Below are 227,354 nucleotides of genomic sequence, written 5' to 3'. Positions count from 1 at the left end.
TGCGGACATCCGGGGCGATCCCGGCCGCTTCGGCCTGGAAAATCTGCGCCCGACCCATCTCTTTGCCATCCGGCGTAATGCCGGAGTTCAGCGCCATATTCTGTGATTTAAACGGCGCGGTACGCAGCCCATCCTGATGAAAAATGCGGCACAGTCCCGCCACCAGTACGCTTTTCCCCACGTCGGAAGCCGTGCCCTGCAACATCACTGCCAGCGTCATGACGCCTCCTTTATCGCGCCTATCGCGTTGTTGTGCATCCGCTGAAAAAACTCCGCTTCGGTTTTACACAGCGGCAATCCCAGTTCGCTATGAAGTTTCACCAGCCACGGCTGGGTCAATCCTGCCCGGTCCATGATCGCCGCGCAGGCAAAGACCTCCCCGGGATCCCCCTCGGCCAGCACTTCGCCGTGACGCAGAACGTAAACGGCGTCGCTCACCTCATAGATCAGATCGATATCGTGGCTGGAGATCACCACATGCCGGCCCTGTTCGACAATGCGCCGGATGATGGCGATCATCTGCGCCCGTCCGCGAGGATCGAGGCCCGCGGTGGGCTCGTCAAGCAGCAGGTAGCGCGCCTGCAGCACCAGCGCCCCGGCGATCGCCACCCGTTTTTTCTGCCCATGGCTGAGGCACTGGATCGGCTGCTGGCGAAACCCCTGGGCATCGACGAGGGTCAACGCTTCATCCACCCGGCGGGCGATCTCCTCTTCCGCCACCCCGAGGTTGCGCAGACTAAAAGCGATATCGCTGTCGATATCGGTATAGAAGATTTGCTGATCCGGATCCTGAAACACCGTCGCCACCTGCTGGCGCAGCGCCAGCAGACCGCGCTTGCTGTAATTCAGCGCCTCTCCCTGCCACAGCACCGCCCCCTGCTGCGGGCGCAGCAGGCCGCTCAGGTTCATAAACAGCGTCGACTTTCCGCAGCCGTTGGCCCCCACCAGGCCGGTCACCGCGTGGCGGGAAAAATCCAGCGTCAGCCCTTTGAGTACCGGCTCATCCTGATAGCGAAACCAGAGATCGGTTGTGGCAAGCATACTTATCCTTAGAGGTGAAAATCACCCTGGTACAATTTGATATCCAGCGCGGTGCTCATCTGCTGATAGCGCAGGAGGACGCGAGTGAACAGCAGTCCCACCAGCATCGCCAGCGAGCGATAGCCCTGCGGCACGCTACCATAGCCAAAACGCAGGGTTTGCGCGCGGTGAATCGCCATCGCCTCGTCCAACAGAATAAAAATGAAGCGCCAGGTCAGCAGGATCTGCTCCGTCAACAGTCGCGGTACGCGACCGCGCTTGAGCAAGATAATCAGCTGTGGGAAAGGCAGATTAAGCACCAGCCAGAGCGTGGCCGCCATCGCCGCCAGGCTGCGCCAGAAGGTCTCCCCGGCCACGACCAGCCCCGGAGTGGACACTCCTATAGAGAAAGCGCCCAGCCGGATGCTGGCTAACAGCATCTGCGGGTCGCGGCTGACGCTGAACACAATGGTCAGCACGCCGACCAGCAAAAAGCCAAAGGGTAGCGCCATCCAGCGGCACCAGCGCCAGAATGAGACCCGCAGCAGCCAGCAGGTCAGCGCGGCGGTCAGCGCCAGCGTCAGCGCCTGGCCCCACGCCGGCAGCGTAAAGGCCAGCACCATCAGCAGCAGCCAGAGCAGAAACTTACGCTCTGGCGCCACCTGCAACCAGCGGCTCTGGTAGCTGAGTCGGTCAAACCCGGTCATCACGGCGCTGCCTGCCCCTCGCATACCCGAGAATGTAAAAAATCACCGCCGCGCCCAGCGAGCCCTGCAGGGTAAACAGCAGGCTCTCAATCTCGCCGCTCGCCGGTTCGTACAGCGGCTGGAACCAGGGTTGATAATCCGGCGCCACCACCTGGATCTGGCTCTCCGCTTCGCCGTCCGAACCGCCAAACTCACCGCCATGATTAATAAAAAAGGGCAGGATCATCAGGGCAACCACCATCGCCAACAGGATCAGGGGCTTTTTCATATTAATGTCCCTCCGCGGCGATCAGCCGCCGTTTGGTCAGTTGATCGTAGATCATCACGGTAAGCAATCCTTCCGCGATGGCGATCGGGATCTGCGTCAGGCAGAAGATCCCCATAAACTTCAGGATCGATCCACCTGCCCCGGTGGCCGGATCGGGAAAGGCCACCCCGAGCTGGACGGAGGTGACAAAATAGGTCATCAGATCCGCCAGCATGGCGCAGAGAAAGACCCCGACATCGCGACGGATCCCCGCCCGGCAGGCCAGCTTCCACACCAGATAGCCGACCATCGGGCCGATCACCGCCATCGACATCCCGTTAGCGCCAAGGGTGGTCAGGCCGCCATGCGCCAGCAGCAGCGCCTGGAACAGCAGAACGATCGCCCCCAGCACCGCCACCACGCCCGGCCCGAAGAGGATCACCGCCAGACCAACGCCGGTCGGGTGCGAGCAACTGCCGGTCACCGACGGGATCTTCAGCGCCGAAAGAACAAAAATAAACGCCCCGCAGAGGGCCAGCAGCACCTTCTGATTGCTCTCCTCCTGGACGATACGCCGCAGGCGCACCAGGCCGTACCACAGGCAGGGTAAAAACAGCAGCCACCACGCCAGCGCCCACATCGGCGGTAAAAAACCCTCCATGATATGCATGGCGAACGCCTCCTGCGGGACGATGATCAGCAGAACAGCCGCCGCCAGCCCCCCGTACGAAAGCTGCTTCAGCGATTTCACCTGATTCATTACGCCTCCTCCCACTGTTTGTTAACCAGGATGGTCGAGAAATAGGGCAGCGGCTGGTCATCGCTGACCTCGCGCAGACGGCGCCAGCACTGCTCGCCCGGCAGGGTGGCCTCTGACATCATCAGCGCCGCATCCAGCAGCCCCGCCTGCGCCAGCAGCGCCTTAATGCGGGCGAAGCGGCCGTAGACTTTCATCAGCACCAGACTGTCATGCTGGCGCAGCGCCGCGGCAATGTCCGCTTCCGGCGCGGTACAGGAGATCACCGCCAGCGACTGCTGCTCCATAGCCAGCGGGGTTTTCGCCCGCGCGGCAATGGCGGCGAAGGAGGTAACGCCAGGGACAATCTCCAGCCAGTCCGGGCAGCCAATCCGCTGCAGCAGAAAGACCCAGGTGCTGAACAACATGGCGTCGCCGAGGGTGATAAATCCGACCTGCCTGCCCGCCGCCACCTCCTGGGCCAGCGCCGCGGCAACGTCGTTCCACACCGCCTCTTTTTCCGCGCTGTCGGCGCTCATCGGAAAATGGCAGCAGCGGACCTCCGTGTGTGCGCCAAGGTACTCGCGCACGATGGAGAGCGCGAGGCTGTCGCCGCCTTTGCGGCCGGCTGGCGCATACAGCACATCCAACTGGCCGAGGATCCGCGCCGCACGCACGGTGATCAGATCGGCCGCCCCCGGCCCGGTGCTCAGGGCGTAGAGTTTGCCGCTCATGCTGCTTTCTCCATCGCGTTATTCAGCGCCTGCTGCAGATGGGCGACAAACATCGCCCGCACCGCCGGATTTTCCCCTAACCCGTTCAGCCACGGCGTGGCGGGGATGCCGGCGGCATTGAAGCGGGTTTTCCACGAATCGTCTTCGTCGGAGGCCATATCATTAATGGCATGATCGCCGGCCACCAGCATCAGGGGCATCAGATGCACGCCGGTCACGCCCTGGCGGGAGAGTTCGTTAATGACGATGTCCACTTCGGGATAGCTTTCCACCGCCCCCACCCGCGCCGGAAAACCCTGCACCGCCATCATATGATCCAGACAAGCGTAGGCCGCGAAGGCGTGGTGGCTGGCGCCGTGCCCCATAAACACCACTCGCTCCGTCGCCGCCAGCGGCGGCATCTGCTGGCGCAGGGCCTGCATCAGCTGAACATAATCGCCATGACCGCTCAGCAGCGGCACGCCCAGCGTCAGGCGCTGAAAGCGCGGGCGCAGGCTCTGCACTTCGCGAACGATCTTCTCGTACTCGTCGCCGTTGATAATGTGCAGGGACTGGATCGCCACATCCTGGTACCCCTGCTCAGCCAGCTTTTGCAGGGCCTGCAGCGGGGTATCGATATGGATACCGTCGCGCTGCCGCAGTTTGCGAATAATCATCCCCGAGGTGAAGGCGCGGAACAGCGTGCGATCCGGACAGCTGGCGGCCAGATCGCGCTCGCAGGCGGTAATGTTCTTCTCGCGGGTGTCGTGATAGCTGGTGCCGAAGCTCACCACCAGAAGTGCTTTTTTCATATCCTGTTCCTCAAGTCGCCGACAGCCAGCGCGTCAGCCGCGTAGCGAAATCGGCCTGGCTTTCCAGTAATTCATCGCCCTTCACCAGCGGCGCCGGGCGGGTAATGACGATGCAGGGGATCCCCGCATCAAGACAGGGTTGTACTTTTTCCTGATAGCCCCCTTCCGCGCCCGAGGCTTTCGTGACCACAACATCAGCCCGGCACTGGCGATAAAAGGCGGCGTTAAATTCGGCGCTGAACGGCCCGCAGAGGGCAAAGATTTCCCCGACGCCAAACCCCAGATCGCTACAGTGCTGAACCACCTCCGGCACCGGCAGCACCCGGGCGAGCAGCGTTTTCTCCGCCAGTCCCGCCCGCCAGGCCGCCAGATCTTTGCTGCCGGTGGTCAGCAGGATCCGCTCCCCGAGGCGACGGGCCAGCGCGCAGGCCTCGTTCAGATCGCCGACCACGTGAAGTAGCGGATGGCGCAGATCGCTCAGCTGCTCCGGCCTTTGATAGCGGCTGAGCAGGACCCCGACGCTGGCGCAGGCGCGCACAATATTCTGGCTGACCACTTCGGCGTAGGGGTGAGAGGCGTCAATCACCCAGCGGGTGCGCTGCGCCCTGAGCCACTCCGCCATCTGCTGCCACTCCATGCGCCCGCAGCGTATCCGCCCGCGGATATCGCCGGCCAGCCGCTCGCCGGTGGGGGTCGCCACCGACAGGGTGTAGCGCACGCCGGCGGCGTCCAGCTGCTGGCAGATCGCCCGCGCATCGCTGGTGCCCCCGATAACCAGCACGTCGCCGTGGTTCACAGCGCGTAGCCTCGCGGGGTGATCATCAGACCGTTGTCGATGTAAGTCGCTTTGTTGCCGACGATGACCAGACTGGTCATATCCACCGGGGCAAAATCCATCTCCCCGAGGGTGGTCAGCCATTTCTCCTGCTTTTTGCGCCCGGCGGATTTGACTACGCCGACCGGCGTGTCCGGGCTTTTGCTGGCCGCCAGCAGCGCAAAGGCGCGCGCCAGATGCCCTTCGCGGCCGCGACTGCGGGGGTTGTAAAAACAGATAACGAAGTCTGCTTCCCCTGCGGCGACAATGCGTTTTTCAATCACTGGCCACGGCGTCAGCAGATCGCTGAGGCTGATATGGCAGAAATCATGCATCAGCGGCGCGCCGAGCAGCGAAGCGGCGGCGATACTCGCCGTCATCCCTGGGATCAGACGGACCTCAATGTCCAGCTGCTGCTTATTGACCAGCTCCAGCACCAGCCCCGCCATGCCGTAGATGCCAGCGTCGCCGCTGCTGATCAGCGCAACGTTGTTCCCGGCCTGCGCCAGCTCAATGGCGGCCTGGCAGCGTTCAATCTCTTTGCACATGCCGGTTTTGATCACCTGCTTGTCACCGGTAAAGGCTTTTACCAGGTGGGTGTAGGTTTTGTAGCCCACCACAATCTCTGCCGCCTGCAGGGCCTCCACGGCTTCCATGGTCATCATCGCCTGCGAGCCAGGGCCAATTCCGATTACGCTTAACATCAGTGTGTTACTCCCAAAGTAATGGTCACGCCCTGCTCACGCAGGGTTTCGCCGGACAGGTTTCCCTGACTCAGCAGCCAGGCCACCGGGCCGGAGACGCTGCCGACGCCGACCGTCTCCCGGACAAAAGACGAGGCTGGAAAGCGGTGCTCGTGCTCGCGCAGCGCCTCGGCGCTGAAGGTTTCGAACGGCACCCGGCAGCGGTGAGCCAGCTGGCGCAACCCCGGCTCGTTTGCCTTCAGGCTCACGCTGCCGATCGCTTTCAGCGCCAGCGGGTCAAGACGCTGAGCGACAAGCTGGCGATCCAGCAGCGTACAGAGCAAGGAACAGGGGGTGTCGCGCCGACAGCCGATCCCCGCCACCACCCGCTGGGGCACCAGCTTCCAGTGAGGTACCGGCAGCGGCGGCAGCGACCGGCGCAGGGTGACGCAGATCAGCGCGTCGAGCGCCGGCAAGCGCGCCAGGTCGCTTACCGGGATAAAGCCGCGTTGGTCGCACCGGCTTAGCGCCTCGGTAAATTCAGCGTCGCACCACAGCCCCACCCGCATACCGCTCACCAGCATCTGGTTGACGGTTTTCACCGCCGCGCGAAAATCGGTCATCCGGGCGTTCAGCTGGAAGGCCAGCGTGTCAAGGGCGGCCAGCTCGTTGACATCGGTGGCGGTGGTGATCACCGGGTCGGCGTCGAGCATCCCGGCCAGATAGCGGGTCAGCGCATTCGCCCCCCCGGCATGGCCGGAGAGCAGGCTGATGACGTGCCGGGCGCGCTCATCAATCACCACCACCGCCGGGTCGCTGAACTTGTCATTCACCAGCGGGGCCAGCACCCGCACGGCAATCCCGGTGGCGCCGATAAAAATCAGCGCCGAGAAACTGCTGAATGCCTCGCGGGCTGCGCTGGCAAAGCCGCCGTTGAAGGGGATAAACCCCTCTTCCTGCAGCGCTTCGCTGGTGTAGCAGGTGAGCGGCAGCATGGACGCCAGCCGTTTTGCCAGCCGCACGCCGCCGGGCGTCAGGCAAAACAGGGCAATGGATTCAGGCTTTACGGTATTCATGGCTAAAATCCGCTGCGTACAGTTTTGAGTAGTGATACTCATCGCCGAGGAAGGGACCGACCAGGATCAGCGCCGTTTTGCGGATCCCGGCGTCGCGTACTTTGTCGCCGATGTCCGCGAGGGTACCGCGGACGGTCTGGCTTTCCGGCCAGGTGGCCTTGTAGATCACCGCGACCGGGGTGGTCGCGGGGTAGCCGCCCTCCACCAGCCGCTCCGCCACCCGGTGAATACGTTGCACCGACAGGTAAATCGCCATCGAAGTTTGATGGCTGGCAAAGGCCTCCAGCTGTTCGCGCGCAGGAACCGGCGTGCGCCCTTCCAGACGGGTAATGATCAGACTTTGCGATACCTCAGGCACCGTGTACTCCACCCCCAGCTCGGCCGCCGCGCCGAGGAAAGCACTGACGCCCGGCACCACCTGCCAGCGGATCCCGCGGCGGGTCAACTCTTCGCCCTGCTCGCGCACCGAGCCGTACAGCGAAACATCGCCCGTCTGCAGACGCACCACCGTTTTTCCCGCCTTCACCCCCGCCTCCATCAGGTCGAGGATCTGCTCCAGATGCAGCGCGGCGCTGTCGTGGCACTCCGCCTGTGGCGGACAGTAGGCCAGCAGCTCGGTGTTGATCAGCGACCCGGCGTAGATCACCACCTGCGCCTGCTGCAGCAGACGGTAGCCTTTGAGAGTAATCAGTTCGCGATCGCCAGGACCGGCGCCGACGAACCACACGCAATGGGGATCAAAAGTCTCAGCCATGGTTTTCTTCCTTCTGACAGGCGATGACAAAAACGGGATTATGGGGTTTGAAATAGTGGCCGCTGCCCAGGGTAGCCAGGGTGGAGACCGCCAGCTGCTGGCAGTCCACCTCGTGGATGCCGCACTGCTGCAGGTGCCCCAGGGCGCTATGAAGGTTTTCCTGCAAAATAAAAGTCATCACCAGCCGGCCGCCAGGATGCAGCTGCGCCAGCGACCAGTCGATCAGCGCCGTCAGGTGGCCGCCGCTGCCGCCCATAAAGATCGCGTCGGCTTTGTCGGCGACCGCCAGCGGCGCAACGCCCGCCACGATAGCGATGTTGTCGCAGCCAAAGCGCTGCCGGTTGTCCGCCAGCAGGCGCAGCGCGTCGGCCTGACGCTCAATCGCCGTCACCCGCAGCGCCGGGTTCTGCAGGGCGGCCTCAATGCTGACGCTGCCGGTGCCCGCGCCGATATCAATCAGGTGGCGCGCCCGGTGCGGCTCCAGCTTCGCCAGCGCCAGCGCGCGCACGGCCTCTTTGGTCATCGGCACCTGGGCGCCGCGCAAAAACAGCTCATCTTTCATCGAGGATCACCACCGCATTCATCTCATATTCGTCCTCCACGGCGCTGACCGGCAGCCAGTGGATCCGCTCGTTTTCCATCGCCAGATTCTCGCCAATCACCATCCAGCGATGGCCTTTGCCGCGGGCCGTCAGTTGGGCGGCAATCTCCCGCGGCCCGCAGCGGCCGTCGGTCACCATGGCGACTTTCCGGTGGGCGGCCAGCGCATCGACGCTCAACTCCCGGCCATGGCTGCTGGTCAGCCACATGTCGTTCATGTCGATGCCCGCCCGGGCGCAGAGGTACTGCACCGCGCTGATGCCGGGGATCACCTGCACCCGTTCCCGGCCAAAATGGGCAATCAGCCGGGTGCCAATGCCATAGAACAGCGGATCGCCGGAGGCCAGCACCACGACGTGGCGCCCGGCGCGGGCCTCGATCCACGCCAGCAGCGCCGGCATATCAGCCCCCAGCGCAAAGCGCTCGCCGGCGAAGGCGGGAAACTGCCGGAGGTGGCGGCTGCCGCCCACCAGCGCCTCGGCGGCGGCGATCGCCTCGCGCGCGGCCGGGGCCAGCCACTGCAGCCCCGCCGGGCCCATCCCCACGACCGTCAACATGCCAGCTCCCGGGCAATCGCCGCCAGCGGACGGCTGCTGCCCAGCACCTGGTTATCAAAAGAAAACAGAACCGCGTCGCAGGCAGGCGGTTGCTGAGTGAAGCGCAGCATCTCAAGAACGCGCTGGCAGATACGCTCAGCCAGATGGTTATAGAGGCGCTGGTATCCCCAGGCGTCGATATGCTCCATTGCCGCTTCGGTGGTGTCGCACTCGCTGACCAGCGTCAGCAGCGGCAACGGCGCGCCAAGCAGCGCCAGATGGGCGACGAGGGTTTCCATCCGCGCATCGGCGATATGGCTGTGGGTATGAAAGATCCCGGCGGCGATTTTGATCAGTTTGCCGGGGTGGCCGATGAGCACAATCTGGCGGAAACCGAGCCGGACCGCCTCTTCAATCATGTAGCCGACGAAGTTGCTCATGGTGACCACCACCTGCGGGTCGATGCCCATCTGCTCGCGGACAAAGCGCTCGCCGTGGTTGCCCGGCACCAGCACCACGCGCTCCAGCCCGGCGGCGCGTTTTATCTCCAGCTCGAGGGAGAGCGAGCGCTTCCAGCTCTCTTCCGACATCGGGGTGACGATCCCGGTGGTGCCGATAATCGAGATCCCGCCGAGGATCCCCAGCCGCGCGTTATAGGTTTTTTGCGCGCGAAGTACACCTTCCGGGGCAAAGATCTCCACCTGCGCGCCACGGGAAGGGCCAATCGCTTCGCGCACGGCGGTCTCGATGGTGTGCCGCGGAGTACGGTTTATCGCCGGGCTGCCTGTCGGCAGACCGATCCCTTTGCGGGTCACCGTGCCGATGCCCTCGCCGCCCTGCAGGCTAATCTCTCCGCTGTCATTGAGGGTCACCCGGGCAAAAATCAGCATGCCGTGGGTGGCGTCGACATCATCGCCGCCGTCTTTACGGATCGCGGCGACCGCCTGCTGCCCTTCGACGTGCGGAGACTCGACGTTCAGGCACAGGGTGACGCCGGAGGGGGTGACGATCGAGACCTGGTGGATCAGATGCTGGCGCATCACCATCAGCGCCGCCACTTTTGCCGCCGCCGTGGCGCAGGAACCGGTGGTGTAGCCCTTGCGCAGCGCTTTGCCGTGATGCCACACCGGGGCGTCAAAGGTCTGATCGCTCATTGCGCCTCCCGCAGGTGGTAAAGCAGAGCGTTCACAATCGCTGCCGCCACGTTGCTTCCCCCCTTGCGGCCGAGCGCGGCGATGGCCGGCAGGCCGCTCTCGCTGAGCGCCGCTTTCGACTCCGCGGCGCCGACGAACCCGACCGGCACCCCCACCACGCCGCCGATGGCCGTCTCGCGATGTTCCAGCAGGCGAAACAGTGCGGTTGGCGCATTGCCGAAGACGAACACTTTCTCCCCGGGCTCCTGCACCGCAATATCCACCGCCGCCATCGAGCGGGTCATCCCCCGGCTTTGCGCCTCGCGCACCACCCGTGGGTCGCTGATATAGCAGCGGCATTCGCCGCCAAAGCGGGCCAGCAGGTTTTTGTTGATCCCGGACAACGCCATGGTGGTATCGGTATACAGCGTGCAGGGCCGGCTCAACGCCTCGCTCAGCGCGATCAGGGCATCCGGAGAAAACCACAGAATATCCAGCCAGTCGAAGTCAGCGGTGGTGTGGATCACCCGCTTGATAATCGCCTCGTGCAGCGGGCTGGCGAAACGGTAGTCCGGTCGCGTTTCGGCGATGATCTCGCTGATGATGTCGAAGCTTTTCGCCTCGATCGCCTGCGGTTGTTGGATGTACTGCATCAGGTTCTCCTCAGGCCGCGCCGACCAGCCAGTAGCGCACGCCGATAAATAGCGCCAGCGCCAGGCTTGACGCCACCCACATTAATCGAATGGTTCGGGAAATATCGTCCACCGCGATGTCGCGGACGGCGTCGCCTATCCAGGGCTTTTCAACGCGCTGGCCGAAGTAATCGTTCGGGCCGCCAATGCGGATCCCCAGCGCGCCGGCGACGGTCGCTTCCGGCCAGGCGCAGTTAGGACTGCTGTGCTGATAACGATCGCGCCAGCCCGTACGCAGCGCCCGGGCGCCATCTTCCCGGCATAGCGCTGCGGCAAGGCTGAGCAGCAGCCAGCTCAGCCGGGCGGGAAGGAAGTTGGCTACATCATCAAGACGGGCGCTGACCATGCCGATCGCCCGGTATTTTTCGTGTTTATAGCCGACCATGGAATCGAGGGTGTTGACCGCTTTATAGGCCATGGCCAGCGGCGCGCCGCCCAGCAGCAGGAAAAAGAGCGGCGCGATAATGCCATCCACCGTGTTTTCCGCCACGGTCTCCACCACCGCACGGTTGATCTGCGCGGGCTGGAGCTGAGAGGTGTCGCGCCCGACAATCCAGGAGAGCTTATGCCGGCTTTCGGCGAGATCCCCGGCCTGCAGCGGCCGGGCCACCGCCATCGCCGACTGTGCCAGACAGCGTCCCGCCAGCACGGTGAAGATCATCCACACCTCCACCAGCCATCCCAGCCAGGGATGGAGCCCGTGCGCCAGCGCCAGTGCGCCCCAGGCCACGCCCCATGTCAGGCCGGTCACCACCAGCCACATTACCCCGCCGCCGATGCGCAGCGCCCGGTCGCTATGGCAGACGCGCCGCACCACACGCTGGCTGACGGTGATCAGGCGACCTATCCAGCGCACCGGATGCGGCCAGTGCGGCGGATCGCCAATGAGCACATCAAGTATCCAGGCCACACACCAGGCGAGAAGAGTCATTGCGCCCTCCTTGCCGCTCGCAGCCAGTGGTTGAGCATGGTGGGGCGCTGGGCAAAGTGGACATGGAGATAGCTGGCAAAGGCGCTGCCGGACTGCCATCCTCCCGGCCACTGCTGGAGCGTCTTACCGTCTCGCTGTTTACGGCAGGCCAGTACGGCAGGGGTGGCGGGCGAAAAATCGGAGTAATGAAATTCATGGCCGCGCAGCCACTCGCCAGGAGCGGCCAGCAGCGTCTGCTGCTGCGCCTGCGCTTCGCAGTAGCCGAACCGGGTCAGACGCGTCCCCATTCGGCTGTGTCCAGGAATAATATCCGCCATGGCGTAGCGCTCGCCGCCGGTGACTTCCAGGGTCGTGCCCAGATACATCAGGCCGCCGCACTCGGCGTAGATCGCCACCCCGCGCCGGTGCGCCGCGCGAAGCTGCGCCAGCATCTCATGGTTGGCGGACAGCCCGGCCGCATGCAGCTCCGGGTAGCCGCCACCGAGCCAGATCATCTGGCAGGCCGGCAGCTGGCGATCGCGCAGCGGGCTAAAGCGCACCATCTTCACGCCGCAGCGCGCCAGCAGCGCCAGGTTATCGGGGTAATAAAAATTGAAGGCCTCATCGTCGGCGAGGGCCAGCGTCAGTCCTTCGCCGGCGTCGGCGGCAAGCTGTTCCCCCCACTCGCCGGCCGGCATGGCGGCCAGTTCGCTGAGGGCCAGTAGCCGGTCTATGTCGAGGGTGCGCCCCAGCAGGCTGGCAAAATCCCGCCATGCCTGCTGATTGACCACCGACTCGCGGGCGGTCACCAGCCCCAGATGCCGTTCAGGCAGCGCCACGCCTTCCACGCGCGGCACATAGCCGAGCACTGGCACCTGACAGTAGCGCTCAATGGCGCTTTTCAGCAGCTGGAAGTGCGCGTCGCTGTTAACCCGATTGACGATAACGCCAGCAATGTTGAGGGCCGGATCAAAGTGTTGAAAGCCCATCACCGTGGCGGCGATGGAAGTCGACACCGCTTTGCCATCCACCAGCAAAATCACCGGGCAGCCAAGCTGTTTGGCCATCGCCGCGCTGCTGCAGTAGTTGGGGTCGATGCCGTAGCCGTCATACAGGCCCATCACCCCTTCGATAACCGCGATGTCGGCCTGCTGCAGTTGTTCGGCAAACAGCGCGTTGAGTATCGGGGCGGGAAGCATAAAGCTGTCGAGATTGCGGGAGGCGACGCCGCTGATGGCGGTGTGCCAGGCGGTGTCCAGGTAGTCTGGCCCCACTTTACACGGTTGCACCCGCAAACCGCGCTGTTGGAGCAAGCTGAGCAGGCCAAGCGTAACGGTGGTTTTGCCACAACCGCTGCCGGTACCCGCAAGAATAAACGCACGCCTGGTTGCCATACCCTGTCCTGTTCAGGTGGTCGGGGTATAGCTGCGCGCATGCCTGGTCCTGCGACCACGCACCGCTAAGCCACCCACTTCCCACCGAAGTTGTTGGTCAGTTACCGGCAGGCAGGTCTTCTGGCTTAGCCTCGTTCTCGCCCGCCCTTCCCAATCTTTCGATCAGTGGTTTTTGCGGGGTCGTCAGCATCACAGCAGCGGGGGCTGCGGGGGATTTACACCCCCTTCCCTGACACCAAACTGGTGTCGAACCTGTCGGTTGTATTCGCCGATGCGCCATGCATCCGCGGTTAATGTTTCACGCTTACTTTTACCGCCTCATCGCCTGCAAAATGACGTCCGCGAGGTGAAGCGGTGTTGTGATATTCATCAGTCTCGTATTAACGGACACTCTATCCCATCACAAAAATAAAAACTGGTGTAGTTTATCCCTCGAATATCACTATTTTGTTGCGCTATGACAATTTATTGCTCTACTGTCATTTTTTTCATTTTATAATGATGAAGATACTCCGGGATATCAAAAATCGGCAATAGCAAAATATTGTCATTTAAAAAGACTCAGTTTGTGATCCGGCATTAATTTGCTGACGAAATGCCTGCGGCGTTACCTGATAGGTCTGGCGAAACACTTTGCAAAAATAGCTGGTTTGCGAAAAACCTAAATTCCGCGCGATGCTGGCAATGCTCCAGTCGCTGTGGCATAGCAGCTCTTTTGCGCTTGCCATCCGCTGCTGATTGACCCAGGCGTTAAAGCCGATCCCCTGATACTTTTTAAACAGTTTGCTGAAGTAGTACGGGCTGAGATAGACGTGCGCCGCCACGTCCTCCAGACGCAGTTCATCGGAGAGATGCGCGTCGATATAGCGCAGCGCCTTCTTCATTTTGCCATCGTGCGGCGAGGCCGCCCGGCTGGCCTGCGCCGGGTCGTTCTGCGGCGGGTTATCTTTGATAACCACAAAGTTGAGCTGTTTTTTCAGGCAATTCTCGACGATCAGCTTCAGCAGATCCGCCGAAGCGATAACCCGCGAATAGTCCATCTCAGGCACATCGCGAAACGCCTGGACCAGCGCCGGATCGTCCTGCCAGCGGTCATCCACGTTCAGAATATCAACCAGTTCAATATCATTGCTCAGACGCACCTGGCCGCATAGCACGAAGCCAACGAGGTGGCCGGCGATCACCAGCGGGATGGAAAAATCGGTTAACCCCGCGTGACAGCGGTAGATACACAGCTGGTCATTTTTCGAAGCTTCCAGCCCGCCGCAGCGGTCGCTCATGCGACAGCGTCCGCTGTGCTCCGGATGCTGACGCATGAGTTGGCAAAACGGCGTGAAATTAAACAGTTCAGAAATCTCATCACCGTGAATATTGACGACCACAACCGCCAGACTGGTGGCTTGCGCAAAATCCTGTGCGATTTTATTGATGAGTTCTGAGTTCAGGGTACTCGCAGAAATCATGATAAAACCCCTCAGTTAATTTTTTGTTATAAATAAAACATATTATTCATATTTCCCTTTTTTAGCATCAGATCCCGTCGACGATAAAAAAGTGCATTGACAATAACAAAAGTCTCCCAACCCGGGGAGACTTTTTGAGCTGTTCGTGATATCGGTTCATGAAATAGTTTTGCTATTTCAGTAATACATTTTTCACTGGATGCTAACGCGTATTTTTCTCCTCAACGCAGGTATGACAGGGAAGATTATTGGCGATGAGAAAACGATAAATTGCGGCGCCGAGGCAGGCGCCCAGCAATGGCGCGATGATGGGCACGATAAAATAGGGAATATCCCTTCCGCCAGTCATCGCGATGTCGCCCCACCCGGCGAGCCAGGCAAATAATTTCGGGCCAAAATCGCGCGCCGGGTTCATCGCAAAACCGGTAAGCGGCCCGGTCGAGGCGCCGATCACCGCCACCAGAATGCCAATCAACAGCGGCGCCAGCGGGCCCTTGGGTACACCGTTGCCATCATCGGTGAGCGCCATGATCATCCCCATCAGCATTGAAGTGATCACCACCTCCACCAGCGCCGCATTCCAGATGCTGAGCTCAGGCGCCGGGTAGGTACTGAAGATACTGGCCAGCTGCAGGCTTTCCAGGCTGCCACGCACCATATGATGTACCGTTTCAAATTGTGTAAACAGGGTGCTGTAAAGTATCCAGGCCAACACGGCGCCGCCAAACGCGCCGGCGACCTGGGCCACGATATAGGGCACCACTTTTCTGCCCGGGAAGCAGGCAAACAGCCACAGGGCGACGGTGACGGCGGGGTTCAGATGCCCCCCCGAAATGCCGGCCGTCAGGTACACCGCCAGAGAAATACCCAGTCCCCAGATAATACAGATCTCCCACAGCCCCAGGCTGGCGCCAGCCAGCTTCAGAGCACTCAGGCAGCAGATACCAAAAAACAGAAATAGCCCGGTGCCTAAAAACTCGGCGATACATTGCGCGCGTAAAGAACCATTCATTGTGACACCTCTTGACGAAGTTCGTGTCCAGGCCAGCCAACCATCGGCTGGCGCCTTGGGTACGGCGAGGCCCACTATAGAAACCGGCGGCAGCAAAGTGTTGGCATCCTGCGGAAAACGGGCGGCGTAAAGTCGCTGAAGAAGAGCAATTTATTGCTATTTGCTCGCGAATTCATGCAGCAATGGCGGGCGTTCAGGGGATATTTTTATTTCCAACTCAATAATAAAAAATTGCAAAAGCGCAGTGCTTATTTTCCAACAAATATCACACCATGCAAAATCTCGCATAGCAAAAATAATTTAAAAAATCACGCCTGAAAATGTAAATACGGAACAGCATCCGCAAGATAATCACATTAATAACAAAAATAAAAACCAATAAAAAACAACAATATAAAACAAATAATGGCTATTTATTATTATATAAAAACCACTATTTTTTCGCTCTACACTATCAACTCAGCCATTCTTTTTCGCCGCCCCGCCATATAGTTCCCTCACTGGAACATACCCTGCGAGGTCTTTATGCAACAAGAAGCATTAGGAATGGTAGAAACCAAAGGCTTAACCGCAGCCATAGAGGCCGCTGACGCAATGGTTAAGTCGGCCAATGTTTTATTAGTGGGCTACGAAAGGATCGGTTCAGGCCTGGTGACCGTCATCGTGCGCGGCGACGTGGGGGCAGTTAAAGCCGCTACCGACGCCGGTGCCGCCGCAGCCCGCCACGTGGGCGAGGTGAAAGCCGTACACGTCATTCCCCGCCCCCATACCGATGTTGAAAAAATCTTACCGAAGGGGAATAGCCAATGAGCAGCAATGAGCTGGTTGAACAGATCATGGCGCAAGTCATAGCCCGTGTGGCGACGCCAGAGCAGCAGGCGCTTCCCGATACCCCCCATCCCACAGGAGAAACGGCTATGGCAGAGAAAAGCTGCAGCTTAACGGAATTTGTCGGGACCGCCATTGGCGACACCCTCGGGCTGGTCATCGCCAACGTGGATGCCGCATTGCTGGAAGCCATGAAGCTTGAAAAACGCTATCGCTCTATCGGCATCCTCGGTGCGCGCACCGGCGCCGGGCCGCACATTATGGCCGCCGATGAAGCGGTCAAAGCCACCAACACCGAAGTGGTCAGCATTGAGCTTCCTCGCGACACCAAAGGCGGCGCCGGCCATGGCTCGCTGATTGTGCTGGGCGGGAACGATGTTTCCGACGTCAAACGCGGGATTGAGGTCGCGCTGAAAGAGCTGGACCGTACTTTCGGCGATGTCTACGGCAACGAGGCGGGTCATATCGAGCTGCAGTATACCGCGCGCGCCAGCTACGCCCTGGAAAAAGCCTTCGGCGCTCCGCTGGGCCGCGCCTGCGGGATTATCGTCGGCGCGCCGGCGTCCGTTGGCGTGCTGATGGCCGATACCGCGCTGAAATCAGCCAACGTCGAAGTGGTGACTTACAGCTCACCGGCCCACGGCACCAGCTTCAGCAACGAAGCCATCCTGGTGATTTCCGGCGACTCCGGCGCGGTGCGCCAGGCGGTGATCTCCGCCCGGGAGATCGGCAAAACCGTACTGGGGACGCTGGGCGCCGAACCGAAAAACGATCGCCCCTCCTACATTTAATACCCGCGAGGCTGATTCATGAGATCGAAAAGATTTGAAGCACTGGCGAAACGCCCTGTGAATCAGGATGGTTTCGTTAAGGAGTGGATCGAAGAGGGCTTTATCGCGATGGAAAGCCCTAACGATCCCAAACCCTCTATCCGCATCGTCAACGGCGCGGTGACCGAACTCGACGGCAAACCGGTTGAGCAGTTCGACCTGATTGACCACTTTATCGCGCGCTACGGTATTAATCTGGCGCGTGCCGAAGAAGTGATGGCCATGGATTCGGTCAAGCTCGCCAATATGCTCTGCGACCCGAACGTTAAACGCAGCGACATCGTGCCGCTCACCACCGCGATGACCCCGGCGAAAATCGTCGAAGTGGTGTCGCATATGAACGTGGTCGAGATGATGATGGCGATGCAAAAAATGCGCGCCCGCCGCACGCCGTCCCAGCAGGCGCATGTCACCAATATCAAAGATAACCCGGTACAGATTGCCGCCGACGCCGCTGAAGGCGCATGGCGCGGCTTTGACGAGCAGGAGACCACCGTCGCCGTGGCGCGCTACGCGCCGTTCAACGCCATCGCCCTGCTGGTCGGTTCACAGGTGGGCCGCCCCGGCGTCCTCACCCAGTGTTCCCTGGAAGAAGCCACCGAGCTGAAACTGGGCATGCTGGGCCATACCTGCTATGCCGAAACCATTTCGGTCTACGGTACGGAACCGGTGTTTACCGATGGCGATGACACCCCATGGTCGAAAGGCTTCCTCGCCTCCTCCTACGCCTCGCGCGGCCTGAAAATGCGCTTTACCTCCGGCTCCGGCTCTGAAGTGCAGATGGGTTATGCCGAAGGCAAATCGATGCTGTATCTCGAAGCGCGCTGCATCTACATCACCAAAGCCGCCGGGGTGCAAGGCCTGCAGAATGGCTCCGTCAGCTGTATCGGCGTGCCGTCCGCCGTACCGTCGGGTATCCGCGCCGTACTGGCGGAAAACCTGATTTGCTCAGCGCTGGATCTGGAGTGCGCCTCCAGTAACGATCAAACCTTTACCCACTCGGATATGCGGCGTACCGCGCGCCTGCTAATGCAGTTCCTGCCAGGCACCGACTTTATCTCCTCCGGTTACTCGGCGGTGCCGAACTACGACAACATGTTTGCCGGTTCCAACGAAGATGCCGAAGACTTCGACGACTACAACGTGATCCAGCGCGATCTGAAGGTCGATGGCGGCCTGCGGCCGGTGCGTGAAGAGGACGTGATTACCATTCGTAATAAAGCCGCCCGCGCGCTGCAAGCGGTATTTGCCGGCATGGGTTTGCCGCCAATTACGGATGAAGAGGTGGAGGCCGCCACTTACGCCCACGGTTCAAAAGATATGCCTGAGCGCAACATCGTTGAGGACATCAAGTTTGCCCAGGAGATCATCAACAAGAACCGCAACGGCCTGGAGGTGGTGAAAGCCCTGGCGAAAGGCGGCTTCCCCGATGTCGCCCAGGACATGCTCAATATTCAGAAAGCCAAGCTCACCGGCGACTACCTGCACACCTCCGCCATCATCGTCGGCGAAGGCCAGGTGCTCTCGGCCGTGAATGACGTGAACGATTATGCCGGTCCGGCAACAGGCTACCGCCTGCAAGGCGAGCGCTGGGAAGAGATTAAAAATATCCCGGGCGCGCTCGATCCCAATGAACTTGGCTAAGGGGTGAAAAATGGAAATTAACGAAACGCTGCTGCGCCAGATTATCGAAGAGGTGCTGTCGGAGATGAAATCAGGCGCAGATAAGCCGGTCTCCTTTAGCGCGCCTGCCGCTTCCGTCGCGTCGGCCGCTGTTGCGCCTGTGTCCAGCGACAGCTTCCTGACGGAAATCGGCGAAGCCAAACCCGGCACGCAGCAGGATGAAGTCATCATTGCCGTCGGGCCCGCCTTTGGCCTGGCGCAAACCGCCAATATCGTCGGCATTCCGCATAAAAATATCCTGCGCGAAGTGATCGCCGGCATTGAGGAAGAAGGCATCAAAGCCCGGGTGATCCGCTGCTTTAAATCTTCTGACGTCGCCTTCGTGGCGGTGGAAGGCAACCGCCTGAGCGGCTCCGGCATCTCGATCGGTATTCAGTCGAAAGGCACCACCGTCATCCACCAGCGGGGCCTGCCGCCGCTTTCCAATCTGGAACTCTTCCCGCAGGCGCCGCTGCTGACCCTGGAAACCTACCGCCAGATTGGCAAAAACGCCGCGCGCTACGCCAAACGCGAGTCGCCACAGCCAGTGCCGACGCTCAACGATCAGATGGCTCGTCCCAAATACCAGGCGAAGTCGGCCATTTTGCACATTAAAGAGACCAAATACGTAGTGACCGGCAAAAACCCGCAGGAACTGCGCATGGCGCTTTAACAAAGGATATCCCGATGAATACCGACGCAATTGAATCCATGGTACGCGACGTGCTGAGCCGGATGAACAGCCTACAGGACGGGGCAACGCCCGCGCCAGCCGCAACGACAAACGACACCGCTCGCCAGCCTAAAGTCAGCGACTACCCGTTAGCCACCCGCCATCCGGAGTGGGTCAAAACCGCTACCAATAAAACGCTCGATGACCTGACGCTGGAGAACGTATTAAGCGATCGCGTTACGGCGCAGGACATGCGCATTACCCCTGAAACGCTGCGGATGCAGGCGGCGATCGCCCAGGATGCCGGACGCGATCGGCTGGCGATGAACTTTGAGCGGGCCGCCGAGCTCACCGCGGTTCCCGACGACCGGATCCTTGAGATCTACAACGCCCTGCGCCCATACCGTTCCACCCAGGCGGAGCTACTGGCGATCGCTGACGACCTGGAGCATCGCTACCAGGCCCGGATCTGTGCCGCCTTTGTTCGGGAAGCGGCCGGGCTGTACGTCGAGCGTAAGAAACTGAAAGGCGACGATTAACAGGGGGCAAGCATGCGCTATATCGCTGGCATTGATATTGGCAACTCATCGACAGAGGTCGCCCTGGCGACGGTCGATGACGCAGGTGTGCTGAACATCCGCCACAGCGCGCTGGCTGAAACCACCGGTATTAAAGGCACATTACGTAATGTGTTCGGTATTCAGGAGGCGCTAACACAGGCGGCAAAAGCGGCAGGCATTCAGGTCAGCGATATCTCGCTTATTCGCATTAACGAAGCCACGCCGGTCATTGGCGATGTGGCGATGGAGACCATCACGGAAACCATCATCACCGAGTCCACCATGATCGGCCACAACCCGAAGACACCCGGCGGCGTCGGACTGGGGGTCGGCATCACCATCACACCGGAGGCGCTGCTGTCCTGCGCTGCGGACGCCCCCTATATTCTGGTGGTCTCCTCAGCCTTTGACTTTGCCGATGTCGCTGCGATGGTCAATGCGGCGACGGCAGCGGGCTATCAGATTTCCGGCATTATTTTGCAGCAGGATGACGGCGTGCTGGTCAATAACCGGCTACAGCAACCGCTGCCGGTGATCGATGAAGTTCAGCATATCGACCGTATTCCACTTGGCATGCTGGCGGCGGTCGAGGTCGCTTTACCCGGCAAGATTATCGAAACGCTCTCCAACCCCTATGGTATTGCCACCGTTTTCAATCTCAACGCCGAAGAGACCAAAAATATCGTGCCAATGGCGCGGGCGCTGATTGGCAATCGTTCGGCCGTAGTGGTGAAAACCCCCTCCGGCGACGTCAAGGCACGGACTATTCCGGCGGGGAATCTGCTGCTCATCGCTCAGGGGCGCAGCGTACAGGTTGATGTGGCCGCCGGGGCGGAAGCCATCATGAAGGCGGTTGACGGCTGCGGCAAACTGGACAACGTCGCGGGAGAAGCGGGCACCAATATCGGCGGCATGCTTGAGCATGTGCGCCAGACCATGGCTGAGCTTACCAATAAGCCAGCTCAGGAGATCCGCATTCAGGATCTGCTGGCCGTTGATACGGCGGTGCCGGTCAGCGTGACCGGTGGCCTGGCGGGGGAGTTCTCGCTGGAGCAGGCGGTGGGTATCGCCTCGATGGTCAAGTCGGATCGCCTGCAGATGGCCCTGATCGCCCGTGAAATTGAGCACAAACTGCAGATTGCGGTTCAGGTGGGTGGCGCTGAGGCGGAAGCGGCCATTCTCGGGGCGCTCACCACTCCCGGCACCACGCGCCCGCTGGCGATCCTCGATCTGGGCGCCGGGTCGACCGACGCCTCCATTATCAATGCGCAAGGAGAGATCAGCGCCACTCACCTGGCCGGCGCCGGCGATATGGTCACGATGATCATCGCCCGCGAGCTGGGGCTTGAGGACCGCTACCTGGCGGAAGAGATCAAAAAATACCCGCTGGCGAAAGTCGAAAGCCTGTTTCATCTGCGTCATGAAGACGGCAGCGTCCAGTTTTTTCCGTCGGCCTTACCACCGGCGGTATTTGCCCGCGTCTGCGTGGTGAAACCGGATGAACTGGTTCCCCTGCCCGGCGATCTGCCGCTGGAGAAAGTGCGCGCCATTCGCCGTAGCGCCAAATCACGCGTCTTTGTCACCAACGCCCTGCGGGCGTTACGCCAGGTGAGTCCTACCGGCAACATTCGCGACATCCCGTTCGTAGTGCTGGTGGGCGGCTCGTCCCTCGATTTCGAGATCCCCCAGCTGGTCACCGACGCGCTGGCGCACTACCGGCTGGTTGCCGGGCGCGGCAACATCCGCGGCAGTGAAGGCCCGCGCAATGCGGTCGCCAGCGGATTACTCCTTGCCTGGCAAAAAGGAGGTACGCATGGAGAGTAGCCTCGTCACCCCCGCCATCGTCATTGCGGTCACTGACGAATGCAGCGAACAGTGGCGCGATGTCCTGCTGGGCATTGAAGAGGAAGGCATTCCTTTCGTTCTGCAACCGCGGACCGGCGGCGATCTTGTCCATCACGCCTGGCAGGCGGCGCAGCGTTCGCCGCTGCTGGTGGGCATCGCCTGCGACCGGGAACAGCTCATCGTGCACTACAAAAATTTACCCGCATCAACTCCGCTGTTTTCGCTGAGGTATCACCAGGACAGGCTGGCCCGGCGAAACACTGGCAACAATGCGGCTCGTCTCGTCAAAGGGATCCCATTTCGGGATCGCAATGCTTAATCCACAGGAGAACACAATATGAATAACGCACTAGGACTGGTTGAAACGAAAGGCCTGGTTGGCGCCATTGAAGCCGCTGATGCAATGGTGAAATCCGCCAACGTGCAGTTGATTGGTTACGAAAAAATTGGCTCCGGGCTGATTACCGTGATGGTCCGCGGAGACGTCGGCGCAGTCAAAGCCGCCGTTGACGCCGGGAGCGCGGCGGCCAGCGTGGTCGGCGAGGTCAAGTCCAGCCATGTGATCCCACGCCCGCACAGCGATGTTGAGGCCATTCTGCCGAAATCCGTCTGACCTTGAAACAAGGAGCACTGCGTGAAGCAATCACTGGGATTACTTGAGGTCAGCGGCCTGGCCCTGGCCATCACCTGCGCCGACGCCATGGCGAAAGCGGCCGCCATCACGCTGCTCGCCCTGGAAAAGACCAACGGCTCCGGCTGGATGGTGGTGAAGATCGCCGGTGATGTGGCCTCTGTCCAGGCGGCGGTGATGACCGGGGCCGAACTCGCCGACCGGCAGCAGGGGCTGGTGGCGCAGAAGGTTATCGCCAGGCCCGGCGCAGGCCTGCTGCCAGCCCGCGTCGAAGCGCCTTCACCAGCACCTGACGCTGCTCTGGAAGAGGAGAACGCCACCGTAATGGATGAGCGCAGAGATCCCGCAGACACCCTCCCCCGCCCTGCGGAGCAGGTGACCTGCAACCTGTGCCTGGACCCGCACTGTCCACGGCAAAAAGGCGAACCTCGCTCGCAGTGCCTGCACGCCGGTAAACGAGGTGACGCGTAATGGATAAACAACAGCTGGCTTCAACAGTCAACAAAGTGCTGGATGAGATGCGCCAGCGTCCCATCCCAATCGGTATCTCCAGTCGCCATATCCATTTAGCGGCGGAGGACTATGCCAGGCTCTTTCCCGCTCAGCCCATCCAGCCGAAAAAAGCGCTGCTGCAGCCCGGGCAGTATGCCGCAGAGCAGACGGTGACTCTGGTTGGCCCCAAAGGACGATTAAATAACGTGCGCCTGCTCGGCCCTTTGCGCCAGACCAGCCAGGTGGAAATCTCACGCACCGACGCCCGGACCCTCGGTATCGCCGCGCCGCTGCGCATGTCAGGCAATCTGCAGGACACGCCAGGGATCCGCCTGATAAGCCCCTTTGCCGAACTGGAGCTGAGCAGCGGGACGATCGTAGCCCAACGACATATTCATATGTCCCCGCTCGATGCCCTGATCCTGCGCGTCGCCCATGGCGATAGCGTCGCGGTGGCGATCGAAGGCAGCGACAGGCGGCTTATCTTCGACAATGTAGCGGTCCGCGTAGCCCCGGATATGCGTCTTGAGATGCACATCGATACTGACGAAGCCAATGCGGCAGGCGCTGACGCTGCGCAGGCCTGGGCTACGCTGGTGACGAAGCCATGAACCACGCGATGCTGCAGCGTATCGTCGAAGAGGTCGCCGCCCGTCTGCGCCGTCGCGCCCGGAGTACGGCCACGCTCAGCGTGGCCCAGCTCGGCGAAGCGGATATCCACAGCCTGCTGTGCCAGCACGCTTCGCTGCGCATCGTGCAGGTGGATTTACCGCTGCTGGAGCAGCTTACCGGCCAGCGCGCGCTGACGGCCGCCGGTTGCGCGTTGCATGAGGCGATGGCCTGGGGCGTTCGGGTACAGCTAACGCTGCTTCCCGCCCTGCTCCCCGCGCTGGCGGTAAAAAAACTCGCCCGTTTGCCGCTGACGTTCAGCGACCCGCCTGGCCAGCCCGTCAGACTTCACGCCGCGTCGGTGCTCACCTACGCCGATGTAGCCCGCCTCCACGGAGGTTATCTGGTGCTGCGCCGCCGCCCCATTATCACCGCCCTCGCCCGCGAAGCGGCCGTCGCGCGGCATGTTCAATTGATTACGCAGGAGTGAACTATGCATCTGGCACGCGTGACCGGCGCCGTCGTCTCGACGCAAAAATCGCCCTCTCTGAACGGCAAAAAACTGCTGCTGGTGCGCCGGGTAAGCACAGACGACGAACATCCATTTCCGCCCGCGAGCGGCGATGAAGTGGCGGTAGATTCGGTTGGCGCTGGCGTCGGCGAGCTGGTGCTGCTCTGCAGCGGCTCGAGCGCACGCCACGTCTTTAGCGGCCCGAATGAGGCTATCGATCTTGCCGTTGTGGGTATTGTTGACTCACTTTCACGCTAAGGGGGCGCCTGTGGCTATTTATACCCGAACCGGCGATGCCGGCAGTACATCACTCTTTACCGGCCAGCGGGTCAGCAAGACGCATCCGCGCGTCGAAGCCTACGGCACCCTGGATGAACTGAACGCTGTGCTGAGCCTGTGCGTCTGCGCCGTCGCTGAAGAGAAACATCGCACCCTGCTCGAAGCCCTGCAGCAGCACATTTTCTGGTTCAGCGCAGAACTTGCCAGCGACAGCGAACAGCCATCACCTGGCCAGCGCTACATCAGCAGCGAAGAGATTGCCCTGCTGGAGCAGACGATCGATCGCGAGATGGCCTGCGTGCCGGCGCTGCACCAGTTTGTGTTGCCCGGGCGGTGCGAAGCCGCCAGTCGCCTGCACCTGGCCCGCACCGTTGCCCGTCGGGCGGAACGCCGGCTGGTCGAGCTGGCGGCAGAGGTCACTCTCCGTCAGATACTGCTGCGTTATCTGAACCGCTTATCTGACTGTCTGTATGCCCTGGCGCGCAGCGAGGATCATGCCGATCACCAGCGCCGGCTCGTCGCGGAGATCGCGGCCCGCTACCTGGCCGCCAGCGGGTCGCCTTCGCCCGACGCGCCCAAAGCCCAGGCCGGGGCACTCTCCTTTCACGAGCTGCATCAGCTTACCCGTCAGGCTATCGAACACGCCCGCCAGCTGCAGGTGCCGGTGGTGGTCAGCATCGTTGACGCACACGGTACCGAAACCGTGACCTGGCGAATGCCCGATGCGCTGCTGGTCAGCAGCGAGCTGGCGCCGAAAAAAGCCTGGACCGCCGTCGCCATGAAAACCGCCACCCACGAGCTCGCGACGACCGTACAGCCAGGCGCTGCGCTGTACGGTCTGGAGAGCCATCTGCAGGGCAAAGTCGTCACCTTTGGCGGCGGATATCCGCTGTGGCGCGATGGCCAGCTAATAGCCGGCCTCGGGATTAGCGGCGGCAGCATCGAGCAGGATATGGCTATTGCACAGGCTGCTATGGCGGCCTTTAACGTGAGAACACATCAATGAATACAGCAGAACTGGAAACCCTTATCCGCACCATTCTCAGCGAAAAGCTCGCGCCCGCCCCCGTTTCTCAGGAACAGCAGGGCATTTTCCGCGACGTCGGCAGCGCCATCGACGCCGCCCATCAGGCTTTTCTCCGCTATCAGCAGTGTCCGCTAAAAACCCGCAGCGCCATTATCAGCGCGCTGCGGGAGACGCTGGCCCCCGAGCTGGCGACGCTGGCGGAGGAGAGCGCCACGGAGACCGGCATGGGCAACAAAGAAGATAAATATCTGAAAAATAAAGCTGCCCTTGAGAACACACCGGGCATTGAGGATCTCACCACCAGCGCCCTCACCGGCGATGGCGGGATGGTGCTGTTTGAGTACTCGCCGTTCGGGGTTATTGGCGCCGTGGCGCCCAGCACCAACCCAACGGAAACCATTATCAACAACAGTATCAGCATGCTGGCGGCGGGTAACAGCGTCTATTTCAGCCCTCATCCCGGCGCGAAAAAGGTCTCGTTAACGCTTATTGCCAGGATCGAAGAGATCGCCTACCGCTGCAGCGGGATCCGTAACCTGGTGGTCACCGTTGCCGAGCCGACCTTTGAGGCCACCCAACAGATGATGGCCCACCCGCTGATTGCCGTTCTGGCTATCACCGGCGGCCCTGGCATTGTGGCGATGGGCATGAAAAGCGGTAAAAAAGTGATCGGCGCTGGCGCCGGCAATCCGCCGTGCATCGTTGATGAAACGGCCGATCTCGTCAAAGCCGCCGAAGATATCATCAGCGGCGCCGCCTTCGATTACAACCTGCCCTGTATCGCCGAAAAAAGCCTGATCGTCGTCGCCTCCGTCGCTGACCGCCTGATCCAGCAGATGCAGGATTTTGACGCGCTGCTGTTGAGCCCGCAGGAGACCGATACCCTGCGAGCCGTCTGCCTGCCCGACGGCGCGGCGAATAAAAAACTGGTTGGTAAGAGCCCGGCTGAGCTGCTGGCGGCCGCCGGTCTCGCCGTCCCTTCCCGCCCCCCTCGCCTGCTGATAGCCGAGGTGCAGGCGAACGACCCCTGGGTGACCTGCGAGCAACTGATGCCGGTGCTGCCGATCGTCCGGGTCGCCGATTTTGATAGCGCCCTGGCGCTGGCCCTGCGCGTTGAGGAGGGTCTGCACCACACCGCCATTATGCACTCGCAGAATGTCTCGCGGCTCAATCTGGCGGCACGCACGCTGCAGACCTCCATTTTTGTCAAAAATGGTCCGTCTTACGCGGGTATCGGCGTCGGCGGCGAAGGGTTTACCACCTTCACCATCGCCACGCCAACCGGAGAAGGCACCACCTCCGCGCGGACGTTCGCCCGCCTGCGGCGCTGCGTGTTGACCAACGGTTTTTCCATTCGCTAGCCGGGGGCGCCATGCACACCTTTTCTCTGCAAACGCGCCTCTACAGCGGCCCGGGCAGCCTGGCCGCGCTGCAGCGCTTTAGCCATCAGCACATCTGGATCGTCTGCGACGGCTTCCTGGCGCGCTCGCCGCTGTTCGAGCGGCTGCGCGCCGCGCTGCCCGCCAGCAACCGCGTCAGCGTGTTCAGTGATATTACACCGGATCCGACCATTCACACCGTGGCGAAAGGGATAGCGCAGATGCAGGCCCTGCGTCCGCGGGTGGTGATCGGCTTCGGCGGCGGCTCGGCGATGGACGCCGCCAAGGCGATCGTCTGGTTCAGCCAGCAGGGCGGGCTGCCTGTCGACACCTGCGTGGCGATCCCCACCACCAGCGGTACCGGGTCGGAAGTGACCAGCGCCTGCGTCATCAGCGACCCGGAAAAAGGGATCAAGTACCCGCTGTTCCATGAGGCGCTCTGTCCCGACATGGCGATCCTCGACCCAACGCTGGTGATCAGCGTACCGCCCACCATCACAGCCCATACCGGACTGGACGTCCTGACCCACGCCCTTGAGGCATGGGTATCGCCGCAGGCCACCGATTTTACCGATGCGCTGGCGGAAAAGGCCGCCAGGCTGGTGTTTCGCGCCCTACCCGTTGCGGTTCGCCAGGGCGACTGCGTTGCGACCCGCAGCAAAATGCACAATGCTTCAACCCTTGCCGGTATGGCCTTTAGCCAGGCTGGCCTTGGGCTCAATCATGCTATCGCCCATCAGCTTGGCGGCCAGTTTCACCTCCCCCATGGCCTGGCCAACGCGCTGCTGCTGACCGCGGTGATCCGCTTCAACGCCGGCGAGCCGCGAGCGGCGAAGCGCTATGCGCGCCTGGCCAGGGCCTGCCGGTTCTGCCCGCCGGAAGCTGGCGAACAGGAGGCTCTCCAGGCGCTGCTTGCCGCGGTGGAAACACTGAAACAGCAGTGCGCCATTCCCACCCTCAAGGGCGCCTTGCAGGAAAAATATCCCCTTTTCTTATCGCGAATTCCCGCCATGGTGCCGGCCGCGCTGGCTGACGCCACCCTGCGCACCAACCCGCGCCCGGTCGATGGTGAGGCCATCGCGCAACTGCTGGAGAGCCTGCAATGAGTGAAGCGATAGTGCCACTACCAGACATTGACGCGGCGGAGATCCGCGAGCGCGTCCGGGCCGCCGGCGTGGTGGGCGCCGGTGGGGCGGGCTTTCCGACCCACATCAAACTGCAGGCCAGGGTGGATACCGTGCTGGTGAACGCCGCTGAATGCGAACCGATGCTGAAGGTTGATCAACAGCTGATGGCGCAGCAGGCTGACCGGCTGATTCGCGGCCTGGGTTACGCAATGACCGCCACCGGCGCCCGGGAAGGGATCATTGCCCTGAAGGCGAAATATACTCCGGCGATTGCGGCGTTAACCCCGCGACTACCGGAATGGGCCCGGCTGCATATTCTGCCTGATGTCTATCCGGCCGGGGATGAGGTGCTCACTATCTGGCTGGCGACGGGTCGTCGCGTGCCGCCTGCCGCGCTGCCGGTCAGCGTCGGCGTAGTGGTCAATAACGTTCAGACGGTACTCAATATCGCCAGAGCCGTGGAGCAGGGCTATCCGGTGACCCGCCGGACGTTGACCGTCAATGGCGCTGTCGCCCGTCCGCTGACGCTGACTGTCCCGCTGGGCATGTCGCTGCGCGAGGTGCTGGCCCTGGCCGGCGGCGCGACGGTTGCCGAACCGGGGTTTATCAACGGCGGTCCGATGATGGGCGCACTCATCACCTCCCTCGAGACACCGGTCACCAAAACCACCGGCGGCCTGCTGGTGCTCCCGGGCAACCATCCATTGATCCAGCGACGGCGGCAGGATGAACGCACCCTGCTCGCCATCGCCCGCACCGTCTGCGAACAGTGCCGTTTATGCACAGATTTATGCCCCCGGCACCTGATCGGCCATGAGCTTTCTCCCCACCTGCTGGTGCGGGCGGTGAACTATCGCCAGGCGGCCACCCCGTCGCTGCTGCTCAGCGCCCTGACCTGCTCGGAGTGCAACGTTTGCGAGAGCGTCGCCTGCCCGGTGGGGATTTCCCCCATGCGCATCAACCGTCTGCTGAAACGTGAGCTGAGGGCGAAAAACCTGCGCTACGAGGGACCGCTACGTCCGGCGGACGAGATGGCGAAGCACCGCCTGGTGCCGGTCAAACGGCTCATCAGCAAACTGGGGCTTGATCCCTGGTATCAGGAGGCGCCGCTGACGGCGGTGGAGCCGGAGGTGGGCTGCGTCACCCTGCCGCTGCGCCAGCATATCGGCATCAGCGCCGTTCCCTGCGTCGCACCGGGAGAGCGAGTAACGCGCGGCCAGCTGCTGGCAGACATCCCTGCCGACGCCCTCGGTGCGCCGGTACACGCCAGTATTGACGGCCAGGTCTCCGCCATCACGGAGCAGGCCATTACGCTTGTAAGAGGTTAATCATGACCCAGGCTATCGGAATTTTAGAACTGACCAGCATCGCCAGGGGAATGGAGCTGGGCGACGTCATGCTGAAAAGCGCGAACGTACAGCTCCTGCTCTGCAGAACCCTTTGTCCCGGGAAATTCCTGCTGATGCTCGGCGGCGACGTCGGCGCCGTGCAACAGGCAATCGCCGCCGGCACGGCGCGCGCCGGGGAGATGCTGGTGGACAGCCTGGTGCTGGCCAACATTCACCCCAGCGTACTGCCGGCGATCAGCGGACTCAACGTGGTCGAGCAGCGGCAGGCGGCGGGGATCGTCGAAACCTGGAGCGTGGCAGCGTGCATCAACGCCGCCGACCGCGCGGTGAAAGCGGCCAACGTCACCCTGGTTCGCGTTCATATGGCGTTTGGTATCGGCGGCAAATGCTACATGGTGGTGGCGGGTGATATCGCCGATGTCGACAACGCCGTCACGGTGGCCAGCGACAGCGCAGGCGAGAAAGGATTACTGGTTTACCGGGCAGTGATCCCGCGACCGCACGATGCGCTGTGGCAACAGCTGATGGAGGGATAATGGAACCGCAAACCCCTACCGAACGCATGATCCAGGAGTATGTCCCGGGCAAACAGGTCACTCTGGCGCATCTCATCGCCAATCCGGGCAAAGATCTGTTCAAAAAGCTGGGTCTGCCGGACGCGGTCTCCGCCATCGGCATTCTCACCATTACCCCCAGTGAGGCGTCAATCATCGCCTGCGACATCGCCACCAAGTCTGGCGCGGTGGAGATCGGCTTTCTCGATCGCTTCACCGGCGCGGTGGTGTTGACCGGCGATGTCTCCGCGGTGGAGTACGCGCTCAGGCAGGTCACACGCACCCTTGGTGAGCTGATGCGCTTCACCGCCTGTCCAATTACCCGGACCTGAGCCCATGAAACGCCTGATGCTTATCGGACCCAGTCAGTGCGGCAAAACCTCGCTGACCCAGGTATTGCGTGGCGAAACCCTGCGTTATCAAAAAACGCAGGCCATCGTCTGGACGCCGACCGCCATCGACACCCCGGGGGAATATCTGGAAAACCGCTGCCTGTACAGCGCGCTGCTCACCAGCGCCTGCGAGGCCGATGTCATCGCGCTGGTACTGAATGCCGATGCGCCCTGGTCACCCTTTTCTCCGGGGCTTACCGCTCCGATGAACCGCCCGGTCATCGGGGTGATCACCAAAGCCGATTTAGCCGCCCCGCCCCGTCTGCAACAGGTCCGGGCATGGCTCGAGGCAGCAGGCGCCGAAAATATCTTTATCACCAGCGCGTTAACCGGCGACGGGCTTGATGACCTGCTCGCCTGCCTGAACGCAGAGGAATATCAATGACCTATAAAATCATGGCGATCAACGCCGGCAGCTCCTCCCTGAAATTTCAGCTGCTTAACATGCCGCAGGGAGCGTTGCTCTGCCAGGGGCTGATCGAACGTATTGGCCTGCCCGAGGCCCGCTTCACGCTGAAAACGCCGACGCAGAAATGGCAGGAGACGCTGCCCATCGCCGATCACCATGAGGCAGTGACCCTGCTGCTGGAGGCGCTGACCGGCCGCGGGATCCTGAGCAGCCTGCAGGAGATAGACGGCGTTGGCCACCGCGTCGCCCACGGCGGCGAACGCTTCAAAGACGCCGCGCTGGTCTGCGACGACACCCTGCGGGAGATCGAACGCCTGGCGGAGCTGGCGCCGTTGCATAACCCGGTCAATGCGCTGGGCATTCGTCTTTTTCGCCAGCTGTTACCCGCGGTACCGGCGGTGGCAGTTTTTGATACCGCCTTTCACCAGACCCTGGCGCCGGAGGCCTGGCTCTATCCCCTGCCCTGGCGCTATTACGCCGAGCTGGGCATTCGCCGCTACGGTTTTCACGGCACCAGCCATCACTATGTCAGCAGCGCGCTGGCGGAAAAGCTGGGCGTACCGCTGAGCGCCCTGCGGGTAGTGAGCTGCCACCTGGGCAATGGCTGTAGCGTCTGCGCCATCAAAGGCGGGCAGTCGGTGAATACCTCAATGGGTTTTACTCCCCAGTCCGGGGTGATGATGGGCACCCGCAGCGGCGATATCGATCCGTCGATTCTTCCCTGGCTGGTGGAGAAAGAGGGGAAATCCGCCCTGCAGCTCAGCCAGCTGCTGAATAATGAATCCGGGCTGCTGGGCGTCTCCGGCGTGTCTTCTGATTACCGCGACGTCGAACAGGCAGCCGACGCCGGCAACGAAAGGGCGGCTCTGGCGCTGTCGCTGTTTGCCGAACGCATTCGCGCGACTATCGGCAGCTATATCATGCAGATGGGAGGTCTGGACGCGCTGATCTTTACCGGCGGCATAGGCGAGCATTCCGCCCGGGCGCGGGCGACGATCTGCCGCAATTTGCATTTTCTCGGCCTCGCACTGGACGACGAGAAAAACCAGCGGAGCGCGACCTTTATTCAGGCGGATAATGCGCTGGTCAAAGTGGCGGTGATCAACACCAATGAAGAGCTAATGATTGCCCGCGACGTCATGCGTCTTGCCTTGCCGCAGGCGCGCGAGCTGGCGGTGTCGGCCTAAACGACGTACCTCCTCTTGCGGAGAATCATGGTAACCGGCGGGTCGCCATGCCACTATGCGCCCTGGCGAAGGTAAGCGGAAAGGTGAAAACGTGGCTGTTGCACAATGTCCCGCCTCGTGCGGAGAACTTATCCAGGGCTGGATCCTCGGCAGCGAAAAGCTGGTCTCCTGCCCGGTGGACTGGTACAGCACCGTCGAGGTCGAGACCGGGGTGCCGCGAAAAGATGAGCGGCCGCTGTCACGGGCGATGGTCGACCAGCTGCTGGCCCACTGGGGCTACCCCCCAGCGCTGAGCCAGCAGATCCGCATCACCCTGCACTCAACGATCCCGGTGGCCAAAGGGATGGCCAGCAGCACCGCCGATATCGCTGCCACCGCCGTCGCCACCGCCCATCATCTGGGCCATCTACTGGATGAGCCGACGCTGGCGCGCCTGTGCGTCGCGCTGGAGCCTACCGACAGCACCCTGTTTCGCCAGCTGACGCTGTTCGACCATAATACCGCCGCCACGCAAATCGCCTGTCCCCCTCCGCCAGCGCTCGACCTGTTAGTACTGGAGAGCCCGCTGACGCTGCGCACCACCGACTACCACCAGCTGCCGCGCGAGCCGGGTCTGTTGGCTAACGCCTCCCGGCTGCAGCTGGCGTGGGAGAAAGTACAGCAGGCCTGCCATTGCGGCAGCCCACAGCTACTGGGCGAAGCGGCGACCATCAGCGCCATCGCCAGCCAGCAGCTGTTGCCCAAACCGGGGTTTGACGCGCTACTGCAACTGGTGGAAAGCGCAGGATTGTATGGCCTTAACGTGGCGCACAGCGGCAGCGTCGTCGGCCTGTTGCTGGACCGCCGTCGTCATGACGTCGAATTTCTGCAATGGCGACTGGCAGACAGCGACATCGCCGCCCACTGGCCGCAGCAGCATCTGCTGGCGATGGTGCGTGGGGGCGTCACCCTGCAGTAGCCCTCAGGCCAGCACCCGCTGCAGCGCCGCCAGCAGCTGGTCGTTTTCGCTGGCGCTACGGATCGCCACCCGGAAATAACGGCTATCCAGCCCCGGGTAGTTGGCGCAGCTGCGGATCAGCACATGCTGGCGCAACAGGGCGTATTGCAGGTCAAGCCCTGGCCTGTCGCAGCGCAAGAACAGATAGTTGGCGCGCCCGGGCCATACGGTCAGCCCGGTAATCTCTTTCAGTCGTGAACAGAAACGCGCCCCCTCCTCCTGCAGCCACTGCCAGGTGGCCCGCTGATACGCCCGGTCCTGGAGGATGATCTCTCCGGCCAGGGCGGCATAGGCATTGATGGACCACGGCATTTGTCGCTCGCGCAGCCGGGCCACTGCCTGGGCGTCAGCGTTGAGCAGGTAGCCAAGACGCAGCCCAGGAATGGCATAAAATTTGGTGAGCGAGCGCAGAACCCAGACGTGCGGGTGCTGCGCCAGCAGGGGAATAAATCCCGGCTGGTCGGGCATAAAATCGAGGAAGGCCTCGTCAAGGATCAGGCTGATGTTCAGCGCCCGACAGCGCTGCGCAATGGCTTCCAGCAGGCCCCGCTCCGGCAGCAGGCCGGTGGGGTTATTCGGGGTGCAAAGAAACAGGCAGTCCAGCGCCGGAGTCAGGGCATCGAGGATGGCGTCAGTCAGCTGCCAGCCATCGCACTCCCGGAGGGCATACTCCACCACCTCGCAGTCCACCGTCTGCAGCGCCCGCCGGTACTCCGCGAAACCAGGAATGACGATCATCGCCCGCCGCGGCTTAAGGCCGTGGACGAGGGTGAAGATCGATTCAGTTTCGCCGTTGCCGGCAAGGATATGCGCCGCCGGCAGCTGATGGTGGGCAGCCAGCGCCTGATGCAGCTGTTGATATTCAACGTCAGGGTAGCGCTCGGCGCAGCCTGGGTTGTCGACGATCGCCTGCCTGAGCGAAGCTGGCATCCCCAGCGGATTGATGTTGGCGCTAAAATCCAGCAGCTCGCCGGGCGCAATACCCAGCAGGGCGGCGGCCTCGCGGATGTTACCGCCATGGGCGCTTTTCAGTAAGGCCATATCCCTTTCCTGTGTGGTTATCCGCGACGGGCCAGCGTCGCGCCGTCGGCGAAGTAGGCTTTAATCCCGGCGAGGATCGACTCGGCTACCTCCTGCTGGAATTTGGCCGTTTTCAGCTTCCGCTCTTCTTCCACGTTACTGATAAACGCCGTCTCCACCAGAATGGAGGGGATATCCGGCGCCTTCAGCACCGCAAAGCCCGCCTGCTCTACCCGATTCTTGTGCAGGTTATTGATATTGCCCATTTTCTCCAGCACCACCTTGCCAAATTTGAGGCTGTCGGCGATGGTCAGGGACTGCACCATATCGAACATGGTGTGGTCGACATAGCGGTCGCCGCTCTTGCTGACCCCACCGATCAGATCCGAGGCATTCTGCGTCTGGGCGAGATATTTTGCCGCGGTACTGGTGGCCCCCCTGGTAGAGAGGGCAAACACTGAGGAACCGCTGGGCTGGCGGCTGGTAAAGGCGTCGGCGTGAATCGACACGAACAGGTCGGCGCGCTGCTTCTGCGCCTTGGCGACACGCACCTTCAACGGGATAAACACGTCTTCGTTGCGGGTCATATAGGCCTTCATATTGCCTTCTTTGTCGATCAGCGCCCGGAGGCGGCGGGCAATCTGCAGCACCACATCTTTCTCGCGGGTGCGATACTTCCCCACGGCGCCGGAGTCTTCGCCGCCGTGTCCGGGATCGAGCATAATGACAATCGGCCGGTCACGCCCGGCTTTGCCCGGCTGCGGTCCGCTTTGCGCCGGCGGCACCTGACGCTCCAGATCGCCTTTGTTGTAATCCTCGAGCAGCGCCAGCAGCGGATCCTGAACATCGGTGGCGTTGGCGGGGTAGAGGTCCATCACCAGACGCTCTTTAAAGCCGGCCACCGGCGCGAGGGCAAACAGCTGCGGCTTAACGTTCTGCTTGAGCTCAAAAACCATGCGCACGGTTTGCGGATCAAACTGGCCCACGCGAGCGGACTGAATAAAGGGGTCGTCATCGCGGATCTGCCCCCCCATGCCCTTCAGCACAGAGTTCAGGTTAACCCCTTCCAGATCCACCACCACCCGCTCCGGGTTACTGAGGGCAAACTGCCGGTATTTCAGCACATGATTCGATTCTACCGTGACGCGCGTGTAGGTCGATGCTGGCCAGACGCGAACAGCGACCACCCGCGCATCGGCAGCCAGCCCCACAGGGCTCACGCTCATTAACCACATGGCGCCCGCGCCCTGCAGCAGACGGCGACGGCTTAATCCAGAGTTGTTTCCCGACATGCCACTCCCAAGCAATAAAAACGCATTTGTACCCAAAACAAACAGATTGACCAGAAACTTTAACGAAAGGCATATAACCTGTCATCTATAAAAGGGTAAACATTCATTGACACCCTGCGCCGGGTCACATGTTTTTCGTGGCTTAGCCTAAAATTGGCACTTGCGTTTAACAGCAAAACAGAATAAAAATACAATAATTACGAATAATCATGCATTGAGGGTTTGTCATGGTGAAGGAACGTCGCACTGAACTGGTAGAAGGATTCCGCCATTCTGTTCCCTATATTAATGCCCATCGGGGAAAAACGTTTGTCATCATGCTGGGCGGCGAAGCCATTGAGCATGAAAATTTCTCAAATATTGTCAATGACATAGGATTATTGCATAGCCTGGGCATTCGCCTGGTCGTGGTCTATGGCGCCCGCCCGCAGATTGACGCTAACCTCGCCGAGCACCACCACGAGCCGGTCTATCACAAGCAGACGCGAGTGACTGACGCTAAAACGCTTGAGCTGGTTAAGCAGGCGGCGGGGATGCTGCAGCTGGAGATCACCGCCCGCCTGTCGATGAGCCTCAACAATACCCCGCTGCAGGGGGCCCATATCAACGTTGTCAGCGGCAACTTTATCATCGCCCAGCCGCTGGGCGTCGATGACGGCGTCGATTATTGCCACAGCGGACGCATTCGCCGCATTGACGAAGAGGCGATTCATCGTCAGCTCGACAGCGGCGCCATTGTCCTGATGGGGCCGGTCGCGGTGTCGGTCACCGGCGAGAGCTTTAACCTGACTTCGGAAGAGATCGCCACCCAGCTGGCCATCAAGCTGAAGGCGGAGAAAATGATCGGCTTCTGTTCGTCGCAAGGGGTTTACAACCAGGCCGGGGAAATCGTCTCCGAACTGTTCCCTAATGAGGCGCAGGCCCGCGTCGAAGAGCTGGAAGCGGACGAAGATTATAACTCCGGCACCGTGCGCTTCCTGCGCGGGGCCGTGAAGGCCTGCCGCAGCGGCGTGCGGCGCTGCCACCTGATCAGCTATCAGGAAAATGGCGCGCTGCTGCAGGAGCTGTTCTCACGCGACGGCATCGGCACCCAGATCGTCATGGAGAGCGCGGAGCAGATCCGCCGGGCGACCATCAACGATATCGGCGGTATTCTTGAGCTGATAAGCCCGCTTGAGCAGCAGGGCATCCTGGTGCGCCGCTCCCGCGAGCAGCTGGAGATGGAGATCGACAAATTCACCATTATTCAGCGCGATAACACCACTATCGCCTGCGCTGCCCTCTATCCTTTCCCGGAAGAGAAGATCGGCGAAATGGCCTGCGTGGCGGTGCATCCGGATTACCGGAGCTCGTCGCGGGGAGAGGTGCTGCTGGAGCGTATTGCCGCTCAGGCCAGACAGATGGGACTGAGCAAGCTGTTCGTGCTAACCACCCGCAGCATCCACTGGTTCCAGGAGCGCGGCTTCACGCCGGTGGATATCGACCTGCTGCCGGAGAGTAAAAAGCAGATGTATAACTATCAGCGCCGGTCGAAGGTGCTGATGGCCGACCTCGCTTAAGCCCTTCTTCACCCTTTCTAACGGCCCGGGATAGCGCGACGCTTATCGCTTTATCCTGGGCCGGTCTCCCGCCACTCTTCGCGCCAGCGCTCGTCTGCGGTACGCGGGCTAAATTCCTGGTTTCCGCGCAGACCATTTCTTTCTCGCTGGCTCACCGATATGCTACTGGCTGTCGACAGGACGTCGACTGGCGCCACGGCCGCCACCCGCCCTGCAAGGATCGCTGAAATAATGGAAACCAAACCGAACTGGCTGGTCAGACATATCAACCTCATTACCGCCACGGTCACCCTCTATCCGTGGTTGCTGATGATACTGCTCCTCTGGGATAACCAGCGCCATCATCAGCATGGTTATGCCGCACTCGGCGCCGCCATCGCGATATTATTCCTGCTGGCCCTGACATCCGGCATGAATGTTCTCATCTCCTCGCTGGTGATTTTTGTTGCCCGCTGTTCCTCCCCACCGCTGGCCAGCGGCGCGGCAGTCCGCTTTTGCGCCATGAACTCGATATCGGTGCTCTGGCTCATCCCCCTGGTCTTCAGCTACTGATTTTTCTGCCAGTCCGGGCAACGGGCTGCATTATTTTCCCATCGCCCGGATGCGGCCTCTCAGGGGGCTTCGCGCCCGGCGAAAATCTCCGCCAGGCCGCTGCGCCGCTCGGTGCGCGTCACAATGGCCTGGGAGAGCACCTGCTCGTCGGCATAGAGTGACAATCGCTGTTTCGCACGGGTGATCGCCGTGTAGACCAGTTCGCGGGTCACCAGCGGGACGCTGCGCGCCGGCAGGATCAGCGCCGCATGTTCGAACTCGGAGCCCTGCGATTTATGCACGGTCATCGCCCAGGCGGTATCATGCTCCGGCAGGCGACTCGGTTGCACCGACTTGATGGTGCCGTCGGGCATCAGGAACCACACCCGCAGCTCGCCGTTGCGCTCCAGCGCTATGCCGATATCGCCGTTAAACAGCCCCAGCGCGCTGTCGTTGCGCGATATCATGATCGGTCGGCCGTCATACCAGCGGGAGTGGCGCGGCAGGGCGATCGCCCGCTGGCGGTTGAGCCGCTGCTCCAGCCGCTCATTGACGCCGCTCACGCCGTACGGCCCTTCACGCAGCGCGCACAGCAGCTGGAATTCGCTGAAAGCGGCCAGCATGGCCTGCGGTTCGGCCCGCTCGCGGCGCAGCTGCAGGTAGCGTTCATAGCCCTGCTGGGCCGCGCCGAGCATGGCCTCGTACTCTTCAGTCGTGCTGAGGGGATGAAGCGCGATATCGTCAAACGGCTGGCGCAGCGTGGCCTTCACCTCCGCGCGCGCGCCAGCATTCACCGCCCGCGCCAGGCTCCCGATGCCGGAGTGACTGCCGAAGCGATAGCTCTTTTGCAGCAGGCACAAGCTGTCTCTCAGCGCGCCAGCGATAGCCCCCTCGCCCGCCGGCACCGGCGAACCGGTCAGCCGGGTCAGCTCCTGCGCCCGCGCGGCAGTGTAGCCCGAGCTCGCCCAGGCGCAGATATCCCCCAGCACCGCCCCCGCTTCCACGGAGGCCAGCTGGTCGCGATCGCCGAGGAAAATCACCCGCCCGTGGGCCGGCAGCGCGTCGATAAGCCGCGACATCATCGGCAGGTCAATCATCGAGGCTTCATCCACGACCAGCACATCCAGATGCAGCGGGTTGCCGGCGTGATAGCGCATGCGCTGGCTGCCGGGCTGGGCGCCCAGCAGACGATGCAGCGTGCTGGCCTCGGTGGGAATTAACGCTTTCTGCGCGTCGGTCAGCGGCAGCTTTCTCAGCGCCGCGCCCAGCGATTCGGTCAGGCGCGCCGCCGCTTTCCCCGTCGGTGCCGCCAGGCGAATACGACAGCGTGGACTGTCGTCAATCTGGATCAGCGCCGCCAGAAGCTTCGCCACGGTGGTGGTTTTCCCGGTCCCGGGACCACCGGAGATCACCGAGATACGGCGGGTCAGCGCCACCGCCGCGGCCACTTTTTGCCAGTCGGTTTCGCCAGTGGCGGGAAACAGCGCATTTAGCGTTGACGCCAGCCGCGCCTCATCCATCTCCAGCACCCGGTTGGCTTCGTTAAAGAAGCGGGCGACGGTCAGCTCGTTGCGCCACATCCGGTTCAGATAGAGCCGGTCGCCGCACAAAATCATCGGCGCCGGAGCATCGCCGCAGCTCACCGCCGACGAAGCGAGCAGCAGCGCGGGCCAGTCCTCCGGCGCGCCGGCTTCGGCCAGCAGCCGATCGCGGATCTCCCCCGCTTTTCCGCTCAGCGCCTCGTCGCCGCTCAACCGCGACAGCGGCAGGCAAACGTGCCCCTCGCCAGCATCCCGGCTCAGCAAGGCCGCCGCCAGCATGACCGCCGGCGGGTCGTTTTGCGCCACCATCAGGGCAAACTGGACGTCCAGCGGCCGCAGCAGACGCTGCTCCACCGCCGCCAGCAGTAATTGTTCGAAAGTCATGAGGCCTCCTCCTGAGTTTCTCCGGCAAAAAGCTGATCCAAACCGTCAATCAGCGGTCTCACCGGCCGGGTGGTGAAGATCCCCTGCCCCCCCTCCTGCCCGTCCATGCCGCGCAGGAAAAGATAAATCACGCCGCCGAAGTGGCGGTCATAGTCATAATCGGCCAGCCGGTGGCGCAGATAGCGGTGCAGCGCCAGGCTGTACAACTGATACTGCAGATCGTAGCGGTGGGCACGCATCGCCTGCTCCATTGCCGGCCGGGTGTAGGCCTCGCGGTCTTCCCCCAGCCAGTTGGATTTGTAATCCAGCAGGTAATAACGGCCTTCGTGGCGGAAGACCAGATCGATAAAGCCCTTCAGCATGCCACGCACCTGGCGGAAATCCAGCGGTGGCGTGTCGGCGGAGAGGGGATCGTACTGGCGGATAAGCGCGTCAAGGCGCTCCGCCGTCAGCAGCTGAGCGATAGGCAGATAAAACGCCATCTCCACCTGTTTATCCCGCGCCGCAAGCTGATTGAGCGCAATATCCGCTCCCGGCAGGCGAGTCTTCAGCACGCCCCCCAGCCAGTCGGTCAGCACCGGCGCCCACTGCGCGTCAAACCCGCTCAGCTGCAGCTTCTCCGCCATCCATCCGTCCGGCACCGGCTGGGTGAAGTCCAGCTCCTCAAACAGGCTGTGCAGGAAGGTCCCCGGCGCGGCGCCGCGCGGAAACTGGTGCGGAGTCAGCTGCGGCTCTTCCACGACTTCGCCGACGCCGGCGGCATCGACATCCAGACGCGGCAGCAGATCCTGCCCGCCGCTGAAACCATGCTGTTGCAGTCCGGAGTAGCTGGTCACCCGCCAGTCGTCGGCGATGCGGCGCTGCAGCTCGCGCGCCGACAGCGGGGGGATGGTCGCCGCGGGCGCCTGCCACGGGGTCAGATCCAGCTCGCCCGGTCTCTGCAATGCAATATCGCCATGACAGAAGTCCGCCAGCCGCGCGGCCAGCCCGGCGGCGTCCATGGCTTCGCCCGCCTGCAACAGCCGCCCCAGCGCGCTGAGGTGGAAATCGCTGTTGCCGGATTTCCGGCTGCTGAGCGGCGCCACGCCGAGGCTGCAGTGCCAGACCGCACGGGTCAGGGCGACGTATAGCAGGCGCAGATCTTCCGCCAGCCGTTCCGCCTCCGCCAGCTCGAGACTGGCCTCATCCTGGCCCAGATCCAGTACCGCCGCGAACGTCTCGCGATCGTGGTAGAACGCCTGGTCCTGTTTACGAAACCGGGCGATAAACGGCAGCCAGACCAGGGGGTACTCCAGCCCTTTTGACTTGTGAATGGTGACAATTTGCACGAGGTGCTTATCGCTTTCGAGACGCATCTGCTGGCTGGCGGCGTTGCTGTCCGGCTCGGCGATATGCTGCGCCAGCCAGCGCACCAGGGCATGCTCGCTTTCCAGCTGGCTGGCCGCCTCCTGCAGCAGTTCGCTGATATGCAGAATGTCGGTTAAGCGCCGCTCGCCGCCGCGGGTCGCCAGCAGATTCTCGGCGATATGCCGGGCCGTCATCAACGCCCGCAGCATCGGCATCACTCCGCGCTGACGCCAGATCTGGCGGTAGTCGCTGAACTCCTCCACCAGCGCGTCCCACGCCTGCTCATCCTGATTGAGATTTTCAATATCCAGCGCGGTCAGGCCAAACATCGAGGTAGCCAGCGCGCTGCGCAGGGTATTTTCCCGCTCCGGGGCCAGCACCGCCTGCAGCAGCCAGAGCAGCTCCTGGGCCTCCAGCGTCTCGAAAACGCTGTCGCGGTTGGAGAGGTAGACCGAGGGGATGCCCAGCGTCTGCAGCGCTTCACGCACCTGCGCCGCCTCCAGCCGGTTGCGCACCAGCACGGTGATATCCGAGGCCTGCACCGGGCGCGAGGTTTCCCCGCGCCACAGCAGCGCGCGCCCCTGCTGCCCGGCGCTCAGCCAGTCGCGGATCTGCGTGGCGCAGAGCTGCGCCATAAACGTTTGATAATCGCCAGACCCGACGGTGTCGCCGGGCATCAGCCAGACGTTCATCGCCGGTACGTCCGCCGCGTCAACGGTAAAGCGCAGCCCCTGATTCTTTGCCGCCGCCTTCACCGGCAGAAACGGGATCTCGCGGAACATGAAGGGGTTATCGCTGAGGCTGAACAGCCGATTGACGCTGCTCACCATGCCCGGCGAGGAGCGCCAGTTGGTATCGAGGGTGTAGTGCGCGGTAACGTCGCCGCGCGCTTTCATATAGGTAAAGATATCGGCGCCGCGAAAGGCGTAGATGGCCTGCTTCGGATCGCCGATCAGCAGCAGCGCCGTCTCCGGCTGCCGGCGCCAGATGCGGCGAAAAATCCGGTACTGCTGGGGGTCGGTGTCCTGAAATTCATCGATCATCGCCACCGGAAAACGCTGGCGAATGGCGCTGGCCAGCGTCTCGCCGCTGTCGCCGCGCAGCGCCTCGTCAAGCCGGCTGAGCATATCGTCAAACCCCAGCTCGCCGCGGCGGCGCTTTTCGCGGGCGACCGCATCGCGGATCTCGACCATCGCTCTCGCCAGCACCAGATCGGTGAGCGTCAGCGAGGAGGCCAGCAGCGACTCTACGGCGCTAAACAGCGGGTGCACCGGCGGTTCGCCACCGGCTTTGGTGCGCTCGAGCAGAAACGACTGGGCAAATTTCTCCAGCGCGTCGGGCAGCTGGTAGCTTAACGTCTCTTCCTGCGCCCAGGCGTTCACTTTCTCAAGCCATTTGCCCTGGTTGCCACGATTGTATTTCCGCCGGTCGAGCCCGGAATTTTCCAGCACGCCTTCGATCTCGCCCACCTGCTCGCGCCACTGCTGCTTGAGCGAGTCAATGCGGCCGATGATCTGCTGATGGCGTTCAGCCAGCGTCTCGTCGGGGGCCGGCGGCGACTTAAGCTGCGGCGCTTCGCCCTGCAGCCAGCGGTCAAGAGACTTCAGCAGATCGCGCGGCCCTTTCCAGACGTCGTGGATCACCGCCGCGATATCGCGGGTCAGCGGATAGCAGTGGCGGCGCCAGAAGTCAGCGCAGGCCTGATAGCGCAGGCGGGATTCATCCTCGATCAGTTGCTGCTCGAACAGCATGCCCGACTCGAAGGCGTTAAGGCTCAGCATCCGTTGGCAAAAGCCGTGGATGGTGAATACCGCCGCCTCGTCCATCTGCCGTTCAGCCAGCAGCAGCGTCTTCGCGGCGTCGTCTTTATCATCGATCTCCGCCAGCAGCGCGCTGTAGAGCGGATTGTCGGATTCGCCGCGCAGGCAGGCGATGCGCAGTTCGTGGATGTTGCTGCGGATACGCCCGCGCAGCTCTTCGGTCGCCGCCTCGGTAAAGGTCACCACCAGCAGCTCTTCAACGCTGATAGCGCGGGAATAGGCGGACTCGCCGCCCAGCCCCAGCAGCAGCCGCAGATACAGCGCGGCGATGGTAAAGGTTTTTCCGGTGCCCGCAGAGGCTTCTATCAGGCGCTCGCCCCTCAGGGGCAAGCGCAGGGGATCCAAAGACTCAGCGGTGTCGGTCATTCATTCTCTCGCATCAGGGGTAAGGATTGCTGCAATGCGCTGACGTTTTCCCACACTTTGCCGCCTTTCGGCTGGGCATAGTCCGCTTTGCCATTCTGGCTACCGGAAATCTGGGACAATATCGTCATGCCCTGCGGATCCACCACCGTCTGATGGAAGAAGTCGGCAAGTTTTTGCGGCGTCAGCAGTTTAATCTGAGCCACTACTTTATCACGTGAATCAAAACGCATATTACCGCGATCGAAATCTTTGCTCAGTTTCGAGGCTTCATCGCCCAGCGTCTGCGGCGCCTGCAGCATCTGGCTTATCACCGCCTGCTGGAGCTGAGCAAACTCTTCCGGCTTCATCGCCCGCAGCTTCGCCTCCGCGGTGGGAAAGAAGGCCTGGAACCGCTGCCAGAGGAAGGCCGGCTGCTTATCGCTACTCTGCAGCAGGAAGCCCATGCCCCACTGGCGCCCCACGTTCATCGGGAAGGCAAAGACCGCATAGCCGAGCTGCTCTTCAGTACGCAGCTGGTTGTAGAACCACGGCTGAATAATCTGCCCCAGCAGGGTGCTGGCGGCGGTGCTGCTGAACTCATCCACGTTGGGCGGCGCGAACACCGCGGCCAGCGCGGAGTCGGTGCTGTTGCCCGCTTTGTTGAAGATCGCCAGCTGCTGCCGGTTCACCACCACGTCTTTATTGCGGCACCATTCGTTGCCGTCAGCGCCCAGCTGCTGCTGGATCTGGCGGGCCAGCGTCGTGGCGGCATCGGCGGTCATATTGCCGATCACCATCAGTTCAGGACGCCCCTTGGTTTTCAGGTTGGCGCGGTAGTCGAGCACCTCTTTAAGAGTGATGGAGGGCAGCAGCGCCCGGCGCACTTCGCGCTGGAAGTACGGCACCTGGGAGACCATCTGGATCGGCATTATCGCCTGATCGTAGGCTTTGCCTTTCTCGGCGGAGTCCATCATCTGCGCATACCAGGATTTGGCCTGCTCCAGCTGCTCCTCGGTCGGCGTATAGCTGAAGTATCCCTGCAACAGATCGCTGAACAGTGCCGGAAGGTGCTGGGTATAGCCGTTGGCATTGACCATTAATCCGTTATTAGCGCCGGTGGAGAACGAAATGCCGCCGACCGCCGCCTGGTTACTGAGCTGATCGAGGGCGATGCCGGCGAGATAATCGTTGAGGGCAAACATCACCTGCCGGCGAGCGCTGTCCATCGCCTGGGGATTACGCAGCACCAGGGAGATATCCGCCTTCGGCTCGCTGGCAAAATACTGGCTCGGGGCATACACCACCCGCAGCGTCGGTTCATCAAGGATCAGCTGCGGATGCGGCCAGGCTTTATCGCTTTTGATGAGGGTGAAATCATCCGGAATATAGGGGTTGAGCACCGGCAGCTGCAGCTGGATGGCCTGCGATTTTTGCTGCCAGTCAGCGAACGTCTGCTCGCTAATCTTATCCACCTGATACGGCGCATCGACAAAATAGGCCGTCTTGTTATGCGGCTCCTGGGGGCTGATATACCAGATACGGGCGTTCTGCGGGGTCATCATCGCCAGCCGATCTTTGATCGCCTGCGGGTCGTACTGGTCGGCAATATTCACCACGTCCAGCGCATGCTCGACCGGCACCCGGATCATGGTATCCGCCAGCCATTCCACGTAGTCCATGTCGCGGTTGATCGACGGATAGCGGAAATCCAGCGCCAGCACATGCGCCAGTTCATCGAAGTACCGTTTGTCGATGCCCTGAGTACGCAGGAGGTCGAGATAGCTGAAAATGGCCGCCGTCACTTCGTCGCGGTGCGTCAGGCCTTTATCGGTGAGGGTGGCAGAGATCGCCAGTACGCCGCTGTTGCCGTTTACCACCGGATCGGAATCGGCGCGGATACCTTCCGCCAGCCCCTGCTTTTGCAGCCAGTCGGAGAGCGTGCCCGGGCTGCGGTTGCCGATGAGATAGGTGACCAGCTCATCGGTTTTGCTGCGGAAGCGATCGCTGTTGTTGTCGATGCGAAACTCGACGCGCAGCACTTTGCGCGGCATCGCCGGCACATAGTGAATAATGATGCCTTTTTGCGCATCCGTTACCACCGGGACGGTAATTTCCGGCCTGCTGATCTGACGATTCGGCACGCGGCCAAAGGTGTCAGCAGCCATCCGCGCCAGCGCCGGCAACGGCTTGTTGCTGTAGATCACCGCTTTCATCAGGTTGGCGGAGTACCAGCTATCGCGGAAGGTATGCAGCGCGTCAAGTACCGGGCTGCCGGGCTTATCGCTGAGCGTCTCGAGGTTACCACCGGAGAAGTGGGCCGCCGGGTGGGCCGGGTTGATGGTCTCCGCGCTGACCTGGGCCATGCGCATCCCGTCTCGCGTCCGGGCCATCGTCAGTTCGGCGTTGACCGCGTTACGTTCGCGATCGGCATATTTCTTATCCAGCAGCGGCGCGGCGATGGCGTCGGCCAGGCGGTCTACGGCCCCGTCCAGCGCATCATTTTCCACTTCGAGATAAAACGCGGTGCGGTAAGGCGCGGTGCTGGCGTTATGGCTGCCGCCGTGCAGTTTAAGAAACTCTGCAAGGCTGTCAGGCTGGGGATATTTTTGCGACCCCATCAGCGTCATATGTTCCAGAAAATGCGCCAGCCCCTGATGATCGGCCGGATCCTGCAGGGATCCCACCGGCACCACCAGCGCCGACAGCGATTTCACCGCCTGCGGATCGGAAACCAGCAGCACGACCATGTCGTTATCAAGGCGGATCGCCTGATACTGACGCGTATCTTTTTCGCTTTTGCGGATCGTCTCCTGAATCGGCTGCCATCCGGTGTCGGCCTGACTAAACGGCGCCCAGAGGGCGGCCAGCACAACAAAAACCTTGAACCATAAACTGCGGGGCATTCACGAACCTCATCATTAACAAACTTGCGCTGCACAGCGTGCAGCCTTTTATGTCCATCAGTCCGTGATACGTTGCGCATAATAAATGAACCGCCATTCACTGCGCAATTTTTATACTATTTAAATTTGTGTGGACTGATGGTAACGATATAGCGGTAACAGATAACGCTGCGTCTGAGCAATAATTTCTTCGTAATGCGCCGGCTCCAGCGAACGCCACAGGCGTTGATACCAGATATCGGCGCCCTCCCCGCTGACCACCATATTACCTTCGTAGGTCTGCAGGAATTTGCTCCGCGCTTTCTGCTGCGTCTCTTCGTCCATTAAGATGACATCCTTTTCGGCGTCGTAACAGGCTTTCAGCCAGGCGCCACCGCTTTCCGGCAGCAGCAGCAGCGGCTGCGACATCCCCAGCAAATAGCCATCCACCAGCGCATTAAGGTACGCCTGCGCCTCGGCGGGCGCCAGCGCCGGGAAGCGCCACTCTCCCTCTTTCCGCACAAACAGCCGGCTCTCGCCGGTGCCGCCGCTGGCACAGTAGACAAGGTGTTCCAGCCAAAGTTGCATCCCCTGGGAGACGCTCAGCAGCGAAGGCCGCCAGCGCAGCAGACCGTCCGGCTGCACCTGCTGCAGCCAGCCGGTCAGGTTCACGCCGCCGCACTGCAGATCGATCTCCATGCTCTGCGCCTGCTGGCGCTCGGCCATCACCCGCTCGGCCAGCGCCTGCATCTCCAGGCGCTGCGTCTCCCAGACCAGCTCGCCAAAGGCGCCATACGGTAGCTCGCCGGCGGCGCGGAAGCGGCGGAACATGGCTGAGACGTCCTGCTCCTCGATAAGCGTATTGAGCAGTTGCTGATTCAGTTGATAACGGCTCAGCCCTTCAAGAGTGAAGGGCTCGTCGTCTGGAATATCGTCCTCTTCGGCGCGGAAATTGACCCGCAGACGCTGCTGAAAGAACGCGCGAACCGGGTGCTGCCAGAAGCGTAAGAGCTGCTCGAACGGCAGGCTGTCAATCGGCGGCGCGGTGAGCGGCTGTATAAAATCGCTATGCGCCTCTCCCTGCTGGCCGGCGGCGGCCAGCCATTCACGAGCGTAGCTCTTGTTCTCGTCTTCCTGGAAATTAGCGACGTCGAACGGCATGCGCGTATGCAGATGGGTGATATGGGCTTTGACCCGGGCTTCGCTGGCGTCGCAGTCAAGCTCTTCGTCGCCAGCGAGACAGTGGCTCTGGCCGATATAATCCACCAGCTCCTGCACCAGCACCGAGGGAAAGCGCTCGCTGTTGTCCTGAATCGAACGGCCGATGTAGCTGATATACAGCGTCTGTTCGGCGGACATCAGCGCTTCGAGGAACAGATAGCGGTCATCATCGCGCCGGCTGCGGTCGCCGCGCTGCGGCTTCTGGCTCATCAAATCAAAGCCCAGCGGCGGCAGCGTTCGCGGATAGACTCCGTCATTCATCCCCAGCAGGCACACCACCTTAAAGGGGATCGAACGCATCGGCATCAGGGTACAGATGTTGACCGGGCCAGCGAGAAAGCGCTGGCTGATCCGCTGCTGATCGAGGCGCTGGGCCAGCTCATCGCGCAGTAGCGTCAGCGGCACCTGGTCGCCATACTGCGCCTCCAGACCGCTATCAATAACCGCCAGCCACTGTTGCTCAATCAGCGCCAGCGCCGCTTCGGTCTCGCTGTCCGGCAGGAAAAAGTCATTCAGCAGATCGCGACAGACCGGCAGCCACTCCGCCAGCGGCCGCTGCTGGGCAAGGCCGCGTCGCCACAGATTAAGCTGCATCAGTAGCGACGCGAGGTTGCCCACCAGTTCGGCGATCAAACCGCTGGATTCGTCATACGGCAGCACCGACTGCCACTCTCCCTCGCGGCTGTCCATCGCGTAGCCCAACAGCATGCGGGTGAGGCCGAACCGCCAGGTATGCTGCCCGGTCGCCGGCAGGTCCAGCTCGCGGACGTTGTCGTCATCCATTCCCCAGCGGACGCCGGACTCGTTCACCCACTGGCGCAGGTAGCGCAGCCCTTCTTCCGTGATATTAAAGCGCGCCGCCAGCACCGGCACGTCCAGCAGCGCCAGCACATCTTCGCTGGCGAAGCGGCTGTCCGGCAGCGAGAGCAGCGTGATAAACGCCTGCAGCACCGGGTGCGACTCGCGGGCGCGACGGTCGGAGATCGCCCACGGCAACCAGCGATCGCCGCTGGCCGCGCCAAACACCGCCTGAATATAGGGACTGTAGCTGTCGATATCCGCCACCATGACGATGATATCCCGCGGCGTGAGCGTCGGATCCGCCTCCAGCATCGCCAGTAGCCGATCGTGCAGAACCTCCACTTCGCGCTGCGGACTGTGGCAGACGTGAATGCTCAGGCTGCGGTCATCCAGCGCCAGCGGACGTTTGTCGCGACTGTGGGCGAACGCCTCTGCGCTCTGCCCGGCCACCGCCGAGTTGCGCAGTTCGAGGATATCCGATTGCAGGTTATGCAACAGGTTATCGGGGGCAATATCGACAAAGGCGTCCAGCTCCTCATAGCGCTCCAGCCCCGCCAACAGGTAGATATAGTCGCGCCCCAGTTTGCCCCAGGAGGCGAGCAACGGGTTGCCGACATCCTGTTCCCCAGCGTCATTAAACAACCCCGGCGCCTGCTCGGTGTCGCGAAACAGGGGTAGCGCGCGCGCCTCGCGGTGATGGCGCCGCTGGCGCGACAGCAGCTTCGCCAGGAACGCCGGATCCTTAATGTCTCCCCAGTAGTAGCGGCAGGGGTTGGTAAACAATACGTAGACATCGACATGCTTACCCAGCGCCTGCAGGGCCTGAAGATAGACCGGCGGCAGCGCGGAAATCCCGCAGATAAAGACGCGCGACGGCAGCCCGGCGGGCGGTTCGTCCGCTTTTTCCAGGGTACTGATAAAGCGCTGGTAGAGATTGGCGCGGTGCCACTGCGGCTGCCCCAGCTCGGCGGTATAGCTCACCAGCGCCTGCCACAGCGGCGCCTGCCACTGCTGGGCATCGCCGAGACCTTCCACCCGCTGGCCGGCCTCCCAGCGCATCAGCCACTCCGGGCGATAGACGAGGTACTGGTCATAGAGGTCCGCCACCCGGGCGGCGAGTTGAAACAGTTTGCGCTTGTCGCCGTCATCGCTCAGATACTGGCGCAGCAAGATAAAATCGTCTTCCTCCAGGTGCTGCGGCAGGAGGGTCATCAGCTTCCAGCTCATGCTCTGCTTGCTGAAGGCGCTTTCGCCAGGAATATCTTTCAGGACGCGCACGAACATGTCCCAGATAAAGCTCGCCGGCAGCGGGAACTCGATATTGGCGGCAATTCCGAAGCGCGAGGCCAGGGTCATCTGCAGCCACTGCGCCATACCGGTACTCTGCACCAGCACCATTTCGGCCTGAAAAGGGTCATCCAGCCGCTGGCGCTCGACGATAAATTCCATCAACGCCTCGAGAACATCCAGCCGGTTTGAGTGGTATACCCTTAACATAATTGCTCCTGACTACTGACTGACCGGGCAATGCAGCCGGGTCATCTGCACCCGCTTGGCAACGGGCATACTGATCGTTACCGTGATGCTGACACATCTTTGCGTCGATGTCTGCATACGGCTTACCTGCCCGCGTGCCGGCGAGGGCGGCGCGGAGAGCTGGCTATAGCGCCACGCGTCGCGCCACAGCTGACGGGTCTGGTTCAACTGGACAATTCCTTGCGCCATTCCGCGCTGATAGCCGCCCAGCGCGGTGACCGTCAGCACCATCAGCGCCATCGCCAACACGGTCTCCGGCAGGCTAAACCCCCGCTGATGCTTCAGGGCATTTGACATAAGCTCGCCTCCCTGAGCGGGCAAAAATCGCTCCAGCCGTGGGCGGAAAAACGCACCTGCCCGCCGCGCACCTCGCCGGACTGCCAGACCTGCACCTCGCCGCTGGCGCTGCTGAGCAACAGTGAACCGTCGCCGAAGATACGCAAGCAGGCGCGCCAGCCCTGCGGCGTCTGCTCCCGGCAGGCCAGCGGCAGCTGCGCCGACCAGGCCTGTTGTTTTCCCCACTGCAGCGCCGAATGGGCTATCGCCGTATCGCGGATCGCCTGCGTTTCGCTGGCGGTTTGCGCCAGCAGCGCCCGCTGCTGCAGGTTAAGCCCCTCGAGTAACAGGCTGCCGAGGGTCAGCAACAGGAGCACCATCAGCAGCGACGACATTCCACGCTGACGGATCACAGGTTATACCCCGTCACCCGCTGCTCCACCTCGCTCGTCAGGCCCCTCTGTTGCGCGGAGCGCGCCGCCAGCGTCACGCTCAGCTCCGGCGCGAAGCCCGAGGTGACCTGACGTTGTACCGAGAAGCGCGTCACCACGATGGCGGCCGGGTTGGTGATTTTCTCCCATCCGCCCCCGCGGCAGTCGCTGGCCCCGCGCAAGGTCTCCAGCGCGCCGTCGCGCAGGCGAAAGCCGGTGCTCTCCGCCGCTGCCGCGGGGGAGGTTTCCCATCTCCCGTTGCTGTTCGCATCCCAGCGCACAATCAGACACTCGCCATCAGCGGCTAGCTCCAGCCCGGCTCCGCTGCACGCTCCCCGGCAGTACCCGGCGCGCTGGAGATGTTTTCCCACGGCATGCACGCGCTGCCACAGCTCGTTCTCCAGGGCCAGCTGTTCGCCCTGGCGCAGAATATGACGCTGCAGGGCAGGCAGAAAACGGCAGGCCCCCATCAGCAGCAGCGAGCCGATGGCCATGGCGATAAGCGCCTCCGCCAGGGAAAATCCTCGACTGTTCACTGACACCCTCCTGCGCTGTCGCTGCGGCATAAACGAATCCGCCCCCAGTGTGAGATCACAATGCTCCAGCTGCCGGCCGCGCTCTGCAGCCGCAGATTCCCCGCCCAGGCGGTGCTACGCAGACCATAAAACCCCAGACCAGGCGTAACGCCAGCCAGCGTGATCCCCGGCCAGCGCGGGTGCAGCGTGAAGGATGTCCCCGAGGCGCATTCCGGCCCCTCCCCCTCCGCGCTCAGGCACCAGCCCACTTCGTCCTGGCCGACGCGAAGCACGCGGTCCCGGTTGTACGCGTTGGCGTCATCGCGCAGAAAGAGCAGAAAATCCCGCACCTGGACGGCGGTTTGCCACAGTTGTTGCTGTTGCTGCCAGCGCTGCCAGCCGTAAAGGCCGCCGACGCTGAGGATCATCATCAGTATCAGCGTTACCAGGGTTTCCATCAGGGTGTAGCCATGTTCTCTGTTCATGGCGTCGAGTATGCCGCGGCGGTTGACCCTGGCGCGACGACGGAAAATAGCTTTCCCGGCCAGATACGCAAAAAAGGTTTGCATACTCGACAGAGGAACATTTTTTTGCGAGCGTCTACCCAACTTCGCCCACCGCAACCGCCGGGGGGGCAGTGGGCAGGCTGAAGCGACCTTATCCCTGTGGCTATGGAGATAGCCTCCATTCTGATGGTGCAAAAGGCATAAAAAAACCGGCGCCATCGGGCGCCGGTTGATCATCTCTGCAGGGGGGGTTAAATCGCCACCGGCGCTTTAATGCCCGGGTGCGGATCGTAACCTTCAATCTCGAAGTCTTCAAAACGGTAGTCGAAAATCGACGCCGGTTTGCGTTTGATGACCAGCTTCGGCAGCGGACGCGGTTCGCGGCTCAACTGCAGGTTGGTCTGCTCAAGATGGTTGCTGTACAGATGGGTGTCGCCGCCGGTCCAGACGAAATCACCGACCTGCAGATCGCACTGCTGCGCCACCATATGCACCAGCAGCGCGTAGCTGGCGATATTGAACGGCAGGCCGAGGAATACGTCGCAGGAGCGCTGATACAGCTGGCAGGAGAGCTTGCCGTCAGCGACGTAGAACTGGAAGAAGGCGTGGCACGGCGCCAGCGCCATTTTATCCAGCTCGCCGACGTTCCACGCCGAGACGATGATCCGGCGGGAGTCCGGGTCGTTTTTCAGTTGGTTCATCACCGTGGTGATCTGGTCGATATGACGACCGTCCGGCGCAGGCCAGGAACGCCACTGTTTGCCGTAGACCGGCCCCAGGTCGCCATTTTCATCTGCCCACTCGTCCCAGATGGTGACGTTGTTGTCGTGCAGATAGGCGATGTTGGTGTCGCCCTGCAGGAACCACAGCAGTTCATGGATGATGGAGCGTAAATGACAGCGCTTGGTGGTCACCAGCGGGAAGCCTTCCTGCAGGTTAAAACGCATCTGATGGCCGAAAATAGAGATCGTGCCAGTGCCGGTGCGGTCATTTTTTGGCGTGCCCTCGGTGAGCACTTTCTGCATCAAATCAAGATACTGTTTCATGGTTCCTCAAGAATTCTGTTGCTGCGGACGATGGCGGTAAGCCCAAACCATCATGATGATACCCGCAAGCACCATCGGGATCGAAAGAATCTGCCCCATGCTGATGTACTGCACCCAGCCGCCGGTGAACTGGGCGTCGGGCTGGCGGAAGAATTCCACGATGATGCGGAACAGGCCGTAGCCAATCAGGAACAGACCGGAAACGGAGCCGGTCGGGCGCGGTTTACGGATAAACAGGTTCAGGATCAGGAACAGCACCACGCCTTCCAGCGCCAGCTCGTACAGCTGCGACGCGTGACGCGGCAGCGCGCCGTAGGTATCGAACAGCGATCGCCATTCCGGATGCGTCGGCAGCAGCGCCAGGTCTTCGGCACGGGAGCCCGGGAAAATCATCGTGTAGTGGAAGCTCGGGTCCACGCGGCCCCACAGCTCACCGTTGATGAAGTTACCCAGACGCCCGGCGCCAAGGCCAAACGGGATCAGCGGCGCGATAAAATCGGAGACCTGGAAGAAGGTGCGTTTGGTGCGTCTGGCGAAGATAATCATCACCAGGATCACGCCGATCAGGCCGCCGTGGAACGACATGCCGCCGTCCCAGACGCGGAACAGATACAGCGGATCGGCAAGAAATACCGGCAGGTTGTAAAACAGCACGTAGCCGATACGGCCGCCCAGGAAGACGCCGAGGAAGCCCGCGTAGAGCAGGTTTTCCACTTCATTTTTCGTCCAGCCGCTGCCCGGACGATTCGCCCGACGGGTGGCCAGCCACATCGCAAAGACAAAGCCCACCAGGTACATCAAACCGTACCAGTGGAGGGAGACCGGGCCTAGAGAAAAAATGACCGGATCGAACTCCGGAAAATGCAGGTAGCCACTATTCATCTGTCACCATAAAGACTTGTTATTCCGCCGAAAGTGGACAGCGGTGATGATCTATGCCCGATAAAAACGGGCACGCCGAAGGAGGCGAATCATAGCATAAGCCTGGAGTGCGATCCGCGCCGAACGTGTAAAAGATATGTATACGGATGCTAACAGAATGCCGTTTTCCCGGCGGTACCCTATTTTGCCGGATGGTGCGAGCAGAGGATCCCCGGGTTACGGCTTACGCCTCACCCGGGCTACCGCTACCGCCCGCCGCGGATCAGGCCGCCGAGACCGCGACGCTCCATAAAGGCCGCCACCTGATGGCGCACCTCAGCGGTCATCTGGGCATCAAGGCTGCGACGCGACAGCTCCTGCGCCTCTTCGATATCAATGCGGCGCAGCAGATATTTCACCCTCGCCACCGAGCGGCCGTTCATCGACAGATGGCGATAACCGAGGCCGATAAGGATCGTCACGCACATCGGGTCGCCCGCCATCTCGCCGCACAGTCGCAGATCGATGCCAAAGCGCTCCGCGTCATGGGCGATCATCGCCAGCGCCCGCAATACCGCCGGATGCAGGCTGTCATACATGCTGGCGACCCGGGTATTGTTGCGGTCGACGGCCAGCAGGTACTGGGTCAGGTCGTTCGTCCCTACCGAGATAAAATCGATCCGACTGGCCAGCTGCGGCAGCATAAAGACCATCGACGGGACCTCCAGCATCACCCCCAGGCGCGGACGTGGGATGGCGTAGCCGATCATCTCTTCCACTTCCCGGCTGGCGCGGTCGATCAGCCGACGGGCCTCATCCACCTCCTCCAGACTGGTCACCATCGGCAGCAAAATGCTGAGGTTGCCGGTGGCGGCGTTGGCGCGCAGCATCGCCCGCACCTGGATCAAAAAGATCTCCGGCTGATCGAGGGTGATGCGGATCCCGCGCCAGCCGAGGCACGGGTTCTCTTCGCTGATCGGCATATACGGCAGCTGTTTATCCGCGCCGATGTCCAGGGTACGCAGGGTCACCGGTTTGCTGTTAAACATCTGCAGCATGCCCTGATACTGGGCGACCTGCTCCTCTTCAGAGGGGAAGCCGCTCTGCAGCATAAAGGGAATTTCGGTACGGTAGAGGCCAATGCCGTCAACAAAGCTGCCGAGCTTCTCTTCGTGCTCCGGGCTTAAGCCGGCGTTGAGCATGACTTTCACCCGCTCGCCGCTTTTCAGCTCCGACGCGCGCTGGAGATCGTCCTCCGCCAGGCGGCTGAGCTCGTTCTCTTCGCTAATAAGGCGCTGATATTCCTGCAACAGGACAGGTTCGGGATCCACCAGCAGCTCACCGCGATAGCCATCGACAATCAGCGTATGGCCATGCAGCAGAGAGGGCTGGATATCGGCGCCCATCACCGTCGGGATCCCGAGGGCGCGTACCATAATGGCGGCATGGGAGTTGGCGGCGCCATCGCGCACCACCACACCGACCAGACGATCCTGCGGCACTTCGGCGAGGGTGGTGGCCGACAGCTCGTCCGCCACGAGGATAATGCGCGCCGGCCAGGTGTTGGGCCCCTGAATGCTGTCGTCGAGATGGAACAGCAGACGCTGACCCAGGGTACGCAGATCGCCGGCCCGCTCTTTCAGATAACCGTCGCTGAGCGCGGCAAACTGTTCGGCGAACTTCTCAATGATCTTTTTGACCGCCCACTCGGCCACCGCGCCTTTGTCGACTTCGGCAAACAGCTCGCGACGCAGGCGGGCGTCGGAGAGGAGGTGCGAGTAGAGATCGAAGATTGCCGCCGTCTCTTTTTGCGCGCCGGCAGCATAGCGTTTGCTGTAGCGACGAAATTCGTTAGCCGCCTCTTCCAGCGCGCCGGTCAGGCGTTCGCGTTCCGAGGCGGTGTCCAGCGTCGAGGCTTCATACACCTGCTCCATCAGCGGCAGGCTGACGTCCATCCAGCCCTCGGCGATCGCCACCCCGGAAGAGGCCGGGAGGGCGCGAATGCGCGTCTGACGATACTGGCCGAACAGGGCGTTCAGCTGGGACTGGGAGAGGATCGCCGCCATCTGGGTGGCGAGGGTGACGAGGAAAGACTCTTCGCTTTCATCAAACTGACGCAGCTCGCGCTGCTGGACCACCAGCACGCCCAACAGCTGGCGGCGCTGAATGATCGGCACGCCAAGGAAGGCGCGGAAGCGGTCCTCTTTGACGGCAGGGATATATTTGAAGCTGGGGTGTTTTTGCGCATCGGCGAGGTTGATGGGCTCCGCCAGGCGGCCAACCAGACCCACCAGGCCTTCATCGAACGCCAGCGCAACGGTGCGCCCGCGAGGTTTTTTTAACCCGCGGGTGGCCATCAGGTAATAGCAGCGTCGGTCATTGTCAGCCAGGTAAACCGAGCAGACTTCCGTCTCCATCGCCTGGCAGACATCCGTCACCAGAATATCCAGCGCCTCGTTTAAACGCGGCGCACTCGCGACCTTCTCGACTATTTCTCGCAACCGAGTGAGCATAATGTGCGTGGCTTAACCTCTTTTACGTCGATAAGCAGGCGCGCTTTGCGGCTTAGGTGCACTCTCCGCCAGCGACATGGTCACGCTGGCGAACTCTTTCATCACCCGGCGGTAGACGTCGCGCTTGAACGACACCACCTGGCGAACCGGGTACCAGTAACTCACCCAGCGCCAACCATCAAATTCTGGTGTACTGCTGGTTTGCATATTGATGTCCGCATCGTTGCCGATCAACTGCAAAAGAAACCACTTTTGTTTCTGGCCGATACAAACCGGCTTTGTGTCCCAACGCACCAAACGTTTAGGCAACTTGTAACGCAGCCAGTTACGGGTTGAGGCAAGGATCCGCACATCTTTACGGCTTAACCCGACCTCTTCAAACAATTCCCGATACATCGCCTGCTCTGCGGATTCTCCTGGATTTATGCCCCCTTGCGGGAACTGCCACGAGTGCTGACCATAGCGCCGGGCCCACATGACCTGGCCCTGACGATTACAGATTACAATACCGACATTTGGGCGGTAGCCATCGTCATCAATCACCGGACTACCTCAAGATAAGCTTCAATGTGAATGATTGTTTCACACTCGCCGGAAACGGTAAACCACTCTGTTCGCACACTGAGAACGGATAACATTTGAATAACTCACAGTAATGGCCAGAGTTATAAACAACGAATGCGGCTGAGGCCCTATTTTATTCACTTTTTCTGTGGATAGAGTTGTGAAGAAGTACGGAATTACCCCGGGAAAACCCGGAGTAATCTGAACATCGCACCGCTAACACCTTAAAATAATGATAGCATATTCATTAAGTTAGAATATATTCCTTTCACTTATTACAGCGTAACGTGACGATCATCACATATGCGATCCGCTGACTGATGAAAGATCGAGCAATGTCGATTTTATCCACAGATTACGCGCAGACCGCGGGCAGGTTTTCTCTAAAATTTCGATTTTCGTCGCACGTCAAGGCTGTAAATCGAACCAGTAGTGAGGCTTTTCCCCAGTTATCCCACTTTTCTGTGGATAACATGGTGTAAGATCCTGTTTATTGTCAGTGACCAGTTCTGGAAAACCTGTTTTCACGGTTTTCACCCGCGGCGCAATAAGTTTAAAAACTCATATAAATCATGACATTGGTATAGTTACTCAGAAAACGGTAAACTCTATCCACAACGCGCAAAAATAGCGCTCATTTTTTAGCCAAAGGTAGCGCCCTATGCCCACTATCGCCCCTCTCTCCTCGCCGCCGCAAAGTCAGGAACAGTTGCTGGCCCAGGCCCGTCAGCTGGCTGGCTATTCGCTGGGCGAGCTGGCGGCGCTGGCCGGGATCCCCATTCCGCGCGATCTGAAACGCGATAAAGGCTGGACGGGCATTCTGCTGGAGCTATGGCTGGGCGCCAGCGCAGGCAGTAAACCCGAGCAGGATTTCGCCGCGCTGGGGGTCGAGCTCAAAACGATCCCCATTGACAGCCGGGGGCGTCCGCTGGAGACCACCTTCGTCTGTGTCGCCCCGTTAACCGGCAATAGCGGCGTCACCTGGGAGAGCAGCCATGTGCGGCATAAGCTGCAGCGCGTCCTGTGGATCCCGGTGGAGGGTGAGCGCACCATTCCGCTGGCGGCACGGCGCGTCGGCGCACCACTGCTCTGGAGTCCGGACGAAGACGAGGAGCGCCAGCTGCGCATGGACTGGGAGGAGCTGATGGATCTCATTGTTTTGGGCGAAGTTGAGCGCATTACCGCCCGCCATGGCGAGGTGCTGCAGTTAAGACCGAAAGCCGCCAACAGCAAGGCGCTGACCGAGGCCATCGGCGCGCACGGGGAGACGATCCTGACGCTGCCGCGCGGCTTTTACCTGAAAAAGAATTTTACCGCCGCCCTGCTCGCCCGCCATTTCTTGTTACAACACGATTAATTTTTTGTTCTGCGTTAGGGCTTGCATATAATTGCTGCTTTCTATTTTGCAGGACTTTGAACAATGTTATTTGCATGGATAACCGATCCTAACGCCTGGCTGGCGCTGGGCACGTTGACGCTGCTGGAGATCGTGCTCGGGATCGATAATATTATTTTTCTCTCTCTGGTCGTGGCCAAGCTCCCCACCGCCCAGCGCGCCCATGCGCGTCGGATCGGTTTGATGGGCGCGATGGTCATGCGCCTGGCGCTGCTGGCCTCTATCGCCTGGGTAGTGAAACTGACCAACCCGCTCTTCACCGTCCTCGGTCAGGAGATTTCGTTTCGCGACCTGATCTTGCTGCTCGGTGGGCTATTCCTTATCTGGAAAGCCAGTAAAGAGATCCATGAGTCTATCGAAGGTGAAGAAGAGGGGCTGAAGACCAACGTCCACTCCTTTCTCGGCGCTATCGTGCAGATCATGCTGCTGGATATCATCTTTAGCCTCGATTCAGTGATCACCGCCGTCGGCCTGTCGGATCATCTGTTCATCATGATGGCGGCGGTGGTGATTGCGGTAGGGGTGATGATGTTCGCCGCGCGACCTATCGGCGATTTTGTTGACCGCCATCCTTCGGTGAAAATGCTGGCGCTGTCGTTTCTGATCCTCGTCGGCTTTACCCTGATGCTGGAAAGTTTCGACGTTCATGTGCCGAAGGGATACATCTATTTCGCCATGTTCTTCTCTATTGCGGTGGAGAGCCTTAACCTGCTGCGTAATAAGAAAAACCCGCTGTAAACCACAAAATTGCAGCCTGGTCACAGGCTGCAACCCTTTTTCAGACTTTACTGCTTTTTATGTCTCACAAATCAGGCTATTAATAGACGGGTATGGGGTGCAGCTACTCAAGAGGTGATGACGATGAAAAAATGGGCAGTATTGATTTCCGCCGTAGGACTGGCGTTCTCGGTTTCCGGTTGCAGCAGCGATTACGTCATGGCGACCAAAGATGGGCGAATGATCCTGACCGACGGTAAACCTACCGTGGATGATGATACCGGTTTAATCAGTTACGAAGATCAGCAGGGTAATAAAATGCAGATCAATCGTGACGACGTTTCGCAAATCATTAAGCGTTAATCTTTCCCCGTCGGCCCCAGCCTCTGTTGACGCTGCGCTTACCGACAACCAGTCTTTTGAGAAGAGTCGGGACACACCAGGACGCCGCGGGTTCCACCCACCGCCCCTCCTCGTCACCCGGCTTTTTTGATTTTTTACTTCCTCTTTTTCTCACCCTCTGCCATGTTGATACTCCTTTGTCGGGGAATGCCTGACCTTATAAATAAAAAGGAAGCTGGCTATGCAGTATCACCGTATCCCACACAGTTCACTTGAAATCAGCACCCTCGGGCTGGGGACCATGACCTTTGGCGAGCAGAACAGCGAAGCTGATGCCCATCAGCAGCTCGACTATGCGGTTGCCAACGGCATCAATCTGATCGATGTCGCCGAAATGTACCCCGTCCCGCCGCGCCCGGAAACTCAGGGGCTGACTGAAACCTACGTCGGCAACTGGCTGGCGAAACGCGGCAATCGCGAAAAGCTGGTGCTGGCCTCCAAAGTTAGCGGGCCCGCGCGCAATAACGACAGCAGCATTCGGCCCAATCACGTCCTGGACCGCAAAAATATCCGCGAGGCGCTGCACGCCAGCCTGAAGCGGCTGCAGACCGATTACCTCGATCTGTACCAGGTACACTGGCCGCAGCGCCCAACCAACTGCTTTGGCAAGCTGGGCTATACCTGGGCTGATGCCGCGCCCGCCGTGACCCTGCTGGATACCCTCGAAGCGCTGACCGAGTTCCAGCGCGCCGGGAAGATCCGCTACATCGGCGTGTCGAACGAAACCGCCTTCGGCGTGATGCGTTATCTGCACCTGGCGGATAAGCACGACCTGCCGCGGATCGTGACCATTCAGAATCCTTACAGCCTGCTGAACCGCAGCTTTGAAGTCGGCCTCGCGGAAGTGAGTCAGTTCGAAGGCGTGGAGCTGCTGGCCTACTCCTGCCTGGCTTTCGGCACACTGACCGGCAAGTATCTCAACGGCGCGAAGCCGGCAGGGGCGCGTAACACGCTGTTCAGCCGCTTTACGCGCTACAGCAGCGAGCAGTCGCAGAAAGCGGTAGCGGCCTATGTGGATATCGCCAAACGCCACGGCCTCGATCCGGCGCAAATGGCGCTGGCCTTTGTGCGTCGGCAGCCATTTGTCGCCAGCACCCTGCTGGGGGCGACGACCATGGCGCAGCTGCAGGCCAACGTGGAAAGTTTGCAGCTTGAACTGAGCGAAGAGGTATTAGCGGAGATTGAGGCGGTGCATCAGGTTTATACCTACCCGGCACCGTAAGAAAGCAAAGCCCCGGGTAGCGGCGTATACGCCACCACCCGGGCTACCGAAGAGCAGACATTGGTGAACCCGTCGCCCGGTTAAGCGCAGCGCAAGCCGGGAGGTTATTTACGCCGCCCCCAGACCCACAGCGCGGCGATGGACACGGCAAAGGCCGCGCCAAACCCTATCCCCACGGCGACCGGCGGAACGCCCACGCTCACCGCCAGGGAATAGAGCCCCAGCATCAGCAGCATCGCCACGTTTTCGCCCAGGTTCTGTACCGCAATGGCGTTACCTGCCCCGACCGAATGTTTCCCACGCTCCTGCAGCAGCGCGTTCAACGGTACGATAAAGAACCCGCCGAACACCCCGAGCAGTAACAGCAGACCGAACGCCGGCAGCAGCGACTGCTGCACCGCAAAGGCCATCACCGCGATACCGATCAATATTCCCGCCGGCATACAGCGCGATACCGTCTCCAGGGTCACCAGCTTCGCCGCCGCCCCGGCCCCCAACACAATCCCGACCGCCACCATCGCATTAAGATAGGTAGGCATGGCGTTGCTGGTAATGCCCAGCGCCACCGGCACCCAGATCACCAGCAGGAAGCGCAGGGTCACGCCAGCGCCCCAGAACAGGCTGGTCCCCATCAGCGAAAAGCGGGTTTCGCCGTTGCGCCACAGCGTGCGGCAGGCGCTGAAGAAGCTGTGCGTCATTGGCTTAAAACGCCACGACTGCCCCGGGCGCGCCGCCGGCAGCCTGGGTATCCACAGGTTTGCCACTACCGCCCCGCCGTAGACCAGCGCGCAGACGATCAGCGCCGCCAGCACGTGCCAGTCGGCGAGGATCCCGCCGGCCATGGAGCCCAGCAGGATCGCCGCGATGGTCGAGGACTCCATCAGTCCGTTAGCCTTCACCAACTTATCGCCGGTAGTCAGTTCACCGAGAATGCCATACTTGGCCGGCGAATAGGCGGCGGCGCCAATCCCCACCAGCGTATAGCCGATAAACGGATTGACACCGAAGCAGATGCAGCCGGCGCCGAGCAGCTTCAGACCGTTAGCCACCATCATCACCCGGCCTTTGGCAAAGCTATCAGCAAACTGGCCGACAAAAGGAGCAAAAAGAATGTAAGCGCCCACAAACAACATCTGCAGGACCGGCTGGCTCCACTCCGGATAATAGAGCTGCTTCATCAGCGCCAGGGTGGCGAAGAGAAGCGCATTGTCGCCGAAGGCCGACAGGAACTGGGCGCAGATCACCGCCAGCATCCCTTTCGAGTACAGCGAAGGGTTAGTATGTACTGACTCACTCATGGGTTGTTTCCGCCTCGTCGACCATGTTTTTCAGGGTGACATAGTCTGGCTTGCCGCTGCCCAGTACCGGCAGTTGCTTCAGCCAGCGTATATCTCGCGGTACCGCCAGCTCCGGTACTCCGTGCTGGCGAGCGTAGCGCAGCAGGGCTTCGCGAGTCAGTTCATTATCGGTGGTAAACAGCACCAGCGCCTCGCCTTTGCTGGCGTCCTGCTTAATCGCCGTGGCGTGCATTTTGTCCGGCGACGCGCCGAGGGCCACCTGCTCCACCATCTCGAGGGAGATCATCTCGCCGGCGATTTTGGCAAAGCGCTTCGCACGGCCCTGGATGCGAACATAGCCCTGCTCGTCGAAGGTGACGATATCGCCGGTGTCATACCAGCCCGCTTCCTTCTCACCGTGCTGGTTTTCCGCCGCCGGCGTTTCCAGTACCCCGGGGTTTTCCACCCGCAGGTAGCCTTTCATGATGTTTGGCCCTTTCAGCTGCAGTCGCCCCCCTTGCTCGATGCCTGGCATCGCCAGCAGGCGGGCGTCCATCCCCGGCAGGATACGGCCCACGGTGCCAACCTTCGCCGCCATCGGCACGTTAATCGATACCACCGGCGCGCACTCGGTCACGCCATAGCCTTCGAGAATGCGCAGGCCGAATTTATCCTGCCACAGCTGTTTGGTGCTCTCCTGCAGTTTCTCCGCCCCGGCGACCACATAGCGCAGGCGGTAGAAATCATACGGATTAGCGAAGCGGGCATAGTTGGCGAGGAAGGTCGAGGTACCGAACAGCACCGTGCAGTTGCGATCGTAGACCAGCTCCGGCACCACGCGATAGTGCAGCGGGCTGGGATAGAGAAACACTTCTGCCCCGGTAAACAGCGGCGTCAACAGGCCGACGGTGAGGCCAAAGGAGTGGAACAGCGGCAGCGCCGACATAAAGCGGTCGTTGGCGGTAAAGTCGGCGATGGTTTTGATCTGCTCGACGTTGGCCAGCAGGCTCTTATGGCTGTGCACCACCCCTTTCGGATTACCCTCCGAGCCGGAGGTGAAGAGGATCATCGCCGCGTCTTCCGGCTGCTGCTTAACCTGCGCCAGACGCGGCGCCAGCAGATGTCCGAAAATCCATAGTTTGTCAGCGAGGGTGATATCACCTTTAAGATCTTCGAGGAATACCCAGCGCACCTGGGTCAGCTGCTCCGGCAGATGCCAGAGTTTGCCTTTATCGAGGAAGGTGCGTGAGGTAAAAATAGTGTTGATTTCCGCGGCGGCTATCGCGCTGCTGAGCCCTTTCACCCCGGCGGTATAGTTCATCATCGCCGGAATACGCCCGCGGGCGATAGCGCCGAAAATCACCGCCGCGCTGATGCCGGCGTTAGGCAGCATCAGGCCAATCTTTTCGCCCCGCTGGCTGTATTTTTCCAGAATGCGGGCGACAAACAGGGTTTTGGTCAGCAGCTTGCGATAGGTATCCGGCTGGAAGTTGATATCCTCCACGCAGGGTTTGCGCGCGCCGAAGCGGTCCTGTGCCGCCAGCAGCGATTCATACAGGGTTTCCCGCGGACGCACTGCCATCCGGGCTTCCATCATGATTTGATGCAGCATTTCCCCGGCGATTTTCCGCCGGTCGCGGGCGCGCGGCGCCTCGGGCATCGGCAGATGGGTGGGCGGCAGCAGATGCAGCTGAATACGCGGGAACAGGCGACGCTTCACCAGCCCCTTCAGCCGGCTGAAGGGCGTCAGTTCGGCGCCGTCAATGCGTAGCGGCACGATGGTCGCCTGCGATTTGGCGGCGACAAAGGCGGCGCCGTCATAAATTTTCATCAGCGAGCCGCTAACCGAAATTCGCCCTTCCGGGAAGATAACCACCGGCCGCCCCTGCTCAATCAGCCGCACCAGATGTTTGATCGACATCGGTTTGGTCGGGTCCAGCGGTACAAAATCGATAATCGGCGTCAGCGCGCGCATAAACCAGCGCTGGCTGATTGAGGTATAGACCGCAAAAACCGGTCGGACCGGCAAAAACAGCGCCAGCAGAATGCCGTCGAGGAAAGAGACGTGGTTCGGGGTAATTAAGACCTTTTGCTGGTATAAAGCCTGCGTGTCGCCGGTCAGTCTGACCCGGTATAACCCCTTGAACAGCAGTCTGAAAAATCCCAAAAGCATAACAACTCCATGTGACCGGTGATGAGTCAAAGCAGGTTACACGAGAAGGCATGGGAAAGCAGTGCAGCGGGGAGATTTTCGGAATAAAAAAAACCTGCGCATCCGCGCAGGTCGGTGTAAGACGTTCAGTACGAAGAGCGTACCTAAGAAACTCACCTATCAATACCTCTGGGATCTCGATTGTCGCGTTTTTCGACCGTAACGAGCCAGCGGGAAAACGCAAGGGAGTGAGCCTAAGTGCAACCAGGTATTACGATTTTCGCTATCTGTAACAACGCCGATAGCGGGCAAAAAAAAACCTGCGCATCTGCGCAGGCTGGTGTAAGTAAAGTGGTCAACGTGACGTTGACTCCACCTATCAATACCTCTGGGATAGCCAGAATATCAACCGGGTCCGCGAACAAACCAGCGAACATTCGCAACAGCGCATCGCAAAGTGTAAGCAAAGGTTTGTATTTCCCTGCGTCGGTTTCAATTAGCGATGACGTCAATGTAACCAGGTTACCCATAAGCCCGGCCTGAATCACATTTGCGCCATTCCTTCGCCGCCGCGCCTTGAATCTGCCGCTCTTTCCCGTAACATAGCAGTATGTAAACGCTTACCCTATAAAAGGCATGGTATGGCGACAATTAAGGATGTAGCCCGACTCGCAGGAGTCTCCGTCGCTACCGTCTCCCGCGTCATCAATAACTCTCCCAAAGCCAGCGAAGCCTCGCGTCAGTCCGTGGGCGCGGCGATGGAAACCCTGAACTATCATCCCAACGCGAACGCCCGGGCGCTAGCCCAGCAGTCAACAGAAACCGTCGGCCTGGTGGTGGGTGATGTCTCCGACCCCTTCTTCGGCGCGATGGTCAAAGCCGTCGAACAGGTGGCTTACCGCACCGGCAACTTTTTGCTGATTGGCAATGGCTACCACAACGTGCAGAAGGAGCGCCAGGCGATAGAGCAGTTGATCCGCCACCGCTGCGCGGCGCTGGTGGTGCACGCCAAAATGATCCCCGATGAGGAACTGGCGGGATTAATGAAGCAGATCCCCGGCATGGTGCTGATCAACCGCATCCTGCCCGGGTATGAAACCCGCTGCGTGGCGCTGGACGACCGCTATGGCGCCTGGCTGGCGACCCGTCATTTGATCCAGCAGGGGCACACGCGTATCGGCTATCTGTGCTCAAACCACCATATCTCCGATGCGGAAGATCGACTGCAGGGGTACTACGCGGCGCTGGAAGAGAGCGGCCTGCCGTGCAATGACCGGCTGGTCGCCTTTGCTGAACCGGATGAAAGCGGCGGCGAACTGGCAATGACCGAACTGCTTGGCCGCGGCCGCCACTTTAGCGCCGTCGCCTGCTATAACGACTCGATGGCCGCCGGCGCGATGGGCGTACTCAACGACAACGGCATCGACGTCCCGCGGGAAATTTCGCTGATTGGCTTCGACGATGTCCTGATTTCGCGCTATGTCCGTCCGCGGCTGACTACTGTCCGCTACCCGATCGTCACCATGGCGACCCAGGCGGCCGAGCTGGCCTTAGCCCTGGCGGAGCACCGCCCGGCCCCGGAGATCACCCACCTGTTCAGCCCGACGCTGGTGCGCCGTCACTCGGTGGTCGCCCCGCTGGAAGGCGATAAGTCATAGCGATAGAGATGCACGGCGGTGGCCGGGTAATCCAGCCCCTCGCCGATGTAGCGCCAGCCGAAGCGTTCATAGAAATCCCGGCAGGCGGAGTAGAGATAGAGCTCCCGAAAGCCCGCGCGGCGGGCATAATCGATCACATGCCGCTGCAGTTTTCCGGCCAGCCCCTGACCGCGGGCGACGGGCGCGACGTACAGCGCCGCCAGCCAGGGAAACAGATCCTGGCGGCTGATCAAGTCGCAGCGCCAGAGGCCAATCGTGCCGAGCAACTGCTCGCCTTCCACGGCAATAAAGGTCAATGGCAGCGCCTCCGCCGTCTGGCTATGCTGCACAATGCTGGCGAAAAACTCCCGCGGCAGCGTCTCGCCGCCAAAGGCGTGCCACAGCCAGTCGGTTACCTGCGGGGCGTACTGCGGCGCAGCGTACAGCGGCAGGATCGTCATACCAGCTTCCCCTGAAAAATCGGCACCGAGTCGAACAGATAGCCGTCAAAGTCGGGGGCGTCTTCATCGGACAGCTCCAGCAGACTGTTTTTGACGTTTTCCAGATGCTGCCACATCGCCTGCCAGGCGCCCATCACATCGCGACGCCGCAGCGCGGCGAGCAGCGTCTGTCGGTCACCGAGCCACTTCAGCCGCCAGGCGCGGCTGGCAATATGCACATTGAACTGCTGCCACAGCGGGCTGCTGTCCATCTGCAGCCAGATCCGCTCCACCGTCGCCAGCAGCATCTGGTTCTGCGTCGCCCCGGCCAGCACCAGATGGAACAGACGAGCGTTATCCTGCGCGGTGTCGTTGAGGGCGATAGCCCGCTGCTCCTGCTCGACAATCCGCTTCAGATTGTCGATATCGGCGCGGGTGGCCATTTTCGCGGCAAAGGCGGCGATATTGCTCTCCAGCAGCTGGCGCGCCTGCAGAATTTCAAACGGACCGACGTCGCTGCTGAGCAGTTGCTCCTCTTCGCTGTCGTTTTCATGGGGAATACGCATGACGTACACCCCGGATCCCTGACGAATATCCACCGTCCCCTGCAGCTCCAGCATCAACAGCGCTTCGCGCACGATGGTCCGGCTGACGCCATAGGTTTCGGCAATATGGCGTTCCGGCGGCAAACGCGACCCGACCGGGTAGCGCCCCTGCGCGATCTGGGCGCGTAAGTCATCACCAATCTCCTGATAGGGCTTCTTTTCCGGCGGAATTATCGCTTTTTCCACAAAATCACCTGTGCGTTACATGCCTGCGAGTCAAATACGCCGCTATCTTAGCAAAAATTGCCCCCGGCTAGCGGTATTCATCATCGATATCCAGCACCAGTTCACGCCGTTCGCCCAGCTGACGAAACCAGTGCGCCGAGGCTTTGGGTCGCCGGGCGCGATGGTTTTGCAGGTCGATTTCGATAAGCCCGTAGCGGTTTTTAAAGGCGTTCATCGGCGATACGTTGTCGGTAAACGCCCACAGCATATAGCCCTGGCAGTTGGCCCCTGCCTCGCGGGCGCGAAGGGTGTGCCACAGATGTTCGCTGATAAAACGGATGCGGTAACTGTCATCGATGGTGCCTTCGCGATTACGGAACTGGCCTTCGTTTTCCACCCCCATCCCACTCTCCGCCACGAACCAGGGGATGTTGCGATAGTCATTTTTGATCCGCATCGCCATATCAAAGATGATTTGCGGGTAGATTTCCCAGCCGCGGGAGGCGTTCATTCGCCGGCCGGGCAGCTCAAACGGCTCATAATACCAGGCCGGATGAAACGGGGTATGCGGATGCCAGGCCCGCGACGGGGCTTTGACCCGGTGCGGGTAGTAAAGATTAATCCCCAGCTCATCGACGGTGTGCTCGCGAATAATCGCCAGATCCTCCTCGCTGGCGTCCCACGTCACCTGATGCTGTTCGAGCAGTGCAAGAAGCTCCGGCGGCCAGACCCCGTGCACCAGCGGGTCGAGGAACATGCGGTTGTAGAACAGATCGTAGATCTCCGCCGCGCGCAGGTCATGGGGGGCGCGTGAGCGTGGGTAGGTCACCTCCGGATTGAGGATGCAGCCGACGGTCCCGGGATAGCCGAGCTCGCGAAACCGCTTCACGACGCTGGCGGTCGCCAGCACCTTATGATAGTTCCACTGCATCCAGGTGCTGGTGTTCTGCTCATAGGGCCAGCGCAGGGCATCCAGATAGACCCGGGTCTGTACCACAATTGGCTCATTAAAGGTAAACCAGCGGGTCACCTTCGGGTGGTAGCGGGCAAAGACCTGCTCCGCGTAGCGCACAAACAGCTCGACCACCGTTTTCGACCCCCAGCCGCCATACTTTTCCAGCAGATAGCCGGGCAATTCATAATGCTCAAGGCAGATCATCGGCGTGATGCCGTTGGCCAGCAGCGCATCGAACAGCTGGTCGTAATAGGCCGCATACTCCTCATCCACCGTGACGTTTTCATAGTCGGTCAGAAAGCGCGACCAGTTGATTGAGGTGCGGTAGTGGGTCAGCCCGGCCAGCTTCATCAACTGCACATCTTCCTGAAAGCGGTTGATAAAATCGGTGGCCACCGCCGGGCCATAGCCGTTATGCCAGACGTGGCGGTCGTTTTTGTACCAGAGATCGGGCCAGGAGTCCTGCCCCGGTTTTTTCCCGCTCCAGCCCTCGGTCTGCCAGGCGGAAGCCGCCGCGCCAAGGATAAAATCATCGGGAATGGTCATCCGTACGGTAGTCATAGGCTCCTCAGACAGGGTTGGCGGTCTGTTGATTGTCGGCCTGACGCTGTGCGGCATCGGCACGGCGGGAGGCGATTTTGACGAAAGGCAGATAGATAAGCACCGCGGTCACGATGCAGATAAGCTGGGTCACCACCGCCCCCATCGAGCCGGCGGTGGAGAGCCAGGCGTTGATCAGCGGCGGCGTGGTCCAGGGCACCATCACTACCGCCTTGCCGGCGAAGCCGGTCAGGGTGGCGAAATAGCCGATGCTGCCGGTCACCAGCGGGGTGATGATAAACGGGATAGCGAGGATCGGGTTGAGCATGATCGGCATCCCGAAGATCACCGGCTCGTTAATATTGAACAGCCCCGGGCCTATCGACAGCTTGGCGATCTCTTTCATCTCTTTACGCTTCGTGGCGATCATCACCGCAATCAGCAGGCCGATGGTCAGCCCCGAGCCGCCGATGCTCATGTAGACGTCCCAGAAGGGCATCGTGATAATGTTCGGTACCTCTTTTCCCTGCTCAAAAGCGCTCATATTGACGGTGATCGCCCCCAGAAGCAGCGGCTCGCGGATCGGCTTGATCATCTGGTTGCCGTGAATGCCAATCACCCAGAACAGCTGGGCGACGAACATCAGCAGCAGGATCCCCGGCAGGCTCTGCACCACCCGCTCCAGCGGCTGCTGCACCACCTGGTAGACCGCATCGTAGAGATACATTCCCGTCAGTTGGTGAAAGAGAAAACCCAGGGTGGCGATCGCGGTGGTGGTGATGATCGCCGGGATCAGCGCCGAAAAAGAGGCGGAAACGTTCGGCGGCACGGTATCCGGCATTTTGATCTTCAGTCCCTTGCGCCCCTCCAGCCAGCAGTAAATCTCCACTGACAGAATGGCGATGAACATCCCGAGGAACAGGCTGCGGGTATCGGAGAACTGGCGCAGCAGGACATCTTTCACCACGTGCATCTGGCCATCGACCATCATCTCCACCGTCGTCGGCGTGACGCAGATAAAGCAGATCACCGCCAGCAGGCCGGGAAACAGGCTTTTGATGCCGTTGATCCGCCCCAGCTCAATACCGATCAGAAACACGGCGCCGATATTGAGGAAGTTGAGCGTGGCGTAGTTAAGCGCGCTGGTGATCGGCTTCAGCGCCGCAAGAAAGGAGAGCGAGGAAAAGCTGGCGAGCCCATTCTTCGGATCCAGCACCATATTGGAGATCAGTACCGAAAAGGCCCCGACGATGATCACCGGCATCAGAGTAATAAACGCCGATTTGATCGCCATAATGTAGCGATAGCTGTTGAATGTCGTCGCGAAACGCCCCAGCGCGTCGATCAGTTTGTCCTGTAATGCCATAAAAGAGTACCTCAGAGTAAAGGGCTTATTGCGGCCAGGTGAACAGCCAGAGACTTTTGGCATACCAAAACATAGTCTCCAGGCAAAAATAGTTCTGTGACAGCGCTCGCAACGCGCACAGTGGTATCCCAAATATCCGATAGAATCGACATTGGCATACCAGACTATGCCGGCTCGTCAGTTCCTGCCAAAAGCGTGATCGCGATGGTTTTTCCGCCCCGCCCCGTCGATATGTCCCTTTTCGGTCTGTGATAAACTGCGCTTTACCACGTGAAATCAGGAATCGATGAATGGCTACAATGCTGGATGTCTCAATTCGCGCAGGCGTCTCGAAAGCGACGGTTTCCCGCGTGTTGAACGGCACAGGTCAGGTGAAAGAGAGCACCCGCCAACAGGTCTTTAAAGCGATGGAAGAGCTGGGCTACCGGCCGAATTTTCTCGCACGCTCGCTGGCCAATCAGACCAGCAATAGTATCGGGCTGGTCGTCTCCACCTTCGACGGCTTCTACTTTGGCCGTCTGCTGCAGCAGGCTTCACGCCAGACGGAAGCCTGGGGAAAGCAGCTTATCGTCACTGACGGTCATGATACGCCGGAGCGCGAAGAGGAAGCGGTGCAGATGCTCGCCGACCGGCAATGCGATGCGATCATCCTCTATACCCGGCACATGAGCGAGAAGGCGATCATGTCGCTGATTAATTCGATCGCCATGCCGCTGGTGGTGATTAACCGCGATGTGGCGCAGGCCCGCGAACGCTGCGTGTTCTTCGAGCAGCAGGAAGCCGCCTTTCAGGCCGTGGAGTATCTGATTACCCAGGGCCACCGCGATATCGCCTGCATGACCGTCCCGATGCACACCCCCACGGGCCAGGCTCGCCTGCAGGGCTACCGCAACGCGCTGCTAAAACATGGTATTGAGTGGGATCCGAGCCGGGTGAAGTACGGGGACTCGACGATGACCCGCGGCTACGAACTGTGCCGGGAACTGCTGGACGAGAAAGCCCGCTTCAGCGCGCTGTTTTCCTGTAACGATGATATGGCGCTGGGGGCGTCAAAGGCGCTGCATCAGGCGGGGCTGCGTATTCCGCAGGATGTGTCGCTGTTTGGCTTCGACGATGCGCCAAGCGCGAAATGGCTGGAGCCGGGGCTGTCGACGGTCTATCTGCCGATCGACAACATGATCACCACGGCTATCGATCAGGCGATCAAGCTTGCTAACCAGCAGCCGATAGAAACGATCCCGCCGTTTACCGGCACGCTGGTGCTGCGCGAGTCGGTAACGACGGGACCTTTTTTAAATAAGCTCTAAGGCCAGCAGCTCCTGAATGGTCTGGCGACGGCGGATCAGCCGCGCCTTGCCGCCATCAAACAGCACCTCCGGCAGCAGCGGACGGCTGTTATAGTTGGATGACATCGAAGCCCCGTAGGCGCCGGTGTCATGGAGCACCAGATAGTCCCCAGGCACCACCGCCGGCAGCAGGCGGGTCTCGACTTTGCCCCCTTCCTGCTGGGTAAAGACGTCCCCGGATTCGCACAGCGGCCCGGCCACCACGGTTTCCACCTGCGGCGCGGCGCTGAGATCGCGACCATCCGCCGCCAGAGCGGTGATATGGTGATAGCTACCGTACATTGCCGGGCGCATCAGGTCGTTAAAGCCGGCGTCAATCAGCACAAAGTGACGGCTGCCCATCTCTTTCACGCTGCGCACCTGCGACACCAGCACGCCGGACTCGGCCACCAGGAAGCGTCCGGGTTCAATCTCCAGTTTCACCGGGTGCCCCAGATGGGCCGCGATCTGCTCCCTGGCGCGGTTCCACAGGCCATAATAGTGGGCGGTGTCGATGGCCTCTTCGCCTTCGCGGTAAGGAATCGACAGACCGCCGCCGGCGGAGATGGCCTGCAGATCCTGGCCAAAGTCGACGACCTGACGCACCATCGCGCCGCACACCTGCTCCAGATGACCGTAGTCAACGCCAGAGCCAATATGCATATGGATCCCGACCAGCTGCAGCTGATAGCGACGCATCACTTCCAGCGCCGCCGGCAGGTGGCTGTACCAGATACCATGCTTGCTGTTCTCCCCGCCGGTATTGGTTTTCTGGCTGTGGCCGTGACCAAAGCCCGGGTTGACGCGCAGCCAGACGCGATGGCCCGGCGACACCTCGCCCAGCTGGCTCAGCATGTCGATCGAGCCGGCGTTCACCGGGATCTGTAACGCTTTCACCCGATCGAGGGTGGCGTCGTCGATCAGATCGGCGGTAAAGACGATATCCTCTGGATTCTGCTGCGGATCGTAGCCCGCCGCCAGCGCCCGTTCGATCTCCCCCAGCGACACCGAGTCCACCTTCACCCCCTGCTCACGCATCAGACGCAGAATATGAATGTTAGAGCAGGCTTTTTGCGCAAAACGTACCACGTCAAACTGGCTGAGCTGGGCAATCTGGCGGCGAATAATCTGCGCATCATAGACCCAGACTGGACAGCCAAATTCCGCGGGCAGGCGCAGCAGGTTGTCTGCGGTCAGGTCAGTATCGGTGGCGTAAAGCGAGTGTGGCATAAGAACTCCGGTGCAGTGCGTGTGTTGGTCGCTGTTTTTTTTCGATTACGCCACAGTGGCGGACGAATAAAAAATATCGTTTTATCGCAACTCTATGCAAAAATGATATGGTTACAGCCGAGCCTCATGGAGACCGCATGCCAGCCGTTAATTTGCGTCATATCGAAATCTTTCACGCGGTGATGACCACCGGCAATCTGACCGAAGCGGCGCGGATGCTGCACACCTCGCAACCCACGGTCAGCCGCGAGCTGGCGCGCTTTGAGAAAGTGCTCGGCCTGAAGCTGTTTGAACGGACCCGCGGTCGCCTGCAGCCGACGGTGCAGGGCCTGCGTTTGTTTGAGGAGGTTCAGCGTTCCTGGTACGGCCTGGACCGCATCGTCAGCGCCGCCGAGAGCCTGCGCGAGTTCCGCCAGGGCGAGCTGTCGATCGCCTGCCTGCCGGTCTTTTCCCAGTCCTTTCTGCCGCTGCTGTTGCCGCCGTTTCTCGCTCGCTACCCGGAGGTCAGCCTGCAGATCGTCCCCCAGGAGTCGCCGCTGCTGGAGGAGTGGCTCTCCGCCCAGCGCCATGACCTCGGCCTGACGGAGACCCTGCATACCCCGGCGGGCACCGAACGCACCCCGCTGCTGACGCTGAATGAAGTCTGCGTGCTGCCTGCCGGCCATCCGCTGGCGGTGCAGACGACGCTGACCCCCGCCGATTTTCAGGGCGAAAACTACATCAGCCTGTCGCGCACCGACAGCTATCGCCAGCTGCTTGACGCCCTGTTCCTTGAGCATCAGGTTAAACGGCGGATGGTGGTCGAAACCCACAGCGCGGCCTCGATCTGCGCCATGGTGCGCGCCGGCGCCGGGATCTCGGTGGTGAATCCCTTGACCGCTCTGGACTATGCCGATAGCGGCGTGGTGGTGCGCCGCTTTAGCGTCGAGGTGCCGTTTACCGTCAGCCTGATCCGCCCCCTCCACCGCCCGCGATCGGCGCTGGTCGACGCCTTTGTTGCACATCTGCAGGAGAGTCTGCCGCAGATCCTCACGCCGCTGGCGTCGGTCCTGCAGAGAGCATAAAGTTGACCGCGTCTTCTGCGTGGATCGCCGCAGTGTCAAAGACCGGCAGCGGGCTGAGCTCGGCAGGCACCAGCAGGCCAATTTCCGTACAGCCGAAAATAACCCCTTCCGCCCCCTGCTCCGCCAGGGCGGCGATCACCTGCAGATAATAATCCCGCGACGCCTCGCTGAAAGTGCCGAGACAGAGTTCGTCGAAGATGATCTGATTGATCCGCGCCCGATCGTCAGCCTCGGGGATCAACGTCTCGATGGCAAACTGCTCCAGCAGACGACCGCGGTAAAAGGTCTGCTCCATGGTATAGCGGGTGCCCAGCAGCGCGACCCGGCGCTGGCCTTTGGCGGCAATCGCCCGCCCGGTGGCATCGGCAATATGCAGGAAGGGAACCTGGCAGCGGGCGGCGATGGCATCCGCGACTTTATGCATCGTGTTGGTGCACAGGACAATGCCTTCGGCCCCCGCCTGCTGCAGCCCAACCGCGGCTTCAGCAAGGATCTCCCCGGCGCGATCCCAGTCGCCGGCGGACTGGCAGGCTTCGATGTCGTGAAAATCGACGCTGTGCAGCACCAGGCTGGCAGAGTGCAGGCCGCCCAGTCGCGCCTTAACGCCCTCATTGATCAACCGATAATAGGGGATCGTGGACTCCCAGCTCATGCCGCCTAACAGGCCAATGGTTTTCATCTTCTGCTCCTTATGTCGTTTCTGCCAGTGAAGCAAACTTGTGATCAACTTTCCACTTCTCTGGCCGCGTATTTCTTTTTCATGAAGAGTGGGATAAGTTAAATGAAACAATGTTTCACTTTAACAACAGGACCGCCCGATGTTTATTTTCCATAAAGACACCACCCTTGAAGACCTCGGCAATGGCGTAACCCGCCGCATTCTGGCCCACGACGGTAAAATGATGGCCGTGGAGGTGAATTTTGCCGCCGGCGCCGTCGGCCCGATGCATAACCATCCCCACGAACAGCTCACCTATGTGCTCTCCGGTGAGTTTGAATTCACCATCGGCGAGGAGACGCGCGTCGTCAGCGCCGGCGATACGTTGTATAAGCAGCCAGGGATCATGCACGGCTGCGTCTGCCTGCAGCCCGGCACGCTGCTCGATACCTTCACGCCGGTCCGCGAAGATTTTCTCTCACGCTGATCCATGATGGGGGCGTTCACCGCCCCCGGTTTACGTGTTACCGCAGGCATTAAAAAAGATGCCGTCACAATCATTATCCTGGTAATAATATTTTTCGCTCAGTTAACGCTGAACCTTCATTCTTTTCAGGCTCCCGCAGTCCCCTAAAATGCTTACCACCTCACCTTTTTGAAACATCGTTTCGACTTTGATCACATTTCCATCCTGATCTGCATGACGCAGAAATAAATCGCAATAAAATGAAATTAAAACGGTGTTTTATAAAAAATAGAGTAGCATAAAAGCGAGCCTGACAGCACGCCACTTGCTGGCTCACTTAATTACTAACCCATTCATTAACAAGGACATGTTAATCAGAGGAAGCGTTCAGACATTTTTGCGCTGTCAGGCGAAAAGGCCGACAGCGCCGCGTCACCGAATCCGTATTACAACTCGTAAGCCAGGTAGGTATGTATGAATGAAAACAAGCTGCTGGGATTGGCATGGATATCACCCTATATCATCGGGCTGATCGTCTTTACCGCTTTTCCCTTTGTTTCATCTTTCTTTCTCAGTTTTACTGAGTACGACTTGATGAGCCCGCCGGTATTTAACGGCATCGAAAACTATCGCTATATGTTGACCGAGGACAGCCTGTTCTGGAAATCGATGGGCGTGACCTTTGCCTACGTTTTTTTAACTATTCCCTTAAAACTGGCTTTCGCCCTCGGCATTGCTTTTGTGCTCAATTTCAAACTGCGCGGCATCGGCTTTTTCCGTACCGCCTACTACATTCCGTCGATTCTCGGCAGCTCGGTGGCTATTGCGGTACTGTGGCGCGCCCTGTTCGCCATTGACGGCCTGCTGAATAGCTTCCTCGCCGTCTTTGGCATTGATGCCGTCAACTGGCTGGGGGAGCCTTCGCTGGCGCTGATGTCGGTCACCCTGCTGCGCGTCTGGCAGTTTGGTTCCGCGATGGTCATCTTCCTCGCCGCGCTGCAGAACGTTCCGCAGTCGCAGTATGAGGCGGCGATGATCGACGGCGCCTCAAAGTGGCAGATGTTCATGAAGGTCACCGTGCCGCTGATCACTCCGGTCATTTTCTTCAACTTTATTATGCAGACCACTCAGGCGTTCCAGGAGTTTACCGGCCCGTACGTGATAACCGGCGGCGGCCCAACCTATTACACCTACCTGTTCTCACTCTATATCTACGATACCGCCTTTAAGTACTTCGACATGGGCTATGGCGCCGCGCTGGCATGGGTGTTGTTCCTCGTCGTCGCGGTCTTTGCATCGATAGCCTTTAAGTCATCGAAATACTGGGTCTTCTACTCCGCCGATAAGGGAGGCAAAAATGGCTGATATTCAACAGATGGCGCCGGTAATGAGCAACGCCGATCGTGAGGTCGCTCGTACGCTGCGTCGGGAAAAGGTGAGTCGGGTGGTACGCTACGTCGTGTTGATATTCGTCGGCCTGCTGATGCTCTACCCGCTGGCGTGGATGTTCTCCGCCTCGTTCAAGCCGAACCATGAGATCTTCACCACCCTCGGACTGTGGCCTGCCCACGCGACCTGGGACGGGTTTATCAATGGCTGGAAGACCGGCACCGAATACCATTTCGGCCACTATATGCTTAACACCTTTAAATATGTGATCCCGAAGGTGGTGTTAACGATCATCTCCTCCACCATCGTGGCGTACGGCTTTGCACGCTTTGAGATCCCGTGGAAGAAGTTCTGGTTCGCAACGCTCATCACCACCATGCTGCTGCCGAGCACCGTCCTGCTGATCCCGCAGTACCTGATGTTCCGTGAAATGGGGATGCTGAACAGCTATCTGCCGCTGTACCTGCCGCTGGCCTTCGCCACCCAGGGATTCTTTGTCTTCATGCTGATCCAGTTTCTGCGCGGCGTCCCACGCGATATGGAAGAGGCGGCGCAGATCGACGGCTGCAACTCCATCCAGGTGCTGTGGTACGTGGTCGTGCCGATCCTCAAGCCGGCCATTATCTCGGTGGCGCTGTTCCAGTTCATGTGGTCGATGAACGACTTTATCGGCCCGCTGATCTACGTCTACAGCGTCGATAAGTATCCCATCGCGCTGGCGCTAAAAATGTCCATCGACGTCACGGAAGGCGCGCCGTGGAACGAAATTCTGGCAATGGCGAGTATCTCCATTCTGCCGTCCATCATTGTCTTCTTCCTGGCTCAACGCTACTTCGTGCAGGGCGTGACCAGCAGCGGAATCAAAGGTTAAGAGGGAAATATCATGGCTGAAGTCATTTTCAACAAACTGGAAAAAGTTTACTCCAACGGGTTTAAAGCGGTGCATGGTATCGACCTGAAGATTGCCGATGGCGAATTTATGGTGATCGTCGGCCCCTCCGGCTGCGCCAAATCGACCACCCTGCGCATGCTGGCGGGTCTGGAAACCATCAGCGGCGGCGAGGTGCGGATTGGGGACAAAATCGTCAACAACCTGGCGCCAAAATCACGTGGCATCGCGATGGTGTTCCAGAACTACGCCCTCTATCCGCATATGACGGTGCGCGAAAACCTCGCCTTCGGCCTGAAGCTGAGCAAGCTGCCGAAGGCGCAAATCGACAGACAGGTGGAAGAAGCGGCGAAAATTCTCGAACTGGAAGAACTGCTCGATCGCCTGCCGCGCCAGCTCTCCGGCGGCCAGGCGCAGCGCGTGGCGGTGGGTCGGGCGATCGTCAAAAAACCGGACGTTTTCCTGTTCGACGAACCGCTCTCCAACCTTGACGCCAAACTGCGCGCCTCGATGCGGATCCGCATTTCCGATCTGCATAAGCAGTTGAAAAAATCCGGCAAACCGGCGACCACCGTCTACGTCACCCACGATCAGACGGAAGCGATGACCATGGGCGACCGCATCTGCGTGATGAAGCTCGGCCACATTATGCAGGTTGATACGCCAGACAATCTCTACCACCAGCCGAAAAATATGTTTGTCGCCGGGTTCATCGGCGCGCCGGAGATGAATATTCGCCCCAGCCAGCTGGTTGAGCACGACGGTCGCCTGCATCTGACGCTGGGCGATCAGCGACTGCCGCTCAACGACCTGCTGCAAAGCAAAGTTGAGACCCATAAGAATCAGCAGGTTTTCTTTGGCGTGCGCCCGGAGTTTGTCTCTCTCTCCGATGAACCCTTTGCCGAGGGTTCCTGCACGGGTGAAATGGTACGTGTGGAAAACATGGGACATGAATTCTTTGTTTATCTGAAGGTTGCTGATTATGAGCTGACCGCCCGCGTGCCGTCCGATGAAGCGAAACCCATGCTCGAGAAGGGCCTTCATCGCAAGGTTTATTTCAAATTTGATCTCAATAAGTGTCACATCTTTGACGCGAAAACCGAACAGAACCTCTCTCTGTGAACACTGGAGTATTAAAATGAAAAACGTGCTTTTAAGCGCCGTCATCTCCGCCACTCTGGGCCTTACCGCATTACCGTCAATGGCGAAGGATGTCGACCTTCGTATGTCCTGGTGGGGGGGCAACGGCCGCCATCAGGTCACCCTCAAGGCGCTGGAGGAATTCCACAAACAACATCCCGACATTAACGTCAAAGCAGAATACACCGGCTGGGACGGCCATCTTTCGCGCCTGACCACCCAGATTGCCGGCGGCACTGAGCCTGACGTGATGCAGACCAACTGGAACTGGTTGCCGATCTTTTCGAAAAATGGCGAGGGCTTTTACGATCTCAATACCCTGAAAGACGAGATCGACCTCAGCCAGTTCGATGCCAAAGAGCTGCAGTCCACCACGGTCAACGGCAAGCTTAACGGTATTCCCATTTCCGTCACCGCCCGCGTCTTCTACTTTAACGACGAAGCGTGGAAAAAGGCGGGCATCGCCTTCCCGAAAACCTGGGATGAGCTTATGGCGGCGGGCAAAACCTTCGAAAGCAAGCTCGGGAAACAGTACTACCCGGTCGTGCTCGAACACCAGGACGTGCTGGCGCTGCTCAACTCTTATATGGTGCAAAAATACAATCAGCCGGCCATCGATGAGAAGGGGCGCAAATTTTCCTACAGCAAAGCGCAGTGGGCAGATTTCTTCGGTATGTATAAGAAGCTTATCGACAACCATGTGATGCCGGACACCCGCTACTATGCCTCGTTCGGCAAGAGCAACATGTACGAGATGAAGCCGTGGATCCAGGGTGAATGGGGCGGCACCTACATGTGGAACTCCACCATCAACAAATATTCCGATAACCTGAAGCCGCCGGCGAAGCTGGTGCTGGGGGAATACCCGATGCTGCCGGGCGCCACCGACGCCGGACTGTTCTTCAAGCCCGCGCAAATGTTGTCGATTGGCAAATCGACGAAAAACCCGCAGGCGGCGGCGAAAGTGATTAACTTCCTGCTGAACAGTAAAGAAGGGGTGGATATTCTCGGACTGGAGCGTGGGGTACCACTGAGTAAAGCGGCGGTCAACTACCTGACCGAGGACGGGATCATCAAAGCCGACGATCCGGCGGTGTCTGGCCTGAAACTGGCGCAATCCCTGCCGACTACCCTGCCGGTCTCCCCGTACTTCGACGACCCGCAGATCGTCGCCCAGTTCGGCACCACCCTGCAGTACATCGACTACGGTAAAAAGTCGGTGGAAGAAGCGGCCGAGGACTTCCAGCGCCAGACCGACCGCATTCTGCGCCGCGCGATGCGCTAACCTGCCCGTCTGAACTCTCCCGCGGCGTCCGCCGCGGGAGAGTCTGCCTGAGTATCCTGTCAGAAAAAATATTTAAAACGCACCCGAGCGCCGTAGCGTTCATCGGGATTCCCGCTCTTCGCTGCCGTGGAATCGAGCCACGAAGCATAGGCGCCAAGGTAAATATTGAAGTTCGGCATCGCCATAATATTCGGCAACTGCCAGGAGGTGTGCAGGGTATGGATGTCATAGCGCCCCGGCGCGAGAATTGCGCAGTCGCCATCACATTCGCTGGTCACCCCGGCCATATTGAACTGGTCGATTTTGTTATGCGCGTAGATATAGCCCAGCTCCACGCGATGCCACAGGGCGTTAATTCCGGCGCTGAAGTCGGTTTCGTCCGCCGCGTCCAGCAGGGCGGTACTCAGATTGACCACCGCCCCATCCTGCGGGTCGCTTTTCAGGGTGTTCCAGCTCATGGTCAGCCCGTAGCCGGTGCGATTTGACTGGTCGACCCAGCGTCCGCTCTGGTTCTGATAGCCGTAAGCATTGTTGACGAGATTGCTCTCTATCGCCGCGGCCGCCGACCAGGCGCCGGACTGCCACACCGCCACCGGCCGCACGTACACCACATTTTTGCGGTTTTCCAGCGCGTTACCATGATAGTTCTGATCGACAAACAGCGAACTGCCGTCCTCCACCAGGGTGTTAACCTCGAAATACCAGTTATCCACCGTTTTGCTGAACAGAAGGTTGCCGCCGCTGCTGCTGCGCCCGCGTCCCTCTTTCATCATGTAAATATAGCCATAGCCGTCGGAATAGAGATCGTTGGCGGTATTGCCTGAATACTCAATAAAGGTGTCCTGATTCAGGGGGAACATATCCCAGGCTTCAAAGCGGCCTATTTTTATTTTCCAGTCATCCTGCTGACCAAAGAAAAATACCGCATCGTCGAGATTCATTTTGCCATCCATATCCGCCAGCGGCTGCACGCTGAATCCGGCATATTTCCCGTCAGCGCCATTACGCCTGCCGTCAATCCCCAGCAGAATACGACCATTAATATCCCAGCGTTCTTTATCGCCCGGCGCCCAGCTTTTATTCGCGCTGGTTTTGACCGACGTCAGACTGCCGGTGCGGCTGGCGCCATCGAGGTTAAATTCGACGTCGCCATAAAATTTTAATTCGCCATTGTCGTTTAGCTGCAGGCGCGGCGTAGCCGGCGCCGCGCGGGCGACCGTCGTGGCCTGCTGCTGGCCTTTCAGCGTCTTAATTTCCGCCTCTGCGCTGGCGGCGCGCGCCTCCGTTGCCTTTAGCCGCTGCTCCATTTGCGCCAGTCGCTCCTCCAGCGATAACGGCGCCTGCGCCATAACGGATGGCAGATACAGAGACGTGAGAAAACACCCGACCCAGATTTTATTCATCGGTAAACCCTTTTATTATGGAATGAACTGAATTTATTATTAATGGGTAACGCACGACGATGCAGGCAATAATAACCCGCCCATCGTCAAAGACGGGTTATTAACGACAACAGCCTTATTATTATTCGAGCTGCCAGGCGCCGGCTTCAGTTAATGCAGCTGAGCCGCTCCAGGCAAATAACGCTAATTCACGGCAAGGGACCTGCGGATAGATACGACTGCTCAGGCAGGCTTCGCCATCATTGACGAAAACCTCAACCGAAGAGCTATCGATAAATATCCGCAGGTTGAGATCCGCCCCGGCGGTCAACGGCACGCTGCGCGTCCCGCACAGGCCAAACTGCGGATAATGCCGCTCCACCACCAAACGCTGCTGTTGGGCATCCACATAGATGCGCAGGCCCTCGCCAAAGCGCAGACCATACTGCTCGGCGCTGCTGCGGGCGCAGTCCCAGCGCAGGTGCACCTCCATCGCCTCGCAGTTGTCGACCATCGTCGTCTGCTGGTTGTTCAGGGTGCTGACCGGCCACGGGAACCAGGCGCCGCGCAGGCTCTCCACTTCTTTCGCCGGGCGCATCTGCAGGCGGTTATCCGCGCTCAGGCTCAGCTCGCGCGGCAGGGAGAGCATGCCCGCCCAGCCGTCCTGCTGCTCCGGCAGCGGCGATTCCCACATATCCAGCCAGCCAATCACGATCCGCCGGCCATCGGGGGTGGCGAAGCTTTGCGGGGCATAGAAATCGTGGCCGTGGTCCATCTCCCTGAATTCGCCGTGGCGAATAAAACGCTGCCCCGGTTGCCACTCGCCGATCAGATAGCCGCTCTGGAACAGATTGCGGTTGCGGAATCCTTCGGCCTGCATCCCCTGTGGGGAAAACATCAGGACGCGCTTACCGTTGAGAGTGAAGAAGTCCGGGCACTCCCACATGTAGCCCATGGTGCTTTCCGCTTCATCCAGCACGCCCGCATCCTGCCACTGGCGCAGATCGGTTGAACGGTACAGCCGCACCTGGCCGGTATCGCCTTCACGCGCGCCGACGATCATGTACCAGCTATCCCCTTCCCGCCAGACCTTCGGGTCGCGGAAGTGGTGCATGCCTGGAGGGGTGTCGACCACCATCCCCTGGCGCTCAAAGTGGATCCCGTCGCGGCTGGTGGCCAGACACTGCACCTGATACAGATTGGCTTCGTCGCCAGGATCGCCGTGGAACTTATGCCCGGTGTAAATCAGCGCCAGGGTATCGCCATCGACCACCGCCGAACCGGAGAAGCAGCCGTCTTTATCTTCCGGCCCCTCCGGCGCCAGCGCCACCGGCAGGTGCTCCCAGTGCACCAGATCCTTACTGCGCGCGTGCCCCCAGTGCATCGGCCCCCACTGGGTGGAATACGGGTGATGCTGATAAAAGGCATGGTACCAGCCGTCGAACCACACCAGACCGTTAGGGTCGTTGATCCACCCGGCGCGGGCCGCCAGGTGATAGTGTGGATACCAGCGCAGATTGAGCGCCTGGCGTTGTGTCTGCAGTACCTGTTCAGCCCGGGAGATTGTGTAAGTCATCATTTTCACTCTTTTTGATTCAGATAGCGGTAGGTTGCGACACCAGCGGATCGGCCGAGGATTTACCGGAGCGCAACAAGAAGATGGAGATAAAGGTGGTGCAGAACACCAGCAGGCCCATGATCAGATAGGACTGGGCGAAGCCATATTTTTCATAGCTGTAGCCCGCCAGCGGCGACAAGACGCTGGCAATGATCGAGCTGGTGCAGGCGAAACCCACCAGATAGAGGGTGGAGGAGAGGCGTTTATCAAAGTTGATGCTGTTGTACTTAAAGATAGCCACCAGCAGTATCGGCAGCTCCACCGCGTGCAGCAGTTTGGTAATGGAGATCAGCAGCGGCCCCTCCACCAGGCCAGAGGCCACCATGCGCATCGCCATCACCATGCCGGCGAAAATCAGACCGTTCTTGGCGCCGATACGGTTCACCAGCCACGGCGCGCAGAACATGCCGGCCGCCTCGAGGAACACCTGGAAGGAGTTGAGATAACCATACATCTCGTTGCCTTCCTGCAGGGTCGCGAACTGCGATGAGAAATAGACCGGGAACTGCTGGTCATAGACGCCGTAGATGCAGGTGCCGATGACGAAAAAGACCAGCGCCCAGAACCGCGGCAGCGTCAGCAGGCGCAGTGCATCTTCCAGCGTCACTTTACCGCCCGATACCGCCTCCTGCATCGCATGCGGTGCCGAGGAGACCCGCAGCCGCGCCAGCAGGATAAAGAACACCAGCCCTGAGCAACTGGCGACGAGGAAGTTAAGCTGCGGATTGATATTAAACAGCAGGCCGGCGAAGAAGGTGGCCACCGCCCAGCCGAGCGAGCCCCACATCCGTGCCCTGCCGAATTCAAACTGGCTCTGACGCGCCACGCGCTCGGTGTAGGATTCCAGCACGCCAATGCCGCCGTTAAAGGTCAGGCCGATGTAGATCCCGCCGAAGATGCTGCCCAACAGGACGTTAATCTTCAGCAAGTGGCCGAACAGCAGATACGCCGGACCGGAGAGGATCAGCAGCGCGGTGATATACCAGAGCAGATGTTTGCGCAGCCCCAGTTTGTCCTGAATGAAGCCATAGCAAACTTGCGCAAACAGCGCGGAAACCGACAGTACGGCATAGATAATACCGGTATCGCCAGCCTTTAACCCAACCTCCTGGTGAAGCCAGATAGAGAGCAAGGAGCCGGATGACGACCAGGTCACGAAAAAGAAAAACAGTAAGGCACTGAGCAACGGGTAGCTGTGTGAGTGATGCGCTTTCATCATGACATTCTCGTGTTAGAGGAATGCAGTTATGGTAACGTTAACAAAAAACAAAACGCAGGGGGATTCGCTGCGATACATGATGTTAATCACAAAAGTTAACGTTAACATAATGAAGATGCGATCGCGATCAAATATTAACCGCGGCAGCGTTCAGGACGGCGATAGCAGAAAATCGTTTCACTCTTTTACATCAGCGACTTAGTTGTATAGCCTGTACTCTGCAGCCACGGCGGAGGAAAAAATGGCGTCCCTGAAAGATGTAGCAAAACTGGCGAATGTATCTCTGATGACCGTCTCGCGGGCGCTGAACACCCCGGAGCGGCTCAAGCCGGAGACCCTGGCCCGCGTGCAGGCCGCCATCGCCGAGACCAACTACGTCCCCGACCTGTCGGCGAAGAAGATCCGCGGGGCGCGCGCCACCCCCAGCACCATCGGCGTGCTGGCGCTGGATACCGTCACCACGCCCTTTTCGGTGGAGATCACCCTCTCGATCGAAGAGACCGCCCGCGCCCACGGCTGGAACAGCTTTGTGGTCAACATGTTTTCGGACGATAGTCCGGAAGCGGTGGTCGACCTGCTCCTCTCCCACCGTCCGGACGGCATTATCTTTACCACCATGGGGCTGCGCCAGGTGCCGCTGCCGGACAAACTGCTGACTCTGCCCTGCGTGCTGGCCAACTGCGAAAGCCTCAGCCAGCCGGTGGCCAGCTATATCCCGGACGATGAACAGGGCCAGTACGACGCGGTGAAAGCCCTGCTTGCCGCTGGCTATCGTCATCCGCTGTGCCTGCACTTACCCGCCAGCCAGCTGGCGACGATCCGCCGCCGCCAGGGGCTGGAGCGCGCCTGCCGGGAGGCGGGTATCGAACCGGACCATCTGATCCATTCGTATATGGGCCAGGGCGATGAGCATTACCACGATATCCCGGCGGTGGTGCTGGCGCATATCCGCGAGGGTAAACCTGGCTTTGACTCGGTGATCTGCGGCAACGATCGCATCGCGTTTATGGTCTATCAGACGCTGCTGGGTCAGGGGTTACGCATTCCCCAGGACGTGGCGGTGGTGGGATACGACAATATGGTGGGCATTGGCGATCTGTTTCTGCCGCCGCTTTCCACGGTGCAGCTGCCGCACTACGACATCGGGCGCCTGAGCGCCCTGCATATCATTCACGGCGACAACCATCGGGAGACGCGCAAAGTCGCCAGCCCGTGGTTGCCGCGCGCCTCACATTAACGGTTACCGATGTTGCGCAGCTTCTCGCCCGCCATCAGGTTGCGCTCAATGTGCTCGAGGGTGACATTCTTGGTTTCCGGGATCAGCCAGAAGGTGACGCCGATAAAGGCCACGTTGAGCACCGTGTAGAGCCAGAAGGTACCGGCGGCGCCAATCGCGTCAAGCAGCGTCAGGAAGGTGGCGCCGATGATCATGTTCGACACCCAGTTGGTGGTGGTCGAGCAGGTGATACCGAAATCGCGGCATTTCAGCGGCTGGATCTCGGAGCAGAGGATCCACACCACCGGCGCCGCGCTCATCGCATACCCGGCAATACACATCATGGTCATGCCGACGGAAAGCCAGGAGAGACCGCTGGAGGCGGTGCCATTGTCGAACTGCATCAGGCAGTAACCCAGCACCAGGGTGCCCAGCGCCATCACGCTAAAGCCGATTTTTAGCGCCGGCTTACGACCCGCTTTATCCACCGTGAACACCGCAATAAAGGTGGCAAACATAAAGGTCAGGCCCACCACCAGAGTGGCGATCATCTGCTGTTCGGTAGTGGTAAAGCCCGCCATTTTAAAGATACGCGGCGCGTAGTACATGATGATGTTCATGCCGGTGAACTGCTGCATCGCCTGCAGCAGCATGCCAAGGAACACCGCCCGGCGCACGTTACGATTGACCTTAAACAACGCCCAGCCGCCCTGCTTCAGCTTCAGGCTCTCACGGATCTCGTTAAGCTCGTCGCGCGCCTTTTCCGAGGTATCGCGCAGCATCCGCAGCACCTCTTCCGCTTCGATATGGCGTCCTTTCTCCGCCAGCCAGCGCGGGCTGTTCGGCAAAAAGACGACCAGAATAATCAGGATCACCGCCGGCAGCGCCAGCACGCCTAACATGGCGCGCCAGTTACCGCTGTAGCTAAAGGCGGTATCGGAAAGAAACGCCAGCACAATGCCGAGGGTCACCATCAGCTGGTACATACTGATCATTTTCCCGCGCACGTTCTCACTGGCCATCTCGGAGAGGTACAACGGCGCGGTATAGGAAGCGATCCCGACGGCCACCCCCAACACCACGCGGGCTATCAGCAGCACCTCCACGCTGGCGGCAAAAGCGGAGCCGATAGAGCCGGCAACAAAGAGCACAGCCCCCGCCATCAGGCTGTATTTACGGCCGAGGCGGAACGACAGCCAGCCGTTAAACAGCGCACCGATCGCCGCCCCCAACATCATACTGCTGACCACCCACTCCTGAAGCTGGCTGGATAAGGTGAAGTGGTCGGTAATAAAGGGCAGCGCCCCGGATATCACGCCGATATCCAGGCCAAAGAGCAACCCCGCTACCGCCGCAGCGATAGAAACAAACCAGTTCATCCGCCGGGTGTCACGTTGTGTCCGCGGCGTTAATGCAGAGTCGTTACTGATTGAAGTCATTTTTATTCCTGCCACACAGAGAAAGACATAGGACGAAAGTACGTGACTGGCGGAGGAGTTTGTCAGGCTGGATAAGCCAAAGATATGGACTATTTTGCTGGCAGGAGAGGTTTTGTGATGGACATTAAAGTTTCTAAGGAACAAAAAATGCGTTTGTCATAGTGAATAACCCTGTCCATACAGGGCAGTAACATTAATCAGGCGATATAGAATATGGACGATTATCACTTATTGATATGGACAATAATTGCTCACTCGGCCGGTGCGATACTCACCGCCCCGGCCGTCGCGGAGGGGGTTAGCGCGCCAGCCAGCCGCCGTCCACCGCCACCGTGTAGCCATTGATGTAATCGGAAGCTGGGGAGGCAAGGAATACCACCGGCCCCATCAGATCGGCCGGCAGGCCCCAGCGCCCGGCGGGAATGCGGTCGAGAATTTCGCTGCTACGCTGTTCGTCAGCGCGCAGCTGCTGGGTGTTATTGGTCGCCATATACCCCGGAGCGATGGCGTTGACGTTGATATTGTGTTTGGCCCATTCGTTCGCCAGCAGGCGGGTCACGCCCATCACCGCGCTTTTGGACGCCGTATACGATGGCACGCGGATCCCGCCCTGGAAAGACAGCATGGAGGCGATGTTAATGATCTTCCCGCCGCTGCCCTGGGCGATAAAGTGCTTCGCCGCCGCCTGGGACATGAAAAATACGCTCTTGATGTTCAGGTTCATGACGTCGTCCCAGTCCTTTTCGCTGAACGCCAGCGCGTCCTCGCGGCGGATCAGCCCGGCGTTATTGACCAGAATATCAATATGGCCGAATTCCGCCACCGCACGCTCCAGCAGCTGGGGGATACCGTCGATCTGGCGCAGGTCGGCGGTCAGGCTGAGAAAGCGGCGTCCCAGCGCCGTCACCCGCTCGATGGTTTCCACTGGCTCGACGATATTGATACCAACAATATCGCATCCTGCTTCCGCCAGCCCGAGGGCCATTCCCTGACCTAAACCGGTATCGCATCCGCTCACGACGGCTACTTTTCCCTGCAGGGAGAATGCATCAAGAATCATAATGTGTTCCTTAATCGTTCAGAGCCTGCTGCGTGCAGGCAAGGTTCTCTCGGCCCTGCCCACGCCGATGGCGGAGCTGAGCGTGGGGTGAACTCTCGGGCATAGCCCACCATAATGAAAATAAAACAGAGTTCCGTTTTTGCTGATGGGTGCCATCTTAGCCCTGCCCCCTGTCATTTTCAATAATATTTAAAACGATGTTTCATTTTTTATGGTGGAGATTACAAAAAAAGAAAAAGCGAAGGCACCCGGCGGCACGCGCCGGGCGGGAGAGGTGTTAAAAGGACGATGATTCAACCGGTTGTCTGGAGAGGCGAACAAAGAGAGGCCAACAGGCCGCTGAAAATGCGGGAATTACGCTGAACTGCGTGAAGCATCACAAATAATGAAACGATGTTTTGATAAATTAACACTCATCTTTTAAAACACATCACTCAGCGACACGCCTCTGGTCCAGCGGCATCGCAGGAAAGAAAGGAGCACTACATGGCTAAAGGCATGCGGGTCAAACTGAATTATCAGGTCAGCCACGATCCGGATACCGGAGCGGAAGTTACCCGCTTAACCCCTCCGGAGGTCACCTGTCATCGCAACTACTTCTATCAGAAGTGTTTTTTTAACGATGGCAGCCATTTACTGTTCGCCGGCGAGTTTGACGGCCACTGGAACTACTATCTGCTGAATATCGCCAGCGCCGAGGCCATCCAGCTGACGGAAGGCGCCGGGGATAACACCTTCGGCGGCTTCCTCTCCCCGGACGATAAGTCGCTTTATTACGTGAAAAATGACCGCACCCTGCTGGAGGTGAATCTGACCACCCTCGTTGAGCGCGAAGTTTATCGCGTCAGTGATGACTGGGTCGGCTACGGCACCTGGGTGGCAAACAGCGATTGCAGCAAACTGGTGGGCATTGAGATTGCGAAAAGCGACTGGACGCCGCTCAACGACTGGCAGATTTTCCATGACTTCTTTCACAAAGGACCACACTGCCGCCTGCTGCGCGTCGACCTGCACAGCGGTGAGAGCCAGGTGATCCATGAGGAAAAAATCTGGCTGGGACACCCAATCTATCGTCCCTTCGACGACCACACCGTCGCCTTCTGCCATGAAGGGCCGCACGATCTGGTGGACGCCCGCATGTGGCTGGTCAATGAAGATGGCAGCCACGTCCGCAAAGTGAAAACGCATGCCCCGGGCGAAAGCTGCACCCATGAATTCTGGGTACCGGACGGTTCGGCGCTGATCTACGTCTCCTATCTGAAAGGTCAGCAGGGGCGGACGATCTATCGCTTTGATCCCGAAAGCGGCGTCAACGAGGCCCTGATGACCATGCCGGCCTGCTCGCATCTGATGAGCAATTTCGACGGCACGCTGCTGGTGGGCGATGGCTCAGGGACCCCGGTGGATGTCAAAGATACCGGCGGCTACTCCATTGATAACGATCCTTATCTGTATGTCTTTAACGTGGCGCAAAAACGCTACTTCCGCGTCGCGCGTCATGATACCTCGTGGGCGACGGTGGCCAACAGCCGTCAGGTGACTCACCCGCACCCCTCGTTTACCCCGGACGACAGCGCCATTCTGTTCAGCTCCGATAAAGACGGTAAACCGGCCATCTATATCGCGAAATTACCCGAGCATCCGCCAATGCTAAGCGCCTGATCCACGCCACACTTCTTTCTGTCACTGGCCTTGCCCTCCTTCGTGGAGGGCTTTTTTTGTCCCTTCTCTTTCCCCCATAAAAAACCCCGGCTGACGGCGCCGGGGAAAACAAACGATGAGGGCTGAATGGTCTGTCAGAACGAGTAGGCCACCCCAACGCGGAAGCGGGTCTGACGATCGCTGCGGTCGTTCACCCCGACGTTGCCAATTTCACCATACGGTGACCAGTTGTTATCCAGCTTATAAGCCACCTTCACGTTATATTCCTGCGAGTAGGGTTTGTTGTCGTTGCGGCTGACCCCTTCGGAACTGCGGGCATAGACATAGTTCAGCTCTGTACGCCAGTCACCAAGCGCAAACCCGGCCCACGCGTCGCCGCGGTTAACTTTGTCATCATCTTTACCGGCGTTGTTCGGATAACGGGTGTATTCATAGCGATAGCGAGCGGCGACATAGAAGCCGTTGTCGAAGCTGTATTGCACGTGGAGGTGCGGCTTGTAGATGGAGCGGCTGTCGTTGCTCTCAATGGTAAACCCGGGGGTGAGGAAAAAGTTCGACGTTGCTTTCCAGCGCCAGCTGATGGTGTCTTCATGCCCATTACCCACCACGTCTGAATAGGGCTGCGAACCGTTGTCGCCACCCGAGCGCCATTTGGCCTCGACGGTAAAGCCTAGCCCGTTGGCAAAACGGTGGGAAACGGAGACGCGGTCGGCGTTACTTTTATCGCTCTTGCCGCCATCTATAAATTCATGACGTAAATCTATCGTTACCGCAGTCGCCGCAAAAGACATACCACAGAGGGCGGCCAGAACCAGAGATCGTTTTAACATAGGGTACCCCTTATAATAAATAAAATGTCATTTCGTTTTTATGAAACGTTATTTTATTTTTTAAGCACCTTAGTTTTAGTGACCAGGATCGTAGTTATTTGTTTCAAAAAATGTGGCACAACAAGACGTGACGGAGCTCAATAAATTCGCCAGGGGGGAAGTGAAATACGCGAGAAAAAGCAGGGTTCGGCAAAGCGCGGCGCATAAAAAAGGCCTCCCGCAGGAGGCCATGTAGATCGAGACAGAGCGTCAGGCGCGCTCTACCGCCAGCGCCACGCCCTGACCGCCGCCGATGCACAGCGTCGCCAGCCCTTTACGGGCATCACGCTTGATCATTTCATGCACCAGCGATACCAGGATCCGGCAGCCGGAGGCGCCGATGGGGTGGCCGAGCGCGATCGCGCCGCCGTTGACGTTGACCCGCCGTTCATCCCACTCCAGTACCCGGCCAACCGAGATCGCCTGAGCGGCAAAGGCCTCATTGGCTTCGATCAGATCGACGTCGTCCAGCCGCCAGCCGGCCCGCTCAAGACAGCGACGGGTGGCGTGCACCGGGGCAATGCCCATCAGCGCCGGATCGACCCCGACGCTGGCGAAGGCGCGGATCCGGGCGAGGATCGGCAGCCCCAGTTCAAGAGCTTTGGCTTCACTCATCATCATCACCGCCGCCGCGCCGTCGTTGATGCTGGAGGCGTTGCCGGCGGTCACCGACCCGAGGCGGTCGAAGGTAGGCTGCAGGCTGGCCAACCCTTCCGCGCTGGCATCCACCCGCGGTTGTTCATCGGTATCCACGGTGCGCGCCGCGCCGTTATGCTCGGTAATAACCGGGACAATCTCGTCGCGAAAGCGGCCGGAATCAATCGCCTTGCGCGCCTTATGCTGTGAGCTGAGCGCCCAGGCGTCCTGCAACTCGCGGCTGATGCCGTATTCCCGGGCGAGGTTTTCCGCCGTAACGCCCATATGATAATCGTTGAAGGCATCCCACAGTCCGTCATGCACCAGGCTGTCAATCAGCTGGCTATTGCCCAACTGGGCGCCGGTGCGGCTGTCGGTGAGTACATGCGGAGCGCGGCTCATATTCTCCTGGCCGCCGGCGATCACCACATCCGCTTCCCCGCACTGAATCGCCTGGGTGGCGAGGTGCAAAGCCTTCAGGCCGGAGCCGCAGACGTCGTTTATGGTAATGGCCGATACAGTGTTAGGCAGCCCGCCGCGAATTGCGGACTGGCGCGCGGGGTTTTGCCCGGTACCGGCGGTCAGCACCTGGCCGAGGATCACCTCATCCACACTCTGCGGATCGATCCCTGTCTGCTCAACCAGCGCTTTCAATACCACGCTCCCCAGCTCGACGGCTGAATGGCGCGATAAGGCGCCCTGAAAGCAGCCAATCGGCGTTCGCAGCGCCCCGACGATCACGACATCCTTCATCCTCTACCCCTGCCCGTGCTTTTGCGCAAAGAAACAGCGATATACTAGATAATTGTTATCAAAAAACTTTGTAATTGTTTAAAAAAAGTGAAGCCAATCACAAAGAAACCGCTTTTTATTAACGTTCACGCCGCTGCAGATGCTCACGCAGCCAGCTGCCGGCCGCCCCCGGCGGCGCTTTCTTATTCCACAGCAGATCGACCGAAATCGCCCGCGGCCAGCCGGGAATATCAAGCGCCACCAGCCCGCCCTGCGGCGCAAACTCCGCCACCAGCGCACAGGGCAGAATGCACCAGCCGAATCCCTGCACTGCCATGCTGAGCAGCAGCAGATAGTTTGGCGCCGACCAGACCTGACCTGCGGCAGGTTCGGTGGCGCTGGCCAGAAAGGTGCTCAACCGCAGCTCACGCCAGCTGCGCAGCTCATCCCAGACGACCTTGCCCTGCGCCGCCAGCGGATGGTCAGGCGCCACGTAAATGCCCATCGCCGTCTGCAGCGGCAGGCGGGTGCTGCCGATGTCGGTCGGGTAGCGATCTCTGGCCTCAATCAGCCCCACCTGGGCGCGGGCTTTTTGCAGGAGATCGATCACATCCTCGTCTTCGCCAATCAAACACTCAAACTCGGTATGGGGAAAGCGGCGGTCAAACTGCACCAGCAGATCTTCCAGCACGTCCGGGTGCAGGGTGTCCGAGAGCACGAAGGTCAGTCGCGGTTCCGTCTCACCGGCGAGCGACACCGCCAGCTCATCCAACCGCTCGCTGGCGGCGAGGATCGCTTTGACATAGCTCAGCACCTGCTCCCCCTGCGGCGTCAGCGTCGGCTGCCGCGTTGCCCTGTCAAAGAGGGTCACGCCGAGATCGGCCTCCAGGTTGGCGATAGCGGTACTGATCGTCGACTGGCTTTTACGCAGGCGACGGGCGGCAGCGGAAAACGATCCGCAGTCAACCGCCTCCACAAAGGCGGTTAACGCTTCCGGGGAATAACGCATAATCTATCTACTTTATCGATGGTTTCTATCTTTTTTTTATCATGTTTTTCCATAAAATGCCGGGTAATTTCCTGTTCAGGCTAAAACTGGAGGTCGCTCGCCATGCAACAGATCCCTCATCAGCGCAAGACGCTTACGGAACGCGTTATCCACGCCATCACCTTCGAAGGACTGGCGACGCTGATCCTCGCCCCTACCGCCGCCTGGCTGATGCAGCGCTCGGTCGTGGAGATGGGCGGGCTGAGTATTCTGCTCGCCACCCTGGCGATGGTATGGAACATCATCTATAACGCGATGTTCGATCGCCTGTGGCCGGTCTCCCGCTTTCCCCGCCAGCTGAAAGTGCGTGCGCTGCACGCGCTGGGCTTTGAGACCGGATTCATCATCATTGGCGTCACCATGGTGGCGATCGTGCTGGGCGTATCGCTCTTGCAGGCGTTTATGCTGGAGATCGGCTTCATGCTCTTCTTCCTGCCCTATACCATGGCGTTTAACTGGGCATGGGACACCCTGCGCGAGCGCGTTATCCGCCGCCGCCGCCCACGCCAGCCGGCGCGCGGGTAGTGCCCCGGGCGGATCCTCCACGATCCGCCGCGACTTTATCACCAAAAACTATCGCAACAGACGAACCATAAATATGGTAAATTGCACTCCTTTTTTTTGGTTTACCGGTTGATAAAGTCGCATAATGTCTAAAATTTGGTCTAAAGAAGAAACTCTATGGAGTTTTGCCTTATATGGCACTGCAGTAGGCGCTGGGACGCTATTTCTACCGATCCAGCTGGGTTCGGCTGGCGCCATTGTCCTGTTCATCACCGCGCTGGTCGCCTGGCCGCTCACCTACTGGCCTCACAAAGCGCTGAGCCAGTTTATTCTCTCGGCCAATATCGCGCCGGGAACCGGGATCACCGGCGCAGTCAATCACTACTATGGTAAGAAAATCGGCAACCTGATCACCGGCCTCTATTTCCTCGCCTTCTTCGTCGTGGTGCTCATCTATGCCGTGGCCATCACCAACTCGCTTGCCGAGCAGGTGGCGCATCGTACGCCGGTGACCCCCACGCTGCGCGCGCTGCTGAGCCTGGGCGTTGTGCTGGTCCTCAACCTGATCTTTCTCATGGGGCGGCAGGTCACCATCAAGGTGATGGGCTTTCTGGTCTTCCCGCTTATCGCCTGCTTCCTGTTTCTCTCCCTCTATTTAATCCGCGACTGGCATCCTGAGCACCTCACCAGCCAGATGCAGTTCAGCACGCACACGCTCCATCAGATCTGGATCTCCATTCCCGTGATGGTTTTCGCTTTTAGCCATACGCCGATCATTTCTACTTTTGCTATCGACCAGCAGGAGAAACATGGCGACCTGGCCATGGGTAAATGCAAAAAAATCATGAAGGTGGCCTACACCATCATCTGCGCCAGCGTGCTGTTTTTCGTCTTCAGCTGTCTGCTGGCGATCCCGGCGACCTATATTGAAAGCGCCCGCGATCAGGGGGTGACCATCCTTTCCGCCCTGTCGATGGTGCCGGGCGCGCCCGGCTGGCTGGCGGTAACCGGCATCATCGTTGCCGTGGTCGCCATGTCGAAATCCTTCCTTGGCACCTACTTCGGGGTGATTGAAGGCGCCAGTGAAATCGTCAAGAGTTCGCTGGGGCTGGTCGGGGTGCGTAAGAGCCGCGCCTTCAACCGGGCGATGTCGATCCTGCTGGTCTCCGCCTTCACCTTTGCGGTGTGCTTTATCAACCCGAATGCCATTTCGATGATCTACGCCATCAGCGGGCCGCTCATCGCCATGATCCTGTTTATCATGCCCACACTGTCCACCTGGCTTATTCCGGCGCTTAAACCGTACCGCTCGGTGGGTAACGCCATTACGCTGGTGGTCGGCCTGCTCTGCGTTTCAGTGATGTTCTTCGGCTAATCGCCTCTGGCGGCAGCGGCTTACCTGAGCCGCTGCCGCACATTCTGACAATATTCTCACCCTTCCCTTTCCCCTGAGCGGATTACACTTACGGCTTAGCCACCGTAAGGAGAGTTCGTATGTCCAGTGTCACCTTATCCGGTCGCGGCACGCTCGGCGATCGCCAGGTTTATCGGTTGGGTTATGGCGCGATGCAGCTGGCCGGCCCCGGCGTCTTCGGCCCGCCGAAAGATCCCGAAGAGGCGGTGCGCGTCCTGCAGGCCGCCGTCGAGGCCGGGGTAAACCATATCGATACCTCTGATTTTTACGGTCCGCATGTGACCAATCAATTGATCCGCAAAGCGCTCCATCCCTATCCTGACGACCTGTGTATTGTCACCAAGGTTAGCGCCCGCCGCGACGAGAAGGGCAACTGGCTGCCGGCCATGTCGCCTGCCGAACTGACCCAGGCCGTCGAGGATAATTTGCGTAACCTGGGGCTCGACGTGCTGGAGGTGGTGAACCTGCGCAGTATGCTCAGCCCCCACGGCCCGGTGGAAGGCTCGCTGGAGGCGCCGCTCACTACCCTGCTGGAGCTCAAAGCGCGAGGATTGATCCGCCATATCGGCCTCAGCAACGTGACGGCAAAACAGGTCGCGGATGCGCAGAAAATGACGCCCATCGTCTGCGTGCAAAACCTCTATAACATTGCCCATCGCGCCGACGACGCGCTGGTCGATGCGCTCGCCGCGCAGCACATCGCGTGGGTGCCCTTCTTCCCGTTGGGTGGTTTTACGCCACTCCAGGCGCAGGAGCTGAACGAGGTCGCGGCCTCGCTTGAGGCGACGCCGATGCAGGTCGCCCTGGCCTGGCTGCTTCAGCGTTCGCCGAATATTCTGCTGATCCCCGGCACGTCTTCCCGCACGCATCTGGCGGAAAATATTGCCGCCGCGCAGCTGGTCCTGCCGGCAGACGCCCTGCGCATCCTCGATAATATCGCCACCCGCGCACGCCCCTGACCCGTGGGGAGAAATGGGGGGAACGACAGCTATCCTTAATATTTGCCTGGAAAAACCTCAACACTGCTGGCACTATAGATCTTACAAATGGGGTGTGATCGACGATCGTTTTCTCATTATCCCCGTTAATCAAACTACTGTTTTTATCCTTCGACCGGTCTCCAGCATGGAGGCCGTTGTCGTTTTTGTCATGACCAAAATTTGAAACTCTTGATTACAGGAAACACAATATCAAATTCCAAGTTTATACATATCAATCTGGCTGCAAAGATAGCCAATAACATCAAACGCTCATAAAAACATCTGATTAACCCAATCAGAATGTTGCTATTGCTATAAGAAAAATCAAACGCCTCACGACAACTATTTACAAGGGAAGCACATGACAGAGGGAACGATAAAGACCAGTAAGTATGAAATTATTGCTATTTTCAGAGAGGAGTTGCGCAAACGTACTGAAATTGAAATATTTTTTAACAACACGAGTATCGTAACCCAACTGACACGTGTGGATTTTGCCGAGTTCCATATTCAGACTCACCGCAAAATCCCGCCGGGGCATAAAATTCGCTTTCTCCTGCATAGTGATTCAGGGAAAATAGAGTTTAATGCACCCCTGACAAAACATGACAATAGCGGTGTGGATAAAGGTATCCGCTACGCCTTTTCTTTGCCTGAATGTCTGCAGGTCGTACAGCGCCGCCGCGATCCCCGTTTTCGTTTACGCCACGAACATGATTTTTATTGCCGCGGTCGCCATAAAAATGGCGAAAACTATCTTTTCGACATCAAAGACATTTCAGATGGCGGTTGCGCATTGATGACCAGGACGCCGAACCTGAAATTTCTCAGCCATAACGCCTTACTGAAAAATGCTGTACTGATGCTCGCGGAATATGGTGAGATCACCATTGACCTGGTGGTAAAGAATGTCATTGTTATCACCCTTGATGACGCCAATGAAGAGAGTGAAAGCTACTATCAGATATCCTGCCAGTTTAAGTTCCGCCATCTCGATGACCAGCGCAGAATAGAGAAGATACTGCTGGACCTGATCTTAGAAGCCAAGCGCAAAAAGAGAATCTGATACCCTTGGACAGTATATTGCTGTACACCAATGATAATCTCATTGGTCACTCAATCTATCACTACCTTATTGATAGCCATGAAAATATCACCCGTCTTGGTTATGGCGACGTTATCCATGAGAAACATCTACCACTGGCTCAGACAGTTATTTTCAATTTAATTAATAAGGATATTTCTGCCATCAGAATCGTCGACCTGCTGAACGCGCTTCGCCTTTCTCTGCAGCGCTGCCAACAGCCGGTACTGGTGGTGAAAAGCGACATTGTCGCCCTGTGCAGAGAGTTGATAACTATTGATAATGCCATGATTATTAGCGAAAAATCTCCATTATCTCTTTTTTCCTCTATCGTCAATCGCGCAGAGGGCGCCAGCGAACTGCCACCGCGAAGGTTGCGCAAACAGCTGTCGCCACGGGAGTGCCAGATCCTCGAACTGCTGATTGCCAACAATAATAACAAGCGTATTGCCGCCCTGCTCGGCATTGCCCATAAAACGGTTCACAGCCATCGTATCCATATCATGCAAAAGCTGGGCATTGATAATTCCCGCGCCATGAACCAGCGTATTGCCGCACTCCATCAATGTTAAATTATGCTCCAGTAAATCAATAGCGGATAAAGCGTACTTATTCGCTGTTGATTTACATTTCCTGCCATTCCCATTAACCATCAGGTAGCCTATAATTAGTGTATCCTCTGCCTATTGTCTGACTAACCTCGTGATGAGGGATAATGAACACTAAAATAACCGAAGACAACATTTTATCTCGTAATGATATCGCTGTACGCTACGTCTTTCAGAAAATGTTTTCCCCACAAGGTACCTTAGTCGCGGTTGAATGCCTGAGCCGCTTCGATAATCTTACCGTCTCTCCTGAGTATTTTTTTCGTCATGCTACCGCGGCGGTTCGTGAGCGTATTTTTCTCGAGCAACTGGCATTGATTGAAAAACATAAAGAATGGTTTTTACACAACAACATTTCCGCCACGATTAACGTCGACGACCATATCCTGAATCTGCTGCGTCAGAAGGAAATAAAAGATAAAATTGCCGCACTCACCTGCGTCCATTTCGAAGTGACCGAAAACGCTGAGAATCTTCTCAATAATTCCCTGGCCGCCTGGCAAAACCCGCAAGATACCTCGCTGTGGCTCGATGACTTCGGCTCAGGCTATGCGGGGATTAACGCCATCAGAGGGTATCATTTTGACTATGTCAAAATTGATAAAGATTTTTTCTGGCATCTGATGCGCAAAGAGTCAGGCCGCCAGTTAATGGATGCCCTGGTGACCTTTTTATCCCGCAATCATCACAACGTGATTATTGAGGGGGTGGAAAGCGAAGACCATAAAAAATGGTTGCAGGGAATGGAATGGTTTGCCATTCAGGGCCATTACTGGCAGGAAGTCAGTATTGAACAACTGGTTGCTGACGATATTACCCGATAAAAAAAGCCGGGGATTCTCCGGCTTTTTTGCATTGCTTAATTATAAACTAATTCCCACGTTGCCCAACTGGTAATCGGCCCACTGGTGGCGCTTTTTGGCGTTGGCGAAACGTAGCCCACGTAATAGGTGAACAGCCCACCGCTGACCGCGTTTTCCTGCAAATGCACCTGATTTTGCTGCGGGTCCGCCGGGACAATTTTATTACTTTTATCCAGCGTATTATTATCATTGGTCGACAGCGCCAGATAAATATTCTGCGCCCCATCTGGCAAGGTATTGGCCAGATATCCCGCATTCTCATTCCCGACCGCCGTCAGTAAAAAACCGTCAATCCAGCGAACGCTGACCCGTCGCACTTCGTCCTGCGAGGCGGCCCCACCGTCATGGCGCAACTGACAGTTTGACAGCGCCAGGGTAAATGGCTGCGGCTTCATAAACGCCCCGGCCCCGCGATCGTGCACTTCCGCCAGGCTGACCGGCGCCAGCCAGACGTTGCCATTGCCGGCATGCTGACCGCCATTCAGCGCGACGCTGCAGGAAATATCCGTCACCCGCCCGGCAAATTCGACCCGTCCGCGGTCATAATTGGTCTCGAAACCCCACGCCGAGGGGGCGGCGAGGCTGCCGCAGAATAGCAGCCACGCGATAGTGTGTTTCGGCAATCCCTTCATTCCCCCTCCCGTATTAATCGTACGTCAGGTTAAAGATCATATGCGACTCCACCTCGCCGGTGCTGGTCGTCGGGCCATACTGATAAAAGCGCGCGTGCAGCGGTATGGTGATGTAGCGGATCTCCTGATTATTCAAGCGGCCAACGGTGTATTTCTTATTAAACTGCAGCGGCGATCCATCCTTCAGTACCTGAATACCGACGCCTTTTGCCATACCGCTACCGGCCTTTTCATTGAGCAACGCGCCCATAGTCGCCGTCGTGCTGGTAGCCAACGTTCCGGAAAACGAGGTGCTGATGTTGGCATACCCGGTTTCGCTCAGGCCGCCGCTGCACTGCAGATCGATATTAAAATCTTTCCCGCCCGCGGTAGTGCCCACCCCTTTCAGGTCACTGCGCCGGATGGAGCCCACATCGACATTCATATTCTTCCCGCTCATCACCGTACAGGAGGGCGAGACCACGGTGATGGCGTTGGCGCTCAGATAGGTTTCGAGGATCGGGTTGCCGCCGCTCTCCCAGTCATAGGAGGTGTATTTCCCTGTTGCCAGGGTGCCGCTGCCGGTGGTTGCCGCGGTTTTGATTATCTCCAGGGTAAAGCGCGATCCCTCCAGCGAATAGTTGGTGGTACCCGATACCCGAGACGAAAAGACGTCGGGATAGACGATATTGACCGTCGCGCCGCCGCGGCTGAAACGCATGCCGATACCCGGCACGTTGGTGGAATAGATTTTATTCCCGAGATCAGTGGCCCCTGGCGCAACAATCTTCGCCGCGAAGCGGTTGGTGCCGGAGGTACAGCGATAGCTCGCGCCGCCGGGGGCGCTCATCGTCCAGTCGCGGGTGAGGATCACCGACCCCACCGGCAGATCCGGAGGCACCACCACCCTGCCCACCACCATGTCCAGCATCACCGTTGGCGAAGAAAGGCGCGTACAGACGGCCCAGGACGAGGTGGTTCCCAGCGCCATTAAGACGATAAAAAGCGTTAGTAATTTCCTCAGCGACATACGCTATCCTTTGTTGTTTGCGGTCCCAGATCCACCGAACACTGCCCGCCGCTCCACTTCACAATCGCGCGTTTGGCATTCGCATCGCTGATAAACATCATGCTGCCCTGGCCGACAACGCCGATCTCCTTACCATCAGGAGAGAAAATACTCGCCGCAAACGGCAGCGGCTCATGGTTCGCCTGGCGCACCTGCAGCGTGAGGTTGTTCTGCACCGTGGTGCCGAACGCCACCTTAACCACGCTGCCTTCCCACGGCACAACCTGCGCCACGGTGCGATCGAAGGCGACATCGTCAAGGCTACCTTTCGGGTCGATCTCGACGGCGTTAATCCGGTACGGGCGCAGATACGGCAGGATGGCGTAACCATTGCTGTCCACACGGGTGCCCGGCGACCCCGGGAGCATGGCGCCGGCAGCGTCTTTGGCTTCAATCAGCGCCATCGTCGAGCCGCTTTCCGGCGAGAGCACCACGCCGCCGCTATGGGCGATCATCGTCCCGCTGGCGCCCAGGCCGCTCTGACGATAGCCTTCGCCCTGGCTGTAGCTGCCGTTGAGCGTGGTCCATGGCGTACGGTAGCTGCCGTTGAGCGCCACGTCGTGCTGGCCGCCGGTGGCCGTGGTGGTCGACACGCCGTAGTTAAGGTTGTTTTCACTGTCCAGCGAACCGTTGATACCAATCTGCGAGCTGGCAAAGCGCGAGTTGTTGAACGAGGTGTTCGACGTCAGGTTGGCGGTGCGGTTATCGCCAAACCACAGCGGGTAGCTGAAGTTAAGTGAAATACGATCGTCGCGGCGATGACCGGAGCTGTCTGGCGTGTAAACGCGCTGCGCGCTCGCCGACCAGGAGAGACGACCAAATGAGTTGTTGTAGCTGACCTGATACTGCTTCTCGGTCCCGGAACGGTTCCAGTAATCGGAGATACGGCCACTCAGATAAAACCCGCCCCAGCCGTCCGGCAGGTTCTGGTTCACGGTGAAGGTCATGCCGTTTTTCTGCCGCCACAGGGTGTAGTTGCTGCGGCTGTTTTTTTCCTGATCGACGGCATACAGCGCGTCGTTGAGGTTGTAATAACCTTTCGTCGAGTAGCGATACGCCGCCAGCACGATGCTGGTCTGGGTATCGGTAAACATGCGGTTAAAGGTGGCGCGATAGCTCTGCCCCGAATCATCATGGGTATCACTCTTCAGCCGCGAATGGGTCACGTCAAAGGAGAGCGCGCCGATGCCGGTGTTCATCCCGGTCCCCACCAGGAAGGCCTGATAGTCGTCGAAACCCGTGACCCCGGTATAGCCGGTCAGCAGGTTGTTGATCCCGTGCTGCCAGGTGGCCTGATAGAGCATCGGCTTGTTGCGCAGAGAACTGTCGTCCACTTTACCGGCGGAGAGCGCGTAGCGGGTCATTCCCGGGCGCAACAGCTGGGCGACGGAAGCGTAAGGCACGCTAAACACTTCCACCGAGCCATCCGCCTCTTTCACCGAGACCTCAAGGTCGCTGCCATAGCCGGAAGGATAGACATCCTGCAGGGTAAACGGCCCGGGCGGAACGGTGGTCTGATAGATAATGTTGCTGCCCTGGCGCACGGTGACGAGGGCGTTGCTCTGCGCCACGCCGCGAATTTCCGGGGCATACGAGCGCATGCCATCCGGGAACATATTGTCATCGGTGGAAAGGTTGACCCCACGCAGACCGATGGTGTCGAAAAATTCACCATTGGTAAAAATCTGACCGCCGCTGACGATGGAGTTGAGCTGCGGAATGGGGCGCTGGAGATAGGTCTGGTTGCTGTTCCAGTGCGCTTTACCCTGCTGCTGTTGCCAGTTCAGGTTGCCGATGTGCTTCAGCAGCCAGCCGTCCCACGACAGGCCGGCGTTGACGCCAAGATAGGCGCTGCTGTTATCCGAGCCGCCGACCGAAGAGGTGTGGCTGTTCCAGGCGTTGGCCATCCAGCCCAGATTGAGCGCAGTAATGCCTTTGTCCCAGAACTCCGGGCTGACATAGTTTTTCAGACGTTGATCTTCATAGATCTGCGGCACCGAAATGTTCAACCGCAGGGAGGACTGGACCAGGTTGTCTTTGACGTTTTCTTCGTTACGCCAGGATTTGAGGCTACCACAGTACCCCTCCTGTTCGCTGAGCTTTGGGTTAAGCTTTTCCGCCGCGATGCCGTACTGCGTCAGCATCGCTTTGGTGTAGCAAACGCCAAGGTTACCGTCTTTGTCGCGCGCGATGCGCAGGTCGTAGCGCCCTTTCCACTCGTCGTTGGTGTAGACGTCAAGGGAGTAAGTGCCTTCAGTAATCGCGCTGGTCGAAAAGCGAGACAGATCGACCTTCTCGCGGCTACCGACAATAAAGCCGTCGTTAAATTGATATACCGTTCCCGGGTTTTCCTGTCCGCTGGAAAATGGCGGAAAGCAGCACAGCGCGATGGCTATCGCGGTGCTTAATCTTCCCGGGCAGAATGACCTCTGCTTCATTAGCTTTTCCCTTATTTAACGGCCACTTTCACTGCGACATCGGCGCCATAGTCATTAATGTTGTTAACGGTCAGGGTTTCGCCGCGGTTGACGGCGGAGGAGAGTGCTACCGTCTGGCTGGACTGCGGCGCCAGCATCACGGTTTTGCTGTTCAGGGCTTTACCGCCGTCGCGGGAAATACGGCTGACGGTAATGTAGAACGGCGTCGGGTTATTGATGGCGAGACTGCTGCCGTTGGCAGTCAGCGTCAGCTTCTCGGCCGCCGCATCGCGGTTGCCCAGTCCGGCAGGGCGGTAAATAAATTTAAAGCGGGAACGGATCGCCAGCTGCAGCACGTTCTGGCCTTCATTTTTCTGATTGGCCACTACCGGTGGAATTTCCAGCAGATTCAGCCACCACAATGTCTCTTTATCTTTCGCCAGACCGGCGCTGCTGCCGAGCTTAATACGCAGCGTCTGGCCACTTTTGGCGTCAACGCGCGAGATCGGCGGGGTGATAATAAACGGGGTGGTAATGGTATCCGGTGTGGCATCGGCATCGCCATTATCCAGCCAGGCCTGCGCCAGTGCCGGACGGTCGGCGTTATTTGAAAGCTGTACCGTTATTTCTTTTTCATTTCCTGGATAAATAAAGCGGGTACCGTTAACAATAATGTTGTTGGCATGGGCCGCAAAACTAAAAATGAAACAGAAAAAAAGGGCAATACGCTTCATGCTGACCTCAGAATAAAAATACAAGCGGCGGACATCGCCGCTTTATTATTGTTATTAACTGCCCCGGAGCGGGGCAGTTTTATTTTCTGGCGGAATTACTGATAGGTAATTTCGTAAGTCGCGTAGCTGTTGACCACACCGGTAGTTACTGTGGTCGGTGCGCTGGTCGCATAACCAACGTAGTAGGTGAAGCGCGCGCCATCGGCTACAGCAGCAGCATCGCCTTTTGCTTTCGGCTGAGTGCTGTCACCCGGGATGATTTTGTTGGTCAGCGCGGTGGCGTTGTCAGTAGACAGCACCAGCTGGATGTTCTGGGCACCGGAAGCTTCGGTGTTCGCCAGGTAACCCTGCTGTTTGCTGGTTGCGCCAGCCAGCAGGTTACCGCCGGTCCAGTTCACGCCCAGTTTGGTTACGTCATCCTGTTTGGTGCCGTCAGCAGCCTGGCAGTTAGAGACGTCAATGGTGAAAGATTTCGGTTTCAGATAAGTATCCGCTGCTGCCGCTTTAACTTCAGTCAGGGTTACCGGAGACAGGTAAACGTTCGCATCGCTGCCCTGGCCGTTAACAGAAACAGTACAGGATACATCGGTAACTTTACCGAAGAAATTAACCTGGCCGCCGCCAACATTGGTATCAGCTGCATGGGCAGCAGTCATGCCAAAAAACGCGGTTGCCATTGCTGCAGAGAGAAGAACCTTTTTCATTGCCATTTCCTTGTCAGAGTGAATTACGAATCAATGAGCACACTGTGAATTCGCATAGAACCAGAAACATCAGGCGATGCTGATTTATGCCACTGCTAATAGAATCTTCGACTGACCGGGAGCCGCAATATTTAAGGCGTCAGGTAACGAACTTAAAAATATCAGTTCGCTGGTGCTATCGGCGTCAAAGAATGCTATTTATTCGCCGACAAATATACATTTGTTCACGTTTCATTAAGTTATATAACAGATAACCATCGACTATTAATAAACAGTCATTGATAGATGAAAACGAGAGGGTGGTTGTTTACAGCGCAGCAAGCCTAACGCCAGAGCGAGAGAAAGTGAGCGCAACAGCATGCAGAAAAAGCCCTCGGAAGGCCATCGCGATAAGTCTGAATCTGCCTTTGCGTTGGTGAAAACAGCACCAAACCATTCATACAACGAATGATGAAAGCATGAATGAGGCGCATTCCTCTCCCTGAACAAGGGCAGCCCATGTGATATCCCCTTCCAGAAACAAATCATTAATCCATTGTTTTTAAATTAAAAAATCGATAAACGTTCATATTTCCGCCATCAAACCGCCATAAAAATGTGATCTAAATCGCACTTTTTGCAACGCGCGTTATAGTTAGCAGACTTATTATAAGTCCATCGAAAGCAAACACGCTTTCCACCATAAAAGTTAAAAGGACAAACACCATGAAAAACGTAAAATTACTCGCCGCTGCCGGTATGCTCTCCCTGGTTTCTTTTGCTAGCTTCGCGCATCCGGTGAGCGTGACTGCCGACACCCTGGACAGCGCAGAAGCGAAAATCGCGACCATTGCGAAAGAACAAGGCGCTTCCTACCACATCACCGAAGCGTACACCGGCAACCAGGTCCATATGACCGCCGAGCTGTCTAAATAAGCGAATGGTTGCAGAGGGAGCTGCCGGACAGGCCGCCTGCGGGTGGCTGGTCTGGCTCCCGCCGCCCACCCCGCACGCAGCAATGTCGAGCCCCGTTATGGGGCTTTTTTCGTTTTTGCTCCCGCCGCCTGGCGCGCCAGCGCGCGCTGGATAGACAGCACGCTCGCCAGCACCACGATCAACCCCACCAGCGCCATCCCCTGGATCTTTTGTCCAAGGAAAATCCATCCCAGCACCACGGCGGTCACCGGGCTCAGCAGACTCATCGCCGACACCGCCACCGGCGAGAGGCGGCCAATCCCCCGGAACCACAGGCCATAGGCCAGCATGGCGCCCGCGACGCACAGCCACAGATAGCCTGCGACCTGCAGCGCTGTCACCTGATGCAGAGGGGGGTCAACGATCAGCGCCACCGGGGCCAGCACCACTCCCCCAATCGCCAGCTGCCAGCCGGTCAACGCGACAATCGGCAAGGAGAGCGCCCAGCGGCGGGAGAGCCAGGTGCCCAGCGCCATACTGATCGCGCCGAGAAACGCCGCGCCGATCCCCAGCGGGTCGAGGACGGTGTGCGGCGACAGCAGCAGCATGGCCATACCGAGTATACCGGCGATGGCGGAGAACACCGCCAGCCAGGGCGAGCGCTGCCGATCAACGCACCAGGCGAGGAGCATCACCAGCAGCGGCTGGATCGCGCCAATCACCGCCGCCAGTCCACCGGGTAAGCGATAGGCAGCGATAAACAGCAGCGCCTGGAAAGCGCCGATATTTAAAATGCCGGTAACGATAAGCTTTGCCCACTCGCCGCGCTGCGGGAAACGACGGCTCCAGATCAGCAGGGCGATGCCTGCCGGCAACACCCTCAGCAGCGCAGCGATAAATGGCCGATCGGGAGGAAGGAACTGGGAGGTGACGATATAGGTCGTCCCCCAGATAGCGGGCGCCAGCGCGGTGAGCAGTAAGTCGATCATCAGACTACGTGAGAGAAAAGCCATGATTTTATCTTCACTTCAAGCTAAATTGGTGACTGAAGTATGTACCGACAAGTATCTTGATATCAAGACAAGTGAGCACTGATGGACAAATCACCCGCGATCGACGCCGTGGATCGCATTCTCGCCCAGTGGCAGCGGGAGCGACCGGATCTGGACTGCAGCCCAATGGGACCGATAGGCCGCCTGAAACGATGCGCCATGCTGCTGGAGCCGCAGGTGGAAGTGGCCTTTACGCGCCACGATCTGGTGCGCTGGGAGTTTGATATGCTGGCGACGCTGCGCCGCGCCGGCCCCCCTTTCACTCTTTCGCCGACCCAGCTCTTCTCCACGCTGATGATCACCTCCGGCACCATGACTCATCGCCTGAAGGCGCTGGAGAAACGCGGATTTATTACCCGCCTGCCGAACCCGGAGGATGCCCGCAGTATGCTGGTCGCCCTGACCCCTGTCGGGCGTGAGCGGATCGATGAGGCGGTGGAAACGCATGTCGATAATGAACGGCAGCTGCTGGCAGGACTCAGTGACAGCGAGCGCTTGCAACTGGATCAGGCGCTACGGGTATTGATGCACCTGCTGGAAAGTCGTTAACAGCCGGCGGCGATAAAGTCGCCGTTGGCGCTGATCGGCACCACGGTGAAAAACAACCCGGCGGCAAAGAGGATCAGCGCCAGCCCGCCGAGGATCTTCACCAGCGGCACCAGCCAGGGCCGCGGACGACTCCCCACCGTCAGCCTGTTGGCCATACGGTGACGGGCATAGTGCACCGTCAGTGACAGACCGAGGATCGAAAGTCCGGTGCCCAGCGCCATGGTCATCACCGCGGCGATGCCCCAGCTGACAATCCCCAGCGCGTTGGCGAACAGCAAGATCATGATTGCCCCGCTGCAGGGGCGGGCGCCGATGGCCAGCACCACGCCAAGGCGTGTTTTCCAGTCGGCGCCGTGCAGGTTGTGCCCCACGCCGTGGTGCCCGCAGCCGCACGAGGCATCATGCTGATGCACCGGCGTCATGGCGCGAATCACTCTCTTGCCCGGCCCCAGGTTCTGCAGCGCGCGAAAGATAATGTAAATTCCAAAGGCGCCGATGGTCAGGGCGCTGATCTTCTCAACGTACCAGCGGCTGGCGCTGAGATCGCCGGCGGCCAGATTCAGTCCTACCGCGAGAATAAAGACAAAGAGGATGGCGCTGACGCCCTGCAACAGGCTGCCGAGAAAGGGCACCACCCGCGCCGCCATCAGGCTCTCCGGGTTGGTGCTCAGGTAAGTCGTGACGATAAACTTGCCGTGACCCGGCCCGATGGCGTGCAGCACGCCGTAGAGAAAGGCGCCCACTAACAGCCAGACGCCGCCGCTGTACTGGTGATTATTCAGCAGTAAAAGATACATCACCAGATAGCGATGTAAGGTTATTTGGGTGGCGAGGCACCACTGGAGAAAATCGCCCCAGTGGCTGTGCAACATGATGCCGGCCACCAGCAGAAGGAGCCCGCCGCTCCCGGCCGCCAGCAGGCGCCAGTCGCGCTGCGCAATCGGAGTATTCATCATTATGCCATTGCGTAAAGAGTTTATCTCAACGGGCGGCGAACCGTTTGCCTGCCCTGTCGGCCAGGGGAAGCGGTATGCCCCCTGACAGATAGAGATAACATTAGCCTGGGCTGGCGTCGACAGGCAAAGCGGGGTTAGTTATTGTTGACCACGATGATGACCCGGCTTTTCATCTCCCCGGTACGTATATTCTCGCCATACTTCATTGGCTTGATATTAAGGGTAATTGGGTTTTTGCCGTGCACGGCTTCCTGAGGCGTTTCGTACAGGTAGCCATTGTCATACTGGATATCCGCCCCGCTGGCATCCTGAATATGGAACCCGACCTCACCGGCGCCGGTGGCAGATAATTCCTCATCGTTAGCTAACACCTGGCCGTTTTTCAGTCCCGATGCGCTCCTGAACGAGTACTCAATCTTGCCCGGCGTCAGTTCCAGTACACCGGACTCTCCCTGGCGGCAGTCGATATAGATCACCTCCGGGCGGTACGCTACGGTTCCCTGTTTAATATCGATGAAATTATATTCACCCATGTTGATTTCCGTCGTCGGATTTTCAAAACCACAGGTCATCACGTTGATTTGCAAAATGATATGATAAATATAGGTAATGGGGATATCGGTGCACTCTTTATCCTTATTCTGACAATATCTTAGATTGAGTTTATAACTTACCGTAAAGGGCTGACCGGGGGTGATCACCGGCCTGCCTGCGACCTCTCCCTTACTGATGGCATAGCTAATCGAGGCGGTATCATTAAAAATGTCAGACAATTTATAGTGAATTTTTTCGGTCAAATCGGTGCCGGAAATATTATGCGGCGACAGGTCGAATTTAATTTTATATTTTTCGTGGCCCACCAGGAAATTATACTCGGTGCTGTGCTGCGCTTCTCCTGTCAGGGTAATCACGACGTTCTGTAATGACTGACAAACAAACAGCCAGTCATCATTGGTAAAGGTGCCTTCGCGTAACGCCAGAGTACCGGAGAGGGTGACGGGTTTGAAAATATAGGTACCGTACCCCTCAATCCCTTTCTGGATATGACTGGTGTTCAGGTCGCAGTTCCCCGCCCAGGCGCCAAAGGTACTGAAGGTGAATAGCAGAAACAGTAGCCATCTCATCGTAATATTCCTTTACCGGCAGACATAGGTCTGCTCTTCATCAATGGTTTGTTTAAAGGTGATCGTGCAGTACTGATTATTTGCTTTATCAACAGCCACTTTCAGCGTCGACGGAACAGTATCCGTGCGGATGTATAATAAGCTGCCCTGGCCCACGACCCCGACATTCTGCCCCCGGTTATCCTCGATTTCATAACCAAACGGCAGCGGCTCACCCGCGGCTTGTCGGGCATGAATCAACCACGGCTTACGCTGGTCGGTATCAAAGTGGCTGACCACCACAGCCCCCCGATACGGAGCCACCATTTTCCGGTTGCCTTTCAGTTCCGTCGTACTGTGGGAATCCGACACATCCAGCATCAGGGCGTTTTCACGGAACGGCGTGAGGTTGTCGTAGAGCACGATCCCTTTCCCGTTAGTGGTGCGGTATTTCTGACCATTGACATAAGCCCCCTCCAGCCCCGGCGCCTGCAAAATCGCGAAGGTGTCTGATAACCGATTCGCCAGGCTGACGCCCCCGGACCAGAGCACCATGCCCCCGGACAGGCTTCCGCTGGCCTGGGTGTAGTTTGACGACTGGCTGTAACTTCCGCTCAGTGTGGCCAGCGGGGCATTCCAGGTAAGGTTGGCCCCGGCAGCGGTTTCATTATTTTGCTGCTGATGACTGAGATTAACGCCGTAGCTGAACTGATCGCGGGAGCCGGCAATGCCGTTCAGTCCGGTGTTATTGGAGGCAAAGCCACTGTTATCGAAGGTGGTGGAGTTAGACAGATTCAACCGACGGCGCGGCGCGGTCAGGTCGTCCCCCCAACTGAACGGAATGGAGAAATAAAGATTAAATCGCTTATCCTGGTGATGATATTCGTCATAGGTTTGGCTAGCCGATAGCGTATAGGTCAGCCGCTGCCAGGTATTCGAGTAGCCGAGCTGATAATCTTTATTGCTGCCGCTTTTTCCCCAGTAGTCGCGCCACAGGGCGCTCAGGGAAATCGCGCCATAGCCCGCCGGAAGCGCCTGACTCAAACTGGCCGACAGGGAATTTTTCCTGCCGAAATCATATTGATAATAATCGGCAATATCGTAGACATCATTTTCGTCGCGGTGATAGTGGGTTCTGTTCTTCGCCCACACGTGATCGTTAAAGGTGCGGTAATCGCGGCTGGAATAGCGGTAGGCCGCGAGGCCAAAACGGGTCTGGGTTGGGGTGAGGAATTTACTGTAAGCCACCTGATAGCTTTGTCCATCATAGGTGCCGTTATCCTGCTCGCTGTGCGACTGGGTGGCATCGACGGAAATAGCGCCGAGCCAGGTATTCCAGCCCGTCCCGAGGGTAAAAGCCGAATAGTGATTCGACAGCATCGAACCACCATACAGCGTCAGCAGATTGTTCAGACCATACTGATAGGTCCCCTGGATAAAATCAGCCTGCCGATCGGCCCCCTCAATATGGCTGCGTCCGGCAGCAAGATCGTATTTCGAGACGCCTGCCTGCAGCATATTGGGAACGGAAGAAAAGGGAACCAGATAGCTGGTGACCGTCCCGTCTGCTTCTCTGATGCTCACGTCAAGATCGGCCCCGCCGCCGGCCATCTGTAAATCAGCGATGGCAAAGGGACCGGGCGGCACCTCTTTCTGATAAATGACAAAGCCATTTTGCTCAATGGTGACCAGGGCATTGCTTTGCGCAATCCCCTGGACGATCGGCGTAAAGTTGCGTCTGGAGTTGGGCAACATCTGCATATCGCGATATAAGCGCACCCCGCGAAAGCGCACAGTGTCGAATATATCGCCTGATGTGTACATATCGCCAGCGCGCAGCGTACTCTCTATCTCGCCGAAGCCTCGCTCCAGATAAAGGGTGTTACTTTTCCACTCACCGGCGCCAGAATCATTATTGTTATAGCTGGCGTCAGAGTGCAGTTGCCATCCCAGGAGATTTAAACCGCTGGTAAAACGGGCAAAGGTACTCTTGTTATTCCCGGCGCTTTTATAATCGCTGTAATACTGACTGGCATAATAGGACGTATAGAAGGCGTTGACCCCGCGGTCCCAGCTTTCCGGGGAAGCATAGCCCGCCTCCAGCTCATTAACAAACGCCTGCGGGACAGTGAGCTCGAGGGTCAGGGTGGAGATATCAAAATGATATTTCCCCCCCTGCACAGCCTCGCGTAGCGTGATGCATTGTGCCAGATCCTTTTTGTCCAGCCTCTCGGCTTTAATACCGAGCTGCTGCAGCTGGGAGTGTGACAAGCAGCTTTCCCCTGGCTGCTCCTTCACTGTCAGGTCATATTTCCCACGCCACTTGTTATTGACATACACATCCAGGTTATATTCACCCGCAATCGGTGCGTCATCTGTAAACTGATAGTGACTGTCTTTGACCCCTTTCATCCCGCCGAACATAAAGTTGGTATCAAAGGTCTCTTCTGCCGCCAGGGCTTCAGCAAATAATGATGCAATAATTGCCAGGGCCAGTGATGTCATCCTTAACATAACCACCTCTTTTTATTTTACGCTGATGCTATCACTAATATAATTTCCATAATCATCAATGAGAGTTATTTTGTACTGTCTGGCAACGCTGCCACTGAGGGTGATCATTTGCTGTGAAAATGGCGCCAGCATAATGGCTTTACTGTTTCCTTTCACATTATTCACTTTAATTTCAGGGATCGTAATCCAGTTTGCGCTGTTATTTTTAAGCAGTACATTTTTACCTTTTTGCTGCAGGTCTAAATGATGAAAACTGGCCTGCGTAACGCCAGCGACACCTTCCGGGCGATAAAACAACTTAATTCGATTTTGGATCGCAAATTTCACCACATTTTTACCATCATTCACGCTGGCATTGGGTGGGATATCGAGGACATTCAAATAAAATAAACTTTCCTGATTTTGCGGTAACGTATTGGATAATGCTTTTATTTTAAGCTGCTGCCCGGTATTGGCTCTGACGCGCACCACCGGCGGTGAAATAAGAAAAGGTACGCGGATATTTTCCGGGGCAATGGAAGTATTACCGTCGTCGATCCACGCCTGTACCAGGGCGCCGCGATCGCCGCGATTCATTAACTGCACCATCACCTCATTTTTACCGGCCGGATAAATAACGCGCGTCCCATAGATCACAATACCCGCCTGCGCGGGGATAATGAAAAAGGTCAGTAGCAGCAGAATGAATCCTTTCATCTCTTTCACTCCATGTAAACAGAGACCCGGCGAACGCCCTGCGTCTCGCCGGGTGACAGCATCACTCGGTTACCACGGTCAGCGTAAGGGTTGACTCAACATCGCCCTGGGTGACAGCGTTACCTGCGGCCACCACCGCATACTGTGCTGAAAAATCAATGGTATATACACCGTTTTCATCAGGATCCCCATTAAGAGGAATCAGCGAGTTGGCGTTTAGTTCGGCGTCATTCGCAGTCACCACAAAGCCGACGCCGGATGCGCCACCCGCTACGGTATTTTTCGTAATGTTCGGGTAAGTGGTATCAAACTGGTTACGTGCCAGGCTGATTTTCGGCGCAGCACCGGTACATTTTAATTTTAATGGCACCGTGGTGCTGTTTTTAATGCCGGTATAGGTGGCGCCGGCACCCAGACTTGCAAGACTTTCCTGCCCGACCTGGTTCATCGTAATAGTGGTAGAGTTGTTGCCATCAAGAAACTGACACGTGGTTCCCACAACGCGTCCGGTGATAATAACTTCACCCTGGTCAGTATCCGCAAAAGCACCGGCACTCATAAATACGGTGGACAGGACTGCTGCAGCAACAGTTAAACGCTTCATAATATAGTTCCTTTTATTTGTTTATCCATTTGGCTTATGAGATGAGAAAAAACTCATGCGGTAAATATTGCACGCGACTTAATCATTCACAACAGACGTATTTAATTCACTTGACTAATATCAAGCCAAATAATTCATTATATCTACGACTCATCCAAAAGTTATGTTGCTTATATCGCATTAAAACACAATAAAAACATAGACATCAGAAACGACGAATTCATTTAATAAAAAACAACGTTATCGCTGGCAGCGACGCATTTTGTGCTATTCTCACTTAAGCTATATGATAATTTTATAATTACCTGCTAATTATTTATTGTGTTTATAAAAACAGAAGGCCATCTCCATGAAAAGAGGCTTACTTGCCCTGGTCTGCGTCGCGCTGCTGGCGCCATCGTTTTCGGCGCAGGCGACCTGGCGTGGCGACAAACGCCAGGACGCCCGCGATATCCGACAGGATAGCCGCGAGCAAGGTCGTGATACCAAGCAGGAATGCGTCCGCAATAACAATCAAAGCAACGCCAGCTGCCGTCACGATAAACGGGAAAACCGCCGCGAAGGTCGCCAGGAAGCACGTGACGAAAAATGGTGAAACTGAGGTTTTGGCGTCTCCAGGACGTCATTCCTCCCGCCGCCGGAGCCTTTAACGCCCCCTCATACTTCAGTTGTCTGGCTGACGTTTGTGGCATGCGCCTTATTCTTAGCATAGCGCAGAATATTCCCGCGCCCCCCTCAGACCGTATCCCGGTCCTCATCATATCCCCCTTTTTTCCAGCCCACTAATATCGCCGCCACTAGCGCTTACCGTGCCTGATACCACTCCACTTCGACCACATGCTTTAGATTAAACTGAATTACTGAAATACAGCGTAAAGTGCCCTCATACAGACAATGGCTATTATCCCCAGGCTTTTTGCAGTATGGTTTAATCACTGTTGTAGTTTTGCAGTGAATGCTATCCAGACGATGCAGAGTTGTATTCTGTCTGAGAAATTTCTCATGCTATTCCCGAAGGTTGTTGGCGCGGGAGGTTGGTTTGCTGGCGCAATGATGTCCAGCAGGCAGGCAATAAATCATGACGGCATTGATGGCCGCCTTGCCGCGGCCGGAAGCCCGCGCCTTCATCATCATGCGGGCATCATCAAGAGGATCAGGGATGTACAGGACGTGGAAACCACCAGGAAAGCGACGCCACTTCAACCCGCTAACCCTTTCTTTACCCTTCAGCTTGCGGCGCCTTATCGGTGGCGATGGAGATAGCCTATGATACCGCACGCTCACTCAGCGATAGCATTCAGATTTTGCCTTCACCAGGTGAAACGCTTTCGTATGAGATTAAAACGTTATCAGCACGCCGTTTCAAAATAAAAAGGCAGTCGAATTTAACAATGACCTGACGCAGGCCTGGAAAGAGAAAAATATGCCTGCAATAAAAGGGAAAACCATGACGAATAACGCCGATATAAAAAAAAGGAACTTCCTGACTCAGAATGAGATCGAGTCTTTACTTAAAGCCGCCGATACCGGTCTCTATGCCGCACGGAATTATTGCCTGACATTACTGTGCTTCATTCACGGTCTGCGAGCCAGCGAGATCTGCCGTCTACGAATATCGGATATCGACCTTGCTGCCCGCTGCGTTTACATCCATCGACTCAAAAAGGGGTTTTCAACTACCCATCCGTTGCTGGAGAAAGAGATCCACGCCCTAAAGCGATGGCTGGCCATTCGCAGCAGCTGGCCGCAGGCAGCCAGCGAATGGCTGTTTCTCTCCCGCAAAGGTAATCCCCTTTCTCGCCAGCAGTTTTATCAGATTATCGCCTCATCAGGGGATCTGGCGGGATTACCGCTGGAGATCCACCCACACATGCTGCGTCACTCCTGTGGCTTTGCGCTGGCCAATATGGGGATCGATACCCGTTTGATCCAGGATTACCTTGGGCATCGCAATATCCGCCATACCGTCTGGTATACCGCCAGCAACGCGGGACGTTTCTATGGCATCTGGGACAATACGCGCGACAAACAGCGATCGTCTTTGATCCAATAACCTTGACGCCAAGGATGGCGTTGTCTCGCAACCTGCTCGCAAATTATAACATTTATTATCATTAACCCTGCGTTAATTATGATTACTGTTCCCGCAAGTTCTTATTTATTCCTGCCAGCTCCGCGTCAATTTAACCCTGCGTTCATTCTGGATTTGACCGAATTATTTATTGCTCGAGTAAAATTTCCGCACCGTTTTTTTAATGACAACGTGCGCCAGAAAAAATCCTTTTATTTTATGCACCTGGCGATAACATCTGGAGAGGCTATTGAGACAACGATTAAAATCTTTAAAATTAAGAATTATCGCCCGGCGATATTTTTAGTATCAGTCAATGTAATGTGCTATCTATTCGTGGTTAATCAACTTCACCCTACAACGTTTTAGCATTACGCATTCTTTTCGTCATGGCGTAAGGTTTCGCCGTGACGGTCATTCATCCTTTTTTCAGGAGCTAATATTGTGAACCGACGTCGTTTTCTTACCGCCAAAGAAGTTCAGGCAATGATGCAGGCCGCTCGCCAGGGCCCAACCGGTGAACGGGATTACTGCCTCATCCTGCTTGCCTTTCGCCACGGCATGCGCATCAGCGAACTGCTGGATCTGCACTATCACGATCTGGATCTGCATGAAGGACGGGTCAATGTGCGGCGGCTTAAGAACGGTTTTTCGACTATTCATCCGCTGCGCTTTGATGAGCGCGAGGCAATCGAACGCTGGAGTCAGGTCCGCGCCGGCTGGAAAGCGGCGGCAAAAACCGACGCGCTGTTTATCTCTCGTCGCGGTACGCCGCTCTCACGCCAGCAGGCATATCGTATTATTCGATCCGCCGGTGAAAATGCGGGCACCGTTACGCACACGCACCCTCATATGCTGCGTCACGCCTGCGGCTATGAACTGGCGGAAAGAGGTACAGATACCCGTTTGATACAGGATTATCTGGGACATCGTAATATTCGTCACACGGTACGCTACACTGCCAGCAATGCGGCGCGTTTTGCCGGGATTTGGGAAAGAAATAATCTTTTAGAGGAAAAAGGCCTGTCAAAGGAAAATGATTTAAGCGATTGATTTAATACAATAAAATCAATTGCTAACAGGTCAATTGGGGCCAAACTGTTTATATCATAAAAATGTTTTGTAATGTTTTGCAACTCACCGCGCTATATTTCTGCAGAAAAAATCATAGTTTATTGATTATTATATATTTTTAATCACGCAATCACTCACTTTTCTCCCACCATACTCCCGTTGCACCGGCGATCCTTCGCCAGCGCCATCGCTATTCCTTTTGCACTCCCGCCCACCACCCCAGATTATATACCCACAAAAAGCCAAATAAACAGAATTTAAAACCACAAATAAACCAGTAAAAAACCAAAAACAGATCATTTATCCCAACGAGTCAAAATGGCCCCAATTGTCTCATCAGTTGGGTAAAAACTGTGCAGAGCCGGCAGCCTGACTACTCGGCTGAAATCTGACATGCCTGGAAGGCACATCGGCTGCCAATCCGGTTCGTTATTTCGACATCGTTCAAAGGAAAACAGTATGAAAATCAAAACACTGGCAATGGTTGTTGTGTCAGCCCTGTCTCTGAGCTCCGCGGCGGCGCTGGCCGATACCACCACGGTCAACGGCGGGACAGTGCATTTTAAAGGGGAAGTCGTCAATGCGGCCTGTGCGGTAGATGCCGGCTCTATCGATCAAACCGTCCAGTTAGGTCAGGTGCGTTCCGCGAAACTTGCCACCGCAGGTAGCACCAGCTCCTCCGTCGGTTTCAACATTCAGCTGGATGACTGCGACACCACAGTGGCGACCAAAGCTTCTGTCGCTTTCTCCGGTACCGCTATCGACAGCAGCAACACCACCGTTCTGGCACTGCAAAACTCTGCCGCCGGCGGCGCAACCAACGTTGGCGTGCAGATCCTCGACAGCACCGGCACGCCGCTGGCGCTGGACGGGGCCACCTTCAGTGCCGCGACCACGCTGAATGACGGCACCAACATCATCCCGTTCCAGGCGCGTTACTACGCGACCGGCGCAGCGACCGCCGGTACGGCGAACGCGGATGCCACGTTCAAAGTGCAATACGAGTAAGGCCCGATCCACGCAGGGAGGCAATCAGGGCCAGGAGGGCCCGCTCTCTATTTCCAACTGGAGTGAAACGATGCAGGGAATGAAATCAGGTCTGCTGCTGCTACTACCCCCGCTGGCCCTGGCCGGTAATCAGTGGAACGTCACGCTGCCTGGGGGCAGCATGCGTTTTCAGGGCCTGATTATGGCGAGTTCCTGCCGCGTCGAAGCGGGCGATCGGCAGATGACGGTCAATCTGGGGCAGATCAGCAGTAACCGATTTCATGATGTCGGCGAAGACAGTAACCCGATCCCTTTCGCGATTCATTTACAGGATTGCAGTACCGCAGTCAGCCAGCATGTGGGGGTGGCATTTCACGGCGTGGCTGATGGTAAAAATCCCGATGTGCTCTCGGTGGGCGAAGGCCCGGGGATCGCCAGCGGGATTGGCATTGCGCTGTTCGACAGTCAGGGCCAGCAGCTGCCGCTCAATCGTCCGCCCGACCGCTGGGTGCCGCTCTACCGCGGACCGACGACGCTCAATTTTGTCGCCAAATATCGGGCGACCGGACGCCAGGTCACCGGCGGCGCGGCCAACGCCCAGGCCTGGTTCTCATTGACCTATCAGTAATTAATCCGCAGACAAACAGGACAACACGGTGAGCAGACAAGGAGATAACGTGAGAAAAATGGCAACGACGACACGCGGCATACTGGCGGGATGTTTACTTTTCGTCGCCGGTGCGTTGAGCGCCAGCGCGCAGGCGGGCGTCGCGCTGGGCGCGACCCGGGTTATCTACCCGGCGGGACAGAAGCAGGTCCAGCTCGCGGTGACCAATAATGACGACAACAGCACCTGGCTTATTCAGTCATGGGTGGAAAATGCCGATGGTCAGCGAGACGGTCGGTTTGTCATCACTCCCCCGCTGTTTGCCATGCAGGGCAAAAAAGAGAACACCCTGCGCATTATCGACGCCACCAATAACCAGCTGCCGCAGGATCGGGAAAGCCTGTTCTGGATGAACGTGAAGGCGATCCCCTCGATGGATAAATCCAAGCTCAGCGACAATACCCTGCAGCTGGCGATTATCAGCCGCATCAAGCTCTACTACCGTCCGGGAAAACTGGCCCTGCCCCCGGATCAGGCGGCGGAAAAGCTGACCTTTAGCCGCAGCGGATCGTCGCTGACGCTGACAAACCCCACCCCTTATTACCTGACGGTGACCGAACTGAACGCCGGGACGCGCATTCTGGAAAACGCCCTCGTGCCGCCGATGGGCAAAACCAGCGTCAAGCTGCCCGCGGATGCCGGGAGCACCATCACCTATCGCACGATTAACGATTACGGCGCGCTGACGCCGAAAATGAATGGCGTACTGCGTTAACCCAGAGTACCCCGCCGCGCGGGCCACGCTGCGCATGACCAGAAGCACTGACAGCCGGGCAACGTCGGACCGGAGGGATTATGTCACATCGAAAATATGGACTGGACCATTGGGGTTGCCGAAGCGCCCGGCGCCTGATTACGCCGGCGCTGACGCTGTGGCTCTGCTCACAGCCGTTTGCCGCGCGGGCGGACCTCTATTTTAACCCCCGCTTCTTAGCTGACGATCCGGCGGCGGTGGCTGACCTGTCGGGATTTGAAAAAGGCCAGGAGGTGCCGCCAGGCACCTATCGCGTCGATATTTATCTCAACAATGGTTTTATGACCACCCGGGACGTCACTTTCCAGGCCGACGCGCAGGGCCATGGCTTGTCGCCCTGTCTGACGCGCGGCCAGCTGGCGAGCATGGGCGTGGATACCGGTCGGGTGCCGGGCATGGCGACGCTGGACAGCGCAGCCTGCGTGCCGCTAACGACGCTTATCAGCGAAGCCACTACACGCTTCGACGTCGGCCAACAGCGTCTGTATCTCACCGTGCCTCAGGCATTTATGGGCACCCGCGCGCGCGGCTATATTCCGCCGGAGCTGTGGGATAACGGTATCACCGCCGGGCTGATTAACTATAACTTCACGGGCAATAACGTCCATAACACCACGGGTGGCAGCAGCCGTTACGCCTATCTGAATCTGCAGAGCGGCCTGAACGTTGGCGCCTGGCGTCTGCGCGATAACAGCACGTGGAGCTACAGTAGCGGCAGCGGCAGCGCTTCCTCCAGTGAAAACCGCTGGCAGCACGTTAACAGCTGGCTTGAGCGGGACATCACGCCTCTGCGTTCGCGGCTGACCCTCGGGGACAGCTATACCAACGGCGATGTCTTCGACGGGATCAACTTCCGCGGCGCCCAGCTGGCCTCGGACGACAATATGCTACCGGACAGCCAGAAAGGCTTCGCGCCGGTGATCCACGGGATCGCCCGCGGCACGGCGCAGGTGTCAATCAAACAAAACGGCTATGAAATCTACCAGAGCACAGTGCCGCCGGGGCCGTTTACCATCGACGATCTCTACGCCGCGGGCAATGGCGGCGATCTGCAGGTCACGATTAAAGAAGCGGATGGCTCCCGCCAGGTCTTCAGCGTGCCCTGGTCAACGGTGCCGGTGCTGCAGCGTGAAGGCCATACCCGCTTCGCCCTCACCGCCGGGGAGTACCGCAGCGGCAACAGCCAACAGGAAACGCCCGATTTTTTCCAGAGCACGGCCATGCATGGCCTGCCGGCCGGCTGGACCCTGTACGGCGGCACTCAGCTGGCGGACCGCTATCGCGCCTTTAACCTTGGGGTGGGGAAAAACATGGGCTATTTCGGCGCCCTGTCGCTGGATATCACCCAGGCCAACGCCACGCTGGCGGACGACAGCGAGCATCAGGGACAGTCGGTGCGTTTCCTCTATAACAAATCCCTGGATGAGACCGGGACTAACCTGCAGCTGGTGGGCTACCGCTACTCCACCCGCGGCTACTATAACTTTGCCGATACCACCTACCGCCGGATGAGCGGCTACAGTGTGGAAACTCAGGACGGCGTTATCCAGGTGAAACCCAAATTTACCGACTACTACAATCTGGCTTACAGCAAGCGCGGCAAGGTGCAACTGAGCGTGACCCAGCAGCTGGGGCGCACCGCCACCCTCTATCTCAGCGGCAGCCACCAGACCTACTGGGGCACCGACGATGCCGATGAGCAGCTGCAGGCCGGCCTCAACGCCGCCGTAGACGATATCAACTGGTCGCTAAGTTACAGCCTGACCAAAAACGCCTGGCAGCAAGGGCGCGATCAGATGCTGGCGGTCAACGTCAATATCCCCTTCAGCCACTGGCTGCGTTCCGATAGCCGCTCAGTCTGGCGGCACGCCAGCGCCAGCTACAGCCTGTCGCACGATCTCAATGGCCGCATGACTAACCTGGCGGGCCTGTACGGCACCCTGCTGGAAGACAACAACCTCAGCTATAGCGTGCAGACCGGCTATGCCGGCGGCGGCAACGGCGACAGCGGGAGCACAGGCTATACGGCGCTCAACTACCGCGGCGGCTACGGCAACGCCAACGTCGGCTACAGCCGCAGCGACGGCTTTAAACAGCTCTACTACGGGGTCAGCGGCGGCGTGCTGGCGCACGCCAACGGCATCACCCTGAGCCAGCCGTTGAACGATACCGTGGTGCTGGTGAAAGCCCCCGGCGCCGGCGGCGTGAAGGTGGAAAACCAGACCGGGGTACGCACCGACTGGCGCGGGTATGCCGTCCTGCCCTATGCCACCGAGTATCGCGAAAACCGGATCGCGCTGGACACCAACACCCTGGCAGACAATGTCGACCTTGATGATGCAGTGGTCAGCGTGGTGCCGACCCATGGGGCGATCGTCCGCGCCAACTTTAACGCGCAGGTGGGAATGAAGATCCTGATGACGCTGACCCATCGCGGCAAACCGGTGCCGTTTGGCGCCCTCGCCACCGGCGACAGCAACCAGAGCGGCAGCATCGTCGCGGATAACGGCCAGGTCTACCTGAGCGGGATGCCGCTGGCGGGCAAGGTGCGAGTGAAATGGGGCGATGGCCCGGACGCTCAGTGCGTGGCCGATTATCGTCTGCCGCCGGAGAGTCAGCAGCAGGCGCTCAGCCAGCTGTCGGCCGCGTGCCGCTAAGGAGATCATGATGAAAACACTGCAGTATCTGCTGGGCGCTCTGCTCACTCTGGCCGCGCCGCTGAGCTTCGCTGCCGATAGCACGATCACCATCAGCGGCTATGTGCGCGACAACGCCTGCGCAGTGGCCGGCGAGTCGAAGGATTTCACCGTCGATTTTCAGGACAACGCCGCGAAGCAGTTTTATGCCGTCGGGGCGACGACGCCGCCGGTGCCGTTCCGCATCGTGCTGTCGCCCTGCGGCACTTCCGTCACCGCGGTGAAGGTTGGTTTCACCGGCGTGGCGGACAGCGTCAACACCAGCCTGTTAAAACTCGATGCCGGCGCCTCGGCGGCGGCGGGAATGGGGGTGGAAATTCTCGATCAGCAGCAGTCCCGGCTGCCGGTCAATGCGCCGTCGTCAGCCATGTCCTGGACCACGCTGACGCCGGGCCAGACCAACATTCTCAACTTTTACGCCCGTCTGATGGCCACTCAGGTGCCCGTCACCGCCGGGCATGTCAATGCGACAGCGACATTCACGCTGGAATTTCAGTAAGCGGAGGCTGAAATGAAATGGACCCACGTGGGCTGGCTGCTGGCCGGCCTGTTAACCGCGAGCGCTTCCCTGCGGGCGGCCGACGTCACCCTCACCGTCAACGGGAAGGTGGTGGCCAGACCCTGCACGGTTTCCACCGTCAATGCCACCGTCGAGCTGGGCGATCTCTATACCTTTAGCCTGATCGGCGCGGGCTCGGCATCGGCCTGGCACAGTGTGGCGCTGGATCTCAGTAACTGCCCCGTGGGTACTTCACGGGTGAAGGCCACCTTCAGCGGGACGGCGGACAGTACCGGCTATTACAAAAACCAGGGAACGGCGGGCAATATTCAGCTCGAACTGCAGAGCGAGGACGGCACCACGCTGAACAATGGCAGCAGCCAGTCGGTACAGGTGGATGAGGCCAGCCAGTCCGCTCGCTTCCCGCTGCAGGTTAGAGCCCTGTCCGTCAACGGCGGCGCCACGCAAGGCACCATTCAGGCGGTGATTAACGTCACCTATACCTACGCCTGAGCCAGGAGAGCATTATGATGAAAAAAATTATCCCCCTGTTCACCACCCTGCTGCTGTTGGGCTGGTCGATGAACGCCTGGTCCTTTGCCTGCAAAACGGCCACCGGGGCGACGATCCCCATCGGCGGCGGGTCAGCCAACGTCTACGTAAATCTGACACCGGCGGTTAACGTCGGGCAAAACCTGGTGGTCGACCTCTCCACGCAGATTTTTTGCCATAACGACTATCCGGAAACGATCACTGACTACGTCACCCTGCAGCGCGGATCCGCCTACGGCGGCGTGCTGTCGAGTTTCTCCGGCACCGTGAAATATAACGGCACCTCTTACCCCTTCCCGACCACCACGGAAACGGCGCGGGTGGTTTACGATTCACGGACCGATAAGCCCTGGCCCACCGTCCTGTATCTGACGCCGGTCAGCACCGCCGGTGGGGTGGCGATCACCGCAGGATCGTTAATCGCGGTGCTGATCCTGCATCAGACCAACAACTATAATAGCGACTCCTTCCAGTTCATCTGGAACATTTACGCCAACAACGACGTGGTGGTCCCCACCGGCGGCTGCGATGTCTCCGCCCGCGATGTCACCGTCACCCTCCCCGACTACCCGGGATCGATGGCCGTGCCGCTCACCGTGCACTGCGCGCAAAGCCAGCAGCTGGGGTATTACCTCTCCGGCACCACCGCGGATAGCGCCAACGCGATCTTCACCAATACCGCCTCCGCCTCACCGGCGCAGGGGATAGGCGTTCAGCTGACCCGCAACGGCAGCGCCGTGCCGGCGAACAGCACGGTCTCGCTGGGCACCGTCAGTACCTCGCCAGTTAATCTCGGTCTGACGGCAACCTATGCCCGGACCACAGGCCAGGTCACTGCCGGCAACGTGCAGTCGATCATCGGCATCACCTTTGTCTATCAATGATGACCGACTATATCCTCTCACCCTGCTCGCTGGCCGCCCGCGGGTTGAGCCAGCTGATGGTGAACGCCGCGAAGCGGCCCGTTGAGCTGCCGGTCGAGGGCGTGTCCCTGCGGGAGCTGACCGCCGTGAAGCGGATCGTGGTGTTTCTCCCTGACGATCCCCTGTGGATGCTCACCACGCTGCGCCAGGCGGCAAGGCTGCTCGACCAGGCCTTGCAGCCGTTACCGATGTTGATTCTGAGCCGCAGCCCGGCCATCTGGCTGTGGCAAACGCTGCTTTATCAGGTGAGCCATCCGGATCGTCTGCGCAACGTCCATACCGCCCCCGCCGATCTCTCCTGCACGGAGCTGGCCGATCGGCTGGAGAACGCACCGCGACTTGAGCGGCTTGCCAGTGAAGCCGCCCTGCTCAACGACAAACGAGCCGCCGGATTGAGCCATGCCGAGTTCAAAGTGATCCTCGCCCTGCTGCAAGGGCAGACGATAGGCGAGCAGGCCCGGCGTCTCCGATTGAGCCAGAAAACGCTCTACACCCAGCGGCTGGCCGGGGTGAAAAAGCTGGTGGAATATCACCCGCATCTGGCCCCCCGCTTTCCGCGTACGCTGCTACCGCGCTCATCCGCCAGCTCACTGTCGGCGTTTGAACAGGAATGGGTACAAGCGATCCACGATCGCCAGGTCTTCCCGGTTTTTCAACCTATCGTCGATAGTCGCTCACAGCTACAGGGGGTGGAGATCCTGATCCGCTGGCGCCACCGCGGCCAGGTTCTCCATCCGCAGGCTTTTTTGCCGCAGTTCCGCGCCGACTACGCCTGGCTGCTGCTCACGGCCTTTGTCCTGCAGGAGGCCGTGCAGAATATTAATGAGCATCCGGGTACTTTCTATTTTTCGGTCAATATTCCTTCCTCGCTCGCCGCCAGCGATAGCCTGCTGCGGATGGTGGAAGCCGCTCGCCAGCAGCTCCGGCAGCCAGAGGGCGTGGAAAGGCTGGTGCTGGAATATGCTGAAACCATCGATTTTCGCCGTCAGAGCCGATCCACCGCCCAGGTGGAGGAACTGCAACGTGCTGGCGTGCGGGTGATGCTGGACGACTGCTTTTCTCAGGGGAGCGTCATCTTTCCGGCGCGTCGCCTGCACTTCAATGCCTATAAACTGGATATGAGTATCGTCAACGACGCTCAGCACGATCAGAAGGCGCTTGCGCTGATAAAAAGCCTGGCCTACTACTGCCAGTTGAGCGGCAGCCGCTGCGTGGCGGAAGGGGTGGATTCGCTGGCGAAGTTTACGCAGTTAAAATCGCTGGGTATTGACCGTTTCCAGGGCTATCTGTTTTCACCGCCGATGCGGCGCGAGCATCTCCCGGATCTGATCCGCCGCTTTTCCCATCAGCGCGATCCGGCGGATCGTTGATGGCGCGAGAAAAGCGCACCGGTTGGCACCGGTGCCGGTACGTCAGGCGCGAATATCGTCGTATTCGCGGGTGTTATCGAATTCATGTTTGGCAAACGGGCAGAGAGGGATGATCTTCCGCTGCTCCTGGCGCATTTTTTCCACCACCTTCGCCACCAGCTGTTTCCCCACGCCCTGGCCTTTCAGGCTGGGATCAACATCGGTATGTTCGATAATGCTGAGGTGGTCGCCGGTGGGAACAAAAACAATTTCCGCCACCTGGTTTCCCTGCGCGTCGTTAACATAAAACTTGTTGTGCCCTTCCAGTATTTCCATCTTCTCCTCGCTTATTTATGACGATAGTGCAGGGCGCCGCTCGGGCAGGTATCGATCACTTTTACCACCGTCGCCACATCCACTTCATCCGGGATAATCCACGGTTTACGCTTCAGGTTAAAAAGCTTCGCGCTGCCGCGCACGCAGTTCCCCGAATGCTGACAGATCGCCGTATTAAAGTAGACGTCGATTTTCTCTCCGGTGTAGGCCCGGTAGCCCGCTTCCAGTAATTCCTTATCCATGACATTGCCTCGTTCTTTTTTTATGTTTCAGGCTAAGCATAGTCCTACACGTCGCGGCTGACTACGCGTAAGCGTGGGAATTGGCGCCTCACATCATGCTTTCCCATCGGGTAAGGATCCCGCAGTCGGCGATCCGTTGACTTTCATTCCCGCAACGAGGCGATTACACTCATCACACACTGGTATGATCACTCAGGGATGCTCTATTGAATCATATTGCCACCATCGCCCGCCCGGCGCGGTTACTGCTCGTCTTGCCGCTTTCCGGCTGCTCACTTTCGCCCGCGATCCCGGTATTGGGTGCCGCGTTCCCCGGCTGGTTTTTCTGCTTATTGGGCGGTGCGTTTTTACTGATCCCCTGCCATATCCTGATTACCCGTAAAGGCTGGCAGCCGCGCTTTTCTCCTCTGGTCTTCAGCTATGTCGCGCTGATGTTCCTGTTCGCCACGCTGCTGTGGTTTCTGTTTTTTGTTCACTGATCGCTTATGACAACTTCCCGCACTCCCCTGTTACGCAAAAAGTGGCCTCTGCTGGCGCTGGTCCTTGCCGCTATCCTGGCGCTGATCCTGGTTATCTGGCAGTTGCAAACCTCGCCGGAGACCAATGACGCCTATGTCTATGCCGATACCATCGATGTGGTGCCCGAGGTCAGCGGACGCATCGTGGAGATGCCCATTCGCGATAACCAGCGGGTGAAAAAAGGCGATCTGCTGTTCCGCATCGACCCCCGTCCCTATCAGGCGATGCTCGATGACGCGAAAGCGCGGCTGACGACCCTCGACGCGCAGATCATGCTGACCCAGCGCACCATCAAAGCGCAGGAGTATAACGCCCAGTCGGTGGCGGCCGCCGTCGAGCGCGCCAGAGCGCTGGTCAAGCAGACCACCTCCACGCGCACCCGCCTTGAGCCGCTGGTGCCGCAGGGGTTTGCCTCCCAGGAAGATCTCGATCAGGCGCGCACCGCTGAGAAAGCGGCGCGGGCGGAGCTGGAGGCCACGCTGCTGCAGGCCAGACAGGCCTCGGCGGCCGTGACCGGCGTGGATGCCATGGTGGCGCAACGCGCCGGGATCCTGGCGCAAATCGCCCTCGCCGAACTGCATCTGGAATTTACCGAAGTGCGTGCGCCCTTCAACGGCGTGGTGGTGGCGCTGAAAACTACCGTCGGCCAGTACGCCTCGGCGCTGAAGCCGGTCTTTACCCTGCTGGATGACGACCGCTGGTATGTGATCGCTAACTTCCGCGAGACCGATCTGAACAACGTGCGCCCCGGCGTGGCGGCGCGGATCACCGTGATGACCAACCACAACCGGACCTTTAACGGGGTAGTCGATTCGGTCGGCTCCGGGGTCCTGCCCGAAGGCGGGAGCGTCATCGAAGGGCTGCCGCTGATCCAAAAAAGCATTAACTGGGTTCACGTCTCGCAGCGCTTCCCGGTGAAAATCGCCGTCAGCGATCCCGATCCGGCGCTGTTCCGCATGGGCGCCTCGGCCAGCGCCGTGCTGCAGCCGTAGCCGGGGGACGCGATGTTTCCTCTCGCCCATTTTTTACGCCAGGAGCTGCGCGACGCGCCGGGACGCGCCAGCTACACGCTGCGCCTGACGCTGAGCTGCGCGGTGCTCATCACCATGTTTATGACCCTGCAGATCCCCTTCCTGGCCGTTGCGCTGATCGTCGTGTTCTACGTCAGTCAGCCTAACGTGTTGATGATCAAGCTGGTCAGCGTGGTCTTTTTTGTTACCGTCACCGTGGCGCTCGGCGGCGTGCTGCTGATCATCAAGTGGACCTATGACTACCCGCTGATCCGCCTGGCGGCCTCCGTGGCGCTCTTTTTCTGCGCCATCTACCTGATGCGGGTGCTGGGTAAGCTGGGACTGGCTTTTTTCGTGGTGGCGCTGGCGGTGATTTATGCTCAGACCTTCCCGTCAATGACCAGTCAGAGCGAGATCCTGGTGCGGCTGCTGCTCTGGCTGTGGGTGGCGATTAACACCGCGATCCTCGTCACTTTGCTGGTCAACGCCTGTTTTCAGCAGGCCTTTCCCGGCAACCAGTTTAAGGCGCGCCTGGCGGGGATGCTGCACGAGGTCGCCCGGCGGCTGACGGCTCCTGGCGATGAAGCGCCACCGACCTTCGGCGAGACCGCCGCGCAGTTCAACCAGCTGCAGTCGCTGTTCGCCCAGGCCAGCCGGGCCACGCCGGAGATAGCCGCCGAACCGCAGGCCTGGCGCTCGCGGCTGGCCGCCACCCTGCGCTGCTATCAGCTGGCGGCGCTGCTGCAAGCAGACGAGGCAGATAGCGAAGATCGCCAGCAGCTGTCGCAGGCGGTACTGAAGCTGAAGAGTGCCCTCAGCGAGGAACAGTTTGACGGCGCCATTCCTCCCCTGGCGCTCAGCGGTCGTGGCATTAATCACGCGGTTCTGCAGGAGATGGCTACCCTCCTGCAGCAGCTGGCGCAGGGTGAGCCCGTCGCCCTGCCGCAGGGTGAGGTGGAGAAGGCGCCCCTGCTGGCGCCGGACGCCTGGCGCAACCCGGCTTATCTCCATTTTGCGCTCAAGACCCTGCTGGCGACGCTAATCTGCTATGTCTTCTATACCGCTGCCGACTGGCAAGGGCTGCACACCATTATGCTGAGCTGCGTCATTGTCGCCCAGCCCGGGCTGGGCGCCACGATGCAAAAGACATGGCTGCGTATCGGCGGGGCGCTGCTCGCCACCCTGCTGGCGCTGCTGTTAATCGTCTTTGTTCAGCCCTGGACCGATTCGCTGTCGGGCCTGCTGGCGATGTCTCTGCCGGTGCTGGCGCTGGCGGCGTGGATTGCCGCCGGCTCGGAGCGTATCGCCTACGCCGGGATCCAGATTGGTTTCACCTTTGCGCTGGCCTTCCTCAGCTGGTTTGGCCCGCTGACGAACCTCACCGAGCTGCGGGATCGGGTGCTCGGCATCCTGCTCGGGGTGCTGGTCTCCTCCATTGTCCATTTGTATCTCTGGCCGGACAGCGAAGCACCACAGCTGAAATCCCGTCTTGCGGCGCTTTATCGCCGGCTGGCGGACTGTCTCGCCGCTCCGAAGGAGGCGGTGCCGCTGGCTCCCCTGTTTGTCGCCTTCACCGACAGCGAAGCGCTGCTCCATCGGGTTCGCGCTGAACCGCTGGGCACCTGGGCCCATCCCTGGCCCCAGGCGAAAGGCTGGCCGATGCGCGCCACCCTCGCCCAGGCCGAGGAGATCGCCCGCCTCAGCGAAGGCTACCGGCTCAACGCCGCGCCGGGAGACCCGACGCTGGCCCGCTGCGCCGAACAGCTGCGGCGCTACGCCGAACGTATCGAACAGGAGGCGGCAGCGCCTGACGGGACGCTGGCCGCCGATCTCCGCAACCCCTTTGGCCCGGCGCTGGCTACCGCGCTGGCCGCCCTGCCCGACTGGGGCCCGACACCGCTAGCGACTGAGCAACAGGCTAAAACGTCATGATGATGCTTCCTTTCCCCGCGCGATTGCGGGTCACTCTCTTTACCCTGACGCTGACGCTGCTCAGCGGCTGCGCGCTGATCCAGGATGAGCCTTCCCAGGTCGCCATCGTCAATCCGCAGCAGGCCCAGCTGGCGCAGGTGATCCACCTGGCGAACAGCGACTGGCCGGCAGCCCGCTGGTGGGAGGCCTATGATGATCCTCAGCTCAACATGTTGATCAACCGGGCGCTGCAGAACTCGCCGACCATGCAGGCTGCCCGACTGCGTATCTCCCAGTCGCAGTCCACGGTGGAGCTCGCCCGCTCGGCGATGGGCCTGCAGGCCACCGCCGTCGCGGCGCAAAACCGCCTGCGGATCACCGACAAATCCTTTAGCTGGCCCTACTCGTACTCCCTGCCGGTGGATAAGAACGGTCCCTGGTATACGCTGAATACCGTTGGCGTCGGGGCGCAGCTGAATATCGATCTCTGGGGAGCCGATCGCGCCCGGGTCGCCGCCGCCATTGGCGAGAAAAATGCCCGGCTGGCGGAGACCGCCGGCATTGAGCTAGACATCGCCAGCAGCGTGGCGCAGCTCTATTTCGCCATGCAGGCGACGTTCCAGAAAATCGCGCTGCTGCAGGAGCTGGAGGGTATTGCCCAATTCTCGGTAGCGGCCCATGAGCACCGGACCCAACGCGGCATGGAAGACAGTGTGGATGTGGCCAATGCCCGGGCTGAGCAGCTCGCCGCTCGCCAGCAGATCATCAGCGCCGAGGGGATGCTGACCCAGTATCGTGAAACCCTGCGGGCGCTGATCGGCGCCGATGCGCAGAGCATGCCGGCCATCCATCCGGTGGCGCTGCCGGCGCTCCAGGAGACGCTGCCGTCGTCGCTCTCTTTCGAGCTGCTGGCCCGCCGTCCGGACCTGCAGGCGCTGCGCGGCTACGTGACTGCCTCCCTGAGCCAGGTCGATGCGGCGAAAGCGGCCTTCTATCCTCATTTTGATATCAAAGCGTTCTGGGGGTATAACGCCCTGAGCGTCGGGGATCTGTTTAAGTCCTCTTTCCAGCAGATCAACCTGCTGCCCGGGCTGTATCTGCCAATCTTCGACGGCGGTCGTCTGAACGCTAATCTGCAGTCGGTGCGCACCGCCAGCAACATCCTGATCAAACAGTACAACCAGGCGGTGCTGGACGCGGTGCGCGATGTCGCCATCAGCTCCAGCCAGCTTAACGATCTGAACCAACAGCGCGCGCTGCAGCAGCTAAAGGTCACCGCGGCGCAGACCACCACCGACAGCGCCCGCGCCCATTATCAGCGCGGCCTGCTCAGCCGCTACGCCGCCGAAGAGGCCCGGCGGGCGGTTCTCGCCCAGCAGCTGTTGCTGCTGGACATTGAAGCCCAGCGGCTGAGCACCGACATTACCCTGATCAAAGCCTTGGGCGGCGGCTATCGCGGGCAGTAACAAAAATGCCTTCCCCGAGGGGAAGGCATTTAACAGAAGAGGCGGGGTGGCTGCGCGGCGATTACACCAGGGCGCGCAGCTCCTCCTGCATATAGGTGGAAAAGAATTCCGGATGCTTGATGACCATCCGCTCGCCGGCGGCGATCCGTTCAGCCCAATCCGCCACTTTGTCGGTAAACCCGGCGCTCCAGCCCTGCTGCTGCCCGCGTTCAGCGACGTCGGCCGGGGTAGCGGGCACGCCCAGCTCTTTCAAATATTTGAGAATTCCCTTCGCGGTACTTTCATCCATAGACTGTGGTACTGGCTCAGACGTATTCATACCACCGATGAAATCCAATGCTTTATCAATGACTGCTGGCATAGGTGTGTCCTTATATTAACCACATAGTAAACCTGACTACACTATGGACCGGAAAGTGAGGTGATTTCAAAGAACACGCTCACGTTATGGGACATCGCGCATTCTGAAAAAGGGATTTTGTTCTGCTGAGGCGGGTTTCGTACAAAAATAAGCCGGCCCCGTAGGGCCGGCCTGAGGATCGCGTCAGGCGTTGCTGACGGATGTTTGCCCGGCGCTGGACCGACTGTTCTCCAGCATCCGGCGGACCGGGACAATCAGCACGGCCAGCACGGCGGCGCAGATCAGCAATGCGATGGAGCAGCGGGCGAAGAGGTCCGGTAGCAGCGACAGCTGATCGGCCTTCACGTGACCGCCAATCAGGCCCGCCGCCAGGTTACCCAGCGCGCTGGCGCAGAACCACAGGCCCATCATCTGGCCGCGCATTCTCTCCGGCGCCAGCAGAGTCATGGTCGCCAGACCAATCGGACTCAGGCACAGCTCACCGAGCGTCAGCATCAGGATGCTGCCCACCAGCCACAGCGGCGACACACCGGCCCCGCCGTTGCTCAGGACGTTCTGCGCCGCCAGCATCATCAGGCCAAAGCCCGCCGCTGCGCACAGGATGCCAATCACGAATTTGGTCATACTGCCCGGACGCACGTTTTTACGCGCCAGCGCAGGCCACGCCCAGCTGAATACCGGCGCGAGCAGAATGATAAACAAGGCGTTAATCGACTGGAACCAGACCGCGGGGATCTCAAAGTCGCCGATCATCCGGTTGGTGTAGTCGTTAGCAAACAGGTTAAAGGAGGTCGGTTTCTGTTCAAACGCGGACCAGAAAAAGGCCGCCGAGACCAGCAAAATAAAGCACACCAGCAGGCGCGCCCGCTCTTTACGGTTCAGCCCCGCGAAGACGAACAGCCAGATGAAATAGAGCGCCACGGAGGCGGCAATCACATAGACCAGCACGCTGGCCACCGCCACCGGGTTAATCACGATCGTGCCCAGGCTAATCAGCGTGACCAGCACCGCCACCCCCAGGGCCAGCGCCAGCAGCCACGCTCCGACGCCATTCTTTTTCGCCACCGGGCTGTTCCAGGTGGAATCGAGGCCGACCTCCGCGTCATAGCGCTTCATCGACGGCACGGCAAAGACGCGGAAAATGACCAGCGCCACCAGCATCCCGATCCCCCCGATGCCGAAGCCCCAGTGCCAGCCATGGGATTTAATCAGCCAACCGGAGATCAAGGGCGCGATAAACGAGCCGATGTTGATCCCCATATAGAACAGCGAAAAACCGCCGTCGCGGCGCGCGTCGCCTTTTTTATACAGGGTGCCGACCATCACTGAGATACAGGTTTTAAACAACCCGGAACCGAGGACGATAAACATCAGACCGATAAAGAACAGGTCGTTGCCCAGCCATGCCGACAGGGCGATCGACAGGTGCCCCAGGGCGATCAGGATAGAGCCGTACCAGACGGCCCGCTGCTGGCCAAGCCAGTTATCCGCCAGCCAGCCGCCCGGCAGCGCGGCCAGATACATACTGCCAGCAAAAATCCCGACGATCGCCGAGGCGTTCTCCCGCGCCAGTCCCATCCCGCCGTCGTACACCGTCGCCGCCATAAACAGGATCAGTAAGGGACGGATGCCGTAAAACGAGAAGCGCTCCCACATTTCGGTGAAAAACAGGGAGCCCAGCGGATAAGGATGGCCGAAAAAGGTACGGCTTTCGTTTTTATTAACAGAGGAATGCATAAATTCTCCAGGTAAGGTGCGCCGCAGCGCAAGTTAACCGTATAAAGCGGGCTGACGATTTATAATTTGTTTGCATTAACATCAAACGCGAGCATTTTTAACCATTTGATAACCACGCAATGGTTTTGTCCAGCCCCTTACCTTCCCTTTTTAGATGAAAAGTCGACAAACATCTAGTTTTACAGATTTAACGTTCATAAAAAGATAAACAGCATTGACTTTATATTAGCGCAGCAAATCCGATTATTTTTATTAAAAAACAGAAAGTTAACGCTAAGGCGAGGATCTATAGCGGCTCAGTTCGGCAGCCAGGATAACGACAGAAAAAGTAAGGAAAACAGGTGGAATGATGTAGAAACCACGCTAAGTGGCAATATTTCTCTATCAGGGACTATCCTGGCCCACGGTGTTTGTCGCGGAGGATGACGGGAGGGGAAGTGAGGCAGCCGGGAGTCAAAGCCGGCGCCTTTCGCGAGTTATTTCACACGCTGCCCTGCGGCATCAATGACTGGCTCACCGTCTTCCTTCACGAACGCGCCTTTTTGCGACGCCGTCAGGATCTCCAGCACCACCTCTGACGGGCGGCAGAGTCGGGTGCCCCGCGGCGTTGTCACGATCGGACGGTTAATCAGGATCGGATGCTGAAGCATAAAGTCGATTAACTGATCGTCAGTAAACCGGTCTTCCGCCAGCCCCAGCGCGTCGTAGGGTTCAACGTTTTTCCGTAGCAGGGCACGTACCGGGATCGCCATCGCGGCGATCAGCTGGCGCAGCTCATCGCGCGATGGCGGCGTCTCCAGATAATAGATAATGGTGGGCTCAGCGCCGCTGTTGCGGATCAGCGCCAGGGTATTACGCGAAGTGCCGCAGTCAGGGTTATGGTAAATGGTGATGCTCATAGTACGTTCTCATGGCTGGTTGAAGGAGAGACGCAGCGCCAGCGCGGCCAGCATCACAAGCAGCACCGGCAGGGTCATGGTGATGCCGCAGCGGAAATAATACCCCCAACCGATGGTGATGTGCTTCTGCGCCAGCACATGCAGCCAGAGCAGCGTGGCCAGGCTACCAATTGGCGTGATCTTGGGCCCCAGATCGCAGCCGATGACGTTGGCATAAATCATGGCCTCTTTGATCGTCCCTGTTGCCGCGCTGCCATCAATCGACAGGGCGCCGACCAGTACGCTGGGCATATTATTCATTATTGAAGAGAGGAAGGCCGACAGGAGACCGGTGCCCAGCGTCGCGGCCCAGAGCCCGCGCTCCGCCAGCATGTTCAGCACCGTGGTCAGATAATCCGTTAACCCGGCGTTTCGCAGGCCATACACCACCAGATACATTCCCAGCGAGAAGATCACGATCTGCCACGGGGCGCCGCGCAGCACCTTGCCGGTGTTAATCACCCGCCCGCGCTTCGCGACAGCAAACAGGATCCCCGCTCCCGGCGCCGCGATGGCGCTGACCGGGATCCCCAGCGGGTCAAGAACGAAAAAGCCGACCAGCAACAGCAGCAGCACGCCCCAGCCGGTGCGGAACGTCGCCGGATCTTTTATCGCCGTGACCGGCGCTTTCAGTAACGCCATATCCCAGGCCGGCGGGATATCCTTGCGAAAGAACAGGTGCAGCATCGCCAGGGTGGTGAGGATCGCCGCGAGATCGACCGGCACCATCACCGAAGCGTACTCCCTGAAGCCGATGGCAAAGAAATCTGCCGAAACGATATTCACCAGATTCGACACCACCAGCGGCAGGCTGGCGGTATCGGCAATAAATCCGGCGGCCATGACAAAGGCCAGCATCGTTCCCTTGCTGAATCCCAGCGCTCGCAGCATGGCAATCACGATGGGGGTGAGGATCAGCGCCGCGCCGTCGTTGGCAAACAGCGCCGCCACCGCGGCGCCGAGCAGGATAATCCAGGTAAACAGCAGACGACCCCGCCCTCTTCCCCAGCGGGAAACGTGCAGCGCGGCCCATTCAAAAAAGCCAGACTCATCAAGCAGCAGGCTGATAATGATAACGGCGATAAAGGTGGCGGTCGCATTCCAGACGATATGCCACACCACCGGGATATCGGCTAGTTGTACTCCACCGGTGGCCAGCGCCAGCGCCGCGCCAAAGGCCGCGCTCCAGCCGATCCCTAAACCCCGCGGCTGCCAGATCACCAGCACCAGGGTCAGGACAAAAATCGCGCCTGCCAGCAACATGATTACCCCCGTCAATCACATTCGAAAAAACAGATATGTTTAGATAAAATTTTTACTGACAACCCGCCCCGTCAGCCAGTCTGCAAACCATCATCCGCACATCGTCCTGCTGACTGAGCCAGGCCTGCTCAATCACCTGCGCCGCCCAGGCCGGCATCTGCGGAGAGAGGCGGTAATGGACCCATTTACCCTGTTTACGATCCAGCAGCAGCCCGCTTTCCCGCAGCATCGCCAGATGGCGGGAGATCTTGGGCTGGGACTGGGCGAGCGCCGTACAGAGATCGCAAACACACAGCTCTCCACGCGCCTTGAGCAGCAATACGATCCCCAGCCGGGTTTCATCGGCGAGGTTTTTGAACAGTTGCAGGGGCAATAAAGACATGATTTCTCCTCAAGCGTGACGGACAGCATACGGAACCACCAATAAAGATCAATATACATTCGTAAAAACATATATGTTATTTCACGCCTGCGATAAGCCCCCGTTGAGTGGCTACACGCCCTCCCTTGTGCAATAGCACGGAAAAATGCCGCGCTTTCTTTTATCCCTCACCGAAATGTGTCAGGCTGGCGATCCCATCGGATTGACAGGGTTTTCAGGATGAGTACGATTTATGTGGTTGTTTTAACGTATATAAAACCGCTCGAAGAGGTGGACGACGCCATTCCCGCCCACGTCGAATGGCTCAAAAAAGGCTATGCTGACGGCCTCTTTCTCGCCTCCGGCCGCCGCCTTCCCCGCACCGGCGGGGTGATTCTGGCGAAATGCGCCAGCCGGGAAATGCTGGAATCGCGTCTGAGTCAGGATCCCTTCCAGCAGTTGGGTCTCGCCCGTACCGAGATTATTCCCTTTGAGGCCAGCATGGCGTCACCCGTACTGCAGTCGCTGTTATAAGCGTATCCCGGAGGAAAAATGCAGCCGTCCTTTCACTGGATCAATGAACCTGCCGAGTGGCGCCGCGATACCGACGGCCTGACGGTGGTCACCGATAAGCATACCGACTTCTGGCGCCATACCTGGTATGGCTTCGAGCGCTTCTCTGGGCATCTTTATGCTACTGAGGTGGAAGGTGATTTTACCCTACAGGCAAAAATATGTGCCGATTTCACCACGCTTTACGACCAGGCTGGACTAATGATGATGGCGGACGAGCAGACCTGGCTGAAGGCGGGGATTGAATTCAATGACGATGCCCCGGCCATCGGCAGCGTACTGACGCTAACCCACTCCGACTGGGCCACCGGGCTTTTTCCCGGCGACCCGCGCACCTTCTGGCTGCGGCTGACCCGCAAGGGCGATGCGTTAAGGCTGCAGTATTCGACCGACGGCGAGCGCTGGCCGCTGCTGCGGCTCGGCTACTTTCCGCCAGGCCCGGTGAAAGCGGGCGTCATGTGCTGCTCACCGGAGCGCGCGGGACTGGCGGTTGAGTTTCAGGATATCCAGCTTTCCCCGCCATCAGACAAAGCGCTGCACGATCTGAGCTGAATGCTAGCGGGAAGACCCGACTTTCTCTGCATCCTGAGGGCCAGGATTGCAGGGTTCGCGGGTGCCGGGCAGGTAAAAATGGCCGTGCTTATCAGGATCGGTGCCGCCCGGGCACCCTGCCCGACCCGAGGAATTATCGCTATCGCCGCCGTTCGAACCGTTGCCGCCGTCGGCGCCAGCTATTACCGACTGCCCGTTATGGCCACCGTGAACGCCCTGCGCTGCACTGGCCGAAAACGCCACCAGCGCGAACATACAGACCATGAAGCGTCTGCCCATTGCTGCCTCTCCCTTATTGATATTCCCCGTCCATCGCGTTGACGATGGGATGAGCCGTTGCACGGCAAAATGCACCGCGATAAAAACGCGTTATCCGCAGGGAGTATAGGGTTAAGGCTGAGAGAAAGACAGGGCCGGTGCCTTCAGACATTTCGCACGCAAATAGCCTCTATTCCGCGGTATGCGCTATCAGAAAATCAATCAGGGCTTTCACCCTTTTCGTTCTGCCCGCGTTTTTCGGGTAATAGAGATAAACCGGCGGATAGGTTTTCCAGTAGTCCTCCATCACCGGTAGAAACTGTTCACGATCGGGCTGTAGCCGCCAGATGGGTTCAAACAAGCGGCCAATCCCCAGTCCATGGCGGATACCGTCGGCCATGACGTCAATATCATTGCTGATTAACTGCCCCGGCATCTCGACGGTGAGCTGCTCGCCGTGGTCATTGAGGATCAGCGGCAGGATGCGGTTGTTGGTAATAAAGCGATAGCCAATCAACCGGTGATGGTTAAGATCGGCGGGCACCGCAGGCACGCCATATTCGGCCAGATAGGCTGAGGAGGCATATAACCCTTCCCGAAACGGCTTCATTAACGGGCGGGCGACCACTCCGCCTTCGAGAATATCGCCAAAGCGGATCCCCAGGTCGAATCGTTCTTCAATAATATTGACGGTACCGTCATAGACCGATATTTCCAGCTGGATCCCCGGATATTGCTGACAAAATGCCGCCATCGCCGGTTTCAAAATAAGCAGGTAGGCAAAGCGCGAGAGGGTTATTCTCACTGCTCCGGAGGGTTCCTGATTCTGGTCGCGGAGGCTCTCCAGCGATGTTTCCAGAACCTCCACCGCCGCCGCAGTCTGCTCCAGCAGCTGTTGCCCGGTTTCCGTCAGCTCGATTCGCCGGGTAGTGCGCACAAAAAGCGGATGACCAATGTGCTCCTCCAGCAGCTTGAGCGCGTTGCTGACCGACGGCGGCGTGATTTCTAATTTCCTTGCGGCGGCCGAGATAGTGCCTTCGCGCGCAATGCTCTGAAAAATGCGTATCTGATTATAAAGCGCGTTATTCATAGCATCTCCTTAAGCCAACCTCGCCTGATTATTAAGTACAGGCTAAATATTCTTAAGTCAATGACCGCCTAATCTTCGCCATCAGGGGCTCGTATACTTTTGTCTCTTCCCGCTGATAACGACTTTCCGGAGACAACTATGCGAATTTTATGTCTGGATATTCCCGCGCCCGACGCGACGCTGGAACACTATGCGCCGCATCTTACCGCGGAAGCCCTGCATGCCTGGGGACTGTATAAGTCTGGCTTTATCCGCGACATCTATTTCCGTCAGGACCGACCCGGCGTCGCTATTTTCCTCGAATGCGACACCGTGGAAGAGGCGAATAACGTCATGGCCGAATTTCCGCTGGCAAAAGCGGGTTTATTAACCTTCGAGTGTATTCCACTCGGCTCGTTTATTAGCTGGGAAAACCTCTTTTCTGCCGAATTTAAACATCAGGAGTAACGATGGAAAGGCCTCGTATCCTTGTCGTTTCCGGGCATCCGGATCTCAATCTTTCCATCGCCAACGCCACCATCCTCGACGAGGTGGCGACCGACCTGCCCGATGCTGAGATTCGTCGTCTGGACTGGCTCTATCCGGACGGCAAATTCAACATCAGCGCAGAGCAGGAAAGCCTGCTGAAGGCGGATGTGATTGTCTGGCAGTTCCCTTTTTCCTGGTATGGGCTGCCCGGGTTAATGAAACAATGGCTGGACGAGGTCTTTGTTCACGGCTTCGCGCATGGCTCAACGGCGAAACTGGGCGGTAAAAAGCTCCTTCTTTCTTTCACTACCGGGGCACCGCAGACGCTCTACACCACTGACGGTTTCTTTGGCCACGCCATTGAAGAGTACCTCCTTCCTTTCGAGACCACGGCCAGGCTGTGCAATCTTGAGCTGCTGGCGCCGGTTTATACCTGCGGCATCAGCTACGCCGACCGGGATGCCGACAAAATCGCCCAGCAAAAAGCGCGTGCCCGGGAGCACGCGGCCAGACTGATCGCGCAGCTTAAAACTCTGGTGGAATAATCCAAAGGGAGAAAATAACGATGCAGTATACCCGGCTCGGTAAAAGTGACTTACTGGTCTCCCGCATCTGCATGGGATGTATGGGGTTTGGCGATCCGTTGACGGGCCAGCATCGCTGGACGCTTGACGAAACAGCAAGCCGGGACATCATTCGCTACGGCCTCGAAAAGGGCATCAATTTTTACGATACCGCCATCGCCTATCAGAACGGCTCCAGTGAGCGGTACGTTGGCCGGGCGCTGCGGGAGATGGCAAAACGCGAGGAGGTGGTGCTGGCCACCAAGTTTCTGCCACGAACCGCTGCCCAGATAGCCGAGGGGATCAGCGGAAAAGAGGCGATAGCCCGCTCGCTTAACCAGAGTCTGCGAAACCTCGGGATGGACTACATCGACCTCTACATCTACCACATCTGGGATCACAACACCCCGGTTATCGACGTGCTGGAGGCGCTGCACACCGCCGTGACCGCCGGCAAGGTGCGCGCGATTGGCATTTCCAATTGCTATGCCTGGCAGTTGGCGAAGGCGAACGCCCTTGCCGAACGCGAAGGGCTGACGCCCTTTGTCTCCATGCAAAGCCATTACAACCTGATTATGCGTGAAGACGAACGAGAACTCTTCGGGCTGTGCGCAGAAGATAATATCGCCATGACCCCCTATAGCGCGCTGGCCAGCGGCCGTCTCTCGCGTTTAGAAGGCTACACGCAGCGAGCGGTGGAAGATGATTATGCCCGGGGCAAATACGACGGCACGGCAGAACAGGACCGGATCATTATTGCCCGCGTCGCCGAACTTGCCGAACGGCATCAGGTCTCCATGACCGAAATCTCGCTGGCCTGGCTGCTGACTAAAGTCACCGCCCCGGTGGTCGGCGCCACGCAAAAGCACCATGTTGACGGTGCGGTCAGCGCTGTGGCCCTTCAACTGAGCCCGGAAGAAATCCGTTATCTGGAAGAAGCCTATCAGCCGCACGTTCTCACAGGCGTGATGGCGCAAAACACGCCGCAAGCCAAAGACCATCCTCAGGTGTGGACGCGGTAACCCTCTGTCCTGTTCAGCAGGGAGAATAAAACATGAAAAACGTGATTGCCGCGGCAGCCTTGTCGCTTGTGCTGTCTGATTTTACTTATGCCAACGAACAAAGAGATGAAGCTATGATGAAAATTCCCCCCTCCACCCTTGTGGACGCTGATATTCACGCGGTCTCCCCGGCGCTGGCGCGCTTCGGCCGCGAGGCCATCAGCAACGACCTCTGGCAACGTGACGCCCTGTCCACCCGCGACCGCAGCATCGTGACTGTAGCCATGCTGATTGCCCGCAACCAGCCAGGCGAGCTGAAGCACTATATTGAAGTCGCTCTCGATAGCGGCGTGACGCCAGCGGAAGTATCAGAGATCATTACCCATCTGGCGTTCTACTCAGGTTGGCCCAATGCAATGTCAGCCGTCAGCGTGACCAAAGCGATCTTTGCAGCCCGCGGCATCACGGCAGAGGCCCTGCCCGCCGCCTCGCCAACGCTGCTGCCACTCAATGAACAGGTAGAGAAACAGCGTGCAGAGACCGTGGAAAAAAATGTCAGCCCCATTTCGCCTGGCCTGGTTAAATTTACCGCCGACCCGCTGTTTCTCGACCTCTGGCAACGGCCCGCGCTTACGCCCCGCGACAGAAGTCTGGTGACGGTCAGCGCGTTAATCGCCGCCGGACAGAGCGCGCAGATTGGCTACCACCTGAACAGAGCCATGGATAATGGGCTTTCGGCTGAAGAGGCCGGAGAAGTAGTCGCCCAGGCGGCGTTCTACGCGGGATGGCCAAATGCGTTTACCGCCGCCCCGGTGGTCGGCGAGGTATTGCGATCGCGCGAAAGCAAAGCTGAATAAAAAAGAATAAAGGACAGGGAAGCTGTCCTTTATTTATCGTTAACTGTTAATTTAAAGGTACCAGGAGGGCTTTCGATTAGGTCTCGCGGAAAGAACATAAACGGTCTATCGAAGTATGGAGACTTCGATAGTGAGTCTGTTCACATCGCTCATTGAGAAAATTGCCGTTCCGTATGCCGTCATGAGTCTCATCCTTTGAAAGCAGCGATCGCTGTAGCGAGACGGTAGCGCGGACATGTCTATTTGGTCAGAGATGGGCATCTCAATTTAGTTACTACACCGCTACTTCGTTTTATTTATTTTGTCTTAAATATCAATTAATTGAATTGTTAATTTAATATAAATTGATGTTATAGCAATCGCTATACAGGCACCTTAGCCATGACTGACCTCCCCACACCGCATATCGCAAGAATTTGCTCTCTCAGCCAGCGGTGGCCGGGGTCGCGTTCCATTCTTGGGTGCCACATCTGCGATACCGTAATACGACGGCTTTTGAACGGCAGTTCGAAAACATGTACCTGGTCCGTTACCTGCTGATTGAGTAAATAGAGTGCGGGTATCATGGCGATAAGATCCGATTCCAGCGCCACGGACAGGGCTGTCGGAAATCCTGGTACGACGCTCGCAATTTTACGTTTTGTCCCCAGTTCGGCCAGCGCATCGTCAACGGATCCGTGCAACGCGCCCTCGGGTGACGCTACCACATGGCCCCAGGCGACATAATCACCCACGCCTATTTCTGCCTGCTTAGCCAGCGGGTGCCCTTTACGCACGACGCCAACAAACCGATCCTCAAACAGTCGTTGCAGCCGTATTTCTGGCCCCATATTACTCTGAACGCCAATCTCCAGATCAACCAGCCCTTCCCGAAGATAGCGCGACGTTTTTTCCGGCTTAGGCGCGAAGCGTATACAGACGTCCGGCGCAGCGTCGGCAACCGCTGCTATGAGCGCAGGCCCAAACGCCACCACAAAACCATCGTTTGCCCTGATGGTAAAAAGACGCGTCAGACTTCTCGCGCAGAACGTTTCCGTTGAGGGCTGCAATACCGCCCTGGCCTCGTGCACTGCACGCCTGGCGCGATCCCGGGTCGCTTCGGCCCACGGGGTCAGTACCATGTTACGCCCGGCGCGCACCAGGATCGGGTCTCCTGTGACATCGCGTAACCTGCTTAATGTCCGGCTCATGGCCGAGGTGCTGAGGTTCAGACGACGTGCCGCACCTGCGACACTCGCTTCACTCAGCAATATGTCGAGTGCTACCAGCAAATTAAAATCGGGATCAGACATTACCCTTCCTCCCAGCACATTAAGATAAGGCGTTTGATGCAACAATAAAGTGAAAGTAGTGCGCCTTCCGCCCAGTAAAAGCCATCTTTATAGTTTTGTCATCCATACACTCTTCTCAGAGGACAAATGATGACGCTCTTTTCCAGCCAACCCGGCGACGAAGGACTGCCTGGCCCGGCGCGCGCACGGGTGATGGCCGCAATAATGACCACCACCTTAATGGGCGTGTTTGATGGCACCATGATCAACATTGCCCTGCCCTCAATGGCTCAGGAGATGCAGGTACCTGCCAGTATTGCCGTCTGGTTCGCCAACGGGTATCTGCTGGCGGCTGCGATGACGCTGGCGATATTCGCGGCGCTTGCGGCCCGTCTGGGTTATCGCCCCGTATTTCTGGCGGGCCTGACGACCTTTACCCTGACATCACTGGGTTGCGCGCTGGCGAATAAGCCCGAAGTGCTTATTGGTATGCGCGTGCTTCAGGGGATCGGCGGCGCGGCGACGCTGAGTATTGCCCCCGCAATACTCAGGTCCGTATTTCCCGGACGATTACTTGGCCGCATTCTGGGGTTCCATGCCCTGCTCATTGCCTCCAGCTCCGCTATCGGCCCGGTATTGGGCGGTACGATCCTTCACACCCTGAGCTGGCAATGGCTGTTTGCGATAAACGTTCTTCCCGGCACCCTCGCCTTACTGCTGGCGGTCAGAGCGCTGCCGCGGGATGCGATCCGTATGCAGGCGCCCTTCGACACCCTGGGCGCCATATTGTCGGCGCTGCTGTTGGGTTCGACGATCATGGCGGCGAACAGCCTACAGGACGCTACTAATCAATTCGGCAGCCTTTGCTGGATGGCTCTCGCTGCGCTGAGCGGCATGGCTTTTATCTGGCAAATCCGCCGCACGGATCATCCCTTACTGCCGCCGACCATGTTTAAAAATGAACGTTTTACCCTCGCGGCCTTCACGTCGATGGTTGCTTTTGTCAGCCAGGGGATCACCTTTATTGCGCTGCCCTTCCTGTTTCAGAGCGAATACGGCTACAGTCCGGTAGTGTCTGCCCTGCTGTTTACGCCGTGGCCGTTAGGGATCGTGCTGATTGCGCCGCATGCAGGCCGTTGGGCGGACACGATATCAGCCCCGGCGATATCCACCCTGGGGCTGGTGATTTTTGTCGTCGGTTTGATCCTGCTGGCGACGTTACCCGCCGGCCCTTCAATGTGGGATATCTGCCTGCGAAGTCTGGTGTGCGGAATAGGGTTTGGCTGCTTTCAGAGTCCCAATAACCGGGAAATGCTCTCAAACGTTATTCGTGAGCACGCGAGTTATGCGTCCGGCGTTTTATCCATTATGCGCACTTTCGGGCAGTGCCTGGGAGCCGCCGCCGTAGCCGTTCTGCTGGCAGCAGATGAAAGGTCAATTCATGTTGCGCTGTGGAGCGCCGCCGCGGCCTCTGCGGTATCGGTCGTCGTCAGCGCGAGCCGGTTGCGTAAAATTACTCATCCTGCGGAAACAGGATAAATGCGAAAATATCACTAAACGCGACGACTCCAGCGCCAGCAGCGCAAAACGCCGATCCCGCAACCAAAGTGGAGTCCTCCGTCGGAGTTCAATAGACTGACAGAAAGCTATAACCGCTGATTTTTCAAGGGAAAATTGAGTTGGGTAGACTTCAGGAGACTTGAATTTGGAGCGGGCGAAGGGAATCGAACCCTCGTATAGAGCTTGGGAAGCTCTCGTTCTACCATTGAACTACGCCCGCGAAGAGGTGCGAGAAGCATTATAGCCTTTACGCCCCCTGTGACAAGCCTGCCAGATGCTGACTGGCGATAAAATAACCTTTTAGCACTTAGGTTTACTGCCCTGCGGCGGCAGATAGCGCAGCGGATCGATGGCCGTGGCCCGATAGCGGATCTGGAAATGCAGGCGCACAGAGTCGGCATCCGTACTGCCCATGGTGGCAATTTGCTGGCCGGCCTTCACGCTCTGGCCATTATTCACCATCAGCTTATCGTTGTGGGCGTAGGCGGTGATGTAATCCTCGCTGTGCTTAATCATGATCAGGTTGCCATAGCCGCGCAGCTGGTTGCCGACATACACCACCTTGCCCGCCCCGGCGGCATACACCGGCTGCCCGCGGGTCCCGGCAATATCAATGCCCTTATTGCCGCCATCGGCGGTGGAATAAGGCAGGACCACTTTGCCACTGGTCGGCCAGCGCCAGCAGCGCTGTCCTACCGGCGGCCAGGAGGATTGAGGTACCGCAGATGAAGGGGTGACCGCCGCAGTGCGCGTAGAGGAAGATTTTTTCTTCGTCGTCTTTGACGCGCCGCTGCCGTTGAGCTTCAGCTTCTGCCCCACCTCAATGGTGTAAGGCGGCGAGATGTTATTCAGACGAGCCAGATCGCGAACGCTGGTGCCGGTGGTGCGCGAGATGCCGTACAGGGTATCGCCACGTTTGACGGTATAGGTGGCACCGGAGTCGGAGGTGCTGGAGCAACCGGCCAGCACCAGGCTTGTCGCCAGCATCAGTGTCATATAAAAGCGTTTCATCATCAGGCATCCTGCACTTAACACAACCACTTACCTCGCAATCAGGGCGAATATCATACCAGCCCGCGGCGCAGGGCGTCATCCCTGAAGGCTAACAGATGACCCTCTGGCATCACGTTCGGCCAGCGACGGAAAGATTCACGTTCATACCGCACGTCGTGGAGGGCACGCCCCGCAGTCCCAGGCTGCCGCTCGCAGACCAACCTCCAGGGCTTGTTTTGGTAATGCCTTTCTCCCATTTATGGGCTACCCTAGTGGCCTGAGTACATGACCCGGCGGGTTTGTGCCGGGTCATTTTTTATTTTCAGGAGTCGTCATGGCCGGGGAACACGTCATTTTACTGGATGAGCAGGATCAACCTGCCGGTATGCTGGAGAAGTATGCCGCCCACACGCTTGATACCCCTTTACATCTCGCGTTTTCCTGCTGGTTGTTTAATCAGCAGGGTCAGTTTCTGGTCACCCGTCGTTCGCTGGGCAAAAAAGCCTGGCCCGGGGTGTGGACTAACTCGGTCTGCGGACACCCCCAGCAGGGCGAGACCTTCGAGCAGGCCGTCACGCGCCGCTGCCGCTTCGAGCTCGGCGTGGAGATCGCCGATATCGCGCCGGTTCACCCGGCCTTCCGCTACCGGGCGGTCGCCCCCAACGGCATTGTTGAGAACGAAGTGTGCCCGGTGTATGCCGCACGCGTGGTCAGCCAAGTGCAGCCTAACGACGATGAAGTCATGGATTATCAGTGGGTTGACCTGGAAACGATGTTAAGCGCGCTGGCCGCCACGCCGTGGGCGTTTAGCCCGTGGATGGTACTGGAAGCGGAAAACCAGGACGCCCGCCAGGCGCTGATCGATTTCGTTGCGCGTCTGCGCGGGTAAGCTGACTATTCTCCAGGCCAGGCGCAGCTCTGTGCCTGTCATTAATGCCTGGCGGCGCTACGCTTGCACAGGCCTACGGTTCTGCGCCATTGCGTAGCCCGGATAAGGCATTTACGCCGCTATCCGGGATCCCCCGGCTTGCGCTGCGCCGGGCTACGTCAGGCTTCGGCCCTCATATCAGACATAAAAAAACCCGGCAAGCCGGGTTTTTTGTATTTCGCGAAGGGCGATTATTTCTGCGGACGCATCGCCGGGAACAGGATCACGTCGCGGATGGTGTGGCTGTTAGTGAACAGCATGACCATACGGTCGATACCGATACCCAGACCAGCGGTCGGCGGCAGGCCGTGTTCCAGCGCGGTGACGTAGTCTTCGTCGTAGAACATCGCTTCGTCGTCGCCGGCGGCTTTCGCATCAACCTGATCCTGGAAGCGCTGCGCCTGATCTTCAGCGTCGTTCAGCTCGCTAAAGCCGTTACCGATTTCACGGCCGCCGATAAAGAACTCGAAACGGTCGGTGATTTCCGGATTCACGTCGTTACGGCGCGCCAGCGGAGAAACTTCCGCCGGGTATTCGGTGATGAAGGTCGGCTGAATCAGATGCGCTTCCGCCACTTCTTCGAAGATCTCGGTCACGATACGGCCCAGACCCCAGCTCTTCTCAACTTTAATGCCGATGGACTCAGCGATCGCTTTCGCGGAATCGAAGTTATCCAGATCCGCCATCTCGGTTTCCGGACGGTATTTCTTGATCGCTTCGCGCATGGTCAGTTTTTCAAACGGCTTGCCGAAGTCGAACACCTGATCGCCGTAAGGCACTTCAGTGTTGCCGAGGATGTCCTGCGCCAGGGTGCGGAACAGGGATTCGGTCAGCTCGATCAGATCTTTGTAATCCGCGTATGCCATATAGAGTTCCATCATGGTGAACTCTGGGTTATGACGAACGGAGATCCCTTCGTTACGGAAGTTACGGTTGATCTCGAAGACGCGTTCGAAGCCGCCAACCACCAGACGCTTGAGGTACAGTTCCGGCGCGATACGCAGGTACATGTCCAGATCCAGCGCATTGTGATGGGTGATGAACGGACGCGCGGAAGCGCCGCCCGGGATCACCTGCATCATCGGGGTTTCCACTTCCATAAAGCCGCGGCCAACCATGAACTGACGAATACCCGCCAGGATCTGCGAACGCACTTTGAAAGTGTTGCGAGATTCATCGTTGGAGATCAGATCGAGGTAACGCTGACGATAGCGCGCTTCCTGATCCTGCAGGCCGTGGAATTTGTCCGGCAGCGGACGCAGGGCTTTGGTCAGCAGACGCAGCTCGGTGCAGTGGATGGACAGCTCGCCGGTTTTAGTCTTGAACAGCTTACCGCGGGCGGCGATGATGTCGCCAAGATCCCATTTTTTGAACTGGTCGTTATAAACGCCTTCCGCCAGGTCATCACGCGCGACGTATAGCTGAATGCGGCCGCCCACGTCCTGCAGGGTAACGAAAGACGCTTTACCCATAATACGACGGGTCATCATGCGGCCAGCAACAGCCACTTCAACGTTCAGCGCTTCCAGCTCTTCGTTTTCTTTCGCATCGAAGTCAGCGTGCAGTTGGTCAGAGGTATGGTCACGACGGAAATCGTTCGGGAAAGCGACGCCCTGCTCACGCAGCGCGGCCAGCTTCTCACGGCGGGTTTTCAGTTCATTATTAAGGTCAATTGCCGCGTCAGCGCCCTGTGCTTGTTGTTCAGACATGTTGGTTCCTCATAACCCTGCTTTCAAACTTGCTTCGATAAATTGGTCCAGGCTGCCGTCGAGCACCGCCTGAGTGTTGCGGGTTTCCACCCCGGTACGCAGATCTTTAATACGCGAGTCGTCCAGCACGTAAGAGCGGATCTGGCTGCCCCAGCCGATGTCGGACTTGTTGTCTTCCATCGCCTGCTTCTCGGCATTTTTCTTCTGCATCTCCAGCTCATAAAGCTTCGCTTTCATCTGCTTCATGGCCTGGTCTTTGTTCTTGTGCTGCGAACGGTCGTTCTGGCACTGCGTCACTAAGCCGGTCGGAATGTGGGTGATACGCACCGCGGATTCCGTACGGTTAACGTGCTGACCGCCCGCGCCGGATGCGCGATAAACGTCAATGCGCAGATCGGCCGGGTTAATTTCGATATCGATATCGTCATCCACTTCCGGATAAACGAACGCCGAGCTAAAGGAGGTATGACGACGGCCACCGGAATCGAACGGGCTCTTACGCACCAGGCGATGAACGCCGGTTTCCGTACGTAGCCAGCCGTAGGCGTAATCGCCAATGATTTTGATGGTCACGGATTTAATGCCCGCAACTTCACCTTCGGATTCTTCGATGATTTCGGTCTTAAAGCCGCGGGCTTCCGCCCAGCGCAGGTACATGCGCATCAGCATACTGGCCCAGTCCTGGGCTTCGGTGCCGCCGGAACCGGCCTGAATATCGAGGTAGCAGTCGGCGCTGTCGTATTCGCCGGAGAACATGCGGCGGAACTCAAGCTGCGCCAGCTTCTCTTCCAGCCCGTCCAGCTCAGCAACCGCTTCGTTGAAGGTCTCTTCGTCTTCGGCTTCAACCGCCAGCTCCAGCAGACCAGCCACGTCTTCCAGCCCCTGGGACATCTGATCCAGGGTATCCACAATGGCTTCCAGAGAAGAACGCTCTTTACCCAGCGCCTGGGCGCGTTCAGGTTCGTTCCAGACGTCCGGCTGTTCCAGCTCGGCGTTTACTTCTTCGAGACGCTCTTTCTTGGCATCGTAGTCAAAGATACCCCCTAAGAACGTCGGAGCGCTCCGTGAGGTCCTGAATGCGGTTTTTTACCGGATTTATTTCAAACATGGTCGGTTTCTTTTAATGGATTTGTCAAAATGCGGTGATAAGAGCGGAATTCTACCGGATTCGCGCCCTTATTCATACACTGTTGTCAATTTGGCCAGAGGTGATCGATGATCAGCTGCAGGCTACGGTTGCCGCGGAACTCGTTGATGTCGAGCTTGTAGGCTAACTGTACTTCACGCACGCCGTTATCCGGCCAAATGGAAGTATCAACGTTGAAAGCAATACCGTCCAGCAGCGGGCCGCCGCCAACCGGTTCGACCATCACTTTCAGGTGACGCTCGCCTACCAGCCGCTGCTGCAGCAGGCGAAAACGGCCATCAAACAACGGTTCCGGGAACATCTGCCCCCATGGTCCGGCATCGCGCAGCATCTGCGCCACTTCCATGCTCATCTCCGTCGCCGCCAGCGGGCCGTCGGAGACCACCTCGCCCTGCAATAATGCGGGATCCAGCCACTCAGTCACCAGTTCGCCGAAGCGCTGTTGAAACTCCTCAAAGCGCGCCTCTTCCAGCGATAAACCCGCCGCCATCGCATGGCCGCCGAACTTCAGGATCAGTCCCGGATAGAGCGTATCCAGGCGCTCCAGCGCATCGCGCATGTGCAGCCCCTGAATAGAGCGGCCGGAACCTTTCAGCGTGCCGTCGCCGGTCGGCGCAAAAGCGATAACCGGGCGATGGAAGCGCTCCTTAATGCGTGATGCCAGAATGCCGACCACCCCCTGATGCCACTGCGGATGGTACATCGCCAGCCCGCCGGGCAGGGTGTCGCTGCTGCGTTCCAGTTGCTGACACAGGGTCAACGCTTCGGCCTGCATCCCCTGTTCAATCTCTTTACGCGTCTGGTTGAGCGCATCAAGCTCATTGGCTAACACGCGCGCTTCGCCGATGTTATCGCACAGCAGCAGCGCCACGCCGACGGACATATCATCCAGCCGCCCCGCCGCATTGAGGCGCGGCCCAAGGGCGAAACCGAGGTCGCTGGCCGCCAGTTTTTGCGGGTCGCGGTTGGCAATTTCCAGCAGCGCTTTAATGCCTGGCCGACATTTGCCGGCGCGAATGCGGCTTAACCCCTGCCAGGTCAGGATGCGGTTGTTGGCATCCAGCGGCACGACGTCCGCGACGGTGCCCAGCGCCACCAGATCCAGCAGCTCGGCCAGGTTCGGCGCGGCTATGCCGCGGGCGTCGAACCAGCCTTTATCGCGCAGGAAAGTACGCAGCGCCAGCATCAGATAAAACGCCACCCCCACCCCGGCCAGTGATTTCGACGGGAAGTCACAATCGCGCAGGTTAGGGTTAACGATGGCCTCGGCCGCCGGTAGCGTCTCGCCCGGCAGGTGGTGATCGGTCACCAGCACCGGAATGCCCAACGCATGGGCGTGATCGACACCGGCATGTGACGAAATGCCGTTATCAACGGTCATGATCATCTGCGCGCCGCGAGCGTGCGCCTGATCGACCACTTCCGGGCTTAAACCGTAGCCGTCTTCAAAACGGTTGGGCACCAGATAGGAGACGTTACCGTAGCCCAGCGCGCGTAGCGCCAGCACGCTAAGGGCGGTACTGGTGGCGCCGTCGGCATCAAAATCGCCGACCACCACAATATGTAACCCTTTCTCGAAAGCGTCGTGCAGCATCTCAACCGCTTTTTCAACGCCGGTGAGCTGCGTCCACGGCAGCATGCCTTTGACGCTGCGCTCCAGCTCCTGCGCACTGCGCACCCCGCGGCTGGCATACAGCCGCTGCAGCAGCGGCGGCAGGTCGGCAGGGAGAACGACGCCGTCAACCGCCTCACGGCGGCGTAGTTGTATCTGTTGTTTCACGCGAATCAGTTACCGCTTGTCTGTTTTTTATGCTCGTCGAGGAACGCTTTCAGCTCTTTCGGCCCCTGATAGCCCGGCAACACCATACCGTTGCTGAGAACCATCGCCGGGGTGCCGTTGACGCCCATCTGCACGCCGAGGGTGTAATGTTTGGCGATATCCACATTGCAGCTTGCCGGCTGCACGCCTTTGCCGTTCATGGCGTCATCCAGCGCTTTGTTGCGATCTTTCGCACACCAGATGGCCTTCATGTCCTGCTCGGCCTGGCTCTGCAGCCCCTGGCGCGGGAAGGCCAGATAGCGCACGGTGATGCCCAGCGCGTTGTAGTCGCTCATCTGCTCGTGCAATTTATGGCAGTAGCCGCAGGTGATATCGGTGAAGACGGTGATGACGTGCTGCTCCTTCGGCGCTTTATAGACAATCATCTCGTTGCTCAGCGCGTTCAGCTTACCGACCAGCAACTGGTTGGTGACGTTGACCGGCTGCGCGCCGCTCACATCGTACATCGGCCCCTGGATGATGTGTTTGCCATCGTCGGTAACGTACAGGACGCCGCTGTCGGTCAGCACCGTGCTCATCCCGGAAACCGGCGACGGTTGGATATCGGTACTCTGCACACCCAGCTTCGCCAGCGACTGTTTGATTGCCGCGCTATCGGCATGCGCCGCGCCGGAAAGCGAGGCTGCCAGCAGAGTGAACATCAATAAACCTTTTTTCATACTCAGTCCTTTTGTTCAGCACTCACGCCCGCGGGTGGTGCTGTTGATGAAGTTGTCGCAGACGCTCGGTCGCCACGTGGGTGTAGATCTGCGTGGTGGAGAGATCGCTGTGTCCTAACAGCATCTGCACCACGCGCAGGTCGGCGCCGTGATTGAGCAAATGCGTGGCGAAGGCATGGCGTAATACGTGCGGGGAGAGTTTCGCGCTGTCGATCCCCGCCAGGACGGCATAGTGTTTAATGCGGTGCCAGAAGGTCTGACGCGTCATCTGCTGTGCGCGCTGGCTGGGAAATAAGACATCCGACGCCACGCCATTCAGTAGCCACGGGCGACCATATTCGAGGTAATTTTCTACCCACATTACCGCCTCTTCGCCCAGCGGCACCAGCCGTTCTTTGTTGCCTTTACCAATGACCCGCAACACGCCCTGACGCAGGCTGATATCGCTCATCGTCAGGCCAACCAGTTCCGAGACGCGCAGGCCGGTGGCATACAGCACTTCCAGCATCGCCTTATCGCGTAACTCCAGCGGCTGCTCCACCAGCGGCGCCTGCAGCAGACGTTCAACCTGCGCCTCGCTGAGATCCTTCGGCAACCGCTGCGGCAGCTTCGGCGAAGCCAGCAGCGCGCTGGGATCGTCCGGGCGAATTTTTTCCCGGTACAGATGCTGGAAGAACCGGCGCACGGCGCTGAGCAGACGTGCGGTGCTCGTTGCTTTGTAGCCGCCGGTTTGCCGCTCGGCCAGCAGCGCCTGCAGATCGTCGCTGCCGACGCTGGCCAGCGACAGGCCGCGATGGTGCAGCCACTCGACTAACATCGTCAGATCGCGACGGTAAGCGCTGAGCGTATTCTCCGCCAGATTCCGCTCCAGCCAAAGGGCATCGAGAAACTGTTCGATTTGTGCCAGATCCTGTTTCACATCGGCCTCTTTGTTCGTTATACGGTCTCATTATGCCTTAAGAGGCCGCCTTTCTGGTACACTGGGCGCAATTCACGGCAAGAATTGAGACGTTTACGCGATGAATATAGGTCTTTTTTACGGCTCCAGTACCTGCTATACCGAAATGGCTGCGGAGAAAATCCGCGATATCATCGGCCCCGAGCTGGTGACGCTGCACAATCTGAAAGACGATTCCCCCGCGCTGATGAGCCAGTACGACGTACTGATCCTCGGCATCCCGACCTGGGATTTCGGCGAAATTCAGGAAGACTGGGAGGCGGTCTGGGAGCAACTGGATACCCTGGACCTGGAAGGCAAAATCGTCGCACTGTACGGCATGGGCGATCAGCTGGGCTATGGCGAATGGTTCCTTGACGCACTGGGCATGCTGCACGACAAGCTGGCGACCAAAGGCGTGAAGTTTGTCGGCTACTGGCCAACCGAAGGCTATGAGTTCACCAGTCCAAAACCGGTTATCGCCGATGGCCAACTGTTCGTTGGCCTGGCGCTGGATGAAACCAATCAGTACGACCTGAGCGACGAGCGCATCCAGAGCTGGTGCGAGCAGATCCTCGGCGAAATGGCCGAACACTTCTCCTGACGCCGCTTACTCCTGCGCCGGTTTTTGCAGCACCAGCCGGCGCAGATCGCGCCATTCTCCGGCATCCATGCTATCCGCCGCCAGCCACAGATGCTGCCCGCGCCGGGTATCGACATGGCGTAAACGCAGCAGCATACCGCTATTGATGACCCACGGCGTCCCGAGGATCTCCCATTCGGCGTTTTGCCAGCGAAGACGGGAATCGGTGAGCAGTTTTATCTCTCCGCGACGGGCATGGATCCGCCGCTGGCTGCGCACGCAGTCAAACACTACCAGCGACAACAGCAGCAGCCAGATCGGGGTGTAGCTTAACGGCCAGGGAACCAACAGCACCAGCGCCGCCACAACGCCGTGGAGCAGCAGGGAAAACCACTGCGCGCGCCAGGAGATACGGAGATCAGATTGCCACAGGACCACGTTCCCGATTCCGTGTCTGAATTAAGGTTACCATCCGCTGCAGCTCCGCATCGGCCGGTTTGCCGTGGTTCATCAGCCAGTTGAACAGATCCGGATCGTCATTTTCCAGCAGGCGAATGAACAGCTGTTTGTCAGCGTCGCTGAGGGTATCGTACTCATACTCAAAGAACGGCATGATGGAGATGTCGAGTTCGCGCATCCCGCGGCGGCATGCCCAGTGGATACGTGCTTTATTGTTAATGTCCATGTTGACCTTCCAGCAGCAAAATATAGGTTAGTTTAACCCGTTTTCTGCCGTAACTTTACAGGAATATCGCTGAATGCGAGCATCCTTCCATAAAAACCATAAAATAATGATGGGCTTATTGATTCCCTGCGTCAGGCGGCTGTCTCACGCCAGCGCACAAATGGCCTGTTGAAAGCACTTGCAATGCACTATAGCTCTTTTACCATTGGTCACACACACTGCGTTAAGCGATTCAGGATATGACTATGGCTTTTACACCTTTTCCTCCGCGTCAGCCTTCCTCTTCCGCTCGTCTGCCGTTAACGCTGATGACCCTGGATGACTGGGCGCTGGCGACGATTAGCGGGCCGGATAGCGAAAAATATCTGCAGGGGCAGATTACCGCCGATGTGAGCAATCTCACCGATGCTCAGCATCTGCTTGCCGCCCACTGTGACGCCAAAGGCAAGATGTGGAGCAATCTGCGCGTATTCCGCCGCGACGGCGGCTTCGCATGGATCGAGCGCCGCAGCCTGCGCGACGTACAGCTGACCGAACTGAAAAAATATGCCGTCTTCTCTAAAGTCACCATCGCCGCCAACGACGATCTGGTTCTGTTGGGGGTGGCCGGCTTCCAGGCGCGCGCCGCGCTGGCGCCGCTGTTCGCTGCCCTGCCCGACGCGGCCGCCCCGGTGGTCAGCGAAGGCGCCACCAGCCTGCTGTGGTTTGAACATCCAGGTGAACGCTTCCTGCTGGTGACTGATGTCGACACCGCCAATCGCGTTACCGATGCGCTGCGCGGCGAAGCGCAGCTCAACAACAGCCAGCAGTGGCTGGCGCTGAATATTGAAGCCGGTCTGCCGGTTATCGACAGCGCCAACAGCGGGCAGTTCATTCCGCAGGCCACCAACCTGCAGGCGCTGGGCGGTATCAGCTTCAAGAAAGGCTGCTACACCGGCCAGGAAATGGTGGCGCGGGCAAAATTCCGCGGCGCCAATAAGCGTGCGCTGTGGACGCTGTCAGGGACCGCCAGCCGGGTGCCGGAAGCGGGGGAAGATCTGGAGCTGAAAATGGGCGACAACTGGCGCCGCACCGGGACGGTGCTTGCGGCGGTTCAGCTGGATGATGGCCAGTTGCTGGTGCAGGTAGTGATGAATAACGATATGGAGCCGGACAGCATCTTCCGCGTGCGCGACGATGCCGGCAGCCTGCGCATCGAACCGCTGCCCTATTCGCTGGAAGACGTGTAATAAAGCGTTATGACTCCCGGCTTGCGGCGCTCGCGCCTTAGCCGGGCTACTTGACTGCAAATACCGTAGCCACAGTAAGCGCAGCGCCACCGTGGGATTTCCAGGCCGCAGAGTATCGTAGCCACAGTAAGCGCAGCACTACCGTGGGATTTCCAGGCCGCAGAGTATCGTAGCCACAGTAAGCGCAGCACTACCGTGGGATTTCCAGGCCGCAGATAACCGTAGCCACGGTAAGCGTAGCGCCACCGTGGGATTTCCAGGCGGCAGAGTATCGTAGCCACAGTAAGCGCAGCACTACCGTGGGATTTCCAGGCCGCAGATAACCGTAGCCACGGTAAGCGCAGCGCCACCGTGGGATTTCCAGGCCGTAGATAACCGTAGCCACGGTAAGCGCAGCGCCACCGTGGGATTTCCAGGCCGCAGATAACCGTAGCCACGGTAAGCGTAGCGCCACCGTGGAAGTTTAATCAGGACTGGCCGACGTACAGATAGATCGCCAGGAAGTGACACACGCTGCCGCCGAGCACGAAGCCGTGCCAGATAGCGTGGTTATAGGGAATACGTTTGCAGACGTAGAAGATAACCCCCAGCGAGTACACCACCCCACCGACCGCCAGCAGCGTTACGCCGCCCACCGCCAGCTTCACTGCCAGCTGATAGACCACGATAAGCGACAGCCAGCCCATGGTCAGATAAGTCACCAGCGACAGAATTTTAAAGCGGTGTGCGATGGTCAGCTTAAACAGGATCCCCAGCAGGGCCAGGCTCCAGATGACGATCATCAGCCCCTTTGCCAGCGGTGAATTCAACCCCACCAGCAAAAACGGCGTGTAGGTCCCGGCAATCAGCAGGTAGATAGCGCAGTGGTCGAACTTTTTCAGCCACTGTTTCGCCCGCTGATGCGGGATCGCGTGATAGAGCGTAGAGGCGAGGAACAGCATAATCATGCTGCCGCCGTACAGGCTGTAGCTGGTGATCGCCGTCGCGCTGGCGTTGGTGTCTACCGCCTGCACCAGCAGCAACACGAGGCCGACAATACCGAACACCAGCCCGATCCCGTGGCTGATGCTGTTGGCAACTTCCTCTGCCAGAGAATATCCCTGAGTGATTAATGGTTTGCGCACCATATTTGACTCCGTGAAAACAAGAACGCTTTCATTGCCCACTTAGGGTAACTGAGAATGATTCCAGTGAACAACTGTTAGCTAAAATAAAACGATGTATATTTGTAAATACATTAAAATCATAATGTTACAATGTTATTTCAACTAACAGCTGTGCCGGTTTTATTTAAAGGCGTTTGAATTCAATAACATAAAACCGATCTTCCGCAGGATAGATTTCCCTAATCACCTGCCGCAGTTGTTCGAGGGTCATATTCTCCTGTTGAGCATGCTGTTCAGTTAGCGTATCGAGCGTCACCGTCGAGGTGGCGGTCACGGCGATGGTGCAAAAATAGCCGTCATCTTCATAGCGCCCAACGCGCAGGACGTCACCCGGTTTAAAATGCGATTCCGCCGCATCGCGGATAGTAATCGTTTTGCGCCCGGCAAGGATGTCCTCCTGAAAACGCTGAAAAAAGGTAATGTCATTGGCCTGCATGATATAATTCCGTCCTGGTCATTATGAATTGTGAGTTCGCCACTGTGAGTATGTTCTCCCACGCCGCTGTCGCCAGTCTCAATAATCTTGAGATGATGGTCTATCACTATGTCATTAAGAATCGTGACAAAGTGATGTACATGACCATCCGCGAACTGGCCGAGGCCGCCGGGGTCTCCACCACCACCGTGTTGCGCTTCTGCCGCAAACTGCAGTGCGGGGGCTACTCTGAATTTCGCGTACGCTTTAAATTATATCTTGAGCAGAATGAGCCTCAACAGGCAAATATCGGCGCCAGCGAAATTATGAGCTTTTTTAAAAGCGTCAATAATGACGAGTTCGATGAATTACTCGAGCAGGCCGTGGATATTATTCTCGCTTCGGAACGTATTATTTTCGTCGGCGCCGGCACCTCCGGCGCGCTGGCGAAATATGGCGCACGCTTCTTTTCCAACGTCGGGAAATTCAGCAATCATATTGACGACCCCTATTTTCCGGTAACCAATGATATGGCCCGTAACGCGCTGGCGATCGTGCTTTCCGTCTCCGGCGAAACCGAAGAGATCCTGCGCTTCGCCAGCCAGTTCAGCCTGCACCGCTGCAAGGTGATGTCGATTACCAGCCACGAGCATTCGCGACTGGCGAAACTGGCTGATTTCAATCTCTCCTGGCACGTGCCGCAGACGCGCATCGGCGGCGTCTACGATATTACAACGCAAATTCCGGTGATCTATATCCTTGAATCGCTGGGACGTAAATTAGCGCGCAAAATCAGCTAAAAATAACAGCCTGTTTTTTCGATGTAACATATTACCTTTAGCGGAATTTGTTATATCGTGACATTCAATTTCGCTTTGCTAGACTCAATCGCAATAGTTATTCAGAGAGATTAGCAAAGATGAAAAAATTGACTCTTCCCAAAGACTTTTTGTGGGGCGGCGCGGTCGCCGCGCATCAGGTTGAAGGCGGCTGGAATAAAGGCGGCAAAGGCCCGAGCATCTGCGACGTGCTGACTGGCGGGGCGCACGGCGTACCGCGCGAAATCACCCACCAGGTCGAAGCGGGTAAATATTACCCTAATCATGAAGCGGTCGATTTCTACGGCCACTACAAAGAAGACATCAAGCTGTTCGCCGAGATGGGCTTCAAGTGCTTCCGCACCTCTATTGCCTGGACCCGCATCTTCCCGCAGGGCGACGAAACTCAGCCGAATGAAGAAGGGCTGAAATTCTACGATGACATGTTCGATGAACTGCTGAAGTACAACATCGAACCGGTGATCACCCTTTCCCACTTTGAAATGCCGCTGCATCTGGTACAGCAGTACGGCGGCTGGACCAACCGCAAAGTGGTCAATTTCTTTGTGCGCTTCGCCGAAGTGGTCTTCGAGCGCTATAAGCACAAAGTGAAATACTGGATGACCTTTAACGAGATCAATAACCAGCGCAACTGGCGCGCGCCGCTGTTCGGCTACTGCTGTTCCGGCGTGGTCTATACCGAGCATGAAAATCCGGAAGAGACCATGTACCAGGTGCTGCATCACCAGTTTGTCGCCAGCGCGCTGGCGGTGAAAGCGGCCCGTCGTATCAACCCGGATATGCAGGTCGGCTGCATGCTGGCGATGGTCGCCCTCTACCCTTATTCCTGCAAACCGGAAGATGTCATGTTCGCCCAGGAGTCGATGCGCGAACGCTACGTCTTTACCGATGTCCAGTTGCGCGGTTACTACCCGAGCTATGTGTTGAATGAATGGGAACGCCGTGGCTTCAACATCAAAATGGAAGACGGCGACACGCAGATCCTGCGCGAAGGCACCTGCGCCTATCTCGGCTTCAGCTACTACATGACCAACGCGGTGAAAGCTGAGGGCGGCACCGGCGATGCCATTTCCGGTTTCGAAGGCAGCGTGCCGAACCCGCACGTCAAAGCCTCCGACTGGGGCTGGCAGATTGACCCGGTTGGCCTGCGCTACGCCCTGTGCGAACTGTATGAGCGCTACCAGAAGCCGCTGTTTATCGTGGAAAACGGCTTCGGCGCCTACGACAAAGTCGAAGCCGACGGCAGCATCAACGATGACTACCGCATCGATTATCTGCGCGCCCACGTCGAAGAGATGATCAAAGCGGTGACTTATGACGGCGTCGATCTGATGGGCTATACCCCATGGGGCTGCATCGACTGCGTCTCCTTCACTACCGGGCAGTACAGCAAACGCTACGGCTTCATCTACGTTAATAAACACGACGACGGCACCGGCGATATGTCCCGCTCGCGCAAAAAGAGCTTTAACTGGTACAAAGAAGTCATCGCCAGCAACGGCGAGAATCTGTAATTGACCGCCCTCTCCCGGCCGGGAGGGGGCAAATCACTTATCCGCCAGACACTTCTTTACAGCTTTACCATTGCTAAAACGCGTTCGCCCGATAAGATAGGCCTCGTGAATATTTGAGGCGACCATGATTAAGCGACAACGCAAAGCCATTCTTTTTGTCCTCCTGGCCTGTCTGGTGGTGCTGACCTGCACCGCCCAGCGGATGGCCGGGATGCACGCGCTGGTCATGAACCTCACCGCCGACAGCCCGTCGCTACAGCAAAACCCGGATAAGGCCGAGGCGCCGGTCACGCCGTGCGAGCTCAGCGCCAAGTCGCTGATGGCCGTTCCGCCGATGCTGTTTGAAGGGGCGCTACTCGCTATCGCCCTGCTGCTGGCGGTGCTGGCGGCGATCCCGCCGCGCATCGAGCGTATCTGGCCTCCCCGCGTCATTTCTCCTCCCCGATTGCGGGTGCATCTACGATTATGCGTCTTCCGTGAGTGATTAATTCTCCTGACAGCTCAGGTTAATTTATTACTTACGGAGAAAATTTATGTTTATGGTATTCAGGCGACTGCTGGTCTGCCTGCTTTGGCTATGGCTGCCCGTCAGCCAGGCCGCCGATAGCGGCTGGCTGCGCGTCGCCGACAATCAACACGCCAGCGTGCGCCTGCGGGCGCAAAGCGGAAGCAATGGCGACACCCGCCTGCTTTTAGACGTAGCGCTGGGAAAGGGCTGGAAAACCTACTGGCGTTCGCCGGGCGAAGGCGGCATCGCGCCAGCTATCGCCTGGCACACGCCGCTGGAGGTTAACTGGCGCTGGCCGACGCCACAGCGCTTCGACGTCGCGGGTATTTCCACTCAGGGGTATCACGGCGACGTCAGCTTCCCGATGACCCTGCGCGGGAAAATACCGCCGACGCTTAGCGGCGTCCTGACGCTCTCTACCTGCAGCAATGTCTGCATTCTCACTGACTACCCCTTTTCGCTGGATATGACGGCTCCGGCGGGGGAGCAATTTAATTACGATTTCACCCGCGCGATGGGCACGCTGCCGCTGCGCGACGGTCTCACCTCGGCGCTTAGCGCCAGCTACGTCAGCGGAAAGCTGACGGTAACTGCCCGCCGCGATGCCGGCTGGCAGCAGCCAGCGCTGTTTATCGACAGCATGGAGGATGTCGATTTCGGCAAGCCGAGCTTTACCAGCCGCGGCGATACGTTGACCGCCACCGTACCGGTCACCGATAGTTGGGGCGAGGCGGCGCCGGATCTGAGCGGCAAAACGCTGTCGCTGGTGCTGGCCGATAGCGGCCAGGCGCAGGAAAGCCAAATCGCCGTCGCCGCCGGCAGCGCCGCGGCAGGAGTGGCATTAGGCTGGGTGCTGCTGATGGCGCTGGCCGGCGGGCTTATTCTCAACGTCATGCCGTGCGTGCTGCCGGTACTGGCGATGAAGCTCGGCTCGCTGGTGCAAACCGAACGTCGCGAACGCGGCGCGGTGCGGCGGCAGTTCCTCGCCTCGGTATGCGGGATCGTCGTCTCCTTCCTGGCGCTGGCGCTGATGATGACCGCGCTACGCTTAGGTAATCAGGCGCTCGGCTGGGGGATCCAGTTCCAGAACCCGTGGTTTATCGGCGCGATGGCACTGGTGATGGTGCTGTTCAGCGCCAGTTTATTGGGACTATTCGAAATCCGTCTCTCCTCCAGCGCCAGTACCTTCCTCGCCACCCGCGGCGGCAACGGCTTGATGGGCCATTTTTGGCAGGGCGCCTTCGCCACCCTGCTGGCGACGCCCTGTACCGCGCCGTTCCTCGGTACCGCCGTGTCGGTGGCGCTGGTGGCGCCGTTGCCGCTGCTGTGGGGGATTTTCTTCGCCATGGGGATCGGCATGAGCCTGCCGTGGCTGCTTATTGTCGCCTGGCCGGGGCTGGCGCAACGACTTCCACGTCCAGGCCGCTGGATGAATCATCTGCGCGTGGTGTTGGGGCTAATGATGCTTGGTTCAGCACTATGGCTGGTTAGCCTGCTGACGATCCACATCGGCCGCACGCCGGTGCTTACCCTGCTGGTGATTCTGGCCATCGGCCTGCTATTGGCCACCGCCTGGCGCTACCGCTGGCGTACGGCGCTGCGCGCGGGCGCTCTGGCCATCGTTGTGGCGGGCGCCGTCGCCTTTGTCGCCCAACAGGACGGCCAGGGCCCGCGCCGCGACCGGGTTAACTGGCAGCCGCTTAGCGAGCAGGCTATCGCTAACGGCCTTGCGGAGCATAAACGGGTATTTATTGATGTCACCGCCGACTGGTGCGTGACCTGTAAAGCCAATAAATACAACGTGCTGCTGCGCGACGACATCCAGCAGGCGCTATCAGCGCCAGACGTGGTCACCTTACGCGGCGACTGGAGCCGACCCTCCGCCGACATTAGTCAGTTTTTAACCGCACGCGGCAACGCCGCGGTGCCGTTTAACCAGATTTACGGACCGGGATTGCCGCAGGGAGAGATCCTGCCTGCGCTGTTAGACCGCGAACAACTTCTCGCCACCCTGTCCGCCGCTAAAGGAAAATAACATGAGAGCTATCACCGCCTTATTACTGCTGTGCGTATCGGCCTTCAGCTTCGCCGCGCCGGCGGAAAAACCGCAATCGAACGGTAATGACCAGTTAGCCCAGCTGCTGTTTAACGATCCGAATAGCCCGCGCACCGGCGCGAAAGAGCCAAAACTCACAATCGTCTCGTTTACCGATTACAACTGTCCTTACTGCAAACAGTTTGATCCGCTGCTGGAAAAAATCGTCCACGATAATCCGGATATTCAGCTCATCGTTAAGCTGCTGCCGTTTAAAGGGCAGAGTTCGGTGAATGCCGCTAAAGCCGCGCTCTCCACCTGGCGTCAGCAGCCCGATAAATTCTGGGCGCTGCATCAGCGGCTGATGGCGAAAAAAGGCTATCACGATGACGCCAGTATCGCCGCGGCGCAGAAGAAAACCGCCACCGATGGCGTCAGTATTGATGACAAGACCATGGATTCGCTGAAGATGAACCTGATTTTGTCGCAGGTGCTGAATATTCAGGGCACCCCGGCGACCATCATCGGCGATCAGATGGTGGCCGGCGCGATCCCTGCTGAAGACCTGGAGGGGCTGGTGAAAGAACAGCTGGGGAAAGCCCGTGGCCAGTAAATTCAGGCGCTGGCTGCGAGAGCTGGCGGTGTGGCTGCTGATTGGCGCGGCGGTGAGCCTGGCGGTGGATTATTTTCGCCAGCCCGCGCTGCCGCAAAACGTCAGCGCCACATCGCTGCAGACACTCGACGGCAGGACGCTGGATCTGAACGCCATGAGCCAGCAAAAGCCGCTGCTGCTGTACGTCTGGGCGACCTGGTGCGGAGTCTGTCGCTATACCACGCCGTCGGTGGCATCACTTGCCGCCGACGGCGGCAATGTGCTGACGGTAGCCCTGCGTTCCGGCGATAACGCCGCGCTGGAGAAGTGGCTGACCAGGAAGAAAATGACGCTGCCGACGGTGAATGATCCGAGCGGCCAGCTGGCGCGGCAGTGGGACATTCGGGTAACGCCAACGCTGGTGGTCATTTCTCAAGGCGAGGTGAAGTCGGTTACCACCGGCTGGACCAGCCGTTGGGGAATGCGCCTGAGGCTGTGGCTGGCCTCCTGGTAGACCGTCGGTTTCCCCGGCTCGCGCTGCGCTTAGCCGGGCTACGGGTAGGCATCGTTGGGTAGCCCGGATAAGGCGTAGCCGCATGCGGGAAGGTTACCCGGCTCGCGCTGCGCTCAGCCGGGCTACGGGTACGCATCGTTGGGTAGCCCGGATAAGGCGTAGCCGCCATCCGGGAAGGTTACCCTGTAGGCCCGGCAAGCGCAGCGCCGCCGGGCAATAGACATCTATGGGTTATTTACCGCCCGCCAGTTCAAGAAAACTGCCCGTCACATACGACGCTTTGTCGCTCAGCAGCCAGGCAATGGCCTGAGCGACCTCTTCCGGCTGGCCGCCGCGCTGCATCGGCAGCGAATTTTTTACCCGGTCCACGCGTCCCGGTTCGCCGCCGGAGGCGTGCATCTCGGTATAAATCAGCCCCGGACGCACGCCGTTCACCCGGATCCCTTGCGCCGCCACTTCCAGCGCCAGCCCGGTGGTCAGGGTATCTACCGCCCCTTTCGACGCGGCATAGTCAACGTACTCGCCCGGCGCGCCAAGGCGCGAGGCCGCCGACGACACGTTAACTATCGCCCCGCCCTTGCCGCCATGCCGATGCGCCATGCGCTTTACCGCCTCACGACAACAGAGGAAGTAGCCGGTGACGTTGGTGGCCAGCACGCGGTTAATACGCTCGGCGCTCAGGCTCTCCACCGTACATTGGGTAAACAGGATCCCGGCATTGTTGACCAACGCCGCCAGCGGTTCGCCCATGCGGTCAATCGCCTCAAACATCGCCATCACCTGCGCTTCATCGCTGATATCCGCCCGCAGCGCCGTGGCTTTGCCGCCAGATTCAACTATGGTATTGACCACTTCGGTGGCGGCGTTAATGTTGTGATGGTAATTGACCGCGACGGTATACCCTTCCTGCGCCAGCAGCAGCGCCGTCGCCCGGCCTATGCCGCGGCTCGCACCGCTAATCAGAGCTATCGCCATACCTTCTCTCCAAAAAATAAAGGCGCCGCAGCGCCTTTAAAAGTTTAGCTAATTCATCACTTACTGGTATTCGCTCATCGGGACGCAGGAGCAGAACAGGTTACGATCGCCGTAGACGTCATCCAGGCGTTTCACCGTCGGCCAGTACTTGTTGTGCAACCCAGCCGGGAATACCGCCAGCTCGCGGCTGTACGGATGGTTCCACTCGCTGACCAGCTCACCCTGGGTGTGCGGCGCGTTCACCAGCGGGTTGTCTTCCAGCGGCCATTCACCGGCTTTGACGCGGTCGATTTCCGCGCGGATCGCCAGCATGGCGTCAATAAAGCGGTCCAGCTCTACCTTGCTTTCCGATTCTGTCGGCTCAACCATCAGCGTCCCGGCAACCGGGAAGGACATGGTCGGCGCATGGAAACCAAAGTCGATCAGGCGTTTAGCAATATCCAGCTCGCTAATGCCGGTCTCTTCTTTCAGCGGACGAATATCGAGAATACATTCGTGCGCCACGCGACCATCGCGGCCGGTATAGAGCACCGGGTAAGCCTCTTTCAGCCGGGTAGCGATATAGTTGGCGTTAAGGATCGCGTTCTGGCTCGCCTGCTTCAGGCCTTCCGCGCCCATCATGCGGATATACATCCAGCTGATCGGCAGAATGGAAGCGCTGCCGAACGGCGCGGCGGAAACCGCGCCCTGACGGGTCAGCATACCTTCAATCTGTACCACGCTGTGGCCCGGTACAAACGGCGCCAGGTGCGCTTTCACACCGATAGGGCCCATACCCGGACCGCCGCCGCCGTGCGGAATGCAGAAGGTTTTATGCAGGTTGAGGTGCGAAACGTCGGCGCCGATAAAGCCCGGAGAAGTGATCCCGACCTGGGCGTTCATGTTGGCGCCATCGAGATAAACCTGGCCGCCGAACTGGTGCACGATCTCGCACACTTCACGGATGGTCTCTTCATACACGCCGTGGGTTGACGGATAGGTGACCATGATGCAGGAGAGATTCGCCCCTGCCTGCTCTGCTTTTTCACGCAGGTCGGCAAGATCGATGTTGCCGTTTTTGTCGCAGGCAACGACCACGACCTGCATACCCGCCATCTGCGCGGAAGCCGGGTTGGTGCCGTGCGCGGAGCTTGGGATCAGGCAGATATCGCGATGGCCTTCGTTGCGGCTTTCGTGATAGTGGCGAATCGCCAGCAGGCCAGCATACTCGCCCTGCGCGCCGGAGTTCGGCTGCATACAGACGGCGTCATAGCCGGTCAGTTTCACCAGCCAGTCAGAAAGCTGGGCGATCATCTGATGATAACCTTCCGCCTGCTCGACCGGACAGAACGGGTGCAGCTCGGCAAATTCCGGCCAGGTGATCGGGATCATCTCCGCCGCGGCGTTCAGTTTCATGGTGCAGGAGCCCAGCGGGATCATCGCCTGGTTCAGCGCCAGATCTTTACGCTCCAGCGCATGCATGTAGCGCATCATCTCGGTTTCGCTATGGTAGCGGTTAAACACCGGATGGGTGAGGATCGCATCGTCGCGCAGCATCGCCGCCGGGATCGAACGGCTATCCAGCGCCACGTCTTTATCCAGGGTATCGATATCCAGACCGTGATCGTCGCCGACGATGGCGCGGAACAGGTTCAGCACATCTTCGCGGGTGGTCGCTTCATCGAGCGTAATGCCAACCGCGCCGTGAATATCGCTACGCAGGTTAATCTGCAGCGCTTCGGCACGCGCCAGCACCGCAGCTTTATCCGCCACTTCGACGCACAGGGTATCGAAGTAGTGCGCATGACGCAGCTTCAGCCCTTTCTTCTGCAGGCCGTCGGCCAGAATATCGGTCAGGCGATGAATGCGGCCAGCGATACGTTTCAGGCCCGCCGGGCCGTGGAATACCGCGTAGAGGCTGGCGATGTTGGCCAGCAGAACCTGCGAGGTACAAATGTTGGAGTTCGCTTTCTCGCGGCGGATATGCTGCTCGCGAGTCTGCATCGCCATGCGCAGCGCGGTATTACCCGCCGCATCTTTCGATACGCCGATAATCCGGCCCGGCATGGAGCGTTTGAATTCATCTTTCGCCGCGAAGAAGGCCGCGTGCGGGCCGCCATAGCCCATCGGCACGCCGAAACGTTGGGCGGAACCGAAGACAATATCCGCGCCCTGCTTGCCCGGCGCCGTCAGCAGCACCAGCGCCATAAAGTCGGCGGCGACGCTGACAATCACTTTGCGCGCTTTCAGCTCGGCGATCAGTTTGCTGTAATCGTGGATTTCACCGGTGGTGCCCACCTGCTGCAGCAGCACGCCAAAGACATCCTGGTGATCGAGCACTTTGTCGGCGTCATCGACGATCACGTCGAAGCCGAAAGTTTCCGCGCGGGTGCGCACCACGTCCAGGGTTTGCGGATGGAGGTCGGCGGCAACGAAGAAACGGTTGGCGTTCTTCAGTTTACTGACGCGTTTGGCCATCGCCATCGCTTCGGCGGCGGCGGTGGCTTCATCAAGCAGCGAAGCGGAAGCGATATCCAGCCCGGTCAGATCCAGCGTGACCTGTTGGAAGTTGAGCAGCGACTCCAGACGGCCCTGGGAGACTTCCGGCTGGTAAGGGGTATAGGCGGTGTACCAGCCCGGGTTTTCCAGCATGTTGCGCTGAATGACCGGCGGCAGCTGCACGGCGGTATAGCCCATGCCGATGTAAGACTTGAAGCGCTTGTTGCGACCGGCAATCGCCTTCAGCTCCGCCAGCGCGGCGAATTCGGTAGTCGCGTCGCCCACCTGCGGTGGGGTCGCCAGCTGGATATCCTGCGGCACAATCTGGCCAATCAGGGCGTTAAGCGAATCCGCGCCGACGGTCTTCAGCATCTCTTGCTGCTGCTGAGCGTCCGAGCCAATGTGACGTTCAATAAAGGCGTCGCGGTTTTCAAGCTGACTTAAAGTCTGAGTCATGAGCGATGGTTCCTGAAACGTGCGGTGAATCGTGATTGTCTGACTGGTTTGCCCGGCAAGCGCTGATGCTTACCGGGCCAGAATACGCAAAATCATTCGCGTTGCAGGAAGGCGGCGACACAGCGACTCCCCGGGAGCTTACAAAAGTAAGTGACCGGGGGGAGCCAGGAAGCCAACGCCCCTGCAGCGTGAAGGATGAAGCGTATTTATTCGTCTTCTAACAGAGCTTCATAAGCGGTCGCATCCAGCAGTGCGGCAACCTGCGCTTCGTCGCTGGCTTTAATTTTGAAGATCCAGCCGTCGCTGTACGGGTCGCTGTTGACCAGTTCCGGCGAGTCGTTCAGCTCTTCGTTGACGGCAACGATTTCACCGCTAATCGGCGCGTAGATATCAGAAGCCGCTTTCACGGATTCAGCAACGGCGCAATCAGCGCCCGCTTCAACGGTGGCGCCCACTTCCGGCAGGTCAACGAAAACCATGTCGCCCAGCAGCTCCTGCGCATGCTCGGTGATCCCGACGGTATAGGTGCCGTCCGCTTCTTTACGCAGCCATTCGTGTTCTTTGCTGTATTTCAGTTCTGCTGGTACGTTGCTCATCAATTCATCTCCAAAAAAGGGAAATCACACAATGGCTTTGCCATTGCGTACAAAACCAGGTTTAGTCACTTTTACCGGCATTTCACGGTTACGAATTTGCACCACCGCGGTGTCGCCAATCCCGGCCGGTACGCGAGCCAGCGCGATGCTGTAGCCCAGGGTCGGCGAGAAGGTGCCGCTGGTAATAATGCCTTCTTTTTGATTACCGTCGCTATCGGTAAAACGGACCGGCAGGCCGCCGCGCAGGACGCCTTTCTCGGTCATCACCAGGCCAACCAGCTGCTCGGTGCCTTTTTCGCGCTGCATCTCCAGCGCTTCGCGACCGATAAAGTTACGATCGGCGGGCTCCCAGGCGATAGTCCAGCCCATATTCGCCGCCAGCGGGGAGACGCTTTCGTCCATCTCCTGGCCATACAGGTTCATCCCGGCCTCCAGGCGCAGCGTATCGCGCGCGCCGAGACCACACGGCTTAACGCCAGCGTCCAGCAGACCGCGCCAGAAATCCGCCGCCTGCTCGTTCGGCATCGCAATTTCATAGCCCGCTTCGCCGGTATAACCGGTGGTGGCGATAAACAGGTCGCCGGACTGCACGCCAAAGAATGGCTTCATGCCTTCCACGGCCTGACGCTGAGCGTCGGTGAACAGCGTCGCCGCCTTCGCTTTCGCCTGGGGGCCCTGCACCGCGATCAGCGACAGATCGTCGCGAACGGTAATTTCAAGGCCGTAAGGTTCAGCTTGCTCGGAGATCCAGGCGAGGTCTTTTTCGCGGGTGGCGGAGTTAACAACGAGGCGGAAATAATCTTCAGAAAGGAAATAGACAATCAGGTCATCGATGACGCCAGCGGAGGCGGTAAGCATTCCCGTGTAGAGCGCTTTGCCTGGGGTGGTCAGCTTCGCCACATCGTTGGCCAGCAAATAGCGCAAGAACTCGCGGATCCGGCTGCCGTGGAAATCGACGATGGTCATATGCGACACATCGAACATCCCTGCATCGCCGCGCACCGCATGGTGCTCATCAATCTGGGATCCGTAATGCAGCGGCATCATCCAGCCATGGAAATCCACCATGCGAGCGCCGCATAGCGTGTGTTGTTCATACAACGGAGTCTGTTGAGCCATCTTTTCCTCATCGAATAAAACGGAACCAGCCACGAGATTGTCGGCGATTTTGCGCCACGAAATTCGGCGACGGCACCGCTGACGGACGCCGACGCAAACGTTCTCTTTTGCCTGAACTTACCACCGAACCCGGCGCTAAACCATAAGCTCATTCAGGGCATCACATTAGCTTATGACTAAAATCCGCCGAAAAGCCTACAGAGTTATTGACTGGAAAAAAGCGATTTATGCCACATAAAATTAACATTAAGCTTTCATCGATAAGGCAATGATGGTGTTTTATGCGATTTTACGGGCCTAATTTCTTTAACAAAAAAAAGAGCGCATTAATAAAACTAATGCGAAAAAAGAGGTGAAATTAGAATATTTCAAATGAGGGAGAAAACCCGGCGCGCAGGCCGGGTAAAAGAAGTGTGACGGGGTTAACGTAACCAGGCGGGGAGATCGTTGAGGCCCATCGCCTGACGAATCAGCTGCGGTTTTACGCCAGGCAGCGAATCGGCCAGTTTGAGCCCCATGTCGCGGAGGAATTTCTTCGCCGGATGGCTGCCGGAGAACATTTCGCGGAATCCCTGCATACCCGCCAGCATCAGCGCGGCGCTGTGTTTGCGGCTGCGCTCATAGCGGCGCAGGTACAAATGCTGGCCGATATCTTTCCCCTGCGCATGCAGGCGCCTCAACTCGTCGATAAGCTCGGCGGCGTCCATAAAGCCAAGGTTCACCCCCTGCCCGGCCAGCGGGTGGATGGTATGCGCGGCATCGCCAACCAGCGCCAGACGATGGGCGGCGAACTGACGGGCATAGCGGCCGGTCAGCGGGAAGACTTCACGTTCGCTTGCCAGCCGGCAGAGGCCGAGGCAATTATCGAAGGCGATATTCAGCGCCTGGTTGAAGGTGGCTTCATCAGCCTCCTGCATCCGCTTCGCTTCCGATGGCGACAGCGACCAGACGATCGAGCACAGGTGCGGATCGCTGAGCGGCAGGAAGGCCAGAATACCCTCGCCATGGAACGCCTGGCGTGCCACCGCCTGATGCGGCTCAGCGGTGCGAATCGTCGCCACCAGCGCATGATGGTGGTAATCCCAGAAGGTCAGCGGAATATCGGCCTTATTACGCAGCCATGAATTCGCGCCATCAGCGCCCACCACCAACCTCGCGGTCAACATGCTGCCGTCCTGCAGGCTGAGAAAGGCTTCGTTTTCACCCCACGCCACCTGCTGTAGTTCCGCAGGCGCCAGCAGGGTGACGTCAGCGCAGCGCTGCGCTTTCTGCCACAATGCGTGATGCACCACGGCATTTTCAATAATATGGCCCAGATGGCTAAAGCCCATACTCTGGTCATCGAAGCTAATGCGGCCGAAGCTGTCTTTGTCCCACACTTCCATACCGTGATAGCAGCTGGCGCGCTGGGCGACGATCTCGCGCCAGACATCCAGCTTAGTCAGCAACTTTTCGCTGGCGGCATTGATCGCCGAAACGCGCAGCGCCGGCGGCGCATCGGCGGCCAGAGGCTGCGGCGCTGCTTTCTCCAGCACCGCGACGCGCAGGCCGCTGCCCTGTAAACCGCAGGCTACCGCCAGTCCCACCATTCCACCGCCAACAATGGCAACATCAACACTTTGCACGTTTTACTCCTTAACGGGGAACCCAACCGAGGGTACGCTGCGCCAGCGCATCGCGCGCCGGGGTAAATAAGTCCATGGCCATCAGACCGACGTTGCGCCCCGCCACCAGCGGCGCCCAACGGTTGGCAAACAGATGCACCAGCCCATCGGTGACACCGATAGTGGCGGCTTTATCACCTGCCCGCCGTGCCTGGTAGCGGCACAGCAGGGAATAATCGCCCACATCGTCGCGGGCCACATGCGCATCGGCAAGCATCTCCGCCAGGCTCATCACGTCGCGCAGGCCGAGGTTAAAGCCCTGCCCGGCGATCGGATGCAGCGTCTGCGCCGCATTACCGACCAGCGCCAGGCGATGCGACACCGCACGGGTGGCGGTGGTTAAGGCTAACGGATAGACGCTGCGCTTACCGGCATGGGTAATACGCCCTAGCCGCCAGCCGAATGCCTGCTGTAACGCCTGACAAAAATGTTCGTCAGACCAGCTCTGTACCTCGTCGCGCCGCGACTGCGGATGGCACCACACCAGCGAACAGCGCCCTTGCGACATCGGCAGCATCGCCAGCGGACCATGCTCGGTAAAGCGCTCGAAGGCGCGGCCTTCGTGCGGCAACGCAGTGCTAACGTTAGCAATGATCGCTATCTGCTCATACGGCTGCTGCTGCCAGCTGATGCCGCAGTGAGCGCCCAGCGACGAACGGGAACCGTCCGCCGCCACCAGCAGCTTACCGTTGATGATTTCGCCGCCCTCAAGCGTAAGGCTGACGCTCTCCTCGCGGCGGCTGACCGCTTCCACTTTCGCCGGACAGTGCAGGGTGACGCCCGGCGCCTCGCGCAGCAGACTAAACAGCCGCTGGCCGACATCGTGGAGTTCAACCACCTGCCCCAGCGCCGACAAGCCGTAATCGGCCGCCGCCAGGTTCACAAAACCAGCGTGACCACGGTCGCTGACATGGACCCGCTGGATGGGCGTCGCTCGTTTAGCCAGGGTCTGCCAGATACCAATGCGCGCCAGCTGCTGGCAGGTACCGGCCGCCAGGGCAATTGCCCGATCGTCAAAACCGGGATGGCGTGACGAATGCGGATCCTGCGCCTCAATCAGATGGACCGGCAGGGCGCCGCCGGTCAAACGGGAGATGGCCAGCGCGAGCGTCGCCCCGGTCATCCCGCCGCCGACGATCAGCACGCTCATGACTGGCGCGCCGCCGCCATCAGCGCCTCGATCTCATCCGCCTTCTTCACCACGCTGGCGGTGAGATTTTCGTTGCCGTCTTCGGTAATGACGATGTCATCTTCAATACGAATGCCGATGCCGCGATATTGGGCCGGCACGTCGGCATCGGTGGCGATATACAGTCCCGGCTCGACGGTCAGCACCATTCCCGGTTCCAGTACCCGCGAACGGTCGGTGTCGTAATTACCGACATCGTGCACATCCAGACCCAACCAGTGGCTCAGGCCATGCATAAAGTACGGGCGGTGGGCGTTGTTGGCGATGAGCTCGTCAATCTCGCCTTTCAGGATCCCCAGCCGCACCAGGCCGGTAATCATAATGCGCACCACTTCCTGATTAACTTCATAAATGGAGGTGCCCGGACGATAAAGCTCCAGCGCGGTTTCCAGCGACTCCAGCACGATGTCGTAGATTTCACGCTGCGGTTTGCTGAATTTACCGTTAACCGGGAAGGTGCGGGTGATATCGCCCGCATAGCCGCGGTATTCGCAGCCGGCGTCAATCAGCACTAAATCGCCATCGCGCAGCTCGGATTCGTTTTCGGTATAGTGCAGAATGCAGCCGTTTTCGCCGCCGCCAACGATGGTGTTATAGGACGGGAAACGCGCGCCGTGGCGGTTGAATTCATGGAGAATTTCGCCTTCCAGCTGATACTCGAACATGCCAGGGCGACATTTTTCCATCGCCCGGGTATGGGCAAGGGCGGAAATTTCGCCGGCGCGGCGCATCACTGCCAGCTCTTCCGCAGATTTAAACAGGCGCATCTCATGCACGATGGGCCGCCAGTCGATGACCGAGTTCGGCGCCTGCAGATTCTGGCGAGAGCCTTTGCGCAGTTTTTCGAGGGCGTTAAACACAATCTCATCGGCATAGGCATATTCACCCTGGGCGAAGTAGATAGCATCCAGGCCGTTGAGCAGCTGATACAGCTGCTGGTTGATTTCGCTAAACGCCAGCGCACGATCCACACCGAGCTTCGCCGGCGCGGCATCCTGGCCCAGACGGCGACCGAACCAGATCTCAGCGGTCAGATCGCGAACCCGGTTAAACAGCACGCTATGGTTGTGCGTTTCATCGCTTTTGATCAACACCAGCAGCGCTTCCGGTTCGTTGAAGCCGGTGAAGTACCAAAAATCGCTGTTCTGCCGGTAGGGATATTCCGAATCTGCGCTACGCACCGCTTCCGGTGCGGCGAAAATCAGCGCCGCGCTGCCTGGCTGCATCTGCGCCAGCAGCGCCTGGCGACGCGAGAGAAATTCCTGCTGAGTCATGACGCCCCCTGAACGAATTTTAGTTAGTGTAATGTCGGTTTGCGGACTTCCGGTGCGGTTGGCTGCTGACGAGAAAAAGTGTCGTGGCACAGCAGTGCGGCAACGCGGACATACTCGATAATCTCCTCCAGAGACATCTCCAGCTCTTCCTGATCTTCGTCTTCATCGTAGCCCAGCTGGGCAATATTACGCAGATCGTCAATCGCTTCCCCGGTCTCGTCTTTCACTTTATCCAGCTTCGGTTGGCTGACGCCAAGGCCGAGCAGGAAATGGTTGACCCAACCGGCGAGAGCGTCGGCGCGGTCGAAGACGCTTACCGCATCGCCTTCCGGCAGATACAGTTGAAAGAGGAAACCGTCGTCATCCAGTGAATCGCTGATGGCGGAATGCATGTTACGCAGCGCCTGGGCCAGTTCATGACCAAAGGCGAGCCCTTCGTTGGTCAGGTCGTGCACCAGCGGCAGCCAGCTGCTGTCCGTGTTGCCGCCGCACAGCAATCCGCTGATCAAACCGTGCATTTCGGCTGGGGTGAGGCCGACCCCTTGTTGGTTCAGTAACTGGTCTACATCGTTGTAACCAGGCATTTCGTTCTGTATAGACATGCGCATTCGTCATCGTTGGGAGGAATATTCATGATATGCTACCACTTTGGACCCTGGTGAACCAGAAAAGGGCTTGTATCCCTGCACCAGGGTAGCTATAGTGTCGCCCCTTCGCAGACCCAGGCTCGGATGTGAAGGCAGCGCAGTCAATCAGCAGGAAGGTGGCATGTCTGCACAACCCGTAGATCTCCAAATTTTCGGCCGTTCACTGCGAGTGAATTGCCCGCCTGAACAAAGGGATGCCCTGAATCAGGCAGCTGAAGACCTTAATCAGCGGTTGCAAGATTTAAAAGAACGCACTAGAGTCACAAATACTGAGCAGCTGGTCTTCATCGCCGCGTTGAACATCAGCTATGAGTTGACTCAGGAAAAAGCGAAGACCCGCGACTACGCTTCGAGCATGGAGCAGCGCATTCGGATGCTTCAGCAGACCATTGAACAGGCATTGCTTGAGCAAGGTCGCATAAGCGAAAGACCAGGGTCAAAGTTTGAATAACACTTTGCAGTTAACTGTGTTAGAGTAATTCCAGAACAAAATTTCTCTGAGATGTTTGCAAGCGGGCCAGTCCCCTGAGCCGATATTTCATACCACAAGAATGTGGCGCTCCACGGTTGGTGAGCATGCTCGGTTCGTCCGAGAAGCCTTAAAACTGTGACGACACATTCACCTTGAACCAAGGGTTCAAGGGTTACAGCCTGCGGCGGCATCTCGGAGATTCCCTTCTTTAGTTCGCATTATCCCAACACTCCTGTTTTCGGCTGCTGCCGCCCTGTATTACACTTCCTCGTACTGTTTCGCTTGCTCGTAATGAGACCTGTATGACCCTACAGCCTGATATCCCGCTCTCCAGACAGCATATTCGCCAGCAGATCCGCGAGCGTCGCCGCGCGCTCAGCCCGGAGCAACAGCGCCTGTTTGCCCAACAGGCCGCGGAGCGGATGATGGCCTGGCCGCCGGTCATACTCGCTCATACCGTGGCGCTGTTCCTCTCCTTTGACGGCGAGCTGGACACCCAGCCGCTGATCGACCAGCTCTGGCGCGCCGGCAAGCGGGTGTATCTCCCGGTGCTGCATCCGTTTAGCCCCGGAAACCTGTTGTTTTTACACTACCATCCTCAGAGCCAACTGATAGTGAATCGCCTGAAAATCCGCGAACCGAAGCTCGATGTGCGGGACGTGCTGCCGCTCGCTGAACTCGATGTGCTGGTGACCCCGCTGGTGGCCTTCGATGTCAGTGGTCAGCGGCTGGGGATGGGCGGCGGTTTTTACGACCGTACGCTGCAAAACTGGCAGCAGTATCGCCTGCAGCCGGTAGGCTACGCGCACGACTGCCAGCAGGTGGATAGCCTGCCAAGTGAAGAGTGGGATATCCCGCTGCCGGCGGTGATCACCCCGGGAAAAACCTGGTGTTGGTAGGTACGCGAGGACGAGAATTTCAGCCTGGAAAGTATTAACAAAAAAACGGGCAGGTACGCGACCTGCCCGAGAGGCAAAAATGATTAGAACAGCAGACGGGCGCGGATAGTCCCCGGGATCGCTTTCATTGCCTGCAGCGCCTGCTGGGCAACATCTTCTTCCGCTTCAATATCAATAACCACGTAACCCATCTGCGGCGACGTTTGCAGATACTGCGCGGCAATGTTGATGCTCTGCGCGGCGAAGATCTGGTTGATGGCGGTCAGGACGCCCGGCCGGTTCTCATGGATATGCAGCAGACGGCGGCCGCCATGCAGCGGCAGAGAAACTTCCGGGAAGTTAACTGCCGACAGGGTTGACCCGTTGTCAGAGTACTTCGCCAGCTTGCCAGCCACTTCCAGACCGATGTTCTCCTGCGCTTCCTGGGTCGAACCGCCGATATGCGGAGTCAGGATCACGTTATCAAACTCGCACAGTGGCGAAGTGAAGGGGTCGCTGTTGGTGGCGGGTTCTGTCGGGAAGACGTCGATAGCCGCCCCGGCCAGATGCTTACTCGCCAGCGCATCGCATAGCGCCGGAATATCCACCACGGTACCGCGGGAGGCGTTGATCAGCAGCGCGCCCGGCTTCATCAGCGCCAGCTCTTCCGCACCCATCATGTTTTTGGTGGAGGCGTTTTCCGGAACGTGCAGGCTGACCACATCGCTCATGTTCAGCAGGTCGGAGAGATGCTGAACCTGGGTGGCGTTGCCGAGCGGCAGTTTATTTTCAATATCATAGAAGAAGACATGCATCCCCAGCGATTCCGCCAGAATGCCGAGCTGGGTACCGATATGGCCGTAACCGATAATCCCCAGTTTCTTGCCGCGCGCTTCAAAGCTGCCGACCGCCAGCTTATTCCATACGCCGCGATGCGCCTTGGCGTTGGCTTCCGGCACGCCGCGCAGCAGCAGCAGCAGCTCACCGATGACCAGCTCGGCCACCGAACGGGTATTCGAGAATGGCGCGTTAAACACCGGAATACCGCGCTTCGCGGCGGCGTTCAGATCGACCTGGTTGGTACCGATGCAGAAGCAACCCACGGCAACCAGTTTTTCCGCCGCAGCGAAAATCTCTTCAGTCAGATGGGTACGGGAACGCAGGCCGATGAAATGGGCATCACGGATCGACGCTTTCAGCTGTTCGGAGTCCAGCGCGCCTTTATGAAATTCAATGTTGGTGTAACCTGCTGCGCGAAGGCTATCGATTGCCTTTTGATGCACACCTTCAACCAGCAGAAATTTAATCTTGTCTTTTTCCAGTGATACCTTAGCCATTTCCCCGTCCTGTTTTGTCTTAACTGATGTCGTGCTGAACGAAAGTTCGTCTCAGCAACATATCAAAAAAAACTATCGCGGCAATATGAACGTTTGCGTCGCCGTCCTGAAGAAATGTCATCCAGAGGGAAATGACAGGACAAAACACCAGAAAGAAGATTAATGGTAGCGTGTTAATCAGAATGGTTGCATAAATGTGACAGAAGTCACCAAATTGCACCAGGTGAAAAAATATTTGCGAGGGAGCCGACTGGCTCCCTGCGGACAGACTATTTTACGATGGTTTTCACGCCATCGGCCGTACCGATCAGTGCCACGTCGGCCCCGCGGTTGGCGAACAGCCCTACTGTCACGACGCCAGGGATGCCGTTGATGGCATTCTCCAGCGCGACAGCATCAAGAATTTCCAGGCCATGCACGTCCAGGATGACGTTGCCGTTATCGGTCACCACGCCCTGACGGTACTCCGGACGACCGCCCAGCTTGACCAGTTGACGCGCGACGGCGCTGCGCGCCATCGGAATGACTTCAACCGGCAGCGGGAATGCGCCGAGAATATCAACCTGCTTGGAGGCATCGGCGATGCAGATAAATTTATCGGCGACCGAAGCGATGATCTTCTCACGGGTCAGCGCCGCGCCGCCGCCTTTGATCATTTGCATATGGCCGTTGATCTCATCCGCGCCATCAACATAGATCCCCAGGCGATCGACGCTGTTGAGATCGAAGACGGGGATCCCGAGGCTTTTGAGCTTTTCGGTAGAGGCATCGGAGCTGGAGACCGCGCCTTCAATCTGCCCCTTCATCGTGCCCAGCGCGTCAATAAAATGGGCCGCCGTCGAGCCGGTACCTACGCCGACAATGGTCCCTGGCTGTACGTATTGCAGCGCCGCCCAACCTACTGCTTTTTTCAGTTCATCCTGCGTCATAATTATGGTCCGAGATGTGAATGCCTGTGGCGCATTATAGAACATCGACAGTGGAAATGTCCCTGCGATGCAGATCACACAACTGAGCAGACCAATTTCGTCTGTATCAAATAAAAATTTATGTCATAGTGCGAGATAACGATTAGTTATGGGGGCACGCCAGAATAATGAAACGACCGGACTACAGGACACTACAAGCGCTGGATGCGGTGATTAGGGAACGAGGATTTGAGCGCGCCGCGCAGAAGCTATGTATTACCCAGTCCGCCGTCTCACAGCGTATTAAGCAGCTGGAAAATATGTTCGGTCAGCCGCTGCTGGTGCGCACCGTGCCGCCACGCCCCACCGAGCAGGGGCAAAAGCTGCTGGCCCTGTTACGCCAGGTTGAACTGCTGGAAGAAGAGTGGCTGGGCGACGAGCAGACCGGCTCCACGCCGCTGCTGTTGTCGCTGGCGGTGAACGCCGACAGTCTGGCCACCTGGCTGCTGCCGGCGCTGGCCAATGTTCTGTCAGACTCCCCTATTCGTCTTAACCTGCAGGTGGAAGATGAAACCCGCACCCAGGAGCGCCTGCGCCGTGGGGAAGTGGTGGGCGCAGTGAGTATCCAGCCGCAGGCGCTGCCAAGCTGCCTGGTGGATCAGCTCGGCGCGCTCGATTACCTGTTTGTCGCCTCAAAAGAGTTTGCGCAACGCTATTTCCCGAACGGCGTGACGCGTTCTGCGCTGCTGAAAGCGCCGGTCGTCGCCTTTGATCATCTGGACGATATGCATCAGGCGTTCCTGCAGCAAAACTTCGACCTGCCGCCGGGTAGCGTCCCCTGCCACATTGTTAACTCATCAGAAGCCTTCGTGCAGCTGGCGCGCCAGGGCACTACCTGCTGTATGATCCCGCATCTGCAAATCGAAAAAGAGCTGAAAAGCGGCGAGCTTATTGACCTCACGCCCGGTCTGTTCCAGCGTCGTATGCTGTACTGGCACCGCTTTGCGCCGGAAAGCCGCATGATGCGCCGGGTGACCGATGCGCTTATTGATTACGGCCACAAAGTGCTGCGCCAGGATTAAATCGCCGGCATAAAAAAAGCCACTTCCCGGAAGTGGCTTTTTTGTTTCTATCGCTTACTGCGCTGGTTTCGGCTCTTCCGCCGGTTTCGCCGGCGCGGCTGGCGCGGCGGCCTGAGCTGGCTGCAGCTCAAAGACCACGTCAACCTGGTCGTCAAACTGGATAGTCGCCTGCTCGTAGGTTTCCTGGGCTGAAACCGGCGCAGCGTCAGCGGCCTTCATCATACGCACCATCGGGCTCGGCTGATAGTTGGAGACGTGGTAGCGCACGCTGTAGACCGGCCCCAGCTTGCTGTGGAAGCCAGCCGCCAGCTCCTGTGCCTGATGCACCGCGTCATCGATCGCCGCTTTACGTGCCTTATCCTTGTAGGCATCCGGTTGCGCAACGCCCAGCGAAACGGAGCGGATTTCGTTCAGTCCCGCCTTCAGCGCGCCGTCCAGCAGGCCGTTAAGTTTATCCAGCTGGCGCAACGTCACTTCCACGGTGCGCACCGCCCGATAGCCTTTGAGAATGCTTTTCCCGTTCTGATAGTCATAATCAGGCTGGGTACGCAGATTCGCAGAGCTAATGTCTTTTTTCGCGATACCGCTCTTTTCAAGGAAAGAGAGATACTGCGCGACGCGATCGTCTGCCTGCTTTTTCGCCGATGCGGCATCTTTCGCCGCGACGTTCACTTCGATCGCCAGGGTGGCAATATCCGGAACCGCGGCAACGCTTGCTGTGCCTGAAGTCACAATGTGCGGACCGTCTGGCAATTCGTTTGCCTGTGCCGCCATTGTGCTAAATCCGAGTGCTGCCGCCAGGGCTAAGACTTTTAACTTCACTGTCGTTTCTCCATGTTACTTAAATCGCCCTTACGGGACGCATGCCAGCAAGCTTAGCGCGTACAGCAGGAAAGTCCATCGGACAACGCTTAGTTGAGCAACGCCAGGATATGGCCAACGCCCTCTTTTGCCAGCTGAAACGCAATAAACCACATGACGGCGCCGACCACAATATTGATGATCCGCTGGGCTTTGGCGGTACGCAGCCGCGGCGCCAGCCAGGCGGCTAACAGCGCCAGGCCAAAGAACCACAGGAAAGAGGCGCTAATGGTCCCCAGCGCAAACCAGCGCTTCGGCTCCACCGCCAGCTGCCCTCCCAGGCTGCCCAGCACCACAAAGGTATCCAGGTAAACATGCGGGTTCAGCCAGGTGACCGCCAGCATAGTTATAATGATTTTCCAGCGCCCCTGCTGCATCACCTCGGCGCTGGCGAGCTCAAGATTCTGACTGAACGCCGTTTTCAGTGCGCCGAAGCCATACCACAACAAAAAGGCCACGCCGCCCCAGGTCACTATCGCCAGCAACCATGGGGATTGCATCAGCAGCGCGCTACCGCCAAAAATACCGGCGCAGATCAACAGCAGGTCGCTGACCGCGCACAGCAGGGCAATCATCAGGTGATACTGACGACGGATCCCCTGATTCATCACAAAAGCATTTTGCGGGCCAAGCGGCAAAATCATTGCCGCTCCCAGGGCAAGGCCCTGAAAGTAATAGGTAAACATAAGGATTTTTCCGCTGTGTTCGAGAGTGGCGCTGACTATAACGCGAATGGATTATTAGCGGAAATTGAAAGTATTAATCATTAATAAGCTAAGCTAATAGTGAGCCATTAAAAAAGGCCGGCATGGCCGGCCTGACTCTGTCAGTGATGATTTACTCTGCTTTTTCCGGCAGTTGTACCACATGAACATCCATCTGCGGATACGGGAAACTGATGCCGTTAGCGTCGAAATCACGCTTAATACGCTCCAGCACGTCCCAGTAGACGTTTTGCAGATCGCTGCTTTTGCTCCACACGCGAACCACGAAGTTCACCGATGAGGCGCCAAGTTCGTTCAGGCGTACGGTCATTTCGCGATCGCGCAGAATACGATCGTCAGATTCGATAATCGAGGTCAGCAGCTGCTTCACCTTGTCGATATCGGCATCGTAGGATACGCCAATGATAAATTCATTGCGGCGCGCCGGTTCGCGGGAGAAGTTAATGATGTTGCCGGCGATGATTTTGCCATTCGGCACCACCACGATTTTGCCGTCTGCGGTACGCAGGGTGGTGGAGAAAATCTGCACGTTCTGCACGGTGCCGGCGATACCGCCGAGATCGACATATTCACCCGCGCGGAACGGGCGGAACATCACCAGTAGTACGCCTGCGGCAAGGTTCGACAGCGATCCCTGCAGTGCTAAACCCACCGCCAAACCGGCGGCACCCAGCACAGCAATGACCGAGGCGGTCTGCACGCCTACCCGGCCCAGGGCGGCAATCAGGGTGAAGGCGATAACCGCGTAACGCACCAGCGCCGAGAGAAAATCAGCAACGGTGGCATCAATCTTACGCGCCAGCATCAGGCGGTTGACGGTGTTAGAGACGATGCGCGCCACGATCATCCCGATGACCAGGATAACGATCGCCGCCACGATGTTGACGGCATAGCTCAGCAGCAGCTCCTGGTTGCGTGCCAGCCACGTCCCGGCGTTGTTGATGCTATCGACAACGTTCAAATCTTCCATTTAACATTCCTTATGAATCCCCGAACGGGGAAGTAAATAACTCAGCCTGCAACAGGGCAGTCAGGTTATAGGGTAAACAATAAGTGCACGTTTTGCCAAATGGATCACAGTTTTCCTGCACGCTATCCTGTTGTTAAAGTAATAAAAAAGCCCGCATTGCTGCGGGCTTCAGGGTAAGAAACAGATTTTTCTTACAGAACGTCGATCGCGTTCAGCTCTTTAAATGCCTGCTCCAGACGGGTCACCATGGAAGTCTGTGCAGCACGCAGCCATACGCGCGGATCGTAGTATTTCTTGTTCGGCTGGTCTTCGCCTTTCGGGTTGCCCAGCTGGCCCTGCAGGTAAGCTTCGTTAGTTTTGTAGTACTGCAGGATACCGTCCCAGGTCGCCCATTGGGTGTCGGTATCGATGTTCATTTTCACTACGCCGTAGCTGACGGAGTCTTTGATTTCCTGAGCGGAAGAACCGGAACCGCCGTGGAAGACGAAGTTCAGGCTGTTGTGCGGCAGGTTGTGTTTCTTGGAAACATATTCCTGAGAGTCGCGCAGGATGGTCGGAGTCAGAACCACGTTACCCGGTTTGTACACGCCGTGTACGTTACCGAAGGAAGCGGCAATGGTGAAGCGCGGGCTGATTTTGCTCAGCTCGGTGTAGGCGTAATCCACGTCTTCCGGCTGAGTGTACAGGGCGGAAGCGTCCATGTGGCTGTTGTCCACGCCGTCTTCTTCGCCACCGGTGCAACCCAGTTCGATTTCCAGGGTCATGTCCATTTTGGCCATGCGCGCCAGGTATTTAGAGCAGATTTCGATGTTTTCGTGCAGGGACTCTTCAGACAGGTCGATCATGTGAGAAGAGAACAGCGGTTTACCGGTAGCAGCGAAGTGTTTTTCACCGGCGTCCAGCAGACCGTCGATCCACGGCAGCAGTTTCTTCGCGCAGTGGTCAGTGTGCAGGATAACCGGCACGCCGTAGTGCTCAGCCATCTGGTGCACGTGGTGCGCACCAGAGATAGCGCCGAGGATAGCAGCACCCTGAGGAACGTCAGTTTTCACGCCTTTACCTGCGATGAACGCGGCGCCGCCGTTAGAGAACTGAACGATAACCGGAGAGCGAACTTTCGCAGCAGCTTCCAGAACGGCGTTGATGGAGTCAGTACCTACGCAGTTTACCGCCGGCAGTGCAAAGTTGTTTTCTTTCGCTACCTGGAACACTTTCTGAACGTCGTCGCCAGTGATGACGCCCGGTTTTACGAAATCAAAAATTTTAGACATGTTACTTAGTCCTGTATCTGTATCTTCGACCGTTGAAGAAGGTTCGCGAGCCCTTAAGCGCGCTGAAAAACAGGCGGGTTTCCCCGCCTGAACTGAATTACTGCTTAGCGCGCTCTTCGAGCATCGCTACTGCCGGCAGGACTTTGCCTTCGACGAATTCAAGGAATGCGCCGCCGCCAGTGGAGATGTAGGAGATTTTGTCAGCGATGCCGAACAGGTCGATCGCTGCCAGGGTGTCACCGCCGCCGGCGATGGAGAAACCTTCGCTGTCCGCGATAGCGTTAGCCACGATTTCAGTCCCTTTACGGAAGTTCGGGAATTCGAATACGCCAACCGGGCCGTTCCACAGGATGGTTTTGGCGTTTTTCAGGATGTCGGCCAGTTTCTGTGCGGAAACGTCGCCAAGGTCCAGAATCTGCTCGTCATCTTTGATGTCGTTGACAGATTTCAGGGTTGCCGTTGCGGTTTCGGAGAACTCGGTCGCGACGCGAACGTCAGTCGGAACCGGGATATCACAGGTGCTCAGCAGGCGCTTAGCTTCATCAACCAGGTCTGCTTCGTACAGGGATTTACCGACGTTGTGGCCCTGGGCAGCAACGAAGGTGTTGGCGATACCGCCGCCGACGATCAGCTGGTCAGCGATTTTAGACAGGGAATCCAGCACGGTCAGTTTGGTGGACACTTTAGAACCGCCCACGATAGCGACCATCGGACGAGCCGGCTCTTTCAGCGCTTTACCCAGCGCGTCCAGTTCAGCGGCCAGCAGCGGGCCTGCGCACGCCACGTCAGCAAATTTGCCGATGCCGTGGGTGGAAGCCTGCGCGCGGTGCGCAGTACCGAAAGCATCCATCACGAACACGTCGCACAGCGCGGCGTATTTTTTGGACAGCGCTTCGTCGTCTTTTTTCTCGCCTTTGTTGAAGCGAACGTTTTCCAGAACCACCAGCTCACCGGCAGCCACTTCCACGCCATCCAGGTAGTCTTTAACCAGACGTACCGGGTTGGACAGTTTGTCTTTCAGGTAATTAACAACCGGCAGCAGAGAGAATTCTTCGTTGTACTCGCCTTCGGTCGGACGACCCAGGTGAGAAGTAACCATGACTTTCGCGCCCTGCTTCAGCGCCAGTTCAATGGTCGGCAGAGATGCACGGATACGTGCGTCGCTGGTTACTTTCCCGTCTTTAACTGGTACGTTCAGATCCGCACGGATAAAAACGCGTTTACCAGCCAGATCCAGATCGGTCATCTTAATTACAGACATGGTGAATCCTCTCGTTGATTCATAAAGTTTTGTCGACGTTTATGCGTCGAACCTGAAACCAATAGCCGCCATCGCTAACGTCGTGTCGAGCATTCGGTTAGCAAAGCCCCATTCGTTATCGCACCAGACCAGCGTTTTGATCAGATGCGCGCCACTGACCCGGGTTTGCGTGCCATCAACAATAGCACTGTGCGGATCGTGGTTAAAATCTGTCGAGACCAACGGTAATTCCGTATAGTCAACTATACCATGAAATGCACCTTGTGCTGCTTTTTGCAGCAACTGGTTGACTTCACATGCTTTTACCGGTTTTTTCACCGTCACGCTCAGGTCAATTGCCGTCACGTTTATCGTCGGTACCCGAACGGCAATCGCTTCAAAACGGTCATTAAACTGCGGGAAAATACGGGTGATCCCTGCCGCCAGTTTGGTATCCACCGGAATGATCGACTGGCTGGCCGCGCGGGTACGCCGCAGATCCGGATGGTAGGCGTCAATCACCTGCTGGTCATGCATCGCCGAATGAATGGTGGTGACGGTGCCGGACTCAATGCCATAGGCATCATCTAACAGTTTAATGATCGGAATAATGCAGTTGGTGGTGCAGGAGGCGTTGGAGACAATGCGGTGCTCGGCGCGGAGCTCATCCTGATTGACGCCATAGACCACCGTCGCGTCGAGATCGTTGCCGCCAGGATGGGAGAAGAGCACTTTCTTCGCGCCAGCCTGCAGATGGGCTTCGCCGTGTTCACGACTCCCGTATACGCCGGTGCAGTCGAGCACCACGTCTACCGCCAGCTCGCGCCACGGCAGCGCCGCAATGGTCGGCTCGTGTAGCAGGCGGATGGCATCATCGCCAACAAACAGCTGTTCGCGCTCCTGACGGACATCCCAGGCGAAGCGGCCATGGCTGGTATCATATTTCAACAAATGCGCGATCCCTGCCGCATCCGCCAGCTCATTGATTGCCACCACGGTGATTTCCGCACGACGCCCGGACTCATATAGCGCACGAACCACGTTGCGTCCAATACGACCGAAGCCATTAATCGCGATGCGAATGGTCATAGATCTCCTGCAAGGCTGACCCTTTTTTGAGGTGGCTGACAGAGTAATCCAGCAACGCTCTGAGGGGAACCTTACCAGCTGCAAACTGCGACTGATTGATTAATTGTCGAACATTTAAACGACTGAAACGCTTCAGCTAGAATAAGCGAAACAAGGAATAAAAGGAATGTTTGTCCAGCGCAATAAACCAGCTATATGACTTGTGTCACATTTCTTTTGGAATAATTCACAGGGTGGTTACATGTTCGAAGAATAGTGCATACAAAAAGCCGGGTGGCGAGGTAACAGCAAAACGGTAACCCAGGGGTTACCGTTTTTGGTGTTTGCACCCTCTCCTGTCGGAGAGGGTTGGGGTGAGGGCATCAGCCCGCACCGTACCAGCCATTACAGCAGCGCTTTCGCTTTAGCGACCACGTTGTCGACGGTGAAGCCGAACTCTTCGAACAGCTGCTCAGCCGGCGCAGACTCACCGAAGGTGGTCATGCCAACGATAGCGCCGTTCAGGCCAACGTATTTGAACCAGTAGTCCGCGATACCGGCTTCTACCGCGACGCGGGCAGAAACGGCTTTCGGCAGTACGGATTCGCGATAAGCGGCATCCTGCTTGTCGAACGCGTCGGTGGACGGCATGGAGACCACGCGCGCCTTCACGCCTTCGGCGGTCAGTTTGTCCCACGCGGCCACTGCCAGCTCCACTTCGGAACCGGTGGCGATGAAGATCAGCTCCGGCTGGCCGGCACAATCTTTCAGCACGTAACCGCCGCGAGCGACGTTTGCCAGCTGCTCTGCGGTACGCTCCTGCTGCGCCAGGTTCTGACGGGAGAGGATCAGCGCGGTCGGGCCGTCCTGACGCTCTACGCCATATTTCCACGCAATCGCGGATTCAACCTGGTCACACGGACGCCAGGTGGACATGTTCGGCGTCACGCGCAGGGAAGCCACCTGCTCTACCGGCTGGTGAGTCGGGCCATCTTCACCCAGACCGATGGAGTCGTGGGTGTAGACCATCACCTGACGCTGTTTCATCAGCGCGGCCATACGTACCGCATTACGCGCGTATTCCACGAACATCAGGAAGGTGGAGGTGTACGGCAGGAAACCGCCGTGCAGCGCGATACCGTTGGCGATAGCGGTCATACCGAATTCACGCACGCCGTAATGAATGTAGTTACCCGCGGTGTCTTCGTTGATCGGCTTAGAACCAGACCACAGGGTCAGGTTGGACGGCGCCAGGTCAGCGGAGCCGCCGAGGAATTCCGGCAGCAGCGGGCCGAAGGCTTCGATAGCATTCTGCGACGCTTTACGGCTGGCGATTTTCGCCGGGTTAGCCTGCAGCTTCGCGATGAACTCGTTAGCTTTGGCGTCGAAGTCAGACGGCATTTCACCTTTCATACGACGGGTGAATTCGGCCGCTTCCTGCGGGAAGGCTTTCGCGTAGGCAGCAAACTTCTCATTCCACGCCGCTTCTTTCGCCTGGCCGGCTTCTTTGGCATCCCACTGCGCATAGATGTCAGACGGGATGTCAAACGGCGCGTGTTTCCAGCCCAGCGCTTCGCGGGTCAGCGCGATTTCTGCGTCGCCCAGCGGTGCGCCGTGGGAGTCGTGGGTACCGGCTTTGTTCGGCGAACCAAAACCAATGATGGTTTTGCACATCAGCAGGGACGGTTTGTCGGTAACTGCACGCGCTTCTTCTACTGCGCGTTTGATGGCGTCAGCGTCGTGACCGTCAACGCCGCGTACCACGTGCCAGCCGTAGGCTTCAAAGCGTTTCGCGGTATCGTCGGTGAACCAGCCTTCAACGTGGCCGTCGATGGAGATGCCGTTGTCATCATAGAAGGCCACCAGTTTGCCCAGTTTCAGAGTACCGGCCAGGGAGCACACTTCATGAGAAATGCCTTCCATCATGCAGCCGTCGCCCATGAAGGCGTAGGTGTAGTGGTCGACGATATCGTGGCCCGGACGGTTGAACTGCGCCGCCAGAGTTTTCTCGGCAATAGCCATCCCGACCGCGTTAGCGATACCCTGGCCCAGCGGACCGGTGGTGGTTTCCACGCCCGCGGTGTAGCCGACTTCCGGGTGACCCGGGGTTTTGGAGTGCAGCTGGCGGAAGTTTTTCAGCTCTTCAATCGGCAGATCGTAGCCAGTGAGGTGCAGCAGGCTGTAAATCAGCATCGAACCATGGCCATTTGACAACACAAAACGGTCACGGTCAGCCCAGGCCGGATTGTTCGGGTTATGGTTCAGGAAATCACGCCACAGCACTTCGGCAATGTCAGCCATACCCATCGGGGCCCCCGGGTGGCCGGATTTGGCTTTCTGTACAGCGTCCATGCTCAGCGCACGAATAGCGTTAGCAAGCTCTTTACGTGAGGACATTTTGACTCCAGTTCGGACTGTTGAAGGCCATGCCCTTAACGACTTGACGAGAGCGCGTTTTGGGCTACGCCGGAAAAAAGTGTGAACAATGTAACCCAAGCGACAAGTCATGTACATGGAGCATCCTTTTGCCCTTTAAGAAATCTCTGGAACAGGTTGTGCTACCCCGGAATCCGCTCGCCCGCATCCTGCGATACTCTTTATAATTTATGCAGAATACGGTTCCCTGCCGTCGCCGTATTGTCGGATAAACAACCATAAGATTGTGGAAGATAAAAAAATGAAAATTCGCTCAACCGTACTTGCTCTTGGGATCGCAGCAACCCTCACCGGATGTCAGAACATGGACTCCAATGGTCTGCTCAGCTCAGGCGCCGAAGCCTTCCAGGCGTACTCCCTCAGCGACGCGCAGGTGAAAACCTTAAGCGACCAGGCCTGTAAAGAGATGGACGCCAAAGCGAAAATCGCCCCGGCCAGCAGTGAATACAGCCAGCGTTTGAGCAAAATCGCGACCGCGCTGGGCGATAACATCAATGGCCAGCCAGTGAACTACAAGGTCTATGAGACCAAGGATGTGAACGCCTTCGCGATGGCGAACGGCTGCATCCGCGTTTACAGCGGGCTGATGGACCTGATGAACGATAATGAAGTTGAAGCGGTTATCGGCCACGAAATGGGTCACGTTGCGCTGGGCCACGTGAAGAAAGGCATGCAGGTCGCGCTGGGGACCAACGCCGTGCGTGCGGCGGCGGCCTCCGCCGGCGGCATCGTCGGCAGCCTGTCGCAGTCGCAGCTGGGCGATTTAGGCGAAAAACTGGTGAACTCGCAGTTCTCCCAGCGTCAGGAATCGGAAGCGGATGACTACTCTTATGACCTGTTGCGTAAGCGCGGCATCAATCCGTCGGGACTGGCCACCAGCTTCGAAAAACTGGCCAAGCTGGAAGCCGGTCGTCAGAGCTCTATGTTTGACGATCACCCGGCCTCCGAAGCTCGCGCCCAGCATATTCGCGATCGCATGAAAGCCGACGGGATTAAATAATCGACAGCGGGAGGCATTATCGCCTCCCTTTTTTATATCCCTGTAAAAATATTTAGCCGCATGAATTGATAACTTAAGCGCACAAACCGTTAATTATTGCTGCACCTCGTCACAGCCAATTATTTTAAGCGCTGTCACTCAGCAAGATATTATTTGGCAAATAAAAAACAGCGTACACAATCCGCCTTTCAGAACCGCGTTCCTCCAGATAATAAATAGTCCACCCCTCTTCGCCAAACGCAGCCGGCGTGCGCCACACAGCTTGTTTCCTGGCGATACCATTGCTCACACAATGATTGCTTTCGACATTATTTCAGGAGAATATCGCGACTGCAGTGATTCCCTTGAATATATCGACAGACAGAGAAGTGCCTTCAGTGAAAAAAGAATTATCGTTAATCGCACTTGGCATTATTGCCGCCACGCCGACTTTCGCCAGCCAACAATCCGCCAGTCAGGGCTTTATTGACGACAGCCATCTGGATCTCTTTTTGCGTAACGCTTATATCAAACGTGATTATCGCGATGGGTTGCCGGATAAAGCCGAATGGGGCCAGGGGATTATCGCCACCTTCGAATCGGGCTTTACCCAGGGACCGGTCGGCTTCGGCGTGGACGGTATCGCCCAGTATGCGGTGCGCCTTGACGGCGGTCGCGGGCGCAGCGGCGCGGGTGGGATCGACTTTTTCGCCCAGGATGACGACGGCCGCGCAAAATCCGACCTCGCCAAATTCGGCGCCACCGGTAAAATGCGCTTCTCAAATACTGTGCTCAGCTACGGCAGCCAGCGGCCGATGCTGCCCATCGTCTACGCTGACGATTCACGCCTGCTGTACGAGAGCTATACCGGCACCATGCTCACCTCGCGCGAAATCGACGGCCTGGAAATTAACGCCGGTTATCTCACCGACCAGCAGCGCAAAAGCGACGACAGCCATAACAGCGGCCTGAAAAGCCTGACCTTCGGCGGGGCAAGCTACCGGTTCAACGACCAGCTCAGCGGCGCGCTGTACGCGTCACACGTCGAAGATGTGCTGAACAAACAGTATCTTGGCCTGAACTATAAGCAGCCGTTCGCCGCCAACCAACAGCTGGTTCTCGATTTCAACGGCTATAACTCACGCCTGGATCAAGAATATGCCGATGCCAATGACACCGGTCGCAGCAATAGCATCTGGAGCCTGGCCGCCAGCTACATCTGGGATATTCATACCTTTAAAGTCGCTTATCAGCAAAGCAGCGGCAGCACCGGTTACCACTACGGCGGCTACCAGAACCAGGGCGGCGTCGGCGATGGCGGGAACACCATCTGGCTGGCCAACTCCTACTGGTCTGATTTTAACGGTGAAGATGAACGCTCCTGGCAGGCATCGTACGGACTGGATTTTGCCGGGCTGGGATTACCGGGGCTGACCTGGACCACCGCCTATGTGCGCGGTGATAACATTAAAACTTCAGAGACCAGCAACGGCAAAGAACACGAATGGTTCAACCAGGTTCAATACCAGGTACAAAACGGCGTGGCGAAAGATTTGAAATTCAGACTACGCTATTCGGTGCTGCGCGTTTCCAGCAACGCCAGCGACTATAACGTCAGCGGGAATGAAGTCCGGTTCTACGTCGAATATCCGTTTAACGTGTTTTGACGCGATAATGACCCCTATCCTGCGCGCCGGCCCTCTCCCGGCGCACAGGAGCACTCGCCCGGCGCCTTGATAACCCCTCTGTGCCGCGCGCAACCCTCTCCCGGGAAGGGAGAGGGTCGGGGTTACCCGGCTTATTCGCCCTTCTTCGCCGCCTGGATGTAGAGCATTTCCAGAGCGAGAGTCGCCGCCGCCAGAGCGGTAATTTCGGACTGATCGTAGGCCGGAGCGACTTCCACTACGTCCATCCCCACGATGTTCAGATCCTTCAGGCCACGCACCAGTTTGATCGCCCGGTCTGAGGTCAATCCGCCGATAACCGGGGTCCCGGTGCCTGGCGCAAACGCCGGATCCAGACAGTCGATATCAAAGGTCAGGTACACCGGCATGTCGCCGACGATCTGCTTCACCTGGGCAATGACGTCATCAACGCTGCGGTCGTTAACCTGGCCGGCGTCCAGCACCGTAAAGCCATTATCTTTGTCGAACTCGGTACGGATACCAATCTGCACGGAGTGGTTCGGATCGATAAGCCCTTCGTTCGGCGCGGTGTAGAACATGGTGCCGTGGTCGAACTCGCAGCCGTTGGCGTAAGTGTCGGTGTGGGCATCGAAGTGCACCAGCGCCATTTTACCGAAGTGCTTAGCATGGGCGCGCAGCAGCGGCAGGGTAACAAAGTGGTCACCGCCGAAGGAGAGCATGCGCTTGCCCGCCGCCAGCAGCTTCTCGGCGTGAGCCTGCAGCTTCTCGCTCATTTCGCGCGCGTCGCCGAAGGCGTACACCAGATCGCCGCAGTCCACCACGTTCAGGCGTTCGCGCATGTCAAAGTTCCACGGGAAACGGTTGTGCTCCCAGGCGAGGTTAGTGGAAACCTGACGGATAGCCGCCGGGCCATGACGGCCACCCGCGCGCCCGGAGGTCGCCATATCGAACGGCACGCCGGTGATGACCCAGTCCGCATCGCTTTCATACGGCATGAAGTTCATTGGCAAACGCAGAAAGCCAAAGGCATTGGATACCAGGGAGTTATCGTATTGATGACCTAAAGTGCTCATGGATATGACCTCTTTTCGCAGTCGTGGAACGTAAAAAATAAGTATAAAAAAACCCCTCCGCGTCGTTAGGCCCGACGAGGAAGGGTTTGATAGATAAATCGCTTATTGGCGTGAATTATCGCCGGTAATGCATACGGGTTCAAGTAAGTATCGCATTCCGCCGGATGACGGCTTCGCCTTATCCGGCCTACCTTCGCAGGCCCGGTAAGCGCTACGCCACCGGGCATCAATGGTTACTCGTCTTCCAGATAAGTATAGCCGTACAGTCCCGCCTCAAACTCTTCGAGGAACTGCTGCTGCAGCGCGTCGTCCAGGCCGGTATTTTTCACCTGATCGCGGAACTGGGTCAGCAGCGTGTTCGGATCCAGCTGCACATACTGCAGCATATCCGCCACGGTATCGCCCTCGTCGGACAGCTCAACCTCAACGCTGCCGTCAGGGAAGACGAACACGTCCACCGCCTCGGTATCGCCAAACAGGTTATGCATGTTGCCAAGGATCTCCTGATAGGCGCCGACCATAAAGAAGCCCAGCATCGGCGGGTTCTCCGGGTCGTACTCCGGCATCGGCATGGTGGTGGCGATCCCGTCGCCGTCCACGTAGTGATCGATGGCGCCATCGGAGTCGCAGGTGATGTCCAGCAGCACCGCACGGCGCTCCGGCGACTTGTTCAGCCCTTCCAGCGGCATCACCGGGAACAGCTGATCGATCCCCCAGGCATCCGGCATCGACTGGAACAGCGAGAAGTTGACGTAGATTTTATCCGCCATCCGCTCCTGCAGCTCATCGATGATGGGACGATGCGCGCGGTTGCTCGGGTCGAGCTGCTTCTGCACTTCATGACACATGTTCAGATACAGCTGCTCGGCCCAGGCGCGCTCCTGCAGGTTGAAGGTGCCAGAGGAGTAGCCGATATGGATATCGTGCAGGTCCATCTGGCTGTCGTGCAGCCATTCGCGCAGCGAGCGGCGGTTGCCGGTCTCGTGCATCTCCAGCCAGGTTTCCCACATGCTCTGTAGCGGACGCGCGGCGTCTTCCGCCGGCGGGGTCGCCTCAGTGTATTCGTTACGCTCCACGCCGATGATGTTGGAAACCAGCACGGTATGGTGCGCGGTCACCGCGCGGCCGGATTCGGTGATCACCGTCGGGTGCGGCAGGCCGTTCTCTTCGCAGGCATCGCCGATCGCCCAGATGATGTTGTTGGCGTATTCGTTCAGACCGTAGTTCACCGAGCAGTCAGACTGCGAGCGGGTCCCTTCATAGTCCACGCCCAGACCGCCGCCGACGTCAAAGCACTGAATGTTGACGCCCAGCTTATGCAGTTCGACGTAGAAACGCGCGGATTCACGCACGCCGGTGGCGATATCGCGAATATTGGCCATCTGCGAACCGAGGTGGAAGTGCAGCAGTTGCAGGCTCTCAAGGTGCCCTGCGGCACGCAGGATCTCGACCAGCTGTAGTACCTGGGTCGCCGCGAGGCCAAACTTGGACTTCTCTCCGCCGGAGGATTGCCATTTGCCGGAGCCCTGCGAGGCCAGACGCGCACGCACGCCAAGGCGCGGCACCACGTTCAGGCGCTCGGCCTCTTCCAGCACGATGGCGATTTCCGACATCTTCTCGATGACCAGATAGACCTTGTGGCCCATCTTCTCGCCCACCAGGGCCAGACGGATGTATTCGCGGTCTTTATAGCCGTTACAGACGATGACGCTGCGGGTCATCCCGGCGTGCGCCAGCACGGCCATCAGTTCGGCTTTCGAACCGGCTTCCAGTCCCAGCGGCTCGCCGGAATGGATCAGCGATTCAATTACGCGACGGTGCTGGTTAACCTTAATCGGGTAGACAAGGAAGTAATCGCCATTATAACCGTATGATTCACGCGCGCGTTTGAAGGCGGCGTTGATCGAGCGCAAGCGGTGCTGCAGGATCTGCGGGAAGCAGAACAGCGCCGGCAAACGTTGCCCTTGCGCCTCGCGGGCTTTGACTAATTCCGCGAGGTCCACGCGCGCTTCCGGGACGTCCGGATCCGGGCAAACGCTGATGTGGCCCAGTTCGTTGACGTCATAATAGTTATTGCCCCACCAGGCAATATTATAAGTACGCAGCATCTTGCTGGCTTCCTGGGAGCTCATCGCTACCTCCTGCATGGAACGTAGTACACCGTGTTCGCCTGCTGACGAAGGCGAAACCATAGACATGTCGTCAGACATAGCGAACCTCAATTTTTAATAATAAGTGTAAGACAGTTAACTACTATCGCAGTCCAAAGATGCGATAACAACCCATGAACAGTCCTAAAGCCCAGCACTATCTGCTGGTTTTGCGACTGCGCGACCGGTTTCTTATTCATATCATCGTAAAACACGTAGCCGAACAGAGTATGACAGTCCGGAGAAACCACGAGAAAACTCTTGCCTGGCAAGAGCGCCCTTGTTCAGTTTTCTAACGACCGACCGGCCCTGGAATCCTGAGAAGCGCCGAGATGGGGTGAACATCGGCTGGTTTGCATGAGAGAGATGCAGGTTGCGGAGTGCTGACGCGCGACAGAACGACGCGACGAATCAAGCGAAAAACATTGGTTCATTATCTGGTATCACCTCCACACCGCCCTGCGACAGGGTCGGCGACAAGCCAAAGCTATACATACCGGGCAACAGGCGCTACGCCGCTGCGAGATTCTGTAAATACAGACTGCTTAACCCGGCTGGAAGTGGCACCACAGGGCGATGCCCCGTGCGCTTTTTTAATGAGCCGCGCGCGGCGTTTTATACCGAGAAGCAGGGTAAAAAGCAAAATAAAAATGTGTGCGTTTGCGCGGTTGTCAGGAAAATTTGCCAGGCGGGTTTTCCCATAAATGCGACCGCCATCAAAAAAGGCTGGAAATGGGCTCAAGAATTGACCTAAAATAGCCATCCAGAAGTTAATCCGTCTATACTGATTAACACTCAGACTGCTCGTGTCGCTACCTGCGCGGCTTTGCGCTGATTATCCACCAAAGCCACATTACACAACAGTATGAGCTATCCGAATCGTCCACAGGTGAAATAAAATATGGCAAAACACCTTTTTACGTCTGAGTCCGTATCAGAAGGGCATCCTGACAAAATTGCTGACCAAATCTCTGATGCCGTGCTGGATGCGATCCTCGAGCAGGATCCGAAAGCGCGTGTCGCATGTGAAACCTATGTCAAAACCGGCATGGTGCTGGTAGGCGGCGAAATCACCACCAGCGCATGGGTTGATATCGAAGAGATCACCCGCAACACCGTCCGCGAAATTGGCTACGTGCATTCCGATATGGGCTTTGACGCCAACTCGTGTGCCGTTCTGAGCGCCATTGGTAAACAGTCTCCGGACATCAACCAGGGCGTCGACCGTGCCGACCCGCTGGAACAGGGCGCAGGCGACCAGGGTTTGATGTTTGGCTATGCGACCAACGAAACCGACGTGCTGATGCCGGCGCCGGTGACCTATGCTCACCGTCTGGTGCAGCGCCAGGCTGAAGTGCGTAAAAACGGCACCCTGCCGTGGCTGCGTCCGGATGCGAAAAGCCAGGTGACCTTCCAGTATGACGACGGCAAAATCGTCGGCATCGATGCGGTGGTTCTGTCCACGCAGCACGCGGAAGACATCGACCAGAAATCCCTGCAGGAAGCGGTGATGGAAGAGATCATCAAGCCGACCCTGCCGACCGAATGGCTGAACGCTTCGACCAAATTCTTCATCAACCCGACCGGACGTTTCGTTATCGGCGGCCCGATGGGCGACTGCGGTCTGACCGGTCGTAAGATCATCGTTGATACCTACGGCGGCATGGCTCGTCACGGCGGCGGCGCGTTCTCCGGTAAAGATCCGTCTAAAGTTGACCGTTCCGCAGCCTACGCGGCACGCTATGTGGCGAAAAACATCGTTGCCGCGGGCCTGGCCGATCGTTGTGAAATTCAGGTCTCCTACGCTATCGGCGTCGCTGAACCGACTTCGATCATGGTGGAAACCTTCGGCACCGAGAAAGTGCCTTCTGAACAGCTGACCCTGCTGGTGCGCGAGTTCTTCGACCTGCGTCCGTACGGCCTGATTCAGATGCTGGACCTGCTGCACCCGATCTACAAAGAAACCGCGGCTTACGGTCACTTTGGTCGCGAGCATTTCCCATGGGAAAAAACCGACAAAGCGGCTCTGCTGCGCGAAGCGGCCGGTCTGAAATAACCCCTGCTTCCTCTCTTCAAGGCCAGCCTCGCGCTGGCCTTTTTGTTTCCGTCTCCCTCCCCCCTGCGCTTCGCTTCAGCGAAACGCGGTAACGCGATGAAAGCGATTACATTATGATGACTACCCCTTTGTTTCCATAACAGGCATAGCATGCGGGTATTTTTCACAATGTTACATATTGTTTCGGTCAACTCCGATTACCGTTTTTCAAAATGTCGACTATCCTTGTATATACTGCTGATTTAAAAAGCATTTAATGGATTACGTTTCTTTACCTTTGTGTAAACGATTACACAGCCGTGACTATAATCACGTTTTTTTACCGTCGAGTGTCCTACCCTAACCATCGACAGAATCAATAACTCAACTGGAGGGCGTTATGCCTGACAACAAAAAACAAGGGCGTTCGAACAAGACTATGACGTTCTTCGTCTGTTTCCTCGCCGCGCTGGCTGGCCTGCTGTTCGGCCTTGATATCGGTGTTATTGCGGGTGCCTTACCCTTTATTGCCAATGAGTTCCAGATTTCAGCCCACACCCAGGAGTGGGTGGTCAGCTCCATGATGTTCGGGGCTGCCGTCGGTGCGGTCGGCAGCGGCTGGCTCTCCTTCAAACTGGGCCGTAAAAAAAGCCTGATGATCGGCGCCATCCTCTTTGTCGCCGGCTCTCTGTTCTCCGCTGCCGCGCCAAACGTCGAGATCCTGCTGGTTTCCCGCGTGCTGCTGGGCCTGGCGGTGGGCGTCGCTTCATACACGGCTCCGCTGTATCTGTCGGAAATCGCGCCAGAGAAAATCCGCGGCAGTATGATTTCGATGTACCAGCTGATGATCACCATCGGGATCCTCGGCGCCTATCTCTCTGACACCGCTTTCAGCTACAGCGGCGCGTGGCGCTGGATGCTCGGCGTGATCATTATTCCGGCGGTATTGCTGCTGATCGGCGTTATCTTCCTGCCGGACAGCCCGCGCTGGTTCGCCGCCAAACGTCGCTTCGTCGATGCCGAACGCGTGCTGCTGCGCCTGCGCGATACCAGCGCCGAAGCGAAACGTGAGCTCGACGAAATCCGCGAAAGCCTGAAAGTGAAACAGTCCGGCTGGTCGCTGTTCAAAGACAACAGTAACTTCCGCCGCGCGGTGTTCCTCGGTATTCTGCTGCAGGTGATGCAGCAGTTCACCGGCATGAACGTCATCATGTACTACGCACCGAAGATTTTTGAACTGGCGGGCTATGCCAACACCACCGAGCAGATGTGGGGGACGGTGATCGTCGGTCTGACCAACGTGCTGGCCACCTTTATCGCTATCGGTCTGGTCGACCGCTGGGGCCGTAAACCAACGCTAATCCTCGGCTTTATCGTGATGGCCGCGGGCATGGGCGTGCTGGGTAGCATGATGCACATCGGCATTCACTCCTCTACCGCGCAGTACATCGCCGTCCTGATGCTGCTGATGTTCATCGTCGGTTTCGCCATGAGCGCCGGTCCGCTGATTTGGGTACTGTGTTCCGAAATCCAGCCGCTGAAAGGCCGCGACTTCGGCATCACCTGCTCCACAGCGACCAACTGGATTGCCAATATGATTGTCGGCGCCACCTTCCTGACCATGCTCAACTCGCTGGGCAGCGCCAATACCTTCTGGGTGTACGGCGGTCTGAACGTGCTGTTTATCCTGCTGACTATCTGGCTGATTCCGGAAACCAAAAACGTCTCGCTGGAACATATTGAACGTAACCTGATGCAGGGTCGTCCGCTGCGTGAAATCGGCGCCCGCGACTAACCCGCCTGAGCTTCCTCCCCTCCCGGGAGGAAGCTTCCTCTTGCTCTCCCCCGCTCGTCGCACTATCCTCTGGCGCTATGAAAACACCCCGTATTCCCATCGCTATTCAGCAGGCCGTGATGCGCAGCCTGCGGGAGCATCTCGCCAAAGCGAACCTCAAACTGGAACGCCGCTACGCTGAGCCGACGCTGGTCTACCAGCAGCGCGGTACCTCCGCCGGCACCGCCTGGCTGGAGAAAAACGAAATTCGTTTAAATCCGGTGCTGCTGCTGGAAAATCAGCAGGAGTTTATCGATGAAGTGGTGCCGCACGAGCTGGCGCACCTGCTGGTCTGGCAGCACTTTGGCCGCGTCGCGCCGCACGGTAAAGAGTGGAAATGGATGATGGAGAACGTCCTTGGCGTTCCCGCGCGTCGCACCCACCGTTTTGAACTCGATTCGGTCCGCCAGAACACCTTCCGCTACCGCTGTCGCTGTCAGCAGCATCAGCTCACCGTCCGTCGCCATAACCGGGTGGTGCGCGGCGAGGCCACCTACCGCTGCGTTCACTGCGGCGATCTGCTGGTGGCTGAAAAATAACCATCAGAATTTATTAGAAACTTTCTGATCTGACTGATTGCATCCAGCACCCTCATTCGCTACGTTGCGGGCTCGTTTTGACACGGAGTTAACGATGTCCCGTATGCATATTTTAGCCGTTGCGGTATTGAGCACGGCAGTCAGTGGCCCGCTCGCGGCCGCCGGTATTAATAGTTTTTCCCAGGCCAAGGCCGCTGGCGTCAAAGTGAACGCCGACGTTCCGGGCGACTTTTATTGCGGCTGTAAAATCGACTGGCAGGGTAAAAAAGGCGTTATCGATCTGGAATCTTGCGGCTATAAAGTGCGTAAAAATGAGAACCGCGCCAGCCGGGTTGAATGGGAACACGTGGTGCCGGCGTGGCAGTTCGGCCATCAGCGCCAGTGCTGGCAGGAAGGCGGGCGGCAAAACTGCGCCAAAGATCCGGAGTACCGCAAGATGGAAAGCGATATGCACAACCTGCAGCCGGCGGTAGGGGAAGTCAATGGCGATCGCGGCAACTTTATGTACAGCCAGTGGAACGGCGGTGAAGGCCAGTACGGCCAGTGCACCATGAAGGTCGATTTTAAAGATAAAGTCGCCGAGCCCCCTGCCCGCGCCCGCGGCGCTATCGCCCGCACCTACTTCTATATGCGCGACCGCTACCAGCTGAATCTTTCCCGCCAGCAAACTCAATTGTTTACCGCCTGGGATAAACAGTACCCGGTCACCGCCTGGGAATGTGAGCGCGATGAGCGCATCGCGAAAGTGCAGGGCAACCATAATCCGTATGTCCAGCAGGCTTGCCAGGCGCAAAAGAGCTAACCTACACTAGCGGCAATTGTTAATTTGCAGCCCTGTGCTTCCCGCCCGGTGGCGGGAAGCAGGCATCTGCGCAACGAACGGAATATCAAGCATGCGCATTCCTCGCATCCATCATCCAGAACGCCTCACTGTCGGCAGCCAGATTGCGCTGAGCGATGACGCGGCCAACCACGTCGGTCGCGTCCTGCGCATGACCGCCGGTCAGCACTTACAGCTTTTTGACGGCAGTAACCAGGTGTTTGACGCCGTCATCACTGAGGCCGGCAAGAAAAATGTCACGGTTGAAGTGCTCAGCGGCGAACCCGACGATCGTGAATCGCCGCTGCATATTCACTTAGGCCAGGTGATGTCGCGCGGTGAAAAAATGGAATTTACTATCCAGAAATCGATCGAACTCGGGGTAAGCCTCATAACGCCACTGTTTTCCGAGCGCTGCGGCGTTAAACTGGACGCCGAACGTTTGCAGAAGAAGATCCAGCAGTGGCAGAAAATCGCTATTGCCGCCTGCGAACAGAGCGGTCGTAATGTGGTACCGGAAATACGTCCGGCCATGCAGCTGGAAGAGTGGTGCGCCGAGCAGGACAGCGGGCTGAAGCTCAACCTGCACCCGCGCGCCAGCGCCAGCATTAATACGCTGCCGCTACCGGTTGAACGCGTCCGTTTGCTGATTGGTCCGGAAGGTGGGCTATCGGCAGAAGAGATAGCGATGACCGCGCAATACCAGTTTACTGATATCCTGTTGGGACCGCGCGTTCTGCGTACAGAGACTACTGCGCTCACCGCCATCACCGCCCTGCAGGTGCGTTTTGGCGACTTAGGTTGAGGCGTTAACGGAGAAGAACCATGATCAAGCTCGGCATCGTGATGGATCCCATCGCAACCATCAACATCAAGAAAGACACCAGCTTCGCTATGTTGCTGGAAGCGCAACGTCGCGGCTATGAACTCCATTATATGGAGATGAACGACCTCTATTTGATCAACGGCGAAGCCCGCGCCCGTACGCGCACGCTGAGCGTCGAACAGAACTACGATAAATGGTATGACTTCACCGGTGAGCAGGATCTGCCGCTGGCCGATCTTGACGTTATTTTGATGCGTAAAGATCCGCCGTTCGATACCGAATTTATTTATGCCACCTACATCCTGGAGCGGGCGGAAGAGAAAGGCACGCTTATCGTCAACAAGCCGCAGAGCCTGCGCGACTGTAACGAGAAACTGTTCACCGCCTGGTTCTCAGAACTGACGCCGGAAACGCTGGTCACCCGCAATAAAGCCCAGCTGAAGGCCTTCTGGGAAAAACACGGCGATATCATCATGAAACCGCTCGACGGCATGGGCGGCGCCTCTATTTTCCGCGTCAAAGCCGGCGATCCGAACCTTGGCGTGATCACGGAGACCCTGACCGAGCTCGGCAGCCGCTACTGCATGGCGCAGAACTATCTGCCCGCCATTAAAGACGGCGACAAGCGCGTGCTGGTGGTGGACGGCGAGCCGGTGCCTTACTGCCTGGCGCGTATTCCGCAGGGCGGCGAGACCCGCGGCAACCTGGCCGCCGGCGGCCGTGGCGAAGCTCGCCCGTTGACCGAAAGCGACTGGGAAATTGCCCGCCGCGTCGGCCCGACGCTGAAAGCCAAAGGTCTTATCTTCGTCGGCCTGGATATCATCGGCGACCGTCTGACGGAAATTAACGTCACCAGCCCCACCTGCGTGCGTGAGATTGAAGCCGCCTTCCCGGATATTTCGATCACCGGCATGCTGATGGACGCTATCGAAAGACGTATCACCAAATAAACACCAGGGCGGATAAACGTCCGCTCATGGCGCAGCGAGCGCGGTTGACCGCGCTCGTGAAACGCCGCCAGCCAGGCGCCACTCGGGCGCCAGCCAGATAAAGTGCATCGACACTATTCTACTTTGCCCGCATACTGGGTGTTGCTTTTTGAACCAGGAACAGAACCTCTGACAATGAATTTACAGCATCACTTTCTGATTGCCATGCCTGCGCTTCAGGACCCGATTTTCCGCCGCTCCGTGGTCTATATCTGCGAGTATAACGACGAGGGAGCCATGGGCATTATTATCAATAAGCCGCTGGAAAATCTGCAGGTGGAAGGGATCCTTGAGAAGCTCAAGATTGTTCCGGAGCCGCGCAATCCGGAGATCCGTCTGGATAAACCAGTGATGCTGGGCGGCCCGCTGGCGGAAGACCGCGGCTTTATTCTGCATACCCCGCCCTCGGACTTCTCCTCGAGTATCCGCATTTCGGATAACACAGTAGTCACCACCTCGCGGGATGTTCTTGAAACCTTAGGTACCGACAGACAGCCGGGCAACGTACTGGTTGCGCTGGGCTACTCCTCATGGGAGAAAGGACAACTGGAGCAGGAGATTTTAGATAATGCCTGGCTCACCGCCCCTGCCGACCAGAATATTCTCTTCCGCACGCCCATCGCCGATCGCTGGCGCGAGGCGGCTAAACTGATTGGTATCGACATTGTGACGATGCCTGGCGTCGCGGGGCATGCATGATGAGCGGAACCTTTCTCGGCTTTGATTTCGGCACCAAAAGCATCGGCGTGGCGGTGGGGCAACGCATCACCGCAACCGCGCGACCGTTACCGGCGCTGAAGGCGCAGGACGGTAAACCGGACTGGAATGTCATCGAAAAACTGCTCAAAGAGTGGCAGCCTGAGGCGGTGATCGTTGGCCTGCCGCTGAATATGGACGGCACCGAGCAACCGCTGACGGCGCGCGCGCGGAATTTCGCTAATAAAATTCATGGCCGCTTTGGCGTCGCGATCGTCCTTCACGATGAACGTCTGAGTACGGTGGAGGCTCGGGCAGGCTTATTTGAACACGGCGGCTACCGCGCGCTGAATAAAGGCAGCGTTGATTCGGCCTCAGCCGTGGTCATTCTGGAAAGCTACTTCGAGCAGAGCTTTTAGGCTCTGCTCTCCTGCGCCGCCGGCAAATGGCTGACGGCGCGCTTCCGACCGCTTAGTGGCGCAGATGTTCGTTCGCCCAGCTCACCGCTTGAGTGCGATTCTTCACGCTCAGTTTACGAAACACATTGTACAGGTGCGTACGCACCGTGTTCTCGCTGATAAACAGGGCACGGGCAATATCCAGATTCGTCGCCCCACAGCGCAGCTCGTTGAGGATCTCACATTCCCGCTCGGTGAGTGGCGAGTTCTCAACGGGCGCCGATGCATGGTCCGCAGCGTACATCGCCGGGTGCATCACGCTCAATTCAGCCGTCTGTTCGCCGTTCAGTACGGCCTTAACGCCCTCAATTAAGCGCGATTCATCATCGTCATGGCGGAACACGCCATATAAAGCCGGCCACTGCGCCATTTCGTATAACTCATACTTTTGTGCGCTATTAATAATCAACAAACGAGGATTATCTGCCTGCAGTCGAATAATGTCTCGCCATACCCCATTTAATTTCTTATTTGACACTGCGATATCAAATAATATTACAGAATCTTTCGCCAGGCGCTGCGCCAGTGGTTTATTAATATTTTGTAAAACCACTGATGCCATCAGGGTTTCGCTCAGATAGCTGGCAAAAGCTTTGCTCTGAATTGACGGATGGGTAATAAATGTGACCTGACGAGAAGATGATGAATTTCCATTTAAATTAATCACTTAAAACTCTCCTTAGCTGCTACCCACCGCCATGGTGGTTAAATGAATAAAAAAATATACAAACAGTCGTGAATTTATAAATAGCCTTGGCAATTTACAAATTGAAACGTTATTCCATGAGAATCATCCTATTCCCGTAAACAGCATAAATCGAATACCTCAAAGCTGTCAAAAGGTAATCAAACTTTTTTCCTGGAAATGCGTATTCACTGTCGACATATCGCAACTGAATGTGTTATTTGAATTTATTCAGAATGGTTATTTGTATTACCAAATAATATAAATAAACAGCCATCAAACATTCAGTTAACATATCATTTAACCCGCCCTGTCTGCTTCACGCTGCTCTTACAGCTCGCCTGCGGCGACACGTTGCTGAAAACTCTGCGTAAATGTCAGCATTCCGGCCTGCATCCCGGTCTGCATTATGCCGGGCAACTGATGCACTTTTCCTTCACGGATCAAGTTAGCTACTGCGGGGGTATTGACCAAAAGCTCGTATAGCGCAACTCTGCCGCCCTGACGTGCAGGCAACAATTTTTGCGCCAGCACCGCGCACAGGCTTCCGGCCAGCTGACTACGAACCTGATCTTTCTCCTCTGCCGGAAAGACATCGATCAATCTCTCCACCGCCGGCGCCGCGCCGCGGGTATGTAATGTCGCCATTACCAGATGTCCGGTCTCCGCAGCCGTTAACGCCAGACGAATGGTTTCGCTGTCGCGTAGCTCCCCGAGCAGGATCACATCCGGATCCTGGCGCAGCGCCACGCGGAGCGCCGCGGCGAACGAAGGACAATGACGGCCAATCTCCCGCTGCTGGATCAGGCAGCGCTCGCTGTGATGGATAAACTCCACCGGGTCCTCCAGGGTCAGAATATGGCCATCAAGACGCTGGTTGAGATGCCCCACCATCGCCGCCAGGGTGGTCGACTTGCCGCTGCCCGTCGCTCCGGTGACCAACAGCAAACCACTCTCTTCCGCCAGCAGCTCGCTCAGCGCAGGCGGGGCGCCCAGCGTCTCCAGACGCGGGCACTGTTCAGGCAGAAGGCGTAGCACCAGCGATATTCCACGCGTATGGGCGAAAGCGCTGGCGCGCAGCCGCAAACCGCAGGCCAGGGTCAGCGCAAAGTCAATCTGTCCCTGTTCCTGCCAATGCTGTAACTGTGCGGCATCAAGCCAGCAGTTGAGTAAATCCGGGATATCCGGCGCGGGAAACGGGGCGGGCTCCAGCTTGCCCTGCCGCCGCCAGCGCGGTGCGGCGGAATTGCACAGGTGTAGATCGGAGACATTATGCTTTACACTAAGGGCTACGATTTCTTCCAGCTTCATAACTCATCCTCGGAATATGAACGATATTGCGCATAACCTGGCACAGGTCCGGGACAAAATCTCCGGTGCCGCCGCTCGTTGCGGGCGTGCGCCAGAAGAAGTGACATTGCTTGCAGTGAGTAAAACAAAACCTGCGAGCGCGATCGAAGAAGCCATCGCGGCAGGCCAGCGGGCATTTGGTGAAAACTACGTCCAGGAGGGCGTGGAGAAGATTAACCATTTCCAGCAGGCCGGCATCAGTGGACTACAGTGGCACTTTATTGGCCTCCTGCAGTCCAACAAAAGCCGGTTGGTGGCAGAGCATTTTGACTGGTGCCACACCGTCGATCGGCTGAAAATCGCCACCCGACTGAACGAACAGCGCCCGGCGCATCTGCCGCCGCTGAAGGTGCTGATTCAAATCAACATTAGCGATGAGCAGAGCAAATCCGGCATCCCGCTGGAAGCGCTCGATGGATTAGCGGCAGAGATCGCTGAGTTACCTCATCTGGAGCTGCGCGGTCTGATGGCCATCCCCGCGCCTGAGTCAGAATATGTAAGGCAGTTTGCCGTCGCCCAGCAAATGGCGGTAGCATTTGCGCGATTAAAAACGCGGTACCCCACGGTCGATACGTTGTCTCTGGGAATGTCGGACGATATGGAAGCCGCAATCGCGGCGGGAAGCACGATGGTGCGCATCGGTACAGCTATTTTTGGTGCGCGCGACTATAGCAAATAATAAGGAATCTGAGGAACGCCATGAAGACGTTGACTTTCCTGCTTTCAACGGTCATTGAGCTTTACACGATGGTCGTGTTGTTACGCGTCTGGATGCAGTGGGCGCGCTGCGACTTTTACAACCCGTTTTCGCAGTTTGTGGTGAAGGCCACGCAGCCGATTGTCGGGCCGCTGCGCCGGATTATCCCGGCGATGGGGCCGATTGACAGCGCCTCGCTGCTGGTGGCATTTATTCTCTGCGTCATCAAAGCGATCGTGCTGTTTATGGTGATCACTTTCCAGCCGATCATCTGGATCTCCGCCCTGCTTATTCTGCTGAAAACCATCGGCTCGTTGATCTTCTGGGTGCTGCTGTTGATGGCGATCATGAGCTGGGTCAGCCAGGGCCGCAGCCCGGTAGAGTATGTGCTGATGCAGCTGGCGGACCCGCTGCTGCGCCCTATCCGCAACCTGCTGCCGTCGATGGGCGGTATCGATTTCTCACCGATGGTACTGGTGCTGCTGCTGTACGTGATTAATATGGGCGTCGCCGAAGTGCTGCAGGCCACCGGTAACGTGCTGCTGCCGGGGCTGTGGATGGCGCTATGAGTGCCGTTGAAACCTGTGCTGACGGGCTGGTGCTGAGGCTGTACATTCAGCCGAAGGCCAGCCGCGATAGCATCGTGGGCGTACATGGCGACGAGCTCAAAGTCGCCATTACCGCCCCGCCCGTTGATGGCCAGGCCAATGCCCACCTGGTGAAATTTCTCGCCAAACAGTTCCGCGTCGCCAAAAGCCAGGTACTGATTGAAAAAGGCGAGCTGGGTCGCCATAAGCAAGTTAAAATCATCGCCCCACAACAGATCCCGACTGCGGTCGCGGCGCTAACTGAATAAACAGGATTCATCATGCAAAAAGTCGTCCTCGCGACCGGCAACGCCGGTAAAGTGCGCGAACTGGCCTCGCTGCTGGAAGATTTTGGTCTCGATATCGTCGCTCAGACCGAGCTGGGCGTGGACTCTGCGGAAGAGACCGGCCTGACCTTTATTGAAAACGCGATTCTGAAAGCGCGTCATGCGGCACAGATCACCGGCCTGCCGGCCATCGCCGACGATTCCGGTCTGGCCGTCGATGCGCTTGGCGGCGCACCGGGTATTTACTCCGCCCGCTATTCCGGCGTCGACGCCACCGACCAGCAGAATCTTGAGAAGCTGCTCGACGCGTTAAAGGACGTGCCGGACGACCAGCGTCAGGCGCAGTTCCACTGCGTGCTGGTCTATCTGCGCCATGCCGAGGATCCCACGCCGCTGGTGTGCCACGGCAGCTGGCCTGGGGTAATCACCCGACAAGCCGCCGGTACGGGTGGCTTCGGCTACGACCCGATATTCTTCGTCCCGTCCGAAGGGAAAACCGCGGCCGAACTGAGCCGTGAAGAAAAGAGTGCGATTTCCCATCGTGGGCAAGCGCTAAAACTGTTACTGGAAGCATTACGTAATGGCTAATTTGCCGCCGCTGAGTCTCTATATTCATATTCCCTGGTGCGTGCAGAAATGCCCGTACTGCGACTTTAATTCGCATGCGCTGAAAGGCGAGGTGCCGCATGACGATTACGTCCAGCATCTGCTAAACGACCTGCAGGCCGATGCGCAATATGCCCAGGGACGGGAAATAGGCACTATTTTTATCGGCGGCGGTACGCCAAGCCTGCTGTCCGGCCCGGCCATGCAAACCCTGCTGGATGGCGTCCGCGCCTGCCTGCCGCTGGCAGCCGGGGCGGAAATCACCATGGAAGCCAACCCGGGCACCGTGGAGGCCGATCGCTTCGTTGATTACCAGCGCGCCGGGGTGAACCGTATCTCCATCGGCGTACAAAGCTTTAGCGAACCGAAGCTGCAGCGCCTGGGGCGGATCCACGGTCCGGAGGAGGCCAAGCGCGCAGCACGTCTCGCCAGCGGCCTCGGCCTGCGCAGCTTCAATCTCGACCTGATGCACGGTCTGCCGGACCAGTCGCTGGAGGAGGCGCTGGACGATCTGCGTCAGGCGATTGCCCTCAACCCGCCGCACCTGTCGTGGTACCAGCTGACCATTGAGCCGAACACCTTGTTCGGCTCCCGGCCGCCGGTGCTGCCGGATGACGACGCGCTATGGGATATTTTCGAGCAGGGACATCAATTGCTAAGCGCCGCTGGCTATCAGCAGTACGAGACGTCCGCCTACGCTAAACCGGGCTTCCAGTGTCAGCATAATCTCAACTACTGGCGCTTTGGCGACTACCTCGGCATCGGCTGCGGCGCGCACGGTAAGATAACCTTCCCTGACGGACGCATTCTGCGGACCGCCAAAACCCGCCACCCGCGCGGGTATATGGAAGGCCGTTACCTCGAGCGTCAGCATGATGTGGAAGAGGCAGATAAACCGTTTGAGTTCTTTATGAACCGTTTCCGCCTGCTGGAGGCCGCGCCGCGCGCGGAATTCCGCCGCTATACCGGTCTTGAGGAAGCGGCGATCCGCCCGCAGCTGGACGCGGCGATAGCCCAGGGCTATCTGCAGGAAGACGAGCAGAACTGGCAGATTACCGAGCACGGTAAGCTGTTTTTGAATTCCCTGCTCGAACTCTTCCTTAACGAATAAATATCACCCTTGTCCTTCCCTTTATCGTTTTAACGGGAAGGACAATAGTTCGAATTTATCGAAATATCAACCTCGTCATTCCCGAACCATTCTTTTAAAATATTTCATCATCTAATTAATTCACTTTTATTTATAGAAACCAAATATAATTGAAGCCATAAAAGCCGTTATTTCAGTGCCTCATTGAGAAAAAGTGTGAGTCAGGCAGCTTAAAGATGTACGACAACAAGGATAATATGTCATACAGAAACAAAGCATGACGCTTAAGATATTGACCAATTACCACAAGTGCATGGAGCCAACTCATGAAAAAATACGCTTTTTCTCGTTCTCTAATAGCAATATCTTTGCTTGCTCTATTCTCTTCAGGAGCCAGCGCAGCTGAAAAAATCACGTTAAAACTGGCACATAACCTTGAACGCAGTCACGCGGTGCATCAGGCGTTTGAAGAGATGGCCAAAGAGGTAAACCAACTTTCTAACGGTAATATGAAGATTCGTATTTACCCCAGTAGCCAGATGGGCAGCGCACGCGAAACGATGGAGTTATTACAAAATGGCGCGCTGGATTTGACCAAAGGTTCCGCCAGCGATCTGGAGTCATTTGATAATATCTACGCGATATATAATTTACCGTTCCTGTTTAACGATCAAAATCATTTCAATAAGGTGGTCTTCGGGGAAGTGGGCAAGGAAATAATGGATTCGACGAAAGAGAAAGGATTCTTTGCCCTTTCCGCTTATGTCGCCGGAACCCGAAGTTTTTATGCCAAAAAGCCCATCACCAAACCGGAGGATTTAAAAGGACTGAAGATCCGCGTGCAGGCCAGCCCGACAACATTAAAAATGATTGAATTAATGGGCGGCTCCCCGACGCCAATCTCCTTTGGTGAAGTTTACACCGCCATGCAGCAAGGGGTGGTGGACGGTGCGGAAAATAACGTTCCCTCCTGGGTGCAGACTCGCCATATCGAAATCGCGAAAGTGTTCTCTGAAGATGAACATGCCTCCATCCCTGACTTCCTCGTGATCTCCAGCAAAACCTGGGACAAACTGACGCCGGGACAGCAGCAAATTCTGGTCAAAGCGGCCAAAGCCTCAGAGGTATATCAGCAACAGCTGTGGCAGAAGATCGACGCAGATACCCGCGCTCAGGCCAAAGCACTGGGGGGCGAAATTATCAAAGTGGATAAAGCACCGTTCCGTGCCGCCGTGCAGCCGCTATTTGATGACTTTAAGAAAGATCCAAAACAGGCCGCTCTGCTGGCCAAATTTGACGCTGCCGCTGAATAACCTTTAACGGGCCAGCCGCTGGCCCGCTTTCACCAGGAAATCAATGATGATACTTAACCGCATAAAGCTGGCGGTGGACCGCACCATCGCCGCATTCTCTGTCGTCGTAATGATTGCGCTGGTTTTCTGCGTCGTCTGGCAGGTGTTCAGCCGCTACGTGCTCAACCAGCCTAGCACCCTGACCGATGAACTGGCGCGTTTCTTAATGATCTGGGTCGGGCTACTGGGTGCGGCCTATACCGTCGGCGCCCAGCGTCATCTGGCGATCGATTTACTTACGCTGATGCTCTCTTCCCGCAAGCAGGCACTGCTCAGCGTCATTATCAATCTGCTTATCTTTCTGTTTGCTGGCTCAGTGATTGTTACCGGCGGCGTAAAACTGATTGAAAAAACGCTGTCGACCGCCCAGGTCTCAGCCGCAATGCAGATCCCGATGGGCTATGTGTATCTGATCCTGCCGCTCACCGGCATCATGATGATGTTTTACGCGTTGTGTTTTATCAGCAACGGTCTAAAAAACATGAAACATTCAGAAGCAGGAGCAAATTAATGGATAGCTATATTGCACTGACGCTGTTTGGCTCGTTCTTTATTCTGGTCTTTATTGGCGTACCTATCTCTTTTTCCATCGGTCTTGCTACCGTCGGCTCAATGCTGCTGATGTTTCCCTGGGATATCGCGGTGATTACCGTTGCTCAGCGCCTGGCGAACGGACTCGATAACTTCGCGCTGCTGGCTATCCCCTTCTTTATCTTTGCCGGTACCCTGATGAACAGCGGGGGAATTGCTATACGCCTCATCAATCTGGCGCAGGTGATGGTTGGGCGGGTACCCGGATCGTTGGGACACGTCAACGTGCTGGCCAATATGATGTTCGGCTCGATCTCCGGTTCGGCGGTCGCTGCCGCCGCTGCGGTAGGGGGGACGCTCAATCCCATTCAGACGCAGAAAGGCTACGATCCGGCATTCTCCACGGCGGTAAACGTTTCATCCTGCATCACGGGCCTGCTCATTCCGCCATCAAACGTGCTGATCGTCTTTTCTCTGACGGCCGGCGGCGTCTCGGTCGCCTCGCTGTTTATGGCCGGTTATTTGCCGGGCATTCTGATGGGTCTGTCCATCATGCTGGTCTGCGCTGGTATCGCTAAACACCGCGGATATCCGGTTTCCGAGCGCCCGACCTGCGCCCAGGCGGCAAAGGCTTTTTTCGACGCCCTGCCCAGCCTGCTGCTGGTCATTATTGTCATGGGCGGGATCCTCGGCGGTATTTTCACCGCCACTGAAGCTTCCGCCATCGCCGTGGTCTACACCTTTATCCTCTCAGTGCTGATTTATCGGGAAGTCAAATGGCGCGACCTGCCAAAGCTGATCCTTGAATCGGTGGTGATGACGTCTATCGTCCTTCTGCTGATCGGTTTTTCCGTCGGCATGTCGTGGGCAATGACCAATGCCGATATTCCCTACATGATAAGCGATGCGCTCATGGGGTTTTCTGAAAATCCGCTGGTGATCCTGCTGCTGATTAACATCGTGCTGTTAATCGTCGGTATCTTTATGGATATGACCCCAGCAGTACTGATTTTTACGCCAATATTTCTCCCCATCGCTGAGGATTTAGGCATGAACCCGGTCCATTTTGGCATCATGATGGTCGCCAATCTGTGCATCGGCCTGCTGACCCCGCCGGTAGGCAGCGCGCTGTTTGTCGGCTGCTCCATTTCAGGGGTTAAAATTCAGCAGCTCATCAAACCGCTGCTGCCGTTCTACGCCGCCCTGCTGATCGCGCTGACGATGATTGTTTATATCCCGCAGATCTCACTGTTTATTCCACAGCTGCTGGGGCTGATGTGATCGACTGAGCCTAACCGCTACCTGCAGGCGCAGGTAGCGAAATCAACTTACTTTAACGAGCCAACCAGCGATTTCCGGCTATCCTCCAGCGAGACAACCCGGCTGCAGACGTCCTTACCAAACTGCTGGAAATCGGCCTCCTGGTTTTTCCATTCATCCTGAATGGCCGTTTGCAGGCCGCCGAGGCTGCCGAGAATGCCCTGCAGCGGGTTGCCGCCGCCTTTGAGCACTGCTTTCGCGCCCATCTCGTTAATACTGTCCTGCAGAATGCCGCCCATCGCCTGATTCACCAGCTGCTGACCATCGGCACGTACCTGGTCGATAGCTTTATAGTGGAAGGTCAGGCCATCGCTGCGGCGCTCAATGATGCGGTTCATCTGTTCTTTCAGCTGCGCATCCAGCTTGGTCAGGCGACCATGCATGCTGCTGTTGGCGCCAACCTGTTCGGTAATGATTTTATCCAGCGCCTTGCGGCCTTTTTCGACTCGCGAGCGCGCGCCTTCGTCAATCCACGGCAGGCTGCTGCGCAGACTGGCCTGATAATCCTGCGCCTGCTCGCGCTGGGCGGCGCTCAGAGTATAGGCTTTACCGTTAAAGGTCAGGTTGCCGTCCGGCTTTATCACCAGATTGCCGTTTTCCCCTTTCACCTGCACCTGCTGCGGGCTGAGGATCACATCGTCACGCGGCGTGACGCTACACTGGTAGTCCGCATGGGCAGACAAAGCGGTGACGGAGAGCGCCACCGCCAGCAGCGTTTTACGCATCATAAAACTCCCTTAAGACAAAACGGGCCGGCAGTTGCCGACCCTTGTCAAACTTAGTCCCACCAGACGTCAAAAAGTTCGCTGGTGCGCACATCCTCTAACTTACGCGCTTCCAGCCATTGGCGTACGATGGCCTGATGCTCTTCGGTGCACTTACCGATCTCCTGCATGCAGATGAGCCCTTCCCAGGAGAGATAGCCGCTACCGTCGAAGGCCAGCTTGTTCGGCTCAATCACCTCTTCGATCAGATCGTTGACCGTCTGGTCGATCTGCTCTTCGGTGGTCCCTTCCGGGAAACGCCAGGCGACGGAGAAGCCTAACTCCTGAAACTCGTCGATATGCATTTTTTTACGCAGACGACGGCTACGATTCTTGGCCATTATTTCACCCTCTCGAACATTAAGTCCCATACGCCGTGGCCGAGACGATGGCCACGCTGTTCAAATTTGGTTACCGGGCGCGATTCCGGGCGCGGTACGTAATCGTTGCTTGCCGACTGGTTACGATAGCCTTCCAGCGAGGACATCACTTCCAGCATATGCACGGCATAGGCTTCCCAGTCGGTCGCCATATGGAAGACGCCGCCGAGTTTCAGTTTGCTTTTTACCAGCTCGGCGAAAGGCGGCTGCACGATACGACGTTTATTATGACGCGCTTTATGCCACGGGTCAGGGAAAAACAGCTGCACCATATTCAGTGAGTTATCCGGGATCATGGTATGCAGCACTTCCACCGCATCGTGACACATCACGCGCAGATTTTGCACACCTTCTTCTTCAGCAGAAGCCAGACAGGCGCCAACGCCCGGGGAGTGCACTTCAATGCCGAGGAAATTCTGTTCCGGTTTGGCTTTCGCCATCGCCACCAGCGAAGCCCCCATGCCGAAACCAATTTCTAGTGTGACCGGCGCTTCGCGGCCAAACAGGGCAGCGAAATCGAGTGGCGCATCGTTGAATTCAACGCCCATCACCGGCCAAATGTTATCCAGCGCATGCTGCTGCCCTTTCGTCAGGCGCCCCTGGCGACGGACGAAGCTACGAATACGGCGCAGCGGGCGACCGTTTTCATCGAATTCCGGAGAAATGACGTCGTTTTTCATAAAAGTTAAGTCTGCTAGTGAAAGTGTTCGGAAAACGGGCATTATCCAAAGTTACCCGGCGGATGCAAGGGTTTACAGCCACTCGCCCTTGTGCTGCAATCTGCCACCCTGTAATCGCGATCCCGGAGCCATAGCTTTGACTTTTCTCGCCGCGCAATTTTCAGCCCAGGTCCTGGACTGGTACGACAAATACGGGCGTAAAACCCTGCCCTGGCAAATCGCCAAGACGCCCTACAAAGTATGGCTCTCCGAAGTGATGTTGCAACAAACCCAGGTGACCACGGTAATCCCGTATTTTGAACGCTTTATGGCGCGTTTCCCAACGGTGGTTGATTTAGCCAACGCGCCGCTGGATGAGGTGCTGCATCTGTGGACCGGCCTTGGCTACTACGCGCGGGCGCGCAATTTACATAAAGCCGCCCAGCAGGTGGCGACACAGCATGGCGGCATCTTCCCGCAATCCTTTGAGGAAGTGGCCGCGCTGCCCGGCGTCGGGCGTTCAACGGCAGGGGCGATTTTGTCGCTTTCGCTCGGTCAGCATTATCCGATTCTCGACGGCAACGTGAAGCGCGTGCTCGCCCGCTGCTATGCTGTCAGCGGCTGGCCGGGAAAAAAAGAGGTCGAAAAACGGCTGTGGGATATCAGCGAAGAGGTGACCCCGGCGCAAGGGGTAGAACGCTTCAACCAGGCGATGATGGATCTCGGGGCGATGGTTTGCACCCGCTCGAAGCCGAAGTGCGAGCTGTGCCCGTTGAGCAATGGCTGCGTGGCCTACGCGAATCATTCATGGGCGGAATATCCGGGCAAAAAACCGAAGCAGACCATCCCGGAACGCACCGGCTATTTCCTGCTGATGCAGCACGGCGACGAGGTGTTTCTCTCCCAGCGTCCGCCGGTGGGTTTGTGGGGCGGACTATTCTGTTTTCCGCAGTTTGCAGACGAAGCGGAGCTGCGCGAGTGGCTGGCGCAGCGTCAGATAAAGGCCGATAATCTGACGCAATTAACCGCCTTTCGCCACACTTTCAGCCATTTCCACCTGGATATTGTGCCGATGTGGCTTACAGTGCACTCATCTGGCGCATGCATGGATGAAGGCAACGCACTCTGGTATAACTTAGCGCAGCCGCCGTCGGTCGGACTGGCGGCCCCCGTGGAGCGCTTGTTGCAACAGTTAAAAGCCGGAACGCCGGTATAAATTTTTCGGCTATCAAAGAGGAGTGATTATGAGCAGAACCATTTTTTGTACTTTCCTGCAGCGTGAAGCGAACGGCCAGGATTTCCAGCTCTATCCGGGCGAACTCGGGAAGCGCATTTACAACGAAATCTCCAAAGAAGCCTGGGCGCAGTGGCAGCACAAGCAGACCATGCTGATCAACGAGAAAAAACTCAGCATGATGAACCCGGAGCACCGCAAGCTGCTGGAGCAGGAGATGGTGCAGTTCCTGTTTGAAGGGAAAGACGTGCATATCGAAGGCTACACGCCGCCGGAAAAACAGTAAGGGCCCTGCGGCCTTTTAAAAACAAACACAACACGCACGCCCGGAATGATGAAAAAATACTTAGCGCTCGCGCTGATTGCGCCGTTGCTCGTTTCGTGTTCCAGCTCCAATAAAAAAGGCACCGAATACAACGAGGCCTGGGTCAAGGACACGAACGGATTCGATATCCTGATGGGCCAGTTTGCCCATAACATCGAGAACATTTGGGGGTATAACGAAGTCCTGCTCGCCGGGCCGAAGGACTACGTTAAATATACCGATCAATATCAAACCCGCAGCCACATCAACTTTGATGCCGGGACGATCACCGTCGAGACCATCGCGGGCACCGATCCGCGCGGACGACTGCGCCAGGCGATCATCAAAACGCTGCTGATGGGCGATGACCCCAACTCCATTGACCTCTATTCCGACGTCGATGATATTCAGATCTCCAAAGAGCCGTTCCTCTATGGTCAGGTGGTGGATAACACCGGCGCGTCGATTCGCTGGGAGTGGCGCGCCGCGCGCTACGCCGATTATTTGCTGCAAACCCGCCTCAAGAGCCGCAACAATGGCCTGCGCGTGATCTACAGCATCACCATTAACCTGGTACCAAACCACCTCGACAAACGTGCGCATAAATACCTCGGCATGGTGCGCCAGGCCTCGCGTAAATACGGCGTTGATGAGTCGCTGATCCTTGCGATTATGCAAACAGAATCATCGTTTAACCCCTATGCGGTGAGCCACGCGGATGCCATGGGGCTGATGCAGGTCGTCCAGCACAGCGCGGGGAAAGACGTCTTCCGTTCGCAGGGCAAATCCGGCCTGCCGAGCCGCAGCTATCTGTTTGACCCGGCGAATAACATCGATACCGGCACCGCTTATCTGGCGATGCTGAACAATGTTTATCTCGCCGGCATCGATAACCCCACCTCGCGTCGCTACGCGGTGATCACCGCCTATAACGGCGGCGCCGGCAGCGTACTGCGCGTGTTCTCCAGCGATAAAGTCCAGGCGGCGAACATCATTAACAGCATGGCGCCAGGCGACGTCTACCAGACGCTCACCACCCGCCATCCGTCGGCCGAATCGCGCCGGTATCTGTATAAAGTTAACACTGCGCAGAAAAGCTATCGCCGCAAATAACCCCCCTCTCTTACAGGCCCGGACATCGCACTGGGCCTCTCTTTTTTATAGGACATACTTCGTAATATCTTTTCGATTTTCTGCGGCAGTTAACAGAAGCTTCTCACCCCTGAATGATAGAATCGCATCAAAATAACGGTGGTTATGTTATTTAATAAACATAACAAGCCCACATTCGTGAGGATAAATACATGAATCTTAAGCTGCAGCTAAAAATACTGTCGTTCCTGCAGTTCTGCCTTTGGGGGAGCTGGCTGACCACGCTCGGCTCTTACATGTTTGTCACGCTGAAGTTTGACGGCGCGGCAATCGGCGCAGTGTATAGCTCGCTCGGCATCGCCGCCGTCCTGATGCCAACGCTGCTCGGCATCGTCGCCGATAAATGGATCAGCGCCAAATGGGTATACGCCATCTGCCACCTGGTCGGCGCGTTAACGCTGTATCTGGCGGCGCAGGTCACCACGCCGGGCGAGATGTTCCTTGTGATCCTCCTCAACTCGCTGGCCTATATGCCGACGCTGGGGCTGATTAACACCATCTCTTACTATCGCCTGCAGTCGGCGGGGCTGGATATCGTCACCGATTTCCCGCCAATTCGTATCTGGGGCACCATCGGCTTTATCCTCGCCATGTGGGGCGTCAGCTTCTCGGGCTTCGAACTGAGCCATATGCAGTTGTACATTGGCGCGACGCTGTCGGTCTTGCTGGCGCTGTTCACCCTGACGCTGCCGCATATTCCGGTCGCCAACGCCCAGCGCAATCAAAGCTGGACGGAGATGCTGGGGCTTAACGCCTTTGCGCTGTTTAAAAACAAGCGCATGGCTATCTTCTTTATCTTCTCGATGATGCTCGGTGCCGAACTGCAAATCACCAATATGTTCGGCAACACCTTCCTGCATAGCTTCGATAAAGATCCGCTGTTTGCCGGCAGCTTTATCGTCGAGCACGCGTCAGTGCTGATGTCGATTTCGCAGATCTCCGAAACGCTGTTTATCCTGACCATCCCGTTCTTCCTTAGCCGCTACGGCATTAAGAACGTGATGCTAATTAGTATCGTGGCGTGGATGCTGCGCTTCGGCCTGTTCGCCTTTGGCGACCCGACACCGTTCGGCACTGTACTGCTGGTGCTGTCGATGATCGTCTACGGCTGCGCCTTCGACTTCTTCAACATCTCCGGTTCGGTGTTCGTTGAGAAAGAGGTTCGTCCGGAAATCCGCGCCAGCGCCCAGGGGATGTTCCTGATGATGACCAACGGCTTCGGCTGTATTCTTGGCGGGATGGTGAGCGGCAAAGTGGTTGAGCACTTTACCGTCGAGGGGATCACTGACTGGCAGAGCGTGTGGCTGATTTTCGCCGGCTATTCGCTGGTGCTGGCCTTTGCCTTCGTGGCGCTGTTCAAATACAAACACGTCAGACAACCGACCGCCGCCCAGCAGAGCGTGTGATCGGCAAAAGTAAAACGCCCCGCCTGTTCGGCGGGGCGTTTTTTTATCCCTTCAGCACGTAGCCATACAGCCGCTTAATGCCGTCCGGATCCGTCTCGCTGTAAACCCCCTGCAGCTCCGGTGAGAAGCCCGGCAGCATATTGACCCCCTCCTCCAGCGCGAGGAAATAGCGCAGTACTGCCCCGCCCCAGATCTCGCCGGGCACCACGCATAATACCCCCGGCGGATAGGGCAGCGCCCCTTCAGCCGCGACGCGGCCTTCCGCTTCACTCAGACGCACCAGCTCCACGTTGCCGCGGATAAATTCGCGGTTAGCATCCTGCGGATTCATCACCACGCGCGGGAAGCTCCGTTTACGGAACATCTCCTTTTGCAGGCTCTTCACATCAAAGCTGACGTACAGATCGTGCATCTCCTGGCACAGCTCGCGGAGGGTGTAATCGCGATAGCGCACCGGATATTTGTTGTAGATGGTCGGCAGCACGTCAGCCAGCGGCGTATCCGACTCAATATGCTGTTCGAACTGCCCCAGCATCGCCACCAGCTGCGCCATTTTTTCGGCGCTCTCCGCCGGCGTCAGCAGGAACAGAATCGAGTTGAGATCGCACTTCTCCGGCACGATGCCGTTTTCACGCAGATAATGCGCCAGAATGGTTGCCGGGATGCCAAACTCACTGTACTCCCCACTTTCAGCGTCAATGCCCGGGGTGGTCAGCAACAGCTTGCATGGGTCGACAAAATACTGGTCGTCCGCATAGCCCTCAAAACCATGCCAGCGCGCGTCGGGTTCGAAGCTGAAGAAGCGGCGCTCCCGGGCGATCGCCTCGGTCGGGTAATCCTGCCATGGACGCCCCGCCACCACTGGCGGAATAAAGGGCTGGATCATCTTGCAGTTAGCGATGATCGCTTTGCGCGCCTCGATGCCCAGCGCCACACACTCGGCCCACAGGCGGCGGCCGCTCTCACCTTCATGAATTTTGGCGTTGACGTCCAGCGCGGCAAACAGCGGATAGAACGGGCTGGTGGAGGCATGCAGCATAAAGGCGTTATTCAGCCGCTTGTGCGGACAGAAACGCGCCTGGCCGCGCAGATGGTTATCCTTTTTATGGATCTGCGACGTCTGTGAGAAGCCGGCCTGCTGCTTGTGCACGGACTGGGTGACAAAAATACCCGGATCGTCCGGGGTCAGCTCCAGCAGCAGCGGCGAGCAGTCGGCCATCATCGGGATAAACTGCTCATAGCCCACCCACGCCGAGTCGAACAGGATGTAATCGCAGAGGTGGCCTATTTTATCCACCACCTGGCGGGCGTTATAGACCGTGCCGTCGTAGGTCCCCAGCTGGATCACCGCCAGACGAAACGGGCGGGAGGCATTGGCTTTCTCAGGCGCCGCTTCGCGGATGAGATCCCGCAGGTAATGCTCATCAAAGCAGCGTTCGTCAATGCCGCCGATAAAACCGAACGGATTGCGCGCGGCTTCAAGATAGACCGGCGTCGCCCCCGCCTGAATCAGCGCCCCGTGATGGTTTGACTTGTGGTTGTTACGATCGAACAGCACCAGATCGCCGCGGGTCAACAGCGCATTGGTCACGACTTTGTTGGCCGCCGAGGTGCCGTTGAGGACGAAGTAGGTTTTATCCGCATTGAACACTTTCGCAGCGAACTTCTGCGCGTGCTTGGCCGACCCTTCGTGGATCAGCAGATCGCCTAATTTCACATCGGCGTTGCACATGTCGGCGCGAAAGACATTTTCGCCAAAAAAGTCATAGAACTGACGGCCTGCAGGGTGCTTTTTGAAAAACGCCCCGTGCTGATGCCCCGGACAGGCAAAAGTGCTGTTATCCATCTCGACGTACTGGGTCAGAGTATTGAAAAACGGCGGCAGCAGACGCGCTTCATAATCACAGGCCGCCGCCTCCAGCTCCAGCCACTCCTGATCTTTACCGGCGATCACCGCCTGCACCCCCTCTGGCCTCTCGACCGCCGTCTCACTCAGCAGGTAGACCGGCAGATTAAATCCGCTGCGTCTGAGGAGAGCAAGGATGCCGCTGCGACTGTCCGCCGCGGTGATGACGACTGCCGCCACATCGGTAAAATCGGTACTGTCCAGCGCCACAACGCGACGGTGGGTGGACAAGCGGGTGACCAGCTCGCAGCTGGCGGCAATGTGCATGGATTTCATAAGCGCAAATGCCCGTATCGGGAGTGTAAAAATCTCAGACAAGGAAACCTTGCCCAACGATGTGTCCGGGTCTGACGGATTTCAGCTCCGACCGCCGGACATCAGTAAAAGCAGACGCGTCCGATCTTACTGTTGCCCTACAGTGAGCATACGTGTCCTTCACCGCATGGTGAACAGAGGAGTAAGCGTAGCAAGATGAGGCAGCCCGCGCATCTGTGCGCGACGTCGCTGGCGAGATAATGGCAGTGTCGTCATCGGCGGCCTCATATCAGGGAGGAGAAAATTCGCGCAATCATGGCACCTTTCCCGAACAGGCGCAAGATGAAAACCGTATGCACTTATATCACGGATACACAAGCTTTCACGGCGGGTTAACGTCATAATAATGCGGTTATCAGGGATATTTAACAGGAGTCAGCGTGGTTACAGGACCTTTTATTAACGCCAGCGCGGTGCTGGTCGGCGGTGTGCTGGGCGCCTTGCTCAGTCAACGGTTGCCGGAACGGATCCGCACATCAATGACCTCAATTTTTGGCCTGGCGTCATTAGGCATCGGCATTTTACTGGTCATTAAGTGCGCCAATCTGCCAGTGATGGTGCTGTCGACCCTGGTGGGGACGCTGCTCGGCGAAATATGCAATATGGAAAAAGGCATCAATACGCTGGTCAGTAAACTCCAGCAGTTGATGTCAGCGAAAGGCAAGAAAAAGGCTTCGGCTCATGAGTCTTATATTCAGAGCTATGTGGCGATTATCGTCCTGTTCTGCGCCAGCGGCACCGGCGTCTTCGGCGCCATGCGCGAAGGGATGACTGGCGACGCCAGCATTCTGATTGCTAAAGCGTTTCTCGACTTTTTCACCGCCACCATTTTCGCCTGCACCCTGGGCATTGCCGTCGCCGCCATCAGCGTGCCGATGCTGCTCATCCAGCTGACTCTTGCGGCCTGCGCGGCGATCATTATGCCGCTTACTACCCCGATGATGCTGGCGGATTTCAGCGCCGTCGGCGGTATGCTGCTGGTGGCCACCGGGCTGCGCATCTGCGGGATAAAAATGTTTGCCGTGGTGAATATGCTGCCTGCGCTGGTGCTGGCGATGCCAATTTCAGCGGCCTGGACGCTGTTTTTTGCCTGAAGACGCGTGCTTTTAGCGCAATGTGGTGATAGATTGTTCAGTCTGCTGCAAAACAGATAAATTTCGTTGACGAGGCGCGGCGATTACGGTTTAATGCGCCCCGTTGCCCGGATAGCTCAGTCGGTAGAGCAGGGGATTGAAAATCCCCGTGTCCTTGGTTCGATTCCGAGTCCGGGCACCACTTATTCAGAGAACCCAGCCTATGGCTGGGTTTTTGCTTTTCTACGACCGGACTCTCCATCGAACTCCATTCGATTATTCGCCGCACAGCGGCTCACCCCTTCGGGGCCAGCGCGACACGCGCGCTGTTCAACGCCTGCGGCGTTAGTCCGAGTCCGGGCACCACTTATTCAGAGAACCCAGCCTATGGCTGGGTTTTTGCTTTTCTACGACCGGACTCTCCATCGAACTCCATTCGATTATTCGCCGCACAGCGGCTCACCCCTTCGGGGCCAGCGCGACACGCGCGCTGTTCAACGCCTGCGGCGTTAGTCCGAGTCCGGGCACCACTTATTCAGAGAACCCAGCCTATGGCTGGGTTTTTGCTTTTCTGCGCCCTATATCTGTGGGTTTCTACCACGCCGTATCCTCTGTGCCATTAAGGCCTATTCCCCATAGAATCTTTTCGAAAATGCATTTTCAGATATCAAATAACACGCTGATTCAAATCGCCATTTTCTCGCCAAAAGCGGCTAAAAACTCCCTTTTCTGGCAATCGATCCGCCCAGGTGGCTACCCTGCTTTCCCTCCAGATGGCCAAATAGCATCTTATATTCCATTTGACGCTAACAGGCAGAGAAATGTTCTTTAAATTACCGTTTTCACAGCTCTACCATGCAAAAATATCTTAAACGAGTGGGTAAATGGTTATGTCACTGTTTCATTCCGTGAGCGACCTGATCGGTCATACTCCCCTGCTCCAGTTGCACAAACTGGATACCGGCCCCTGCAGTCTGTTTTTAAAACTGGAAAATCAGAATCCCGGCGGGTCAATTAAAGATCGCGTTGCGCTGTCGATGATTAATGAAGCCGAGCGCCAGGGAAAACTGGCGCCCGGAGGAACGATAATCGAAGCCACCGCCGGCAACACCGGCCTCGGCCTGGCGCTGATCGCGGCGCAGAAAAATTACCGGCTGATCCTGGTGGTGCCGGACAAAATGAGCCGCGAGAAAATCTTTCACCTGCGGGCGCTGGGCGCGACGGTGCTGCTCACCCGTTCCGACGTCAATAAAGGCCATCCGGCCTATTATCAGGATTATGCCCGCCGCCTTGCCGATGAAACCCCGGGCGCCTTTTATATCGACCAGTTTAATAACGACGCCAATCCGCTGGCCCATGCCACCTCCACCGCGCCGGAGCTTTATCAGCAGCTGGAGGGCGACATTGACGCCGTCGTTGTCGGCGTCGGCTCCGGCGGCACGCTGGGCGGGCTTCAGGCCTGGTTTGCTGAACACTCGCCGAAAACGGAATTTATTCTCGCCGATCCGGCGGGTTCGATCCTTGCCGATCAGGTTGATACCGGTCGCTACGGCGAAACGGGATCCTGGCTGGTCGAAGGGATCGGCGAAGATTTTATCCCGCCGCTGGCCAGGCTGGAGGGGGTACATACCGCGTATCGCGTCAGCGACCGCGAAGCGTTCCAGACTGCGCGCCAGCTGCTGCAGGTCGAGGGCGTGCTGGCCGGCTCTTCCACCGGCACCTTGCTCAGCGCCGCCCTGCGCTACTGCCGGGCACAAAGCCGTCCGAAACGGGTGGTGACCTTCGCCTGTGATAGCGGCAATAAATACCTGTCCAAAATGTTCAACGATGACTGGATGCGCCAGCAAGGACTGATCGCCCGGCCCGAACAGGGCGATCTCAGTGATTTTATCGCCCTGCGCCATGACGAAGGCGCCACCGTCACGGCCGCGCCGGACGACACCCTGGCCGCAGTCTTTACCCGCATGCGGCTGTATGACATCTCCCAACTGCCGGTGCTGGAGGATGGCCACGTGGTCGGCATTGTCGATGAGTGGGATTTGATCCGCCACGTACAGGGCGATCGCCAACGCTTCTCCCTGCCGGTCAGCGAAGCGATGAGCTGCCATGTTGAAACTCTCGATAAGCGTGCGCCAGAGAGCGAACTGCAGGCTATTCTCGATCGCGGTCTGGTGGCGGTGATCGCTGACAACGCGCGTTTTCTTGGCCTGGTCACCCGCAGCGATGTTCTAACCGCCTGGCGTAACCGAGTCGCACAATAAGGAATTTTTTTATGTCATCTATCCACACCCTGAGCGTACATAGCGGAACCTTCACCGACAGCCACGGCGCAGTGATGCCGCCGATTTACGCCACCTCCACTTTTGCTCAGCCGGCGCCGGGGCAGCATACCGGCTATGAATATTCCCGCAGCGGGAACCCTACCCGCCACGCGCTGGAGACGGCGATCGCCGACCTGGAAAACGGCACGCGCGGCTACGCGTTCGCCTCCGGGCTGGCCGCCATCTCCACCGTGCTGGAGCTGTTGGATAAGGACAGTCACCTGGTGGCGGTCGATGATGTGTATGGCGGCACTTACCGCCTGCTGGAAAACGTTCGCCGCCGTAGCGCTGGTCTGCAGGTGAGCTGGGTGAAACCCGACGACCTGAATGGGATTGAAGCGGCGATCCGCCCCGATACGCGCATGATCTGGGTGGAAACGCCCACCAACCCGCTGCTGAAGCTGGCGGATCTCAGCGCCATCGCCGCCATCGCGCGACGCCATAACCTGATCAGCGTCGCCGATAACACCTTCGCCTCGCCGGCGATCCATCGCCCGCTGGAGCATGGATTTGATATTGTGGTGCACTCCGCGACCAAATACCTCAACGGCCATTCCGATGTCGTCGCCGGCCTGGCGGTGGTTGGCGATAACTCCGAGCTCGCGGAAAAGCTTGGCTATCTGCAGAATGCGGTAGGCGGTGTACTCGACCCGTTCAGCAGCTTCCTGACGCTACGTGGTATCCGTACCCTGGCGCTGCGGATGGAGCGCCACAGCGCGAACGCGCTGCAGCTCGCCGAATGGCTGGAACAGCAGCCGGAAGTGGAGCGAGTCTGGTTCCCCTGGCTGGCCTCGCACCCGCATCATCATCTGGCGCGCCAGCAAATGGCGCTGCCCGGCGGCATGATTTCGGTGGTGGTGAAGGGTGATGAAGGTTACGCCGAGCGCATCATCAGCAAGCTGCGCTGGTTTACGCTTGCGGAGAGCCTGGGCGGCGTGGAGAGTCTGGTGAGCCAGCCGTTCAGCATGACCCATGCCTCGATCCCGCTGGAGAAACGTCTGGCGAATGGCATCACGCCCCAGCTGATCCGCCTGTCGGTGGGGATCGAAGATCCCAACGATCTGATTGCCGACTGGCAGCAGGCGCTGCGGGAGGAGTGATTATTCCGACGCGCGGGTCGTTGTCAGCACGTCGGCCATTCCCTGCTGAAGGTGGGCAATAAACTGCGTCAGCTTCGGCAGGGGCCGACGATCCTGGCGCCAGAGCAGATGCACGGGTCTCGGCTGCGGGGTCCAGGCCTCCAGCACCCGCACCAGGCTGCCGCTGGCCAGCGCATCGGCCAGCAGCACCTCCGGCTGCATCAGCAGCCCGGCCCCGGCGATTGCCGCCTGGCGCAGCGCGTAACCATCATTGCAGCGTAAAATCGCATCGCGTTTCCAGCGCACTTCCCCCTCCATGCCCGGCAGCCGCCACTCGTTGCGGGCGGTCCAGACCGTATGGGACAGGCAGAGATGATCCGCGAGATCCTCCGGCGTCCCAGGGGTCCCGTAACGCGCCAGATAAGCCGGCGCGGCGCAGATCACCATCCGATACGGCGCCAGATAGCGGGCCACCAGATCCTCCTGATGGATCTCGCCAATCCTGATCGCCAGATCGACCCCCTCATCCACCAGATCGACCATCCGGTTAGTCAGATCCAGTTCCACCCGGACCGCAGGCCAGGCCTGCAGGAAGGTGGCGGTCAGGGGCGCGATCACGCTGGCGCCAAACGAGGTGGGGGCGCTCACCCGCAGAGTGCCGGCGGGCGCCAGCCGCAGCCGCTCGACCGCGCTTTCGGCGATGGAGACCTGCTCCATCACCCGTTTCGCTTCGTCAAAATAGACCCGCCCGGCGTCGGTGAGGCTCTGGCGTCGGGTGTTACGCTCCAGCAGACGCGTCGCCAGCTGGCTTTCCAGCTGGGCGATATATTTTCCGACCATCACCGCCGACAGCCCCAGGCGCGACGCCGCCCCGGTAAAGCTGCCGCACTCCACCACGGCAATAAACGTCTCCATCCCTCGCAGCTTATCCATATTGCTAACCTCTGGTTAGTAATGTTCTAACTTTTAGCCAGTTTATCCGATATTCGTTTTATTAAAGAATAGCGTCTCACCTCATCAGGAGACAGCCATGAAAATTATCGTTATCGGTGCCAGCGGCACCATCGGTCGCGCGGTCAGCGAAGAGCTGAGCCAGAGACATGACGTTATCCGCGTCGGCCGCACCCGGGGAGATTATCAGGTGGATATCACCTCGCAGGAGAGCGTCGAGGCGCTATTTGCCCAAACGGGCGAAGTAGATGCGATTGTCTCCACCACCGGCAATCTGCACTTTGGGCCGTTAAGCACCATGACCGACCGTCAGTTCAACCTCGGGCTGCAGGACAAGCTGTTGGGGCAAATTCGCCTGGCGCTGATCGGGCAGCATTTCCTGCGTGACGGCGGGTCGATTACTCTGGTCAGCGGTATTGTCGCCCAGGAGCCCATTGCTCAGGGGGTCAATGCCACGACGGTCAACGCCGGTCTGGAGGGCTTTGTGCGCGCCGCCGCCTGCGAACTGCCACGCGGGATCCGCATCAATCTCATTAGCCCCACCGTGCTCAGCGAGTCGCTGGCGGCCTACGGCGACTTTTTCCCGGGCTTTGCCAGCGTCCCCGCCGCCGCCGTGGCGCAGGCCTATCGTCGCAGCATTGAAGGCGTTCAGACCGGCCGCATCTACCCGGTCGGCTACTAGCCTGCGCCGGCCCGCCGGGGCCGGCGCTTACATCAGGCCGTCATTGCAGGTACACTGACGGCTGATTGTCTCCGACCGAAAAACTGATGTTGAAAAAATTACCTTTTATTATCCCGCTTTTGGCGCTTATCGCGCTGCTGGTCTGGTGGTTCACCCCGCATTACACCGCAGATGAAGAAGCCTACTACCGGGCAGTCTTTTGCATGATCGATCATGACGACAGCCGCCAGTTCCTCCACGATATGCAAAATATCGTCGAAGGGGGAAATTCTGACTATGCATTGCATAAAACCCATTACCTGCCGGCGCTGGGGCAGCGGATGCTGGACACCTGGCGCCAGCTCAGCGCGCAGGAGCAGCAAACACTGGGCGAAGATCGGCAGCGCTGTGGCGAGATATTGCGCGAAAAACAGCAGGGAAAATCATCCTGATGGGGGCGAAATCGCAGTATATCTTCAGCGTCGAATGAGATTGTGCTGTTGGTAGCCAGATGACCGCCATAAAACACCCCGCTCTTGCGGGGCCGCGATATGACGTTTTTTTCTGCTGCGACATACTATAAAAAGTAGTTGATCTGGTACGAACTAACTCTTATTTTGCTTCTCAGTTTTCAAAATGAGATAAAACTGATGCCAGTCATTATTGCCAGTAGTATTAAAGAAGCCAACGCATTGATTAACGGTGGGAAATACAGGGAAATTATTCTCAACTTCGATATTGATGCCGATGACTTTTTCTCTCTCGCCAGCCATTCTGCTGGGACAAAAATCTCCATCTCCGACCGAAACGATCGCTCTCCGGTAAAATCAGAAAAATAATTAACCCGCGAGGGACATTTATGTGGTTGTTTATTGGCACCTTTGCGGTTGCTTTTCTCGCAGCGCTGATGCTGGTCTGGCTGGATGACCGGATCGCTGAGACAGATTGACCCTGGCGCTGGACGCTAACGTCAGTTCCTCCCGCTCTCGCCGCGAAGGGCTGTGCGCCGTCGTTACGCGGCGCACAGCAGAGTCATTACAGGGAGGCCGCCAGCCGCTCAACGGCCGTCAGCAACCCGGCCTCAGACACCGTGGAGTAGGAGAGACGCAGAGTACGGGTATCCGGCTTATCGTGATAGAACGCTTCGCCAGGAACGTAGACTACGCCGTTTTCCAGCGTTTTCTTCATCCATTCCATGGTATCGAACGGATAGCGGAAACGCGCCCACAGGAACATGCCCCCCTGCGGGCGGCTGAATTCCAGGTGCTCGCCAAGGCGGCTTTCCAGCGCGTCGGCCAGCGCCACACACTTCTTGCGGTAGTCTTCGCGAATCAACGCGATCTGGTTCTCCAGCCGGTTCATGCCAAGGTACTCCGCGGTGATCACCTGCGACAGCATATTGGTATGCAGATCCGCCGCCTGCTTGACGATCACCGTCTGCTGCGCCAGCCAGTCCGGCATCACGACCCAGCCGATGCGCATCCCCGGCGCGAGGATCTTCGAAAAGGTCGAGGTGTAGACCACCTGATCTTCACAGCCCAGCTCAACCGCGTGCTGATAGAGCGGGCGTCGAACGGCGTCAGTGAAGCTAATTTCGCCATAGGGATCGTCTTCCAGAATGACGAAGTCATATTTTTTCGCCAGCTCAACCAGGCGACGACGACGCGTCTCGCTCAGCGTTTTGCCGCCGGGGTTGCCGAACGTCGGCACCAGATAAACGGCTTTGACGCGGGTGGTCTCCAGCAGGTCGGCCAGTTGCTCCACCAGCATCCCGTCATCATCGGTGTCGACACTGAGAATATTGGCCTGCGCCAGCTGAAACACCTGCAGCGCCGCCAGATAGGTAGGACGCTCAACGACAATAGTGTCACCTGGATCGAGCAGCGTACGAGCAACGATATCCAGCGATTGCTGCGAGCCGGAGGTGATATAGACCTGAGCGGGAGAACAGGTCACGCCACGGGAGTGACAGATTTCACTCACCGCCTGGCGCAACGGCGGGTAGCCCTCCGTCAGACCGTACTGGAATGCGTCATGAAAACGTTCGCTCATCACCTTCTGCACCGCCAGCTCCAGGCCTTCGGTATCAAACAATTCCGGGGCCGGAATGCCGCCGCCAAGCGAGATCACGCCGGGCAGTTTACTGTGCTTGAGAAGTTCGCGGACGGCGGAGGGCTTGAGTTCACCCGCGCGGGCGGCGAGACGCCGATCGTGCATACTATTTTCCTTTTCTGTCTTGTTGTTGTGTTAATTATCTTGGCTTCGTTGCAGGTGTTCCCCGGCGGCGCTGACCATGCCGGGGCTATCCTTTTCTGTACGTTGTCACCCGGACAGGGGTATGCCGCTACCCGGGTTTCGCACGTCATGCTTTGTCTTTCAAAACGATTAACGGCTCGATATCGCTCTCTTTTTTCACCACCAGCGACGAATCGCCGCGCAGGCAGGTACCGCCGTAGTTACCGCCGACGGTAAATGTGCACACCTGAATGTACTTACCGTCCACTTTCGGCAGGCACCACAGCTGCTGGTAGATATTCTTGCGATCGACAAACTGGCCGCTGGTCTTATCCAGAACCTCATCCTGAGGACCGATCAAATCGATATTGTTCCCGCAGCGTCCGGAAATGGGCTTCACGGCATAGCCGGTTTTCGCCAGCTCGTCGTTAACCACAAAATCGGTATCCAGCAGATAGCGATGATGCGGGAACAGCGACCACAGCACCGGCAGAATCGCTTTGTTGCCCGGGATCACCGTCCACAGGGGTTCGAATACCAATACTTCAGGACGCAGCAGGACGTCAATCAGCCGCACCTCATTCTGCGGATGTCCGGTACGAATCGGCACCGCCGCGTACTCATCGGCGCTGACTTCGCGCACCTGCTCAATGGCGGTTTCCCATGCCCAGGTCTTCCAGACGCAGTTGACCAGCCGCCCGTCAGCGTCAATCAGCTGGCCGGCAGCGTCCCAGCGCAGCTCATCAAGGCCAAAGAGAATTTTGCTCTCAAAACCGGCCTGGGTCAGGGAACGCTGGATAAATTTCGCGTGGTAATTCTCTTCCAGATCCTTGTCCTGCATGATGTGGACGAAGGGCCGCGCCCGGCTGTGTTTCCACGCCCCCGCCAGCTCATCGAGCAGACCTTCCGCCGGATTGTGGCCGGTGCCGTAGTAGCCCTGCTTCAGCCACTGCTCGAGGATCAGCCCGCCTTCGGTATGGCAGGAGGCGGAGTCGGCATTGTACTCGTACACCTTCAGCCCGCGCTCGTCCATGCAAAAATCCATGCGCCCGGTAATCATATGATGACGACGGCGCTGCCAGGAGAGACGCAGACGCGGCCAGAGGATTTTCGGGATATCAAACAGCGCCAGCAGGTTATCATCCTTCATCACCTTATCGGTGGCGTGCAGATACATCAGGTGCAGCTCGTTAGTGGCTTTGATCAGCTCCTGTTCGGCGCTTTCGCTGATGGTGAAATACTGGTAGGGATCCTGGTTGATGAAATGGCCGTTGGCCGCCACGTAGGCTTTCTGCAGCGGATCTTTCTCGTTCAGCCATTTGCCGCGGAACTGGCCGTTGTTCGGCAGCCGCGCGCCTTTGATCGCCATCGCCTCGCCCGGCAGCACCGGCTGCGGCAGGCTGTGTTCGGTATCGGCGGTCTGGATCATCCAGCCTAAAATTTCGGTATCGGTAAAGGTATCTTTGATGGTGTACCGGCCGGCGTTGACCTCGAGGGTCAGCTCGCGGGTCCACTGCTGGCCCTGCGGCAGCGGCGAGTGAATGACGTTCTGCTCGGCGATACGCACTTTATTGCCGACAAGCTGGGTGATCACCGCGACGTGGCCTGTGTGCTTAAACTCGCCTCCCTTCTGCCAGATCAGTAACGAACCGGCGATGGGCGGACGGCGGGAACCGTTGGCGAAGGCCTGCAGCGGCAAAATATTGTCATTGACCACTTCACGCAGGAAACGCAGGGAGAAGATTTCATACGCCATCCCCACATCGGTAAAGACAAACCCGTAGGTCAGGAACAGAAAGCGGCGTGCAAACTCGACGCACTGCCATTTATGCCCCATATACTCACTGCCGATGTAGCTGCGAAACGTCGCGTCATCCGGGTAGTCCTGCGGATTTAAGCTACTGTAATTCGATGAATAAATCGCCACGCCGCCGGGCGCGTAGCCTAACAATGTCCCAAACGGGGCGTCACTGCTTGTCGATCCTTTGCTCATTTAGCCTGACCTCAAATTAATGCAGCCCGGGCAGTTGGCGAAACAAAACTCCCTCTTCTTATCCTGCCGCAGGCACTTACCAGACAGAGGTGTAACGATGATACCACTCATTCGTTTCGCTAATCGTGCCGTTAAGGAAAATAACCCTGCAGCCGGAAACAAAAGTGATATCGTTATCGGTGATATAACAAAAAAACAACGCAACATCAGGAGTCGACAATGAGCACACCCTCGCATCTGAATGCCCAACCGCTGGTCTGGGGACACGGCCCGCGGACGTTTGAGGTGTTCCTTGAGCCCACCTGCCCCTACTCTGTCCGCGCGTTTAATAAGCTCGACGACCTGCTTGATGAGGTCGGCGCCGATAACGTCACCATCAAGATACGCCTGCAGTCGCAGCCGTGGCATCTGTTCTCCGGGGTTATCGTCCGCTGCATCCTCGCCGCGTCCACCCTGCCGCACGGCAGAGAGCAGGCGCATAAGGTGATGCAGGCCGTGGCCGACCATCGGGAAGAGTTTGAGTTTACCGAACACTGCAGCGGGCCGAACATGAACGCCACGCCGCAGCAAATCATTGAGCGCATTGAACGTTACAGTCACGTGCTGCTGGGGGCCGCCTTTGCCCGCCCGGAGCTGCAGGACGTGATCAAGTGGCACAGTAAATACGCCCGTCAGAACGGCATTCACGTCTCGCCGACCTTTATGGTCAATGGCCTGGTGCAGCCGGATCTGGGCAGCGGCGATGATGTCAGCGTGTGGGCCGCGCGGATTATGGCCTGAGGTCACCTGCTACACTTTTTGTACATCCACGAAAAAGGCAAACCAGCATGTCAGAGCAAAACTACCAGCCACCCAAAGTGTGGGAATGGAAGCAAAACAGCGGCGGCGCGTTCGCCAATATCAACCGTCCCGTTTCCGGCGCGACCCATGAACGCGTCCTGCCGGTCGGGACCCATCCGCTCCAGCTATACTCACTGGGCACGCCCAACGGCCAGAAGGTGACCATCATGCTGGAGGAGCTGCTGGCGCTGGGCGTCAGCGGCGCGGAGTACGACGCCTGGCTAATACGCATTGGCGAAGGGGATCAGTTTTCCAGCGGCTTTGTCGATATCAACCCGAACTCGAAGATCCCGGCCCTCAGCGACCACTCCACCACGCCGCCGACCCGGGTATTTGAGTCCGGCAACATTCTTCTCTATCTGGCGGAAAAATTTGGCTTCTTCCTGCCAAAAGATCCTGCCGGCCGCACCGAAACCCTCAACTGGCTGTTCTGGCTGCAGGGCGCGGCGCCATTCCTCGGCGGCGGCTTCGGCCACTTCTATAACTATGCGCCGGTGAAGATCGAGTACGCGATCGACCGCTTTACGATGGAAGCCAAACGCCAGCTCGACGTGCTGGACAAACAGCTCGCCCGCGGCCGCTATGTGGCCGGCGAGGAGTACACCATCGCCGATATGGCTGTCTGGCCGTGGTATGGCAACGTAGTGCTGGGCAACGTCTATAACGCGGCGGAGTTCCTCGACGCCGGGAGCTATAAAAACGTGCTGCGCTGGGCGCAGGATGTGGGCAGCCGCCCGGCCGTCAAGCGCGGACGCATCGTCAACCGCACCAACGGCCCGCTCAATGAGCAGTTGCATGAGCGCCACGACGCCCGCGACTTTGACACCCAAACGGAAGATAAGCGCCAGGCGTAAGGTCTTCACCCTTTCCCGCTGACGGGAAAGGGTTCCCACCACAGGACGGCTCCGCCTGCGAAGCCGTCCTGTTTAGCTTTCCAGCCGATAGCCCGCCAGAAAATAGCGCATCGCCATACCCGACCCACCTTCTTTGAAGAAATCCATCACCCTATCTCTGTCAAGGCCATAGCGACGGGTCAGGATCCCCGCCTCCCACGCGCTGAGCTGGCGGTCGCCGGTTTTTTCAAACATGCGGTGCGAGTAGCCGAGCACAAACCCGCGTTTATAGTCGGCGCAAAAATTCGCCGCATGCGCGGCGGTGTCAGCATAGGATGCCTGTAGCCCCGCCATTAAGCCTTTGCCAAAATGATTTTCCATCGCGCCCTCCCAATCGCTGTATAATAAATTATATAGCGTTTTTTTGAGCGAGCGGTAGCGCTATTTATGTCGTTTGCGCTAGCGTAAATACTTCTCAAACCATGCCAGCGTGCGTTGCCAGGCCAGATCAGCCGCAGCCCGATCGTAGCGCGGCGTGGAATCATTATGAAAGCCGTGATTCACGCCCTGATAGAGATAGGCCTCGTAGACTTTATGGTGTTCCTTCAACGCCTGTTCATAGGCGGGCCAGCCTTCATTAATGCCGCTATCGAGGCCGGCATAGTGCAGCAGCAGCGGCGCTTTAATTTTATCGACCTCCTTCAGCGGCGGCTGGCGGCCGTAAAACGGCACCGCGCAGGCTAGCTCCGGGATCGCCACCGCCGCCGCGTTGCTGACGCCGCCGCCGTAACAAAACCCGGTGATACCGACCTTCCCCGTCGCCTGTGGATGCTTCGCCATAAACGCGACCGCCGCAAAAAAATCATTCATCAGCTTCACGGGATCGACTTTCTGCTGGAGCGCGCGGCCTTCATCATCATTCCCCGGATAGCCGCCGACGGCGCTCAGGCCATCAGGCGCCAGCGCGATATATCCCGCTTTCGCGACCCGCCGGGCTACGTCTTCAATGTAGGGATTGAGGCCTCGGTTCTCATGTACCACCACAACGGCGGGCGCTTTGTCGGCTATTTTCGTCGGCGTCACCAGGTAAGCCCGCACTTCGCCGTGGCCGTCAGGAGAGGGGTAATGAATATACTCCGGACGGATATCCGGATCGGTGAACGGTACCTGCTCTGCCAGGGCATAGTCGGGCTTCAGCAGATTAAACAGCGCCAGCGCGGTCATCCCGCCGACAGTATATTTCCCCGCCAGCTGGAGAAACTCGCGTTTGCTGATTTTGCCGTGGGCATAGTAGTCATAATACTCGAGCAGCTGCTGCGGGAAATCTTTGGCCGTTAATCGCGTCATCACCCTGCCTCCGTTGTTAAGCGCCCTTTAAGCAAAGCAGAAGCCCGGACATACGCCAGCGCAGAAAAACAGAAACGGGGGAGAAAAAGCCCAGCGGCTAACACCGCCGGGAGAGAAGGGATCAGTGTTTCACTTTGTTCAGACGATCGAGATAGCCCATCACAAAGGCCGAAAGGACGAAGGTCAGGTGGATAATCACGTACCACATCAGCTTGTTGTCCGGCACGTTTTTCGCATCCATAAACACCCGCAGCAGGTGGATAGAGGAGATCGCCACAATTGACGCCGCGACTTTATTCTTCAGAGAGGTGGCGTCCATTTTACCGAGCCAGCTCAGCTTCTCTTTCCCTTCATTGATATCCAGCTGCGACACGAAATTCTCATAGCCCGAGAACATCACCATCACCAGCAGGCCACCCACCAGGGTCATGTCCACCAGCGACAGCAGCGTCAGGATCAATTCCGACTCGCTGACGCTGAAGATATGCGGCAGAACGTGGACGATCTCCTGAAAAAATTTGATGGTCAGCGCGACCAGTCCCAGCGAAAGGCCAAAATAAACCGGCGCCAGCAGCCAGCGCGAAGTGTACATAGCGTTTTCCAGAAAGCGTTCCATATAATCCTGTTAGTTAACAAAAAGAAGCGACATTATATCTCAGACAGATAACGTGATGGCAACGCCAGGCCAACACATCGCCGGCAGACGGCCATAAAAAAGGCCGGCGCGCGGCCAGCCTTTTCAGGAACAGAATCGGGTTATTTGGCTTTGACGGTCTCTTCGCCCACCAGCCCGATCTTGAGATAGCCCGCCTGATGCAGGGTATCCATCACTTTCATCATCGTCTCGTAATCGACGGTTTTATCCGCGCGAAAGAAGACAGTGGTATCTTTTTTGCCGGCGGTCAGGCTATCCAGGGCGTTAATCATATTCGCTTCGGTAATCGGGTCGTTGCCGAGGAACATGCTCTTATCCGCCTTCACCGACAGATAAATGGGTTTTTCCGGTCGCGGTTGCGGCTGGCTGGAGGAGGCCGGCAGATTCACCTTCACGTCAACCGTCGCCAGCGGCGCAGCCACCATAAAGATAATCAGCAGAACCAGCATGACGTCGATAAACGGCGTCACGTTGATCTCATGCATTTCGCCGTTATCGTCCAGATTTTCATTAAGACGCATCGCCATAGCCGATCAACCTACCCGTAATTTCTGCGCGCTACGCACCGGCTTCACACCGCTGGCGCTGAGGTCCAGGTCGCGACTTTGCAGCAGCAGCACCTGAGCGGCGACGTCGCCGAGCGAGGCCTTGTAGCTG

229 protein-coding genes, 2 tRNA genes, 1 other RNA gene and 1 riboswitch (2 of these 233 cut by a window edge) are annotated in these 227,354 nt (G+C 58.2%); of the genes, 112 read left to right on the top strand and 120 right to left on the bottom strand.

Annotation, left to right across the window (positions count from 1 at the left end; translation table 11 throughout):
- From AC3EMD_RS04790 to pduF, 19 genes are all read right to left on the bottom strand, one after another.
- On the bottom strand, positions 1-220 hold the beginning of the coding sequence (locus tag AC3EMD_RS04790; RefSeq protein ID WP_302073956.1) for a cobyric acid synthase. Its footprint begins 1,304 nt before the window's first position; only the first 220 of its 1,524 coding nucleotides appear in the window; the start codon lies at positions 218-220; its stop codon lies beyond the left edge, outside the window.
- Entirely contained in the window at positions 217-1,041 is an 825-nt protein-coding gene (locus AC3EMD_RS04785) for an energy-coupling factor ABC transporter ATP-binding protein (protein ID WP_302073955.1), read from the bottom strand. The genes AC3EMD_RS04790 and AC3EMD_RS04785 overlap by 4 nt, the downstream gene beginning before the upstream one ends.
- A gap of 8 nt (positions 1,042-1,049) precedes the next feature.
- Positions 1,050-1,727: an energy-coupling factor ABC transporter transmembrane protein gene (locus tag AC3EMD_RS04780; protein WP_008806284.1), complete on the bottom strand. Its 678-nt coding sequence runs from the start codon at positions 1,725-1,727 to the stop codon at positions 1,050-1,052.
- The gene (locus tag AC3EMD_RS04775) at positions 1,714-1,995 is read right to left on the bottom strand and encodes an energy-coupling factor ABC transporter substrate-binding protein (RefSeq protein WP_008806285.1); all 282 of its coding nucleotides are present in this window, start codon (positions 1,993-1,995) and stop codon (positions 1,714-1,716) included. Before AC3EMD_RS04775 ends, AC3EMD_RS04780 begins: the two co-directional genes overlap by 14 nt.
- Before the next feature lies 1 nt (position 1,996).
- The gene (gene cbiM / locus AC3EMD_RS04770; protein ID WP_008806286.1) at positions 1,997-2,734 is read right to left on the bottom strand and encodes a cobalt ECF transporter S component CbiM; all 738 of its coding nucleotides are present in this window, start codon (positions 2,732-2,734) and stop codon (positions 1,997-1,999) included.
- Positions 2,734-3,444, bottom strand: a complete 711-nt coding sequence (locus AC3EMD_RS04765; protein ID WP_012540689.1) for a cobalt-factor II C(20)-methyltransferase — start codon at positions 3,442-3,444, stop codon at positions 2,734-2,736. Before AC3EMD_RS04765 ends, cbiM begins: the two co-directional genes overlap by 1 nt.
- Positions 3,441-4,235: a sirohydrochlorin cobaltochelatase gene (gene cbiK / locus AC3EMD_RS04760; protein WP_008806288.1), complete on the bottom strand. Its 795-nt coding sequence runs from the start codon at positions 4,233-4,235 to the stop codon at positions 3,441-3,443. The genes AC3EMD_RS04765 and cbiK overlap by 4 nt, the downstream gene beginning before the upstream one ends.
- 10 nt (positions 4,236-4,245) lie before the next feature.
- Complete coding sequence (locus AC3EMD_RS04755; RefSeq protein ID WP_008806289.1) at positions 4,246-5,031, bottom strand: cobalt-precorrin-6A reductase; 786 nt, start codon at positions 5,029-5,031, stop codon at positions 4,246-4,248.
- Positions 5,028-5,753, bottom strand: a complete 726-nt coding sequence (locus tag AC3EMD_RS04750; RefSeq protein WP_008806290.1) for a precorrin-3B C(17)-methyltransferase — start codon at positions 5,751-5,753, stop codon at positions 5,028-5,030. Before AC3EMD_RS04750 ends, AC3EMD_RS04755 begins: the two co-directional genes overlap by 4 nt.
- On the bottom strand, positions 5,753-6,808 hold the full coding sequence (cbiG, locus tag AC3EMD_RS04745; RefSeq protein ID WP_032733746.1) for a cobalt-precorrin 5A hydrolase: 1,056 nt from the start codon (positions 6,806-6,808) through the stop codon (positions 5,753-5,755). Before cbiG ends, AC3EMD_RS04750 begins: the two co-directional genes overlap by 1 nt.
- Entirely contained in the window at positions 6,789-7,562 is a 774-nt protein-coding gene (locus AC3EMD_RS04740) for a cobalt-precorrin-4 methyltransferase (RefSeq protein WP_004149602.1), read from the bottom strand. The genes cbiG and AC3EMD_RS04740 overlap by 20 nt, the downstream gene beginning before the upstream one ends.
- Positions 7,555-8,124 (bottom strand): decarboxylating cobalt-precorrin-6B (C(15))-methyltransferase, encoded by a 570-nt coding sequence (locus AC3EMD_RS04735; protein WP_114500617.1) that lies wholly within the window; start codon positions 8,122-8,124, stop codon positions 7,555-7,557. The genes AC3EMD_RS04740 and AC3EMD_RS04735 overlap by 8 nt, the downstream gene beginning before the upstream one ends.
- Positions 8,114-8,719 carry a cobalt-precorrin-7 (C(5))-methyltransferase gene (locus AC3EMD_RS04730; RefSeq protein ID WP_110221810.1) on the bottom strand — a complete coding sequence of 202 codons (606 nt, stop codon included), beginning with the start codon at positions 8,717-8,719 and terminating at the stop codon, positions 8,114-8,116. Before AC3EMD_RS04730 ends, AC3EMD_RS04735 begins: the two co-directional genes overlap by 11 nt.
- Positions 8,713-9,852: a cobalt-precorrin-5B (C(1))-methyltransferase CbiD gene (gene cbiD / locus AC3EMD_RS04725; RefSeq protein ID WP_032731187.1), complete on the bottom strand. Its 1,140-nt coding sequence runs from the start codon at positions 9,850-9,852 to the stop codon at positions 8,713-8,715. The genes AC3EMD_RS04730 and cbiD overlap by 7 nt, the downstream gene beginning before the upstream one ends.
- A complete protein-coding gene (locus AC3EMD_RS04720; RefSeq protein ID WP_012540682.1) occupies positions 9,849-10,484 on the bottom strand; it encodes a cobalt-precorrin-8 methylmutase in 636 nt (211 codons plus the stop codon). The genes cbiD and AC3EMD_RS04720 overlap by 4 nt, the downstream gene beginning before the upstream one ends.
- Before the next feature lie 10 nt (positions 10,485-10,494).
- Positions 10,495-11,454 carry an adenosylcobinamide-phosphate synthase CbiB gene (cbiB, locus tag AC3EMD_RS04715; RefSeq protein WP_302073954.1) on the bottom strand — a complete coding sequence of 320 codons (960 nt, stop codon included), beginning with the start codon at positions 11,452-11,454 and terminating at the stop codon, positions 10,495-10,497.
- Entirely contained in the window at positions 11,451-12,827 is a 1,377-nt protein-coding gene (locus tag AC3EMD_RS04710) for a cobyrinic acid a,c-diamide synthase CobB (protein ID WP_023340680.1), read from the bottom strand. The genes cbiB and AC3EMD_RS04710 overlap by 4 nt, the downstream gene beginning before the upstream one ends.
- A gap of 93 nt (positions 12,828-12,920) precedes the next feature.
- Positions 12,921-13,098: riboswitch (cobalamin riboswitch) on the bottom strand.
- Between the two features lie 280 nt (positions 13,099-13,378).
- Entirely contained in the window at positions 13,379-14,290 is a 912-nt protein-coding gene (pocR, locus tag AC3EMD_RS04705; RefSeq protein WP_032736359.1) for a transcriptional regulator PocR, read from the bottom strand.
- A gap of 202 nt (positions 14,291-14,492) precedes the next feature.
- Positions 14,493-15,302 (bottom strand): propanediol diffusion facilitator PduF, encoded by an 810-nt coding sequence (gene pduF, locus AC3EMD_RS04700; RefSeq protein WP_302073953.1) that lies wholly within the window; start codon positions 15,300-15,302, stop codon positions 14,493-14,495.
- Between the two features lie 525 nt (positions 15,303-15,827).
- Between pduF and pduA the strand changes: the two genes are divergently transcribed.
- The 21 genes from pduA to AC3EMD_RS04595 all read left to right on the top strand — a co-directional run bounded on the left by pduA (position 15,828) and on the right by AC3EMD_RS04595 (position 32,604).
- The gene (gene pduA, locus AC3EMD_RS04695) at positions 15,828-16,112 is read left to right on the top strand and encodes a propanediol utilization microcompartment protein PduA (RefSeq protein WP_002915737.1); all 285 of its coding nucleotides are present in this window, start codon (positions 15,828-15,830) and stop codon (positions 16,110-16,112) included.
- Positions 16,109-16,921, top strand: coding sequence for a propanediol utilization microcompartment protein PduB (gene pduB, locus AC3EMD_RS04690; protein ID WP_302073952.1), 813 nt, complete (start codon positions 16,109-16,111; stop codon positions 16,919-16,921). Before pduA ends, pduB begins: the two co-directional genes overlap by 4 nt.
- Before the next feature lie 18 nt (positions 16,922-16,939).
- Positions 16,940-18,604 carry a propanediol dehydratase large subunit PduC gene (pduC, locus tag AC3EMD_RS04685; RefSeq protein WP_302073951.1) on the top strand — a complete coding sequence of 555 codons (1,665 nt, stop codon included), beginning with the start codon at positions 16,940-16,942 and terminating at the stop codon, positions 18,602-18,604.
- 10 nt (positions 18,605-18,614) lie between these two features.
- A complete protein-coding gene (pduD, locus tag AC3EMD_RS04680; protein WP_016161755.1) occupies positions 18,615-19,295 on the top strand; it encodes a propanediol dehydratase medium subunit PduD in 681 nt (226 codons plus the stop codon).
- A gap of 14 nt (positions 19,296-19,309) precedes the next feature.
- Positions 19,310-19,834, top strand: a complete 525-nt coding sequence (gene pduE / locus AC3EMD_RS04675; RefSeq protein WP_302073950.1) for a propanediol dehydratase small subunit PduE — start codon at positions 19,310-19,312, stop codon at positions 19,832-19,834.
- Between the two features lie 12 nt (positions 19,835-19,846).
- The gene (locus tag AC3EMD_RS04670; protein WP_016161756.1) at positions 19,847-21,679 is read left to right on the top strand and encodes a diol dehydratase reactivase subunit alpha; all 1,833 of its coding nucleotides are present in this window, start codon (positions 19,847-19,849) and stop codon (positions 21,677-21,679) included.
- A complete protein-coding gene (locus AC3EMD_RS04665; RefSeq protein WP_012540672.1) occupies positions 21,669-22,019 on the top strand; it encodes a glycerol dehydratase reactivase beta/small subunit family protein in 351 nt (116 codons plus the stop codon). Before AC3EMD_RS04670 ends, AC3EMD_RS04665 begins: the two co-directional genes overlap by 11 nt.
- Before the next feature lie 18 nt (positions 22,020-22,037).
- Entirely contained in the window at positions 22,038-22,313 is a 276-nt protein-coding gene (gene pduJ, locus AC3EMD_RS04660) for a propanediol utilization microcompartment protein PduJ (protein WP_002915806.1), read from the top strand.
- A 21-nt stretch (positions 22,314-22,334) separates the two neighbouring features.
- Positions 22,335-22,802 (top strand): BMC domain-containing protein, encoded by a 468-nt coding sequence (locus AC3EMD_RS04655; protein WP_012967299.1) that lies wholly within the window; start codon positions 22,335-22,337, stop codon positions 22,800-22,802.
- Complete coding sequence (locus AC3EMD_RS04650; RefSeq protein WP_012540670.1) at positions 22,802-23,434, top strand: phosphate propanoyltransferase; 633 nt, start codon at positions 22,802-22,804, stop codon at positions 23,432-23,434. The genes AC3EMD_RS04655 and AC3EMD_RS04650 overlap by 1 nt, the downstream gene beginning before the upstream one ends.
- Complete coding sequence (pduM, locus tag AC3EMD_RS04645; RefSeq protein ID WP_049139872.1) at positions 23,431-23,922, top strand: microcompartment protein PduM; 492 nt, start codon at positions 23,431-23,433, stop codon at positions 23,920-23,922. Before AC3EMD_RS04650 ends, pduM begins: the two co-directional genes overlap by 4 nt.
- Before the next feature lie 3 nt (positions 23,923-23,925).
- A complete protein-coding gene (locus tag AC3EMD_RS04640; RefSeq protein ID WP_008806309.1) occupies positions 23,926-24,201 on the top strand; it encodes a EutN/CcmL family microcompartment protein in 276 nt (91 codons plus the stop codon).
- Positions 24,202-24,211: 10 nt separating this feature from the next.
- Positions 24,212-25,228: a two-domain cob(I)yrinic acid a,c-diamide adenosyltransferase PduO gene (pduO, locus tag AC3EMD_RS04635; RefSeq protein WP_302073949.1), complete on the top strand. Its 1,017-nt coding sequence runs from the start codon at positions 24,212-24,214 to the stop codon at positions 25,226-25,228.
- Entirely contained in the window at positions 25,225-26,610 is a 1,386-nt protein-coding gene (gene pduP, locus AC3EMD_RS04630; protein WP_032755433.1) for a CoA-acylating propionaldehyde dehydrogenase PduP, read from the top strand. Before pduO ends, pduP begins: the two co-directional genes overlap by 4 nt.
- 11 nt (positions 26,611-26,621) lie before the next feature.
- Positions 26,622-27,734, top strand: a complete 1,113-nt coding sequence (gene pduQ / locus AC3EMD_RS04625; protein ID WP_302073948.1) for a 1-propanol dehydrogenase PduQ — start codon at positions 26,622-26,624, stop codon at positions 27,732-27,734.
- A complete protein-coding gene (locus AC3EMD_RS04620) occupies positions 27,731-29,083 on the top strand; it encodes a 4Fe-4S dicluster domain-containing protein (protein ID WP_117106254.1) in 1,353 nt (450 codons plus the stop codon). The genes pduQ and AC3EMD_RS04620 overlap by 4 nt, the downstream gene beginning before the upstream one ends.
- A gap of 2 nt (positions 29,084-29,085) precedes the next feature.
- A complete protein-coding gene (pduT, locus tag AC3EMD_RS04615) occupies positions 29,086-29,640 on the top strand; it encodes a propanediol utilization microcompartment protein PduT (protein WP_110204207.1) in 555 nt (184 codons plus the stop codon).
- Positions 29,640-29,990 carry a propanediol utilization microcompartment protein PduU gene (gene pduU / locus AC3EMD_RS04610; protein ID WP_002915850.1) on the top strand — a complete coding sequence of 117 codons (351 nt, stop codon included), beginning with the start codon at positions 29,640-29,642 and terminating at the stop codon, positions 29,988-29,990. Before pduT ends, pduU begins: the two co-directional genes overlap by 1 nt.
- A gap of 4 nt (positions 29,991-29,994) precedes the next feature.
- Positions 29,995-30,435, top strand: coding sequence for a propanediol utilization protein PduV (gene pduV, locus AC3EMD_RS04605; protein WP_110204206.1), 441 nt, complete (start codon positions 29,995-29,997; stop codon positions 30,433-30,435).
- On the top strand, positions 30,432-31,646 hold the full coding sequence (locus tag AC3EMD_RS04600; protein WP_046621770.1) for an acetate/propionate family kinase: 1,215 nt from the start codon (positions 30,432-30,434) through the stop codon (positions 31,644-31,646). The genes pduV and AC3EMD_RS04600 overlap by 4 nt, the downstream gene beginning before the upstream one ends.
- Positions 31,647-31,737: 91 nt before the next feature.
- Positions 31,738-32,604 (top strand): L-threonine kinase, encoded by an 867-nt coding sequence (locus tag AC3EMD_RS04595; protein ID WP_141751820.1) that lies wholly within the window; start codon positions 31,738-31,740, stop codon positions 32,602-32,604.
- Positions 32,605-32,607: 3 nt separating this feature from the next.
- Here the strand turns inward: AC3EMD_RS04595 and cobD are convergent, their stop codons facing one another.
- Both cobD and amiC read right to left on the bottom strand, forming a co-directional pair.
- Entirely contained in the window at positions 32,608-33,684 is a 1,077-nt protein-coding gene (gene cobD, locus AC3EMD_RS04590; protein ID WP_072124487.1) for a threonine-phosphate decarboxylase CobD, read from the bottom strand.
- Between the two features lie 17 nt (positions 33,685-33,701).
- Positions 33,702-34,955, bottom strand: coding sequence for an N-acetylmuramoyl-L-alanine amidase AmiC (gene amiC / locus AC3EMD_RS04585; RefSeq protein WP_302073947.1), 1,254 nt, complete (start codon positions 34,953-34,955; stop codon positions 33,702-33,704).
- 227 nt (positions 34,956-35,182) lie between these two features.
- Here amiC and argA point away from each other — a divergent pair, with 227 nt between their 5' ends.
- Positions 35,183-36,514, top strand: a complete 1,332-nt coding sequence (gene argA, locus AC3EMD_RS04580; protein WP_004149616.1) for an amino-acid N-acetyltransferase — start codon at positions 35,183-35,185, stop codon at positions 36,512-36,514.
- Between the two features lie 231 nt (positions 36,515-36,745).
- Positions 36,746-37,066, top strand: coding sequence for a hypothetical protein (locus tag AC3EMD_RS04575; RefSeq protein WP_039102521.1), 321 nt, complete (start codon positions 36,746-36,748; stop codon positions 37,064-37,066).
- 59 nt (positions 37,067-37,125) lie between these two features.
- Here AC3EMD_RS04575 and recD read toward each other — a convergent pair whose 3' ends face one another.
- The 12 genes from recD to rppH form a co-directional block, all read right to left on the bottom strand.
- Complete coding sequence (gene recD, locus AC3EMD_RS04570; RefSeq protein ID WP_008806321.1) at positions 37,126-38,970, bottom strand: exodeoxyribonuclease V subunit alpha; 1,845 nt, start codon at positions 38,968-38,970, stop codon at positions 37,126-37,128.
- Positions 38,967-42,503 carry an exodeoxyribonuclease V subunit beta gene (gene recB, locus AC3EMD_RS04565; protein WP_110204205.1) on the bottom strand — a complete coding sequence of 1,179 codons (3,537 nt, stop codon included), beginning with the start codon at positions 42,501-42,503 and terminating at the stop codon, positions 38,967-38,969. The genes recD and recB overlap by 4 nt, the downstream gene beginning before the upstream one ends.
- Entirely contained in the window at positions 42,500-45,385 is a 2,886-nt protein-coding gene (gene ptrA / locus AC3EMD_RS04560) for a pitrilysin (RefSeq protein WP_023298177.1), read from the bottom strand. The genes recB and ptrA overlap by 4 nt, the downstream gene beginning before the upstream one ends.
- 120 nt (positions 45,386-45,505) lie before the next feature.
- Entirely contained in the window at positions 45,506-48,883 is a 3,378-nt protein-coding gene (recC, locus tag AC3EMD_RS04555; protein WP_110204203.1) for an exodeoxyribonuclease V subunit gamma, read from the bottom strand.
- A gap of 12 nt (positions 48,884-48,895) precedes the next feature.
- Positions 48,896-49,219, bottom strand: coding sequence for a prepilin-type N-terminal cleavage/methylation domain-containing protein (locus tag AC3EMD_RS04550; RefSeq protein WP_008806325.1), 324 nt, complete (start codon positions 49,217-49,219; stop codon positions 48,896-48,898).
- Positions 49,204-49,611 carry a DUF2509 family protein gene (locus AC3EMD_RS04545; RefSeq protein WP_012967286.1) on the bottom strand — a complete coding sequence of 136 codons (408 nt, stop codon included), beginning with the start codon at positions 49,609-49,611 and terminating at the stop codon, positions 49,204-49,206. Before AC3EMD_RS04545 ends, AC3EMD_RS04550 begins: the two co-directional genes overlap by 16 nt.
- Entirely contained in the window at positions 49,608-50,165 is a 558-nt protein-coding gene (locus AC3EMD_RS04540) for a prepilin peptidase-dependent protein (protein WP_012967285.1), read from the bottom strand. The genes AC3EMD_RS04545 and AC3EMD_RS04540 overlap by 4 nt, the downstream gene beginning before the upstream one ends.
- Positions 50,162-50,713 carry a prepilin peptidase-dependent protein gene (locus tag AC3EMD_RS04535; protein WP_110195131.1) on the bottom strand — a complete coding sequence of 184 codons (552 nt, stop codon included), beginning with the start codon at positions 50,711-50,713 and terminating at the stop codon, positions 50,162-50,164. Before AC3EMD_RS04535 ends, AC3EMD_RS04540 begins: the two co-directional genes overlap by 4 nt.
- 188 nt (positions 50,714-50,901) lie before the next feature.
- Complete coding sequence (gene thyA / locus AC3EMD_RS04530) at positions 50,902-51,696, bottom strand: thymidylate synthase (RefSeq protein WP_008806329.1); 795 nt, start codon at positions 51,694-51,696, stop codon at positions 50,902-50,904.
- A 6-nt stretch (positions 51,697-51,702) separates the two neighbouring features.
- The gene (lgt, locus tag AC3EMD_RS04525; protein ID WP_110235896.1) at positions 51,703-52,578 is read right to left on the bottom strand and encodes a prolipoprotein diacylglyceryl transferase; all 876 of its coding nucleotides are present in this window, start codon (positions 52,576-52,578) and stop codon (positions 51,703-51,705) included.
- A 245-nt stretch (positions 52,579-52,823) separates the two neighbouring features.
- Entirely contained in the window at positions 52,824-55,070 is a 2,247-nt protein-coding gene (ptsP, locus tag AC3EMD_RS04520; protein WP_008806330.1) for a phosphoenolpyruvate--protein phosphotransferase, read from the bottom strand.
- Between the two features lie 12 nt (positions 55,071-55,082).
- Positions 55,083-55,613, bottom strand: coding sequence for an RNA pyrophosphohydrolase (rppH, locus tag AC3EMD_RS04515; RefSeq protein ID WP_004205443.1), 531 nt, complete (start codon positions 55,611-55,613; stop codon positions 55,083-55,085).
- 453 nt (positions 55,614-56,066) lie between these two features.
- On the opposite strand from rppH, the gene AC3EMD_RS04510 reads away from it, so the two are divergent.
- The 5 genes from AC3EMD_RS04510 (at position 56,067) to AC3EMD_RS04490 (ending at position 59,371) form a co-directional block, all read left to right on the top strand.
- Positions 56,067-56,210: a hypothetical protein gene (locus tag AC3EMD_RS04510; RefSeq protein WP_165451949.1), complete on the top strand. Its 144-nt coding sequence runs from the start codon at positions 56,067-56,069 to the stop codon at positions 56,208-56,210.
- A gap of 85 nt (positions 56,211-56,295) precedes the next feature.
- Positions 56,296-56,991 (top strand): DNA mismatch repair endonuclease MutH, encoded by a 696-nt coding sequence (gene mutH, locus AC3EMD_RS04505; protein ID WP_008806331.1) that lies wholly within the window; start codon positions 56,296-56,298, stop codon positions 56,989-56,991.
- Between the two features lie 63 nt (positions 56,992-57,054).
- Positions 57,055-57,768 carry a TerC family protein gene (locus tag AC3EMD_RS04500; RefSeq protein ID WP_004205441.1) on the top strand — a complete coding sequence of 238 codons (714 nt, stop codon included), beginning with the start codon at positions 57,055-57,057 and terminating at the stop codon, positions 57,766-57,768.
- Between the two features lie 123 nt (positions 57,769-57,891).
- Positions 57,892-58,110: a YgdI/YgdR family lipoprotein gene (locus AC3EMD_RS04495; protein WP_002915974.1), complete on the top strand. Its 219-nt coding sequence runs from the start codon at positions 57,892-57,894 to the stop codon at positions 58,108-58,110.
- A gap of 220 nt (positions 58,111-58,330) precedes the next feature.
- Positions 58,331-59,371 carry an NADP(H)-dependent aldo-keto reductase gene (locus AC3EMD_RS04490; protein WP_008806332.1) on the top strand — a complete coding sequence of 347 codons (1,041 nt, stop codon included), beginning with the start codon at positions 58,331-58,333 and terminating at the stop codon, positions 59,369-59,371.
- 104 nt (positions 59,372-59,475) lie between these two features.
- Here AC3EMD_RS04490 and lplT read toward each other — a convergent pair whose 3' ends face one another.
- Together lplT and aas are read right to left on the bottom strand one after the other, a co-directional pair.
- Positions 59,476-60,669: a lysophospholipid transporter LplT gene (gene lplT, locus AC3EMD_RS04485; RefSeq protein WP_023323235.1), complete on the bottom strand. Its 1,194-nt coding sequence runs from the start codon at positions 60,667-60,669 to the stop codon at positions 59,476-59,478.
- Positions 60,662-62,821 carry a bifunctional acyl-ACP--phospholipid O-acyltransferase/long-chain-fatty-acid--ACP ligase gene (aas, locus tag AC3EMD_RS04480; protein WP_063105718.1) on the bottom strand — a complete coding sequence of 720 codons (2,160 nt, stop codon included), beginning with the start codon at positions 62,819-62,821 and terminating at the stop codon, positions 60,662-60,664. The genes lplT and aas overlap by 8 nt, the downstream gene beginning before the upstream one ends.
- 620 nt (positions 62,822-63,441) lie before the next feature.
- Here aas and galR point away from each other — a divergent pair.
- Positions 63,442-64,458: an HTH-type transcriptional regulator GalR gene (gene galR / locus AC3EMD_RS04475; RefSeq protein WP_046621760.1), complete on the top strand. Its 1,017-nt coding sequence runs from the start codon at positions 63,442-63,444 to the stop codon at positions 64,456-64,458.
- On the opposite strand, the gene AC3EMD_RS04470 is transcribed toward galR, so the two are convergent.
- The 4 genes from AC3EMD_RS04470 to AC3EMD_RS04455 all read right to left on the bottom strand — a co-directional run bounded on the left by AC3EMD_RS04470 (position 64,419) and on the right by AC3EMD_RS04455 (position 68,508).
- Positions 64,419-64,898: a GNAT family N-acetyltransferase gene (locus AC3EMD_RS04470; RefSeq protein ID WP_023323237.1), complete on the bottom strand. Its 480-nt coding sequence runs from the start codon at positions 64,896-64,898 to the stop codon at positions 64,419-64,421. The two genes, galR and AC3EMD_RS04470, sit on opposite strands and share 40 nt — an antisense overlap.
- Complete coding sequence (locus AC3EMD_RS04465; RefSeq protein ID WP_008806337.1) at positions 64,895-65,668, bottom strand: GntR family transcriptional regulator; 774 nt, start codon at positions 65,666-65,668, stop codon at positions 64,895-64,897. The genes AC3EMD_RS04470 and AC3EMD_RS04465 overlap by 4 nt, the downstream gene beginning before the upstream one ends.
- A 67-nt stretch (positions 65,669-65,735) precedes the next feature.
- Positions 65,736-67,163 (bottom strand): glycoside hydrolase family 1 protein, encoded by a 1,428-nt coding sequence (locus tag AC3EMD_RS04460; RefSeq protein ID WP_038421762.1) that lies wholly within the window; start codon positions 67,161-67,163, stop codon positions 65,736-65,738.
- A 7-nt stretch (positions 67,164-67,170) separates the two neighbouring features.
- Entirely contained in the window at positions 67,171-68,508 is a 1,338-nt protein-coding gene (locus AC3EMD_RS04455; RefSeq protein WP_008806339.1) for a PTS sugar transporter subunit IIC, read from the bottom strand.
- A 299-nt stretch (positions 68,509-68,807) separates the two neighbouring features.
- On the opposite strand from AC3EMD_RS04455, the gene AC3EMD_RS04450 reads away from it, so the two are divergent.
- Positions 68,808-69,815, top strand: coding sequence for a LacI family DNA-binding transcriptional regulator (locus AC3EMD_RS04450; RefSeq protein WP_162535939.1), 1,008 nt, complete (start codon positions 68,808-68,810; stop codon positions 69,813-69,815).
- On the opposite strand, the gene lysA is transcribed toward AC3EMD_RS04450, so the two are convergent.
- A complete protein-coding gene (gene lysA / locus AC3EMD_RS04445) occupies positions 69,801-71,063 on the bottom strand; it encodes a diaminopimelate decarboxylase (protein WP_008806341.1) in 1,263 nt (420 codons plus the stop codon). The genes AC3EMD_RS04450 and lysA overlap by 15 nt on opposite strands.
- Before the next feature lie 137 nt (positions 71,064-71,200).
- On the opposite strand from lysA, the gene AC3EMD_RS04440 reads away from it, so the two are divergent.
- On the top strand, positions 71,201-72,127 hold the full coding sequence (locus AC3EMD_RS04440) for a LysR family transcriptional regulator (RefSeq protein WP_008806342.1): 927 nt from the start codon (positions 71,201-71,203) through the stop codon (positions 72,125-72,127).
- On the opposite strand, the gene AC3EMD_RS04435 is transcribed toward AC3EMD_RS04440, so the two are convergent.
- Positions 72,093-72,806, bottom strand: coding sequence for an aspartate/glutamate racemase (locus AC3EMD_RS04435; RefSeq protein WP_008806343.1), 714 nt, complete (start codon positions 72,804-72,806; stop codon positions 72,093-72,095). The genes AC3EMD_RS04440 and AC3EMD_RS04435 overlap by 35 nt on opposite strands.
- Before the next feature lie 139 nt (positions 72,807-72,945).
- Between AC3EMD_RS04435 and AC3EMD_RS04430 the strand changes: the two genes are divergently transcribed.
- The 5 genes from AC3EMD_RS04430 to AC3EMD_RS04410 all read left to right on the top strand — a co-directional run bounded on the left by AC3EMD_RS04430 (position 72,946) and on the right by AC3EMD_RS04410 (position 77,954).
- Positions 72,946-73,272 (top strand): cupin domain-containing protein, encoded by a 327-nt coding sequence (locus AC3EMD_RS04430; protein ID WP_012540645.1) that lies wholly within the window; start codon positions 72,946-72,948, stop codon positions 73,270-73,272.
- A 453-nt stretch (positions 73,273-73,725) separates the two neighbouring features.
- Complete coding sequence (locus tag AC3EMD_RS04425) at positions 73,726-74,616, top strand: carbohydrate ABC transporter permease (RefSeq protein ID WP_004205419.1); 891 nt, start codon at positions 73,726-73,728, stop codon at positions 74,614-74,616.
- Entirely contained in the window at positions 74,609-75,511 is a 903-nt protein-coding gene (locus tag AC3EMD_RS04420) for a carbohydrate ABC transporter permease (RefSeq protein WP_008806346.1), read from the top strand. Before AC3EMD_RS04425 ends, AC3EMD_RS04420 begins: the two co-directional genes overlap by 8 nt.
- A 12-nt stretch (positions 75,512-75,523) precedes the next feature.
- Positions 75,524-76,651, top strand: coding sequence for an ABC transporter ATP-binding protein (locus AC3EMD_RS04415; protein ID WP_008806347.1), 1,128 nt, complete (start codon positions 75,524-75,526; stop codon positions 76,649-76,651).
- A gap of 16 nt (positions 76,652-76,667) precedes the next feature.
- Positions 76,668-77,954 (top strand): ABC transporter substrate-binding protein, encoded by a 1,287-nt coding sequence (locus AC3EMD_RS04410; RefSeq protein WP_008806348.1) that lies wholly within the window; start codon positions 76,668-76,670, stop codon positions 77,952-77,954.
- A gap of 59 nt (positions 77,955-78,013) precedes the next feature.
- Here the strand turns inward: AC3EMD_RS04410 and AC3EMD_RS04405 are convergent, their stop codons facing one another.
- From AC3EMD_RS04405 to AC3EMD_RS04390, 4 genes are all read right to left on the bottom strand, one after another.
- Complete coding sequence (locus AC3EMD_RS04405) at positions 78,014-79,357, bottom strand: carbohydrate porin (protein ID WP_022064921.1); 1,344 nt, start codon at positions 79,355-79,357, stop codon at positions 78,014-78,016.
- Between the two features lie 121 nt (positions 79,358-79,478).
- On the bottom strand, positions 79,479-80,912 hold the full coding sequence (locus AC3EMD_RS04400) for a glycoside hydrolase family 32 protein (RefSeq protein ID WP_188212714.1): 1,434 nt from the start codon (positions 80,910-80,912) through the stop codon (positions 79,479-79,481).
- Positions 80,913-80,931: 19 nt separating this feature from the next.
- Positions 80,932-82,173: an MFS transporter gene (locus tag AC3EMD_RS04395; protein WP_012540640.1), complete on the bottom strand. Its 1,242-nt coding sequence runs from the start codon at positions 82,171-82,173 to the stop codon at positions 80,932-80,934.
- 12 nt (positions 82,174-82,185) lie between these two features.
- Positions 82,186-82,320, bottom strand: coding sequence for a hypothetical protein (locus AC3EMD_RS04390; protein WP_048293565.1), 135 nt, complete (start codon positions 82,318-82,320; stop codon positions 82,186-82,188).
- Positions 82,321-82,414: 94 nt separating this feature from the next.
- Between AC3EMD_RS04390 and AC3EMD_RS04385 the strand changes: the two genes are divergently transcribed.
- Positions 82,415-83,410, top strand: coding sequence for a LacI family DNA-binding transcriptional regulator (locus tag AC3EMD_RS04385; RefSeq protein WP_008806352.1), 996 nt, complete (start codon positions 82,415-82,417; stop codon positions 83,408-83,410).
- Here AC3EMD_RS04385 and araE read toward each other — a convergent pair.
- Both araE and kduD read right to left on the bottom strand, forming a co-directional pair.
- Entirely contained in the window at positions 83,407-84,828 is a 1,422-nt protein-coding gene (gene araE / locus AC3EMD_RS04380) for an arabinose-proton symporter AraE (protein WP_008806353.1), read from the bottom strand. The genes AC3EMD_RS04385 and araE overlap by 4 nt on opposite strands.
- Before the next feature lie 298 nt (positions 84,829-85,126).
- Positions 85,127-85,888: a 2-dehydro-3-deoxy-D-gluconate 5-dehydrogenase KduD gene (gene kduD / locus AC3EMD_RS04375; RefSeq protein WP_012540639.1), complete on the bottom strand. Its 762-nt coding sequence runs from the start codon at positions 85,886-85,888 to the stop codon at positions 85,127-85,129.
- Positions 85,889-86,374: 486 nt separating this feature from the next.
- On the opposite strand from kduD, the gene AC3EMD_RS04370 reads away from it, so the two are divergent.
- Positions 86,375-87,550 (top strand): oligogalacturonate lyase family protein, encoded by a 1,176-nt coding sequence (locus AC3EMD_RS04370; RefSeq protein ID WP_008806355.1) that lies wholly within the window; start codon positions 86,375-86,377, stop codon positions 87,548-87,550.
- A gap of 134 nt (positions 87,551-87,684) precedes the next feature.
- Here AC3EMD_RS04370 and ompK26 read toward each other — a convergent pair whose 3' ends face one another.
- From ompK26 to AC3EMD_RS04355, 3 genes are all read right to left on the bottom strand, one after another.
- The gene (gene ompK26 / locus AC3EMD_RS04365) at positions 87,685-88,380 is read right to left on the bottom strand and encodes a KdgM family porin OmpK26 (protein WP_012967271.1); all 696 of its coding nucleotides are present in this window, start codon (positions 88,378-88,380) and stop codon (positions 87,685-87,687) included.
- Between the two features lie 249 nt (positions 88,381-88,629).
- The gene (locus AC3EMD_RS04360; protein ID WP_008806357.1) at positions 88,630-89,808 is read right to left on the bottom strand and encodes an acetyl-CoA C-acetyltransferase; all 1,179 of its coding nucleotides are present in this window, start codon (positions 89,806-89,808) and stop codon (positions 88,630-88,632) included.
- Between the two features lie 118 nt (positions 89,809-89,926).
- Entirely contained in the window at positions 89,927-90,796 is an 870-nt protein-coding gene (locus AC3EMD_RS04355) for a LysR family transcriptional regulator (protein WP_008806358.1), read from the bottom strand.
- A 102-nt stretch (positions 90,797-90,898) separates the two neighbouring features.
- On the opposite strand from AC3EMD_RS04355, the gene AC3EMD_RS04350 reads away from it, so the two are divergent.
- The 6 genes from AC3EMD_RS04350 (at position 90,899) to mrkJ (ending at position 96,249) form a co-directional block, all read left to right on the top strand.
- Positions 90,899-91,360 (top strand): multidrug/biocide efflux PACE transporter, encoded by a 462-nt coding sequence (locus tag AC3EMD_RS04350; protein WP_008806359.1) that lies wholly within the window; start codon positions 90,899-90,901, stop codon positions 91,358-91,360.
- Positions 91,361-91,484: 124 nt separating this feature from the next.
- Positions 91,485-92,714 carry an amino acid permease gene (locus AC3EMD_RS04345; protein WP_008806360.1) on the top strand — a complete coding sequence of 410 codons (1,230 nt, stop codon included), beginning with the start codon at positions 91,485-91,487 and terminating at the stop codon, positions 92,712-92,714.
- Between the two features lie 119 nt (positions 92,715-92,833).
- Positions 92,834-93,712 (top strand): aldo/keto reductase family oxidoreductase, encoded by an 879-nt coding sequence (locus tag AC3EMD_RS04340; RefSeq protein WP_012967270.1) that lies wholly within the window; start codon positions 92,834-92,836, stop codon positions 93,710-93,712.
- A gap of 382 nt (positions 93,713-94,094) precedes the next feature.
- Positions 94,095-94,799: a transcriptional activator MrkH gene (gene mrkH, locus AC3EMD_RS04335; protein WP_008806362.1), complete on the top strand. Its 705-nt coding sequence runs from the start codon at positions 94,095-94,097 to the stop codon at positions 94,797-94,799.
- A 5-nt stretch (positions 94,800-94,804) separates the two neighbouring features.
- Positions 94,805-95,389 (top strand): transcriptional regulator MrkI, encoded by a 585-nt coding sequence (gene mrkI / locus AC3EMD_RS04330; protein WP_038421769.1) that lies wholly within the window; start codon positions 94,805-94,807, stop codon positions 95,387-95,389.
- 143 nt (positions 95,390-95,532) lie between these two features.
- The gene (gene mrkJ, locus AC3EMD_RS04325) at positions 95,533-96,249 is read left to right on the top strand and encodes a cyclic-di-GMP phosphodiesterase MrkJ (RefSeq protein ID WP_032731214.1); all 717 of its coding nucleotides are present in this window, start codon (positions 95,533-95,535) and stop codon (positions 96,247-96,249) included.
- Between the two features lie 35 nt (positions 96,250-96,284).
- Here mrkJ and mrkF read toward each other — a convergent pair whose 3' ends face one another.
- The 5 genes from mrkF to mrkA form a co-directional block, all read right to left on the bottom strand.
- On the bottom strand, positions 96,285-96,920 hold the full coding sequence (mrkF, locus tag AC3EMD_RS04320) for a type 3 fimbria minor subunit MrkF (protein WP_012540633.1): 636 nt from the start codon (positions 96,918-96,920) through the stop codon (positions 96,285-96,287).
- Between the two features lie 13 nt (positions 96,921-96,933).
- Positions 96,934-97,929, bottom strand: coding sequence for a type 3 fimbria adhesin subunit MrkD (gene mrkD / locus AC3EMD_RS04315; protein ID WP_012540632.1), 996 nt, complete (start codon positions 97,927-97,929; stop codon positions 96,934-96,936).
- Complete coding sequence (gene mrkC / locus AC3EMD_RS04310; protein ID WP_012967266.1) at positions 97,920-100,406, bottom strand: type 3 fimbria usher protein MrkC; 2,487 nt, start codon at positions 100,404-100,406, stop codon at positions 97,920-97,922. Before mrkC ends, mrkD begins: the two co-directional genes overlap by 10 nt.
- A gap of 11 nt (positions 100,407-100,417) precedes the next feature.
- Complete coding sequence (gene mrkB, locus AC3EMD_RS04305) at positions 100,418-101,119, bottom strand: type 3 fimbria chaperone MrkB (protein WP_012967265.1); 702 nt, start codon at positions 101,117-101,119, stop codon at positions 100,418-100,420.
- 95 nt (positions 101,120-101,214) lie between these two features.
- On the bottom strand, positions 101,215-101,823 hold the full coding sequence (gene mrkA, locus AC3EMD_RS04300) for a type 3 fimbria major subunit MrkA (protein WP_008806369.1): 609 nt from the start codon (positions 101,821-101,823) through the stop codon (positions 101,215-101,217).
- A 705-nt stretch (positions 101,824-102,528) separates the two neighbouring features.
- On the opposite strand from mrkA, the gene AC3EMD_RS04295 reads away from it, so the two are divergent.
- Entirely contained in the window at positions 102,529-102,738 is a 210-nt protein-coding gene (locus AC3EMD_RS04295; RefSeq protein ID WP_002916131.1) for a YdgH/BhsA/McbA family protein, read from the top strand.
- Between the two features lie 95 nt (positions 102,739-102,833).
- On the opposite strand, the gene AC3EMD_RS04290 is transcribed toward AC3EMD_RS04295, so the two are convergent.
- Complete coding sequence (locus tag AC3EMD_RS04290) at positions 102,834-103,730, bottom strand: EamA family transporter (protein WP_012540631.1); 897 nt, start codon at positions 103,728-103,730, stop codon at positions 102,834-102,836.
- An 81-nt stretch (positions 103,731-103,811) separates the two neighbouring features.
- Between AC3EMD_RS04290 and AC3EMD_RS04285 the strand changes: the two genes are divergently transcribed.
- Complete coding sequence (locus tag AC3EMD_RS04285; RefSeq protein WP_012540630.1) at positions 103,812-104,318, top strand: MarR family winged helix-turn-helix transcriptional regulator; 507 nt, start codon at positions 103,812-103,814, stop codon at positions 104,316-104,318.
- On the opposite strand, the gene AC3EMD_RS04280 is transcribed toward AC3EMD_RS04285, so the two are convergent.
- The 5 genes from AC3EMD_RS04280 to yehD all read right to left on the bottom strand — a co-directional run bounded on the left by AC3EMD_RS04280 (position 104,315) and on the right by yehD (position 110,191).
- The gene (locus AC3EMD_RS04280; protein ID WP_032691458.1) at positions 104,315-105,271 is read right to left on the bottom strand and encodes a nickel/cobalt transporter; all 957 of its coding nucleotides are present in this window, start codon (positions 105,269-105,271) and stop codon (positions 104,315-104,317) included. The two genes, AC3EMD_RS04285 and AC3EMD_RS04280, sit on opposite strands and share 4 nt — an antisense overlap.
- Positions 105,272-105,408: 137 nt before the next feature.
- Entirely contained in the window at positions 105,409-106,398 is a 990-nt protein-coding gene (locus AC3EMD_RS04275; RefSeq protein WP_012967263.1) for a fimbrial protein, read from the bottom strand.
- A gap of 12 nt (positions 106,399-106,410) precedes the next feature.
- Complete coding sequence (locus AC3EMD_RS04270) at positions 106,411-108,891, bottom strand: fimbrial biogenesis outer membrane usher protein (RefSeq protein WP_063105723.1); 2,481 nt, start codon at positions 108,889-108,891, stop codon at positions 106,411-106,413.
- A gap of 12 nt (positions 108,892-108,903) precedes the next feature.
- Positions 108,904-109,587, bottom strand: coding sequence for a fimbria/pilus periplasmic chaperone (locus tag AC3EMD_RS04265; protein ID WP_012540626.1), 684 nt, complete (start codon positions 109,585-109,587; stop codon positions 108,904-108,906).
- Between the two features lie 61 nt (positions 109,588-109,648).
- Entirely contained in the window at positions 109,649-110,191 is a 543-nt protein-coding gene (gene yehD, locus AC3EMD_RS04260; protein WP_008806376.1) for a fimbrial protein YehD, read from the bottom strand.
- A 349-nt stretch (positions 110,192-110,540) separates the two neighbouring features.
- Between yehD and AC3EMD_RS04255 the strand changes: the two genes are divergently transcribed.
- Positions 110,541-110,786, top strand: a complete 246-nt coding sequence (locus AC3EMD_RS04255; RefSeq protein ID WP_008806377.1) for a hypothetical protein — start codon at positions 110,541-110,543, stop codon at positions 110,784-110,786.
- 410 nt (positions 110,787-111,196) lie between these two features.
- On the opposite strand, the gene AC3EMD_RS04250 is transcribed toward AC3EMD_RS04255, so the two are convergent.
- Positions 111,197-111,394, bottom strand: a complete 198-nt coding sequence (locus tag AC3EMD_RS04250; RefSeq protein ID WP_153242724.1) for a hypothetical protein — start codon at positions 111,392-111,394, stop codon at positions 111,197-111,199.
- 244 nt (positions 111,395-111,638) lie between these two features.
- On the opposite strand from AC3EMD_RS04250, the gene fimB reads away from it, so the two are divergent.
- The 10 genes from fimB (at position 111,639) to AC3EMD_RS04200 (ending at position 121,784) form a co-directional block, all read left to right on the top strand.
- Positions 111,639-112,244: a type 1 fimbria switch DNA invertase FimB gene (gene fimB, locus AC3EMD_RS04245; RefSeq protein ID WP_012967261.1), complete on the top strand. Its 606-nt coding sequence runs from the start codon at positions 111,639-111,641 to the stop codon at positions 112,242-112,244.
- A gap of 462 nt (positions 112,245-112,706) precedes the next feature.
- Positions 112,707-113,315 carry a type 1 fimbria switch DNA invertase FimE gene (gene fimE / locus AC3EMD_RS04240; RefSeq protein WP_012540621.1) on the top strand — a complete coding sequence of 203 codons (609 nt, stop codon included), beginning with the start codon at positions 112,707-112,709 and terminating at the stop codon, positions 113,313-113,315.
- A 480-nt stretch (positions 113,316-113,795) separates the two neighbouring features.
- Positions 113,796-114,344 (top strand): type 1 fimbrial major subunit FimA, encoded by a 549-nt coding sequence (fimA, locus tag AC3EMD_RS04235; protein ID WP_008806380.1) that lies wholly within the window; start codon positions 113,796-113,798, stop codon positions 114,342-114,344.
- Between the two features lie 70 nt (positions 114,345-114,414).
- Positions 114,415-114,951 (top strand): type 1 fimbrial minor subunit FimI, encoded by a 537-nt coding sequence (fimI, locus tag AC3EMD_RS04230; RefSeq protein ID WP_012967260.1) that lies wholly within the window; start codon positions 114,415-114,417, stop codon positions 114,949-114,951.
- 49 nt (positions 114,952-115,000) lie between these two features.
- Entirely contained in the window at positions 115,001-115,705 is a 705-nt protein-coding gene (locus AC3EMD_RS04225) for a fimbria/pilus periplasmic chaperone (protein WP_012540619.1), read from the top strand.
- Positions 115,706-115,785: 80 nt separating this feature from the next.
- Positions 115,786-118,401 (top strand): fimbrial biogenesis usher protein, encoded by a 2,616-nt coding sequence (locus tag AC3EMD_RS04220; RefSeq protein ID WP_008806383.1) that lies wholly within the window; start codon positions 115,786-115,788, stop codon positions 118,399-118,401.
- Positions 118,402-118,411: 10 nt separating this feature from the next.
- Positions 118,412-118,939 (top strand): type 1 fimbrial adaptor subunit FimF, encoded by a 528-nt coding sequence (gene fimF, locus AC3EMD_RS04215; protein WP_023323247.1) that lies wholly within the window; start codon positions 118,412-118,414, stop codon positions 118,937-118,939.
- A gap of 12 nt (positions 118,940-118,951) precedes the next feature.
- Positions 118,952-119,452, top strand: coding sequence for a type 1 fimbrial minor subunit FimG (gene fimG, locus AC3EMD_RS04210; protein ID WP_012540616.1), 501 nt, complete (start codon positions 118,952-118,954; stop codon positions 119,450-119,452).
- 17 nt (positions 119,453-119,469) lie between these two features.
- Complete coding sequence (locus tag AC3EMD_RS04205) at positions 119,470-120,375, top strand: fimbrial protein (protein WP_012540615.1); 906 nt, start codon at positions 119,470-119,472, stop codon at positions 120,373-120,375.
- On the top strand, positions 120,372-121,784 hold the full coding sequence (locus tag AC3EMD_RS04200) for a cyclic diguanylate phosphodiesterase (protein WP_023323248.1): 1,413 nt from the start codon (positions 120,372-120,374) through the stop codon (positions 121,782-121,784). Before AC3EMD_RS04205 ends, AC3EMD_RS04200 begins: the two co-directional genes overlap by 4 nt.
- 42 nt (positions 121,785-121,826) lie before the next feature.
- Here the strand turns inward: AC3EMD_RS04200 and AC3EMD_RS04195 are convergent, their stop codons facing one another.
- Positions 121,827-122,099: a GNAT family N-acetyltransferase gene (locus tag AC3EMD_RS04195; RefSeq protein ID WP_008806388.1), complete on the bottom strand. Its 273-nt coding sequence runs from the start codon at positions 122,097-122,099 to the stop codon at positions 121,827-121,829.
- A gap of 11 nt (positions 122,100-122,110) precedes the next feature.
- On the bottom strand, positions 122,111-122,341 hold the full coding sequence (yjdI, locus tag AC3EMD_RS04190; RefSeq protein ID WP_012540613.1) for a 4Fe-4S mono-cluster protein YjdI: 231 nt from the start codon (positions 122,339-122,341) through the stop codon (positions 122,111-122,113).
- A 206-nt stretch (positions 122,342-122,547) separates the two neighbouring features.
- Between yjdI and AC3EMD_RS04185 the strand changes: the two genes are divergently transcribed.
- From AC3EMD_RS04185 to AC3EMD_RS04170, 4 genes are read left to right on the top strand one after another with little or no spacing between them, the layout of a single operon-like run.
- Positions 122,548-122,820, top strand: coding sequence for a YtcA family lipoprotein (locus tag AC3EMD_RS04185; RefSeq protein ID WP_008806389.1), 273 nt, complete (start codon positions 122,548-122,550; stop codon positions 122,818-122,820).
- A gap of 6 nt (positions 122,821-122,826) precedes the next feature.
- Positions 122,827-123,852 (top strand): multidrug transporter subunit MdtN, encoded by a 1,026-nt coding sequence (mdtN, locus tag AC3EMD_RS04180; RefSeq protein ID WP_008806390.1) that lies wholly within the window; start codon positions 122,827-122,829, stop codon positions 123,850-123,852.
- Positions 123,853-123,864: 12 nt separating this feature from the next.
- Positions 123,865-125,802 (top strand): multidrug efflux transporter permease subunit MdtO, encoded by a 1,938-nt coding sequence (gene mdtO, locus AC3EMD_RS04175; RefSeq protein ID WP_032740978.1) that lies wholly within the window; start codon positions 123,865-123,867, stop codon positions 125,800-125,802.
- Positions 125,799-127,247, top strand: coding sequence for an MdtP family multidrug efflux transporter outer membrane subunit (locus AC3EMD_RS04170; protein WP_046881966.1), 1,449 nt, complete (start codon positions 125,799-125,801; stop codon positions 127,245-127,247). The genes mdtO and AC3EMD_RS04170 overlap by 4 nt, the downstream gene beginning before the upstream one ends.
- A gap of 61 nt (positions 127,248-127,308) precedes the next feature.
- On the opposite strand, the gene AC3EMD_RS04165 is transcribed toward AC3EMD_RS04170, so the two are convergent.
- The 5 genes from AC3EMD_RS04165 to AC3EMD_RS04145 form a co-directional block, all read right to left on the bottom strand.
- A complete protein-coding gene (locus AC3EMD_RS04165; RefSeq protein WP_008806393.1) occupies positions 127,309-127,608 on the bottom strand; it encodes a DUF1889 family protein in 300 nt (99 codons plus the stop codon).
- A 183-nt stretch (positions 127,609-127,791) separates the two neighbouring features.
- Positions 127,792-129,345, bottom strand: a complete 1,554-nt coding sequence (locus AC3EMD_RS04160; RefSeq protein WP_008806394.1) for a peptide MFS transporter — start codon at positions 129,343-129,345, stop codon at positions 127,792-127,794.
- A gap of 476 nt (positions 129,346-129,821) precedes the next feature.
- A complete protein-coding gene (gene arsC, locus AC3EMD_RS04155) occupies positions 129,822-130,244 on the bottom strand; it encodes a glutaredoxin-dependent arsenate reductase (RefSeq protein WP_008806395.1) in 423 nt (140 codons plus the stop codon).
- A 9-nt stretch (positions 130,245-130,253) separates the two neighbouring features.
- Positions 130,254-131,546: an arsenic transporter gene (locus AC3EMD_RS04150; protein ID WP_302073946.1), complete on the bottom strand. Its 1,293-nt coding sequence runs from the start codon at positions 131,544-131,546 to the stop codon at positions 130,254-130,256.
- A 52-nt stretch (positions 131,547-131,598) separates the two neighbouring features.
- Positions 131,599-131,928 (bottom strand): metalloregulator ArsR/SmtB family transcription factor, encoded by a 330-nt coding sequence (locus AC3EMD_RS04145; protein WP_008806397.1) that lies wholly within the window; start codon positions 131,926-131,928, stop codon positions 131,599-131,601.
- A 219-nt stretch (positions 131,929-132,147) separates the two neighbouring features.
- Between AC3EMD_RS04145 and AC3EMD_RS04140 the strand changes: the two genes are divergently transcribed.
- The gene (locus AC3EMD_RS04140; RefSeq protein WP_042947389.1) at positions 132,148-132,441 is read left to right on the top strand and encodes a YciI family protein; all 294 of its coding nucleotides are present in this window, start codon (positions 132,148-132,150) and stop codon (positions 132,439-132,441) included.
- 18 nt (positions 132,442-132,459) lie between these two features.
- Positions 132,460-133,032, top strand: coding sequence for a DUF1349 domain-containing protein (locus AC3EMD_RS04135; protein ID WP_023323252.1), 573 nt, complete (start codon positions 132,460-132,462; stop codon positions 133,030-133,032).
- Between the two features lie 3 nt (positions 133,033-133,035).
- Here AC3EMD_RS04135 and AC3EMD_RS04130 read toward each other — a convergent pair whose 3' ends face one another.
- The gene (locus tag AC3EMD_RS04130; protein ID WP_008806400.1) at positions 133,036-133,311 is read right to left on the bottom strand and encodes a hypothetical protein; all 276 of its coding nucleotides are present in this window, start codon (positions 133,309-133,311) and stop codon (positions 133,036-133,038) included.
- A 169-nt stretch (positions 133,312-133,480) separates the two neighbouring features.
- Positions 133,481-134,380, bottom strand: a complete 900-nt coding sequence (locus AC3EMD_RS04125) for a LysR family transcriptional regulator (RefSeq protein WP_012540606.1) — start codon at positions 134,378-134,380, stop codon at positions 133,481-133,483.
- A 138-nt stretch (positions 134,381-134,518) separates the two neighbouring features.
- Between AC3EMD_RS04125 and AC3EMD_RS04120 the strand changes: the two genes are divergently transcribed.
- Genes AC3EMD_RS04120 through AC3EMD_RS04105 form a run of 4 tightly spaced genes read left to right on the top strand, consistent with a single transcriptional unit; the run spans position 134,519 to position 137,269 of the window.
- Positions 134,519-134,827 (top strand): hypothetical protein, encoded by a 309-nt coding sequence (locus tag AC3EMD_RS04120; RefSeq protein ID WP_016161793.1) that lies wholly within the window; start codon positions 134,519-134,521, stop codon positions 134,825-134,827.
- 2 nt (positions 134,828-134,829) lie between these two features.
- Complete coding sequence (locus AC3EMD_RS04115) at positions 134,830-135,393, top strand: NAD(P)H-dependent oxidoreductase (protein WP_016161794.1); 564 nt, start codon at positions 134,830-134,832, stop codon at positions 135,391-135,393.
- A 20-nt stretch (positions 135,394-135,413) separates the two neighbouring features.
- Positions 135,414-136,433: an aldo/keto reductase gene (locus AC3EMD_RS04110; protein WP_302073945.1), complete on the top strand. Its 1,020-nt coding sequence runs from the start codon at positions 135,414-135,416 to the stop codon at positions 136,431-136,433.
- A 32-nt stretch (positions 136,434-136,465) separates the two neighbouring features.
- Positions 136,466-137,269 carry a carboxymuconolactone decarboxylase family protein gene (locus AC3EMD_RS04105; protein WP_302073944.1) on the top strand — a complete coding sequence of 268 codons (804 nt, stop codon included), beginning with the start codon at positions 136,466-136,468 and terminating at the stop codon, positions 137,267-137,269.
- A 362-nt stretch (positions 137,270-137,631) separates the two neighbouring features.
- On the opposite strand, the gene AC3EMD_RS04100 is transcribed toward AC3EMD_RS04105, so the two are convergent.
- On the bottom strand, positions 137,632-138,561 hold the full coding sequence (locus AC3EMD_RS04100) for a LysR family transcriptional regulator (protein ID WP_302073943.1): 930 nt from the start codon (positions 138,559-138,561) through the stop codon (positions 137,632-137,634).
- Positions 138,562-138,690: 129 nt separating this feature from the next.
- Here AC3EMD_RS04100 and AC3EMD_RS04095 point away from each other — a divergent pair, with 129 nt between their 5' ends.
- Positions 138,691-140,079 (top strand): MFS transporter, encoded by a 1,389-nt coding sequence (locus AC3EMD_RS04095; protein ID WP_302074174.1) that lies wholly within the window; start codon positions 138,691-138,693, stop codon positions 140,077-140,079.
- Between the two features lie 167 nt (positions 140,080-140,246).
- On the opposite strand, the gene AC3EMD_RS04090 is transcribed toward AC3EMD_RS04095, so the two are convergent.
- Positions 140,247-140,320 (bottom strand) — tRNA-Gly (locus AC3EMD_RS04090).
- Between the two features lie 80 nt (positions 140,321-140,400).
- Positions 140,401-141,114 (bottom strand): amidase activator ActS, encoded by a 714-nt coding sequence (gene actS, locus AC3EMD_RS04085; RefSeq protein ID WP_016161813.1) that lies wholly within the window; start codon positions 141,112-141,114, stop codon positions 140,401-140,403.
- A gap of 313 nt (positions 141,115-141,427) precedes the next feature.
- Here actS and idi point away from each other — a divergent pair, with 313 nt between their 5' ends.
- Positions 141,428-141,982 carry an isopentenyl-diphosphate Delta-isomerase gene (gene idi / locus AC3EMD_RS04080; RefSeq protein ID WP_008806421.1) on the top strand — a complete coding sequence of 185 codons (555 nt, stop codon included), beginning with the start codon at positions 141,428-141,430 and terminating at the stop codon, positions 141,980-141,982.
- A 230-nt stretch (positions 141,983-142,212) separates the two neighbouring features.
- On the opposite strand, the gene lysS is transcribed toward idi, so the two are convergent.
- The 5 genes from lysS to xerD form a co-directional block, all read right to left on the bottom strand.
- Complete coding sequence (gene lysS, locus AC3EMD_RS04075; protein ID WP_008806422.1) at positions 142,213-143,730, bottom strand: lysine--tRNA ligase; 1,518 nt, start codon at positions 143,728-143,730, stop codon at positions 142,213-142,215.
- Positions 143,731-143,739: 9 nt separating this feature from the next.
- Positions 143,740-144,838 (bottom strand): peptide chain release factor 2 gene (prfB, locus tag AC3EMD_RS04070; protein ID WP_012540595.1). Its coding sequence is split into 2 segments (ribosomal slippage): positions 143,740-144,762 and positions 144,764-144,838, totalling 1,098 coding nucleotides; the frame shifts between segments, so codons are not numbered across the junction.
- 85 nt (positions 144,839-144,923) lie between these two features.
- Entirely contained in the window at positions 144,924-146,657 is a 1,734-nt protein-coding gene (gene recJ, locus AC3EMD_RS04065) for a single-stranded-DNA-specific exonuclease RecJ (protein WP_049162598.1), read from the bottom strand.
- A gap of 5 nt (positions 146,658-146,662) precedes the next feature.
- Positions 146,663-147,376: a bifunctional protein-disulfide isomerase/oxidoreductase DsbC gene (gene dsbC / locus AC3EMD_RS04060; RefSeq protein WP_008806425.1), complete on the bottom strand. Its 714-nt coding sequence runs from the start codon at positions 147,374-147,376 to the stop codon at positions 146,663-146,665.
- Between the two features lie 22 nt (positions 147,377-147,398).
- Positions 147,399-148,295, bottom strand: a complete 897-nt coding sequence (gene xerD / locus AC3EMD_RS04055; RefSeq protein ID WP_008806426.1) for a site-specific tyrosine recombinase XerD — start codon at positions 148,293-148,295, stop codon at positions 147,399-147,401.
- A gap of 100 nt (positions 148,296-148,395) precedes the next feature.
- On the opposite strand from xerD, the gene fldB reads away from it, so the two are divergent.
- A complete protein-coding gene (gene fldB / locus AC3EMD_RS04050; protein ID WP_008806427.1) occupies positions 148,396-148,917 on the top strand; it encodes a flavodoxin FldB in 522 nt (173 codons plus the stop codon).
- A gap of 6 nt (positions 148,918-148,923) precedes the next feature.
- Here fldB and AC3EMD_RS04045 read toward each other — a convergent pair whose 3' ends face one another.
- Both AC3EMD_RS04045 and sdhE read right to left on the bottom strand, forming a co-directional pair.
- The gene (locus AC3EMD_RS04045) at positions 148,924-149,334 is read right to left on the bottom strand and encodes a protein YgfX (protein ID WP_002916310.1); all 411 of its coding nucleotides are present in this window, start codon (positions 149,332-149,334) and stop codon (positions 148,924-148,926) included.
- Positions 149,315-149,581 carry an FAD assembly factor SdhE gene (gene sdhE / locus AC3EMD_RS04040; protein ID WP_002916312.1) on the bottom strand — a complete coding sequence of 89 codons (267 nt, stop codon included), beginning with the start codon at positions 149,579-149,581 and terminating at the stop codon, positions 149,315-149,317. Before sdhE ends, AC3EMD_RS04045 begins: the two co-directional genes overlap by 20 nt.
- Before the next feature lie 245 nt (positions 149,582-149,826).
- On the opposite strand from sdhE, the gene ygfZ reads away from it, so the two are divergent.
- Entirely contained in the window at positions 149,827-150,810 is a 984-nt protein-coding gene (gene ygfZ / locus AC3EMD_RS04035; RefSeq protein ID WP_110211061.1) for a tRNA-modifying protein YgfZ, read from the top strand.
- 467 nt (positions 150,811-151,277) lie between these two features.
- On the opposite strand, the gene trhA is transcribed toward ygfZ, so the two are convergent.
- Together trhA and yqfB are read right to left on the bottom strand one after the other, a co-directional pair.
- Positions 151,278-151,937: a PAQR family membrane homeostasis protein TrhA gene (gene trhA / locus AC3EMD_RS04030; RefSeq protein ID WP_008806429.1), complete on the bottom strand. Its 660-nt coding sequence runs from the start codon at positions 151,935-151,937 to the stop codon at positions 151,278-151,280.
- A 163-nt stretch (positions 151,938-152,100) separates the two neighbouring features.
- Positions 152,101-152,412 (bottom strand): N(4)-acetylcytidine aminohydrolase, encoded by a 312-nt coding sequence (yqfB, locus tag AC3EMD_RS04025; protein ID WP_008806430.1) that lies wholly within the window; start codon positions 152,410-152,412, stop codon positions 152,101-152,103.
- Between the two features lie 50 nt (positions 152,413-152,462).
- Here yqfB and AC3EMD_RS04020 point away from each other — a divergent pair, with 50 nt between their 5' ends.
- The 6 genes from AC3EMD_RS04020 (at position 152,463) to AC3EMD_RS03995 (ending at position 158,393) form a co-directional block, all read left to right on the top strand.
- Positions 152,463-153,191: a MurR/RpiR family transcriptional regulator gene (locus AC3EMD_RS04020; RefSeq protein WP_032701093.1), complete on the top strand. Its 729-nt coding sequence runs from the start codon at positions 152,463-152,465 to the stop codon at positions 153,189-153,191.
- A 119-nt stretch (positions 153,192-153,310) separates the two neighbouring features.
- Positions 153,311-154,744 (top strand): 6-phospho-beta-glucosidase BglA, encoded by a 1,434-nt coding sequence (gene bglA, locus AC3EMD_RS04015; protein WP_008806432.1) that lies wholly within the window; start codon positions 153,311-153,313, stop codon positions 154,742-154,744.
- Between the two features lie 124 nt (positions 154,745-154,868).
- Positions 154,869-155,228 (top strand): hypothetical protein, encoded by a 360-nt coding sequence (locus AC3EMD_RS04010; protein ID WP_048268194.1) that lies wholly within the window; start codon positions 154,869-154,871, stop codon positions 155,226-155,228.
- A gap of 49 nt (positions 155,229-155,277) precedes the next feature.
- Positions 155,278-157,287: a protein-disulfide reductase DsbD family protein gene (locus AC3EMD_RS04005; RefSeq protein ID WP_302073942.1), complete on the top strand. Its 2,010-nt coding sequence runs from the start codon at positions 155,278-155,280 to the stop codon at positions 157,285-157,287.
- Between the two features lies 1 nt (position 157,288).
- Entirely contained in the window at positions 157,289-157,900 is a 612-nt protein-coding gene (locus AC3EMD_RS04000; RefSeq protein ID WP_016161820.1) for a DsbA family protein, read from the top strand.
- Positions 157,890-158,393, top strand: coding sequence for a protein disulfide oxidoreductase (locus tag AC3EMD_RS03995; RefSeq protein ID WP_049156554.1), 504 nt, complete (start codon positions 157,890-157,892; stop codon positions 158,391-158,393). The genes AC3EMD_RS04000 and AC3EMD_RS03995 overlap by 11 nt, the downstream gene beginning before the upstream one ends.
- Positions 158,394-158,624: 231 nt before the next feature.
- Here the strand turns inward: AC3EMD_RS03995 and AC3EMD_RS03990 are convergent, their stop codons facing one another.
- The 8 genes from AC3EMD_RS03990 to AC3EMD_RS03955 form a co-directional block, all read right to left on the bottom strand.
- A complete protein-coding gene (locus AC3EMD_RS03990; RefSeq protein WP_032736409.1) occupies positions 158,625-159,368 on the bottom strand; it encodes an SDR family oxidoreductase in 744 nt (247 codons plus the stop codon).
- Between the two features lie 60 nt (positions 159,369-159,428).
- The gene (gene gcvP, locus AC3EMD_RS03985) at positions 159,429-162,302 is read right to left on the bottom strand and encodes an aminomethyl-transferring glycine dehydrogenase (RefSeq protein WP_302073941.1); all 2,874 of its coding nucleotides are present in this window, start codon (positions 162,300-162,302) and stop codon (positions 159,429-159,431) included.
- Between the two features lie 206 nt (positions 162,303-162,508).
- Positions 162,509-162,898, bottom strand: a complete 390-nt coding sequence (gene gcvH / locus AC3EMD_RS03980) for a glycine cleavage system protein GcvH (protein WP_008806439.1) — start codon at positions 162,896-162,898, stop codon at positions 162,509-162,511.
- Positions 162,899-162,922: 24 nt separating this feature from the next.
- Positions 162,923-164,017, bottom strand: coding sequence for a glycine cleavage system aminomethyltransferase GcvT (gene gcvT, locus AC3EMD_RS03975; protein ID WP_110210955.1), 1,095 nt, complete (start codon positions 164,015-164,017; stop codon positions 162,923-162,925).
- Between the two features lie 422 nt (positions 164,018-164,439).
- Positions 164,440-165,642 carry an FAD-dependent 2-octaprenylphenol hydroxylase gene (ubiI, locus tag AC3EMD_RS03970; protein ID WP_110210956.1) on the bottom strand — a complete coding sequence of 401 codons (1,203 nt, stop codon included), beginning with the start codon at positions 165,640-165,642 and terminating at the stop codon, positions 164,440-164,442.
- A 10-nt stretch (positions 165,643-165,652) separates the two neighbouring features.
- Entirely contained in the window at positions 165,653-166,831 is a 1,179-nt protein-coding gene (gene ubiH, locus AC3EMD_RS03965; RefSeq protein WP_008806442.1) for a 2-octaprenyl-6-methoxyphenyl hydroxylase, read from the bottom strand.
- Positions 166,828-168,144 (bottom strand): Xaa-Pro aminopeptidase, encoded by a 1,317-nt coding sequence (pepP, locus tag AC3EMD_RS03960; RefSeq protein WP_008806443.1) that lies wholly within the window; start codon positions 168,142-168,144, stop codon positions 166,828-166,830. Before pepP ends, ubiH begins: the two co-directional genes overlap by 4 nt.
- Before the next feature lie 23 nt (positions 168,145-168,167).
- Positions 168,168-168,746 carry a YecA/YgfB family protein gene (locus AC3EMD_RS03955; protein WP_008806444.1) on the bottom strand — a complete coding sequence of 193 codons (579 nt, stop codon included), beginning with the start codon at positions 168,744-168,746 and terminating at the stop codon, positions 168,168-168,170.
- 166 nt (positions 168,747-168,912) lie between these two features.
- On the opposite strand from AC3EMD_RS03955, the gene zapA reads away from it, so the two are divergent.
- The 3 genes from zapA to AC3EMD_RS03940 all read left to right on the top strand — a co-directional run bounded on the left by zapA (position 168,913) and on the right by AC3EMD_RS03940 (position 170,162).
- On the top strand, positions 168,913-169,242 hold the full coding sequence (gene zapA / locus AC3EMD_RS03950) for a cell division protein ZapA (RefSeq protein ID WP_004205298.1): 330 nt from the start codon (positions 168,913-168,915) through the stop codon (positions 169,240-169,242).
- 40 nt (positions 169,243-169,282) lie between these two features.
- A non-coding RNA gene (ssrS, locus tag AC3EMD_RS03945) (6S RNA) lies at positions 169,283-169,466 on the top strand.
- Positions 169,467-169,565: 99 nt separating this feature from the next.
- Positions 169,566-170,162, top strand: coding sequence for a 5-formyltetrahydrofolate cyclo-ligase (locus tag AC3EMD_RS03940; protein WP_008806445.1), 597 nt, complete (start codon positions 169,566-169,568; stop codon positions 170,160-170,162).
- Between the two features lie 83 nt (positions 170,163-170,245).
- On the opposite strand, the gene serA is transcribed toward AC3EMD_RS03940, so the two are convergent.
- Both serA and rpiA read right to left on the bottom strand, forming a co-directional pair.
- Complete coding sequence (serA, locus tag AC3EMD_RS03935) at positions 170,246-171,478, bottom strand: phosphoglycerate dehydrogenase (RefSeq protein ID WP_008806446.1); 1,233 nt, start codon at positions 171,476-171,478, stop codon at positions 170,246-170,248.
- 269 nt (positions 171,479-171,747) lie between these two features.
- Positions 171,748-172,407, bottom strand: a complete 660-nt coding sequence (rpiA, locus tag AC3EMD_RS03930; RefSeq protein ID WP_008806447.1) for a ribose-5-phosphate isomerase RpiA — start codon at positions 172,405-172,407, stop codon at positions 171,748-171,750.
- A 167-nt stretch (positions 172,408-172,574) separates the two neighbouring features.
- Here rpiA and argP point away from each other — a divergent pair, with 167 nt between their 5' ends.
- Positions 172,575-173,468, top strand: a complete 894-nt coding sequence (gene argP / locus AC3EMD_RS03925) for a DNA-binding transcriptional regulator ArgP (protein ID WP_008806448.1) — start codon at positions 172,575-172,577, stop codon at positions 173,466-173,468.
- A gap of 54 nt (positions 173,469-173,522) precedes the next feature.
- Here argP and AC3EMD_RS03920 read toward each other — a convergent pair whose 3' ends face one another.
- The 7 genes from AC3EMD_RS03920 to tkt form a co-directional block, all read right to left on the bottom strand.
- Complete coding sequence (locus tag AC3EMD_RS03920) at positions 173,523-174,290, bottom strand: oxidative stress defense protein (RefSeq protein WP_012967233.1); 768 nt, start codon at positions 174,288-174,290, stop codon at positions 173,523-173,525.
- Between the two features lie 89 nt (positions 174,291-174,379).
- A complete protein-coding gene (gene argO / locus AC3EMD_RS03915) occupies positions 174,380-175,015 on the bottom strand; it encodes an arginine exporter ArgO (RefSeq protein ID WP_008806450.1) in 636 nt (211 codons plus the stop codon).
- Between the two features lie 151 nt (positions 175,016-175,166).
- Complete coding sequence (locus tag AC3EMD_RS03910) at positions 175,167-176,024, bottom strand: small-conductance mechanosensitive channel MscS (protein ID WP_012967232.1); 858 nt, start codon at positions 176,022-176,024, stop codon at positions 175,167-175,169.
- Between the two features lie 191 nt (positions 176,025-176,215).
- The gene (gene fbaA, locus AC3EMD_RS03905) at positions 176,216-177,295 is read right to left on the bottom strand and encodes a class II fructose-bisphosphate aldolase (protein WP_008806452.1); all 1,080 of its coding nucleotides are present in this window, start codon (positions 177,293-177,295) and stop codon (positions 176,216-176,218) included.
- Between the two features lie 97 nt (positions 177,296-177,392).
- Positions 177,393-178,556 (bottom strand): phosphoglycerate kinase, encoded by a 1,164-nt coding sequence (gene pgk / locus AC3EMD_RS03900; RefSeq protein WP_008806453.1) that lies wholly within the window; start codon positions 178,554-178,556, stop codon positions 177,393-177,395.
- Positions 178,557-178,595: 39 nt separating this feature from the next.
- Complete coding sequence (gene epd, locus AC3EMD_RS03895) at positions 178,596-179,624, bottom strand: erythrose-4-phosphate dehydrogenase (RefSeq protein ID WP_004205289.1); 1,029 nt, start codon at positions 179,622-179,624, stop codon at positions 178,596-178,598.
- Between the two features lie 384 nt (positions 179,625-180,008).
- Positions 180,009-182,000: a transketolase gene (gene tkt / locus AC3EMD_RS03890; protein ID WP_012540573.1), complete on the bottom strand. Its 1,992-nt coding sequence runs from the start codon at positions 181,998-182,000 to the stop codon at positions 180,009-180,011.
- Between the two features lie 280 nt (positions 182,001-182,280).
- On the opposite strand from tkt, the gene loiP reads away from it, so the two are divergent.
- Both loiP and AC3EMD_RS03880 read left to right on the top strand, forming a co-directional pair.
- On the top strand, positions 182,281-183,039 hold the full coding sequence (gene loiP / locus AC3EMD_RS03885) for a metalloprotease LoiP (RefSeq protein WP_012540572.1): 759 nt from the start codon (positions 182,281-182,283) through the stop codon (positions 183,037-183,039).
- A 377-nt stretch (positions 183,040-183,416) separates the two neighbouring features.
- Positions 183,417-184,685, top strand: a complete 1,269-nt coding sequence (locus tag AC3EMD_RS03880) for an OprD family outer membrane porin (protein ID WP_008806455.1) — start codon at positions 183,417-183,419, stop codon at positions 184,683-184,685.
- A 131-nt stretch (positions 184,686-184,816) separates the two neighbouring features.
- On the opposite strand, the gene speB is transcribed toward AC3EMD_RS03880, so the two are convergent.
- The 5 genes from speB to AC3EMD_RS03855 all read right to left on the bottom strand — a co-directional run bounded on the left by speB (position 184,817) and on the right by AC3EMD_RS03855 (position 188,650).
- Positions 184,817-185,737, bottom strand: a complete 921-nt coding sequence (gene speB, locus AC3EMD_RS03875; RefSeq protein WP_002916572.1) for an agmatinase — start codon at positions 185,735-185,737, stop codon at positions 184,817-184,819.
- A gap of 233 nt (positions 185,738-185,970) precedes the next feature.
- A complete protein-coding gene (speA, locus tag AC3EMD_RS03870; RefSeq protein WP_008806456.1) occupies positions 185,971-187,947 on the bottom strand; it encodes a biosynthetic arginine decarboxylase in 1,977 nt (658 codons plus the stop codon).
- A gap of 8 nt (positions 187,948-187,955) precedes the next feature.
- The gene (gene yqgB, locus AC3EMD_RS03865) at positions 187,956-188,087 is read right to left on the bottom strand and encodes an acid stress response protein YqgB (protein WP_002916578.1); all 132 of its coding nucleotides are present in this window, start codon (positions 188,085-188,087) and stop codon (positions 187,956-187,958) included.
- Positions 188,088-188,171: 84 nt separating this feature from the next.
- Entirely contained in the window at positions 188,172-188,321 is a 150-nt protein-coding gene (locus tag AC3EMD_RS03860; RefSeq protein ID WP_418268773.1) for a hypothetical protein, read from the bottom strand.
- Between the two features lie 53 nt (positions 188,322-188,374).
- Positions 188,375-188,650 (bottom strand): hypothetical protein, encoded by a 276-nt coding sequence (locus AC3EMD_RS03855; RefSeq protein ID WP_136047534.1) that lies wholly within the window; start codon positions 188,648-188,650, stop codon positions 188,375-188,377.
- 138 nt (positions 188,651-188,788) lie between these two features.
- On the opposite strand from AC3EMD_RS03855, the gene metK reads away from it, so the two are divergent.
- From metK to ruvX, 8 genes are all read left to right on the top strand, one after another.
- Positions 188,789-189,943: a methionine adenosyltransferase gene (metK, locus tag AC3EMD_RS03850; protein WP_008806457.1), complete on the top strand. Its 1,155-nt coding sequence runs from the start codon at positions 188,789-188,791 to the stop codon at positions 189,941-189,943.
- Positions 189,944-190,322: 379 nt separating this feature from the next.
- Positions 190,323-191,717: a sugar porter family MFS transporter gene (locus tag AC3EMD_RS03845; RefSeq protein WP_008806458.1), complete on the top strand. Its 1,395-nt coding sequence runs from the start codon at positions 190,323-190,325 to the stop codon at positions 191,715-191,717.
- A 77-nt stretch (positions 191,718-191,794) separates the two neighbouring features.
- Positions 191,795-192,295 (top strand): SprT family zinc-dependent metalloprotease, encoded by a 501-nt coding sequence (locus tag AC3EMD_RS03840; RefSeq protein ID WP_302073940.1) that lies wholly within the window; start codon positions 191,795-191,797, stop codon positions 192,293-192,295.
- Between the two features lie 94 nt (positions 192,296-192,389).
- Positions 192,390-193,097 (top strand): deoxyribonuclease I, encoded by a 708-nt coding sequence (gene endA, locus AC3EMD_RS03835; protein ID WP_008806460.1) that lies wholly within the window; start codon positions 192,390-192,392, stop codon positions 193,095-193,097.
- A gap of 91 nt (positions 193,098-193,188) precedes the next feature.
- Positions 193,189-193,920 (top strand): 16S rRNA (uracil(1498)-N(3))-methyltransferase, encoded by a 732-nt coding sequence (gene rsmE / locus AC3EMD_RS03830; protein WP_023323263.1) that lies wholly within the window; start codon positions 193,189-193,191, stop codon positions 193,918-193,920.
- A gap of 20 nt (positions 193,921-193,940) precedes the next feature.
- On the top strand, positions 193,941-194,891 hold the full coding sequence (gene gshB / locus AC3EMD_RS03825) for a glutathione synthase (protein WP_008806462.1): 951 nt from the start codon (positions 193,941-193,943) through the stop codon (positions 194,889-194,891).
- Between the two features lie 174 nt (positions 194,892-195,065).
- On the top strand, positions 195,066-195,629 hold the full coding sequence (locus tag AC3EMD_RS03820) for a YqgE/AlgH family protein (RefSeq protein ID WP_012540566.1): 564 nt from the start codon (positions 195,066-195,068) through the stop codon (positions 195,627-195,629).
- A complete protein-coding gene (gene ruvX / locus AC3EMD_RS03815; RefSeq protein ID WP_012540565.1) occupies positions 195,629-196,045 on the top strand; it encodes a Holliday junction resolvase RuvX in 417 nt (138 codons plus the stop codon). Before AC3EMD_RS03820 ends, ruvX begins: the two co-directional genes overlap by 1 nt.
- A 52-nt stretch (positions 196,046-196,097) precedes the next feature.
- Here ruvX and AC3EMD_RS03810 read toward each other — a convergent pair whose 3' ends face one another.
- Positions 196,098-196,751, bottom strand: a complete 654-nt coding sequence (locus AC3EMD_RS03810) for a LuxR C-terminal-related transcriptional regulator (RefSeq protein WP_008806465.1) — start codon at positions 196,749-196,751, stop codon at positions 196,098-196,100.
- 348 nt (positions 196,752-197,099) lie between these two features.
- Positions 197,100-198,080: a type IV pilus twitching motility protein PilT gene (locus AC3EMD_RS03805; RefSeq protein WP_012540564.1), complete on the bottom strand. Its 981-nt coding sequence runs from the start codon at positions 198,078-198,080 to the stop codon at positions 197,100-197,102.
- 16 nt (positions 198,081-198,096) lie between these two features.
- Here AC3EMD_RS03805 and AC3EMD_RS03800 point away from each other — a divergent pair, with 16 nt between their 5' ends.
- The 8 genes from AC3EMD_RS03800 to AC3EMD_RS03765 all read left to right on the top strand — a co-directional run bounded on the left by AC3EMD_RS03800 (position 198,097) and on the right by AC3EMD_RS03765 (position 204,550).
- Complete coding sequence (locus tag AC3EMD_RS03800; protein WP_302073939.1) at positions 198,097-198,798, top strand: YggS family pyridoxal phosphate-dependent enzyme; 702 nt, start codon at positions 198,097-198,099, stop codon at positions 198,796-198,798.
- A 20-nt stretch (positions 198,799-198,818) separates the two neighbouring features.
- Entirely contained in the window at positions 198,819-199,385 is a 567-nt protein-coding gene (locus tag AC3EMD_RS03795; protein ID WP_004205182.1) for a YggT family protein, read from the top strand.
- Positions 199,382-199,672, top strand: a complete 291-nt coding sequence (yggU, locus tag AC3EMD_RS03790) for a DUF167 family protein YggU (protein ID WP_002916614.1) — start codon at positions 199,382-199,384, stop codon at positions 199,670-199,672. The genes AC3EMD_RS03795 and yggU overlap by 4 nt, the downstream gene beginning before the upstream one ends.
- 12 nt (positions 199,673-199,684) lie before the next feature.
- Positions 199,685-200,278, top strand: coding sequence for an XTP/dITP diphosphatase (locus tag AC3EMD_RS03785; RefSeq protein WP_012540562.1), 594 nt, complete (start codon positions 199,685-199,687; stop codon positions 200,276-200,278).
- The gene (gene hemW, locus AC3EMD_RS03780) at positions 200,271-201,407 is read left to right on the top strand and encodes a radical SAM family heme chaperone HemW (protein WP_101824654.1); all 1,137 of its coding nucleotides are present in this window, start codon (positions 200,271-200,273) and stop codon (positions 201,405-201,407) included. Before AC3EMD_RS03785 ends, hemW begins: the two co-directional genes overlap by 8 nt.
- Before the next feature lie 305 nt (positions 201,408-201,712).
- Positions 201,713-202,699: a TRAP transporter substrate-binding protein gene (locus tag AC3EMD_RS03775; RefSeq protein WP_302073938.1), complete on the top strand. Its 987-nt coding sequence runs from the start codon at positions 201,713-201,715 to the stop codon at positions 202,697-202,699.
- Between the two features lie 46 nt (positions 202,700-202,745).
- Positions 202,746-203,249 carry a TRAP transporter small permease gene (locus AC3EMD_RS03770; RefSeq protein WP_032731249.1) on the top strand — a complete coding sequence of 168 codons (504 nt, stop codon included), beginning with the start codon at positions 202,746-202,748 and terminating at the stop codon, positions 203,247-203,249.
- A complete protein-coding gene (locus AC3EMD_RS03765) occupies positions 203,249-204,550 on the top strand; it encodes a TRAP transporter large permease (RefSeq protein ID WP_302073937.1) in 1,302 nt (433 codons plus the stop codon). The genes AC3EMD_RS03770 and AC3EMD_RS03765 overlap by 1 nt, the downstream gene beginning before the upstream one ends.
- A gap of 47 nt (positions 204,551-204,597) precedes the next feature.
- Here AC3EMD_RS03765 and AC3EMD_RS03760 read toward each other — a convergent pair whose 3' ends face one another.
- From AC3EMD_RS03760 to trmB, 3 genes are read right to left on the bottom strand one after another with little or no spacing between them, the layout of a single operon-like run.
- Positions 204,598-205,317 carry a YggN family protein gene (locus tag AC3EMD_RS03760; RefSeq protein WP_012540560.1) on the bottom strand — a complete coding sequence of 240 codons (720 nt, stop codon included), beginning with the start codon at positions 205,315-205,317 and terminating at the stop codon, positions 204,598-204,600.
- A gap of 50 nt (positions 205,318-205,367) precedes the next feature.
- The gene (locus AC3EMD_RS03755; RefSeq protein ID WP_012967224.1) at positions 205,368-205,694 is read right to left on the bottom strand and encodes a YggL family protein; all 327 of its coding nucleotides are present in this window, start codon (positions 205,692-205,694) and stop codon (positions 205,368-205,370) included.
- Positions 205,694-206,413 carry a tRNA (guanosine(46)-N7)-methyltransferase TrmB gene (gene trmB / locus AC3EMD_RS03750; protein ID WP_004205192.1) on the bottom strand — a complete coding sequence of 240 codons (720 nt, stop codon included), beginning with the start codon at positions 206,411-206,413 and terminating at the stop codon, positions 205,694-205,696. The genes AC3EMD_RS03755 and trmB overlap by 1 nt, the downstream gene beginning before the upstream one ends.
- A gap of 136 nt (positions 206,414-206,549) precedes the next feature.
- Here trmB and mutY point away from each other — a divergent pair, with 136 nt between their 5' ends.
- The 4 genes from mutY (at position 206,550) to AC3EMD_RS03730 (ending at position 210,488) form a co-directional block, all read left to right on the top strand.
- The gene (gene mutY, locus AC3EMD_RS03745) at positions 206,550-207,608 is read left to right on the top strand and encodes an A/G-specific adenine glycosylase (RefSeq protein ID WP_008806473.1); all 1,059 of its coding nucleotides are present in this window, start codon (positions 206,550-206,552) and stop codon (positions 207,606-207,608) included.
- A 28-nt stretch (positions 207,609-207,636) separates the two neighbouring features.
- Positions 207,637-207,912, top strand: coding sequence for an oxidative damage protection protein (locus AC3EMD_RS03740; RefSeq protein WP_046621684.1), 276 nt, complete (start codon positions 207,637-207,639; stop codon positions 207,910-207,912).
- A gap of 48 nt (positions 207,913-207,960) precedes the next feature.
- On the top strand, positions 207,961-209,043 hold the full coding sequence (gene mltC / locus AC3EMD_RS03735) for a membrane-bound lytic murein transglycosylase MltC (protein WP_012540557.1): 1,083 nt from the start codon (positions 207,961-207,963) through the stop codon (positions 209,041-209,043).
- A 191-nt stretch (positions 209,044-209,234) separates the two neighbouring features.
- A complete protein-coding gene (locus tag AC3EMD_RS03730; RefSeq protein ID WP_064160611.1) occupies positions 209,235-210,488 on the top strand; it encodes a nucleoside permease in 1,254 nt (417 codons plus the stop codon).
- Positions 210,489-210,531: 43 nt separating this feature from the next.
- On the opposite strand, the gene AC3EMD_RS03725 is transcribed toward AC3EMD_RS03730, so the two are convergent.
- On the bottom strand, positions 210,532-212,670 hold the full coding sequence (locus tag AC3EMD_RS03725) for an ornithine decarboxylase (RefSeq protein ID WP_302073936.1): 2,139 nt from the start codon (positions 212,668-212,670) through the stop codon (positions 210,532-210,534).
- Between the two features lie 419 nt (positions 212,671-213,089).
- Here AC3EMD_RS03725 and AC3EMD_RS03720 point away from each other — a divergent pair, with 419 nt between their 5' ends.
- From AC3EMD_RS03720 to AC3EMD_RS03705, 4 genes are all read left to right on the top strand, one after another.
- Positions 213,090-213,803, top strand: coding sequence for a DUF554 domain-containing protein (locus AC3EMD_RS03720; RefSeq protein ID WP_008806478.1), 714 nt, complete (start codon positions 213,090-213,092; stop codon positions 213,801-213,803).
- Between the two features lie 105 nt (positions 213,804-213,908).
- Positions 213,909-213,984: transfer RNA gene (locus AC3EMD_RS03715), tRNA-Phe, on the top strand.
- 682 nt (positions 213,985-214,666) lie between these two features.
- Entirely contained in the window at positions 214,667-216,043 is a 1,377-nt protein-coding gene (locus tag AC3EMD_RS03710; RefSeq protein ID WP_181413484.1) for a pyridoxal-phosphate dependent enzyme, read from the top strand.
- A gap of 11 nt (positions 216,044-216,054) precedes the next feature.
- Positions 216,055-217,203 carry a trans-sulfuration enzyme family protein gene (locus AC3EMD_RS03705; RefSeq protein ID WP_110204018.1) on the top strand — a complete coding sequence of 383 codons (1,149 nt, stop codon included), beginning with the start codon at positions 216,055-216,057 and terminating at the stop codon, positions 217,201-217,203.
- Here AC3EMD_RS03705 and AC3EMD_RS03700 read toward each other — a convergent pair whose 3' ends face one another.
- Positions 217,204-218,115 (bottom strand): LysR family transcriptional regulator, encoded by a 912-nt coding sequence (locus AC3EMD_RS03700; protein WP_046881920.1) that lies wholly within the window; start codon positions 218,113-218,115, stop codon positions 217,204-217,206.
- Positions 218,116-218,212: 97 nt separating this feature from the next.
- On the opposite strand from AC3EMD_RS03700, the gene AC3EMD_RS03695 reads away from it, so the two are divergent.
- The 3 genes from AC3EMD_RS03695 (at position 218,213) to AC3EMD_RS03685 (ending at position 219,633) form a co-directional block, all read left to right on the top strand.
- Positions 218,213-218,815 (top strand): short chain dehydrogenase, encoded by a 603-nt coding sequence (locus AC3EMD_RS03695; protein WP_008806490.1) that lies wholly within the window; start codon positions 218,213-218,215, stop codon positions 218,813-218,815.
- 86 nt (positions 218,816-218,901) lie between these two features.
- Complete coding sequence (locus AC3EMD_RS03690) at positions 218,902-219,246, top strand: hypothetical protein (protein WP_012540552.1); 345 nt, start codon at positions 218,902-218,904, stop codon at positions 219,244-219,246.
- Positions 219,247-219,444: 198 nt separating this feature from the next.
- Positions 219,445-219,633, top strand: coding sequence for a hypothetical protein (locus AC3EMD_RS03685; protein WP_008806492.1), 189 nt, complete (start codon positions 219,445-219,447; stop codon positions 219,631-219,633).
- Positions 219,634-219,829: 196 nt separating this feature from the next.
- Here AC3EMD_RS03685 and AC3EMD_RS03680 read toward each other — a convergent pair whose 3' ends face one another.
- The 3 genes from AC3EMD_RS03680 to AC3EMD_RS03670 all read right to left on the bottom strand — a co-directional run bounded on the left by AC3EMD_RS03680 (position 219,830) and on the right by AC3EMD_RS03670 (position 223,221).
- Complete coding sequence (locus tag AC3EMD_RS03680; protein ID WP_008806493.1) at positions 219,830-221,011, bottom strand: aminotransferase-like domain-containing protein; 1,182 nt, start codon at positions 221,009-221,011, stop codon at positions 219,830-219,832.
- A 145-nt stretch (positions 221,012-221,156) separates the two neighbouring features.
- Positions 221,157-223,022: a bifunctional glutathionylspermidine amidase/synthase gene (gene gss / locus AC3EMD_RS03675; protein WP_022064941.1), complete on the bottom strand. Its 1,866-nt coding sequence runs from the start codon at positions 223,020-223,022 to the stop codon at positions 221,157-221,159.
- 76 nt (positions 223,023-223,098) lie between these two features.
- The gene (locus AC3EMD_RS03670) at positions 223,099-223,221 is read right to left on the bottom strand and encodes a hypothetical protein (protein ID WP_004217169.1); all 123 of its coding nucleotides are present in this window, start codon (positions 223,219-223,221) and stop codon (positions 223,099-223,101) included.
- Between the two features lie 20 nt (positions 223,222-223,241).
- Between AC3EMD_RS03670 and AC3EMD_RS03665 the strand changes: the two genes are divergently transcribed.
- Entirely contained in the window at positions 223,242-223,802 is a 561-nt protein-coding gene (locus tag AC3EMD_RS03665; protein ID WP_072125651.1) for a DsbA family protein, read from the top strand.
- A 47-nt stretch (positions 223,803-223,849) separates the two neighbouring features.
- Positions 223,850-224,716, top strand: a complete 867-nt coding sequence (gene yghU / locus AC3EMD_RS03660; RefSeq protein ID WP_038421800.1) for a glutathione-dependent disulfide-bond oxidoreductase — start codon at positions 223,850-223,852, stop codon at positions 224,714-224,716.
- Positions 224,717-224,788: 72 nt separating this feature from the next.
- Here the strand turns inward: yghU and AC3EMD_RS03655 are convergent, their stop codons facing one another.
- The 5 genes from AC3EMD_RS03655 to exbB all read right to left on the bottom strand — a co-directional run.
- Positions 224,789-225,076: a DUF2623 family protein gene (locus tag AC3EMD_RS03655; RefSeq protein ID WP_050887212.1), complete on the bottom strand. Its 288-nt coding sequence runs from the start codon at positions 225,074-225,076 to the stop codon at positions 224,789-224,791.
- A gap of 78 nt (positions 225,077-225,154) precedes the next feature.
- Complete coding sequence (gene yghX, locus AC3EMD_RS03650) at positions 225,155-226,042, bottom strand: YghX family hydrolase (RefSeq protein WP_023323279.1); 888 nt, start codon at positions 226,040-226,042, stop codon at positions 225,155-225,157.
- A 121-nt stretch (positions 226,043-226,163) separates the two neighbouring features.
- Positions 226,164-226,658, bottom strand: coding sequence for a TIGR00645 family protein (locus AC3EMD_RS03645; protein ID WP_008806498.1), 495 nt, complete (start codon positions 226,656-226,658; stop codon positions 226,164-226,166).
- Between the two features lie 140 nt (positions 226,659-226,798).
- The gene (gene exbD, locus AC3EMD_RS03640) at positions 226,799-227,224 is read right to left on the bottom strand and encodes a TonB system transport protein ExbD (protein ID WP_012967219.1); all 426 of its coding nucleotides are present in this window, start codon (positions 227,222-227,224) and stop codon (positions 226,799-226,801) included.
- A gap of 6 nt (positions 227,225-227,230) precedes the next feature.
- Positions 227,231-227,354: the 3' portion of a tol-pal system-associated acyl-CoA thioesterase gene (exbB, locus tag AC3EMD_RS03635; RefSeq protein WP_004174395.1), read on the bottom strand. The gene runs 608 nt beyond the window's last position; 124 of the gene's 732 nt are visible here — the last part of the coding sequence; its start codon lies off the right edge, out of view; the stop codon is at positions 227,231-227,233.

This window comes from Klebsiella sp. PK18 (genome assembly GCF_057784655.1).
This window is presented reverse-complemented; position numbering and strand designations above follow the sequence as displayed.

Coding starts and splice junctions, on each gene's coding strand:
- AC3EMD_RS04785 (WP_302073955.1), bottom strand. CDS start 1,041: ATGCTTGCCACAACCGATCTCTGGTTTCGCTATCAGGATGAGCCGGTA.
- AC3EMD_RS04780 (WP_008806284.1), bottom strand. CDS start 1,727: ATGACCGGGTTTGACCGACTCAGCTACCAGAGCCGCTGGTTGCAGGTG.
- AC3EMD_RS04775 (WP_008806285.1), bottom strand. CDS start 1,995: ATGAAAAAGCCCCTGATCCTGTTGGCGATGGTGGTTGCCCTGATGATC.
- cbiM (WP_008806286.1), bottom strand. CDS start 2,734: ATGAATCAGGTGAAATCGCTGAAGCAGCTTTCGTACGGGGGGCTGGCG.
- AC3EMD_RS04765 (WP_012540689.1), bottom strand. CDS start 3,444: ATGAGCGGCAAACTCTACGCCCTGAGCACCGGGCCGGGGGCGGCCGAT.
- cbiK (WP_008806288.1), bottom strand. CDS start 4,235: ATGAAAAAAGCACTTCTGGTGGTGAGCTTCGGCACCAGCTATCACGAC.
- AC3EMD_RS04750 (WP_008806290.1), bottom strand. CDS start 5,753: ATGTTAAGCGTAATCGGAATTGGCCCTGGCTCGCAGGCGATGATGACC.
- cbiG (WP_032733746.1), bottom strand. CDS start 6,808: ATGAATACCGTAAAGCCTGAATCCATTGCCCTGTTTTGCCTGACGCCC.
- AC3EMD_RS04740 (WP_004149602.1), bottom strand. CDS start 7,562: ATGGCTGAGACTTTTGATCCCCATTGCGTGTGGTTCGTCGGCGCCGGT.
- AC3EMD_RS04735 (WP_114500617.1), bottom strand. CDS start 8,124: ATGAAAGATGAGCTGTTTTTGCGCGGCGCCCAGGTGCCGATGACCAAA.
- AC3EMD_RS04730 (WP_110221810.1), bottom strand. CDS start 8,719: ATGTTGACGGTCGTGGGGATGGGCCCGGCGGGGCTGCAGTGGCTGGCC.
- cbiD (WP_032731187.1), bottom strand. CDS start 9,852: ATGAGCGATCAGACCTTTGACGCCCCGGTGTGGCATCACGGCAAAGCG.
- AC3EMD_RS04720 (WP_012540682.1), bottom strand. CDS start 10,484: ATGCAGTACATCCAACAACCGCAGGCGATCGAGGCGAAAAGCTTCGAC.
- cbiB (WP_302073954.1), bottom strand. CDS start 11,454: ATGACTCTTCTCGCCTGGTGTGTGGCCTGGATACTTGATGTGCTCATT.
- AC3EMD_RS04710 (WP_023340680.1), bottom strand. CDS start 12,827: ATGGCAACCAGGCGTGCGTTTATTCTTGCGGGTACCGGCAGCGGTTGT.
- pocR (WP_032736359.1), bottom strand. CDS start 14,290: ATGATTTCTGCGAGTACCCTGAACTCAGAACTCATCAATAAAATCGCA.
- pduF (WP_302073953.1), bottom strand. CDS start 15,302: ATGAATGGTTCTTTACGCGCGCAATGTATCGCCGAGTTTTTAGGCACC.
- pduA (WP_002915737.1), top strand. CDS start 15,828: ATGCAACAAGAAGCATTAGGAATGGTAGAAACCAAAGGCTTAACCGCA.
- pduB (WP_302073952.1), top strand. CDS start 16,109: ATGAGCAGCAATGAGCTGGTTGAACAGATCATGGCGCAAGTCATAGCC.
- pduC (WP_302073951.1), top strand. CDS start 16,940: ATGAGATCGAAAAGATTTGAAGCACTGGCGAAACGCCCTGTGAATCAG.
- pduD (WP_016161755.1), top strand. CDS start 18,615: ATGGAAATTAACGAAACGCTGCTGCGCCAGATTATCGAAGAGGTGCTG.
- pduE (WP_302073950.1), top strand. CDS start 19,310: ATGAATACCGACGCAATTGAATCCATGGTACGCGACGTGCTGAGCCGG.
- AC3EMD_RS04670 (WP_016161756.1), top strand. CDS start 19,847: ATGCGCTATATCGCTGGCATTGATATTGGCAACTCATCGACAGAGGTC.
- AC3EMD_RS04665 (WP_012540672.1), top strand. CDS start 21,669: ATGGAGAGTAGCCTCGTCACCCCCGCCATCGTCATTGCGGTCACTGAC.
- pduJ (WP_002915806.1), top strand. CDS start 22,038: ATGAATAACGCACTAGGACTGGTTGAAACGAAAGGCCTGGTTGGCGCC.
- AC3EMD_RS04650 (WP_012540670.1), top strand. CDS start 22,802: ATGGATAAACAACAGCTGGCTTCAACAGTCAACAAAGTGCTGGATGAG.
- pduM (WP_049139872.1), top strand. CDS start 23,431: ATGAACCACGCGATGCTGCAGCGTATCGTCGAAGAGGTCGCCGCCCGT.
- AC3EMD_RS04640 (WP_008806309.1), top strand. CDS start 23,926: ATGCATCTGGCACGCGTGACCGGCGCCGTCGTCTCGACGCAAAAATCG.
- pduP (WP_032755433.1), top strand. CDS start 25,225: ATGAATACAGCAGAACTGGAAACCCTTATCCGCACCATTCTCAGCGAA.
- pduQ (WP_302073948.1), top strand. CDS start 26,622: ATGCACACCTTTTCTCTGCAAACGCGCCTCTACAGCGGCCCGGGCAGC.
- AC3EMD_RS04620 (WP_117106254.1), top strand. CDS start 27,731: ATGAGTGAAGCGATAGTGCCACTACCAGACATTGACGCGGCGGAGATC.
- pduT (WP_110204207.1), top strand. CDS start 29,086: ATGACCCAGGCTATCGGAATTTTAGAACTGACCAGCATCGCCAGGGGA.
- pduU (WP_002915850.1), top strand. CDS start 29,640: ATGGAACCGCAAACCCCTACCGAACGCATGATCCAGGAGTATGTCCCG.
- pduV (WP_110204206.1), top strand. CDS start 29,995: ATGAAACGCCTGATGCTTATCGGACCCAGTCAGTGCGGCAAAACCTCG.
- AC3EMD_RS04600 (WP_046621770.1), top strand. CDS start 30,432: ATGACCTATAAAATCATGGCGATCAACGCCGGCAGCTCCTCCCTGAAA.
- cobD (WP_072124487.1), bottom strand. CDS start 33,684: ATGGCCTTACTGAAAAGCGCCCATGGCGGTAACATCCGCGAGGCCGCC.
- amiC (WP_302073947.1), bottom strand. CDS start 34,955: ATGTCGGGAAACAACTCTGGATTAAGCCGTCGCCGTCTGCTGCAGGGC.
- argA (WP_004149616.1), top strand. CDS start 35,183: ATGGTGAAGGAACGTCGCACTGAACTGGTAGAAGGATTCCGCCATTCT.
- AC3EMD_RS04575 (WP_039102521.1), top strand. CDS start 36,746: ATGGAAACCAAACCGAACTGGCTGGTCAGACATATCAACCTCATTACC.
- recD (WP_008806321.1), bottom strand. CDS start 38,970: ATGACTTTCGAACAATTACTGCTGGCGGCGGTGGAGCAGCGTCTGCTG.
- recB (WP_110204205.1), bottom strand. CDS start 42,503: ATGACCGACACCGCTGAGTCTTTGGATCCCCTGCGCTTGCCCCTGAGG.
- ptrA (WP_023298177.1), bottom strand. CDS start 45,385: ATGCCCCGCAGTTTATGGTTCAAGGTTTTTGTTGTGCTGGCCGCCCTC.
- recC (WP_110204203.1), bottom strand. CDS start 48,883: ATGTTAAGGGTATACCACTCAAACCGGCTGGATGTTCTCGAGGCGTTG.
- AC3EMD_RS04550 (WP_008806325.1), bottom strand. CDS start 49,219: ATGTCAAATGCCCTGAAGCATCAGCGGGGGTTTAGCCTGCCGGAGACC.
- AC3EMD_RS04535 (WP_110195131.1), bottom strand. CDS start 50,713: ATGCAAACCTTTTTTGCGTATCTGGCCGGGAAAGCTATTTTCCGTCGT.
- thyA (WP_008806329.1), bottom strand. CDS start 51,696: ATGAAACAGTATCTTGATTTGATGCAGAAAGTGCTCACCGAGGGCACG.
- lgt (WP_110235896.1), bottom strand. CDS start 52,578: ATGAATAGTGGCTACCTGCATTTTCCGGAGTTCGATCCGGTCATTTTT.
- ptsP (WP_008806330.1), bottom strand. CDS start 55,070: ATGCTCACTCGGTTGCGAGAAATAGTCGAGAAGGTCGCGAGTGCGCCG.
- mutH (WP_008806331.1), top strand. CDS start 56,296: ATGCCCACTATCGCCCCTCTCTCCTCGCCGCCGCAAAGTCAGGAACAG.
- AC3EMD_RS04500 (WP_004205441.1), top strand. CDS start 57,055: ATGTTATTTGCATGGATAACCGATCCTAACGCCTGGCTGGCGCTGGGC.
- AC3EMD_RS04495 (WP_002915974.1), top strand. CDS start 57,892: ATGAAAAAATGGGCAGTATTGATTTCCGCCGTAGGACTGGCGTTCTCG.
- AC3EMD_RS04490 (WP_008806332.1), top strand. CDS start 58,331: ATGCAGTATCACCGTATCCCACACAGTTCACTTGAAATCAGCACCCTC.
- lplT (WP_023323235.1), bottom strand. CDS start 60,669: ATGAGTGAGTCAGTACATACTAACCCTTCGCTGTACTCGAAAGGGATG.
- aas (WP_063105718.1), bottom strand. CDS start 62,821: ATGCTTTTGGGATTTTTCAGACTGCTGTTCAAGGGGTTATACCGGGTC.
- galR (WP_046621760.1), top strand. CDS start 63,442: ATGGCGACAATTAAGGATGTAGCCCGACTCGCAGGAGTCTCCGTCGCT.
- AC3EMD_RS04470 (WP_023323237.1), bottom strand. CDS start 64,898: ATGACGATCCTGCCGCTGTACGCTGCGCCGCAGTACGCCCCGCAGGTA.
- AC3EMD_RS04460 (WP_038421762.1), bottom strand. CDS start 67,163: ATGACTACCGTACGGATGACCATTCCCGATGATTTTATCCTTGGCGCG.
- AC3EMD_RS04455 (WP_008806339.1), bottom strand. CDS start 68,508: ATGGCATTACAGGACAAACTGATCGACGCGCTGGGGCGTTTCGCGACG.
- AC3EMD_RS04450 (WP_162535939.1), top strand. CDS start 68,808: ATGCTGGATGTCTCAATTCGCGCAGGCGTCTCGAAAGCGACGGTTTCC.
- lysA (WP_008806341.1), bottom strand. CDS start 71,063: ATGCCACACTCGCTTTACGCCACCGATACTGACCTGACCGCAGACAAC.
- AC3EMD_RS04440 (WP_008806342.1), top strand. CDS start 71,201: ATGCCAGCCGTTAATTTGCGTCATATCGAAATCTTTCACGCGGTGATG.
- AC3EMD_RS04435 (WP_008806343.1), bottom strand. CDS start 72,806: ATGAAAACCATTGGCCTGTTAGGCGGCATGAGCTGGGAGTCCACGATC.
- AC3EMD_RS04430 (WP_012540645.1), top strand. CDS start 72,946: ATGTTTATTTTCCATAAAGACACCACCCTTGAAGACCTCGGCAATGGC.
- AC3EMD_RS04425 (WP_004205419.1), top strand. CDS start 73,726: ATGAATGAAAACAAGCTGCTGGGATTGGCATGGATATCACCCTATATC.
- AC3EMD_RS04420 (WP_008806346.1), top strand. CDS start 74,609: ATGGCTGATATTCAACAGATGGCGCCGGTAATGAGCAACGCCGATCGT.
- AC3EMD_RS04415 (WP_008806347.1), top strand. CDS start 75,524: ATGGCTGAAGTCATTTTCAACAAACTGGAAAAAGTTTACTCCAACGGG.
- AC3EMD_RS04410 (WP_008806348.1), top strand. CDS start 76,668: ATGAAAAACGTGCTTTTAAGCGCCGTCATCTCCGCCACTCTGGGCCTT.
- AC3EMD_RS04405 (WP_022064921.1), bottom strand. CDS start 79,357: ATGAATAAAATCTGGGTCGGGTGTTTTCTCACGTCTCTGTATCTGCCA.
- AC3EMD_RS04400 (WP_188212714.1), bottom strand. CDS start 80,912: ATGACTTACACAATCTCCCGGGCTGAACAGGTACTGCAGACACAACGC.
- AC3EMD_RS04395 (WP_012540640.1), bottom strand. CDS start 82,173: ATGATGAAAGCGCATCACTCACACAGCTACCCGTTGCTCAGTGCCTTA.
- AC3EMD_RS04385 (WP_008806352.1), top strand. CDS start 82,415: ATGGCGTCCCTGAAAGATGTAGCAAAACTGGCGAATGTATCTCTGATG.
- araE (WP_008806353.1), bottom strand. CDS start 84,828: ATGACTTCAATCAGTAACGACTCTGCATTAACGCCGCGGACACAACGT.
- kduD (WP_012540639.1), bottom strand. CDS start 85,888: ATGATTCTTGATGCATTCTCCCTGCAGGGAAAAGTAGCCGTCGTGAGC.
- AC3EMD_RS04370 (WP_008806355.1), top strand. CDS start 86,375: ATGGCTAAAGGCATGCGGGTCAAACTGAATTATCAGGTCAGCCACGAT.
- ompK26 (WP_012967271.1), bottom strand. CDS start 88,380: ATGTTAAAACGATCTCTGGTTCTGGCCGCCCTCTGTGGTATGTCTTTT.
- AC3EMD_RS04360 (WP_008806357.1), bottom strand. CDS start 89,808: ATGAAGGATGTCGTGATCGTCGGGGCGCTGCGAACGCCGATTGGCTGC.
- AC3EMD_RS04355 (WP_008806358.1), bottom strand. CDS start 90,796: ATGCGTTATTCCCCGGAAGCGTTAACCGCCTTTGTGGAGGCGGTTGAC.
- AC3EMD_RS04350 (WP_008806359.1), top strand. CDS start 90,899: ATGCAACAGATCCCTCATCAGCGCAAGACGCTTACGGAACGCGTTATC.
- AC3EMD_RS04345 (WP_008806360.1), top strand. CDS start 91,485: ATGTCTAAAATTTGGTCTAAAGAAGAAACTCTATGGAGTTTTGCCTTA.
- AC3EMD_RS04340 (WP_012967270.1), top strand. CDS start 92,834: ATGTCCAGTGTCACCTTATCCGGTCGCGGCACGCTCGGCGATCGCCAG.
- mrkH (WP_008806362.1), top strand. CDS start 94,095: ATGACAGAGGGAACGATAAAGACCAGTAAGTATGAAATTATTGCTATT.
- mrkJ (WP_032731214.1), top strand. CDS start 95,533: ATGAACACTAAAATAACCGAAGACAACATTTTATCTCGTAATGATATC.
- mrkF (WP_012540633.1), bottom strand. CDS start 96,920: ATGAAGGGATTGCCGAAACACACTATCGCGTGGCTGCTATTCTGCGGC.
- mrkD (WP_012540632.1), bottom strand. CDS start 97,929: ATGTCGCTGAGGAAATTACTAACGCTTTTTATCGTCTTAATGGCGCTG.
- mrkC (WP_012967266.1), bottom strand. CDS start 100,406: ATGAAGCAGAGGTCATTCTGCCCGGGAAGATTAAGCACCGCGATAGCC.
- mrkB (WP_012967265.1), bottom strand. CDS start 101,119: ATGAAGCGTATTGCCCTTTTTTTCTGTTTCATTTTTAGTTTTGCGGCC.
- mrkA (WP_008806369.1), bottom strand. CDS start 101,823: ATGAAAAAGGTTCTTCTCTCTGCAGCAATGGCAACCGCGTTTTTTGGC.
- AC3EMD_RS04295 (WP_002916131.1), top strand. CDS start 102,529: ATGAAAAACGTAAAATTACTCGCCGCTGCCGGTATGCTCTCCCTGGTT.
- AC3EMD_RS04290 (WP_012540631.1), bottom strand. CDS start 103,730: ATGGCTTTTCTCTCACGTAGTCTGATGATCGACTTACTGCTCACCGCG.
- AC3EMD_RS04285 (WP_012540630.1), top strand. CDS start 103,812: ATGGACAAATCACCCGCGATCGACGCCGTGGATCGCATTCTCGCCCAG.
- AC3EMD_RS04280 (WP_032691458.1), bottom strand. CDS start 105,271: ATGAATACTCCGATTGCGCAGCGCGACTGGCGCCTGCTGGCGGCCGGG.
- AC3EMD_RS04275 (WP_012967263.1), bottom strand. CDS start 106,398: ATGAGATGGCTACTGTTTCTGCTATTCACCTTCAGTACCTTTGGCGCC.
- AC3EMD_RS04270 (WP_063105723.1), bottom strand. CDS start 108,891: ATGTTAAGGATGACATCACTGGCCCTGGCAATTATTGCATCATTATTT.
- AC3EMD_RS04265 (WP_012540626.1), bottom strand. CDS start 109,587: ATGAAAGGATTCATTCTGCTGCTACTGACCTTTTTCATTATCCCCGCG.
- yehD (WP_008806376.1), bottom strand. CDS start 110,191: ATGAAGCGTTTAACTGTTGCTGCAGCAGTCCTGTCCACCGTATTTATG.
- AC3EMD_RS04255 (WP_008806377.1), top strand. CDS start 110,541: ATGAAAAGAGGCTTACTTGCCCTGGTCTGCGTCGCGCTGCTGGCGCCA.
- fimB (WP_012967261.1), top strand. CDS start 111,639: ATGACGAATAACGCCGATATAAAAAAAAGGAACTTCCTGACTCAGAAT.
- fimA (WP_008806380.1), top strand. CDS start 113,796: ATGAAAATCAAAACACTGGCAATGGTTGTTGTGTCAGCCCTGTCTCTG.
- fimI (WP_012967260.1), top strand. CDS start 114,415: ATGCAGGGAATGAAATCAGGTCTGCTGCTGCTACTACCCCCGCTGGCC.
- AC3EMD_RS04220 (WP_008806383.1), top strand. CDS start 115,786: ATGTCACATCGAAAATATGGACTGGACCATTGGGGTTGCCGAAGCGCC.
- fimF (WP_023323247.1), top strand. CDS start 118,412: ATGAAAACACTGCAGTATCTGCTGGGCGCTCTGCTCACTCTGGCCGCG.
- fimG (WP_012540616.1), top strand. CDS start 118,952: ATGAAATGGACCCACGTGGGCTGGCTGCTGGCCGGCCTGTTAACCGCG.
- AC3EMD_RS04205 (WP_012540615.1), top strand. CDS start 119,470: ATGAAAAAAATTATCCCCCTGTTCACCACCCTGCTGCTGTTGGGCTGG.
- AC3EMD_RS04200 (WP_023323248.1), top strand. CDS start 120,372: ATGATGACCGACTATATCCTCTCACCCTGCTCGCTGGCCGCCCGCGGG.
- AC3EMD_RS04195 (WP_008806388.1), bottom strand. CDS start 122,099: ATGGAAATACTGGAAGGGCACAACAAGTTTTATGTTAACGACGCGCAG.
- yjdI (WP_012540613.1), bottom strand. CDS start 122,341: ATGGATAAGGAATTACTGGAAGCGGGCTACCGGGCCTACACCGGAGAG.
- mdtN (WP_008806390.1), top strand. CDS start 122,827: ATGACAACTTCCCGCACTCCCCTGTTACGCAAAAAGTGGCCTCTGCTG.
- mdtO (WP_032740978.1), top strand. CDS start 123,865: ATGTTTCCTCTCGCCCATTTTTTACGCCAGGAGCTGCGCGACGCGCCG.
- AC3EMD_RS04170 (WP_046881966.1), top strand. CDS start 125,799: ATGATGATGCTTCCTTTCCCCGCGCGATTGCGGGTCACTCTCTTTACC.
- AC3EMD_RS04165 (WP_008806393.1), bottom strand. CDS start 127,608: ATGCCAGCAGTCATTGATAAAGCATTGGATTTCATCGGTGGTATGAAT.
- AC3EMD_RS04160 (WP_008806394.1), bottom strand. CDS start 129,345: ATGCATTCCTCTGTTAATAAAAACGAAAGCCGTACCTTTTTCGGCCAT.
- arsC (WP_008806395.1), bottom strand. CDS start 130,244: ATGAGCATCACCATTTACCATAACCCTGACTGCGGCACTTCGCGTAAT.
- AC3EMD_RS04150 (WP_302073946.1), bottom strand. CDS start 131,546: ATGTTGCTGGCAGGCGCGATTTTTGTCCTGACCCTGGTGCTGGTGATC.
- AC3EMD_RS04145 (WP_008806397.1), bottom strand. CDS start 131,928: ATGTCTTTATTGCCCCTGCAACTGTTCAAAAACCTCGCCGATGAAACC.
- AC3EMD_RS04140 (WP_042947389.1), top strand. CDS start 132,148: ATGAGTACGATTTATGTGGTTGTTTTAACGTATATAAAACCGCTCGAA.
- AC3EMD_RS04135 (WP_023323252.1), top strand. CDS start 132,460: ATGCAGCCGTCCTTTCACTGGATCAATGAACCTGCCGAGTGGCGCCGC.
- AC3EMD_RS04130 (WP_008806400.1), bottom strand. CDS start 133,311: ATGGGCAGACGCTTCATGGTCTGTATGTTCGCGCTGGTGGCGTTTTCG.
- AC3EMD_RS04125 (WP_012540606.1), bottom strand. CDS start 134,380: ATGAATAACGCGCTTTATAATCAGATACGCATTTTTCAGAGCATTGCG.
- AC3EMD_RS04120 (WP_016161793.1), top strand. CDS start 134,519: ATGCGAATTTTATGTCTGGATATTCCCGCGCCCGACGCGACGCTGGAA.
- AC3EMD_RS04115 (WP_016161794.1), top strand. CDS start 134,830: ATGGAAAGGCCTCGTATCCTTGTCGTTTCCGGGCATCCGGATCTCAAT.
- AC3EMD_RS04110 (WP_302073945.1), top strand. CDS start 135,414: ATGCAGTATACCCGGCTCGGTAAAAGTGACTTACTGGTCTCCCGCATC.
- AC3EMD_RS04105 (WP_302073944.1), top strand. CDS start 136,466: ATGAAAAACGTGATTGCCGCGGCAGCCTTGTCGCTTGTGCTGTCTGAT.
- AC3EMD_RS04100 (WP_302073943.1), bottom strand. CDS start 138,561: ATGTCTGATCCCGATTTTAATTTGCTGGTAGCACTCGACATATTGCTG.
- AC3EMD_RS04095 (WP_302074174.1), top strand. CDS start 138,691: ATGACGCTCTTTTCCAGCCAACCCGGCGACGAAGGACTGCCTGGCCCG.
- actS (WP_016161813.1), bottom strand. CDS start 141,114: ATGATGAAACGCTTTTATATGACACTGATGCTGGCGACAAGCCTGGTG.
- idi (WP_008806421.1), top strand. CDS start 141,428: ATGGCCGGGGAACACGTCATTTTACTGGATGAGCAGGATCAACCTGCC.
- lysS (WP_008806422.1), bottom strand. CDS start 143,730: ATGTCTGAACAACAAGCACAGGGCGCTGACGCGGCAATTGACCTTAAT.
- dsbC (WP_008806425.1), bottom strand. CDS start 147,376: ATGAAAAAAGGTTTATTGATGTTCACTCTGCTGGCAGCCTCGCTTTCC.
- fldB (WP_008806427.1), top strand. CDS start 148,396: ATGAATATAGGTCTTTTTTACGGCTCCAGTACCTGCTATACCGAAATG.
- sdhE (WP_002916312.1), bottom strand. CDS start 149,581: ATGGACATTAACAATAAAGCACGTATCCACTGGGCATGCCGCCGCGGG.
- ygfZ (WP_110211061.1), top strand. CDS start 149,827: ATGGCTTTTACACCTTTTCCTCCGCGTCAGCCTTCCTCTTCCGCTCGT.
- trhA (WP_008806429.1), bottom strand. CDS start 151,937: ATGGTGCGCAAACCATTAATCACTCAGGGATATTCTCTGGCAGAGGAA.
- yqfB (WP_008806430.1), bottom strand. CDS start 152,412: ATGCAGGCCAATGACATTACCTTTTTTCAGCGTTTTCAGGAGGACATC.
- AC3EMD_RS04020 (WP_032701093.1), top strand. CDS start 152,463: ATGTTCTCCCACGCCGCTGTCGCCAGTCTCAATAATCTTGAGATGATG.
- bglA (WP_008806432.1), top strand. CDS start 153,311: ATGAAAAAATTGACTCTTCCCAAAGACTTTTTGTGGGGCGGCGCGGTC.
- AC3EMD_RS04010 (WP_048268194.1), top strand. CDS start 154,869: ATGATTAAGCGACAACGCAAAGCCATTCTTTTTGTCCTCCTGGCCTGT.
- AC3EMD_RS04005 (WP_302073942.1), top strand. CDS start 155,278: ATGTTTATGGTATTCAGGCGACTGCTGGTCTGCCTGCTTTGGCTATGG.
- AC3EMD_RS04000 (WP_016161820.1), top strand. CDS start 157,289: ATGAGAGCTATCACCGCCTTATTACTGCTGTGCGTATCGGCCTTCAGC.
- AC3EMD_RS03990 (WP_032736409.1), bottom strand. CDS start 159,368: ATGGCGATAGCTCTGATTAGCGGTGCGAGCCGCGGCATAGGCCGGGCG.
- gcvP (WP_302073941.1), bottom strand. CDS start 162,302: ATGACTCAGACTTTAAGTCAGCTTGAAAACCGCGACGCCTTTATTGAA.
- gcvH (WP_008806439.1), bottom strand. CDS start 162,898: ATGAGCAACGTACCAGCAGAACTGAAATACAGCAAAGAACACGAATGG.
- gcvT (WP_110210955.1), bottom strand. CDS start 164,017: ATGGCTCAACAGACTCCGTTGTATGAACAACACACGCTATGCGGCGCT.
- ubiH (WP_008806442.1), bottom strand. CDS start 166,831: ATGAGCGTGCTGATCGTCGGCGGCGGGATGACCGGGGCGACGCTCGCG.
- pepP (WP_008806443.1), bottom strand. CDS start 168,144: ATGACTCAGCAGGAATTTCTCTCGCGTCGCCAGGCGCTGCTGGCGCAG.
- AC3EMD_RS03955 (WP_008806444.1), bottom strand. CDS start 168,746: ATGTCTATACAGAACGAAATGCCTGGTTACAACGATGTAGACCAGTTA.
- zapA (WP_004205298.1), top strand. CDS start 168,913: ATGTCTGCACAACCCGTAGATCTCCAAATTTTCGGCCGTTCACTGCGA.
- AC3EMD_RS03940 (WP_008806445.1), top strand. CDS start 169,566: ATGACCCTACAGCCTGATATCCCGCTCTCCAGACAGCATATTCGCCAG.
- serA (WP_008806446.1), bottom strand. CDS start 171,478: ATGGCTAAGGTATCACTGGAAAAAGACAAGATTAAATTTCTGCTGGTT.
- rpiA (WP_008806447.1), bottom strand. CDS start 172,407: ATGACGCAGGATGAACTGAAAAAAGCAGTAGGTTGGGCGGCGCTGCAA.
- argP (WP_008806448.1), top strand. CDS start 172,575: ATGAAACGACCGGACTACAGGACACTACAAGCGCTGGATGCGGTGATT.
- argO (WP_008806450.1), bottom strand. CDS start 175,015: ATGTTTACCTATTACTTTCAGGGCCTTGCCCTGGGAGCGGCAATGATT.
- AC3EMD_RS03910 (WP_012967232.1), bottom strand. CDS start 176,024: ATGGAAGATTTGAACGTTGTCGATAGCATCAACAACGCCGGGACGTGG.
- fbaA (WP_008806452.1), bottom strand. CDS start 177,295: ATGTCTAAAATTTTTGATTTCGTAAAACCGGGCGTCATCACTGGCGAC.
- pgk (WP_008806453.1), bottom strand. CDS start 178,556: ATGTCTGTAATTAAGATGACCGATCTGGATCTGGCTGGTAAACGCGTT.
- epd (WP_004205289.1), bottom strand. CDS start 179,624: ATGACCATTCGCATCGCGATTAATGGCTTCGGTCGTATTGGACGCAAC.
- tkt (WP_012540573.1), bottom strand. CDS start 182,000: ATGTCCTCACGTAAAGAGCTTGCTAACGCTATTCGTGCGCTGAGCATG.
- loiP (WP_012540572.1), top strand. CDS start 182,281: ATGAAAATTCGCTCAACCGTACTTGCTCTTGGGATCGCAGCAACCCTC.
- speB (WP_002916572.1), bottom strand. CDS start 185,737: ATGAGCACTTTAGGTCATCAATACGATAACTCCCTGGTATCCAATGCC.
- speA (WP_008806456.1), bottom strand. CDS start 187,947: ATGTCTGACGACATGTCTATGGTTTCGCCTTCGTCAGCAGGCGAACAC.
- yqgB (WP_002916578.1), bottom strand. CDS start 188,087: ATGAATAAGAAACCGGTCGCGCAGTCGCAAAACCAGCAGATAGTGCTG.
- AC3EMD_RS03860 (WP_418268773.1), bottom strand. CDS start 188,321: ATGAACCAATGTTTTTCGCTTGATTCGTCGCGTCGTTCTGTCGCGCGT.
- AC3EMD_RS03855 (WP_136047534.1), bottom strand. CDS start 188,650: ATGGCTATTTTAGGTCAATTCTTGAGCCCATTTCCAGCCTTTTTTGAT.
- metK (WP_008806457.1), top strand. CDS start 188,789: ATGGCAAAACACCTTTTTACGTCTGAGTCCGTATCAGAAGGGCATCCT.
- AC3EMD_RS03845 (WP_008806458.1), top strand. CDS start 190,323: ATGCCTGACAACAAAAAACAAGGGCGTTCGAACAAGACTATGACGTTC.
- AC3EMD_RS03840 (WP_302073940.1), top strand. CDS start 191,795: ATGAAAACACCCCGTATTCCCATCGCTATTCAGCAGGCCGTGATGCGC.
- endA (WP_008806460.1), top strand. CDS start 192,390: ATGTCCCGTATGCATATTTTAGCCGTTGCGGTATTGAGCACGGCAGTC.
- rsmE (WP_023323263.1), top strand. CDS start 193,189: ATGCGCATTCCTCGCATCCATCATCCAGAACGCCTCACTGTCGGCAGC.
- gshB (WP_008806462.1), top strand. CDS start 193,941: ATGATCAAGCTCGGCATCGTGATGGATCCCATCGCAACCATCAACATC.
- AC3EMD_RS03820 (WP_012540566.1), top strand. CDS start 195,066: ATGAATTTACAGCATCACTTTCTGATTGCCATGCCTGCGCTTCAGGAC.
- ruvX (WP_012540565.1), top strand. CDS start 195,629: ATGAGCGGAACCTTTCTCGGCTTTGATTTCGGCACCAAAAGCATCGGC.
- AC3EMD_RS03805 (WP_012540564.1), bottom strand. CDS start 198,080: ATGAAGCTGGAAGAAATCGTAGCCCTTAGTGTAAAGCATAATGTCTCC.
- AC3EMD_RS03800 (WP_302073939.1), top strand. CDS start 198,097: ATGAACGATATTGCGCATAACCTGGCACAGGTCCGGGACAAAATCTCC.
- AC3EMD_RS03795 (WP_004205182.1), top strand. CDS start 198,819: ATGAAGACGTTGACTTTCCTGCTTTCAACGGTCATTGAGCTTTACACG.
- yggU (WP_002916614.1), top strand. CDS start 199,382: ATGAGTGCCGTTGAAACCTGTGCTGACGGGCTGGTGCTGAGGCTGTAC.
- AC3EMD_RS03785 (WP_012540562.1), top strand. CDS start 199,685: ATGCAAAAAGTCGTCCTCGCGACCGGCAACGCCGGTAAAGTGCGCGAA.
- hemW (WP_101824654.1), top strand. CDS start 200,271: ATGGCTAATTTGCCGCCGCTGAGTCTCTATATTCATATTCCCTGGTGC.
- AC3EMD_RS03775 (WP_302073938.1), top strand. CDS start 201,713: ATGAAAAAATACGCTTTTTCTCGTTCTCTAATAGCAATATCTTTGCTT.
- AC3EMD_RS03770 (WP_032731249.1), top strand. CDS start 202,746: ATGATACTTAACCGCATAAAGCTGGCGGTGGACCGCACCATCGCCGCA.
- AC3EMD_RS03765 (WP_302073937.1), top strand. CDS start 203,249: ATGGATAGCTATATTGCACTGACGCTGTTTGGCTCGTTCTTTATTCTG.
- AC3EMD_RS03760 (WP_012540560.1), bottom strand. CDS start 205,317: ATGATGCGTAAAACGCTGCTGGCGGTGGCGCTCTCCGTCACCGCTTTG.
- AC3EMD_RS03755 (WP_012967224.1), bottom strand. CDS start 205,694: ATGGCCAAGAATCGTAGCCGTCGTCTGCGTAAAAAAATGCATATCGAC.
- trmB (WP_004205192.1), bottom strand. CDS start 206,413: ATGAAAAACGACGTCATTTCTCCGGAATTCGATGAAAACGGTCGCCCG.
- AC3EMD_RS03740 (WP_046621684.1), top strand. CDS start 207,637: ATGAGCAGAACCATTTTTTGTACTTTCCTGCAGCGTGAAGCGAACGGC.
- mltC (WP_012540557.1), top strand. CDS start 207,961: ATGAAAAAATACTTAGCGCTCGCGCTGATTGCGCCGTTGCTCGTTTCG.
- AC3EMD_RS03730 (WP_064160611.1), top strand. CDS start 209,235: ATGAATCTTAAGCTGCAGCTAAAAATACTGTCGTTCCTGCAGTTCTGC.
- AC3EMD_RS03725 (WP_302073936.1), bottom strand. CDS start 212,670: ATGAAATCCATGCACATTGCCGCCAGCTGCGAGCTGGTCACCCGCTTG.
- AC3EMD_RS03710 (WP_181413484.1), top strand. CDS start 214,667: ATGGTTATGTCACTGTTTCATTCCGTGAGCGACCTGATCGGTCATACT.
- AC3EMD_RS03705 (WP_110204018.1), top strand. CDS start 216,055: ATGTCATCTATCCACACCCTGAGCGTACATAGCGGAACCTTCACCGAC.
- AC3EMD_RS03700 (WP_046881920.1), bottom strand. CDS start 218,115: ATGGATAAGCTGCGAGGGATGGAGACGTTTATTGCCGTGGTGGAGTGC.
- AC3EMD_RS03695 (WP_008806490.1), top strand. CDS start 218,213: ATGAAAATTATCGTTATCGGTGCCAGCGGCACCATCGGTCGCGCGGTC.
- AC3EMD_RS03690 (WP_012540552.1), top strand. CDS start 218,902: ATGTTGAAAAAATTACCTTTTATTATCCCGCTTTTGGCGCTTATCGCG.
- AC3EMD_RS03685 (WP_008806492.1), top strand. CDS start 219,445: ATGCCAGTCATTATTGCCAGTAGTATTAAAGAAGCCAACGCATTGATT.
- AC3EMD_RS03680 (WP_008806493.1), bottom strand. CDS start 221,011: ATGCACGATCGGCGTCTCGCCGCCCGCGCGGGTGAACTCAAGCCCTCC.
- gss (WP_022064941.1), bottom strand. CDS start 223,022: ATGAGCAAAGGATCGACAAGCAGTGACGCCCCGTTTGGGACATTGTTA.
- AC3EMD_RS03665 (WP_072125651.1), top strand. CDS start 223,242: ATGAGCACACCCTCGCATCTGAATGCCCAACCGCTGGTCTGGGGACAC.
- yghU (WP_038421800.1), top strand. CDS start 223,850: ATGTCAGAGCAAAACTACCAGCCACCCAAAGTGTGGGAATGGAAGCAA.
- AC3EMD_RS03655 (WP_050887212.1), bottom strand. CDS start 225,076: ATGGAAAATCATTTTGGCAAAGGCTTAATGGCGGGGCTACAGGCATCC.
- yghX (WP_023323279.1), bottom strand. CDS start 226,042: ATGACGCGATTAACGGCCAAAGATTTCCCGCAGCAGCTGCTCGAGTAT.
- AC3EMD_RS03645 (WP_008806498.1), bottom strand. CDS start 226,658: ATGGAACGCTTTCTGGAAAACGCTATGTACACTTCGCGCTGGCTGCTG.
- exbD (WP_012967219.1), bottom strand. CDS start 227,224: ATGGCGATGCGTCTTAATGAAAATCTGGACGATAACGGCGAAATGCAT.